This is a genomic window from Microbacterium sp. CCNWLW134, from assembly GCF_037083565.1.
Lineage (GTDB): Bacteria > Actinomycetota > Actinomycetes > Actinomycetales > Microbacteriaceae > Microbacterium.
Genome location: NZ_JBAOJU010000002.1, coordinates 787,938 through 1,015,219, shown reverse-complemented (window position 1 = coordinate 1,015,219; position 227,282 = coordinate 787,938). Strand labels below are relative to the sequence as shown.

Here is a 227,282-nt window from a genome sequence, read left to right as displayed (position 1 = left end):
CCCGCATCACCCGCCCATGCACGGGTTTCTCGGAGTTCCGGTGCGTACGAGGGAAGAGGTCTTCGGCAACCTGTACCTGACCAACCCCGCGGCGGGGGAATTCACTTCCGAAGACGCGGAACTGATCGAAGCGCTGGCAGCCACGGCGGGAATCGCGATAGACAACGCCCGCCTGTTCGAGCGAGCCGTGCGACAGCGACGACTGGCCAGTGCGCTGTCGAGCATCAGCGGCGCGCTCCTCGCCCCTGCGGGCGAGGACCCGATGGACATCGTGGTCCGCGGACTCAGCGACGTCGTCGCAGCCGACCTCGTCACGATCGTGGTGCCCGAGCAGGAGGGGAGGATGCATCGGGTGGTCGCCGTCTGGGGGGAGCACGCCGAGCAGTTGGAGGGAACCCTCCACCCGGCGGAATCCTCGGTCGCCGAGCAGGCGATGAGGACCGGGAAGATCGCCACCGTGAGCCACAGGCGCTCCTACCTCGACGGCCGCCTGGTGCTCGGGTCCACCGCCGCGGTACCCTTCGTGGCGACGCAGGCCCCCACGGGAGCCATCCTCGTCGCACGACACCCGGAACGGCCCCATCTCACTCCCGCTGACCTCGAAGCGGTGTCCGAGTTCGCCTCGCAGGCAGGCATCGCCGTGACCCTCGCGTGGGCACGCCGCGATCGACAGCGACTGGAAGTGATGGAGGATCGAGCCCGAATCGCCCGGGATCTCCATGACCATGTCATCCAGCGCCTGTTCGCATCCGGCATCCGGCTGCAGGCCCTGGCATCGATCGACGGTCCGCACACCGCCGCGCTCGAGGGCGAGGTCACCGAGATCGATGCCGCGATCAATGACATCCGCGCGGCGATCTTCACCCTCCGCACCCGCCCCGAGTCGGGTGTTCCGGTGGCGAGGCACCGGGTGATCGACGTCATCACCGAACTCTCACCCACCCTGACCTCCCCTCCCCGTCTGACCTTCCGCGGTCCTGTCGACCTCGTTCTGAGCGGCGACCTCGCCGACGACGTCGTCGCCGTCATCCGCGAATCCCTCGCGAACATCTCGCGGCACGCCGGAGCGACGGCGTCCTCCGTGTCGGTCGAGGCGACCGACAGCGCTGTGACCGTGATCGTCGAGGACGACGGACACGGGCCGCCGCCGCACGTGACCCGCCGTGGGGGAACGAAGAACCTGGAAGACCGGGCGTCCCGGCGCGGGGGCACCTACGCGCTCACGACCGGCTCCGAGCGGGGCGCGCGGTCGGAGTGGCGCGTGCCTCTTCTTCCCGCCACGGGATGATGCGCAACGGCCACGAGACGCCACAGCACGGGGAGACGCCCGTCGTCGCGGTCGCGCCTCCCCTGGCTGCGGCAGCCTGGTGTCATGACGCAGCCCGTCACGACACGTCCGAAACGGCTGCGCGGGTGCGACCCGCGCTGTCACGATAGGCGCACGCAGCCGCCCTCCTCGGGACGAAAGTCTCTCCGGCGCCCGGCCCGGTGAGACGCGAAGGGTGGGCCACGGTTCAGATCGTCACCTTCTCCCCCTGCTCGGGGACGCGCGCAGCCCAGTGGAGTTCGCGCTCGATGCGCAGTCGCAGCGCATCGGCGGCCGCGGGCTCACCGTGGGTGACGTAGACCATGCTCGGCCGCGATCCGGTCCTCATCCAGTCGATCGTCTGACGGGCGTCGGCATGAGCCGACATGGTGTGCAGATGGTGCACCTCTGCGCTGACGGCGACGTCTTTTCCGAAGATCCTGAGGGTGTCGGCACCCGCGAGCAGTGCAGCGCCTCGTGTTCCTCCCGCTTGGAATCCGGTGAGGACGATGGCGTTCTTCGGGTCGGGCCCGTAGGCGACGAGGTGGTGCAGCACCCGGCCGCCGGTCAGCATCCCGCTGGCGGAGATGATGATCATCGGACCGCCGCGGAGATTCAGGAGCTTGGAGTCGTCGACGCTCCTGATCATCGTCGCGAGGTCGTACATGCGATCGAGTTCGGCCTGGTCGATCCGGTGTTCCGCGGCGTGTCGTCGATACACGTCCACGACGCTGACGGCCATCGGACTGTTGACGAAGATCGGGATGTCGGGGATGTCGCCGGCCGCCCGCAGGCGAGAGAGGTGAAGGAGGATCGTCTCCGTGCGCCCCACGGCGAAAGCCGGTATCAGAACGACGCCACCGGCTGCCGCGACCCTTCGCACGATCTCTCCGAGAACGACCTGCGGATCGGCCAATCCGTGGGAGTGATCGCCGTAGGTCGATTCCGTCACCAGGATGTCGCACGTCCCGAGCTCTTCCGGTGGCGGCATCAGCGGGTCATCCGGTCGTCCGAGATCGCCGGTGAATCGGACGACTCTGTCGCCGAGGCGCAGCGCGACCCCCGCCGCGCCGAGGATGTGTCCGGCGCGGATGAGAGAGAACTCGAACTCGTCGCCGATCCTCTGCGGCTCGTGGAAGGCCACCGGGTCCATCAGATGCATCGCCCGCTCGACGTCGTGCGTGTCGTAGAGCGGGCGCGGATGCTCGTGCCGAGACCATCCGCCCCGGGCGGCCGCCCGCGCTTCCTCCTCCAGGAGGTGGGCGCTGTCGGGAAGGAGGATCCCGCAGAGCTCCGCCGTGCCCTCGCTCGCGAAGATCGGGCCGTCGAAGCCGTCACGGACGAGAGCCGGCAGGTAGCCGGAGTGATCGAGGTGGGCGTGCGTCAGGATCACCGCATCGATCGAACTCGGATCGATGGGGAAGGGCGCGCGATTGCGCGCCCGCAGCACCTTGAAGCCCTGGAAGAGCCCGCAGTCGACCAAGACCCGGCGACCCGAACGCTCGACGAGGAACCGCGATCCCGTCACGGTGTCGGCCGCGCCGAGGAACCGGAGCGATCCTCCTGTCCCGGTCATGATGCGGTCCATGACCCCTGCATCCGCCATGACGCCTTCTCCTGTGCTCTCGTCGTCCATACAAGCGAGGGCGCGGGCGTGAGGAGGGGACCAAAGACCCGGGAGCGGGGCGACCGCCGATAGACGCTGATGTCGCCGTCACGGCCGGGCAGGAGGACGCCATGCATCCCGCAGCAATCGTGACGCTCACCATGAACCCCGCCCTCGACGTGTCCACCTGCATCGACCGGCTGGAGCCGGAGCGGAAGCTGCGGTGCGATCCGCCCCAGTACGATCCGGGCGGAGGCGGGGTGAACGTCAGCAGAACCATCCGACAGCTGAACGGACGGTCGCTGGCGATCTGCGCGCTGGGAGGGCCGTCGGCTGACACCTACCTCGGTCTGCTCGAGCGAGAAGGCGTGGATACCGTCATCGTTCCCATCGGAGGGACGACCCGCCAGAGCTTCACGGTCACGGAGACCACCACGGCTCGCCAGTACCGGTTCATCCTGCCCGGCCCGGCTCTGACGGAAGCGGAGTGGCGGCGCTGCCTGCAGATCGCGGTGGAGCGGAGCCCACGCGAGGGATACCTCGTCGCCAGCGGCAGCCTCCCGCCCGGCGTGCCGACCGACTTCTACTCACAGCTGTCGAAGGCCGCAGGCCGTCACGGGAGCCGGGTGGTCCTCGACACGGCGGGCCCGGCCCTGGCGGCAGCCCTCGACGCGGGGGTCTTCCTCATCAAGCCGAGCCGCGACGAGCTGGCGCACCTCGCCGGGATCGATCCCGGGTCGTCCCTTCCCGAGCTCGTCGGCGTCGCCCGGTCGCTCATCCGTGCCGAACGCACGGAGCTGGTCGCGCTCAGCCTGGGCCGGGAGGGGGCCGTCCTGATCTCGCGCGACACCGAGATCTTCATCCCCGTTCCCGAAGTCAGGGTGATCAGCACCGTCGGGGCCGGCGACGCCTTCCTCGGCGGCTTCATCTCGGCCCTCGCCACGGGCCGGGAGCGGGGGGACGCGCTCCGGGTCGCCGTCGCAGCGGGAACGGCGACCGCGATGCGTCCGAGCACCGAGGTGTGTCGCAACGAGGACGTCGAACAGCTGCTGACACGACTGGCGCCCTCAGGGACTTTGTACCCTTCGCCGGAGCGCGGTCCGGCCTAGCCTCGACGCCACCCAGCTCTCGATACCGAAGGTCGCACATGGAATCGATCGTGCTCGGCTACGACGGCTCGCCGGCGTCGGTGGCCGCGCTGTCATGGGTAGCGGCGCGGGCTGCCCGCACGGTCGTCGGCGTCGATGTCGTGACGGTGATCTCGCGCTTCGCGCAGGAACGGAGCTCCGCCCTGCGACACCTCGGTAACGCAGAGGGCTTTCTTCGGGATCGCGTTCCCGGCATCGGGGTGCAGCTGCACCGGCTCGAAGGCGGCGTCGAGCCTGCCCTGACCCTCATGAGCAGCAACGCCGATGTGGTGGTCCTCGGTGTCACCCTCGGCCACCCGGTCCGCGCGGCTCTGTCGGGTGCGCTGCCGCTGCAGGTCAGCGCCCGCTCCCGTGCACCGGTCGTGCTCGTGCCTGCCGACTGGTCCGACCTCGGCGACCCCGTCACGGTGGGTGTGAGCGCGGACGACAGTTCGGATGCCGCCGTCGCCTTCGCCGCACGCGAGGCCGACCTCACGAGCGTCTCCCTGCGGTTGGTCCATGCCTGGCAGATGCCTCCTCCGTCCTTCGCGAGCGACGCGGTCCCCACGGTCGATGCCGTCATTGCTGAACACCGAGGCGTTCTGGACACGCGGATGCGCTGGGTCATCGCCCGTTATCCGAGCATGGGCCTCCGCAGCGACCTGGTGCGCGACCTCGCCGGACCGACGCTTCTCCGACACGCCGCGCACTCGTCTCTCCTGGTCATCGGAACTCATCACCGCGGCGTGGTGCAGGGCCGCCTGAGCGGATCCGTGGCCCAGGACCTGGTGTGGCGGGTGCCGTGTCCCCTCGCAGTCGTGCCCGCGGAGACGACGGATGATGAAGGAGAGGAAGACTGATGCGCGCCATCCGAATCGCACTCATGACGGTCCAGACATTCATCGCACTGACCGCAGCGCTCGGGGGTGTCGCCCTCATCGTCGGCACGCTGTTGCCGTCCCTCGCGACTGTCTTCATGCCTCCCCTGGACTATCTGGCGGGCTCCCCGTTCTCCTCCTACCTCGTTCCGGGCCTGGCGCTCCTGCTGGTGGTGGGCGGGACACAGGCGGCCGCGCTGCTGCTCACGCTGATCCGCTCGCCGTGGTCTGCGGTCACCAGTGCGCTGGCGGGATTCGCCTGCCTCGCCTGGATCTTCGTGCAGATGATCTACATCCCCTTCAGCGTGCTCCAGCTGGTGTACGCGGCGCTGGGGGGCATCGAGCTCGCGCTGACCATGTTGACACTGGGGATCTGGGACCAGCGGCGCGTGACCCACCGGTCGACCTTCGTCGCCGCCTCACGTTCCGAACCCGGACGCACGCACCGCGTCTGACGTCACCCGTCGGCGCGCTCCTGCGTGTGGTGCAGCTCCACGATGGCCGCCTGGGTGCGGCTGTCGACACCGAGCTTGCGAAGCAGCGACGAGACGTAGTTCTTGACCGTCTTCTCGGCGATGCCGAGGCGCTCACCGATCTGGCGGTTGGTCATGCCGTCCGCGATCAAGCGGAGGATCTGGCGCTCGCGCAGGCCGAGCGACCCCCATCGCGGGTCGTCGCTGTCGGCCTGGCTCCGAAGCGCCTGGGCCGAGCGCTGTCCGAGCGGACTGTCCACCAGGCGCCGTCCGGCGGCGATGGCGCGGATCGCCGCCACGAGCCCGGTTCCCCGGATATCCTTCAGGACGTAACCGGCCGCACCGGCGAGCGTCGCAGCGTGCAGCGCCGCATCGTCGTCGAATGCGGTGAGGATCAGGCAGCGCACGTCGGGGAGACGCGACCCGATCTCCCGGCACAGATCGATCCCGTTCCCGTCAGGCAGATGGACATCGAGAACCGCGATGTCGGGGCTCGTCGCCTCGATGCGGCTGAGCCCATCACGGATTGTCCCCGCCTCGCCGATGACCTCGATGTCGGAATGAGCCTCGAGGATGTCGGCCAGCCCACGGCGGAGGATCTCGTGATCGTCGACGAGGAAGACGCGGATCATGACGGACTCCTTCCGGCTGAGCCCCGGATCCACGGCGATACGGGTCGGGCTTCGCGATCAAGGCTACGGTCGCGCAACCACTCAGAGAAGACCCGCACGGGACCTTCGTTCCTCCTTCGCTTCGCGACAGGGTTTCGGATGGGAACCGGAACGGAAGGAGTCCCCCATGGCCGAGACCTCACGCGCACGAGATCTGACCACCGCGGAATGCTGGTCACTGCTCGAGAACGGGGACATCGGACGGCTCGCCGTCACCCGCACCGACGGAACGCCGGATATCTTCCCCGTCAACTTCGTCGCGCATGAGGGAGCGGTGTACATCCGCAGCGCGCCCGACGCGAAGGTCGTCAGTCTGGACGCGCGACCCGCCGCCGCCTTCGAGATCGACGGTCACGATGACGACGGAACGTGGAGCGTGGTCGTACGAGGCACGGCTGCGCGCACCGTCGACGACGTGGAGATCGACGGCAGCGGTATCCGGCGGATCGTGACGGTGAGTCCTCGCCACAAGCCCCACGTTCTGAAGCTCGCGGCCCGGACCGTGACGGGTCGGCGATTCACCGACCCGGTCCCCGTGCCGTCTCCGGGCGACGAGCACGACATCTCCTTCCCCAGCAGCAGGCCGAGGTTTCTCCGCCCCGAACCCATTCCCTCGCACCGTCCATGGTCGGAGGGCGTGTCGCTCGAGCCATCGGAAGAGAGCCGAGAGGCGTCGGATCCGCCGTCAGCGTGACAGCATCGCGGTCGTCCAGCGCCCCATCCGCTCGTAAGCCTCGGCGCGCGCCTCGCGCCGGGACAGGAAGACATCGTGCAGCGCGCCGTCGATCCGCTCGATCGTCACCGACGAACCGAGCTTGAGCGCCGCGCGCGCGATGTCGTCGACCACCAGCACCGAATCGGCGCGGGTGAGCTCGTCATCCCACCGCGTCGGCGCGACGCTCCGCGCCGACAGCAGCACGCAGACCGGCACCGGGATACCGAGGCCTTTCGAGACCGCCGCGTGACCTGCGACGATCGCCCGCATCCACCCCACGTGCACGGGCAGGCTGCGTTCCGGTCGCCACGCGAGATCCACCTGCACGGGGTCGTCGGCATCTGCCACCTCGGCCTGCGCCCGCGCGTAGAAACCTCCGTCCACCTGTGGCCACAGATCCAGCGGCCGACGGCGGGAGTGGATGTCGAGCACCGGCGTGATCGCCTGCCGCACCGACGCGCTCAGCTGGAATTCGAGCCATGGGCTGTTCAGGACGATCGCAGCGGCAGCGCCCGGATGACGCGCGGCCCACAGACTCAGGGTCAGCCCCCCGGTCGAGTGCCCGAAGAGCACGAGGCGTCGCTCCCCCGTGCCATCCGCTGTCCTCCCCATCGCGGTCAGCGCTTCGGAGATGTCGGCGTCGTAGTCCGCGAGGTCGCCGATGTAGCCCGGTGTCTGACCGGGCCGCAGGCTCCGGCCGTACTTCCGCAGGTCCAGCGCGTAGAACCGCGCGCCGCGCTCGACCCAGAAGCGGGCGAGACGCGTCTGGAAGAAGTAGTCCGACCAGCCGTGGACGTAGAGCACGTCGACGTCGGCGAAGGGCCGCGGTCCTCCTGAGAAGAACTCCCTGAGGGAGCGCCGAGGCATCAGCCGCACGAGCGTCGCGACGACCGCGCCCTCGTCGTCATCGGGGAGCGGCAGCGTCTGCTGCTCGAACGGCGCCCCGAGGACATCCGGCACCCAGCCCTCGGTCATCCGATCGGCCGAGCCTGGGGTCACCGACCCACCGGCTACCAGTTGCCGGGGTTCGAGTCGCGATTCTCGTGACGGCTGAGCGTCACCGGCAGCGCCACCGCGGCGCAGATGATGAGCACCCCAGCGGCGAACAGCACGGCGCCGAAGTCAGGGAAGTTGAAGCTCGCCCCCAGGATCCACATCCCGCCTACGAGCAGGACCATGTACAGCGCGATCAGCATGGGGTGACCTCCTGGTGAAGGGAAACTCCCCCCAGCCTATCCGGGTCGCAGCACCTGCCGCAGGCGACTACTCCCCGCGCGAGACCGCGATCATCTCGTCACGCGGCACGACCTTGATCCGCGCGCGGCCGTGCGGCGCGCCGAGAGCCACCTCATGCTCGTCGAGGCGGTGCCAGCCGTCGAGGTCGGTCCACGCGACGCCGCGCGATTCCAGCAGCGCGGGGATGGCCTCCTCCGACGGATCGGTCGGCTGCCACCACGAACCCTGGTCGTTGATGATGTGACGCACGGTCTCCATCGCGTCGGACTTGGTGTGGCCGATCAGGCCCACCGGTCCGCGCTTGATCCATCCGGTCGCGTAGACGCCGGGGACCCGCTCATTCGAGTCCTTACGCAGCACCTGACCCTCGTGGTTGGGGATGACCCCGTGGCGCTTGTCGAACGGCACTCCCGGCAGCGGCGACCCGAAGTAGCCGACCGCGCGATAGATCGCCTGCACGGCCACCTCGCGCATCTCGCCGGTGCCCACGACACCGCCCTCGCCGTCGGGACGGGTGCGCTCGTACACGAACGCCGACACCCGGCCGTTCTCGTCGGTCTTCACCTCGACGGGCTTCGCCCAGAAGTGCAGATGCAGGCGACGCGAGGCCTCACCCCCGGCGTTGTTGACGCTCGGACGCTTGCGCCACGCCTGCAGCACGCGGTCGATGACCATCACCTGCTTGTTGCTCGCGATGGCGTCCTTCGACGCCTCGTCGTAGTCGAAATCCTCGTCGTAGACGACCATGTCGACATCGCGCAGCTCACCGAGCTCGCGAAGCTCGAGCGGGGTGAACTTCACCTGCGCGGGGCCCCGGCGACCGAACACGTGCACGTCGGTCACCGGCGAGGCCTTCAGGCCCTCGTAGACGTTGTCGGGAATCTCGGTGGGGAGCAGATCCTCGGCATGCTTGGCGAGCATGCGCGACACGTCGAGCGCGACGTTGCCGTTGCCGATGACGGCCACCGACTCCGCCTCCAGCGGCCAGGTGCGCGGCACGTCGGGGTGGCCATCGAACCAGCTGACGAAGTCGGCCGCACCGTAGGAGCCCTCGGCGTCGATCCCGGGGATGCGCAGGTCGGTGTCGCGCACCGCCCCGGTGGCGAAGATCACCGCGTGGTAGTGCTGCTTGAGGTCGTCGAGCGTGATGTCCTCGCCGAAGCGGACGTTGCCGAAAATGCGGATGTCACCGCGGTCGAGCACTTCGCGCAGCGCCGTGATGATGCCCTTGATGCGCGGATGGTCGGGCGCCACCCCGTAGCGCACCAGTCCGTAGGGGGCGGGCAGCTGCTCGAACAGGTCGATGGAGACATCGAAGCGACGCTCTGCCTTCAGCAGGATGTCGGCGGCGTAGATGCCGGCGGGTCCTGCACCGACGATGGCAAGCCTGAGCTTGGTCATGAAGTCCTTTCTGACGGATGCCGCGCCGCGGCGGTCCCGGAGACGCCGCCGATCAGCTCGCGCGATCGGCGACCGCCCGCGCGAAGCGCGTCAGCGCGTCGCGCACCGGCCCCTCGGGCAGTGGCTCCAGCGCATCGATCGCTTCAAGAGAGTACCGGTGCGCGAGCTCGCGCGTGGCCTCGGTGGTCTCGTGCTCTCTCAGTTCGGCGAGAGGACCGTCGAGGATCGCGGGGTCGGCGCCCTCGGCGATCCGCTCCACGCCCTCGTCGATCGTCTCGCGCAGTCGCACCGCGTCGGCGTCTCGTCGCTGACCGAGCAGCAGGAACGGCATCGTGGGGACGCCTGCGCGCAGGTCGGTACCGGGGACCTTGCCGGTCTCACCGGGGTCGGGCGAGAGGTCGATCACGTCGTCGAGCAGCTGGAAGGCGACACCGGCCTTCTCCCCGAACACCACCATGGGCGCCTCGAAGGCGGGGTCGGCGTCGGAGAAAATCACCCCGGCCTGCGCGGCCGCGGCGATCAGCGAACCGGTCTTGTCCGAGAGCACCTGCAGGTAGAACTCCACCGGGTCATCGTCCTCGGTGGCCCCGACCGTTTCGTGCATCTGTCCGAGCACGAGACGCTCGAAGGTGTCGGCCTGGATCCGGATCGCACGCTCCCCCAGCCGCGCCATGATCTGGCTGGCGCGGGAGAAGAGCAGGTCGCCGGTGAGGATCGCGACGTTGTTGCCCCACACGGCGTGGGCGGACGGCACCCCTCGACGTTTGTCGGCGACATCCATCACGTCGTCGTGGTACAGCGAGCCGAGGTGGGTCATCTCCAGGGCCGAGGCCGCCTCGACGACCTCATCGGTGACCCCGTCGCCGAGCTGCGAGGTGAGGAGCGCCAGGGTGGGACGCACGCGCTTGCCGCCGGCGTTGTACAGGTAACGGCTCGTGGCGTTGGCGAGCGCGTCGGTCACGCGCAGTTCGCTGCGCAGGTGTTCGTCGACGCGCGCGAGCCCGTCCTCGATCGCCGCGAGAAGGCGACGGGCGCCGGGCCCGGCGAAGACCCGCTCGGTCAGGCTCAGCTGACCGGTGATCGGCGAGCCGGGAGCGGAAGGAGTCACGGATCCAGCCTAGCGGCGCGCGGATCGCAGGCGGTCGCCTCAGGGCTTGCGGCCCCGGTGCAGGGCGACGATGCCCATCGACAGGTTGCGGAACGCGACATCCGTCCATCCCGCCTCGCGGATCCACGCCGACAGCGTGCGCTGATCCGGCCAGTCGCGGATCGACTCGTTCAGATAGTCGTACGCCTCGGCGTTCGAGCTCACGGCCTTGGCCACGGTCGGCAGCACGCGGTCGTTGTAGAAGCGGTACAGCCGGTTGAAGGCGCCCGACGGCGGCTGCGAGAACTCGCAGATCACCACGCGTCCGCCGGGCTTGGTCACCCGCCACAGCTCCCGCAGGGCCTTCTTCGGATCGTTGACGTTGCGAAGACCGAACGACATGGTGACGGCGTGAAACTCCGCGTCACCGAAGGGCAGGTCGGTCGCGTCCGCCTGCACGAACGTCAGGTTTCGGATGCCGCCACCCGGCGACGTCGCTCCGTAACGGCGCTCGCCTTCGGCGATCATCCCGGGTGAGAAATCGGCGGCCACGACCTGAGCTCCGCTCTTGGCCAGTGCGACGCTGGAGGCGCCGGTGCCGGCGGCGAGGTCGAGGATGCGCTCGCCCGGTCGCGGTGAGACCGCGCGGGTCGTCGCCGCACGCCACATCCGGTCGTTGCCGAGGCTCAGCACGGTGTTCGTCCGGTCGTAGCCGCGGGCGACCTGATCGAACATGCCGCTGACGCGTCGCGGGTCCTTGCCGAGGTCGGCGCGGTTGGGTTCGCGATCGGTCGTCACGGGTCGAGTCTAAGCGCGTCGCCGTCGTCCCAGACCGGACGAGCACCGGTCTGCATCCTCAGAGGTTCAGCGCCTCGAGCCGTGAGAGCCAGTGGGCGGGTGTCGCCTCGTCGAAGGGCGCGACGCCCGCGCGAACCTTCTGCTCGAGGTCGACCGCGAGCGACTCGAGGCGCGCGACGATGTCGAGCGGGTAGCCGTAGGCCACCCGGTGCTCGTCCCACTCGTCGCGGTCGTCGATGTAGATGCCCCGCTCGGTGTGCTTGACGACATCGAGATCCATGTCGACACCGACCGGCGCACCGTCTCGCCAGCCCACATCCCAGCCCAGGTCGATGTAGATCTGCGTCCGGTTCGGATCCGCGTTCCGGGTATAGGCGTACTCCCCGCTCGGAGGGAGCAGCATCACACACGCCTGACGCGTCACCATCTGCCGTCCGGGCCGCTCGCTGATCCAGCCGGCGGGCTGGCCGACCCAGTCGCCCCACCGGTCGCTGCCGAGATACACGCAGTCGTGCTCCCAGTGCACCCCGCCGTTCCATTTGCGCCAGCGGAAGCGCACGCGCTGCCCGATCTCGGGGCGGGGGGCGGATGACGAGGCGTCGGTCACCTCGTCAATATACGGCGTCGCCGTCCGGCCCCGGGCGCCCGGATCTAGAGTGGAGCCGTGATCTCCCCCCTCCCCCGGCTGGTGGTCGAGACCTCTCCGATCGATCCCGTCGAGGAGCTGCTCCCCTTCGCCGATGCCGCGTCACCGCTGTGCTGGATTCGCCGCGCGGAGGGCATCGCCGGATTCGGCGAGGCCCTCCGACTCGAGGAGCCCGGAGGTCAGGACCCGAACGCCGAACCGCGAAATGCGCGCATCGCCCGCCTCGCCGACGTGTGGCGAGAGGTGGCGTCGCACGCGCGGGTCGACGATGCGGTCGGCGTTCCCGGATCGGGACTGGTCGCTTTCGGCGCGTTCAGTTTCACCGCCGCATCGGCCGCATCGAGCGTGCTCATCGTGCCGCGCGTCATCGTCGGCCGGCGAGGCGGACGCGGGTGGATCACCTCCATCCGCACCGCCGACGAGGCGGCCGTCGAGCCCTCCCCCCGCCGTCTCGGCCCGTACTGGCCGGGTGCGGTGGGCCCGGGCCGGATGACGCATGAGGGGTATCAGTCGGCGGTCCGCGCGGCGGTCACCGCGATCGGCGCCGGAGAAGTCGGCAAAGTGGTGCTCGCCCGCGACCTCGTCGGCGCTGTGCCGCACGACGCCGACCTCCGCCGCCTGGTGCGAGCTCTTGCGACCGACTACCCCGACTGCTGGACCTTCGCCGTCGACGGCCTCATCGGAGCGAGTCCTGAGACCCTCGTCACGGTGCACGACGGCACCGTGACCGCCCGCGTCCTCGCCGGCACGCGCGCCCGGGGGGCCGACGCCGACGCCGACAACGCCGCATCGCTCGCGCTCGCCACGAGCGCGAAGGATCTCGACGAGCACCGGTACGCCGCCCACAGCGTGCTGTCCTCCCTCCGCCCCCACACCAGCGCCCTCGCCTCGAGCGAGCAGCCCTTCACCCTGAAGCTCCCCAACGTCTGGCACCTGGCCACCGACATCGAGGGCACTCTGGACGACGGGGCGTCGTCGCTCGACCTCGTCGCGGCCCTCCACCCCACCGCCGCGGTGGCCGGTTCTCCCACGGAAGCCGCCCTCGCCGTCATCCGCCGCCTGGAACCCTTCGACCGGGGACGATATGCCGGGCCCGTGGGCTGGGTCGACCAGTCCGGCAACGGCGAGTGGGCGATCGCGCTGCGCTGCGCGCAGTTCGGCCTCGACGGGGTCGACATCCACGGCGACGGGATCCCCGTCGTCGCCCACGCCGGGGCGGGCATCGTCGCCGGCAGCGACCCGGAGGCAGAGCTGTTGGAGACACGCGTGAAGTTCCGTCCGATCGTGGACGCCCTCGCATGAGCGGCGCCGTCCCTTCGCTTCCGACCCGCGGCGACGCGGTCCTGGTGGGCCTGAACCTCATCGACGGCGTCGAGCCCGAACCCCGCGACGGCGTGGCCCTCGTCATCGCGGACGGCAGGATCGCGCGGGTCACGACCCCGGGCGATGCGGTGACCGGGGCCGAACGGGTGATCGACCTCGACGGCGCCTTCGTCATGCCGGGCCTGATCAACATGCACACGCACTTCTCGCTGTCCCTCCCGGGATCCGGCGGCGACGCGGTCAGCAGCCTCAGCCCGCACGAGCTCTCGCTGTACATGGCAGACGGCGCGCGCCGCACTCTGCTGTCGGGGGTGACGACGGTGCGCTGCGTCGCCGAGAAGGGCGGCGCCGACTTCGCGCTGCGCCGCGCGATCGCCGCCGGTCACGTGCCGGGCCCCCGCATCTACACCGCGGGGCGCGCGCTGTGCTGCACCGGCGGACACGGGTTCGACAGCGACGACACCCTCGAGTGCGACGGCGCCGACGCGTTCGCGCGAGGGGTCCGTTCGCAGGTCAAGGCCGGCGCCGACCTCATCAAGCTCATGATCTCGGGCGGCATCGCCGGCGAGCACGAGGAGATCACCACGCCCCAGCTCACCCGCGAGGAGATGGCCGCGGCGATCTCGACCGCCCATGCGTGGGGCCGCAAGGTCACGGCCCACGCCGGGCCGGCGGCCATCATCGCCGAAGCGGTGGCGCTGGGCCTGGACTGCGTCGAGCACGGGTACGAGCTCACCCCCGAGGTCGCCCGCCTCATGGCCGAGCACGGCACAGCGCTCGTGCCGACGCTCGTCGTCACCCGGGCGAGCGCGTTCTTCGACGACCTCGGCGTGCCGGCGTGGATGCAGCAGCGCTCCCTCGGCGCGGGACCGCGCCATATGGCCTCGTACCGCCACGCACTCGACGCCGGCGTCGAGGTGCTCCTGGGCAGTGACATGCCGCCGTTCTGGAACTTCGAGGGGACGAGCGCCGTGGTGCGCGAACTCGAGCACATGCAGGCGGGCGGCCTAGCCGCCCCTGACGCGGTGCGCGCAGCGACAGCCGCTCCCGCCCGCTGGCTGGGCGCCGAGGGTCACCTCGGCACCCTCACGCCGGGCGCATGGGCCGACCTCGTCGTGACCCCGGGCGACCCGATGGCCGACGTCAGCGCACTCCGCGACCTCGACCTGGTCATGAAGGGCGGTGTCGTCGTCCGCGACGACCGGGGCCGTGTCCGCGGCGCCTTCGCGTGAAGACGCGCGAGCGACTGACAGGATGAGCAAGATGAGCACCGTGAACCCGACCGAGCCTGCCTCCGAGAGTGGCGACGGCGCCACCTCCGATCTCTACGACCTCCGGGTCGTCGTCGAACGGATCGAGGGCCGGTCGGTCTGCGGCATGGCCGTGGGCGACCACATCGATCTCGTCGAGAGCAGCCGGCTGTGCCTTCCCGACGGCGGTCACTTCTGCCTCTACGCCCTCCAGGCCGTGCTCCCCCTCCTCCCGGCCAAGCAGCGGCAGCTTCCGGCCGGCGATTGGCTGGAGAGGGATGACCTCGTCGCCTGCCCCGACCCCGAGGAGCGACTGATCATGCGGATCGAGCGCACCGGCATCCGCTCCATCCCGACCGACGAGCTCACGTGAGCCGCCCCTCGCACCGGGTGCAGGTGAGCCTGGGCCTGCAGACCGACAAGCGCCTCGGCGAGTACGGCGCCCTCGCGCGCCTGGCCGAGGACCTCGGCTTCGACGGGGTGAGCGTCTTCTCCGATCTGCTCTATCAGCCGCCGATCGCCGCGCTGCTGGAGATGGCGGGCGCCACCTCCCGCATCCGGCTCGGATGCGCGTGCTGGAACCCCTTCACCCTCCATCCGTATGAGATCGCCGGTCAGTTCGCGCTCGTCGACGACGCGTCCGAGGGCCGTGCGTACCTGGGCCTCGCCCGCGGTTCGTGGCTCGAGGCCATCGGGCTCGAGCCCGAGCGGCCGATCACTGCGCTGCGCGATGCCGCCGGAGTGATCCAAGCCCTGCTCAGCGGCGCGGGTGAAGGGTACGACGGCCGGGTGTTCCGTCTCGAACCGGACGTGCGGCTGCGGTATCCGGTGGTGCGTCCGCAGGCCCCGGTGCTGATCGGCTCGTGGGGCCCGCGAGGCATGGCCCTGGCGGGCGAGATCGCCGACGAGATCAAGATCGGCGGCTCGGCGAATCCGGCGATGGTGCAGGTCGTGCGTGAGCGCCTCCGCCCCGGTGCGCAGAAGGCGGGTCGCGCCGAGGGCGAAGTCGGCGTCGTGCTCGGCGCCGTGACGGTCGTCGATCGCGACGGCGATGCGGCCCGGGCGCTGGCCCGGCGTGAGGTGGCGATGTACCTCGACGTGATCGCCGCCCTCGACCCGACCGTGGATCTTCCCGAGGGGCTGCTCCCCGGCATCCGCTCCCGGCTCGCCGAGGGCGACGAGGAGGGCGCGGGACGCCTGGTCCCCCGCGACGTGCTGGAGCTGTTCGCGTTCGCCGGCACTCCCGACGACATCGCACGCCAGGCGCATCTCCTGATCGATGCCGGTGTCGACCGGATCGAGTTCGGAACCCCTCACGGCCGGGTGCCTGCCGAGGGGATCGCGCTTCTCGGGCGTGAGGTGCTGCCGCAGCTGGCGGACTGACCGACGGCGCGTCGGCGGCGGTCGCTCAGCCCAGCAGGCGCTCGCGGAGCGGGTCGAGACCCATCGGACCGAGCGCCAGCGCGTCGCGATGGAATCGGCGGAGCGAGAACGCCTCGCGGTCGACGACCTCCCGCGCGTCGCGGGCCTGCGCCCACAGACGCGCACCGACGCGGAACGCCAGCGCCTGACCCGGCCAGCCGAGATAGCGGTCGACTTCGAATCCGGCGAGCGCCGGCTCGACGAGGGCGAAACGCTCGAGCAGATCGCGGGCAAGCTCGGGTGTCCAGGGCTGCGCGGGGACGATCACGTCGCCGGGTACCGGCCACCCGGTGTGCAGCCCGATGTCGGCGACGATGCGCACGGTGCGCCAGATCTGTCCGAGGAGGAGCCCCAGCCGCTCGGCGGGATCGCGGATGAGACCGAGTTCGTCCGAGAGCTGCTCGGCGTAGTGGGCCCACCCTTCGGCGTAGCCGTGGATGTGGCAGAGGTGCCGCTGCCACGGGTGCAGACCCGGATCGGAGGCGGTGACGACGAACTGCAGGTGATGACCAGGGAGGCCCTCGTGGTGGACGCTCGTCACCTCCTGCCAGCTGGCCGCGACCGGGATGCCGCTCGGAATCGTCCACACGATGCGGCTGGGTGCCGATCCATCCGGCGGCGCCGGGGTGTAGTAGACGACACCGCTGGATGCCTCGGAGACGACGCACTCCACGCGATCGACGGTCGGGGGCAGCTCGAAGGCGTCCGCGAGCGCGGAGATCGTCTCGGACACGCGGCTGCGAAGCCACGCGCGAATGGCGGGGATGCCGTCGAGCCGGTAGCGCGGGTCGACGTCGAGAAGGGCGGCGGCCGTGCGCACCGGGTCGTCACCCCCGCCCGGCACGGCTGAGCCCCCGAGGGTCGTGGCGAGCTCGCGCGACGCCGCGACGAGCCGGGTGAGCTCGGACCATCCCCACGCGTACGTCTCGGCGAGGTCGATCGAGGCGCCGAGCATCGCCGCGGCCATGCTCGGGTAGACCTCCGCCCCCACCCCGTCGACCGTTGGGGCCACGGGTCGCAGTTCGTCGCGGAGCACCCCGACCAGCTCGCGCAGGGCGTCGGCGCACAGGTCACCGGCGGTGCGCAGCCGGGCGCGGGTGGCGGAGTCGACGGCGTCATCGACCGGGATCGTGCCGAACCAATCGGTGTCGATCCACCGCTCGACCTGCGCGGCGAGCGTGTCGAGCTGCCGCACGGGCGCCACGCCTCCCCCGGTGAACCGCGCGGTGTTCTCGCGGGCCCAGCGCAGGCTGTCGATGTACTGGCGGGTGGCGGCGGGTACCGCTTCGATCCGGCGCAGCAGCGCCTCGCCCGCGGCATCCGCAGTCACGGTCAGGCCCTCGACGGCGTAGCGCACGAGGTGGATCGGAGTGGCGAGCCCCGCGACGAGCCGCGGGGTGAAGCCGGTGTCGAAAAGCAGCCGCTCGCGCTCCATGCGCTCCCGGAGGGCTGCGCGAAGCGCGGGGTCGCCGACCTCGGGGGCGAGGGCGTCGAGCCGGGCGATCACCTCGCCCTGCAGCGCGTAGCGCTCCTGCAGCCACGCCGGAGACAGATCCGGGAGGGCGGGTGCATCACTGAGGCCGATCGCCTGCGCCGCATCGGGCTCGCGTTCGGCGAGGCGGGCCACGTAGTGGTCGGCGATCAGGTGGACCGGGTCGGTGCTGGCGCTCACCGACCCAGCCTACGGACGCGCGGTCGAACCGGTGGTCCTGAGCCCCGGCGGCGCACTCTAGGCGGGCATCGTGGCGGCCAGCCGCTCCTTCTCGCGTTCGACGTCGAACGTCGCCGCAGGCCACCGCGGGTCGAGCGTCTCGAGCGCTTCCACGAGAAGTCGCTGCACGGCGATGCGCGCGTACCACTTTCGGTTGGCCGGAACCACATACCAGGGCGCGGCGGCCGTCGAGGTCCGGTCGAACATCGTCTGGTAGGCCGCCATATAGTCGGGCCAGAGCGCGCGTTCGTCCACGTCGCCGGGGTTGTACTTCCAGTGTTTATCGGGCCGGTCGAGCCGCTCCATGAGGCGGACGCCCTGCTCGGCGTACGAGATGTGCAGCATGACCTTGACGATGCGGGTGCCGCTCGCCACGACGCGGGCCTCGAAATCGTTGATGGCGTCGTAGCGCCGCTCGATCTCGTCGGCCGGCGCGAGGGCGCGGACGCGCCCGACGAGCACATCCTCGTAGTGCGACCGATCGAACACCCCGATGAATCCCGGCTCGGGGAGGCGCCGCTCGATACGCCAGAGGAAGTCGTGCGCGAGCTCCTCGGGGGTCGGCTTCTTGAACGCGGTGAGCATGACGCCCTGGGGGTCGACCGATCCGACGACATGCCGGACGATCCCTCCCTTGCCGGCGGAATCCATCGCCTGCAGCACGAGGAGCACGGCCTGGTCGGCCGCCCCGTTCCTGCTCGCGGCGTAGAGGCGCTCCTGCAGCTCATCGAGCCGGGAATCGTCGGCCAGGTCGGCGACGCCGTCGGCTTTGGATCCGTCGTAGGCCGGGGTGGCGTCGGGGTCGACGGCCGCGAGCTCGAAACCCTCCTCGACGCGAAGGGCGATCGCGGGGTCGCCGACCCAACCGGTGTCTTCTGCCGTCGTCATCCCGCCATGATGTCCCACCGCGGGTTGACGAGGGAAGAGCGGGGCGGTCAGCGGGTCAGCGGCACTTCGATGAGCAGACGCGACGCGCTCCCGGAGGTGAGCGCCTGATCGAGCTCCGACCGCGTTGCGGCCCGCCGGTACTCCCACCCGTAGGCGCTCGCGATCGCCTCGAGCCGCACCTCGTGAGGGGTGTAGAGCACGCGGTCCATGGCCTCGGGTGCGGCGACACCCGCGACCTCGAGCCCGTCGAAGATCGTTCCCCCGCCGTCGTTGCCGACGATCACCTGTATCCGCGGTGAGGGTTCGGCCGGCGGCACGAGCAGCGCGCCGACGTCGTGGAGCATCGCCAGGTCTCCGAGCAGCACCCGCGTCACACCGGCGGCCGCACCGCCGACGGCGTCCTGGCTCGCCAGGGCGATCCCCGTCGCGGTGGCGATCGTGCCGTCGATGCCGGCGAGCCCCCGGTTGGCGTGTACCCGCACCTTCTTGCCGCCGAGCAGGCTGTCAGCCACCCGCACCAACCGCGACGAGCCGAACATCAGGCGGTCGTGGGGCCAGGTCGCGCGCCACACCGCGTCGACGAGCGCAGCGCGGTCGACCGGTGCACGGAGCACCGCCAGCTCAGCAGCGATCGCCGGGAGCCGCTCATCGGGCACGGCCGACGACAGCGCATCGGGATCGGGCGCGGGGGGGCTGAGATCGACGGATGCCGCCTGCGATGCGCGCATCCAGGCACCGAGCCATTCGCGGTCGGCCGCTCCCGGGGCGACGGAGACGGCGTCGACCTGCAGGGTCGAGCCGTTGAGGTTGAGCGCCTCGCCCGGGCCGCGGACCGCGAGCACCGTCAGGTCATCGCGCGAGAGGAGGGAGGCGACCTCGCGACTGAGCGTGGGGTGGCCGAACACGACGACGCGTTCGACGCGGCCGCCGAGCGCAGGGTCGGCGAGCAGCGCGCGATACCCGTGCACCAGGTGCCGACCGAAGCGCGCGCCGCTGACGATCTCGGCGATGAGCGGCCACCCGCCCTCGTGGGCGAGCGCCTCCGCCCCGGCACCGGCGTCGGCCCCGGCGACGACCACGGTGCGGGGACCGCGTTCGAGCACGGTGCCGAGGTCGGTGTCGGTGGCGCTCGCCTCGTGCGCTCCCTCCGACCCGCCGATTCCCCCGCCGCCCTGGTAGAGAGCGCCGGAGGGTTCGGGCGGAGCGGCGTCGGAGGCGTCCGCGCCGGCCCGCGCAGCGAGCCACGTCGGCAGGGCGCCGGCGAGCGGGTCGCGGTACGGCAGGTTGAGGTGCACGGGCCCCGCGGGTCGCCCGGTCTCGCCGCGCGCGGCGGCGAGCGCTTCGCCGGCGGTCTGGCGCAGCATCGTCGTCTGATCGCTCCCACCCGACCGGTCGACCTCGGTCGGGACGGGAAGATCGGCATCCCACCGCGTGAACCCGGCGTACAGACCGGGCTGGCGCGTGGCTTGATTGGCGCCGATGCCGCGCAGCTCCGGCGGGCGGTCGGCTGTGAGGAGGATCAGCGGCACCCCCGCGTGATGGGCCTCGAGCACGGCCGGGAGGTAGTTCGCCGTCGCGGTTCCCGACGTGCAGACGAGCGCGGCCGGCATCCCCGTCTCGCGTCCGATCCCGAGGGCCACGAACCCCGCCACGCGTTCGTCGATGCGCACGTGGAGTCGCACGGCGCCCCGCCGTTCGAACTCGGCGGCGACCAACGCGAGCGCCTGCGAGCGCGAGCCGGGGCTCAGCACGAGGTGTCGGACACCGCCGGCCACGAGCGCCCCGATGAGGGCTGCGGCGGCATCGGTCGAGGGAGCCTGCGCCCCGGAGGTGTCGCCGGTCACCTCAGCTCAGCGGTCCGCGGGTGCCGAGCGGGTCATCGTCATCGGCCGGTCGCTCCCCCGTCCGGGCGGAGCGGTCGCGACCGCTCGAGGGCGGTTCGATCGTGTTGTCGGGCGCCGCACCGTGCTCGGGCGGCAGGTAGCGGGGGTCATCGGCCTCGGCATCCAGCTGCGCGAGTTCTTCTTCGAGGCGGCGGATGCGCTCGTCCTGATCGCTGATCGAGCCGATGCGCCCCAGGAACTCGGGGTCGTCGTCGGGAGCGCGACGCGCGGCGATCGTCTTCTTGCGCAGTCGTCCCACCACGAACCACAGCGCGCCGCCGAGCACGGGGAGGAGGATGACGATGAGGATCCAGATCGGCTTGCTCACACCCCGATGGCGGTTCGGCGGCTGCAGGGCGCAGTCGACGATGCTGTAGACCCAGAACACCGTGGCCAGCAATGCCGCGATGAGGAGCACCCTCGTCATGGGTCCATCCTAGGCGCGCTGGGCTGGGCGGGGCCTGGGGGTCGCGGGCGGAGGGGAGGAGGGAGCCCGACGTAAACTGGAGCCGTGAAAGCCCGATCCGCCCTGGTCTACTCCGTGCTGCGGCTTCTGGCGTTCCTGGTGCCCTTCGCCATCATGATGCTCTTCCCGATCTTCCAGCAGCTCTACTGGCTCGCGGCGATCTTCGCCGCCCTCATCGGGCTGAGCCTGTCGCTGCTGTTCCTGCGCCGCCCGCTCAACGAGGTCACCTCATCGCTCGGCGACGGCCGCCGCGAGCGCGCGGTCCGCGCCGAGAGTGCGGCCACCGACGCCGATGCGGATGCGGAGGATGCCGCCGCCGACGCGATCGGTACTGACGCGCGGGGTTCTGACGCGAGGGGTGAGCGTGCGGGCGATCAGCCGACGAACGCCCAGAACAAGAACACCCCGTAGGTCAGCGACGCGAGCGAGCTCAGCGCCAGCGCGACGACGAGTTCCCTGGGGAGTCGGTACGTCCAGACGATGAGCACCGCCGGGAGCGCCGCGAGCAGACCGAACAGGGTCAGCCACGCGATCGGGTAGAACAGCGCCAGCCATCCGGAGATGACGAACGGCACGAGGATCAGCACGGTGAAAAGCACCTGCGACCCGCGGCGCCCGATCAGCACCGACAGCGTGCGCTTGCCCGCCGTGCGGTCCTGATCGATGTCGCGGAGGTTGTTCGCCAACAGCACGGCGCATGCGAACAGGCCTGCGCCCACCGCCCCGAACCAGGCCTCCTGCGGCAGTGCGAGCGCCTGAACCCAGGTCGTCCCGAGGGTCGCGACGAGGCCGAAGAAGAGGAAGACGACGACCTCGCCCAGCCCGTAGTACCCGTAGGGACGCTTCCCGCCGGTGTAGAACCAGGCCGCGACGAGGCAGACGGCGCCCACGAGCAGCAGCCACCACTGCTGGGTGCGGATGACGATGGCAAGGCCCGCCACCGCGGCGAGCCCGAAGAACACCAGCGCCACGATGAGCACGGTGCGCGGCTTCGCCTTGCGGGCGCCGGTCAGCCGCGCGGGGCCGACGCGGAAGTCGTCGGTGCCCCGGATGCCGTCGCTGTAGTCGTTGGCGTAGTTGACCCCGATCTGGAGGCACACCGCCACCGCGAGGCAGCACAGCGCCACGACCCACCGGAGCGAGTCGAGCACGAGCATCGAGGCGCCCGTGCCGATGAGCACCGGGGTGACCGCGAGCGGCAGGGTGCGCAGGCGTGCGGCGCCGATCCAGTCGCGCGCGGTCGCCTTCTGCGGCGCGCGGGTCGGGGCGACCGGAACGCGCTGCGGGTTGCCGCCGGGGCGGGGGCGGGATGCCGGACGCTTGCGCTTCTTGCTGGAGGTTCGTGCCACGAGGTCACATCCTAGGGCTGGCCACTATCGGTGCCCCGCCACGAGCCGCCGGATCGCCTCACGGTCGGGCTTTCCCGAGGGCAGGGCGGCCACCTCGTCGACGAGGATCAGGCGGGAGGGGCGGGCGTGGGCGCCGATCTCGGCGGCCACGGCCGCCCGGGCCTCGGCGAGCTGGGTGGCTTCGCTGCGGCGGAGCGCCTCCCCGCGGGCGGCGACGATCACCGAGGCCTCGCCCCAGCGGTCATCCGCCACCCCCACCACGACGGCGGAGTGCAGTCCCGGCACCGATCGCACCACGCGCTCGACCCGGTCGAGCGAGACGTTGATGCCGCCCGAGACGATCACGTTGTCCAGGCGCCCGCGCACCCGCAGCACACCGTCGTCGATGAGGCCCGCATCGCCGGTGCGGTACCAGCGCGTACCGTCGCGTGCGGTGACGAAGGCCGCATCGGTGCGCACCGGGTCGTCGAGGTATCCCTCGGCAAGGGTCGGACCCGACAGCTGCACCTCCCCGTTCTCGATCCGCAGCCCCACCCCGTCGAGCGGCACACCGTCGTAGACGCAGCCGCCGCTCGTCTCGGTCGCGCCATAGGTGCGGACGATCCGCGCCCCGGCCTCCTCGGCGCGCTCGAGCACCGCTGCGGGGAGGGCCTGGCCGCCGATGAGGATCGCCTCGAAGGAGCGGAGGGCCGTGCGCACCGCGGTGTCGTGCTCGGCGGCGTCGAGGAGGCGGATCAGCTGGGCGGGGACCAGGGAGGTGAAGGTCGGCACGCGATGCCCGTTCTCGCTCGAGACGAGCATGAGCGCCGCCGATGCGAACGCCTGCGGCTGGAACGGACCCGAGAGCAGGCCCGGCTGCCGGTCGGCGACGAGCGACCGGACGAGTACTTGGAGACCGGCCACATAGCTCGCGGGGAGCGCGAGGAGCCACGCCCCGTCGCCGATGCGTGCCGCGGTGGCGAGTGCACTGGCGGTGAGCGCCGATCGGCTGAGGACGACGCGTTTGGGGATCCCGGTCGACCCCGACGTCGTGACCACCACCGCGGTGCCGGCAGGGACCTCCTCCTCCGGCCTCGCCGCATCGGTCATGCCGAGGCCGAGCGCAGGACCGGCCCCGAGCACGGCCGCGCGCAGCGCCGGCAGGATGTCGCGGGGGTCGTCGCCGTCGACCGGGTGGAGCTTCACGCCGGACCCGTCAGTAGTGCCAGGGGTAGGGCGACCAGTCGGGGTCACGCTTCTGCAGGAACGCGTCGCGGCCTTCGACCGCCTCGTCGGTGCCGTAGGCGAGGCGCGTCGCCTCGCCCGCGAACAGCTGCTGGCCGGCGATGCCGTCGTCGACGGCATTGAAGGCGAACTTCAGCATGCGGATCGCGGTCGGAGACTTCGTGAGGATGACCCGGGCCATCGACAGCGCCTCGCGCTCGAGATCGTCGTGGTCGACCACACGGTTGACCGCCCCCATCTCGTAGGCCCGCTCGGCGGAGTACTCCTCGGCGAGGAAGAACACCTCCCGGGCGAACTTCTGCCCGATCTGACGGGCGAAGAACGCCGAACCGTAGCCGGCGTCGAACGACCCCACGTCGGCGTCGGTCTGCTTGAAGCGGCCGTGCTCGCGGCTGGCGATCGTGAGATCGCACACCACGTGCAGCGAGTGCCCTCCACCCGCCGCCCATCCCGGCACCACCGCGATGACCACCTTCGGCATGAACCGGATGAGACGCTGCACCTCGAGGATGTGCAGTCGCCCGAGCGCCGCGCGCGCTTCGCCGGACTCATCGCCGGCGTCATCCGTCCCGTCGTACTGGTAGCCGGTACGCCCGCGGATGCGCTGGTCGCCGCCCGAGCAGAACGCCCAGCCGCCGTCCTTGGGGCTCGGGCCGTTGCCGGTGAGGAGCACCACGCCGATGCGCGGATCCTGCCGGGCGATGTCGAGGGCGTCGTAGAGCTCGTCGACCGTCCGCGGACGGAAGGCATTGCGCACCTCGGGACGGTCGAACGCGATGCGCGCGATCCGCCCGTCGGTGGAGACGTGGGCGGTGATGTCGGTGTACCGCTCCGCGCCGGGGGCTGCGACCCACTCGGCCGGATCGAAGAGGTCGGAGACCGCTTCGGGACTCACACCGCGCTCCCGCTGCCGTTCTTGGCGTCGCGCCAGCGCAGCCACCCGGCGATCACGTCGTAGTCGGCCTCGGAGGGCGCCCACCCGAGGGTGAACAGCCGGACGCCGGCGTCGAAGAGAGCGTCGGCGTCGGACTGGTCGCGGCGCTGCAACTCGTTCGAGACGACGAGGTCAGTGACATCGGTCCCCTCCTTCTCAGCCCAGGTGTCGATGACACCGAGCTTGTGGCCGAGCTCGTCGGGGGTGACGAAGCTGTGCCAGATGTCGGCGTGGCGGGCGACCAGGCGCAGGGTTTTCTGCTCACCCTTGCCGCCGATCATGATCGGGATGTCGCGGGTGGGTGCCGGGTTGAGCTTGCCCCACCGCGCAACCACGCGCTCGAGGCCCTCGGCGAGATCGTTCAGGCGCGAGCCGGCGGTGCCGAACTCGTAGCCGTACTCGGTGTAGTCGCGCTCGAACCAGCCCGAGCCCGTGCCGAAGATGAAGCGGCCGCCGCTGATGTGGTCGAGGGTGCGGGCCATGTCGGCCTGCAGGTCGGCGTTGCGGTAGCTGTTGCAGTTCACCAGCGAGCCGAACTCGACCCGCTCGGTCTGCTCGGCCCAGGCGCCGAGCATGGTCCACGACTCGAAGTGCAGGCCGTCGGGGTCGCCGAACAGGGGGAAGAAGTGGTCCCAGTTGAACAGGATGTCCACGCCCATCTCCTCCAGGCGGAGGACCGCGTCGCGGATCTGCGGGTAGGTGGCGTGCTGGGGCTGGATCTGCACCCCGAGGCGCACGGGAGTATCGAGAAGCATGTCGCCAGCCTAGAACGCGGGGCGTGGGGCCGGATCGCGGTTCGACGTCGGGTCACCGCCCGAGCATCGCTCCGCCCCGCCCTCGGCGCGCCTTGAGGAAGGCGTCCACCGTGTCCCACGCCGCGATGGCGACGATCCCGAAGCCGAAGATCACCGAGAGGATGCCGGCGACATCGTCGCCGCCCTCGCCGATCACCGTAGGGAAGAACTCGGCGTTCAGCAGCCGTCCCTGCGTGAGGAGCCACACCGCCGCGGTGACGAACACGGCGTTCAGCACGAGGTTCGTCACGGCGAGCGCCGGCGTCCACCGCCCGACGAGGTAGACGACGATCGTGAGAACAGCCTCAGCAACGGCGAGGATCACGAGGCCCGCGAACCACGTCGGCCAGAGACCGGGGTCGAGGAACGACAGCCCGCGCTCGGACGGGACGAATCCGATGGCGAGATCCCACAGCACCAGCCCCACCCCCAGCACGAGGAACACCAGCTGCCCCACCATGTCGCCGAATCCGGCGCCGCGCGGGCGCGGCTCGGGGAGCCGGTCGAGCGACCATTCCCCGAGACCCATGTCGGCGCGACGCTGGACGGTGCGCTCCACGATGGCGAAGACGAGCACGGTCCAGAACCCGAGGTTGACCGTCACTTGGATCAGCGTCACGACGACCGAGCCGACCAGCTCGCCGAAGCTCGCTCCGCTCAGGGTCTGGGCGAGTGCCACGCCGAAGGCGGCGCACGGCAGCACGATCGCGAGCAGCAGCTTCAGCAGCCGCCACCAGTCGAGGAAGTAGCGGGGGCCGATCAGCTGCAGCGGCCGATCGGTGTACTGGGCGGCGAGCACCTCGGGGTCGCCGAGGGAGGTCAGCACGGCCCGCTCGGCGGCAGCGGGGTCTTCACCGCCGGCGATGCGGGCGTCGATCTGGTCGTCGATGGATCCGCGGAGTTCCGCAGCGAGATCGGGGCGCTGCGCCTCGGGCACCGTGCGCATCGCGGCGTCGATGTAGCGGTCGGTCAGGGTGGTCGTGGTCATGGCGTGTCCTCAGGAGGCGGATGAAGCGGGAAGGTCGGCGATCGCGCGGGCGAGCGCCTCGAAGTCGGCGCTGAGGGCAGCGGCGAGCCGCACCCCTTCGGCGCTCGTGCGATAGAACTTGCGCGGACGTGCCTCGTCGGTATTCCACTCGCTGGTCAGATGCCCCTGCTTCTCGAGGCGGCGCAGCAGGGGGTAGAGCGTGTTGGCGTCGACGTCGAAGCCGCGCGACTGCAGCTCCTCCAGCAGGCCGTAGCCGTACCCGGGGTCCTGCAGGAGCCGCAGGCACGCCAGCACGACGGTCCCGCGACGGAGCTCCTGCAGGTGGGTGTCGAGGGCTTCGGTCTCGCTCATGGCTGACACTGTACTGTGTGTCACACACTATCGTCAATGACACGATGATGGATGCTGCGGCACCGGCCACAATGGGCGGATGACACTCCCCCGGCTCGACGATGTCCTGGAACGACTGCATGTCGTGTCCCTGCCGCTCGTCACGCGCTTCCGCGGTCTCGACAGCCGCGAACTGGCTCTGATCGAGGGACCCGAGGGGTGGACGGAGTTCTCGCCCTTCGTGGAGTACGACGATCGCGAGTCGAGCGCGTGGCTCGCCGCCGCGCTGGAGTACGGCTGGTCCCCCACTCCCCCGGCACGGCGCGACCTCATCCCGGTGAATGCGACCGTGCCGGCCGTGCCCGCGGCATCCGTCCCCGAGGTGCTCGCGCGGTTCGCCGGCTGCCGCACCGCGAAGGTGAAGGTCGCCGACCCGGGCCAGCGTCTGGCCGACGATGTGGCCCGCGTGGCGGCCGTGCGCGAGGCGATGGGACCGGAGGGACGCATCAGGATCGACGCCAACGGCGCCTGGAACATCGACGAGGCCGAGCACGCCGTGCGGGCCATGGAGCATTACGACCTCGAATACGTCGAGCAGCCCTGCGCGAGCATCGACGAGCTCGCCGAGCTCCGGCGCCGCATCTCGCGTCTGGACATCCCCGTGGCCGCCGACGAGAGCGTGCGCAAGGCCGACGACCCGCTGGCCGTCGCCCGCGCCGAGGCCGCGGACCTCCTGGTCATCAAGGCCCAGCCGCTCGGCGGGGTGTCACGCGCGCTGCGCATCGTCGCCGAGGCGGGGCTTCCCGTCGTCGTCTCCAGCGCGCTGGACTCCGCGGTCGGCCTGTCGATGGGGGCCGCCCTGGCCGCAGCGCTCCCCGAGCTCCCCTATGACTGCGGCCTGGGCACGGGCGCCCTCTTCACCGAAGACGTCTCGGACTATGTCGCCCAGGACGGAGCCCTGCGCGTGGTCCGGCCGGTTCCCGACCTCGGAGTGTTGGAGCGGCGCGCCGTCGACGCCGAGCGCCGGCAGTGGTGGGTGGAGCGCATCGCGCGCTGCCACGCCCTTCTCGCGATGGAGTGACGCGCCCCCGGCCGGGCTCAGTCGTCGACGAGCACCAGGTGCGCGATCTGCGCGACCTCGGCACGGCAGCGCTTCTCGCGTTCGTCGTCGTCGAGACCGGCCATCACCGCGCGGACGAGCGTGGACTCCCACGACGAGATGAACAGGCGGGCAGCGTCGGCAGCCGGCACCCGGAAGCGCACCCTCGTCGAGCGTCCGATGTCGTCGATGATGCGCGCGACGCTCGCGTGCATCTCGTCCTGCTGCCGCAGGTACCCCTCGGCGAAGCGAGGGTTGCGGAGCGCGTGCATGCGGATCTCGCTCATGAGGAGCACGCCCAGCCGGTCTTCGGCGGGTCCGTCCAGCACCCGCTGCACCACCGCCTGGATGGCATCGGTGGTCACCTCGAGGTGGCCGCCGTCTTCGAGCTCGGCCACCCGCACCGCAACCGCCTCGACGCGCGCCTCCCAGACTCGGGCCGCGAGCTCCAGGAAGAGCTCCTCTTTGCTGTCGAAGTTGGAGTAGAACGCGCCGCGGGTGAACCCGGCGCGCTCGCACACCGCCTCGACCGAGGCGGCGTCGAGGCCTGACTCGGCGAAGACCTCACCGGCGGCATCGAGCAGGCGCTGGCGCGTGGCATCACGACGGCGTGCGGGGGTGGTGCTCGTCATCGGTCCTCCTTCGACTTTCACGGGAACTCCCCAGACTGGCGGTCCGGGCGCGCTTTACGATACACCTGTGTATTGGATACAGCGCTGTATCGATATCTGATCCCCGTTTCCAGGAGGCGCCGTGTCCACACTGCTGTACGCACTCGGACGTTGGTCGTTCCGTCGGCCGTGGAAGGTGCTCGTCGCCTGGCTGCTCCTGCTCGCCCTGGCCGGCGGCGGCGCCGCCCTGTTCTCCCAGGGAACCGACAACTCCTTCTCGATTCCCGGCACCGAGGCGCAGGAAGGCCTCGAGGAGCTTAATCGCACGTTCCCGCAGGTGAGCGGCACGAGCGCGCAGCTGGTGGTGGTCGCCGCGGACGGCGACCAGATCGACGACGAGGCGTATCGCAGCGCCATCGACGACGCGGTGGCGGATTTCGCAGACCTCGACGATGTCATCGCCGTCACCGACCCCTACGACGACACCATCAGCGGCCTTGTCTCCGATGACGGCACAGCCGCCATCATCCGGATGCAGTTCGAGGGTCAGGCGACCGAGATCTCGGACCAGACCGTCTCGTCGGCCGAGGCCATCGCCGACGAGCTCGCCGAGACTCTGCCCGCGGGGTCGCAGGCGGCTCTCGGCGGCGATCTGTTCTCCACCGCGGTGCCGACGCTGACCATCATCGAGGCGATCGGCGTGCTCATCGCCCTGTTCGTGCTGATGATCACCTTCCGCTCGATCGCCGTGGCGTGGTTCCCGCTCATCAGCGCCATCATCGGCGTCGGTCTCGCGGTCGCCCTGATCTTCGTCGCCACGGTGTTCTCGACCATCTCGTCGACGACGCCGCTCTTGGCGGTGATGCTCGGACTCGCGGTCGGCATCGACTACTCCCTCTTCATCGTCGCGCGACATCAAGATCAGGTGCGCGCCGGGATGGAACCCGAGGAATCGGCCGCGCGCGCCACCGGCACCGCCGGCTCGGCCGTCGTCTTCGCCGGGGTGACGGTGCTGATCGCCCTCATCGGCTTGTCGTTCGCCGGCATCCCGTTCCTCACCACCATGGGGATCGCCGCGGCCGTCGCCGTCGCGATCGCCGTGGTGGTGGCACTGACCCTCACTCCGGCTCTTCTCGGCTTCGCCAAGGGGCGGGTCGTCGGCTGGAAGCGGCGACGGGCACCCAAGGCGCTGAAGGCGGACGGCCCGAAACGCCCCAACCGCTGGGTGATGTTCGTCACGCGCCGCCCCCTCCTCACCACCATCGCCGTCGTCGCGGCGCTCGGCGCGGCCGCGATTCCGGCCGCGAGCCTCACCCTCGCCCTCCCCAACGCCGGGATGCAGAGCGAGGAGAGCGAGGCCCGCCAGGCCTACGACCTCGTCGCGGAGAAGTTCGGCCCCGGGGCCAACGGCCCGCTCATCATGACCGGGACGATCGTCACCTCGACCGACCCGCTCGGCCTGATGGACGACCTCGCGGCCGAGATCGAGCAGGTGCCCGGCGTGAAGGAGGTGGCCCTGGCCACCCCCAACGAGACCGCCGACACCGGCATCATCCAGATCGTCCCCGAGACCGCTCCCGACGACCCGGCCACCGCCGATCTCGTCCGCGAGCTGCGTGCGGAGCACGACCGGCTCCTCGATGAGTACGGCGTGGATCTGAAGGTCACCGGCTTCACGGCGGTCGCCATCGACATCTCCGACCGGCTGGGTGAGGCGCTGCTCCCCTTCGGGATCTTCGTGGTCGGGCTCTCGCTCGTCCTCCTGATGATCGTCTTCCGCTCGATCTGGGTGCCGCTGAAGGCCGCCGCCGGCTACCTCCTCTCGGTCGCCGCCGGATTCGGCGCCGTCGCGGCGGTGTTCGAGTGGGGCTGGTTCGCCGACCTGCTCCACGTCTCGCGCACCGGACCGGTGATCAGCTTCATGCCGATCATCCTCATGGGCGTGCTGTTCGGCCTGGCCATGGACTACGAGGTCTTCCTCGTCTCGCGCATGCGCGAAGACTTCGTCCATGCACGACGGCGCCTGGGCCGCAATCCTTCGCGCGACGAGCTCCGGGCGATCGCGGTCGGCGCGGTGCGCTCGGGCTTCACCGCGTCCGCCCGCGTGGTGACCGCGGCGGCGGTGATCATGTTCGCCGTGTTCGCGGCCTTCGTCCCCGAGGGGGATACGTCGATCAAGCCCATCGCGCTCGGGCTCGCCGTCGGGATCGCCGTCGACGCCTTCATCGTGCGCATGACGCTCGTGCCCGCGGTCATGACCCTGCTGGGTGAGAAGGCCTGGTGGTTCCCGAAGACACTCGACCGGATGCTGCCGCACTTCGACATCGAGGGTGAGGCCGTCGAGCGCGAGATCGCGCTCGAGGACTGGCCCGAGCGCGACACGACCGCCGCGGTCGTGGCCGAGGGGGTCGGCGTCGGCGACGGCGGCGAGGGCGACGGTGGCGGTGACGTCGTGTACGCCGGCGCCTCGTTCCGGGTGGAGCCGGGGTCGACGCTCATCGTCACCTCCGATGATGCGCGCGCTGCACGCGGACTGCTCCTGACCATCGCGGGGCGCCTGGCCCCCACCGAGGGTCGCATCAAGGTCGAGGGGCACCTCCTCCCCGAGCGCGCCGCATGGGTGCGCCCACGGGTCGGTGTGGCGCTGCTGCACAACAACGACGATCCCGCGGGCGAGCTCCGCGAGGCCTTCGACGGCGGCAGCCGGGTGGTGGTGGTCGACGCGCTGGACTCGATCGAGACCCAGTCGCTCGCCGCTCGCGATCAGGCCCTCGCCGTGCTGCGGCAGAGCGGCGAAACGACCCTCATCGTGTCGGCCAGCGACGCGGCCTTCGCCGAGCGCGCCCTCACCGAAGCAGGTCGCGCCGGGGTCACGGTGCTGTCGGTGAGCGGCCCGCCCGCGGCATCCGCACTCGCCCGCTCGTCCCGTTCCTCGCGCTCCGATGACGCAGCGTCTTCGACCTCCCCCTTCGATGAGGTGTTCTCATGACTCTTCCCCTCGAACGCGCGCGCAGCCCGAAGCCGGTGACGTGGCTGACGATCCTCGGGGTGCTGCTGCTGCCGGTGATCGTCGGCGGCATCCTCGTCGCCGCGCTCTACAACCCCACCGAGCGGCTCGATCAGCTGAACGCCGCGATCGTGAACGACGACGAACCGGTCGAGATCAACGGACAGACGGTGCCTCTCGGCCGTCAGCTGAGCGCCGGGCTCGTCGAAGGGTCGGATGACCTCGAGAGCAACCTCACCTGGACGATCTCGAACGAGGATGACGCAGCCGAAGGCCTCGTCGACGGCACGTATGCGGCGGTCGTGACGATCCCCGCGAACTTCTCGGCCGCGGCGACCTCGACGCAGCCGGGCGAGACGCCCGAGCAGGCGACGATCGAGGTGACGACACCACCCGACAGCCGCGTGGTCGACGACGCGATCACCGCGCAGGTGACGACCACCGCCGCCTCGCTGGTGGGGCAGCAGCTGTCGGAGACCTACCTCGAGAACGTGTTCCTCGGATTCACGACGCTCGGCGAGCAGCTCGGCGAGGCGGCCTCCGGGGCGGACCAGCTCGCCGACGGCGCGGGCCAGCTCGCCGACGGTGCGTCGCAGGCCGCCGACGGGGCGGCCGCGCTGCCGGGCGGCATCTCCGAGCTCGGGTCGGGGGCGTCGCAGCTCGCCACCGGTGCCACGGGCCTGTCGCAGGGCGCTTCGGCGCTGCAGAGCGGGCTCGTGCAGATCGGCGGCGGCATCGGCGGGGCGGCCGACGGTGCGCGGCAGATCTCGAGTGGATTGCGAGGCGGCGCCGACCAGCTGGAGCGGGACGGGCTCGTGCCGGCACAGGTATCGGGTTTCGCCGACGTCGCGGCCGCATCGACCGTGACCGTGGCGACCGAGATCGGCGTCGCCGCACAGACGCTCGTCGGCGTGGCGCAGAGCGCCGGAGCACTCTCGGGCACGCTCGCGGGTCTCAGCGCCGACTGCGTGGCGTCGGGGGCGAGCGAGGAGTACTGCGGGCGCGTCGCCGCGGCCTCGACGGCGGGAGGCGCGGTTGCGACCGGCGTCGGCGCGTCGGCGGCCCAGATCGGCGGGATCGCGCAGGGATCGGCGACGCAGGCGGCCACCGATGCGGGCACGGTTCCGGTGGTGCTCGATCGGTTCAACACCGAGGCGACCGCGCAGCTCGTCGGGCAGTTCCGACAGACCGCCGACGGCGTCGACTCGCTCGCCTCCGGGCTCGATCAGCTTCAGGCCGGAACGAACCAGTCGGCGTCGGGCGCCGGAGAGCTGGCCTCGGGGGCGACCCAGATCGGCTCCGGCGCCGGGGCGCTGGCCAGCGGCGCCGGCCAGGCCGCGGCGGGCGCGCAGTCGCTGGCCGATGGCGTGCAGGGGCTCAGCGACGGCGCGACCGAGGTCGCCGACGGCACGACGAGCCTCGCCGACGGACTCGCGACGGCGACGGAGGAGATCCCGACCTACACCGATAGCGAGGCGACCGACCTCGCCACGGTGGTGGCCGACCCGGTCGCCGCGCAGGGGGTGGGCGACAACCTGTTCGGCGCCTCGGCGATCCCGCTGCTGTCCACCCTCGCGCTGTGGTTCGGCGGACTCGGCACGTTCGTAGCGCTCCAGGCGGTGTCGCGGCGCGCGCTCACCTCGCGGGCGCCCTCGGCCGTGCTGGCGCTCCGCGGATTCCTGCCCGCGGCCGTCATCGGCGCCGTGCAGGGCGTGCTGATCGCCGGCATCGTGCAGCTCGCGGCGGCGTACACGTGGGGCGAATGGACGGTCTACGCCGCGGTCTGCGTCGTCGCCGGTGTCGCCTTCGCCGCTGTGAACCAGGCGTTGGTCGCCGTCTTCGGCGGTGTGGGCCGGTGGATCTCGGCGCTCGTGGGTGTGCTCGTCGTCGCGACCGGGGTCGTCTCGACCGTGCCGGGCGCACTGACCTCGGTCGCGTCGCTGCTGCCGACCGCCCCCGCGTACCAGGGGATGCTCGCCGCCCTCACCTCGGCCGACGGTCTCGGTGCGGGTCTGGCCGGCCTCGCCGTCTGGACGATCCTGGCGCTCATCGCCTCGGTGCTGGCGGTTACCCGTCGGCGGACGGTGTCGGCCCGATCGCTGAAGGCCGCGCCCGCGCCGGCGTGACCGTCGCGGGCCCCCGCCCCAGCCCCCTGCCCCTGCCCCTGCCCCAGCCCCAGCCCCACGTCCCCTTCGCCGACCCGTCAGAAAACGCGGCCCCGAGGCATCCGGAGCCGCGTTTTCTGACGGATCGTGCGTGGGGTGGCGCGCCCGCGGACCCACCGCCCGCGGACCCACGGACCCGCCGCCCGCCCGACCGCCCTGCGCCGCGAGCGGTCGAGGAGCGCCGCCCCGCGTCGGCCTGACTCGGCCCCCGTGTCGCACGCGATCCGTCAGAAGATGCCGCCCCGGTTCATGCTCGGCCGCGCTTTCTGACGGGTCGCGCGTGGCGGGCACGCCCGCGCGCACGCGATCCGTCAGAAGATGCGGCCCCGGTTCGTCGCGGGCCGCGTTTTCTGACGGGTCGCGCGTGGCGGGCACGCTCGCGCGCACGCGGACCCACCGCCGCGCGCCTGCCGCCGCCCGGCCTCCCCGCACCGCGAGCGGTCAAGAAGCGCCGCCCTACGCCATCCGGAGCCGCGTTTTCTGACGGGTCGCGCGTGGGGTGGCGCGCCCGCGCGCCGCGCGCCCGCCCGACCTCCCCGCACCGCGAGCGGTCAAGAAACGCCGCCCTGCGCCATCCGGAGCCGCGTTTTCTGACGGGTCGTGAATGCGGGCTGGGCGATCGCGCGGAGCGCGCCTCAGCTCAAGCCGCTGTAGGCGTGCAGGCCCTTGAAGAACATGTTCACGATCGTGAAGTTGAACAGCACCGCGGCGAACCCGATGATCGACAGCCATGCCGACCGCGAGCCGCGCCAGCCGCGCGTCGCGCGCGCGTGGATGTACCCGGCGTAGAGCACCCAGATGACGAAGGTCCAGACTTCCTTGGTGTCGAAGCCCCAGTAGCGGCCCCAGGCGTCGTTCGCCCAGATCGCTCCGGCGATGAGCGTGAATGTCCAGAACATGAAGCCGATGATGGTGAAGCGGTAGGCGAGCGACTCCAGCGCCTCCGAGCGCGGCAGGGTGCGCAGGAACCCCGGTCCCTTCGCCTTCGTCTCGCGCCGCGACTGCATGAGCTGGAGCACCGACAGCCCGAAGGCCAGGGCGAACAGCGCCGTCGCGAGCGACGCGACGAAGACGTGGATGACGAGCCACACGCTCTTGAGCGGGTCCATCAGCGGCACGATCTCGACGTAGAACGCCAGCGTCGCCCCGCCGAGGAGCAGCACGGTGAGCCCGGTGATGAGCGAGCCGAGGAAGCGCAGATCCGACCGCACGAGCGCGGCGAGGTACACCGCGATGATGAGGAGCGTGCCGGTCAGGGCGAACTCGTACATGTTCGACCACGGCACACGCTCGGCGGCGATGCCGCGCGTGACGGTCGCCCCCAGGTGGAAGAGGAACCCCAGCACCGTCAGGACCGTGCCGACCCGCGCCCACACCAAGCGGGGCTTCTTCACACCCTCGGCCTGCGTCCACGACACCGAATCCGAACCGGATGCCACGGGCCCCGCGCCCCGCGCCGACGTCGTCGATCCGCCTGCGGCAGCCCCGACGAGTTCGCGTGCCTCGGTGCGGACGGCGCCGCTCGCGGCATCCTTCTCCTCGATCGCCGACGCCGAACGGCGGGCGAGATCGATCGCATAGGCGACGAAGGCGAGGGCGTAGATCGCGATGGCGGTCCAGACCAGGAGAACCGAGACCGAATCGAGCGTCAGGGCGGCGTCGGGCATGGATCCCAGTCTACGCGCGGGTCTCAGCGCCGAGCCGGGGTTGGTTCGCCGTCGTGACATCCCGCCCGCCTCGCCGACCTCGGGCTGCTCCGCGGAGAAATCCGCGCTCGCGACGAGTCACCCTCCGGTGCGCGGCGGCTTCGCGCGAAGGCGGGTTGGTCGGCGGGACTGAGCCCCTTCGCCGAGCGAGTGCACCCTCGCGAGCAGATGGTGCACCCTCGCGAGCATGGAGTGCACCCTCGCGGGCGGGGCGGGGCGGGGCGGGGCGGGGACCCGGCCGCGGACTAGACGCGCTCGCGGAGCACGCCGTCCACGGCGGAACCGTGCCGCTCGGCGAGCTGATCCACCGCGGCCGCCAGGCCCGGATCCTCGCCGCGGGCGAGCCCCGCGTACTCGAGCTTCACGGAGTCGCCGGACGGCGTGGCGCGCGCCCACATGCGGCGCCGCGGCACGAACAGGCCCGCGAGCAGCCCCGCCATGGCGAGAACCGAGAACGCCAGCACCCACGGCGCACCCACGTCGCGGTGCACCGAGAGCGACACGTACCGCTTGACCGACTCGTCGTACCCCTGCGCGCCCTCGGTCGCCTCGTCTTCGAAGGTGATGGTCCCGCGCCCGCCGGGAAGGTCGGCGGTGTCGCCGGGGGCGAGCTGGATCGAGTCGACACCGGTGTCGCCACCGGTCAACCGGTCCATGTCGCCGGTGTCGAGCGCGTAGACCGAACGAGGAATACCGTCGTCGATCCCCAAGTCGCCCTCGTAGACGTCGAGCGAGACGACGGGGTTGATGAGCGCCGGATAGGCCGACGTGAACGCCCCGGTGTCCAGCGGCGCCTCGGTCGGGTAGAAGAACCCCACGAGGCCGAGCTGCTCCGACAGCCCGTCGGGGATCTTCACCACGCCGAGCGAGGTCATGTTCGTGTCCTGCGGCAGGAAGGGCACCGACTCGGAGAACACCACCTCGCCCGCCGGATCGCGGACGGTGAGCGTCGGGGCGTACCCGTTGCCCATGAGGTAGATGCGGTCGCCGGCGAGCTCGAGCGGGGCGTTCACGCGCACCACGCCCTCCTGCGGCGCCTCGCCCGCGAGCTGCGTGGTGAGGTTCGCGGCGAAATCGCCCGCCTGCCCCGCCCCGTTGGAGCCGACAGGCTGGTAGGTCACCTCGAAGTCCTCGAGCGTCATCGCGTAGGGCACGAGCTGCTCTTCGTCGACGAAGCGGCCGGGGTTGAACGAGGAGTAGTCCAGCAGCGAATTGACCCAGGTGCGCCCCTCGATGATCACGCTCTGACCGGTGTAGGTGAAGCCGCCGCCGATCCCGACCGCGAGGAGCACGCCGACGAGTGCGCCGTGGAACAGCAGGTTCCCGGTCTCACGCAGGTACCCGCGTTCGGCCGACACCGACAGCCCATCGTCGTACCGTTCGACGCGGTAGCCGGCCCGCCGCAGCTGGTCGTGGGCGAGGTCGATCGCGAGGCGCGCGTCATCCGCGGCATCCTCCGACGGCACCGGCACGACCCGCTCGCGATGGTCTTCCAGCCGCGTCAACCGCGCGGGCGTGCGCGGCGGACGAGCGCGCAACGCCTTCCAGTGATGCTTGGTGCGCGGGATGACGCAGCCGATCAGCGAGATGAACAGCAGGATGTAGATCGCCGAGAACCACGGCGAGATGTAGACGTCGAACAGGCTCAGGTTGTCGAGCACCGGCGCCAGGTCGGGGTTGTCGGTGAACCACTGCGTCACACCGTTCGGGTCGGCGCTGCGCTGCGGGAAGATCGAGCCCGGCACCGCGGCGATCGCGAGGAGCAGCAGCAGCACGAGCGCGGTGCGCATCGACGTCAGCTGACGCCACGCCCAGCGCAGCCAGCCGACGAGTCCGAGCGCGGGCTGGTCGGGTGCGGATGACCCGGAGTCGGCGTGATCCGATGGCCGCAGCGGATCCGCGGCGACACCGGCACCGGCGTCAGAGCGGGAGCGGGACACTGAGGAACACCCCCTGCAGTTGCGCCATGAGGGCGGTCCAGACGCCGGTGACCATGAGCAGACCGAGGATCACCAGCAGGGTCCCGCCGACGAGGTTGACGGTGCGGATGTGACGGCGGAGGAACGCCACCGATCGCGTCGCCCAGCCGAAGCCGAGGGCGAGCAGGAGGAACGGGATGCCGAGGCCGAGCGAATATGCCAATCCGAGCATGCCCGCTCGAACCGGGTCGCCGAAGTTCCACGACATGGCGAGGATCGCGCTGAGCGTCGGGCCGATGCAGGGCGCCCAGCCGATCCCGAGCGCGAGACCGAGGAGGGGCGCGCCGACGAGCCCCAGGCTGCTGCGGATCTGCGGCCGTGCGATCTTCTGAGCGAACCCGAAAACCCCGATGAAGACGAGCCCGAGGAGGATGACCACGACACCGAGCACGCGCGTGATGAGGTCGGTGTATTCGATGAAGAAGCGCCCGAGCGTGCCGCCGAAGATGTTGATCGCCATGAACACGACGGTGAAGCCGGCGATGAAGAGCAGGGTGCCGAGCACGAGGCGACCGCGACCGGCCTGCGTGGCCCTGGCCTCGTCTGCGCCGGCCGCTCCGCCCGCATCGGCGCGCGGAGAATCGGCTGAGACGCGGAGGCCCGAGGCCGAATCGTCCGCGCCTCGGCCGATCGTCCGCGCGCCGGAAGGCGCAGGGGTGCGCACCGGCTCAGGGCGCGGCGCCACCGCGCCCCCGATGAAGCCGAGATACCCCGGCACGAGCGGGAGTACGCAGGGCGAGAGGAACGACACCAGCCCCGCGGCGACCGCGATCGGCAGCGCGAGCCAGAGAGCGCCGTCGGCGATCAGCGCGGAGATGTTCACGACGGGTCCGCCAACTCGCCCACGATGGTGTCGAGCACCGAGGCGTCTTCGAGCTGGCCGATGATCCGCGCGGCGACGCGCCCCTCGCGGTCGAGCACGAGCGTGGTCGGCGTGGCGTTCAGCGGTGTCCGCTCGGCGAAGGCCAGCTTGATCGAGCCGTCTTCCACGGCGAGCGCGCTGGGGTAGGTGACCCCGTACGTGTCGGCGAACGCCAGCGACGCCTGCGCGGAGTCGTAGGTGTTCACCCCGAGGAACGACACCCCGTCGTCGGCGTACTCCTGGTTGACCTCTTCGAGGAACGGCGCCTCCACCCGGCAGGGCGCGCACGCGGCGTACCAGAAGTTCACCACCAGCACCTCGCCGGCGTAGTCGGCCTCGGTGACCGTCGACCCGTCGTCGAGCACGCCCGAGAAGGCGACCGGCTCGCCACGGTCGGCTTCGGGGATCTCCACGACCCGGAAATCGCCGGCGATGAACCCGGTGTTCGCCCCCTCGCGATACTGCTCGGCGAGCGGGTCGTTCGAGCACGCGGCGAGACCGCCGACCAGCACGAGGGCGACGAGAGCGGATGCCACGGCCCGGCCGCGACGCATGAGCGAGGTCATACGGCCCCCTCGTCACGCGCGCCGGCGAGACTCGCCGGTTCGACGTAGCCGACCTCGGTCCAGGTGTTCTTCACCATCTCGAAACTCGTCACACTCGACAGGGCGCAGCGGCGCTCACGGGGATCGTGCCGCGAGGGCAGACCCGCCGCAGCGAGGTGGGTGACCCAGATCGGCAGCTGATGCGAGACGATCACCACATCGCCGCCGTCCACCGCCTCCCACGCCTCGGTCATCGCCGCGTTCATCCGCGCGATCACCTCGTTGTAGGGCTCACCCCAGCTCGGCAGGGCAGGTCGGCGCAGGTGCCGCCAGTTCCACGGGTTCAGCAGGGCCCGGAACATCCGCTTCCCCTCGAACACGTTCGTCGGCTCGATCACGCGCTCGTCGACGACGGGCTCGAGTCCGAATGTCTCGGTGAACGGCTCGGCCGACTCGCGGGTGCGCTGCAGCGGCGAGCACACCAGGCGGCTGACGCCCCGCCCGGTCTCGCGGACGTATTCGGCCGCCTCCTGCGTCATCCGTCGCCCTTCGGCGCTCAATCCGTAGCCGGGAAGACGGCCGTAGAGCACGCGGCGGGGGTTGTCGACCTCCCCGTGACGCACGAGATGGAGGCGGTCTGCGGGCACCTGCCCAGTCTAAAGGCGCGGCTTCTGGGGAGTTTCTGAACCATGCTCGGCGTCGAGAGATCGACGCGCCAGCGCATTCTCGACGAGCAGGAGCACGAACACCGCCGCAGCGCCCAGCAGTGCCAACACGAGAGGCCCCGCCACCGGGTCGTAGGGCGCGACCGGCGAACCCACGCCGTGCGTCTCGCCGGGAGACAGTTCCTGCCAGGGCCAGAGCGCCCGGAGCGACCCGAGCATCAGCCCCGACATCGCCAGCAGTGTCAGCCGGCGGTGGCGCTCGAGCAGGCGTCGCATGGCCTGCACGATGGTGACGAGACCGAGCAGCGCACCCGCGGCGAACACCCCGAGGTAGGCGAGGTTCCTCTCATCCACGGCGAGCAGCGTCGGCGAGTACAGCCCGATCGCGAGGAGGAAGAACGAGCCCGAGACGCCCGGGACGACGAGGGCGCAGACGGCGATCGCCGCGGCGAAGAAGACGATGATCAGGGAAGGGTCGACGGCCACCGCGCCGCCTGCCAGGCCCACGAGCGCGAAGGCGAGGATGGCGGAGGCGAAGAAGACCGCGACTCCCCCGATGCGTGCGGTCGTGGAACGGCGAAGGCGCGGGATCTGCTGCAGGGGAACGACGATGCTCGCAGCGACGAGACCGAAGAACAGTCCGCGGGACAGTTCCGGGTTGGCCGACACCATCGACTCCACGATCCCCGCCAGGGTGAGCACCATCGCCACCATGCCGAGGAGGACGGGAAGGATCAGCGCGACGTCGACCTGCCGAAGCTCCCGGGCGGCGTTTCGTCGCCGGTCGGGGCCCGAGACCACGATGCGCGCAGCCGTGACGACGTGCGACGCCGACGTGATGAGCCTTTCGTAAACGCCGGTGATGAGCGCCACGGTGCCGCCGGAGATCCCGGGGATGAGCTCTGCGAGGCCGATCAGGGCGCCGCGGACCACATTCAGCAGGAAGGACGGGATCGCCAGGAGCACCTTCGCGGGCGTGGCGGCTGGCGGCGTCGTGGCAGGCGTCGTCATGTCAGCGAGGATACGCGGGGTTCACCCTTCCGCCCGTTGCCCCTCCCGCAGCGACCGGACCCGGACGACGATGAACCAGGCCACCGCGGCCACCGCGGCGGCGATCACGATGTACTGAAGGATTTCGGCGTACTGCTCCACGACGGGCCAGGCCTCACCGAGGAAGAAGCCCGACAGCACGAAGATCGTGTTCCAGATGAGACTCCCGGCGGCGGTGAGGAGACCGAACTTCCACAGCGGCATTCGCGTGATGCCGGCGGGGATGGAGATGAAGCTTCGGAAGATCGGCACCATCCGCCCGAAGAACACCGCCTTGCCGCCGTGACGGTGGAACCACGCCACCGTCTTGTCGATGTCTTCGCCCTTCGTCAGCGGGAGGCGTTCGGCGATGCGTCGCAGGCGATCGGCGCCCAGCCACGCCCCGAGCCCGTAGAGCACGAACGCGCCGACGATCGAGCCGAGCGTGGTCCAGATGAGGGCCTCGGCGAGCGTGAACGACCCTCGGCTTGCCGTCAGGCCCGCCAGCGGCAGGATGACCTCACTGGGGAGGGGCGGGAACAGGTTCTCCAGCGCGATGCCGATGCCGGCCCCGACCGGGCCGATCACCTCCATCAGCGAGACGGTCCAGTCGATGAGCGCACCCAGCCATGAACCGTCGCTTCCCGAAGCCATCCCCCCAGGGTAGGCGGCGCAGGTTACCGGCACCTGTGCGCTGGCCGCCGGGATTGTTTCGGGGTATACCCATCTCCCCGGCCCAGGAGGCTGCGGCGCCGCGGACTAGACTCGACCCTCGTGAGTGAACGCGTGCTGGTGGAAGAACTGCAGGGTCGCGCCGACGGGCCGGTCACCGTCTCGGGCTGGGTCGAGACCGTCCGAGACCAGAAGAAGGTGCAGTTCGTCATTCTGCGCGATGAGACCGGGGCGGTGCAGCTGGTCAATCCCGCCACGCGGCCGACGGAGGAGCCGTCGGAGCAGGATGCTGCGGCACTGGCCCTGACCGAGACGATCTCGGGCCTTGCCACCGGCACCTTCCTGACCGTCCAGGGTGAGCTCAAGCACGATGAGCGCGTGAAGCTCGGCGGGGTCGAGGTCAAGATCGGCTCCCTCGCCATCGCTTCCGCGGCGCTGCCGGAGACCCCGATCGCCGCCGACAGCGGCATGGACAAGCGCATGGACTGGCGCTTTCTCGACCTCCGCCAGCGCCGCAACAACCTGATCTTCCGTGTGCAGACGACGCTCGAGCACGCGATGCGGTCGTACTGGGTGGACCGCGACTACATCGAGATCCACTCCCCCAAGCTCATGGCGAGCCCGTCGGAGTCGCGCGCCGAGCTGTTCCAGCTGGAGTACTTCGGCGACCAGACCGCCTACCTCGCTCAGAGCCCGCAGCACTTCAAGCAGATGGCCCAGGCCGCCGGATTCGGCAAGGTCTTCGAGATCGCCGACGCATTCCGCGCCGACCCCTCGTTCACCAGCCGCCATGCCACCGAGTTCACCTCGATCGACGCCGAGATCAGCTGGATCGACTCCCACGAAGACGTCGCTGCGATGCAGGAGGAGCTTCTGGCCACCGCGATCGCCGCGGTCAAGGACAAGCACGGCGACGAGATCCGCGACCTGTTCGGCATCGAGGTCGAGGTGCCGGCGGTGCCCTTCCCCCGCATCCCGCTCGCCGAGGCGCGCGAGATCGTCGCCGCCCGCGGCTACGAGATCCCCCGTGCCGACGGCGACCTCGACCCCGAAGGCGAGCGTCAGCTGTCGGCCCACGTGAAGGAGACCTTCGGCCACGACTTCGTCTTCGTGACCGACTACCACGCCGAGATCCGGCCGTTCTACCACATGCGCGACGAGGAGACGGGGCTCACCAAGAGCTACGACCTGCTGTATCGCGGCACCGAGATCACCACGGGCGCGCAGCGCGAGCACCGCGTCGAGGTGCTCGAGAAGCAGGCGGTGGAGAAGGGCCTCGAACTCGAGGGCCTCGAGCACTACCTCGACTTCTTCCGCTACGGCGTTCCTCCGCACGGCGGCTTCGGCATGGGCCTCGCGCGCGTGCTGATGCTCCTGCTCGGCGAGTCCTCGATCCGCGAGGTCACGTTCCTCTTCCGCGGTCCGACCCGCCTGGCGCCGTAACGCACCCCCTGCGAACCCGTCACCGGGCGCTCACCGATCGTTCACCTCGGCCGGTGCGCCCGGTAACCGGGCGCTTCTAGGTTCCTCTCGTCCCCCGCATCGCACGCGCTTCGGCGCGACACGGCGGTGCGCTCACCCGAGAGGAACAACTCCATGTCACGCACCCCTCGCCCGGCGACGCGCACGCTCGCCGTCCTGGCCTTGGCCACCGCCGCTGCGGTCACGCTCGCCGGTTGCGGCGGCGCCGCCGCCGGTTCCGGCGACGCCTCATCCGACTCCGGGGTCGACGCCGCCACCGCGACGAGCCTCGAAGACTTCGGGACGTTCGAAGACCTCGAAGAAGCCGCCAGGGCCGAAGGCCAGCTGAACGTCATCGCGCTCCCCCGCGACTGGGCGAACTACGGCGAGATCATCGACCTGTTCGCGGAGCGCTACCCCGAGATCACCATCAACGAGCAGTCGCCCGACGCCTCCAGCGCCGAAGAGATCCAGGCCGCCGAGACCAACCAGGGCCTCGACACCGCCCCCGACGTGTTCGACCTCGGCCTCACCGTGGCGCTGCAGAGCACCGACTACTTCGCCCCGTACCAGGTGCAGACCTGGGACGACATCCCCGACGAGCTGAAGCACCCCGAGGGCCTGTTCGTCGGCGACTACGGCGGCTACATGTCGGTCGGCTACGACTCGTCGCGCTTCCCCGCCCCCGAGAGCATCGAGGATCTCCTCGGTGACGACTACCGCGGTTCGGTGGCACTGAACGGCGACCCGACCCAGGCGGGCGCCGCGTTCGCCGCCGTGGGTCTCGCGACGGTGCAGACCGGCGGCGACCTCGACGACTTCCAGCCCGGCATCGACTTCTTCTCCGAGCTCAACGCCGCCGGCAACCTGCTGAAGCTCGACGTGACCTCGGCGACGGTCGCCAGCGGAGAGACCCCGGTGGTGTTCGACTGGGATTACCTCAACGCCGCGCACGCCGCCGACAACCCCGCGTGGGAGGTCGTCGTCTTCCTCGGCACCGGGTACGCCGGTTACTACAACCAGGCGATCAACAAAGATGCCCCGAACCCCGCCGCTGCCCGCCTGTGGCAGGAGTTCCTCTACAGCGACGAGGTGCAGAACCTCTGGCTGAAGGGGGGCGCCCGCCCCGTGCGCATGGACGCCATGATCGAAGCGGGCACGATCGACGAGGAGCTGGCGGCGGCCCTGCCCGAGGCCCCCGAGGACACCGTCGTGCCGACCGAGGAGCAGAGCGCCGCGGCCGGCGAGCTCCTCGGCCAGGAGTGGGCAGCGGCGATCCAGTGACAGGAGCCCCCGCTCACGCCGGGGAGTCACCCGCAGACGTGACGAGTGCTGCCGCGCCGGAGCCCCAGGTTCCGGCGCGGCAGCGCCGCGTGCCGCGGAACGCCACGGTCCGCGAGTGGTCGTGGCTGGGTCTGACCCCGTTCGCCCTCTACGTGCTGCTCTTCCTCGCCCTCCCCACGATCCTCGCCATCACCTCCGGGCTCTTCGACGGCGACGGCGCCTTCACCCTGGCGAACATCGCGGCGCTCGGCGACCCCGTGATCATCACCACGTTCGTCAACTCGACCGGGATCTCCCTCCTCACCGCGATCGTCGGCGCGGTCGTGGGGGCGGCGGTCTGCTACGCGTTGCTCGGCCTCCCCGACACCGGCGTCATCCGCACGACGGTCGACGCGGCATCCGGCGTTCTCGCCCAGTTCGGCGGGGTCATGCTCGCCTTCGCGATGATCGCGACGATCGGCACGCAGGGGATCGTCACGCGCTTCCTGCGTGATGCCCTCGGCATCGACATCTTCGCCGACGGCGCGTGGATCTACGCCCTTCCCGGGCTCATCCCCGCCTACCTCGTCTTCCAGATCCCGCTGATGGTGATCACGTTCATGCCCGCCCTCGCCGCGCTCCGGCCGCAGTGGTTCGAGGCGCACCTCACCCTCGGCGGCACCCGCGGCGGGTTCTGGCGGCACGTCGGCTTCCCCGTGCTCGCTCCGTCGTTCCTCGCCAGCCTGCTGCTGCTGTTCGCCAACGCGTTCTCGTCCTACGCCACCGCTGCGGCGCTCGCGAGCCAGGGGTCGCAGATCGTGCCGCTGCAGATCCGGGCCGCGCTGACGAGCGAGACCGTCCTCGGCCGCGAGAACCTCGCCGGCGCCCTCGCGCTCGGCATGATCGTCGTCGTCGCCGTCGTGATGTGGCTGTACTCCCTCATCCAGCGTCGGGCGGCGAGGTGGCAGGCATGAGAGGCATCGCCCCTTCACCGGTCGTCCGGTGGCTCATCGGCCTCGTCGTCGGGCTCGTCTTCGCGGTGCCCTTCGTCGCCACCTTCCTGTTCACCCTGTCTTCCCCCGCCGGCGGCGTGTACACGTTCGAGCGCTGGCTGTCGGTCTTCGACCCGGCGAACGCCGCGAGGTACGCGCCGATCTGGACGGGGCTCGGCAACTCGCTCGTCCTCGCCGCGGTGACGGTCCTGATCGTGCTGTTCCTCTTCACCCCGACGATGGTGCTCGTGGCGCTGAAGTTCCCGAAGCTCCGGCGCGGGTTCGAGTTCCTCGCCCTCCTGCCCATCACGATCCCCGCCATCGTGCTCGTCGTCGGGCTCGCACCGATCTACCTGCAGATCGGTCGCACCCTCGGCACCGGCGCGTGGACGCTCGCCTTCGCGTACGGCATCCTCGTGCTCCCCTTCACCTACCGCTCGATCCAGGCCTCCATCGACGCCGTCGACGTGAAGACCCTGGCCGAAGCGGCACGAACGCTCGGCGCCGGCTGGTTCACCGTTCTCCTGCGTGTGATCGCGCCGAACCTGCGTCAGGGGCTGCTCGCAGCATCCCTCATCTCGGTCGCCGTCGTCCTCGGCGAGTTCACCATCGCGTCGCTGTTGAACCGGCAGGTGCTGCAGACGGGACTGGTCGTCATCAACCGACAGGATGCGTACGCCGCGGCCATCTTCACGCTGCTCGCCCTCGTCTTCGCGTTCGTGCTGCTGCTCATCATCGGGCGCGCCGGCCGGATCGGCGCCTCCGTCTCCTCCCGCACCGCTTCGCCCCGCCGCACCCTTCGAAGGAGCCGTTCGTGACCACCTCCGACACCAGCCCGCGCACTCTCCCCGCCACGGCCGACAACGCCCTCCTCGCCGAGGCGGGCACCGGCACCCGGGTCGAGCTGCGCACCGTGGTGAAGGACTACGGCCCGACCCGCGTGCTGCACGGCGTCGACCTCGACATCGCGCCGGGTGAGTTCGTCTCGCTCCTCGGCCCCTCGGGATGCGGCAAGACCACAGCTCTCCGCGTCCTCGCAGGCCTCGAGCGGGCGACCGAAGGGCACATCCTGCTCGGCGGCAGCGACGTGTCATCCGTCCCCACCAATAGGCGCGACATCGGCATGGTGTTCCAGTCGTACTCGCTCTTCCCGCACCTGCGGGCGCTCGAGAACACCGCGTTCGGGCTGCGCCGACGGGGGGTGGGGAAGAAGGATGCCGCGGCGCGCGCGGCCGACGCGCTCGACCTCGTGGGACTCGGGCATCTGGCCGACCGTTTCCCCCACCAGCTCTCGGGCGGCCAGCAGCAGCGCGTGGCCCTCGCCCGTGCCCTCGTCACCGAGCCGCGCGTGCTGCTGCTGGACGAACCGCTGTCGGCCCTCGACGCGAAGGTGCGGGTGCAGCTGCGCGACGAGATCCGCCGCATCCAGCTGCGCCTGGGCATCACCACGGTCTTCGTCACCCACGATCAGGAGGAGGCCCTGGCCGTCTCCGACCGCATCGCGGTGATGAATGCCGGTCGCATCGAGCAGATCGGCACTCCGGAAGACCTGTACCTCCGGCCGGCGACACCGTACGTCGCGGCGTTCGTGGGGGTGTCGAGCGTCGTGCCCGGCACGGTCGCCGTCACCGGCGACGCCGTCGAAGTGTGGGGTGTGCCGCTGCCGCTGCGCCTCATCGAGGGTGCCGCTCCCTCCGCGGGCGAGGTCGAGGTGTTCCTGCGGCCCGAGAACGTGCGAATCGCCGCGGCGGACGAGGCAGGGGTCGACGCGGTGGTGCAGGAGAGCACCTTCCTCGGGAATTCCCGGCGCACCCTCGTGCACACCGCCGACGGGTCACTCGTGCAGGTGCAGCACCCGGTGGCAGAGCGGGTCCAGTTCGGCGACCGGGTGCGAATCGCCTTCGCGTCGGAACCGGTGGTGGTGCGACCACGGGCGTGAGGTCAGCCGCCGGCCGGTGAGCGGATGCGGGGATCCCATCGGCCTGTCGCCTAAGGTGGTCGTTCCGCCGACCACCCGAACGGAGGGCCCTCTCATGTGGCAGGAATGGTTGCAGTTCGCCATCGCGATCGCCGTTGCGGTGATCGGAGCCATCGCCGTCGCCCTGATCGTCACCGGCGCGATGCGCCTCTTCGTCCGGAAGCGGCAGTGGCCGGCATCCCTCATCACTCGCGCGCGCCGGCCGTTCCGCGCGTTCGTCCTGGTGATCGGTCTGTGGATCGCGATCGCCGTGACCTTCCCCGATCCGGCGTGGAAACCCGCGCTCAACCACGCGATGACGATCGTGACGATCATCGTCGGGGCGTGGCTCGTGGGGGCGCTGGTGCTCTTCCTCTCCGACCTCGCTCTCGGTCGATACCGCATCGACGTGCCCGACAACCGCGTCGCGCGGCGGATCCGCACGCAGACGCTGATCCTCCGGCGCCTCGCCATCGCGATCATCGTGGTGCTCGCGGGCGGGGCGATCCTGCTGACCTTCCCCGAGGTGCGCGCGGTGGGGGCGAGCGTGCTGGCGTCGGCCGGTATCGCGTCGGTCATCGCGGGACTGGCCGCTCAGTCGGTGCTGGCGAACATGTTCGCGGGCATCCAACTCGTCTTCAGTGAGGCGCTGCGCGTCGATGACGTGGTGGTCGTCGAGGGCGAGTGGGGCCGGGTCGGTGAGATCACGCTCAGCTACGTGGTGCTCGACCTGTGGGACGAACGGCGCCTGGTGCTGCCGTGCACGTACTTCACCACGACGCCCTTCGAGAACTGGACCCGGCAGGGCAGCGCGCTTCTCGGCGCCGTCGAGCTCGACGTCGACTGGCGGGTGTCGCCCTCCAAGATGCGCGACCAGCTCACCCGCGTCGTCGCGGACAACCACCTGTGGGACGGACGCACCGCGGTGCTGCAGGTCACCGATGCCGTCGCCGGCTTCGTGCGAGTGCGCATCCTCGTCTCGGCCGTCGACGCCCCCACCCTGTTCGACCTGCGCTGTGCCGTCCGCGAGGCGATGGTCACCTGGATGCAGCGGACCATGCCCACCGCGCTTCCGACCCAGCGGGTGCTCCTCACCGAGGCCGAAGGCGAGACCGCCGAAGCCGAAGAGCCGCGCCCCGACACCGGCGGGCTCTTCACCGGGAGCGCCGAGGCCGTCGAGCGCGCGAGCGCGTTCACGCAGGCGATCCCCGTCGTCGGCGCGACGGCCGACGGTGCCGACGACGGAGACCCAAGGAGCTGAGTCAGGACTGCTTGGCTTCGCGGAGCGCCGTGCTGAGGCGATCGGCCGACACCCGCCAGTAGGTGTGGAGCCGCCCGTCGATGAGCACGACGGGGATCTTCTCCCACCATTCGGCGTGCAGCGCGGGGTCATCGACGATCGAGCGGTGCTCGACGATGACCTCATCCTCGGGGAAGTCGGCGACCACGGCCTCGACGACGCCCTGCGCGACATCGCACAGGTGGCAGTCGGGCTTTCCGATGACGGTGAGGGTGGTCACATCCGCCATTTTACGGCGGTGTGGGACGGGCGGGGCGATCGACGGAGCGGATGCCCCGGAGCGGCGTCACCCGCACCGCGGCGTCAGCGCTCGAGCGGGAAGCCCGCCTCGGCCCACGCCGTCGTGCCGCCCTCGACGTTGGTGGCGTCGTAGCCGCGTGCCTCCAGCGCCTCGACGACGCGCGCCGAGCGCCCGCCCAGGGCGCAGACGACGCGGAACGGCCCGTCGGGCAACTCGTCGATCCGCTCACCGAGTGTCGACATCGGCAGGTTGACCGCGCCGGGCACGCGCCCTTCGGCGAACTCGTGCTCCTCCCGGACGTCCACGAGGGGGAGGTCCGGGTTCTGCTGCAGTTCCTGAACGGTGATCGTCTTCATGCTTCCTCCGAACGCCGGATGACGGGGCGGACCGCGCGACGAACACGAAGCGCCCGTCCATCGGACAGGCGCTCGGTGTCGGTGCCGCTTACTTCTTGTTGCGGCGCTGGTGGCGAGTCTTGCGAAGCAGCTTGCGGTGCTTCTTCTTCGCCATGCGCTTGCGGCGCTTCTTGATGACTGAACCCACGGAAACCTCACTATGTCGGGGTCTGATCGCACGGGCATGCGCGATCGGGAACGGGCAAAAGCGGAAAATGCCTCGGGTAAGTCTAGCCGACGTCGGCGATCGGCCGCTGCAGGGCCTCGGTGACGGCCGATTCGGGCACCCGGTAGCTGCGTCCGAACCGGACAGCGGGAAGCTCTCCGGCATGCACGAGGCGGTAGACCGTCATCTTCGACACCCGCATGAGCTCGGCCACCTCGGCGACGGTGAGGAAGCGGACATCCGGCAAATCAGCCACGGTGCCCCCTTCCGGCGCTCGGCTCGCTTTTTGCAGTTCTGCTGGGCCTACTTTATGGGGTCGCCGCGACGCGTGTAAACCCGTGTGACTGATGAGATCCGCGCGGCGGCCCCGTCGCCCCGGTGGACCGGGATGCTCAGCGTCCGGGCAGCTTCTTCAGCGCGTTCGCGACGGCGTGCTGAGCGGATGCCGCCGCCCGCCCGACGAGCTCCGCCGCGTGCGCCGCGGGCTCGGGCAGGGAGATCAGCGCGGCGGCGTCGGCGGCGACGAGCTCAGGCGTGTCGAGGAAGGGCACGAGCCAGTCATCGATCTCGTCGAGGGGCGCCGCCAGCAGGCTGTAGTAGCGGTGCTGGCCGACCTCGCGCACCGAGACGAGGTGCGCCTCGCGCAACACCTTGAGGTGCTTCGAGACCGTCGGCTGGCTGACACCGAGGGCACTGACGATCTGCGACACGCTCGTGCCGTTCTCGCCGGCGGTGGAGCGATCGAGCAGGAGCCTGAGGATGTCGCGTCGCGTCCCGTCTGCGATCACGTCGAAGATGTCCGCCATGGCATTAGGTTAGTGCCGCCCAGCGGCGGAGTACCATGACTGAGGTTTTCTCGGCGAAAGGGGCGGCGCATGCCGACGGGCCAGGCACGTGCGGCGTGGCGTCGAGTCCTCGCGGTCGGCGAACGCGCCTGGGACGCGCTGCGCAACCTCACCACGTCCTCCCCCGCACGCTTCGCCGTGCTGGTGTTCGCGTCGCTGATCCTCGTCTTCACCGCGCTCCTGTCCCTGCCCGCGTCGACGTACGCGGGGCGGCTTCCCCTGGCCGATGCGCTCTTCACCGCCGTGTCGACGATCTGCGTCACGGGCCTCACGACCGTTGACATCGCGACGACCTTCTCGCCATTCGGGAAGGTCGTCATCTTCCTCGGCATGAACATCGGAGGCATGGGCGTGCTCACGCTCGCCTCGATCCTCGGCCTCATCATCTCCAAGCGTCTGGGACTTCGGGCGAAACTCATCGCCGCCAGCGACACGAACCCCCTGCGCAGCCACGGCGGACCGGTGAACGAGGGCCAAGCGGTGCGGCTCGGCGAAGTCGGTCAGCTGCTGCGGACGGTCGCGCTGTCCACGCTGCTCATCGAGGCTGTCGTCGCGGTCGCCCTCTACCCGAGCCTGCTCCTCGCGGGGATCGGTCCGCTCGAGGCGCTGTGGGAGGCTCCGTTCTACGCGGTCTCGGCGTTCACGAACACCGGGTTCACCCCCAACGTCGGGGGGCTCGAACCCTTCGCCGACGACTACATCCTGCTGACGATCCTGATGATCGCGGTGTTCCTCGGCAGCATCGGCTTCCCCGTCATCTACGCCCTGTGGAAGAACGTCTGGCATGTCAAGGCGTGGTCGCTGCACACCAAGCTGACGCTCATCACCACCTCCGTCCTCTTCGTTCTCGGCGCCGGGGCGTTCCTCACCCTCGAATACGCCAACCCGGGCACCTTCGGTTCGATGGATGCCTGGGACACCACGTTCCAAGCCTTCTTCCTCTCCGCCATGACACGGTCGGGGGGTTTCGCCGTCGTCGACATCGGCGAGCTGTACGGATCTTCGCTCGTGGTCGGGTCGATGCTCATGTTCGTCGGCGGCGGCTCCGCCTCCACCGCCGGTGGCATCAAGGTCACCACTCTCGCGGTCCTGGCCCTTGCCGTGTGGTCCGAGGCGAAGGGCCGCCAGTCGGTCGAGGTCTTCGGGCGTCGCATCCCCAGCGACGTGCAGCGCGTGGCCCTGTCGGTCGTGGCGTGGGGCGCGACGATCGTCGCTCTCTCGACGATCACCATCGCGCAGATCACCCAAGCGCCGGTCGACGAGGTGCTCTTCGACGTCATCTCGGCGTTCGGCACCGTGGGCCTGTCGACCGGCCTGACGATGGAGCTTCCCGACTCCGCCGTGTACGTCCAGGCGCTCACCATCTTCATGGGCCGCATTGGTACAGTGACACTCGCCGCGGCCGTGGCCGCGTCATCCCGTTCGCAGCTCTACTCGCTGCCCGTGGAAAGGCCGATCGTTGGGTGATCGCATCAGGGGGGACGCGCCCGTCCTCGTCATCGGGCTCGGACGCTTCGGCGCCGCCTGCGCCGGCGAGCTCGACCGACTCGAGCGAGAAGTCCTCGCGATCGACGAGAGCCTCGAGCTCGTGCAGAAGTGGTCGGACCGGGTCACCCACACCGTCCAGGCCGACGCGCGCAACATCGATGCACTGAAGCAGATCGGCGCGCAGGACTTCCAGGTCGCCGTCGTCGCGGTCGGGTCGCTCATCGAGGCATCCGTCCTCATCACCGCCAACCTCGTCGACCTGAAGGTGCCGCAGATCTGGGCGAAGGCGGTCTCGCAGTCCCACGGCAAGATCCTCGCCCGCGTCGGCGCGAACCACGTCATCTACCCCGAGCGCGAAGCCGGCGAGCGCGTCGCCCACCTCGTCAGCGGACGCATGCTCGACTTCATCCGCTTCGACGACGATTTCGTGCTGGCCAAGATGTACCCGCCGAAGTTCATCCGCGGCGTGGGCCTGAACGAATCGGGCGTGCGCACCAAGTACAACGTCACCGTCGTCGGGGTGAAGAGCCCCGGCAAGCCGTTCCGCTACGCCGAGGCCAACACGGTCGTCACCAACCACGACCTCATCATCGTCTCGGGCACCAACTCCGACATCGAGCGGTTCGCGGCGCTCGACCGCTGATGGGGATCGTCCCCAACTCCTGCAGAACTCCGCAAGAATCGGCCGGAACCCGTGTGGAACCGGTTGCAACGGCGCCGCGGCGCACGTTTTGCAGGAGTTAGGCACGCGCCGGACTCGTCAAGCCGGTGGCAGGTGTATCGCGGGGTGGGGCCAGAATGCCCGCATGACCGACAGACAGCAGACGGATGCCGCGGCGCGCCGCTTCATCGACAGCTACCTCATCGCCTGGCGCTCGAATGAGCCCGACGACATCCGGGCCCTCTTCACCGAGGACGCCGTGCTGAGGTTCGAGCCGTGGACGACGGCGTTCACCGGTCACGACGCGATCGTCGCCGAATGGCTGCGACGACGGGACGAACCCGACTCGTTCACCTTCACCTGGGACGTGGTGGGCATCGACGGCGACCGCGCGTTCATCCAGGCGGAGACGGCGTACACGGGTGGCCGGAGCTACAGCAACCTCTGGGTGATCGACCTCGCCGAGGACGGCCGGGCTCGGTCGTTCGTCGAATGGTGGATGGACCGCTCGAAGACCAGTTGATCCGCGCGGCGGTCAGCGCAGCTGCGCGAACGACTCCACGCGCTGGGTCGGTCCGACGATCAGGATCGCGTCGCCGTCCCCGACGACGGTCTGCCCATCGGCGTTCTGCCACTCCTGACCCGCGCTTTTGAACGCGGTCACGGTTATGCCGTGCGTCTTGCGGATCGAGGTCTCCCCCAGCGGCACCCCGCGGATGAAGGCGGGCGGCGCGATCTTGGCCAGGGCGTACCCCGGCTCGATCTCGAGGTAGTCCATCGCGGCGCCTCGGACGAGGTGCGCGACTCGCCGCCCCATGTCGTTCTCGGGGAAGACGACCCGGTGCACGCCGAGCTGGGAGAGGATGCGGCCGTGCTGGGCGTTCTCGGCTTTGGCCCAGATGACCGGCACCTTCAGGTGAAGCAGCAGCGACGCGGTGAGGATCGACGCTTCGATGTCGTGCCCGATCGAGACCACCACCCGGTCGAACTGGTCGACGGCGAGCTGACGGAGGACCTCCTCCTTCGTCGCATCCGCGCGCACCACCTGGGTCAGCACGCCGTTGAACGACTGCACGATCTCTTCGTCGCGATCGATGCCGAGCACCTCGGTGCCGGTGAGCATGAGCTCCTCAGCCAGAGCGCTGCCGAAGCGGCCGAGGCCGATGACGGCGACGGAGTCGGCCTCGGCGATGCGCCGGGACGTGTCGCTGAAGAGCGAGAACTTAGCCAATGGCGGGCCTCTCTTTCGGAAGTTCGTAGAGCACGCGCCGCTCGCGCAGCGCGAGGGCGGTGCCGAGCGTGAGCGGTCCGATCCGGCCGAGGAACATCAGGATCACCAGGATGACCTCGGCGGCCGGTGGCAGCGTGCCAGTGATGCCCGTCGACAGCCCCACCGTGCCGAACGCCGACACCGCCTCGAACAGCACACGGTCGAAGTCGAGATCGGTGATGAGCATCAGCGCGATGACGGCCGTCATGATCGCGGCGATGGCCATCAGCACCACCGCGATCGCCTGCCGGTGCACCGCCCGCGACAGCCGCTTGCCGAAGACGTTCACGGCCCCCTCGCCGCGGAGCTCGGTGAGCAGGATGAAGAACAGCACCGCGAAGGTGGTCACCTTGATGCCGCCGGCGGTGCCGGCCGGCCCGCCGCCGATGAACATCAGCACGTCCATGCCGACCCAGGTCTCGTCGCGCATCAGGCCGATGTCGACGGAGTTGAATCCCGCGGTGCGGGTCTGGACCGAGTGGAAGAACCCGATCAGCAGACGCGACATCGGATCGTAGGCGCCGAGGGTGTCGGGGTTCGACCACTCCAGCGCGGTGATGAAGATCCATCCCGCGACGAGGAGCACCGCGGTGGCCCAGAGCACGATCCGGGTGTTCATGCTCCAGTGCAGGGGTCGGCGCCACTCCCGCCGCAGCTGCATGATCACGGGGAACCCCAGACCACCGAGGATGACCGCGGCGCAGATGGGCAGGCAGATCCACGGGTCGGCGGCGAAGCCGATGAGGTTGTCGGTGTACAGCGCGAAGCCGGCGTTGTTGAACGACGACACGGCGTGGAACAGCCCATGCCAGGCCGCCTCGCCGGGCGAATAGGCGTACCCCCAGAGGAAGCGTGCGAAGAGGAAGACGAAGACGACAGCTTCCACGGCGAGGGAGATCAGCACGATCCCGCGGATCGCAGTCCGCACGTCGGCGAAGCCGACGGCGCGGGATTCCGCGGCGGCGTTCAACCGCGACCGCACGCTCACCCGACGAGCCAGTACCAGGCCGATGAGCGTCGCCATGATCATGATGCCGAGACCGCCGAGCTGGATCAACAGCATGATCACCACCAGTCCGAACCCGCTCCAGTGCGTCGCGGTGTCGACCACGGTGAGCCCGGTCACCGCGACCGCGGAGGTCGCAGTGAACAGTGCGTCGTAGATGTCCGTCCACTCGCCCCGTGCTGACGAGATCGGCAGTGCCAGCAGTCCGGTGCCCGCGAAGATCGCGCCGGCGAAGCCGAGCGCGACAGCCTGCGGCGGCTGGAGACGGATCCGGCGGCCACGGCGGGTGGGCGCGGTGACGCGGGTCGACACGGCTGTGTAGCCTACGCCGTTCCGCAGAGCGCGGCGATGACGCGCCGAGGCGGGACCCTCACGCGCCGGCGGCGAGCTCCTTCGCCCGCGCGAGCGCGGCGTCGGTGGCGCGGGTGAACACCTCGTCGAGGCGTGCCTCCTGCAGCACGGCCACGGCCCGCTCGGTGGTGCCCTTGGGGCTCGTGACGCGGCGCCGCAACTCGGCAGGGTCTTCCCCGGTCGCCGCGAGCAGCGCCGTCGCGCCGGCGAAGGTCTGCTCGACCATCACACGGGCGTCCCCCTCGGCGAAGCCCTTGCCGATCGCCGCGCGCGTCAGCTGCTCGATGAGGAGGAAGACGTACGCCGGTCCCGACCCCGAGATCGTCGACAGCGCGTCGATCTGCTCCTCGGGCAGTTCGATCACGGTCCCCACGGTCTCGAAGAGACGGCGGATGACGCGGGTATCGTCCTCGCTCGCCCGGCTCCCCGCCGCGAGCCCGGTGACGGCCTTGCCGACGAGCGCCGGTGTGTTCGGCATGGAGCGGAACACGGCGACATCCGTCCCCAGGATCTGCTCGAACGTGGCCAGTGTCACCCCGGCCGCGAGGCTCACCACGATCGTGCCGGGGCGCAGGTGCGGGCCGATCTCATGCAGGAGGTCGGGCACCATTGCGGGCTTCACCCCGACGAGGACGATGTCGGCCTTCGCCGCCGCCCGGGCGTTGGCGTCGGACTCGTCCTCGAGGGCGAGACTCGTCACCGATGGGACGGATGCCAGCTCCTCGGCCTTCGCACGGGAGCGGTTGGTCGCGATGATCCCTTCCGTGGCGAGCGCCGACGCCGCGACACCGCGGAGAACCGCTCCTCCCATCGACCCTGCTCCGAGAACGGCGATGGACGGCAGTGTGAAGTCGTCGGTCATCCCGCCATCCTACGAACCCACCCCGACGCGCCCGAGGCCCCGGGCTATAGTCGAGACGGCGGGGCGTGGACGCCCCGGGCGAGAAGGAGACTGCGATGATCACGCCCCCGAATTCGCTCTTCGACGGCATCAGCTCACGAATCATCGACACGCCCGACGTGGCGATCAACATCCTCGAACGCCGCGGCGACGACCCCGAGACGACACCTCAGAAGACGGTGGTCCTGGTGCACGGGAACGTCTCGTCGGCACTCTTCTGGCAGCCCACCATGCTCGATCTGCCGAGCGATCTGCGCGTGATCGCCATCGACCTGCGGGGTTTCGGCGGCAGCGAGCACACCCCCGTCGACGCCACGCGCGGTGTCCGAGACTTCAGCGACGACATCTTCGCCGTCCTGCAGGTTCTCGGCCTCCCCACGGCGCACTTCGTCGGCTGGTCGATGGGCGGCGGTGTGGTCATGCAGTACGCCCTCGATCATCCCGTGCTGAGCCTGACCCTTCAGGCCCCCGTCTCGCCGTACGGCTTCGGCGGCACCCGCCGCGACGGCTCGCGGCTCACCGACGACGACGCCGGCTGCGGCGGCGGCGGGGCGAACCCCGACTTCGTCGAACGCCTCATCTCGCATGACACCGGCGACGCGGCCCAGACCTCCCCTCGCAGCGTCTTCCGCGCCGCCTACGTCGCCCCGGGCTTCACCACGCCCCACGAAGACGTCTTCGTCGAGTCGATGCTCACCACCTCGACCGCCGAGGGCAACTACCCCGGCAACTCGGTGCCCAGCAAGAACTGGCCGGGCTTCGGCGCGGGACACCTCGGGGTGCTCAACACCATGGCCCCGAAGTACTTCGACGTCTCGGGCATCGTCGACCTCGACGACAAGCCGCCGGTCCTGTGGATCCACGGCAGCGTCGACGCGATCGTCGCCGACGGGTCGTTCTACGATTTCAACCACCTCGGCGCGCTCGGGATCGTCCCCGGCTGGCCGGGGGCCGACGTCGCTCCCGCCCAGGAGATGATCTCGCAGACCCGCGACGTGCTGAAGGCCTACAAGGCAGGCGGGGGCGATGTCACCGAGATCGAACTCGAGGGCACCGGTCACGCCCCGCACCTCGAGCGGCCCGACGAGTTCCGTCGCGCCCTGCTCCTGACGATCGGCTACACCGGCGATCGCCCCGATGCGCCGCCCACCGAGGCGATCGTCATCCGCTCGGCCGACTGACCGTCACAACGTTCGAGCCGCCACGCAATGGAGTACTGCGTCTTCACCGAGCCCCACCTCGGTGCGAGCTACGACGACCAGCTCGCCTTCGCCCAGGCCGCCGAGCGCCACGGGTTCCACGGGTTCTTCCGCTCCGACCACTACCTGAACGGGCGAGACGAGGGCCTGCCCGGGCCCACCGATGCCTGGACCACCCTCGCCGGGCTCGCCCGTGAGACGAGCCGCATCCGCCTGGGCACCCTGGTCTCCCCCGTCACCTTCCGCCACCCCGGCGTGCTCGCCATCCAGGTCGCGCAGGTCGACGCGATGTCGGGCGGCCGGGTCGAGCTCGGGCTCGGTGCAGGGTGGTTCGAGCGTGAGCACGAGGCGTACGGGATCCCCTTCCCCAGGAACCGATTCGACCTTCTCGAGGAACAGCTGCAGATCGTCACCGGGCTCTGGGAGACTCCGGCGGGCGAGAGCTACAGCTTCGCGGGTGAGAACTACGTATTGGTGGATGCCCCTGGTCTGCCCAAACCGGTGCAGCAGCCGGTGCCCGTGATCATCGGCGGCGCCGGTCGACGGCGGACCCCCGAGCTCGTCGCGCGCTTCGCCCGCGAGTACAACGTCGGCTTCCCCACGGACGCGCAGATCGCCGAGCGCCTCGGCAACCTCCACGCCGCCTGCGAGCGGGTCGGCCGCGACCCCGCGACCGTGCGCCTGTCGGTGGCGATGTCGGTGATCGCCGGCGCCGACGACGCCGAGGTCGCACGCCGCGCGGGCCGGCTCGGGAAGACGCTCGACGAGGTGCGCGACGGGGTCAACCTCGTCGGCGGGCCCGACGAGATCGGCGAGCGCATCGAGCGCTGGCGCTCGTTCGGCATCGAGCGCGTGTACTTCCAGTTCCTCGACAACCAAGACGTCGCGCACGTCGACTACGTGGGCGAGGCGGTGCTGCCGGCGCTGCCGCGGTGAGCGACAGCCGCGCGATTCAGCGCCGCGCGGCGAAGAACTCCTGCAGGAGCGCCGCGGCCTCCTCGGCACGGACGCCCCCGACGACCTCGGCGCGCACCGGCAGTCGCCGGTCGCGCAGCACATCGTGCACCGACCCGGCCGCGCCGGCCTTCTCGTCCCACGCACCGAACACCACGCGGCTCACATGCGACTGCAGCGCCGCGCCGGCACACATCACGCACGGTTCGAGCGTGACCACGAGCGTGCAGCCCGCGAGATTCCACGAGCCTCGGGATGACGCGGCCGCGCGCAGCGCGACCACCTCGGCGTGAGCGGTGGGGTCCCCGGTGGTCTCGCGCAGATTCCTTCCCTCGCCGATGACGTGCCCCGTGGCATCCGTCACCACCGCCCCGACGGGTACCTCGCTCTCGGCCGCAGCCTCGGCAGCGAGCGCAAGCGCGCGCATCATCGCGACGTCGTCGGCGGGGTCGGGCTGCACACCTCCAGCGTACGGACCGACAGCCGCGCAGCGGATACCCTGGGATCCATGCGCCTCCACGTCGCCGACCACCCGCTCATCACCCACAAGCTCACGGTGCTGCGTGACCAGGCGACCTCGTCGCCGGTGTTCCGGCAGCTGACGGAGGAGCTCGTCACCCTTCTCGCCTACGAGGCGACCCGGTCGGTGAGGGTCGACCCCATCGAGATCCAGACCCCGGTCTCTCTGACGATGGGCGTGAAGATCAGCGAGCCGCGCCCGATCGTCGTGCCGATCCTCCGCGCCGGCCTCGGAATGCTCGAGGGCATGGTCAAGCTCCTTCCGACCGCCGAGGTGGGCTTCCTCGGCATGGTGCGGAACGAAGAGACCCTCGAGCCCACGACATACGCCGAGCGTCTGCCCGACGACCTCTCCGACCGGCAGTGCTTCGTGCTCGACCCGATGCTCGCGACCGGCGGGTCGCTGGGTGCGGCCGTCGAGTTCCTCTTCACACGGGGGGCGCAGGACGTCACCGCCATCTGCCTGCTCGGCGCACCCGAAGGGGTTGCCGCGATCGAACGTCAGGTCGGCGACAAGGATGTCACCCTCGTGCTCGGCGCGCTGGATGAGCGGCTGAACGAGAAGGGCTACATCGTGCCCGGCCTCGGTGACGCGGGCGACCGCCTGTACGGCACCGTCTGACGGGATTGCCCGACCCGTCTCGCGTGCGGGCATCGCCGCGATTTCCCGCGCCCTGAGACGAATGTGGCGCGGTATCCGCCCCTCGCCGAACGGACACCGCGCCTGCGCCTTGCGGCGCGAATCCAAGCGTATGACGGGGGCGATTCGGGTTTTCAGGGGGTTGACATCGGCCCTCCGAATGGCTAGTCGGACGGACCCTGTCAGTCGGGGATGACAGGCTCGGTCGGAGGCTTCCGACCGGTCTCCTGCTCCCAGAACTCGAGCTGCTGCGTGAGGGCTTTGGCGAGCTCGAACACCTGCTCCGGAGGGATGCGGATGCGGCTGACGACGCGCGCCGGCACCACCGTGCGACGCTCCCCCGTCTCGGGGTCGGTCTCGTCGTGCGGCGGCTGGGCGAGGGTGAGGAAATCCATCACGAACACCGTCGAGCTGTGCCAGACGTTGGCGAAATCGGCGTAGTTGCCACCGATCAGGTCGGGCGGCAGATCGATCTCGAATTGACGGGGCACCTGGTCGGACATGCGGCAGTTCCTCCTCGCCGGGGGGATGGTGTGGCGTCTGGCGAGTCTATTGGGCGGCCATCGCGGGCTGAACGGGGTTGCGCGCGGCCGCGCCGTCGCCCGATGCGTCGGATGCGGACGGCTGGGCACCGACGAGGCGCGCGAAACCGCTCAGGCGCGCGACGCCCTCGGGGGTGCGCGGGAGGTCGTCGAGGAGTCCGGGTGAGTAGACGAGGTACGCGGTGTGCATCGCCCGTGAGATGGCGACGTTCAGCCGGTTGCGCAGGAGGAGGAACTCCAGGCCCCGGGGCGCGTCACGCCCGGAGGATGCCGCGAGCGACACGATCGCCACCGCCGCCTCCTGTCCCTGGAACTTGTCGACGGTGCCGACCGGCACGTCGTCGAACCCGGCGGCCGCGAGCGCCTCTTCGACCAGCACCTGCTGGGCGTTGTACGGGGTGACGACGATGATGTCTTTCGCCACGAGGGGGCGCGCGGGCGTCAGCGCAGCGCCGCCGGTGTCGTCGATGTCGATGCCGGTCCACTCCCGCCCGACGAGGTCCCGGACGAGGTCGACGACGATCGCCGCCTCCTCCGGCGACCGGGTGGCGTTGCCCCGGTGACGAAGCGGCAGCGGGTGGAGGCCCGGCGCGATCCCCTGGAGGGCCCGCATCGCCGTCGCGGGCTGCGCGGCGAGTTCACCGCGATACGACAGATCGGAGACGGCACGCGCGACGGCGGGGTGCATCCGCCACGACCGGGCGAGGAAGAAGCCGAAGGCGGGCGGGATCACGTCGGCTCCGTCCATGACCCACCCGAGCGCGGAGGTGTCGACCGGCTCGGGGTGGGTGCCCTGACTCACCTGCGGCAGCTGTTGCGGATCACCGAGGAGGAGCAGGCGGGATGAGGCGAGCGAGACCGCGATCGTCGACGCGAGCGAGAACTGCCCGGCCTCGTCGATGACGAGGAGATCGAGGCTGCCGCGCGGGATGCGCCCCTCATGGGCGAAGTCCCACGCGGTGCCGCCGACGACGAATCCGGATGCCGCATGCTCGGCCGTGAAGGCTGCGACTCCGTTCTTGGGAATGGGCGTGAACCGCACCCGCTCCGCGTCATCGGGCTTCTTCAACGCCTTGCCCACGCGCTGCGGGGCCACGCCCGCGGCCACGATCCGGTCGAGCATGTGCTCGACGACCGCGTGCGACTGGGCGACGACACCGACCTTGTAGCCGTGCTCGGCGACGAGGCGGGCGATGACGTGCGAGCCGACGAAGGTCTTGCCGGTGCCGGGCGGTCCCTGCACCGCGAGGTAGCTGCGGTCGAGATCGAGAAGGGCGGCGGTGATGTCGCCGATGTCGTCGCCGCTCTGCGGCGACAGCGCTCCGGCACGCGTGCGGGGCGGGCGACGCAGCAGGATGTCGGTGGCGGGGTCATACGGAAGCTTGGGCGACGCGGCGACGACGGCGTCGGCCCATGCATCGATCGCGGTCTGCTGGTTCATCGCCCGCGGCGGCGCGGCGGGCGTCAGGGCGATCGGCAGCTCGGTCCAGGTCTCGCCGTCGATGGCGAATTCCTCCACGATCGCGCCGTCGTCGAGGGTCTCGATGACGGTGACGCGGTGATCGGCGTGGATCCAGCGTGGCTTGTCGGCGAAGGGGAACGACACCGGCAGCTCGTAGAGCGCGAACGGGTCGCTGCCCTCGCTGATGCGTGTGCCGGGCGCGAGTTCGCCGCGCAGCTCGAGGCGGCGACGCAGGGTCCGCTTTCCCTCCTCCTGATACCAGTCGGTGACGACGTGGCAGCGCGAGGAGTCGAGCATGACGACATCCCGCGTCTCCTCCCACACCGACGCGGGCTCGCGCAGACGGAGGAAGTGGGTGGCCCAGAACGACTTGGCCTCGCGTGGGTAATAGTCGATCGCGGCCGCGCCGAGGCGGAGCGCGCGCGACTCCGGCGAGTCGGCGTCGCGCTGGGCGGCGAGGGCGTTCAGCCGGTCGGCGCGATCGGACGGGGTGTAGGCGTGCTCGTCGGGATCGGGATTCGGGGTGGGGCGCAGCTGCGCCTCACGGGCGCGGTCGACGAGCCAGTCACGCAGGCGCAGCGTCGAGACGCAGTCGTAGCGGTTGTAGTCGGCCAGGTCGCTCAGGATGCGGGCGGCCTCTGCCGCAGCATCCGGGCCGTCCTGCTGAAGCGCTCGGGCCTGCACGTACTTGACGATCGAGTCGTCGCCCTTCTGCACGTCGCTCGTGCGCACCTCGTCACCCATGTAGAGCGGTTCGAGCTTCTTGATGGAGTACGAGCGCGAGCCGACGCGGAGAGCCCGCCGCACGATCGGATAGAGGTCGACGAAGACGCCGTCGCGAAGCAGCTGATCGACGTCGGACTCACGCACGCCGTAGCGCGCCGCCATGGCGAGCAGGTGCGTGGGCTCGTAGGGCGCGTAGTGATAGATGTGCAGGTCGGGGTGGGTCTTGCGCCGGAGGGCCACCATGTCGAGGAAGCGCTCGAGCGCCTCCTTCTCCTCGGCGAACGAATGCGCCCACAGCGCCGAGTACTGCTCCCGCAGATCCACCCAGCCGAAGAGGTAGTCGATCCCCCAGGTGGTTCCCTCCCCCTCCGTGTAGAGCGGGTCTCCTTCGAAGTCGAAGAAGATGTCGCCCTGGCTCGGCCGCGGGAGCGCGCCGAGCGCCTGCGGTTGCACGACCTCGTAGTTCGGGATGTCGGAAGGCGAGCTGAGCTGCAGCCGCGCCTGGGTGCGCAGCAGCGCGATGGTGTCGGGATTCATCCCCGCCGGCGCGGTGCCGAGCCGCGCGAGGTCGTCGATCGTCTGGACGCCGGCCGCGCGGAGGCGTTCGCGCTGCACCGGCCGCATCCCTGCGACGAGAAGAAGATCGCCGGATGCCACGACTTCCAGGTCGCAGGTCGCGCAGCGGCCGCAGGCGACCACACCGAGGTCACCGCGCGGGTCGCCCCACGCGATCGGGTCGCCGGCCACCCCGAGGTCGAGGCGACGGTCGGCGATGAGCGTCTGCAGGCGGTCGCGTCGCAGCTGGAAGACGGGGAGGAGATCGTCGACCTCGTGGCTGCTGGTGGTGCCGTCGCCGAGCAGCAGTTCGACGCGGTCGGAGCGCGGAATGCCGAGCCGGTCGAGCTGGACGACATAGGCGGCGAGCTGCATGAGCGCGGTGACGCGGGCGTGACGGGCGAGCTTGGTGTCCTGCACGAGCCACGCGCCGAACTCGTCGCGGACGAGGAAGTCGGCGAAGCCGACGAAGTCGTGGGTGGCGAACGTCGCCTGATAGACGACGTCGGCATCGGAGTTCAGAGCCGCGTCGGTGAGCCGCACCGCCTCGGCGAGCGCCGCGGCGTCGGAGGAGCGCGTCTCGGGGATCTCGACGACACCGTCGCCGAACCGCTCCCGGTACCGGGCGAGGACGCGTCGTTCGTGCTCGCCGCCGAGCTCACCCGCGCGACGCAGCGTCGGGTCATCCGGCTCTTCGACGGGTGCGACGCGACCGAGCTTGGCGTCGATGGCGCGCAGCCACGCGAACTCGCATTCGGCGGCCGCTTTCAGGTCGCTCGCGCTCCAGACGATCCGGCCCTCGTCCTCGATGTACCGCAACGTTCCCTTCCCGACGCCCCGCCGCTCGGACCGTCCCCCCGACCCTAACCGGGGCCGCCGACGTCGTTCTGTGGGCGCTCGTGGGTCAGGCCTTCCCGCCCGACGTCACCCTCCCGCGCGACGGCCGCGCCTCACGCGCTCGATGGTCTCACCGGCCGCGACACCGACAAGAACCACCGCGGCCGTGATGGACGCCGTGAGTGCGTCGAGGAACGGGACAGCGAGAGCCGCGCCGCCGAGCACGGCGAGAGCGACCAGCCCGATGAGTTGAGCTCGCGACCAGCGTCGTTCGAGCACGCGACGGAAGAGCACCGTGCCAGCGAGAAAGAGGATCGGTGCGCCGAGGATCACGATCGTCGGCGCGAGGCCGCGCTGGTCGGGGCGTGCGAGCATCTCTTTGTCGCCCACGCTCATCAGCACGATGCCGGCGATGATCGGAAGATGCACCCAGGTGTAGGCGGTGCGAGCGAGCCTGGCCGGCTCGTCCGACGCTTCGATCGCCTCCGCGCCCACGCGTTCGCCGTGATCGAAGTAGATCCACCACGCGGCCGCGGCGGCGACGAACGCCGTCACCATCGCCGCGATGGATGAGGGGGAGGATTCCTTCTCCACGAACGTGAAGCCTGTGATCAGCAGTCCCTCACCGAGCGCGATGAGCACGAACAAGGCCGTGCGCTCGGCGATGTGCGGGCCGGAGAGATCCCAGGAGCGCAGGAGCACTTTGCCCCGTCCGGGGACGGGGAAACCGAGTACGGTGCCCAGCAGTTCGAGGGCGAGCGCGGCGGACCAGAACGGCAGCTGCCAGGCGAGAGGGAGAAGCGCGCCGGCGATCCACAACACCGCCCCGGCGACGGTCCAGAACAGCACGAAGGTGAAGTCGCGGGCGACCTGTCGGTCGTGACGGGCGGTCGCCCACACGATGAAACCCGTTCGCCCGACCTGGAGGACGACGTAAGCGATCGCGAACGCCCACGCGCGGTCGCCGAACGCCTCCGCGATCGAGACGCTCACCACGAGCGCCACGAACGCAAGCGCGATCACCGCCCCGCGGACCGGGAGCTTCACCGGGTCGAGCCAGTTCGTCACCCACGTGGTGGAGACCCATCCCCACCACAACGCGCACACCATGATGAGGCCCTCGAACGCACCCAGCAGCGTCTGGTTCTCATACAAGTAGGAAGACAACTGCGTCAACGCGAAAACGAAGACCAGATCGAAGAAGAGCTCGACGTAGGTCACTCGATCCGCGCGCGCGGAATCCGTGGGTCGCACCACGTTCCGGGTCATCCCGAATGCCATGCGCTCATCCTGGCACCATGGCCCGACCCAGCGACGATCGACGTCAGCCCCGTCGGAGAGCTCGCCGAGGGCGACGTGATCGAGAGAGGTTTCCGGCCGGTTGTCGATTTCGCGGCCGGATGTTCGCTGTCACTGTGACGGAGCCGGATCGGCCGGTCCGCTACCCCGTGCAGGAGGCACGTCCATGTCCCAGTTCGCGATCCTCATCTACGAAGACCCGACCTACTACGAGACCATGCCGCCCGAGGGATGGGCCCAGGTGGTCGACGCCCACAACACCTTCACCAGCCAGGTCGCAGAGCGGGGCGGAACGCTGACGGGCGGAGGTGCGCTCGCGCCCGTGACGACAGCGACCACCATCAAGGGCGGAACCGCGATGACCGACGGCCCGTTCGTCCGGAGCAGGGAGGCCCTCCTCGGCTACTACGTCGTCGAGGCGCGCGACCTCGACCATGCTCTCGAGATCGGAAAGCTGTGCCCCGCCACCGGCGGCGGCGTCGAGGTCCGCCCGATCGTCGACCCGACGGTGAACAACCCGTTCTGATCGCTCCTCGCCGTTCGTGTCGATTTCGGGCTTGCCCGTTCGCTGGAGGGGTGAAACGGTTCCCATAACGAAAGGACACGGTCGTGAAGTACGTCATCATGTTCACCACCACTCCCGAGCTCGACGCAGCGGCATCGCCTGAGCACCTCAACGACGCGTACGGCCGCACCTATGACTGGTTCGGCACGCACGGCGAGGTGATGACCGAGTCCGGCGCCCAGTTGCAGCCCGTCGCCACCGCGACCACCGTCAGGTACGGCAGCGAGGGGCCGGTGGTGGCCGACGGGCCCTTCTCAGAGGCCAAAGAGGTGATCGGCGGATTCCAGGTGATCGACGTGCCCGACCTCGACGCGGCGATCGCCATCGTCAAGACGTGGCCGCTCCTCGAGCTGCCCGGCGTTGCGGTCGAGATCCGACCGATCGTCACCTACTGAAGGCTGCAGAAAGTCGTGAACGATCCGGATGCCGCGGCAGCGGAGACACACCGCGCCGCGGCATCCGATCATCTGCTGGCGAGAGTCATCCGAGAGGAGTCCGCGCGCATCGTCGCGGCCCTCACGAACTGGCTCGGGAGCCTCGACCTGGCGGAGGAGTCGGTCGCCGAGGCGATCGAGGAAGCCATTCGTCAGTGGCGAGCGCGTGGGGTTCCCCCCAATCCCGGTGGATGGCTGACACAGGCGGCTCGGCACAACGCGCTCGACCGTCTGCGGCGGGAGAAGCGGTACCGCGAAAAGCTCGTCCAGCTCGCCGATCCGGCCGTGACCGCACCGGTCACGGATCCGGGAAACGGCGAACCCGACGAGCGACTACCGCTCCTGTTCGGCTGCTGTCACCCCGCGATCTCGCCGGACGCGCAGCTCGCTCTGACGCTCCGGGCGATCTGCGGCCTCACGACCGCCCAGATCGCACGGGCGACGCTGGCCGCGGAATCGACGGTGGCGCAGCGCATTGTGCGAGCCAAGCGGAAGATCGTCGCCACCGGCATCCCTCTTCGGATCCCCGAAGGCTCGGAGCGCGCCGAACGATTGGATATCGTCCTGACCGTCATCTCGGTGATGTACAGCGAAGCCCACCTGGTCGCCGGCGGCGACGCTGCCGCAGACCGCGACATCGCTGACGACGCCCTCTGGCTCGCGCGGGTCGTGGCACACGAGCTGCCGCGCGAGCCGGAGGCGCAGGGACTTCTGGCGCTGCTGCTGTTCCATCGAGCGCGCGAAGGCGCGCGGGCGGTCGATGGGGAACTCATCCTGCTCGCTGATCAGGACCGAACGCGGTGGGATCGTCAGCTGATCGCCGAAGCACAGTCCGTGCTCGAGAAGGCGGCGATGCTCCGGCGCCCGGGGCGCTGGCAACTGCACGCCGCGATCGCCGCCTGCCATTCCGATACGCGGGACGGTGAAGACACCGACTGGCCCCAGGTGCTCACGCTGTACGACATGCTGCTGGCCTACGACCACTCGCCGGTCGTTCGGCTGAACCGTGCGGTGGCGCTTGCCGAGGTCGACGGACCGCAGGCGGCACTGGACGAGGTGGATGCACTCGGAGACGCCCTCAGCGGATACCACCTCTGGCACGCCGTGCGCGCGCGCATGCTCCGGCAGCTCGGCCAGCGCGATGCGGCGATGGCCGCGGATCTGCACGCCCTCGAACTCACGGCGAACGACGCCGAGCGGCGCCTCCTCGCGGCGCGGGTGGATCGCGCGGGCGGGCTCGCTCAGCCCTGATGGAGCGCGCACTCGGCCACGCCGTTCAGCCGGGGGCTGCCGCGCGCAGGCTCTCGACGATCTGCCGCTGCGCGTCGCGTCCGGCGCGCGTCGGAAGGAGCGGATAGACGTGCACCTGCCCGGCGACCTCGCAGAGTTCCAGCGGCACGCCTGCCGTGCGGGCCTTCTCCGCCAGAACGTGCGCGTCCGGATTCAGTACGTCACGAGTCCCGGTGAAGACCGTGATCGGCCCCAGTCCCGTCAGATCCCCGAACAGAGGGCTGACCGCGGGATCGAGAAGGTCGAGGTCGCCGCGCCAGTGCTCGGCGAGGACCTTGCCTCCCGGGGTCGCGAGCCACGGGTCGGTCGGCTGCACGGCCGGGATGCGAGGGTTACTCCACGTCAGATCCAGCGCAGGAGAGATGAGGAGGGTGCGGGGCAGCACCACCCCGGCGTCTCGAAGAGCGAGCGCCGTGGACAGGGCGATCTGGCCACCCGCCGAATCTCCGGCGAGGAAGGTCGCACCCCACCGGTCGATACTCCTCCTGACGAGCGCGGCAGTCTTGTCGCGAGCCTCGAGCGCGGCGCCGAACGGGATCAACGGGTAGATCGGAACCGTCACCGCCATGGATGCCTCGGCGGCGATCGTAGCCACGAGATGCCAGTGCTGGGGCGCGATCTCGTTGACCCATCCGCCGCCGTGCACGTAGACGACGGCCCCCCGCACTTGCGGCGGCACGATCGTGTACACCGGCCACCCGTCGACATGTTCCACGTCGACGCGAATGCCGGGTCGCAAGCGAGACGGCGGCCCGTACGGCTTCGGGCGCAACTCGCGCTCTCGTATGCGTCTCCTCGCGCCCTCGGCTGTCACGAAGGTGCGATTGGCGCGCATCAACCGAAGGACGACCGGCACCAACGCGTCAGGCAAGACAGGCGGCATCCCGCCAGGATCACACACCGTGGTGACCACGGCCGACATGCGCCCGCTGCCCCCGCAGCGGTCAGGCCTGCGCCTGCCCGTCCTCCTCCGGCTCGAAACTCGACCGCTCCCCCGTGTGACCGGCGGCGACGCCGTCCGGCTCGTCCGGAATCGTGCCGTCCTGCCCCAGCCCGCCCTTCTTCACGTCGCCCTCCGAGCTGTCGGAGCGCGTCGCATCCACCGTCGACTCCGCGGAGGGAGGCTCGTCGTCACCCAGCGGCATCTCGATGTCAGGTCCCTCGTAGCCTTCGTCTTCGGCGGCGACAGGGTCGTGGCCGTGCGATTCGTGAGTCATCATGAGCGCCTTCCTGTAGGTCACGTCCAGCGTCCACCCGTCCCGTCGCGAATGAGACGGGGTTGACAACCGCAGGCGCTCACCTGATGCAGCTTTCGTGGTCGCTCGGATCGAACCGCGGCGACGGAACCGTGACAAGGTCGATTCATGACCGCCACCGCAGACCCGAGCTCGTACGACCTCGACGCGCTGCGCTCGCGCGTCCTCCCCCACGACGACGGGACCGTCGACGACAGCATCCCCCGCCTTGCAGATGCCGACCCCGGGCTCTGCGCCGTCGCCCTCGCCCTGAAGGACGGCACCGTGCGCAGCAGTGACGACTCCGACGCGCCCTTCACGATGCAGTCGTCGGTGAAGCCCTTCCTCTTCGCCCTGGCCCTCCTCGACACCGACGGTGAGGCGCTGCACCGGGTCGGCATCGAGCCGACCGGCGAAGCGTTCGATGCGATCAAGCTCGAAAGCGGTACCGGACGTCCGCCGAACCCGATGGTCAACGCGGGCGCGCTGCTCACCGCCTCCCTCGTCGACGGCGGCGATGTCGAGGCCAGAACCGACCGAATCATCCGCGGACTCTCCGCGTTCGCCGGCCGACCCCTCGAGATCGACGAGCGCACCGCCGGCGAGGAGCGCGAGCACGGCGAACGCAACCATGCCCTCGCGCACCTCATGCGTTCCGAAGACACCCTCCACGTCACCGCCGATGACGCCGTCGAGGTCTACGGGAGGGCGTGCGCCGTGCTGCTCGACGTCGAGGCCCTCGCGGTGATGGGTGCCACCCTCGCCTTCGGCGGTGTGAACCCCGTGACGGGCGAGCGCGTCGTGCCCGCGCCGGTCGCGCGCGACGTCATCTCGGTCATGGCGACGTGCGGAGTCTACGACGGCTCGGGAACATGGATGCGACGCGTCGGCGTCCCCGCGAAATCCAGCGTCTCGGGAGCCATCGTGCTCGCCGCCCCCCGGATGCTGGGGGCCGCCGTCGTGAGCCCGCCCCTGGACGAGCAGGGCACGAGCGTGCGAGGGCGGATCGCCAGCGAGATGCTCAGCGACGACCTCGGGCTACACGTCTTCGCGACGTGAGAGGTGGGTGGATCCCGGCTCAGCCATGAGCCGCCCGTCAGCGTCTGCTGGCTGAGCGGCCCCCCGAGGGCGACCCGCTACTCACGCTTCAGTCAGGACGGGGAGCGCGCCGGTCGCACCATGGCGGTCGGGTCGGGAGCGCTGAATCCGAACTGCTCGTAGAGGCCGTGGGCGTCACCCGTGAACAGCACCCAGCGGAAGTCGCGTCCCGGGCCGTCCTCGATCATCAGCTGCAAGATGCGCTTCCCCAGGCTGTCCCCTCGGTGACCGTCGATGACGAAGACGTCCGCGAGGTAGGCGAAGGTGACGCCATCCGACACCGCGCGAGCGAAGCCGACCTGAGCCCCCGTGTCCGCGCGATACACCCCGACGACCCGCCAGGCGTTGGCGATCTGGGTCATCACGTCCTCGCGCGACCGCTGGCGCCCCCAGTACGCCTCCGTCGACAGCCACTCCCACACCGCATCGGGCTGTATTCGTGAGGGATCGTCGTCGATTTCGTACTGCACCCGACCATTGTGCGCGGCGGGAGAGGAGTCCTTCGTCACGGCGGGGTCAGTCTCCCGACAACCACGTCACCGCCGGGAATCCGTCGATCGTCATCTGACGCGAGCCACCGGCATCCGTCGTCAGTGCGACGCTTCTTCCGCTCACGGCGCTCGGTCCGTTCATGATGACGAATTCGTCCGGACCGGTCGCCCGAAGTCGCACCCGTCGGATGTCGTGACGCAGTTCCAACTCCTCACCACCGCGAGAAAGCTCCAAACCGTCGGAGTACAGACCGAGAAAGGGCTCCGTGGCTTCCTCATCGACAGCGGTGGTCGACGCGACCACCTCACGCTGACTCTCGCGCAGCGTGGCAGGAACGGTGGCGAGGGTGGCGGGCAGATCGGCGTTGAGGCCGAAGATCATGTCGAGGAAAGAGGACTGCACGGAGAAGTTGAATAGGCCGCCGATGTTCGGTTCATAGTTCGTCAGTGCGACGAAACCGATCCCCTCTTCGGGAAGGAACCCCATCAGCGACCCGAAGCCGTCGATTCCGCCCGCGTGCCACAGCATGCGCTGACCGTCGTTGAAGATCTCATCGAACCATCCCAGCGCGTAGTTCGTGCTGGCGGTGTCCGCCAGCAGAAGCGACGGCAACGCGTTCTGCGCGTCAGGAGGGACGACGACGCCGGGCTGATGGGTGCGATCGACGTTCTCGGCCGACGCGACCACGGTGCCGTCCGGGGCCACTCCGGATTTCGACTGCGTGATGAGATACCGCGCCATGTCGGTAGAGCTGGCCATCACCATGCCTGCCGGCCCGTAGCCGCCGATGCTGACGAACGGCGAGCGCTCGGCATTCTGCTCCAGATCGCGCTGATAGCCCGTGGCGAATTCGCCGCCGTACGGCCGAGGGTCGGACGCGAAGACGGCGTCATCCATGCCGATGGGCGTGAAGACGAGGTCGGCGATGTCCCGCGCATAGCGCTCCTCGAGCTCCGACGGGTCGGTTCCGTCGGCAAGCATGATGAGGTAGGGCGCGGCGGCGACCAGCGTGTTGTTGTATGCGTAGGTGTCGTCGTAGGTGTTCGAGATGACTTCCAGGTACGGGATGGTGCGCAGGAGCTGCTCAGCGTCCACGCCGCCTCCCGAGGCGAAGAACTCGATCGTCTCGGGTTCGGCCAGCCCCGACCCCATGCCCAGAAGCCGGTGGAGAGTGAGCGACTCCGTCAACTCCGGCGTCGGAGCGACGAAGTCCGGCCAGAGATCGACGATTCTGGTGTCCCAGGTCACGAGCCCGTCATCGACATACTTCGCGATGAGCAGCGACGTCATGGACTTCGTGTTCGAGCCGATGCGGAATCGCGTGTTCGGGGTCACGCTCTCGCCCGTCGACAGGTCGCGCCGACCGAAACCCTTGTTGTAGACGATCTCGTCGCCCTGGAACAGCGCCACTGCTGCGCCGACCAGACCGAAGTCCTCGAAGGCCTTAATGACCGCGGCGTCGAACGTGCCGATCAGCTCGTGTGTGAGGGTCGCGGGCGCCGGAGCGGGTGTGGCGCCTGCACCGGCCGATTCCGACGGGCTCGGGGTGGCCGAGGCCGAGGGTTCCGACGGACCGCTGGGGAAGCACGAGGCCAGCACTGCGGTGAGGGCGAGTACTCCCCCGCCGGCGAGGAGAGCGCGGCGCGTCAGCGAGCCGGAGTCGGAGGGCGTGTTCACCCGCTCATCATGGACCCACGCTCCGCACGTGACAACGGCGAATCGGCGACCGGCCCCGGTTCGGCCATCGAAGGATCCGGGGGCGGCACCGCGTCACCGCATGAGGAGTGTCGCGAGATAGCGACGCGTCATGTACGCCTGGAAGCGACGCGCCACCGGACCGCCCAGCCAGGTGAACCACCGGCCCGGGCGCGAGAATGCGGTGATCGTGAAGACGACGTCGCCCGAGGAATCGAGCCGGAGCTCGAAGCGCTCCTCGCCGCGCTCGGGATGCCCGGGGAGCGTCCCGTATGCGAAGCCGCACGCATCGATCTCCCGCTCGGCCCACACCACCAGGCACGGGATCGGGAAGACGAACGGGCCGAGTCGCAGCCGCATCTCGACGCGTGTCCCCGCACGCAGCGGCGTCTCCGACATCCGCACCTCCGCACCGGCTCGGCGCTGCACCGCGCCGGCGAACAGCAGGTCGGCCGCGCGGTCGAAATCCACACGACCGTGCCCGATCACCCGCCGCAGGCGGGTGTGGTGGTAGCCGGCGGGGAGCGCGCCACCCGTCGCGCCGACCTCGGCATAGGTCAGGTCGTCCACGCCTCCACGCTAGGCGCCCGCGGGGCGCCGCGGCCCGGCATCCGCCCTTCCTCAGGTGCCCGTGCCCGGCTCGATCGGGAACCTCCGTCGCAGCACGAGTCGCTGCACAAGGGTCCACGCGACGGTGACGAGGAGGTAGAGCGCTGCGGCGAGGGGGACGAAGATCGCGACCACGGCGGTTCCGAACTGCAGGAACCCCGCCATTCGCGCGAGCGCCTCACCGCCGGGAACTTCCTCTGACGCCGCGACCTCGGGCCGGAAGAGCCGGCGTGTGACCTCGGCGATGAGAAGGATCAGCACGAGGACGACTCCGAAGACGAGAGCGGCCGACGCCGTGGCCGTGCCGCTCACGATCGATCCCGCAAGGCTCGCACCGAGCGGCACGCCGAACAGCTGCTCGCTGAGGAGCGCGTTCGGGTGCCCCGCGATCACCGGATAGAGGAACAGTGCGTAGACGACACCGACGATCGGTGCCTGCACGAGCACGGGGGCACAGCCGGCCAAGGGCGAGGCCTTCTCGTCGGCGTAGAGCTTCATCGTCTCGCGCGACATCCGCTCTCGGTCGTTCTTGTAACGCCGCCGGAGCGCTTGCAGCTTCGGCGCCAGCCGGGCGCGCGTCTGCTCGGCTCGCGCCTGCGCGATGCCGGTGGGAATCAGGATCGTGCGCACCGACAGAGTCAGCACGACGACGGCGAGAGCAGCGGATGCCGCACCGGCGACGGGCTGCAGGATGTCGGCGAGTGCCATGAGCAGCCCGTACGCCGCGTCAAGGATGGCCGCGATGGGGGGAAAGGAAAGAAGGTCCACGGTGAGTCCGTTCGTCGATGGGGAGGGGTCGCGGAACGGCCGCGATGAACATCGACGAAGACGGAACGACCCGCGAGCGCGGGGCGGAGGACGTCGAGTGCTACGCGGCCGAAGCCGCGGCACCCGGAGCGCGCGAACGGATGTGCCCGGCGGCATCCGGATCGCTTTGGGCCACCGACACGGAGATGTCGATGGCGCGCTCGGTGCCGGAGCGCGATGCGCCGCGTTCGAGCAGCGACGCGGTCGTCAGCAGCAGTGCGACGAGGAGAGCGGAGGCGGCGACCAGTACCCAGACGGCCGCGGAGTCGGACGGACTCAACACGACGACGCCCGAAAGCGTCAGCAGCACCTGGAAGAAGGAGGTCACCGCGTCGACCATCGCGTTGCTCCTCCCCTGGACCCGCTCACGCTAACACGGAGGGAGAGGAGGCAGGCGAAGCGTCAGGAGTGCGACCCCATACCGGAATCCGCGCGTCGTCTGGCTGTAACGCGCACGTCTTACGATTCGACCAGGCCGAGGCCCTGTTCTGTCGACCCGATTGCGAGACGAGGTGAGAAGCGTGACCGCACCCCAGTACGAGATGAGCGTGTGGGAGCGCTACGCCACCGAGTTCGCCCTCGTGTTCGCCGACACCCCCACCCGCATCCGAGCCGTGCGCGAGGCCTACTTCGTGCACGGCTTCGACGTCGACCTGATCGAGCAGATCAGCGGCTTCCCGATCTGGCGGATCCGGCAGGCGATCCGCACGGGACTGTCCCGTCGCGACTGAATGGATGCCGCGCCATCACCCCGCGACGACCGACTCGAGGTGATCGACGACGCCGGCCGCGCCGGGCTCGCGACGGAGGGTGTCGCCAAGGGCGGCGGCGCGCTCGCGCATGACGCCGTCACGCAGCATCCGGTCAAGGGCCCGGCTCAGGACATCCACCGTCAACCGCGACTGCGGCACAGGGGCCGGTGACACGCCCAGGCGGTGGGTGCGGCTTCCCCAGAACGGTTGATCTGCGCCGAACGGCGCGATGAAGGTCGGCACCCCTGCGCGAAGCGATGCGCCGGTCGTTCCTGCGCCGCCGTGGTGCACCGTTGCCGCGACCCGGGGGAACAGCCAGCCGTGCGGCACAGCAGTGACGGCACGGATGTCGGGGGTCGGCGATGTCCCAGCCAGACCACCCCACCCGGTGAGCATCACCGCGCGGACGCCGACAGCCGTGACGGCCCGTGCAACGGTGTCGAACAGTCGCTCGGGCGCCGGGCCGAGCATGCTGCCGAAGCCGATGCTCACGACCTGGGAGGACTCGTCGAGGAACGACGCCAGCTCGGGCGGGATGTCGACGGCGGCATCGCCCGGAAGCGCCCACCAACCCGTGGCGATCCGTCGCGTCGCGCGGTCGGAGGTCACCGGCACGACGGAGGCGCTGAAGCCGTAGACGATCGAGGGAAGCACCACCGGGGGCGTCGTCGCGACACCGAGCGCCCGACGCGCGACACGCTCGGGGCCGGCGAGCAGAGCGGTGGTCCCGACCCGCGTCACGACGTGCGACAGTCGGCGGCCACGCGGTCCGAGCCGATCGAATCGCGGAGCCAGTGGTCCGGGGTAGTCGCGGCTCGGGGCGTCGAGCGGCTGCAGGTGCGCGCGCAGGAGCGGCACTTGCAGTGCTGCAGCGACCGGGCGGGCAAGGCCCATGCCGCCGATGCCGGCCATGATCAGATCGGTCCCCTCGGCGGCATCGCGCACGTCACGCGCCCAGACGGGCACGAGCCCCTCGACGTGACGGCCCATCTCGCGCAGCGACGAACGGTCGGCGTGCGCCGAGATGGCCTCGCGATCGACACCGGAAAGGGGGATGAAGCGGATGCCGGCCTGAGTGAAGGCGGTCGCGTAGTCATCGGGTGCTGCCGCCCGCACCTCGTGTCCGCGTTTCGCGGCCTCGATCCCGAGCGCCAGATAGGGTTCCACCCCGCCACGGGTGTCGTTGGCGATGATCGTCACATCCACGATGCCATTATGTGCAGTGACTGTAAGTTATGTCGACCCGTGGTCCCGCGGCGACCACCGCCGATGTCGCGCCCCCTCGCTATCGTTCCGGCATGAATGAACTCCGACTGGCCGAACTCGACGCGGACAATCTCGCAGGGGCGATACGGATTCCTCCCGGCGTAGGCGAGAAGGCGTACGTCGCGCCCGTCGTCTTCTCCATCGCCGAGGCGTACGTCACTCCGACGGCCTGGCCACGCGTCATCCTCGATGGTGACACCGTCGTCGGCTTCGTGATGGCCAATTGGGATCCCGACAATGAGATCCCTGCCTTCCGCGGCGGCATCTGGCGTCTCAACGTGGCCGACGAGGCGAAGGGCCGCGGCGTCGGCCGCTTCGCCGTGGAGGCAGTCGCGGCCGAAGCGCGCCGTCGCGGCTATGACGAGATCACCGTTCTCTGGGACCCGGCTCCCGACGGCCCGGAGCAGTTCTACCTGCGCGTGGGCTTCGAGAAGACCGGCGAGCTGTCCGGCGAGGCCGTCGGAACCCGGAAGGTGTGACCGTGACCGAGACAAGAGCTGCGGTCAGGATGTGGCGGGGCGCCGTTGGCACAGAGCACGGCGACCAGTACGTCGCCTACGTCGAGCGCGACAAGGCGGTGCGTCACTGGGTTCAGACGTTGTGACCTTCCCGCGCAGACGACCGCCGCACGGGGGCTTGCCGGACGAGACCCGCCTGCCAGACTGAGGGCATGAGCCTGCCGTTCGAGAGCGCCTACCGTCACGGCTTCGCACGCGCCGCGGCCTGCACCATCCCGGTCGCCATCGCCGACCCGGCGACCAATGCCGCCGCGGTTCTCGAGACCGTTCGCGCGCTCGACGCTGACGCGGTCGCCGTCGCGCTCTTCCCCGAGCTGTGTCTCACGGGATACGCCATCGACGACCTCTTCCTCCAAGACGCCGTGCTCGACGGCGTGGTCACCGCCGTCGAAGCGCTCGTCGCGGCATCCGAAGATCTCATGCCCGTGCTCGTCGTCGGCGCGCCTCTTCGGCACCGCAACCGCCTCTACAACTGCGCGGTCGTGATCCACCGCGGCGAACTGCTCGGTGTCGCGCCGAAGTCGTACCTTCCGACGTACCGCGAGTTCTACGAGCGGCGCTGGTTCGCACCGGGAGACGACCAGCGCGGCGAAGACATCCAGGTCGGCTCTCTCCAGGCGCCCTTCGGGCCCGACCTGCTCTTCGAAGCGCTCGACGTGCCCGATCTCGTGATCCATGCCGAGGTCTGCGAAGACCTCTGGGTGCCCATTCCGCCGTCGTCCTCGGCGGCGCTCGCGGGTGCCACGGTGCTGCTGAACCTCTCGGGCAGCCCGATCACGATCGCACGCGCCGACGACCGGAAAGACCTCTGCCGATCGCAGTCGCTGCGCTGCCTCGCCGGCTACGTGTATGCCGCGGCAGGCATGGGCGAGTCGACCAACGACCTGTCGTGGGACGGGCAGACGATGATCTACGAGGGCGGCAACCTGCTCGCCGAAACCGAGCGCTTCCCCGACGGACCCCGCCACGCGGTGGCGGACATCGATCTCGATCGGCTCCGCCAGGACCGGATGCGACAGGGCACCTTCGACGACAATCGCCGCACCCTGCACGCTGACGTGATGTTCCGCACCGTGCACTTCCGCCTCGACCCGCCGGCGCGCGACATCGGCCTCCGACGCGTGCTCGACCGCTTCCCGTTCGTACCTGACGATCCCGCACGCCTCGCCCAGGACTGCTACGAAGCGTTCAACATCCAGGTCTCGGGCCTCGAGCAGCGGATGCGCGCGATCGGCGGGCCGAAGCCGGTCATCGGCGTGAGCGGCGGACTCGACTCCACGCACGCCCTCCTCGTCGTGGCGCGGGCGATGGATCGGATGGGACGCCCGCGCAGCGACATCCTCGCCTACACGATGCCGGGGTTCGCGACCTCGGATCACACGAAATCCAACGCCATCGCCCTCGCCGAGGCCATCGGCGCCTCGATCGAAACGATCGACATCCGGCCCGCCGCGACCGAGATCCTGAAGGGCATCGACCACCCGTTCTCGGGTGGCGAGCCGGTCTACGACGTCACGTTCGAGAACGTGCAGGCCGGCATCCGCACCGACTTCCTGTTCCGCCTGGCAAACCAGAACGGCGGCATCGTCATCGGCACCTCCGACCTGTCCGAACTGGCGCTCGGGTGGGCGACCTACGGCGTCGGCGATCAGATGAGCCACTATGCCGTCAACGCCGGGGTGCCGAAGACGCTCATCCAGCACCTCATCCGCTGGGTGATCTCGCGACCGGCGACCGAGGGCGGGTCGACGGCGCTGTCCGATCGAGCGGTCGAGGTGCTGCAGTCGGTGCTCGACACCGAGATCAGCCCCGAACTCGTGCCGGCGGGCGAGGATGGTGAGATCCAGTCGACCGAGAGCAAGATCGGCCCCTACTCGCTCAACGACTTCACACTGTTCCACGTGCTGCGCTACGGCCTGCGGCCGTCGAAGATCGCCTTCCTCGCCGAACGCGCGTGGAGAGATCCCGATGCTGGGGCGTGGCCGCCCGGCTTCCCCACCGACGACCGGTACGCCTACGAGCTTCCCGAGATCGTGCGGTGGCTGCGGAACTTCCTGCAGCGCTACTTCGCCTTCGCCCAGTTCAAGCGGTCGGCGATCCCGAACGGACCGAAGGTCTCGCCCGCAGGCTCGCTGTCACCGCGGGGTGACTGGCGCGCGCCGTCGGATGGCAACGCCGCAGCGTGGCTGGCCGAGCTCGACGCGGCGCTGCCGCAGTTCGCCGGCGACTGATCGAGACTAGGGCGCCGCGCCGCTCTCAGGAGAGAGAACGAGCTGCAGAAGGCTTTCAAGCTGGTCCCGCTGGGCGGTGCTCAGCACCCCGAGCCTCGTCTCGAACTCCATCGCGAGTGCCTCGGACGCTTGATCCCGCGTCGCTTCACCTGCGGGCGTGAGCAGGAGGCGGTGCCTGCGGAGATCGCCTGCGTCGATCTCGCGGGTGATCAGCCCCTTGGCGACGAGGTTGCGAACGTATACGGTGACGCTCGCTTTCGGCGTGGCCAGCGCGGACGCCAGCTCCGCCGGGTAGGGCGAGGTAGCAACCTCGGCGAGGACGAAAAACTCTTTCGGCTCGATCCCGAGTTCGGCGAAGCGCCCGCTGCAGGCGTTCAGCACGAGGGTGAGGAGGCGGTGGTTCAGCTTCCACAGCTGCGCAGCGTCGGTGACCACGGCGCCTCCAAGATGATACAGTTTCGTACTACTTCAAAGCTGTACCTTCTTGTCGGGGTGCAGCACCTCGAATACTAGAAGAACGGTGGCGCGTCGATGCTGAGGCACCTCACGATCCCGCGCGGTCCGATCGAGCTCGCGGCCGACCTCCATCTCCCCGACGACATCGCCGGCGCCGCAGCGCCCCTTCCGACCGTCGTCTTGTCCACACCCGGCAGCAGCGTGAAGGAACAGATCGGCGCCAACTACGCCTCCCGCTTGGCATCCCGCGGGCTCGCCGCGATCACCTTCGATCCAGCCCACCAGGGTGCGAGCGGTGGCGACCGGCGCGACCTGGAAGACCCGTACCAGCGCAGCGAGGACATATCCTTCGTCATCGACGCACTCGCCGGCATCCCCGAGGCGGATGAATCGCGCGTGGGCGCGCTGGGGATCTGCGCGGGCGGCGGCTATGCCGTCTACACCGCGCGCACAGACCATCGGATCAGAGCCCTCGGCACCGTGGTCGCGGGCAACATGGGCACGTCATGGCGGGCGATGCAACAGAGCGGTGCCATCGGCGACCTCGACACCCTCGCGGGCGACCGGCTCGAAGAGAACCGGACGGGCGATCTCCACCGGCTGAACTGGCTGCCGGACACGCTCGAGGATGCCGCGGCGGTCGGCGCGACCGACATCGATACGACCCAGGCGATCACCTTCTACCGCACCGAACGCGGGCGCCACGAGCGCTCGACCAACAGGCGCCTGACACGGAGTGACTCGTTGCTGCTGGGTTTCGACGCCTTCCACCTCGTCGACCCGTTGCTGACCCAGCCACTCCAGGTGATCGTCGGCGGGAGGCGCGGCAACACCCGGCAGTTCGAGGCGGGAATGGAGCTGCTCAAGCTCGCCCCGAACCCCGTGGATCTCATGGTCGTCGCAGGGGCGGGGCACTACGACATGTACGACGTGCCCGAGTACGTCGACGCCGCGGTGGACCGCCTGGTGCGGTTCTACGGCGAGTACCTGTGACGGGCGCAGTGCCCGTGCGCGATCACGCCAGCGTCCGCACGTGGGAACCCGCCGAGCGCCGGGCGCTCGACCGATCACCGCTGATCCGCATCGCGGCGTCGCGCACCGACGGCTCGGTCGGACGGTTCGCGACGATCGGCCACGTTCGGGTCGGCGACGCCGAGCTCGTCCGGTCGCTCCGCGGTCTCGACGGCGCCTGGTACCGGGGTGCGCTTCGGACCGGACGCGCGGAGATCGACGTGGGCGGTCTCCGCATCGGGGTCGCCGTCACGCCCGCCTCCGAGCCACCCGGCGACGTCGACGCGGCCTTTCGGGCTCGATATGGCGAAGATGCCGGCGTGCGGGCGATGACCCGGCCTCCGGCCCGCGAGTCGACCCTCCTCCTGCGGCCGCTGGGTGCTGTGGACTGACCTGCTCTGGGCTGAGGACGGCGTCCGCAGCGTCGGAGACGCATCCCGCGTGCGCAACGAGGCCGGCCGAACGTCAGAGCCCGGTGTCGCGCACCCCGACACGGTCGGGGATGTCGAAGGCGAGCCGCGGCAGCCACGTCTCGGGCTCCGGCCAGGGGCGCGACGACGGCAGAGCCGCGAGAAGGCGCCGCAGCGCAGCATCCCTCGGCGACGTCGGCGACGCTGCCGGCAGCACACGACGCGGAGCGCGGTATCCGAGCGCACCGCACCACCAGTGCCGCCACGTGTCGTCGGCGTCGGCGGGGTCGAGCACGATGTAGTAATCGGGCATGATGGCCGCGCCCTCGTCGAACTGGGCGAGGGCGTTCTCGACCTCGACCTCGAGCACACCAAGGGTCGAGCGGGCCTCGAACAGTTCGACCCAGGCGGCCGCGACGTGCTCGAGAGGGTCGGCATCGTGGACCACGAGAGGGGCGGATGCGGCGGCGATGCGCCGCGCGCCGAGAGCCGGCTCGCTCCCCTGCAGGCTGAGAGTCTCCACGCCCGGGACGCTGGAGAGAACGTGCAGCGCCTCCTCCGAGGCGGATCCCACGACGGCGACGACGGTTCCAGAAGCGGATAGTGACACCATGCTTCACATTACGTCGGGGTCGGGCGCGTGGCGCGGAACGTGCGCGAGTCGCAACGAGAACGTAACGCGCGCACGTACGCACAGAGGGGATGACCTCGCGGTCATCCCCTCTGCGTGTGGGGGGCTGGGTCAGCTGTTCGCCGACGCCACCGAGCCGACCGACGCCGCCGACGCCGGCGAATCGACCGGGGCGGGGGCAGGTGCGGGGGGCGCGGGGGCGGGAGCGGCCGGGGCCGGGGCAGGCGCGGGCGGGGGTACCGGGGTGGGGGCGCTCACGACCGAGACCGTGCTCGAGGGTGCGGCCGGGCTCGCGGGCGAGGGCACGCTCGTGGGCGAGGGCGTCGGCGAGGTGGCTGACACCACGGTGGCCGAGGTGTCGGTGACGCTCATCTGCACGCCGGTGCGGTCGAGGACCGACCCGCCCGGGCCGACGATCGATCCGCCCGGGACGGTGGTGCCATCGGTGGACTGCAGGTTCATCGAGGCGGCGGTGGCGGCGGCTGCGCCGCCGACGAGGGTCAGTCCCATCGCGCCGGCGATGCCGTAGGTGAGCCACTTCTTCTGGGCCATGTCTGTTCTCCTTCGTCTGTCCGCCGGGACTCCGGGGGGTCGGCCCCGGCGGTGATTCCAGCATGCCGAGCCCGACTAAGCCGTTTCCAAGGCGTTCATGAGACACCTCTTACGTTCTCGAGGCGACAGGGCGACGCACCTTCCCGGAGGGATCGAGCACCTCCTCCGCGAGGGTGAGGAGGTCATCCGCGGCACCGTCCTGTCGGTCTTCTCGGCGATCGCGTTCCTGGGCACCGAGCACCTGCCCGAGAAGCAGGGTCGCGACCCGTGCCCGCACCGGATCGCTCCCCCACCGCGCGAGCGCGCCACGTGCGAGTTCCCACACGCGCTCGTCACGGTCTTCGGGGGTGAGATACGCGCTCGCAACGGCGTGCGCGATGAAGGCTGCCGCGTCGTCGGCGGGGTCGCCGCGGCCGGTGGTGTCGACGTCGATGAGGCCCGAGATGGCGCCCTCATCATCGAGGAACAGCTGGCCGAAGTGCAGGTCACCGTGCACGGTCACGCGCGGATCGACGTCTCGCCAGACACGCGCGATCCTGTCGAGCAGGCGCGCCACGCGCGCGGCCCGGACCGGGTCGGCTCCGTCGCGGAAGCGCGCGGCGTACCAGTCGCGCCGGTCAGCGAGCCCGACCCGCGCCGCATGGTCGAGGGGCACCGTGGCGAGGGCCTCACGCAGCCGATCGACGGCGTCGAGCAACGCAGGCGGTTGCCACACGACATCCGGAGCTGCGGTCCCCCGCGCCTGGTCGAGCACGATGAGGCCGTCCGATGACCAGCCGACCAGGTCAGCCATCGGGATGCCCGCGTCGGCGAGGCTCCGGTGCGTTCCGACGATGCGGTCCAGACGGCTCGGCGGCACCACCTTGATCCATCGCGCGCCGTCCTCGACGTCGACCCGCAGCACCGCCCGCCGCCCGGCGCGGTAGCCGACGATGCGCGGCGGCGCGATGGCGGTGATGCCGAGCCGGGCGAGAAGGGTCTCCGCTGCCTGCGAGAACGCGGCCGGCGCGAGCGCCGGCAGATACGGGTCGGCGGGGTGGACCCAGATGCGGCACTCGGGCGCCGCGGGGCTGCCCAGCAGCATCCCGGTCTCCTCGATCACCACTCTGCGCGACGTGTCGACGAAGTAGGTCATCGACGCGGAGCCCGCAGGAGTCACCTCGAAACCGGTGATCGACCCCGCACCGAACGGCTCGCGGCTGATGAGCACCACCGGGGTGTCGGCGGCGAGCTCGAGCGCGTCGCGCAGCAGCTCGGCCTCACCCGCGGATGTGGAGAGGGTCATCCTCCGATTCCAGCACGGATGCCGCGGCTCGGTCATGAGACCTCTCTTAGGCTTCGACGGCCGAGCAGGGCTCCCCTCGATACTGGAGGGGTGACTCCCCCGCCGACCCCGCCGAGCCGCCGCCGGTTGCCGGTGCTGTCGGTGCGGGCCCGGATCATCCTCGCCATCACGCTCGTTGCGGGTCTCGGCATGGTCGTCGTGGGCGCCGCGGTGTACCTCGAAGAACGCGGACGGATCCTCCGTCAGGTCGACGACCTCCTCAGCGCGAACCTCGAAGCCGCCAGGTTCCTCGTCGAGCAGGGCGACGCCGACACCGGCACCTGGGCGTCGACCGAGAGCGCCCTCGCCGCTGTCGTGCAGCGCGCAGCACCCGATGACAACACCGGCGTGATGGGCCTGGTCGCCGGGGAACCGCGCCTCGTGCCGGGCGTGCCGCTCGATGTCGATCTGCGCGACGCGGCCGGCTTCGTCGCCCATGTGAACGGGGTGACCGCCGGCGGAGAGCCGTACATCGGAACGTATGCCGAAGACGGGGTGACGTGGCGCTTCCTTGCAACCCCGATCGAGGTGGCGGTCGAGGGCAGCGCCGTGACGGGAAGCGGAGAGGACGCGGTGTTCGTCATCGCCTACGACCTCGACGCCGAGCTCGCCGAGATCGACGCGGCCGCACGCGTGTGGATCATCGCCAGCACCATCACGCTCATCGCCATCGGTGCTGTGGCCGCGCTCGTGACCGGGCGCCTGCTGCGGCCACTCCGCCAGATGCGCGAAACCGCCGAGCGGGTGTCGGCACAGTCACTGTCGGAGCGCCTGCCGATCTCGGGACGAGACGACGTCTCAGAGCTCGCGCGCACCATGAACGACATGCTCGACCGCCTCGATCAGGCCCTCGAGTCACAGCGCCGGCTGCTCAGCGACGTCGGGCACGAGCTGAAGACGCCGATCACGATCGTGCGCGGCTATCTCGAGGTGGTCGACCCTGACAGCCCGACCGATGTGCGCGAAACCCGTGACCTCGCCGTCGATGAGCTGGAACGGATGGGTCGACTGGTCCAGGACCTCGCCGCCACCGCAGCCCTGCACGGGCCGGCCCCGGTGAAGCCCGTGCCGCTGGACGCCGCGGATCTCATGCGCCAGATCACCCGCAAGGCCGAGGGCATCGCGGGAGCGGAGGTGGGGGTCGGAGGTTTCGCCGAAGTGGTCGCCGTGCTCGACGCCGCTCGGGTGACCCAGGCGGTGCTCCAGTTGGCCCAGAACGCGGTGACCCACGGCGGTGGACGCATGGTGCTCTCGAGCCGGCGCGTAGGCGATCAGCTGGAGATCTCGGTGCGCGACTTCGGTCCGGGCGTGCCCGATGGCGAGAAGGCCGCGATCTTCGACCGCTTCCACCGCGGTGCAGCCTCGGCCGAACAGGCGGGGAGCGGACTCGGCCTCAACATCGTGCAGGTGATCGCTCGCGCTCACGGTGGTCGGGCGAGGGTGGAGGATGCCGCGGACGGCGGCGCCCTCTTCGTGATGTCGCTGCCCGTGGTCGACGGGCCGACGCCCCGGCTGGTCATCCCGCCGCGACCGCCGCTGCCCGCGTGGGCCGCCGCGGGTACGCCCGGTGGCGCCGGAGGATCGGGGCCGCGGCGGCCCGACGCCGAAGTGAGCGCGTGAGGAGGACGACGTGGCATCCATATTGATCGCCGATGACGAGGCCCGCATCTCGGGATTCATCGACAAGGGTCTGCGCGCCGCGGGGTTCGCCACGCGCGTCGCGCCCACCGGCCCCGAAGCGCTGACCCTTGCGCTCAGTGGTGAGTTCGACCTGCTGGTGCTCGACGTGAACCTGCCGGGCATGGACGGCTTCCGGGTGCTCGAAGAACTCCGCGGCAGCGGATCGTCGATGCCGGTCATCATGCTCACCGCTCGAGTGGAGCTCGAAGACACCGTCGCCGGCCTCGAGGGCGGCGCCGACGACTACCTCGGCAAGCCGTTCCGCTTCGACGAGCTGGTCGCACGGATCCGACTGCGCATGCGCCGCGATGAGACCGTCGCCCCCACGCAGGTGAACCACCGCGACCTGGTGCTCGACATCCGCACCCGGCGTGCGCACGTGGGCGGAACCGCGGTGGAGCTGTCGGCCCGGGAGTTCGCCCTCGCCGAGGAGCTCGTGCGCCATGCCGGGCAGGTGCTCAGCCGCGAGCAGCTGCTGAGCCGGGTCTGGGGGTTCGACTTCGACCCCGGCTCGAACGTCGTCGACGTCTACATCGGTTATCTGCGCCAGAAGCTCGGCCCGGGCCGCATCGAGACGATGCGCGGGGTCGGCTATCGCCTCACCTGAGAGCGGTGGAATCGCGGCCAGGCGACGACGCGGCCGGTAGGCGCTTCGGAGAATCGGGCGAACTTCGGAGTGAGCGGACGTCGCGCTCCGACGTCCGCTCGCATCTCCGAAGCCGGACACTCGGCGAGGCGGCAGGACGGCCCGGCGAGGTGAGCCGCGGCGGGCGGTCAGCTCTCGGCGGCCGCCGCCTTGCGCTTGGCGAGGTCGAGGATCGACACGATCAGGGCGAGGGTGAGGAAAGCGGCGACCGACAGCATCCCGAACAGATACGCGTCGTGATAGACGACGAGGTCATCGGCGGTGCCCTGCTCGCGGTTGATCGTGGCGTAGAAGAGCGAGAGCGCGACCGCGGTGCCCACGGCGGTGCCGATGCGCTGGCCGAGCTGGCCCACCGAGCCGGCGACACCGCCCTGCTTGACGGGGATCTCGGCGAGAGTGAGGGTCTGGTTCGGCGCGATGACGAGACCACCGCCGAAGCCGCCGACGATCATCACCGCGGCCATCAGGTACGGCGTGAGGGCGGGAGCGGAGAAGACGGCGGCGGTCACGAGCCCGACCACCGAGACCAGCACTCCCACGACGCCGAAAACCACCACGGGGCGCCCGAATCGGGTCACCAGGTTGCCGCCGACCCACGACGCGATCGCGCTCGCAAGCGCGAAACCGATCGAGACCATGCCGGCGAAGACGGGCTCGAGGCCGAGTCCGAACTGCAGGTAGAGCGTCGTCAGCAGGAAGAGCGCAGGAAGCGCCGTGAAGTAGGTCGTCTGGATGATCGTGCCGTTGCGGTACGAGCTGATGCGGAAGAGTTTCAGCGGGATGAGCGGCTGACCGCCGCGCGCCGCGTACCGGCGCTCCCAGAGGAGGAACAGCGTGAGGAAGGCTGCGAAGGCGACGAGCAGCCACCAGCGGGCGGGGTCGTCGTCGGGCGACCCGGTGGTGAAGAGGAACGGCCACATCAGCGAGAGCACGGTCAGCCCGAACAGCAGCAGGCCGACGGGGTCGAGCTGCACCTTGCGTGCCGACGGGGTGCGGGTGTCGGGCAGCAGCCACAGCACGAGCGCGATCGCGATGAGGCAGAGCGGCACGTTCATCCAGAAGATGAGGCGCCAGCCGTCGGTCTCTCCGCCGAGCGCGATGAGGAGACCGCCGATCGTGGGACCGAAGGCGGTGGCGATGCCGATCGTCGCGCCGAAGAGACCGAACGCGCGGCCGCGCTCCTTCCCCTGGAAGAGCTCCTGGGCGGTGCCGAGCACCTGGGGCATCTGGATGCCGGCCGCGACACCCTGCAGCAGGCGCGCGATGAGCAGCACCAGCGCATTGGGCGCGAGGGCGCACAGGATGCTGGTGAGGGTGTACAGCGCCAGGCCGACCACGAACAGGGTGCGGCGTGATCGCTGATCGCCGAGTCGCCCCATCGGGACGAGCGTGAGGCCGAAGGTCAGGACGAAGCCCGAGACGATGAGCTGGACCTCGGTCGACCCGGCGCCCAGGCCCGTCTCGATCGACGGCAGGGCCACGTTGACCTTGGTGAGGTCGAGGATCGTGAGCGCGGCGACGGCGACGCACACCCAGAACGCCTGCCACTTGCGGGCGTTCGAGAGCGGGATGATCGCAGTCGTCGGCGCGCTCGAGGTCACGGCCGCTCCGACCCGTCCCGGGTGAAGACGGCGCGGAGCACGAAGAAGACGATCACCGCGACGATGGCGACGACGATCAGCTTGCCGATGAACCAGAGCAGCGAGAAGAGGATATTGACGAGGAACCACGCGATGACGATCGCGACGATCACTCCGATGACGGTCCAGATCGTGCCCTTGTTCACCCGGATAGCCTACGCCCGGCCGCGCGGGGAGGACGCGCCGTGCTCCGGTGACCGGGCGGCCGCCGTCGAGAAACCACGTCTGCGCCGAGACACCGGCCCGACGCGTGGTGTCTGGGGGTGAATGTGGTTTTCGGCACTCAGGCCGAGAGAAGGGATGCCGCGACGGCGGCGTCCTGCCGGATGACGCTCGGCCCCTGTGGTGTGGCCCGCACGTGCAGCTGCGCGGGGATGCGTTCCTTCATCGTCGCGACGTGGCTGATGAGTCCCACAGTGCGCCCGCCCTGGCGGAGTTCGTCGAGCGTCGCCATGGCCAGCTCGAGGGTGTCGTCGTCGAGGGAGCCGAAGCCCTCGTCGATGAACAGGGTGTCGAGTCTCACCCCGCCGGCGCGCGCGGTGACGACCTCCGCGAGCCCGAGCGCGAGCGCGAGCGACGCGAGGAAGGTTTCGCCGCCCGACAGCGAGTGCGCGGGGCGTGCGGCGCCGGTGTGCGCGTCGAGGATCTCGAGGCCGAGACCCGACGCCGCACCACGGGCCGCGAGCGCGTCGGTGTGCCGCAGCTGGTATCGGCCCGACGACATGTCGCCCAGCCGCAGATTCGCCGCGGCGACGATCTCCTCCAGTTCGGCGGCGAGGACGAACGACTCCAGGGTCATCCGGTGGGTGTTGGGCGCGCGGCCGGCGACGGTGTCGGCCAGCCGCGCGACGATCTGGTGCTCGTCGGCGAGCTCCGCGACGTCGCCGAGGGCGGCGCGGGCGCGGTCGCGCAGGGTGCGGAGCCGCTCCGCGGTCGCCCCGGCATCGGCGGCCGCGTCGACGGCGGCGACCCACGCGTCGCGCGCGGCGACGAGGGCCGATTCCGCCGCCGAGACGTCCACGAGCTCCTCGGGCTCTCCCGCGAGGGCGAGCTCGAGGTCGCGGAGACGGTCGCGCTCGGCGCGGAGCGCCGCCTCGTGGGTGCGGATGCGTTCGTCGAGCGCGTCGCGCGCGGCAGCCGTCCGCAGGGCGTCACGTGCGGCGACCACGTCGGGGAAGCCGGATGCCGCCACCCGGCCGTCACGGTCGACCGCGGCGCGATCGGCCGCGGCCGCTGCGGTCTCGCCGACCCGTCGGGCAGCGGCGAGACGAGTGGCGCGGTCGCGTCGCAGCGTCGTGGCGTGAACGCGCGCGGCGACGGAGTCGTGGTCGCCGCGTGCCGCGGCGACCACGCGGCGCTTCTCGCGCAGTTCCGCCTCGCGGGCGGACACCTCCTCGCGCAGGGCGGCGAGGTGAGCGGCCAGTCGCTCTCGCTCCTGTGCGGCGTCGGCCTCGAGCACCGTGAGCGTCTCCAGCGTCGCCAGGAGCCGATCGCGCTCGGCGACGGCGGCTTCGCCGGCGGAGACGGCAGCCTCTGCCGCGCCCAGCGCGGCCGCCGCGTCATCGAGCTCGAGGCCACTCGCCCGCGCCGCGGCGGCGGCGTGCGCCTCGCGCGCGACGCGGAACTCCTCGGCCGCGCGGCGCGCCCGCTCGGCCGCCTGCTGCTGCGCCGCCTCGGCACGCTCGATGTCGCCGTCGGAGACGGGTTCGCTCGTCGGCTCCGCCGGATGCGGGTGTTCGGCCGATCCGCACACGGGGCAGGGTTCACCGTCGACGAGGTCGGCGGCGAGCGAGCCGGCGCGGTCGGCGGCACGGCGGCGCAACAGCGACACCACGGCCTCGTTCGCTGCCGCCGCAGCCTCGGCGGCAGCGAGCGACGCCTCCTCGGCGATGACCGTGAGCGGAGCGAGATCGGCGGCCTGGGCGGCCGCGTCGCGACGGACCTGCGCCTCGTCGCGGCGCGTGCGCGCGGCATCCACACCCGCGGCGGCGTCGCGCACCGGAGCCAGCTCCACGCCGACGGCGGCCCGCTGCACGGGAATCCGCGCCCGATCGGCGTCGAGACGGGCGATCAGCTCCTCCTCGTCGCGGATGCGGGCGACGTCGTCCGCGAGCGCCCGCTCGGCGGCATCCATCGTCTTCTCGACGATCTGCGCCTCGCGCCACACCGCCAGATCTCCGGTCAGCTCCAGCACGAGGGCGTCGAGCTCGTCGAGTGAGAACGCGGAAAGATCGTCGTCCTCTCCCGTGATTCTGAGCTCATCCACCAGCATCTGCACAGTCGCCGCAGCGGTCGTGCGCTCGGCATCGGCTGTGTCGGCCGCGTCGAGCGGTGCGCGCAGCGCCTCGGCATCGCGCGCGGTCGCAAGCTCGCGGCGCGCGAGGTCGACTGCCGGGATCTCGGCCTCCAGCTCGGCCAGCGCACGACGCGAGCGCGCCCGGTCCTCCTGCATCTGGCGGAGGCGCAGCACCCCTGCGTGGTGGTCTTCTGCGCGGCGGTGCGCGGCCTCGGCGGCGTCGCGGGCGTTGCGCAGGGTCTCGGCGCGATAGTCCGCGCGCTGCGCGCCCCGCTCGACAGCCTCGAGACGTGCACCCACGGCGAGCGAGCTCGACGGCGGCGACGCGCCGGCATCGTCCGTGGCATCGTCGCCGGAGGATTCATCCGGCTCTCCGACGGGAAGCAGCCGCTCCGCCTCACCCAACAGCAAGACGGCTGCCCCCGTCGCGTCGGCGACCTCCCGCTCGACGGCGCGCCGGCGTTCCTCGAAGGCGTGGAGGTAGTCCTCGTAGGTGCGGGTGCCGAAGAGGCGCCGCAGCAGTTTCTGCCGGTCATCGTTCTTCGCCAGGAGGAACTCGGCGAACCGGTTCTGCGCGAGGAGGATCACCTGCAGGAACTGCTGCTGACTGAGACCCAGGATCTCGTCGAGCTCCATCCCGACCTGGCGGGGCCCGCTCGCGAGTCCTCGCCATGCACCGTCGACGAGTTCGGCGAGCTCGGCGTCGGCAGCGACGACGGTGAAGCCCTCCCCCCGACGCTTACGACGCGGGTAGTCCGGTGATCGGGTGACGCGGAATCGACGACCCCCGGTGGAGAATTCCACGGCGACGCTCGTGGGGTCATCCGGCCCGCAGTGATCGCTGCGCAACCGCTTCTCGGCACCGTCGTAGCGCGGCACACCGCCGTAGAGGGCGAAGCAGATGCCGTCGAGCACGCTCGACTTGCCCGCCCCCGTGCGCCCGGAGATGAGGAAGATGCCGTCGGCCCCGAAGGCGTCGAGATCGACGACCTGACGCTCGCGGAACGGCCCGAATCCCTCGAGTTCGATGCGGTGGAGTTTCACGCGCTGACCTCTGCGGCGACGCGCTCGTCGACGACGTCGGCGATGATCTCGCGCTCACGATCGCCGGCGCCTTCGCCGTCGCGGACGTGGGCGAGGAACGCGTCGATCAGTTCACGGTCGTTCCGGGCGGCTCGGACGCGCCGGGCATACGTCGATCCGTCGTCCGCACGTGCCCCCTCGGGCGCGTGCGTCACCGTGGCGCAGTGCGGGAAGCGCGCACGCAGGCGCCGCATCGGATCGGTCTGAGGGGTCGGATCGGTGTACTGCACGCCCACCCACGCGTCTTCCCACGCGGCGTACTCGGCGGCGGTGAGGAGATCGTCGAGCCTCCCGCGCAGCGTGACCAGCCGGCGGGGCACCGGGAGATCGAGCCACGTGACGGCCGCGAGTCCGTCGGCGTCGAGGTCGATCAGCCACGAACCGCGCGGCTTGTCGGCCTCGCCGAAGCTGTAGTGCAGCGGCGCCCCGGCGTAGCGGACCGCGTCGGACAGCCGCTGCCGCCCGTGGATGTGCCCGAGAGCGACGTAGTCGAACCCGTCGAAAGACGCGAGCGGCACCACGTCGAGCCCGCCCTGCTGGATGTCGCGCTCGAGGTTCGGGGTCGGCTCCACACCCGCGGCGAAACAGTGCGCGATCGCCACCGAGCGGCCCCCGCGCGCGGCGAGGTCGGTGCGGATGAGGCCGATCGCCTGATCGAGGGCCTGCGCCTGGGACCGCACCTCCACGCCCGCCCAGAGGTGACGAACGAGCGACGGTTCGAGGAACGGGATGCCGTAGACGTGCACCGGACCGTGCTCGTCGTCGATGGTCACGGGTCTGCCGACGTCGGCGGGGTCGGTGAGGACGTGGATCCCGTCGCGCAGCAGACCGGCCTGGAACCCCAGCCGCGCCGCGGAGTCGTGGTTGCCGCTGGTGACCACCACACGGGCACCGGCGTCGCTGATGCCCACGAGGGCATCGGTGAGCAGTCGATAGCAGTCGGCGGCCGGCGCCGCCGAGTCGAAGACATCCCCCGCCACGATCACCAGATCGACATCGTTCTCACGCACCTGGGTGATCAGCGCGTCGAGCACGCCACGCAGCGCATCGAGGGTGGAATGGCCGTGGAACGACCTCCCGATGTGCCAGTCGGAGGTGTGCAGGATCCGCATGTCCCACACCGTATGCGCAGCCGCCGACATCGCCCCGCTGCACCCCCGCGGTTCGCCGGAAACACCGGGCTCACCTAGTGTCAGGAGCAATGAGCGACGCCCCCACCTTCGCGATCGAGCGGTTCACCCACGCCGGAGCGACGCTCGTCGCGCAGGAGTCCGGTGAAGGCCGTGACCTCTTCGTCCTCATCCACGGCATCGGCATGGGGCGATCGGCGTTCGCCGAGCTGGAGGGCCTTCTCGACGACATCGGCCGCGTCGTGGCCGTCGACCTCCCGGGGTACGGCGAGACACCGGAACCCGGCCGCGTGCTGTCGATGGCGGAGAACGCCGACGTCGTCGCCGCCTATCTCAGCGATCTGACCTCCGGCGGAGAGAGCCCCCGCATCGTCGTCCTCGGCCACTCGATGGGGGCGCAGGTGGCGCTGGAGGTCGCCGCGCGGCATCCGCACCTCGTCGACGCCCTCGTGCTCGTCGGCCCGACCGTCGAACCGGGCGCACGATCGACCCTGCGTCAACTGTGGCGGCTCATCCGAGACATCATCCCCGAGAGCCCGCGCGTGATCGCCGTCGGGGCGCGGGAGTACCTGCGAGCGGGGCCGCGCCTGCTCGCCAAGGTGCGTGCGGTGATGGTGCACCGGCCCGAAGACACCGCCCGGCAGGTGACGGCGCCTGCGCTGGTGATCCGCGGCGAGCGCGACATCCTGGTGCCCGTGGAATGGGCCCGTCACCTGACGAAGGCGCTTCCCCACGCATGCTTGCGCGAAGTGGCCGAGTTCGGCCACGAAACCATGATCCGAAACGCCGGCCCGACCGCGACTCTGATCCGCGAGTTCCTCGCGGCTCAGTGACCCCTCAGGCCTCTTCGTCGCCGGTCGTCACCTGCTCGGCGAGATCGTCGACCTCGTCGTCGGACGCCCGCCCGCCGACGTCTTCCACGCGCTCGCGCAGGTCGTCCTCCACCTTCTCGGGGTCGGGGTCGGAGGCCTCGGCCCGCGCCTCGGCGGCGGCGACGGCGCGCTCGGCGACGTCGTCTTCGGATCCGGATGCGGCGGTGTCGGCCGGCTCACCGGCCGGATCGGATGCGGCATCCTCGGGCGCCTGGAGCGGCTCGGCGGGTGGGATGCCGATTCCCACGGCCTCGTGGTCGGGTCCGCGCGTGTCGGCCATCAGTCCTCCTCGGTCTGGTCGTCGGTGGAGAGGTCGGGGTCGAGACCCTGTGTCGGAACGTCGCTCTCGATCTCCCCGTCAGAAGCCTTGTCAGGGCCGTCGGGAATGGTCTCAGGGTTGACCGGCAGACCCGAGCGGTCGAGCGCCTCGGAGTCGGCGCCGGCGCTGCTGCGCTCGGCGGCGGCGGTGTCGTGCTGATCGCCGTATCCCCCGGCGGGGTCGGCGTTGATCACGCCCTCGGGCAGGTCTTTGTCGTCCATGCCGCCATCCTGCTCTCCGCGGCTACGCCCGGCGCGGGGTTGACGGGCGAGCGCGACGTCGCTATCCGCCTCACTCCTCGGCTGGTGATGCGACGGATGCACGGCTCGTCACCCCGGCACCGCCTCACCCGCCGCATCCGGCAACACCCGCCCCACCGGTCGTGCAGCCGTCACGGAACGGCAGACGGGGATGCCGTCAGGCGCCATCGCCCGCCTGCGCCGCACGGTCGCGCCGGACGGCCTCACCCAGCAACTGCCCCCCGCTCGTGAGCAGGGCGCGGCGCCAGGGCAGCACGCCCTCGATCTCGATTTGGATGGAGATCGACAGCACGGTCCGGATCAGCACGATGAGGCCGAGGATCAGGGCGTCCTCGACCGACGGCTTGGAGGTGATCGTGCGGATCAGATCGGCCGCGACGAGGATCTCCAGCCCCAGCAGGATCGCCGAGCCGAGGGCGTTGCGCAGCACCGAGAATGCGGCACGCCCACCCTCACGGCGACGCAGGGAGCGCACACCGAGCACGAGGGCGATGACGAAGCCGATGATCATGGCCGCGGCGCCGGTCGCCTCGAAGGCGACGGCGACGGCGGAGAAGACCTCTTCGAGCCGCACGGGCCCAGTGTAGGACCAGCGGAACGCGGAGCGCGGAAGCGGGGCTCAGGCCGTGGAACGCTGCCGCAGGATGCCCGCGCGATCGGGGTGCAGGTCGAACCAGTCCGCGACGTACCAGCACACCGGGATCACCTGACGGCCTTTCTCGGCCTCGAGGTGCGCGACGGCCCGGTCGACCAGCTCTCCGGCGTAGCCCTTTCCGCGGAAGGTCGGGATCGTGTACGCCCGGGTCATGGCGACGGTGCGGCCGTCGTCCTTGTAGTCGAGGACGCTGACGAGGTCGTCGCCGCGGTGCAACGTGTACCGCGAGGCGTCCTTCTCGTCGGTGAAGCGCAGTTCGGTCACCCCGACAGGCTACGCCCGGTTCGCTGGGCCGGCGCTGAAGGAACGCCGGGCCTTCACCCGCTCATTCCGGGATCGCCCGGGTGCGCACGAGCTCCCGATACCACCGGCCGCTGTCCTTGACGGTCCGTTCGAGCGTGTCGAAATCGACCCGCACGATGCCGAACCGCTTGGCGTAGCCGTAGCCCCATTCGAAGTTGTCCAGAAGCGACCAGACGAAGTATCCGCGCAGGTCGACTCCCCGAGCCATCGCCCGGTGCGCCGCGGTGAAGTGCCGGCGCAGATAGTCGAGTCGCTCGGGGTCGGGAACCGACCCGTCGGGGGCGACCTCGTCATCGAATGCGGCACCGTTCTCGGTGACCATGAGCGCCTGCTCGGGGAACTGCTCCGACAGCGACACCAGAAGCTCCTCGAGGCCCTCGGGCGCGATGTTCCACCCCATGGCGGTGTACGGTCCCGGCTGCTCCACGAACTCCACAGCCTGGTCGCTCCCGGGCCACGCGGTCCCGCCGGCGACCCCCTTGTGCCCGTCGTTCATCTGCTTGGGCGACACCCCGTCCCACAGGCGCACGGTTGCCGTGGAGTAATAGTTGACGCCCAGCACATCGATCGGCTGATGGATGTCGGCGAGGTCGCCGTCCTGCACGAAGGCCCAGTCGGTCACCCCTGCGGTGTCCTGCAGCAGATCTTCGGGGTACTCGCCGCGCAGCATCGGCCCGGTGAAGGCTCGATTGGCCAGCGCATCGATCCGTCGCATCGCCTCGCCCGCCCCGTCGCCGACCCCGCGGAGCACGTGGAAGTTGAGGGTGACGGAGTACTCCGGCGTTCCGGTCGAGGTCGCCCGCAGCGCCTGCAACGCCCGGCCGTGCCCCAGGTTCAGGTGATGCACGGCGGCGAGCGCCGCGGCCGGCTCGTGCCGGCCCGGCGCGTGGCCGCCCTGGCCGTAGCCGAGGTAGGCCGAGCACCACGGCTCGTTCAGCGTCGTCCACGTGTGCACCCGGTCGCCGAACGCCTCGCCGACCACCTCGGCGTAGCGTGCGAAGGCGTCGACGGTCGCGCGCGCCGGCCAGCCGCCGGCATCCTCGAGCGGCTGGGGAAGATCCCAGTGGTAGAGGGTGGCGACCGGACGGATGCCGCGGGCGAGAAGTCCGTCGATGAGGCGCGAATAGAAGTCCAGGCCCGCCTGATTCACCGCACCGGTGCCCGTCGGCACGATGCGTGGCCAGGCGATCGAGAAGCGGTATGCCTCGAGCCCCAGATCCTTCATCAGGTCGAGATCGCTCTCCCACCGGTGGTAGTGGTCGCACGCGACGTCGCCGGTGTCACCGTTCCAGACCTTGCCGGGGGTCTTCGAGAAGGTGTCCCAGATCGACGGACCGCGCCCGTCCTCGCTGGCCGCCCCCTCGATCTGGTACGACGCCGTCGCCGACCCGAAGGTGAAGTCGGGCGGGAACACCAGCCCCGCGTCACGATAGTCCGCTCGCCCCTCGACCATGGCTGCTCCCCCTTGGACTCCGCCGACTCCCACCGTCATCCGGTCACGTCCGACAGGTCAACGCTATAGTCCCGCGACGCCCCGTCGGGAGCCGTGACGGTCACATCGCGCATCCCGCTCCCGCCGGGGAACACCCGGAGGGCGAGGCCGTCGTGGTAGTCGTAGTCGGGCCGGTCGTCGCGCGCCCCCCACGGGATGACCGCGCCCGGCCGGGCATACAGCGGCAGGCTGTCGAAGCCGTGCACCTCGCGGCGCCAGCCGCCGCCGGTCACCGTCTCGCCCGTGAGGAGGCTCGTCCACTCTCCCGGCGGCAGGTAGAACTCGACCTCACCCGTCTCGGAGAAGACCGGGGCGACCAGCAGCTCGGAGCCGAGAAGGTACTGCCGGTCGAGGTAGGCCACCGCCGGGTCATCCGGGAACTCCAGCTGCATCGGGCGCATGATCGGGGCACCCGTGCGGGCGGCGTCGATACCCACCTGGAAGAGGTAGGGCATGAGCCGCATCTTCAGCTGCGCGAAGCGGCGCGTGATATCGACGGCCTCATCGTCGAACGCCCACGGAACCCGGTACGAGTCCGACCCGTGGAAGCGGCTGTGGCTCGAGAGCAGGCCGAAGGCCACCCACCGCTTGAACACCGCCGGATCGGGCGTTCCCTCGAACCCGCCGATGTCGTGACTCCAGTGCGCGAAGCCGCTCATCGCCAGCGACAGGCCGCCCCGCAGGCTCTCGGCCATCGAGGGGAACGTCGAGGTGTTGTCACCGCCCCAGTGCACCGGCATCGTCTGACCGCCGGCGGTGGCCGAGCGGGCGAACAGCACCGCGTCGCCCTCGCCGCGCTCGGCCACGAGCACGTCGTGGACGGCCCGGTTGTACAGCTGTGCGTAGAGGTTGTGCATGCGGGCGGGGTCGGAGCCGTCGTGCCAGACGACGTCGGTGGGGATCCGCTCGCCGAAGTCGGTCTTGAAGCAGTCGACGCCCTGCGCGAGGAGCACTCGCAGCTTGTCCTGGTACCAGCGCACCGCGGCGGGATTGGTGAAGTCGACCAGGCCCATCCCGGCCTGCCAGAGGTCCCACTGCCACACCGACCCGTCGCCGCGCTGCACGAGGTAGTCGGCGGCGGCCGCCTCGGCGAACAACGGCGAGCGCTGGGCGATGTAGGGGTTGATCCACACCGAGACCTTCAACCCGCGGTCGTGAAGGCGACGGAGCATGCCGTCGGGGTCGGGGAAGACCCGGGGGTCCCATTCGAAGTCGCACCAGTTGAACTCGCGCATCCAGAAGCAGTCGAAGTGGAACACCGACAGCGGGATGTCGCGCTCGGCCATCCCCTCGATGAACGAGGTGACGGTCTGCTCGTCATAGTCGGTCGTGAACGACGTCGACAGCCACGGGCCGTACGACCAGGCGGGCACGACGGGGGCGCGTCCGGTGAGGGAGGTGTACCGGGTCAGCACGTCCTTGGGCGTCGGGCCGGCGAAGACGAAGTACTCCAGCACCTCGCCGGGCACGCTGAACTGCACGCGTTCGACGGCCTCGGACCCGACTTCGAACGAGACGTGCCCGGGATCGTTGACGAGCACACCGTACCCGCGCGAGGAGAGGTAGAACGGCACGTTCTTGTATGCCTGCTCGCTGGAGGTGCCGCCGTCGGCATTCCAGACGTCGATGGTCTGGCCGTTCTTGACCAGCGGACCGAAACGCTCGCCGAGGCCATAGACCGTCTCGCCCACCCCCAGGTCGAGCTGCTCGTGGACGAAGACCCGCTCGGGCGGCACGCCGGTCTCGGCGCGGGCGTTCCCCACGATGCCGTGCTCGACGGCGGCCTCGGCGCCCAGGCGCACGAAGGCCTGCGCCTTGTGTCCGCTGCCGGTCACCCGCACGCCGTCGACCTCGAACGACAGCGCCCACGGCGCTCCCGGAGCGATCCGCGCGGTGAGCGCGCCGCTGGTCAGTGTGCCGGCGCCGGCATCGGCGACCCCCGCACCGGTTCCTCGCTCGCCCGCGCCCGGCAGGGCGAACCCTCCATGCCACCGGCCGCCGATGTGGTGGGCGATCCGCACCCGGATGACACCCTCGATCGGCGAGGAGATGGTCGTGGTGAGGGTGGTGCGGTTCAGCACGTCGCCGCGGCGGGCGATCACCTGGGTGGGCGCGGTGATCTCGAGCGCAACGCCGTCGACACCGTCATCCGTCTGCCGGATGTCGTACGCCTCCGCGGCGTAGAGCGCGGTGACGCCGGGGCGCAGCTGCCAGAACCCGTCGGTGAACTTCATTACTTGACTGCTCCTGCCGTGATGCCCCTGGTGAGGGTGCGCTGGAAGATGAGGAAGAAGAGGAGGGTGGGGATGAGGCCGAGGAGAGCCGACGCGCTGGTGGTCGTGACATCCATCAGCCGCTCCCCCTGAAGGAGGCTGATCGCGACCGGCACCGTCTGGTTCTCGTTGGAGACGAGGAAGGTGAGGGGGATCAGGAACTCGTTCCAGGTCCAGATGAAGAAGAAGATCAGCAGCACCGAGAGCGTCGGACGACTGATCGGGAAGATCACCCGCCACAGGATCTGCCACCGGCTCGCCCCGTCGATCGCGGCGGCCTCGAGCACCTCCTTGGGGAAGGTGCCGTAGACGGCCGAGAGCAGGTAGGTGCCGAAGGCCGCCTGGATGACGGTGAAGACGATGATCACCGACCACACGTTGTTGTACAGCCCGACCTCTCGGAACATGTAGTACAGCGGGTAGAGCAGCGCCTCCTGCGGGAGCAGGTTGGCCAGCAGGAACAGCAGCACGATCCAGGAGCGGCCGCGGATGCGTCCGATCCCGATCGCGAACGCGTTCAGCACCGAGATCAGCACCGCGAGGATCGCGACGGTGCCCGAGATGAACACCGAGTTCCAGACCTTCTGGGGGAAGTTGACCCGCTCCCAGAACGCGGCGATCCCGTCGAGGTAGATCGCCGAGGGAAGCGCGAGCGGACCACCCGTGGAGTAGTCGGCGGGCGATTTGAACGAGTTGATGAGGATCAGGTAGAACGGTGCGGCGATGAGGATCGCAGCGACGATCGCGAAGGCGAGCATCAGCCAGTCGACACCGTTCTTACGGGTCATTCCACCGCGCGCCTTCGGCGGACGATTCGAACGGCGCCCTGTCTTCGGGGCCGTCGTCACGGCGAGGGTCGTGGCCATCACAGTCCCGCCCTTTCTTTGCGCTCCGCGGCGTTCTGCGCACGGATGAAGAGGATCGACACGACCGCGATCACGACCGTCAGCGCGGTCGCGATGGTCGCGCCGTAGCCGACCTGCTGCGACTGGAAGAACTCGCTGTAGGCGTAGTACGCCGGCACGATGGTCGAATCGCCGGGGCCGCCGCGGGTGAGCACGTAGACGGGGCCGAAGACTTTCAACGCCGCGATCGTGCAGGTGAGGGTGACGACGTAGATCTCGGGGCGGATGATGCTGACGGTGATCGCCCGGAACCGCTGGAACCAGTTGGCACCATCGAGCTCGGCGGCCTCGTAGAGCTCGGGGTCGACCCGCTGGAGCGCGGCCATGAAGACCACGACGGGGTAGCCGATCTGGATCCAGACGAGCACCACCATGATGCTGCCGAGCGCGGTGTCGGGAGACCCGAGCCAGTTCTGGGCGAGGAAGCCGAGGCCGATGCTCTCGAGGATGGTGTTCAACGCACCGTCCTGCGGGCGGAGGATCCAGCCGATCACGATGCCGGCGATCGCCGCGGGGAGGATCTGAGGGAGGTAATAGGTGGCGCGCAGGAAGCTCGCGAGGCGCCCGCCGTACTTGCGGCCGATCACATCGAAGAGCAGGGCTGCGAGCACGAGGCCGATGAGGGTCGGGAAGATGACCATCGCCACGATCATCCAGATGCTGTTGACGAACGAGGTCCAGAAGGTCGCGTCGCCGAAGAGCTCGATCCAGTTTTCGAGGCCGATGAACTCGGGCGGACGGATGCCGCGCCAGTCGGTGAAGCTGAGGTAGATGTTCCATACCAGCGGCACCACGACGATGACGGTGACCAGCACCAGACCCGGGATGAGGTACAGCCAGTAGCCGGCGGTGCCACCGCCCCGCCGTTGCGGGATCAGCGGCTCCTCGGGAGGGAGCTTGGTCCGCGGAGCGCGGACGAAGGGGACAGCGGACATCGCGGGGACTCCTGGGGTAGGCCGGGGTGGGAGCCGGGGCGCCGCCGCGTGGCTGACGGCGCCCCGGCCGGTTCGATCAGCGGAAGTCCGCCACGTAGGAGTCGTACTCCTCGCCGAGCGACTGCTGGACCTCGGCGGGCGTCTTCGTGCCGTTGACGAGCTCCTGGAGCTCGGCCACGAGGGCGTCGTAGAAGGTGGGGGTCGGCCAGTCGGGATAGAACGACAGCCCGTCGGCCTCGTTGACGGCGTTGAAGGCCTGGATCAGCTCGAGGCTCTTCTCGTCGGTGATGTCGGCCTCATCGGCGGCGACGGGGAGCCCGCCGTTGTTGCCGATGAGCGCCTGCACCTCGGGGCGCATCGTGATGTCGATGAACTCGTAGGCGAGATCCTTGTTGGCGGCGCGCTCGGGGACGACCCAGATGTTGCCCGACGAGCCGAGGCTGAGGTCGCTCCCCGGGAACGGGAAGACGCCGAACTCGAAGTCGGTGATCTCATCGACGAAGCGGCCGTACCACCAGCTGCCCGAGACGAAGATCGGCGAGGTGCCGTTGATGAACGACAGGCCCGCGTCCTCGGCGGCGATGCCGGTCACGTCGGGCGAGAAATAGCCCGCGTCGAGGTACTCCTTCAGCGTCTCGGTGGCGTAGGTGATCTCCTCGCCGCTCCAATCGACCGGGTTCTCGTACAGCTGGTAGTCGTTGACCCACTGGCGGTCGGCCTGGCTGAGCGCCAGCTGATACCAGAGCTGCCCGAGCGGGTATTCCAGTCCGCCCTCGGCGAGGGGCGTGACGCCCTGCGCGACGAAGGCGTCGAGCACCGCGATGAACTCGTCGTAGGTCGTCGGTACTTCGAGGCCGGCTTCGGCGAAGGCATCCTTGTTGTAGTAGACCGTGACGAACTCGCCGTAGTTGGGCACCCCGTACCAGGCGCCCGAGCCCATCACGCCCTCGTCGGTGTAGCGCGCGGTGGTCTGCAGCGCCGGGGCGAGCTGGTCGTCCCAGCCGTACTCCTCGACCGCCTCGGTGATGTCGGTGATGAGTCCCTGGCTCGCCAGGAACCCGGCCGTGGCGTTGCCCTTGTTGAACTCCATGAGGTCGGGCGCCTCGTCGGAGTTCAGCACCTGGCTGGCGGTGGAGCGGATCTGCTCGAAGCTGCGCTCCTCGAATTCGACCGTCGCCCCGGTCTCCTCTTCGAAGATGCGGATCGCCTCGTCCCAGGCGATGCCCATGGCGCTGTTCTCGCCCTCGTAGTGCCAGAGGGTCAGGGTGTCGTCGGATTCGCCACCCGATCCGCCGGCGCAGGCGGAGAGCACGAGTGCGGTGGCGACGAGCGCCCCTCCGGCCGTGGCCGCCCGCGCGGTCGTCTTACGTGTGATGCGTGCCATCGGTGGCACTCCTTTCTCGGTGACCTTCGTCGGTCGGGTTTTCACGTGTGCAGGTGGTGCGGTGGGTCTTGTCGAAGCGCTTCGATGATGCGCGAGCGGATAGGGCGGGAGGCTCCGGGGTCAGGCGACGGCGGTACCGGCCACGGCCGCTGACGGGGCGTCGGGAACCCGCGCGAGCGAGCCGTGGTCGAGATAGGCGGGTGGAATCAAGCGGATGCCGGGGGCCGGGCGGTCCCCGTCGAAGAACGTCAGGGCGAGGTCGACGGCGAGGTCGCACGAGGCCTGCGGGACGAGCGGGAGCGCGTCGAGGGGACGCGGGAGCGCGGAAGTGTCGAAGGTCGGCGCGACCGAGATGACCGAGATGTCGTCGGGAACACGCAGCCCGCGGCCGGCGAGTTCGGCGAGCACCGCCCGGTGCGACTCCTCGGGGCAGTGCAGCACGAGGGCGGTGACCCCGGCGTCGAGGAGCTCCCCGGTCGCCGCGCGCACGGTCGCGTCGGTGGCGTACTCGTGCCCCGTGGCGCGGAACTCGGCGGCGACGCCGAACATCCCGGCCGCAGCGAGGAACTCGTCGCGCACCCGCGGGGGGAAGTTCGATCGCGAGTACGTCACCTCGGGCTGTCCGACGAGCCCGATGCGCGCGTGGCCGGTCCGCGCGATCCTCGCCACCGCTTCTCTCGTGGCGGCCTCGAAATCGAGGTCGACGCAGACGAGACCTTCGTTGTCGTTCGGCACGCCGATGAAGACGGTGGGCGTATCGATCTCCCGCGCGAGTGCGACACGCGGGTCGTCAGGGGCGACGTCGAGCACCAGGATCGCGTCGACCAGGCGGTTGGAGGCGACCCGGCGCATGCCGGCCTGAGCGTCCTCGTCGGTCAGGAGAAGGACGTCGTAGTCGTTGCGGCGCGCGGCCACCGCGGTCGCGAGGACGAAAGCCATGTGGGTCGGCGCGTGCGTGTCTTTCCGCAGCGGCTCGGTCAGCGCGAAGATGCGCGTGCGGCGCCCGGCCAGCATGCGGGCACCGGCGTTCGGGCTGTACCCCAGACGCTGCACGGCCTCCTCGATCCGGCGTCGCGTGTCGGCCGAGACCGGTCGCTTGCCGCTGAGGGCATAGGAGACGGTGCTGATCGAGACACCGGCGGCCTTGGCCACCTCATCGATCTTCGCCATGAGGACTCCGTCGTCAGGTGTGGGGTGAGGACTATCGAAGCGCTTCGCGGAAGCGTTTCGACGATGCTGGCACATCCTCCGCGGGAAGCACAAGAGGTTTGAGGCAGATCACAACAAATGGATGCTGACGTCGCCCGCGGCATCCGCTCTCGTCGATTTCGGAGTTTGCGAAGAACGGGGAGCATCGGTCATAATCAGCGCATGACTGACGACGCACGCTCTCTGTCCGCCTGGGAGGCGAACGGGACTGCCGGCATGATGGTGGCCGGCCGCGTTGTCATGTGTTGTCGAATGTGCCGCTGACTCGGTAATCCCGCCGGACATCAGCGTCGCCGCTCCGCTTACCCGCGCAGGCGACGCGCGACACGTCCCCCGAGACTTCGTCCTTCTCGCGCATCACTGAGCGCAGCGGATGTCTCGAGCCCGGCCCCACCGGCCGATTTCGCAGCACTTCTCCGAACCCCGACTCCGCGGGTTCCGCTCCCTCGAGGAACATCATCATGTCGACCACCGCTCTTCTCGACCGTCCCGCCCCCGCCCGTCACCTGCGAGCCGTTCCGCGCGTCAGTGACGACACCCCCGCAGCCGCGACGACGCCCGCCGCCGCGCAGGCCGCGGCGCCCCGACCCGCCACGGGCGCCACGCAGCGCCACCTTCCGCCCGGCACCGCTCCGCGCGGCTTCGCCCTCTACGTCGGGTTCGACGAGGCGAAGGCACAGGCCTCGGGCGTGAGCCTTCCCGTCCTCGTCGACGCGCTGCGCCGCACCCTCGCCGAGCTCGCCCCCGATGCCGAAACCTACGCCACGGTGGCCCTCGCCCCTGCCGGCGCCGGCGGCCGCGACGTCGACGTCGTGCGCCTCGCCCTCCAGGAGCCCGCCGCGGTCGCCCGCACCAAGCCCGACGAGCCCGAAGAGCACGACGAGACGGTCCGCGGTGTGGTCGTGGACATCTCGCGCAAGCGCGTCGCCATCGACGGCGAGTCGGCGGCGCTGACCTTCAAGGAGTTCGAGCTGCTGCAGTACCTGGTCCTGCGTGAGGGGCGCACGATCGAGCGCGCCGAGCTGGTGGCCTCCCTCTGGCAGGGCGCCGAGGAGCACGACGCCCCGGGCGAGCGCACCATCGACGTGCACGTCCGGCGTCTGCGGGCCAAGCTCGGCCGCTACGAGGACATCGTCCGCACCGTCCGCGGTGTCGGCTACCGCTTCGACCGTCACGCCGACGTCGTCATCCGGTTCGGCCACGGAACGCCCTCGCCCGACCGCTTCTGATCAGCCCGGCGCGGCCGTCCTCACCGCAGCGACTCGGCGACCGTGTCCCACCACCGCACCGCGGCGGCGCGGTGCGGCTCGAACCGCCCCGCCGCCGCATCGGCGATCTCCACGCGTCGTGCGTCGAGCTCGCGCAGGCGTTCCGGCGCGCCGCCCAGGTCATCGAGATCGACGACGCCCGTCTGACCCCAGTGCCCGAGCGCGCCACTGAGCTTGATCCGCGTGTAGTCGTCGGCGGCGAGACCGAGGACCGGCACGCCCGCGGGGGCGGCGAAGACCGCCGGGTGGTATCTGCTCGTGACGAGCAGCCGCGCGCGACGCGCCAGCGCCGCCGCACCCCGGGAATCACCGCTCGGCAGAACGCGGCTCTCGCGCGTCATCCGCTCCCGCACCCGCTCGTGCAGCGCCGCATCGCCCATCGGCTCCGCGCCGGCGGACACCGGACCGAAGTGAGCGTGGAAGATGACGGGCCCGACGGCGTCGGACGCGGCATCCAGCAACCGGGCGATCCCGCTCTCGACGACGTCGGCGGGCCGTCCTGCGAACCACCCCGACAGGCTCACGAGAACGTACGGCTCGGACGGCGGGTCCTCGCTGCCGACGAGGAAGGAGGCGTCGTCCACGCCGGCGTGGACCTGGGCCCCCCACGACCGGGCGAGTGCGGCCGAGTCGTGCTCGCGCACCCCCGTCCACGCGGCGTCACGGGTCATGACGGCGACGCGTTCGGCGTCTTCGGCATCGAGGTCGGGCCCGAAGGTCTGACCGCTCACGACCACCGGAAGCCCCCGCGCGCGGGCCATCGCCGCGAGCGTGGTCCGCTCGTACACGTGAACCGGCCAGCGCGAAGCGAGGTTGCCGCCGCCGGCGATGAGCACGCCCGAGGCTTCGCTCAGCGCGTCGAGGGCTCCGCGAGCGGGGTCACCCGACGCCAGCTCGGCCTCACCGGCCGCCGCGGCGCGAAGGAGCGATGCGCGCTCGCGCGCCACCGCACGTTCGAGTCCGACGAAACCCAGGCGATCGACGGTGGCCAGCCCATAGCGTGCCGCCGACTCCTCCGGCGCGGAGGACACCCCGATGACACGTCCACCGCGGGCGGCGAGCTCGACGGCCGCAACCTCGAACATCGCCTCGTCACCGATGTGGATGATGCCGCCGAGCACCCCGATGTCGCCGATGGTCAGTACGTTCACGCATGGTCCTTTCCCGTCAAGCCGGTCCTCCGGCACCCGGACAACCGTAGACTTCCGAGCGGGTCACCGCACCTCGTCCGATCGCCGATCGGGCGGTGACCGCTTCGGAGGCAGCGATGGGCATCCAGACGGCGATGGACCGCATCATCGAAGCGCCCACGATCGTGCAGGCTCTGCAGGCCGCCGACGACGTCGCGTTCGAGGCAGGGCGCGACCCGGGGGTCCGCACCCTGCGCGTATTGTCGGCCGCCCTCGTCGGCGCCGACGACATCGCGGCGATCGCCGCCGTCCATGCCCTCGCCGAGATGAACGACGAAGCGGCCGGCGCCCTGCTGGTGACCCTCCTCGGCGATGAGCGCCGCTTCGTCGTCGAGCACGCCGCCTGGGCTCTCGGGCGTCGCCCCGCCCGCGCCGCCGCGATCGCGCCCCTCATCTCCCTGGTCATCGCCGGCGGTTTCACCGGAATGCTCGCCCAGCACACGCTGGAGAAGTGGGCGGCCGGCAGCGGCGAACTCCTCGCCGTCGCCCTGCTCAGCGCCACCACCGGCGAGGTCGGCGTCGAGGCTCGTGTGCGCCTCACCGAGACGCTCGGTCTGGTGCGTCATCCGCTCACGACGGCGCCGCTGTGCAGCCTCGCCGCCGACACGTCAGCCCCCGCGATCGTTCGCGAGGCGGCGATCGCCGCTCTCGGGCAGCGCGCCGATGCGGACGTCATCGCTCACCTCGAAGACCTCGTCGCCGAGGGAGGCCTCACCGGCGACCTCGCACGCCTCGCGCTCATCGATGCTGATCCGCCGCACACCCGCACCTCGGCCGACGACGCCGGTGGCGAGGGGGGCCTCACCGTCGCCCAGCTCTTCCTCCACGCCGACATCGATCCCGCCCTCTCGTCATCCGGCGCCGGCGACAACGGCGGCATCGCGACGCTGCTCGTGCGACTCGGCGACGCCCTCATCTCCGACAGCTCGGTGGTCGATCGCGTGCTCACCCTCTCGCGCGGGACGGTCGCGCAGGCGGGTCCCGACCTGCTGCAGATGGCCGGCGGCGAGCGCGGCCACCTCTACGGACATGTGCCGTTGACGAGCATCCCGGCCTCGTCGGCGACCGCCTGGCATCTGCGGGTGACGGTGCGTCGCGGCATCCGTCGTCTTCTGCGCGCCGCGGGGCGGGTCGACGTGCTGCACCTGAGGATGGCGGATGTCGGGAGCCTCGCCGCCGCTGATGTCGCGCGAGAGCTCGGCATCCCGACGGTGTTCACCGTCGCACCGGATCCGCACAGTGTGATCGCCTCACTCGAGCGGTCGGGACGGCTGTCGCGTGAGGACTTCGGCGAGATCGACCGCACCGAGCATTTCTGGTTCCGCAGCCACCTGGTTCAGAGTCTTGCCGCTTCGGCCGCCCACTCGGTCTTCTTCCCCCGGCCCGAGCTCGAGCGCGACATGCGGGCGCTCATCGGCATCGACCTCACCTCCCATCCCGAGCGCCACACCGTCGTCGCCGAGGGCGTGGACCTCGCGGTCGTCGACGACGCCCTCTCCCGCGCCGTCGGGGTCGCCGCCGGCGCCGAGCCCGACGGCTCCATCGCCGAGCTCGCGGCTCTGATCGACGACCTCGCCCCCGACCGCCGCGGACTCCCGCTGCTCGTCACCGTCGGTCGGATGCACCGCATCAAGGGGATGGCCGCGCTCGTCGAGGCATGGTCCGCAAGCGACCTGTCCGCCCGCGCGAACCTGCTCGTCGTCGGCGGTGACCTCGCACACCCGTCAGGTGATGAGCAGCAGCAGCTCGACCTGATCGACGGCTCGGTCCCCCCGCCCGAGCGGGCCGAGCGCGGCCTCGTCGTGGCGGGTCACCGCTCGAACGACGTCGCGGCCGCCTGGCTCGCCGCAGCTCGGTTCGGCATCCCCGGCAGCGTCGCCCCGGGCGGCGCGTACGTCTGCGCGAGCGTCAAAGAGGAGTTCGGCCTGGCGATCCTCGAGGCGATGGCCACAGGGCTCGTCGTCGTCGCCCCCGACAGCGGGGGACCTGCCACCTACGTCGACGATGGCGACACCGGCTTCCTCACCGACACCGCCGACCGGGAGGCCCTCGTCACGGCGATCGGGCGGGCGCTCGACGCTGCGGCCGACGGAGATCCGCGCCGCGCCGCACGCTCGCGCACGCTTGTGGCCGAACGCTTCACGATCCAGGGCATGGCGGCCACCCTCACCCCGATGTATCAGAACGTCGCCCGGCACGAGGCGGAGCTGCGCCGCACCGCGGGACTGCTGACGTGACGCTCCTCGTCATCAGCCCCGACTACGCCTCGCACCTCCTCCCCCTCGCGGCGCTCGCGACGGCCTGGCAGAGCGCCGGCGACGACGTCGTGGTCGCCACAGGCCCCGCAACCGCGCCGATCGTGGCGGAGTTCGGGTACCGGCGCACCGACCTCCCCCTCGGGCGCGGAGCCAATGCCCGTGTCATCCGATCGTCGGAGCAGGATGCCGCGGAGGCGGCGTCTCTCGAGGGGTTCTTCGCCGCCACCCGGCGGGGCATGGTGCCCACGCTCGCCTACCAGGCGCGGGAGCGCCTGACCGACCTGATGTGGCAGCCGGTCGAGCGGGCCCGCGCGACACTGGCGGTCATCGATGAGGTCGCGCCCGATGCCATCCTCGTCGATCACCTCGCCTTCAGCGCGCGGCTCGCGCTCCACACCGCGGGGATCGCCTACGGCGACGTGGTGCTGGGGCATCCCAGCGCGCTGCCGGTACCGGGCGAGGTGTACGGCTACCCGCCGGCGTGGCCGTCGACCCTCCGGCCCGACCCGGCGGAGCTCGCCGACCTGCGGGCGCTGTGCGACGAGGTCGCTCGCCGCTTCACCGACCAGTGGAACACCACCGCCGTGGCGTTGGACCCCGGCGCGAGGGCGGTCGACGACGCCTTCATGGTGCACGGCGAGACCACGCTGTTCAACTATCCCGCCGAGCTCGCCGAGGGCGATGGACGGATGCTGCCGCCCCACCGCTTCCTCGGGTCCACACCGCGCGAGGAGCCTGCCGCCGACGACGTCGACGCGTGGATCGCGCGCGGAGAGCCGTTCGTGTACGTCAGCCTCGGAAGTTTCCTGTCGGTTCGCGACGACGTGCTCACGCGGATCGCCGACGCGCTCCGCCGCGCCGGCCTCCGCGCGGCGATCGCGACGGGCACGACCCCGGCCTCGGCCCTCGGCGACGTGCCCGCCGGATGGCTCGTCGCCGACTACCTGCCTCAGGTGCGCCTGCTCGGCGCGGCCGCGGCAGCGGTCACCCACGGCGGCAACAATTCCGTCACCGAGGCGGTCGGCCAGGGCGTACCCCTCGTCGTCCTCCCCTTCTCGACCGACCAGTTCGCCGGGGCCGCCGCGATCGAGCGCACCGGCACCGGCCGCGCGCTCGACCCGAATCTCGACGACGTCGACGCCCTCGCCGAGGCGCTCGGGGAGGTCGCCGATCCGGGCTTCACGGGTCGAGCGGTGCTCGAACGCATGGCGGCGGCGCAGCACGCGCACCCGGGGCCGCTCATCGCCTACGAGTCGCTCGCGCGGGCGGCACGCGGAGTCAGCTGACGGCGATGCTCAGCTGACCGCGTCCGGCACGGCGTCGGGTTCCCCGCCGAGTTCCGCCAGCACTGCGGCATCCAGGTCGTCGTAGCCGAAGACCAGCGCGGCCATCCGGTCGGGATCGTGCGCGGCGTCGCGATAGCGCTCCATCCGCGCCGCATTGGCGTCGTAGGCGGTACCGGCACGCACCTCTCCGACGTGGTGCAGGGCGTACACCCGACCCCGATGGCGGCGCGGAGGTGCGCCCAGGAGCGTCGTGTGCGCCAGGTACCAGGCGGCGTCTTCGAAGCCCCAACCGCGGAAGCCCTCGTCCTGTCCCCCGTGCGCCGCCCAGGTGCGGGGCGTCGCCACATAGATCCCCGAGCAGGCGCCGTCGACGAACTGCTCGACCGTGCAGCGTTCGAGGGGCACGCCGGCGGCGTAGTCGGCCGACCCGGTGCGGCCGAGCCAGCGGTACTCGTCGTAGGGCAGGTGCACCAGATCGCTCGTCGCGGCCGCACGGATGGCGGCGAGCAGCGGCTCGCGCTCGGGAATGGTGTCGGCGTCACCGATGACCACCACCTCGTCGATCGCCGCATCGCGCATCGCGGCGTTGCGACAGGCGGCCAGCACGAACGGATCATCTCCGGTGTCGATCGTCAGGATCGGAACCCCCGGGAGGTTCTGCTGATACCAGGCGACGACGCGATCGAAGGCGTCCAGACGTGACGGCGCGGGGCGCCAGGGGATCACGATTCTCACTGCGGGCACGACGGGAGTGATCAATGCACCTTCCTTTCCTCGGCGAGCATAAGCGACGGCGGACCCCTCTCGGACACGGGACCGGATGTCGGTGGACGGGCGTAGCGTGAGGGGGTGACCTCGCCCGTTCCGCCCCGGCTTCCGCGGCGGTCGGGCGCGCGGTTACGCCCCGATCTCGCAGCCGTGCCGGGCACCCCCGCGAGCGGCCCGCCGATCGAGACCGAGTACCGTCCGCGGCATCCGCTCGACCTGCGTCGCGTGCTCCTCTTCCAGCGCCGGGGCTACGGCGATCCCACTCATCTCGATGACGGCGCGGTGATCTGGCGCGCGTGCCGAACGCCGGAGGGCGTGGCGACCATCGCGATCCGCGCGGCCGCCGGCGGCGCGGTGCGCGGGGCGGCGTGGGGCCCGGGGGCGGCCTGGGCGATCGCTCAGCTGCCGGCGCTCTGCGGCAGGGACGACGACCTCGACGGGTTCGATGCGTCGCGTCACCCCCTCATCGCCGAGACCCATCGACGCAATCCGGGTCTCCGGCTCGGTCGCACCGACCTCGTCTTCGACGCGCTGGCGGGCGCGATCATCGAGCAGAAGGTCACCGGCAAGCAGGCTTTCGCCGCGTGGCGGCGGATCGTGCGCGGGTTCGGCGAGCGCGCGCCCGGCCCGACGCCGGTGCCGATGTACGCACCGCCGTCGGTCGACGGCTGGCGGCACGTGCCGTCGTGGGCCTGGCATCGCGCCGGGCTGGAGCCACCGCAGGCGCGCACCCTCGTCGCCGCCGCGCAGCGGGGCACGCGCATCGAGCAGGCCACCCACGCCGCCGCGACGGGCGACGAGCGCGACCGCGTTCTGACCAGCCTCCCCGGGGTGGGAGTCTGGTCCGCCGCCGAGACGCGGATCCGCGCCTTCGGCGACCCCGATGCCGTGAGCGTCGGCGACTACCACGTGGCCCACGAGGTCGGATTCGCCCTGACCGGTGCGCGCACGGACGACGACGGGATGCTGGAACTCCTCGCCCCCTGGAAGGGCCACCGTCAGCGCGTCATCCGCCTCATCGGTCTCAGCGGAGTGCGCGAGCAGCGGCGCGGTCCCCGGGTGCACCCGGAAGACCACCGCGACCGCTGAGCAGCGCCGTAGGCTGAGCGCATGGCTTCTCGCACGGGCTGGCCTCGCGGCCGCACCAACTGGGTGATCGGCAGCATCCTCATCTTCGCCGGCGGCGCGTTGTTCGGACTGATCTGGGGATCGGTCGGGCTCGGGCTCGCGGTCGCGGCCGCCGTGTCGATCGGGTGGCTCATCGCCTACGAGTCGTGGCGGGGCCAGAAGGTCGGGCTGAACGACCCCGACGACGACGGCGCCCGCCTGTAGCGCGGGTCAGCCGAGGACGGCCGGGGGCGCGGACTCCTCACCGAGAACGTGCTCGGCGAGGAAGGCGAACACCGTTTCGTACCAGACGACAGCGTGCTGGGGCTTCAGGATCCAGTGATTCTCGTCGGGGAAGTAGAGGAAGCGGTGGGGCATGCGCCCGTCGGCGTCGGCGTGGTGCTCGGCGAGATCCGACCAGAGGCGCAGCCCCTCGCCGATGGGCACCCGGTAATCCCTGTCGCCGTGGACGACGAGGACGGGGGTGCGGATGTCGGCGACGAAGCGGTGCGGTGAGTGCTCGATCATCGCCTCGGGCGTGAAGATGCGCTGCCAGTAGTCCGAGCTGTCGGTCGTGCCCGCGAACTGGTCGAGTGCCCACAGGCTCGCGTGCGTGACGATCGCCCGGAACCGATCGGTGTGTCCGGCGACCCAGTTGGCCATGTACCCGCCGAACGATCCGCCCATCGCAGCGGTGCGGGACTCGTCGATGTCGTCGCGCGCGACGACGGCGTCGGTGATCGCCATGAGGTCGGTGTAGGGCTTGCCGCCCCAGCTGTTCCACCCGCGGGCGATGAACTCCAATCCGTAGCCGGTGGACAGCGCCGGGTCGGGAAGCAGCACGGCGTAGCCGCGTGCCGCGGCCAGGAGCGGCGCCCACCGCCAGCTCCACGCGTTCCAGCTGTTGAGCGGGCCTCCGTGGATCCACAGCAGCAGCGGGGCCGGCGCCTCGGCCGACGCACCCTCGGGGAGCACGAGCCACGCCCGCACCCGGGCGCCGTCTTCAGCCGTGGTCTCGACCTCGGTGATGCGACCGGGAACGGCCGGCGCGGGAGTGGGAGTGGCCAGGGGCGTCACCTCACCCGACGGCTCGATCCGCACGGGGTGCGGGGGAACGAGCCACGAGGAGCGGAGCGCGACCAGCCCCCCGCCCGAGCGATCGATGCGGACATGCGAGTACGTGAAGTCGTCCGAGACGATCGCCGTGACCTCGCTGTCCTCTTCGCCAGGGCTGCCCGTCAACGCGATCCGGAAGACCGGACCGCGCCCGTTGTCGTCGGCGGTGACGATCAGTGCGTCATCCGCCGCGGCGAAGGCGATCGACGACGGCCAACGGTCCCAGTCGGCGGCGACGCGTCGCGCGTCCGACCCATCGAGCCGCGAGACCCAGAGCTCCTGCTCGGTCGGCCCCGAGGGGGTGGTCACCGCGGTGCGCAGGAAGGCCAGGCGCGTGCCGTCGTGGCTGATCGCGGGCATCTCGATGTCGAAGCCGTCTTCGTCGCGCAGCACGGTGTGCGTTCCGGTGGCGACATCGACGCTCACCAGGATCCGTCGCCCGCCGCGCGCCTCGGGGCGATCGATGCTGGCGACGAGGGTGGTGCCGTCGGGGCTCAGCGCGGCCTCGGCGTGCCGGAGGGCTCGGCCCGGAGCGGTCATCAGATCGGCGGGGCGCGGGAGGGTCGTCGGGTAGGGGGTCGGTTCGGCCGCCTCGGCCGTGAGGTGTGCGACGACCTCCGCTTCCTCGGTGGCGGTGTCTTCCACGGCCGCGGCGAGCGTGTCGGCGAGGCCCTCGAGGTCGACCGCGAGCAGGTGGGGCTCGGCGGGGCCCAGGTCGTGGTCCCAGAACCTGACCGGGTAGGAGTCGTGGAGGATCGCCGAGACCTTCTTCTTCGTGCGCTCGGCACGTCGCGCCGCGTCATCCTCGATCGACGAGGCCGAACGCAGCAGCGGGGCCGAGACGACGACGCGTCCCGTCTGCTCCGCCGTCGCGGCGATGCTGCTCACGCCGCCGGCGAGCCGCGTCACCGGTCGGGCCTCACCGCCCTGCGCCGGGAGGAGCCAGAGCTGGCCCGGCTCGTCGTCGACATCCGATTCGATGTCATCGCGCGCCGAGACGAACAGGATGTCACCGCCCGGCGTGAACGCCGCACCGCTCTCGCCCTTCGCCGACCGGGTGAGGCGCCGGGGCGCACCGTCTCCCCGCACGGGCACCGCCCACAGGGAACGCTCGTACCCTGTGGCATCCTTCTTCAGAGCGGCCACCGTCAGCACCGCGGTGCTGCCGTCGGGCGAAAGGGCCAGACCTTCCACGCGAGGAAGGGCGATGTAGTCGTCGAGCGCGTCGAAGGGGGTGGGCATTCCCCCACGCTAACCGAGCGCCTCGCGGACGCGGTCGACCGGGTGCGCCATGCTGTGGACGAGGAGAGGGGTGCCGATGCTGGTCGCCGTCGTCGGAGGAACGGGAACCGTGGGCGCGCACGCCGTGCGTGCGCTGCGCGACAAGGGGCACGAGGCCGTGGCGCTCAGCCGGGCGAGCGGCGTGGATGTCGCCGGGGGCGTGGGGCTGGATGACGCGCTCGTCGGCGTGGAGGCGGTCATCGACACCACCAATGTCTCCACGCTCTCCGCCAAGGCCTCGGTGGCGTTCTTCGAGGCCGGCACCCGGCACCTTCTCGCCGCGGCCGAGCGGGCGGGGGTGTCGCACCTGGTGACCCTCTCCATCGTCGGCGTCGACCGCATGCCGTACGACTACTACGCCGGCAAGGTGGCGCAGGAGCGCCTCGTCGCCGGGGGCGCGGTGCCGTGGAGCATCGTCCGCGCGACGCAGTTCCACGAGTTCGCGGCTCAGATCTACCGGCAGGCGGCCTTCGGACCGCTCCACCTCGCACCGCGGGCACGCCTCCAGCCCGTCGCCGCCGCGGAGGTGGGGGCCTACCTCGCCGAGGTCGCCGTCGGCGCCCCGCAGGGGCGCGCGCAGGAGGTCGCCGGCCCGCTCGAGGAGGCTCTCGACCGGATGGTGCAGGACTACGCCGGCACCCTCGACGAGAAAGTGTGGACGCCGTCGGTGAGCCTCCCGGGAAAGCAGATGAAGGCCCTCCGGGACGGCCTCGGCCTCCCCGTCGGCGAGCCCCGCCGCGGCTACCAGACGTACGCGGAGTGGCTCACATCTCGCCGTGCGTGAGCGGCTCACCGGTCCCGCCTCGTGAGGCCCGACCCTTCTGGTGCCGGCGCGGAAGCAGTCGTATCGTTGGCGCCAGGAGGTGATGGTCATGGCTGAGATCGGCGATCGCGTCATCATCCACGGCAGAACAGTGGGCGCTGCGGAGCGGACCGGCGTGGTGACCGGCGTCCGCGGGCACGCCGACGAACCGCTCCTGGTCGTCCGCTTCGATGACGGTCACGAATCGATGCTCTCGCCGGGAAGCGACTGCGTCATCGTGCCGCACTGAGTGCGGCGCGGGACGGGCGGTGTGGAGGTGTGCGAGAGGGCTACATCTCTTCGTGCGTGAGCGGGTCGCCGTCCCACAGACGACCGCGCTCGAGGCGGGAGATCTCGGCGACCTCGTCGGCGCTGAGAGAGAAGTCGAAGATGTCGGCGTTCTCACGCTGACGCTCGGGGTCGGCCGACTTCGGGATCGCGGTGCTGCCGAGCTCGACGTGCCACCGCAGCACGATCTGCGTCGGCGTCTTACCGTGCGCCTCGGCGAGCTGGACGATCACCCGCTCGGTGAGAAGCTCGCTGCGCCGCGCGAGCGGGCTCCAGCTCTCGGTGCGGACGCCGAGCTCGTCGTGGAAGGCGCGAAGCTTCGCCTGCGGGAAATAGGGGTGGAGCTCCACCTGGTTCACGGCCGGAACGACACCGGTCGCGTCGACGAGTTCGGTGAGCATCTCCTCGGTGAAGTTCGACACCCCGATCGATCCGACCAGACCGGCCTCGCGCGCATCGATCATGCCGCGCCAGGTGTCGACGTACTTCCCCACGCTCGGGTTGGGCCAGTGGATGAGGTGAAGGTCGATGCGCTCGAGGCCGAGCCGGTCGAGCGAGTCGCGGATGCTCCGCACCGCCTCGGTGCGGCCGTGCTCACGTCCGGGGATCTTCGACGTCACGAGGATCTCGTCGCGAGGGACGGATGACCGCCGCACGGCCTCGCCGACCTCGCGCTCGTTCTCGTAGTTGACCGCCGAATCGAGCAGCCGATAGCCGGTGTCGAGCGCCGCGACGATCGCGTCCGAGCCCTCCGCTCCGCGCAGGTTGTACGTGCCGAGCCCCACCTGGGGGAAGGACACACCGTCATTGAGGGTCACCGTCGGAATGGAGATCATGTCTCCATTGTGGCCGCGGCCCGGCATCCGATCTCCGCTCTTGACGCGACGATCACCGCCCACCCGGTGCCCGTAGCGCGATAGCGTCGGAAGGGGAGCACTCGAGGAGGAGACCATGCCCGACGATCCGCTGCGGCCGCAGACCCAGGCTCTGCTCGACGCCGTCAACGCGCTCGATCTCGACGCGCTCCGCGCGATGGTCGACGACGATTACGGCATCGTCGACGTCGATCCTCAGGGACGGTCGGTCGTGATCGAGAACAAGGACGCGTGGGATGCCTACATGACCACGAACTTCGCGGCGATGCGGGCCGCGGGCGCGGCGCTGTCGTCACGGGTGACGGGGTATCACGGCGAAGAGGCCGGGGAGATGGGGTACTCGGTGGTGAGGTTCGTCCAGCGGGTGCAGATCGGTGAGACAGTGATCGAGAACCCGTGCGTCGCCACGATCGTGTGGAAGCGGACCCCGGAGGGCTGGAAAGAGGCCCGCTGGCACTGCTCCCCCGCCCCGGCCTGACACCCGGCCGGCGGGCGGCGCTCGGATCTACAGGTCTTCGGGCGCGAGATCCCCCTGTCCCTCCTCGCCGAGCTCGGCGGCCACCGGGTCCTCCCCCTGCGTCTCGGGCTGGAGGGCCTCATCGAGGTAGGGCTCCTCCGGGCCGTCGGCGGCGACGGTGTCGGCGTCGGGAAGGCGCCCCTCGAACTCGAGCTGGGCGAGGTCGTCCTCGCCCCCGACCGTGGTGTCCGCCACGCCGGGGCTCGTTTCGCCGACGACCTCGAGGCCCGCCTGCTCGTCGCGCTCGGGGGTGGTTTCGCTGAAGCCGCTCATGTGATCCTCTTCTCCTCGGTGGTGGACACCCGAGTACACCGCGGATCGACGCCTCTCTGCACCGGGGTGACGACGAGCGCGCGCTCGCCTATGCTTCTCCGGGCGGCGCGGTCGTGCCGCGCACGCCGACGATCGCCGAGTCGACGACGCTCGCCGCGAGGGCGTCGACGAGTTCGCGCGGCTGCCAGCGCACCGGGCCGTGCACGGCGATGTCGGCGAAGCCGTGCACCGCCGACCAGCACGGCCATTCGGCCAGGGGGCGGCGCTCGGGGGCGAGCGCACCGGCATCCACCATCTCGTCGAGCACGTCCATCAGCAGCCGGAAAGGCGCGACGATCTCGTCGTCGAGCGTGACGATCCCCTCGCTGGCCCGGGTGTCCTGCGTGAAGAAGGCGGTCTCGAACCAGCCGCGCTCGTCGACGGCGAAGGCGATGTAGGCCAGGCCCACGCGACGGAGCCGCTCGATGGATGCCGCAGCGCGGCCGAGTCCGGACGGGGTTGCCGCGACGCGCTCGGCGATCGCCTCGGCCAGCAGTCGCTGCGCCTGCCCGGCGACCGCGCGGACCAGGTGGTCGCGGTCGGAGAAGTGCCGGTACGCGGCGTTCGGCGAGACGCCGACGGCGCGGGTGATCTCCCGGAGCGAGACGGCGCTCGGTCCTCCCTCCCGCGCTCGCGCGAGCCCCTCGTGGACCAGCGCATGTCGGAGGTCGCCGTGATGATACGTGCGAGCGGAATCGGCCATTGCCTCCTCCGCTCCGGGTGTGTAGATTGGCGCCACCGCCGATGTTCACGGTGTGAACATGAGTCTACCGCAGCAGGCGGGCCGGCCGGCATCACCACGACGGGAACGAGAACGATGAGCACGCAGACCACGGATGCGGCGGCGTACACCCCCGGCCCGCGGACGGTTCGGGCCTTCTACCAGGTGCTCGTGAACACCGCCGTCGCGAACGTGACGTCGAGCTACCTGTGGTGGGCGCTGACCTTCTGGGCCTACCTCGAGACGGGGTCGGTGCTCGCGACCTCCATCATCGGCGGGTCGTACATGCTCCTCGTCGCTCTTCTCGGCGTGGTCTTCGGGGTCCTCGTCGATCATATGAAGAAGAAGGCCGTCATGCTGCTCTCGAGCACCGTGACACTCGTGACCTACCTTCTGGCCGGGGCGCTGTACCTGTCGTTCCCCGAGAGCGTGCTGGTCGACTGGGGCGGACCCTGGTTCTGGTTGTTCGCCGGGGTCATCCTGATCGGCGGCGTGGTCGAGAACCTTCGCAACATCGCACTGTCGACCACCGTCACGCTGCTGATCCCCTCCGACCGGCGCGACCGCGCCAACGGACTGGTCGGAGCCGTCCACGGCATCGCCTTCATGGTCACGAGCGTCTTCTCCGGTCTGTCCGTCGGTCTCCTCGGTATGGGATGGACCGTGGTCATCGCGATCGCCGCGACCGCCGTGGCGCTGACCCACCTGCTCTTCGTGCCGATCCCCGAACGCGGCGTGGTGCACGTCGAAGGCGTCGTACCGCAGACGGGGTTCCGCGGCGTCATCCCCGCGGTCATCGTCGTTCCGGGACTCCTCGCCCTCATCCTTTTCACCACCTTCAACAACCTCGTCGGCGGCGTGTTCATGGCGCTCATGGACCCGTACGGCCTGGAACTCTTCTCGGTCGAGGTGTGGGGCATCATCCTCGGCATCACGAGCTTCGGCTTCATCATCGGCGGGGGCCTCGTGGCCAAGTTCGGTCTGGGCAGGAACCCGGTGCGAACTCTCCTCCTCGTCAACGTCGCCATCGCGATCCTCGGGATGACCTTCGCGATCCGCGAGTGGTGGTGGCTGTACGCGCTGGGACTGCTGATCTTCATGTGCCTCATGCCGATCGCCGAGGCGTCGGAGCAGACGATCATCCAGCGGGTCGTGCCCTTCGAGTCGCAAGGGCGCGTCTTCGGCTTCGCCGCCAGTGTCGAGTCGGCCGCAGCTCCCGTGTCTGCGTTCATCGTCGGGCCACTCGCGCAGTTCTGGCTGATCCCCTACATGAACTCCGAGGCGGGTCAGTCCTCCCTCGGCTGGCTGCTCGGACCGGGCGAGGCTCGCGGCATCGCCCTGGTCTTCGTCGCAGCGAGCGCGATCCTGCTGATCGTCGTGCTGCTGGCCTTCGCCTCGGCACCGTACCGACGGTTGTCGCGGGCGTACGCCACAGCGCCGCCCCCCGCCTCTGCCGAGCCGGGCGGAGCGGAGACGGAATCATCCGCAACGGTCGGTGAGGCCGGCCAAGACCTTCGGTCGGCGGTGCGCTGACCCGCGGAATCCGTTCGTCGACGAAAGGAAACCCATGAGCACCACGACATCCGCCCTCCCCCCGGTCGTCACCGAGGACGAGTGGCGCGACGAGCTCGCGGCGCTGCGCGCTCGCGAGAAGGCCGCCACCCGTGAGCTCGACGCGATTGCCGCGCAGCGGCGACGCCTGCCGATGGTGAAGCTTCCCGACTATGTGCTGGAAGGGCCGGCGGGCCCCGTGCGGCTCGTGGACATCTTCGGAGGCAGATCGCAGTTGATCACCTACCACCACATGTGGGAGCCCGGAGCCGAGTGGCAGTGCGGCGGCTGCACGTCCTTCACCTCGCAGTTCACGCGGCTCGGGTTCCTCGACCACTACGACGCGCAGTTCGTCGCCGTGACCCAGGGCGCGATCGAGGAGGCCCTCGCCTACCGCGAGAAGGTGGGCAACCGGATGGATTGGTACTCGACCGCGAACAGTCCCTTCGGGGCCGATATGGATGCTCCGGCCGGGGGCGGGTTCGCCGTGAACGTGTTCCTCCGCGACGGCGACACCGTCTACCGCACGTGGCACACCAACGGACGCGGAACCGAGCAGCTCAGCCACACCTTCGCCCTCGTCGACCTGCTGCCGTGGGGGCGCCAGGAGGACTGGCAGGACTCTCCCGAAGGGTGGCCGCAGGAGCCGACTTACTCACGCTGGGTCGATCCCGGCGAGATCGCCGCGCGGTACGGAGCCTCCTCCGGCCACCAGGACTGAGGGCGGGGTGTCCGCCGCGTCCGACGGTCTTCCATCAGGAATCGGGAGGCCCGCCCTGCGCGCGCTCGAGAGCGCGGGCCTTCGGACCCTGGCGGATGTTGCGGGGCGATCCCGCGACGAGATCGCTGCCCTGCACGGTGTCGGCCCGACGGCGGTTCGCGCGCTCGATGCCGCTCTCGCCGAGGCAGGCCTGCGCTTCACGAGCTGATGCTCGTTTTATCACGAGGAAGCGAGATCCAGCGGCCCCCACATCGGCGGAATCTGGTTCGAGCTGGGGTTGAAGGTTTCGGGTCTCTATGTCGGAGGGTGGTGCCATGATTCATACATGCGTTCGAACCCGCGGCTCACTCTCCTCAGCGACGAGGACCGGTCTGAGCTGACGGGTGTGCTGAGCCGGGTGGAGGCCGCGCAGGCGGCGTTGGCGGCGGCGGAGGCGGAGCAGACCCGGGTGTTGGCCGAGGCGGGGGCGTTCGCGGCGCGGCTGGCGGAGGGGTCGACCGCGGTGGTGCGGGACCGGGATATGGCGTTGCGGGGTGTGGCAGCGGAGATCGCGGCCGCGGTGCGACTGTCCGACCGGTCGGTCCAGCGCCAGATTGATAGTGCTTTCGCGCTGGTGAACGACTACCCCGCGACGGTGCACTGCCTGGAGAAGGGGCTGATCACGCGGGCGCACGTGGCGGTGGTGGAGGATGTCGGGCGACGCCTGCCGGCGGAGGTGAAGGGGGAGTTCGATCAGCTCGCGGCGGAGATCTGCCTGGACGAGACCCCGGGGCGTGCCCGCGCGGATCTGGAGATCCTCGCCGAACGGATGCACCCGCGGACACTGACCGAGCGGCATCGGGAGGCGTCCCGGGAGCGGAAGATCGTCCGCTATACGATCGGGGACGGGATGTCGGAACTGCGCGCGGTGCAGTCCACGGTGCTGATCGAGGGGATCTTCCAACGCATCACCGACGAAGCCACCGCGGTCATCACCGCCCGCGAACCGCAGCCGGGCGATGATGTGGCGCCGGACACCCGGTCCCTCGACGAGGTCCGCGCCGACGTGTTCGCCGACATGCTCCTCACCTCCGTACCGAGCCTCAACCCGACCGGCTCTGGTGACCTACCGGGAGGGTTGGGCGCGATCACCGCGAAGGTGCAGGTCGTCATCCCCGTCATGGCCCTCATGGGGCAGAGTGACGTCCCGTGCGATCTCGCCGGGGTCGGCCCCATCGACGCGAAGACCGCCCGACTGCTCGCGGGGAACAGTGACGGCACCTGGGAGCGGCTGCTGACCCATCCGGTCACCGGGTTGACGATGGCGGTGGACCAGTACCGCCCGACCGGGGCGATGGTCCGGTTCCTCAAAGGTCGGGATAAGCACTGCCGGTGGCCGGGATGCCGGATGCCCGCCCGCACATGCGAGATCGACCACAACCACGACGCCGCCCTCGGTGGGAGAACCGAGATCTGCAACCTGTCCTGCCTGTGCCAACGACACCACAGCATGAAACAGTTCACCGCCTGGAAAGTGAAACAACTCCCCGGCGGCGTCATCGAATGGACCTCCCCCACCGGGAGGATCTACACCGACAACCCACCGGGCCACGGGGTGCACTTCTCACCGGAGGAGGACGTCCCCGACGACCTGTGGGTGAAGTGGACCACCTTCACCGGCGAATTCCGGATCACCGACGAACCCGCCGACGACCCCCACGAACCTGCCCCGTTCTAGCCCCAGGCGTGACGGGGGAATGCCGACGAGATCGTCACGAGCGTCGCGTCGCCCGCACGACGACGTCACGCAGCATCCGAGTCCCCCCACCGGGAATGCCGACGGCGCGCTCACGGACGTCGGCGGTCGAGACCGTCCACTCCCCCTCGTCGAGGACGGAGAGGATGCGACGGGGAGCGGTCACGGCCGTGGACGGATGCGAGTGCACCGCCTCCCGCGGAGCGTCAAGCCGGCCGGCCTCTTCATGCCCGACGATCAGCAGAGCGCCGCCGGGAGCGACCCAGCGGGAGAGGCGGGCGTAGAAGGCGTCCTGCGCCATCGCGGGATGGGCGTAGAACGTGGTGACCAGATCGAACGGGTGGATCGGTTCCCACGTGGTGAGATCTGCGTGCAGCCACTCGATGGGCACCGCGAAGCTTCGATCGGAGAACCGCGCCCCCGCCCGCCGCAGCGCCCGTGCCGACAGGTCGACGGCGGTGACCTTCCACCCACGCTCGGCGAGCCAGACCGCTTCAGCGCCCTCACCGCTGCCGGCCTCGAGCGCTGCACCCGGAGCAAGGTCGGCGATCTCGGTCTCGAGTGCAGGATGCGGCCGCAGTGCGCGATCGTTCCCCCGCTCCTCCCAGTGACTCTCCCAGAACGCGGCGCTGAACTCGGATGTCACGACGCCGCGCCTCCGCGAGCACGCGCGAGCGCGGAGCGGACATCTTGATAGATGTCGCTGAGCGGGGGCGTCGACGGCGTGGGGGCATCGTCGACCCGGCGCACCCACTCGTCGAAGGTGAGACGCATCCCGACGGCGAAGCTCTCGGCCACCGCTGCAGCATCGAGTGAGGACAGACCCGCCCCCGCCTCCAGGGCATCCGCGACATGCGCCGCCAACCGCGCATCGCGCTCGAGCCCCGCCGCCAGCAGGGCGGGTTGGTCGCGCATCAACCGCCGGACACGCAGAAAGCGATCTCGCCCCTCGGCATCAGCGTCGAAGACCGCCGCCATATCGGCCCAGGCCTGCTCGAGGTGCGCGAGCGGGTCTCGTTCCGGCGCCTCCTTCGCCACGGCGATCAGCTCCGCTTCGAGCCCTGCGTCGTCGACGAGAACCGCCGCTTCCTTCGTGGCGCAGTAGCGGAAGAACGTAGTTCGCGAGATCCCCGCTTCGGCGGCGATGTCGTCGATCGTCGTCGAGCCGAATCCCTGCCGCTCGAAGAGCTCCACGGCGGCAGCCGCGATACCCCGCACCAGTTCGCGCCGTCGGCGCTCGCGAAGATCGGGCTGGGGTCGGCCGGTCGTACGAGGTGAGGACATGGTGCTACGTTAGCACGTCGTACGCATACGGTACTGAGTACCGTTTTCAAACGCAGTACCAGGAGAGTCATGACCGTCACCCCTTCCCTTCCCGTCCGCACCGCAGCATCCCGCCGCACCGGGCCCGTGATCGCGCTGCTGCTGATCTCGGCTTTCGTCGTCGTCCTCAACGAGACGGCGATGGGGGTCTCGATTCCGCGCATCATGAGCGAATTCAGCGTCTCCGCCGCCTCGGCGCAGTGGCTGACGACCGCCTTCATGCTGACGATGGCAGTCGTCATCCCGACGACCGGTGTGCTTCTGCGGCGGCTCCCGCTCCGTCGCAACTTCCTGACGGCGATGGGGGTGTTCACCCTCGGCACTCTCGTCGCTGCGACCGCACCCACCTTCGACGTGCTGCTGGTCGCTCGCGTCGTGCAGGCGCTGGGAACAGCAATCATGCTGCCGCTGCTGTTCACCACGGTGATGCTGCTGGTGGCACCCGAGCGCCGCGGCCGCACGATGGGCCTCGTCACGATCGTCACCGCCGCTGCCCCCGCACTCGGCCCGACGTTCTCGGGCATTCTCGTGTCGACATCCGGATCGCGGTCGGTGTTCGTCGCGGTGCTTCCGATCGCGGCGATCGCACTCATCGCGGGCGCGATCTGGCTTCGGACGGTGACGCCCACTGCACCCGCGCGCTTCGATCTCGGCTCACTTGTACTGTCGGCGGTCGGCTTCTCGGGGCTCATCTACGGTCTCGCGAGCATCGGCGAGCGCGCGGGAGGCGAGGGTGGGATGCCGGTGTGGATCCCCCTCCTGGTGGGCACGCTCGCCCTGGCGGGACTGGTCTGGCGGCAGTTCGCGCTTCGAGACACCGATCGCGTGCTGCTGGATCCCCGCGTGTTCAGCAGCCTGCCGTTCACCCTCTCGACAGCGGCCATCGTGGTCGTCTCCATCGCCCTGTTCGGTTCGCTGATCCTGCTGCCGCTCTTCATCCAGGGGGTGCTCGGTGAACCCGCGTACGTCGCGGGTCTCATGCTTCTGCCCGGCGGGATCCTGTCCGGCGTTCTCGCGCCGTTCGTCGGCATGGCCTACGACCGGGTCGGAACTCGGACCCTCGTCGTGCCCGGGGCAGTGATCGTGACCGCGGCCATGGCCGCCTTCTCGACCCTCACCGCCGATACCCCCGTGTGGGCGGTCATCGCCATGCACGTCCTCCTCAGCATCGGAACCGCGCTCATGGTGACGCCGCTGATGACCACCGCCCTCGGGTCTGTCGCGCCCGACCTGTACTCGCACGCCAGCGCGATCGTCAACACCCTGCAGCAGGTGTCGGGGGCGGCCGGGACGGCGCTGTTCATCACGCTGTTCAGCGTCGCGGTGTCTTCGGCCACGAGCGACGATCGACTGGCCGCCCTCGCGGGCGGGGTCGCCACCGCTTTCGGATTCGGCGCCGCGATCAGTGTCGTGGGCGTGGTCCTGACGGTGTTCCTCCGCACACCCGCGCGACCCGCGCGGTGACAGTGTGGAAACGATCCTGATAACGTCGAAGGGTGGGAACGATAACGATGGCGCCCGTGATGGCGCTCACCGCTCTGGTCCGCGACCGCCGCGCCTGACGGCGCGACCGCTTCGTCGCATCGCGCCGTCTCCTCCGAGTCCTTCTGCACTCGGACGGGCGCCTCGGCGTATCCCGCCTCTCCACGTCCCGCACCGGGTGCTCCCCTTTTCATCGGAGCACGCCCATGCCTCGTTCTCAGCACGGCGGCCGACACGAACTCGGCCAGAACTTCCTCATCCATACACCGTCGATCGACCGGATCGACAGTCTCGTCCGCGGCACGCGGGGTTCGATCCTCGAGATCGGTGCCGGTGACGGCGCCCTGACGCGGCGGCTCGCGGCGACGGGGCGTCGACTGACGGCCATCGACATCGACGAGCACCGGGCACACCGTCTGGCACGGTCCCTGCCCGGTGTCACGGTTCGACAGGCTGACGCCCTGCGTCATCCGTTTCGGGAGCCGGTGATCGTCGGCAACATCCCGTTCCACCTCACCACCCCGATCCTTCGCCGCCTGCTCCGCGAAACGCGATGGACAGACGCGGTGCTCGTGACGCAGTGGGAGGTGGCACGAAAACGAGCGGGTATCGGCGGCCAGACGATGATGACCGCGCAGAGCGGGCCGTGGTTCACGTTCGGCCTCCACGGCAGAATCCCGCGGTCGGGATTCACCCCCGCACCGACCGTCGACGGCGGCATCCTCACCATCACCCGCCGCGACGACCCCTTGCTCCCCGGCACGGCACGTCGAAGCTACGAGCGGTTCGTGACGGCGGTGTTCTCCGGGAGAGGACGCGGTCTCGACCAGATCGTCGCCGGCGCCGCGCGGATCGAGCGCAGAGTCGCGCGGTGCGCGCTCGCGCGTGCGGACGTGGAGCGGTCGGCGCTCCCGAGAGATCTGACGGCGCGGCAGTGGGTCGCGCTGTGGACGGCGCTGGCGGGGGAGCGAGAAAAGGGCGGACTGACAGGTCCTGGCTACGATGCGGACTCTCGCGTAGAAAGGGGCGGTCGGAAGGAGTGATCGGTGATCGATCGGGACGGGCTGGCGGAGTTCCTCCGCCGACGACGCGAAGCGCTGCAACCCGAGGACGTCGGGCTCACGCGCGGACCCCGCCGGCGCACAGAGGGCCTGCGGCGCGAGGAGGTCGCCGCGCTCTGCCACATGTCGACCGACTACTACGCGCGGCTCGAACGCGCCACCGGCCCCCACCCGTCCGAGCAGATGATCGCCGCGATCGCCCAGGGCCTGCACCTCACGCTCGACGAGCGGGATCACCTCTTCCGACTCGCGGGTCATCAACCGCCGCTGCGCGACACAACGAGCGAGCACATCAGCCCTGGCATGCTGCGAATCCTCGACCGTCTGACCGACACCCCGGCGGAGATCGTCACCGAGCTGGGCGAGACTCTCCGGCAGACACCCCTCGGAGTCGCCGTCCTCGGCGATGCCTCGCAACGCTCGGGCCCCGCGCGCAGCCTCGGCTATCGGTGGTTCACCGAACCGGCCGCGCGGGCGGCCTACTCCCTCGACGAGCAGCGCCAACTGTCCCGGGTCTACGCCTCAGGCCTGCGCGAACTGGTCGCCCTCCGGGGACCGCGGTCGCGTGCGGCGGCGATGGTCGCCCTTCTCGAGGACAACCGCCTCTTCCGCGAAATGTGGGACACGCACGAGGTCGGCGCCCGTCCGACCGAGGTCAAGCGCTTCCACCACCCGTCGGTCGGGGCGCTCGAGCTGCACTGCCAAACGCTCCTGGATCCGGATCAGTCTCACCGCCTGCTCGTCTACACCGCCGAGCCCGGCACCGACACCCACGAGAAGCTGCAGCTCCTCGCCGTCCTCGGCGCCGAGGCGTTCACGACCTGACCCCCGGGCATCGGGAAGGGCCGGACCGCTCAGCCACGGATCGTCGGGTCCTGGATGCCGCGGCGACGGCCATCGAGCATGGGGATGACGACCCCGATCGGGGGTCCGCGAACGAAGGACACCGCTCATGACACGCACCGCAGGCTCGATCCCCGACCTCTCCGGAAAGCTCGCCGTCGTCACCGGCGCGAGCGACGGCATCGGCGTCATCATCGCCCGCCGCCTCGCCGCCGCCGGCGCCGAGGTCGTCCTTCCCGTCCGCGCCGCGACGAAGGGCGACGCCGCACTCAGCCGCATCCGATCGGCCGTCCCCGGCGCAATGGTCAGCACCCGCACCCTCGACCTGTCGTCGCTGACCTCGGTCGCCGCCCTCGCCGCAGAGCTGAACGACGAGGGTCGCCCGATCGACATCCTCATCAACAACGCCGGGGTCATGAGACCGCCGACCCGCCAGGTCACCGCCGACGGCTTCGAGCTGCAATGGGGCACGAACCACCTCGGTCACTTCGCGCTGACCCTCGGACTGCTGCCGTTGCTGCGAGCGGGGCGCGCCCGGGTGACGCACCAGACGAGCATCGCCGCCCGGAGCGGCCGAATCGTCTGGAGCGATGTGAACTCCGAGCAGGACTACGACGCGATGCGCGCCTACGTCGCCTCGAAGATCGCCGTCGGCCTCTTCGCGCGCGAGCTGGACGCGCGAAGCCGCGCCGGCGACTGGGGCATCAGCAGCAACCTGTCTCACCCCGGCGTCTCGCCGACGAACCTGCTCGCAGCGCAGCCCGGCATGGGGCGCGCACGCATCACACCGGAACGACGCGTGATCGGGATGCTCGCTCGCATCGGTGTGACGGGGACACCCGAGACGGCAGCGCAGCCGGCCCTCGTGGCGGCAACGGCGACGGAGGCTCGAGGCGACCAATTCTTCGGCCCGAAGCGACTGGTCGGCGGGGGCCCGACAAAGATCGAGCTGTGGCAGCCACTCCAGAGCCTCGACGACGCGCGACAGCTCTGGGACGTGTCGGAGCGCCTCGTCGGCATCCACGTCCCGCGCTGAGCCGCCGGCCGAGCGCAGGCGTCACCGGGCGAGGAGCTCCTCACGCACGACGCGGCGCAGCACCTTCCCGATCTGCGAACGGGGCAGGTCGTCGACTTCGACGATGCGCTTGGGCACCTTGTACGCGGTGACGTGCGACCGGCAGAAGTCCCGGAGCGATCCGGCGTCGAAGACCGCGCCGTCTTTCAACACGACCGCTGCGACGACGTCTTCGCCTCCGGAGGCGCGCGGCATGCCCACGACGGCCGCGCCGGCGACATCCGGATGCATCATCAGCACCCCCTCGATCTCGCTCGGGCTCACGTTGAATCCGCCCGTGATGATGAGTTCCTTGACCCGGTCGATGACGGTGACGAATCCGTCGGGCGAGACGGTGACGATGTCGCCGGTGCGCAGCCACCCATCCTCCAGCAGCACCGCCGCGGTCTCGTCGGGCCGGTGCCAGTACCCCTGGAAGACCTGCGGCCCGCGCACCAGCAGCTCGCCGGGTTCGCCGATCGGGCGGTCGACGGCGGGATCATCCGGGTCGACGACGCGGATCTCGGTACTGGGGAAGGGCACCCCGACCGTGCCGGGGCGACGCGAGGGGCCGATCGGGTTGCCGAGCGCGACAGGCGAGGTCTCGGTCATGCCGTAGCCCTCGACGAGAAGACCGCCCGTCGCCTCCTCCCACCGCGTCACGGTCGGCACCGGAAGGCTCATCGCCCCGGAGATGGCGAAGCGGATGCTGGTGAGATCGACGTTCTTGCGTTGGGTCGCCCGGGCGAGGGCGTCGTAGATCGGCGGAACTCCGGGAAGGAAGGTCGGCGGCGAGGTCTTGGCGGCGGCGACCACGAGGTCGACGTCGAACTTCGGGAACAGCACGATCCGCGCGCCGATCGAGATCGCGAAGGTGAGGCACAGGGTGAGGCCGTACGCATGGAACATGGGCAGCACGGCGTAGAAGGTCTCGGCTCCCTCGGCGAGTCCCGGCACCCACGCACGCCCCTGCGCAGCGTTGGACCGGAGGTTCCGGTGCGAGAGGATCGCCGCCTTCGGGGTGCCGGTCGTCCCGCTGGTCAGTTGCAGCAGTGCGACGTCGTCGAGGGCAGGACGCGGGTGCGACTTCGGCAGTCGACGGGCCTTCACCAGCTGCGACCACGACAGGATGCCCTTCGCCGTCGGCGTCGATGTCATCGCTTCCCGCGATGCACGCGCCGCCGGGACCGGCAGACGGAGCGCCACCCGCTTTCCGAACGGCAGGGCATCGGGCATGCGCACGGCGACGATCGCCGCGGGGGCGATGTCACGCGGGAAGTCGGCGACGACATCGGCGACCTTGTCCCACACGATCGCGACGACCGCCTCGTGCACCTCGAACTGATGGCGCAGCTCACGGGCGGTGTAGAGCGGATTGTGCTCGACCACGATCGCCCCCAGTCGCAGTGCGGCGTAGAACGCCACGACGTGCTGCGGACAGTTGGGAAGCACCAGGGCGACCCGATCGCCTGCCCGCACTCCGAGCTTCCGCAGGGCGTTCGCCGCCCGCGAGACCTGCTCGCCCAGCTCGTCGTACCGGGTTTCGGCGCCGAAGAACTCCAGTGCGACCTTTCTGCCGTACCGCGACACCGCGCCGTCGAGAAGGTCGACGAGTGTCTCGGTCACCGGATCGATCTCGTGAGGCACCCCCGGCGCGTAGGAGCTCAGCCAGGGTCGGTCGCGCAGGGGCGAAGACGGGGTCGCGCTCATTGCGCCTCCTTCGGATCTGTCGCCAGCGTAGGCGCTCGGCGTCGCGCGCGCTCCGCACCCCTGCCGGCACGTTCGAGAGTAGGCTCGACGTGCACCCGGCGGCTCCGTCGGGGCGCTCGCGGTCGCGTCGGTCGCCCTCATCTGCGATGTCCGGACGGGAAGCGATGGCCACCTCACCACGGCAGGGGCCGGAATCGGATGCTTTCGATGCCGCCGTTGCGCGCCTGACCGCCGCCACGCATCCCGGCGACGACCTCTGCGCCCCCTTCGTCGGCGTCACCGGCGTCGCGGGGGCGGCGCTGTCGACGCTCGGTCGACCGCTCGGCAGCCAGACGGTGTGCGCGAGCAATGCCGTCGCGGCCCGGATCGATGAGATCCAGATCGACCTCGGCGAGGGCCCCTGCTGGGAAGCGCTGAGCACGCGGCATCCGGTACTCGAATCCGATATCCAGCGCGGCGGAGGATCGAACTGGCCCGCCGCCCGAGAGGCGTTCCGATCGCTGCGGATCGGCGCGCTCTTCGCATTTCCCATGCATGTGGGCGATCTCAGCGTCGGTTCGGTCGACCTCTTCTCGCATACGGCTCGGCCGCTGGCCCCCGCCCTGGTCGAAGACGTTTCGGTCTTGGCGTCCATCGCGGCCCATCAGGTCCTCCGACGCGTGCTGCAGGACCTGGACAGCGCTGACGAGGGGATGTCGGAGGGCCCTTACTCACGTCGCGAGATGCATCAGGCGTCCGGCATGATCGCCGCGCAACTGCGGATCGGTGTCGACGACGCGCTGGTGGTGCTCCGCGCCCACGCGTTCTCCTCGGGGCGCACGGTCCGCGCCGTCGCCGTCGACGTGATCGCCCGCCGCATCACCTTCGACAACCCACCCCGAGACCTACAATCCTGATATGAGCACCCGGGAAGATCAGCTGCTGCACACCGTCGCAGCGCTGGCTGACTCGCTCGTGGACGACTTCGACGTCGTCGAGCTTCTGCAGGTGCTCGTCGACGAGTGCACCACGATCTTCGACATCGTCGCAGCCGGCATCCTGCTCCGCGGGCCCGGGGGCGAGCTGGAGGTGATCGTCTCGACCAGTGAGCGCAGCGAGTTCGTGGGTCTGATGCAGCTTCGTGTCGGAGAGGGACCGTGCGTCGAAGCGGTCACCACAGGTCAGGTCGTCTCGGTCCCGGATCTCTCGCACATCTCCGACCGATGGCCGGCCTTCGCCAGCGCGGCGACGGAGTCGGGGTTCGCCTCGATGCACGCCATCCCGATGCGGCTGCGAAGCATCACCATCGGATCGCTGAACCTGTTCGGCGAGCGGATCGGTGCCCTGAACGAGCCCGATGCCACGGCAGCGAAGACCCTCGCCGATATCGCGACGATCAGCATCCTCCAGCAGCGCACCGTCGAAGAATCCGTTCTCGCCCAGGCGCAGCTGCAGCGGGCTCTGGACAGCCGGGTGGTCATCGAACAGGCGAAGGGCTACGTCGCCCAGCTCGAAGGCATCGACATGGAAGCGGCGTTCCACCGGATCCGCGCCCACGCCCGCAGCACACAGACTCGTCTGAGCGACGTCGCCGACGCGATCATCACCGGCCGTCTCACCGTCTGAGTCCGGCGATCGCCACCTCCCTCGTACCCGATTCCCTTGCCGTATCGGCAGCGTGGACGTAGCCTGAACACAAGTTGCCCCAGACCTCGGTCGCTTCTCCCCGATCGAGCACGTAGACGCGTGGACTGGAGCACCTCATGACTGAAGCCGACGTCATGTCGACGGGCTCGTCCGCCCGGGTGCGCGGCACCGGGATCAGCGACTTCACCGCACTTTCCGCGCGCATCCGCGGCGCCGGACTGCTGCGACGACGGTACGGCTACTACTGGTCAAAGCTCGTGCTCCTGCCGCTGACGTTGGCCGCCGCAGTGGCTGCGTTCATCGTCGTCGGCGACAGCTGGTGGCAACTGTTCACCGCCGTCGTGTTCGCTGTCATCTTCACCCAGATCGCCTTCCTCGGTCATGACGCCGCTCATCGACAGATCTTCGTCTCAGGCAGGTGGAACGACTGGACGAGCCTGGTGATCGGCGACCTGCTGGTGGGGATGAGCTACGGGTGGTGGCGACACAAACACACCCGACACCACGCCAACCCCAACAAGATCGGCTCGGATCCCGACATCGAACTGCCGGTGATCTCCTTCACGCCCGAACAGGTGCAACGGCGCCGCGGACCGGTTTCGAGATGGTTGGTGAGCCACCAGGGAGCATTCTTCTTCCCCGTGCTGCTGCTCGAGGGGATCTCTCTTCATGCGTCGGGGCTCGCGCGAGTGCTGAGGCGCGAGCCCGTCGAGCGCCGCTGGGTCGAGATCCTCTTCCTCGCGATCCGGATCGGTGGATTCCTCGCGCTGGTGCTCTTGGTCCTCTCACCCGGCATCGCCGTGGTGTTCCTGGTCGTGCAGCTCGGCGTGTTCGGGGTGTACATGGGCGCGTCGTTCGCACCCAACCACAAAGGGATGCCGCTCGTGCCCGTCGGGCTCAAGCTCGACTTCCTCCATCGCCAGGTGCTCATGAGCCGCAACATCCGTGGCGGTCGCTTCGTCGACACGTTCATGGGGGGCCTGAACTATCAGATCGAGCATCATCTCTTCCCCTCGATGCCGCGCCCGCACCTTCGCCACGCGGCACCGATCGTCCGCGCTTACTGTCTCCGGCTCGGCATCCCCTACACCGAGACGGGTCTGCTCGCGTCGTACGCGATCGTGGTGCGCTACATCAACCGCGTCGGCCTCGGCGAACGAGACCCCTTCGACTGCCCGCTCGTCGCACAGCGCCGAAGCCTCTGACCTCGTACCCCGCAGGACCCCGCCGCACAACGCGGCGGTACGAAACGACATCACGGGAGACATCCATGGCAACACGCAGCCCGAGACCACCGATGAGGACGACCGCCCCGTGGACAACCCCTCGGGCTGACGACGATCAGGAGACAGCATGACCGACAAGAACGACACCGACGACCGATCGGGCGACGACCGGTCGGGCGACGACCGGTCGGGCAGCTCCGAGCCCCTCGCGGACGGAGGGAAGAACTCCGCGGCCGACGCCGGCTCGGAATCCCCGGAGGAGGGCGCGGCGGCGATGGCCACGGCGGAAGACGCCATCATCGACAAGGAGTGACGAAGCGGCGGTCCACACGACCCGGTCGCCTCGTGCGATCATCGGGGCGTGGGCAAGCGACCCGACCTCGAGACACTCGTGCTGATGCGCCGGGTGCGAGACAGGATGGACCGCGAGTACGCCCAGCCCCTCGATATCAGCGCCCTCGCCCGCGGCGTGCACATGTCGGCAGGACACCTCAGCCGCCAGTTCCACCTCGCGTACGGCGAGTCGCCGTATGCGTATCTGATGACGCGTCGCATCGAACGGGCGATGGCCCTCCTGCGTCGCGGCGATCTCACAGTGACCGAGGTCTGCTTCGAGGTCGGATGCCAATCGCTCGGCACCTTCAGCACGCGCTTCACCGAGCTGGTCGGTGTGCCTCCCAGCGTCTATCGTGAGCGCGGCGCGCCGTTCCGGCCCGGGATGCTGCCCTGCATCGCCCGGCAGGTGACCAGACCGATCAGGAATCGAGAAGCGCCGCGATGACGCGGGCTCTAGCGTGAAGCCATGGACATCACGATTCACTCGAGTTTCCTGCCGCACACCGACCCCGAGGCATCCCTGATCTTCTACCGCGATGTGCTCGGCTTCGAGGTCAGGCTCGACGTCGGCTATGAGGACATGCGCTGGATCACCGTCGGCCCCGCAGGCCAGCCCGACACCGCGATCGTGCTCCACCCGCCGGCCGTCGGGAACGACATCTCCGACGACGAGCGCGACATGCTGCTCGGCGTCATCGCGAAGGGGAGCTACTTCGGGGTGAATCTCGCCACGGATGACCTCGACGCCGCCTTCGAGCGCGTCGAGGCGGCGGGCGCCGACATCGTCCAAGAGCCGATCGAGCAGGACTACGGCGTTCGAGACGCGGCGTTCCGAGACCCGGCGGGCAATCTGATCCGCCTCCAGCAGAAAGGGGATGCCTGAGATGGCACCGGAGAGCTCCACGACGAAGTCCGGGTTCAGCGACACCGAGCGCGCGGCGATGCAGCAGCGCGCCGAGGAGCTGCGGTCGATGAAGGGCGTGAAGGGCACCGCGAAGAAGGCGAAGGAGCTCGAAGCGTGCCTCACCGCCATCGCCGAATTGCCCGAGACCGATCGGGTCATCGCCGAACGCCTGCACGTCATGGTCAGTGAAGAGGCACCCGGCCTCGACCCGAAGACCTGGTACGGGTTCCCGACCTATGCCCGGGACGGCAAGAACATCCTCTTCTACCAGCCGGCGTCGAAGTTCGACACGCGGTACGGGACGGTCAACTTCGCCGAGGACGCCGCGATCGACGACGGCGAGATGTGGGCCGTCTCGTTCGCCCTGCTCGAGATGACCGAAGCGGCGGAGAAGAAGATCCGCGGGCTCATCCGCAGGGCGGTGGCGGCGGAGGGCTGAAGCCGAGCGCGTCGGCTGATCGAGCAGGCGCAGCTCTTCTGCGATCCGATGGTCTCGGAGGCGGTCAGCACCACGTGGCACGCCGACCCGTGAGCTCCGGACGCATCGCCCGACGCCAGTGGGGGTGGTCGCGGGTATCGTCCACGGCATGACCTTCGTGAACGTGGGAACGCTGGGCGCCGTGCCCGGAAAGCGCGACGAGCTGATCGCTCTTCTGACCCGGCCGGGTGCTCCGCTCGCCGACATCGGGTGCCTGGCCTACGAGGTGGGCGTCGACGACAGCGAACCCGACACGGTCTTCGTGATGGAGATGTGGCGGAGCGCCGACGCGCACCGCGCCTCGCTGGCCCTGCCTGAGGTGCAAGCGCAAATCGCCGAGGCGCGGCCGCTTCTCTCCGGTGCCTTCGGCGGCTTCCGCTTCGACGTGGTGGGCTCGCCGCTGCGCTCCTGACCTGCGGACCAGTAGCGTGTGCCCATGATGCCCTGGGAGAACGTCGCGGCGTTCGTCGTCGCATCGGTCGTCATCATCCTCATCCCGGGTCCGAGCGTGCTGTTCGTCGTCGGCCGCTCGATCGCTCTGGGCCGCAGGGCGGGAGTGCTCAGCGTGGTGGGCAACGCGATCGGCACGGTTCCCGCCGTCGTCGCGGTCGCCTTCGGGGTAGGGGCGATCGTCGCCTCCTCGATCGTCGCCTTCACCGCTCTGAAGATCGCCGGCGCGCTCTACCTCATCTATCTGGGGGTGCAGGCGATCCGACACCGCCACGAGCGCGTCGGTGCCGCGTCGACGCCTGCCGTCGGCACGCGGCGACTGCTTCGCCAGGGGTTCATCGTGGGACTGACGAACCCGAAGACCATTGCCTTCTTCGTGGCGGTCCTGCCCCAGTTCGTCGAGCCCGCAGCGGGCGCCGTCTGGGCGCAGCTGCTGGTGCTCGGGCTGATCTTCCAAGCGCTGGCCCTGGTCTGTGACAGCGCCTGGGCGCTCGCCGCCGGAACCGCGCGAGCGTGGTTCGCGACCTCACCCCGCCGCATGGCGACGATGTCCGGTACGGGTGGCGTGATGATGATCGGCCTCGGCGGGACGCTCGCCCTCACCGGCGCGAAAAGCTGACGCCCCAGACGCTCGGCTCACCCGACAGCGACGTCGTGCGCCGCATCCCACCACGCCAGCACCCGGGTGCCGATCAGCGTCAGCCATGGGGACGGCTCACCCTCCGGAACATCCATGTGGAACCAGACCCGTCCGGGCAGGCGGCGTGACTGGATCCAGGTGCCGTCGGGCCGGCGCTGGTCGCGGACGACCTCGATGGCCTCGGCGAGTCGTTCATCGGGTGGGAGGCCGTCGTACTCCGCGGCGTCGCGGAAGTAGTCGAGCGCCGCGAGCGCGCTGTAGACGTGGCGGTTCGGATACAGGAAGTGGGTGGCGAAGGGCGCGACCGGCTCACCGGTCGACGCCCGGTACAGGAGCTTCCGAGACAGCAGGTACTCCTCTCCCGTGCGGCGCACCTCGGTGAGCGTGCCGTCGCCGGTGATCCGTTGATAGGCGAGGAGGCCGCGCAGCGCATTCAACGTGGAGTGGAACGACGACCGTACCGAATCGCCCTCCTCGGCCTCGCAGTTCCATCCGCCGTCGGCCAGGCGGTGCTCGCGGAACCACTCCGCCAGTCCGGACATGTCGACGCCCAGCCAGGCCCCGTTGGCCAGGGTGAAGGAGTTGATGCAGACGTCCACTTCACCAGCCCAGTAGGGCAGGTCGTCGTACTCCCAGCGGCTGTTCTGCGCGAGCTTTTCGGCGGTGTCGCCGAGAGCATCGGCGGGCACGCCGAACTCGCGCAGGTCCTTCAGGGTCCACGTCGTGGCATTCCAGGGCTGACCCGGCTGCTGCGCCTCCTCGCTGTCGAAGTATCCCGCCGGGAAGTACGCTCCTCCCGCCCACTGTCCGTCGGCGTCCTGCGTCGACAGCAGCAGCGCACCCCACCCCTCGCGAGACACGCGCGCCCGGGTGGCCTGCCAGATCTCGGGCGGCGCGTGAGCGATGTCTTTCTCCACCTGCCACCGCAGAGCGGGGTCGGTGTCGAGCATCCAGGTCAGCGTGCGCTCATCGATCGCCATGGGTGGGACGGTAGTCCCCGGATCGGACATCCGAAACCGGTCGTTCAGTCGCTGACTTCGATGACGATCGTCTTCCCGTCCGCGATGACACCGGGACCACGATCGGGCGTCGGGGCGGGAACGGGGATCTGCTGCTCGGACTCCCACGCCAGCCGTGCGTCGTGAGCAGCCGGGTGGAACAGTTCGTCGAAGCCGAGAAGACCCCCGGATGACGACGGCGAGCCGTCGGCGTCGGCGCGGTGCCGCAGCGAGGCGACCCCCACCCCGACGAAGACGACGGGGATGCAGAGCACGAGCAGGACGGTTCCCCAGACCAGGACGTCAGTCATGCCGATCAGGCTAGAAGAGGGCGCAGACGCTTCGCGTCCCCCGAAAGGATGACATTCGGAGCACCGCCTAGTCTGTGGGGATGCGCGACGGAGCCGGTCGGGACGGCGAGATCCTGCGGTTGCGACCCTTCGCCTACTTCTGGGGCGCGTCCACTCTCCGAGCGGTCGGCGGCTCCATGGCGACCGTCGCCATCCAGGTCATCATCGTCACCGTTCTCGCCGCGACGCCCGCCCAGATCAGCGTCTTGAGCGCCCTGAGCGTCGTGCCCTACCTGTTCCTCGGCCTCATCGTCGGCGCCCTCATGGATCGCTGGCGACGGCAGCGCACACTCGTCCTCACCAGCATCGGACGGGTTCTTGCTTTCGTCGTCCTCGCGATCCTCCTCGTCACGGGCATTCTCGACTTCTGGACTCTCGCGGTCGTGACCCTGGCCCTCGGCGTGCTCACCCTGTTCGCCGACTCCGCCGCGCAACCCCTTCTCCCCCGCATCGTGCCGCGACGCTCTCTCGTCCAGGCCAATGCGCGCCTCGGCCAGAGCGAAACCGTCGCGGGAACCGCAGGACCCGCCCTCGGCGGTCTCCTCCTCAACCTCGTCGGGCCCTCGATCCTGTTCGTGATCGAGGCGGTCATCAACGCGATCGCCGCGATCCTGCAATCCCGCATCGCGATCACCGAGCCACTAAGCACCCCGCGCCCTCCGGGACGACACGTCGGCCACGACATCGTCGAGGGGATGCGCTACACCTACCGGCACCGCACGCTGCGCCCTCTCGCGATCTCGATTCACGTGTGGTTCCTGGCCAACAGCATCGTCACCACCGTGCTCGCGGTCTACGTCCTGCGTGAGCTCGGTCTGCCCTCGTGGGCGTTCGGCCTCGCCCTCGCCGCCGGGGGGATCGGCGGCTTCGCCGGCGCCCTGATCGCACCGCGCGTCGGTGCGCGCCTCGGCGCAGGACGCGCCATCTTCCTCGGACGCACTCTTGTCGCCATCCCCTGGCTCGTCCTCGCGCTGGCGCCGTTGACCGCCGCCAGCGGCACCGCACCGGTGCTCGTCGTGGTCGGTCTGGTCCAGCTTCTCTCCGGTCTGGGCATGGGACTCGAAGACGCGAACGACATCTCCTACCGCCAGGCCGTCGCCCCGGACAGCCTTCAGGGACGGATGAACTCCACGATCCGCACGATGAACCGCGTCGTCTTCTTCTTCGGAGCGCTCTTCGCCGGCGTCCTCATGACCTGGCTGGGATTTCAGCCCACGATCGGCGTCGCCGCCGGCATCTTCGCCGTCGCCGCTCTGATCGTCGTGATCTCGCCGCTGCGCGACGCGCGGCATCCTGAGGGTTCGCCGTGACCCGGGTCGGAATCCCCCGACCGGCGTAGCCTGGTCGCATGAGCCCCGGCCCTCGCGCACGCGTTCGTCGTTCAGTGATCTGGACCTCCGTCGTCGCCGTGCCCCTGCTCGCGGGTGCGGCGATCGCCGTGCCGATGGCCGCCAGCGGCGCCGTCGATCTTCCCGATAAGACCCCGCAAGAGCTCATCGCATTCGCGGGCGCGAGCGATGTCGAGGCGCTCAGCGGCACGATCGAGCAGAAGTCGGAGCTGGGTCTCCCCGATATCGGTGCCCTCACCGGACCGATGGAAGGCGCCGGCGACGGCCCATCATCGGCGCAGATCGAGGATCTGGTCTCACTCGTCACCGGCTCGCACACCGCGAAGGTCTATCTCGACGGCGACAGCGCACGTCTCCAGGTGCTCGATCGACTCGGTGAGCGCAACGTCTACGTCGACGGCGCGGCCGGCGAGATCTGGTACGTCGACAGCGAAAGCCAGTCGGCGACCAAGCTGGTGCTGCCGGACGAAGAAGAGCTGCGGGATACCTACGGAGAGGGCGCCGAGAAGCCCGAGGCCGGCGACGCGCTGCCGACCCCCGACGAGATGCTCGACGAGGCGCTCGCACGCCTGGACGAGAGCACCGAGGTGACCGTGGGCACCGACGCGCGGGTCGCCGGACGCGAGGTCTACGAGCTGGTCCTGACACCCCGCACCGACGACACCCTGGTCGGCGACGTGCGGTTCGCCATCGATGGCGAGACCGGTGTCGCCCTCTCGGCTTCCGTCACCGCTCGGGGTGCCACCGAGCCCGCCTTCCAGGTCGCGTTCACGCAGGTCGACTTCTCGGCCCCCGACGCGAGCGTCTTCGCGTTCGAACCCGCCGCCGGCCTCGAGGTGACCGAGAAGGACGTGCCCCTTCCGATCGACCGGGAACAGGGCGAGCTCTCGACGCCGCAGGAGGAGACGGCACCCCGCGTCGTCGGTGAGGGCTGGTCCGCCGTGGTCGAACTGGCGAACCCGGGGATGGACGCCGAACAGCAGGCGATGCTCGACAGCGTCACCACCGCCGTGGACGGCGGCCGGGTCGTCCAGACCTCTCTGGTGAGCGTGATGATCACCGACGACGGGCGGATCCTCGTCGGCGCCGTGCCCACTCAGCGCCTGGTCGACGTCGCGGGACGCTGACGCCCGCCGGTGACGACCCGTCCTGACGAGACCCGCTCCGGAGAGCTGGCCGTCCAGACGCGCGGCCTCACGAAGCGGTTCGGCAGCCAGACCGCGGTCGACGGCATCGACATCGCCGTTCCCCGCGGCTCGGTCTTCGGCTTCCTCGGGCCGAACGGGTCGGGGAAGACCACGACGATCCGGATGCTCCTGGGACTCATCCGCCCGAGCAGCGGCGACGCCGAGGTGCTCGGAGAGGCGATGCCGCGCTCGCTCGACACCGTCCTGCCGAGGGTGGGCGCCCTCGTCGAAGGTCCGGCCTTCTCGCCATTCCTCACCGGTGAGCAGAACCTCCGCCGCTTCGACGCCGCCGATCGGCACTCGTCCGGTCGTACGCGCCGACAGCGGGTCGCGACCGCGCTCGACCGCGTCGGCCTGTCCCACGCGGCGAAGAAGAAGGCTCACGCCTACTCGCTCGGCATGAAGCAGCGCCTCGGGCTCGCGAGCGCACTCCTCATGCCGCGCGACCTGCTCGTGCTGGACGAGCCGACCAACGGTCTCGACCCGCAGGGCACCCGCGAAGTGCGGGCGCTGATCCGCTCGTTCGCAGCGGACGGCACGACCGTCTTCGTCTCCAGCCACCTGCTCGCCGAGGTCGAGCAGCTGTGCACCCACGTCGGCGTGATGAGCGGCGGCCGCCTCGTCGCCCAGGGCACCCTCGACGACTTCCGTCGCTCGGGTGCGCGGGCGCGGGTGCGGGTACAGACCCCCGACCTCGCATCGGCGCGCGGGGTGCTCGCCGCGCTCGGTGTCGAGACGGATGCCTCGGATGCCTCGTCCGACCGCGAAACGCTCACCGGATCCCTGCCGGAGACGGCCTCTCCCGAGGCGATCGTGGCGGCTCTCGTCGGGGCCGGTGTCCGCGTGCGGGGCTTCGCCGTCGTGACCGAGAGCCTCGAGCAGCGCTTCGTCGAGCTGACCGGGGAGGGTTTCGATGTCGTCGCCTGAGTCCACCGTGGCGCGGTCGTCGGCCCCTCGGGGATGGGGGACGCTGGCGCTGCTGGGCAGTGAGCTGTCGGTCCAGTTCCGACGGTGGCGCACGTGGGCGATGCTCGGCGCGCTGGCGCTCATCCCCCTCCTGCTGGGCGTGGCGATCCGATTCGTCGGCGGCTCGGACCCCGGCCGCGGCCCCGCGTTCCTGGATCAGATCACCGACAACGGGCTGTTCGTCGGGCTGGCCGCTCTCACGGTGGCGATCCCGCTCTTCCTCCCGCTGACCGTCAGCGTGACGGCCGGCGACGCGATCGCGGGCGAGGCGAGCCACGGGACGCTCCGCTATCTGCTGATCGCGCCCGCCGGTCGCATCCGTCTTCTGCTGGTCAAGTACCTCAGCGCCGTGGTGTTCTGCGTGGCCGCCACCCTCACCGTGGTGATCGTCGGATCGATCGTGGGCGCGATCCTGTTCCCGATCGGGCCGGTCACACTCGTGTCGGGCGCCCAGGTGTCGATGGGCGAAGGACTGCTGCGACTGCTCGCGGTCGGCGCCTACGCATCGATCTCGCTTGTCGGCCTCTCGGCGATCGGCCTCTTCCTCTCGACCCTGACCACGGTGCCGATCGGTGCGATGGCGGCGACGGCCATCCTCGCCGTCGCCGCGCAGATCGTCGGGGCGATCCCCCAGCTGGACGCCCTGCACCCGTGGCTCTTCACCGACCGGTGGCTCGACTTCGGCGACCTGCTGCGCTCTCCCGTCATCTGGGACTCGTTCGCGGCCAATGCCCTCCTGCAGGGCGGCTACATCGCCGTGTTCGGAGCGGCGGCGATGCTCCGATTCGCGACGAAGGACGTGCTCTCCTAGACCGGCGGAGATCGATCACGAAAAGGTAACGGCCAGCCCTTCCCTTTCGTTATCTCCCCGTTATAGAGTGCTCGCACGGTAGTTGTTTTGCTGTGGCAGCTACCGACATGTGATTGCAGGACACTCTTGGTGCAAGGGACAAGGGCCGGTCGGGAGCCTCTCCGACCGGCCCTTACTTGTGCGGCCTTCACCCCGAGCAGATCGCCCAGTCGCCGATCACCCCGCGGTGGTCGCTCCCCGGCACGGAGAAGCTGTCCCACCCTGTCGGCACCGCACCGCGCGCGAGGATGTGATCGATCGCCGTGAATGCCGGCACCGGCCTCTCCTGCGGCCACGTCGGCCACGGGATCGGTCCGGCCGCCTCGGCCGCGCTCCGCAGCGATGACGCGAGCTCACGGAACCCCGGATGCGCATACGACGCGTTCAGGTCACCCGCGACGATGAGGCGCTCATCCGGTGCTTCGCCGATCCAGCGATCGAGCGCGCCGATCGCCGTCCGCCAATCGACCGGCTGCCCCACCGGAGGCGGGGGGTGCACCGCCGCCACCCGAACCTCGTCACCCCCGGGCAACGTCGCGACCGCGGTGACCTGATCGAACACGCTCCCCGAGATTTCCTGTTCACCGCGGAGCGGGAACGCCGAAAGGATCACGCTGCCCCTCACCCCGCCCTCCGTCGTCTCCCGGGTGCGGTGCGGCAGCGCTGCAGCGAGCCCCCGTTCCCTCAGCACGGCCTCGATGTGCACCTCATCGGTCTCGACCAGGGCGACGATGTCGGCGTCGGCGTCGGCGATGCGCGCGGCCAGCAGGGCGGGGTCGGCTCCGGCGAACTTCGCGTTGAAGGCCACGACCGTGATCGACGCGTCCGCCGCGCACTCCGTCCCGGCGCGCAGCGGAGTGAGGGCGGGAAGCCCCGCCAGCACCGCCCCGACGACGAGGATGACGGCCGCCGCCCAGGCTCGGAAGAACAGCGGGACCACGGCGAGCACCAGCAACCCGATGGCGCCCACGGGAATCAGCGCCTGGGCGATGGGAACGAGCCCTCCGACGAGGACATCGAGGTGGGGCAGCACCGCCGCGAACGCGGCGACCAGGAGGGCGACGACCGTCCAGATCAGGCGCGCTCGGCTCCGGCGTGCGGTTCTCACCCGGCCACGCTAACCGCGCGTCGCGCCGATCTCGATCGCGCAGCCGCGTTCCCGGGATCTCCTCAGGAGACCCGTCCGTCCCCCGGGCGCGAGACGCGCAACCAGCGGAACCCGTACGGGGCGATCTCCATCTCGATGCGCCCCTTCCCGTCGAGTGGCATCCGGTCGGCTGCCAGCAGATCGACCAGCCGGGTCCCCTCCGGCTCATCCGGCAGGGCGAAGGAGATCGTGGCCGGCACGTCTGCGAAGTTGTGCACGGCGACCATCGCGCCGACGTCGGCCGCGAGCTTGTGCACCATCACCGCGGGCACATCGTGTTCGATCACCTCGAGCGAGCCCCAGCCGAGTTCCGGCGAGATGCGGTATCGCGCGATGAGACCGCGGACGAAGTGCAGCAGCGAGTCGCGGTCTTCGATCTGGTCGGCCACGTTGACGTGCTCCGGGGCGTACCCGTCACCCGGCACCGCCGCGGGAAGACGCGACGGCGCGGCATCCGAGAATCCCCCGTTCCGCTCCCCCGACCACTGCATGGGCGTCCGCACCGCCTCTCGGCTCTTGTCTTCGGGGTTCTCGCCCATGCCGATCTCCTCCCCGTAGAAGAGCACCGGGGTGCCCGGAAGGGTGAACAGCAGGCTGTAGGCCATGCGGATGCGGCGGGGATCACCACCGAGCATCGTCGGCAGCCGCCGCACGATGCCTCGCCCGTAGATCCGCTGGCTCTCGTCGGGCGCGAGCGCCTCGAACACCTCCTGGCGCTCGTCCTCGCTCAGCTGATCGAGGGTCAGCTCGTCGTGGTTGCGCACGAAGTTGGCGAACTGCGCCTCGACCGGCAGGTCGGGCCGTGACGAGAGAGCCTCGATGAGGGGCGCAGGATCGTGACGCACCAACGACAGGTAGAGCCGCTGCATGGCGACGAAGTCGAACTGCATGGTCAGCTCGTCGCCGTCCTCACCGCCGAAGTACGCGACCTGCTCGTCATACGGCAGGTTGACCTCGCCGAGGAGCACCGCCTCACTCGACCGCCGCTGCAGGAACTGTCGCACGTTCCGGAGGTACTGATGAGGATCGGCCATCTCGGGGATCTCGAGCAGCGACGGCACGGCATCGACCCGGAACCCCGACACCCCCAGCTGCAGCCAGAACCCGACGGTCTTCGCGATCTCGTCGCGCACCTTCGGGTTGGCGATGTTCAGATCGGGCTGGTGCGGGTAGAAGCTGTGGAGGTACCACTCCTCGGTCTTCTCCTCGTAGTTCCAGATGCCGTCGGCCTCGCCCGGGAAGACGGGGTTCTTCTGACCCTTCGGCGGCGGGTCGCTGCGCCAGATGTAGAAATCGCGGAACGGCGAGTTCTTGCTCCGCTTGGCTGCGAGGAACCAGGGATGGCGATCGGAGGTGTGGTTGACGACCAGATCGACGATGACCCGCATGCCCCGGTCGCGAGCGGTGCGGATGACCTCGACGAAGTCTCCGAAAGACCCCAGCCGCGGATCGATCCCGTAGAAGTCGGCGACGTCGTAGCCGTCATCCAGATCGGGAGTCGGATAGATGGGCATCAGCCACAGACAGGTCACGCCGAGCTGAGCGAGGTAGTCGATCCGCGCCGCGAGCCCCTGCAGGTCACCGATGCCGTCACCGTTCGAGTCGAAGTAGGTCTCCACATCGAGGCAGTAGATGACCGCGCTCTTCCACCACAGGTCGCTGGTGTCGGTGATCCTCATACGAGCTCCCGGAGGCGGGGAAGGATGCTGCGCTCGGACGCCGCGAGGAAGTCGGCCTGATCGCGCCCGACGTGGTGGAGGTAGACCCGGTCGAACCCGATGTCGACGAGCTCGGCGATCCGCTCGGCGAGCGCGGTGGGGTCGTGATCGACCAGCACCGCCTTGCGGAGCTCGGCCTCATCGGGTTCGCCGACGGCCCGATCGAAGTCTTCGGGCTGCTCGAAGTCCCACGCCTCAGGCGGCGACACCAGCCCGTTCGGCCACTGGTCCTTCGCGAGCGCGATGGCCTCGGCGTCGGTCTCGGCGAAACTCACGTGCACCTGCAGCACGAGGGGGCCTGCTCCGCCGCCCTCGCGGTAGGCGTCGAGGACGTCGCGAAGCACCTCGGGGGCCTGGGCGACCGTCGCGAAGCCGTCAGCCCACGACCCCGCCCAGCGGGCGGTCTGCGTGCTCACCGCTGCGGCGAGGAAGGGGGGCGGCACCTCGGGCCTCGACCACACTCGCGCACGATCGACGCGGATGAGGCCGTCGTGGCTGACCTCCTCGCCTGCCAGAAGACGCCGCATCACGGTCGCGCTCTCGAGCAGACGGGCGTTGCGAACGTCCTTCTCGGGCCATTCGTCGCCGGTGACGTGCTCATTCATCGCCTCACCGCTGCCGAGCGCCGCCCAGAATCGGCCCGGGAACATCTCTCCCAGCGTCGCGATCGCTTGTGCATGGACCACCGGGTGGTAACGCTGCCCGGGGGCGGTCACGACGCCGAACGACAGTCGCGTGGTCGCGAGGGCCGCAGCCAGCCACGACCACGCGTACCCCGACTCGCCCTGGCGGACACCCCACGGCGACAGGTGGTCCGAGCACATCGCGGCGTCGAAGCCGGCGGCTTCGGCTCCTTGGACATCGCGCAGGAGCGCGCTCGGCGGAATCTGTTCGTGCGAGGCGTGGAATCCGATGACGACCATGACTCCACCGTGCCCCCCTCAGATGAGAAGCGGGAGGGGTTCCGCTTTGCCGCGGGATCGGGTAGGCCCCGGGCTGCGATGCGTCAGACGCCCCCGCCCCCACCGCCGCCGCCCCCGCCGCCCGCGGAGCCTCCCCCGCTCGAGCCGCCTGAGCTCGACGACGCCGCCGCCGTAGCGGAGAGGCTGCTGATGCCCGCCGAGAAGGCCGCGGCGTTGAACCCCGCCGTACCGACGTACCAGCCGGGGGTGTCGTCGCCGTAGTAGATGGCGAGCTGCTTCGCCCACTCCTTCTCCTGGCCGAAGACCACCGCGTACGGGAGCAGCCGCTCGTAGAGGTGGAGCATCTCGCGAGGGTCGCCGGTGTCGACCGGGCGCCGTTCGGCACCGGTCGGAGTCTGCAGCATCCGGATCCGATCGGCCTCCGCCCACTCGATGAAGATCTTCAGACCCTCCAGGTGGTCGCGCACCTCGGCGCCGGTCGCGCTCAACGGCCGCGTCGAGAGCACCGCGACCGTCACGATCGTGAGCCCCGACCCGAGCACGATGATGACGATCGGCAGCAGAGGGTCGACCGACCCTGCCAGAGCGAACACGCCGAGGAGCACGATGAGCACTCCGATCAGGAGTGCGCCGGCGATCGGCCATGCCCGCACCCGCGCCGGGATGGTGCGGTAGAGCCCCCGGCTCTTCAGCTCCTTGCGCCCCGCCGCGAGGATCTTCTGGGCCGTGCGGGAGAAATGGGTGTCGTTGCCGCCGAACTCGTAGATCTCGCCGGGTCGGAGCTCCTCGTCGAAGAGGCCTTCCAGCAGCATCCGTCCATCGCGGTCGGCGCGGCCGGCGTCGATCAGCTCCGCCTGCAGCTTGGCGCTGCCGAACCACCGCTTCTCCCCTTCGAGGATCCGGATGCTTCCGACCACCGCCTGCTCGAGCACCTCGGCCGGGATCGCCTTCGCCGTCTTGCCCAGCAGCAGCGCGCTCTCCAGGGCGTCGATGCCGGGGGGCGGGGTGAACTCCGCGATGATCGTCGGTCGCCCGGGTTCGTTCCTCAGCGACCGGCGATTGACCACGATCGCCGCGCCGAGCATACCGAGGCCGGCGATGCCGGCCACCCCCTGGGCCCACCCCCAGCCCGACGCGAGGTAGGAGTCATCGAATCGGGCGAAGGTGCCCGACTCGAATCCCACCGCGATCGTCAGCGTCTCCGTCGGTGCGAGATCACGGGCGCCGGCGGTGACGACGGCGCCCTCCCCGCTGTCGGAGACCTCGATCGGACACGTGGTTTCCGCGCCGAACCTCCCGACGTAGCACGCGTGCGCTCCGGTGAGCGCGCCGGCCAGGTCGGCAGGCACCACGAGTGTGGCCGTGACCTCACCGAAGGGTTGGCGCCACCCGTTGCCATTGACGTCCCAGTAGAACTCGTCGCTGGTGTCGGCGAAGAAGTCGGTGACATTGCGCAGGGTGTAGGTGAACACGAATGTCTGCCGGCCGGAGAGGAAGTCGTCGGCGCGAGATGTGACGATCATCCAGTTCCCGTCGGTCTCGACCTCGCTCGGCCTCGGGTTGCCCTCTTCGTCGGTGACCGAGACCAGGTCGGGAAAGGTGGGCTGACCGTTGTAATCGGCGGGGATCTCCCGGCGCAGGCCGCGATTCTGATCCTCGGGGAAGACCGCGACGAACGTCTCGACGACGCGAAGGGTGCTGGTGTCGTCATCCTCACGGCCGAGGGTGTACTCGGCGTGCATGCTCTCGAACACGAAGTCGTCGAGGTCGCCGGAGGCGGAGGCGGGCTGTGCGGAGACCGCCAGGCCGACGAGGCCGACGACCCCCAGGAGGACCGTCAGCACCGTGGCGGTGATCCGACGCGTTCGCGGCATGCGCTCAGCCTAGATGGCGGCGTCGCCGCCACCGGATACCCTGGGGCCGTGAACGATCGTCGCCTCGCCGTCGAGGCATGGGAAAGCCTCTTTCGTGCGCAGCACGAGCTGTTCGCCGATCTGGGCCGCGACTTCAGCGATGCGCCGCTGCAGCAGGGCGAGTATGACGTGCTCCTGACGGTGACCCGGGCGCCCGATATGACCGCGCGACTGCGTGACATCACGCGCCTGATGCTCGTCAGCCAGCCCTCGGTGTCGCGTCTGGTCGACCGGATGGTCGCCCGGGGATACGTCACGAAGCGCCCCGACCCCGATGATGGGCGCGGGTCGCTCGTCCGGGCGACGGAGGCGGGCGCCCGCGCGTTCCGCGACGTGGCACGGGTTCATGCCGCCCACATCGCGGAGCGGATGTCGGTGCTGAACGAGTCCGAGCTCGCCCAACTGCGCGAACTCACCACCAAGCTCCGGACGCGCGACGCCCCCGCCGAGTGAGGACCCGACGGGGGCGTCGCGAGATGCTCCGTCGACGGACGCGGTTTACTGCTCGACCGGCTGCGGGTGATCTGCCGCACTCGACGCCGAAGCGCTCTCGTGCGCCTGCAGCACCTGCGCGCCGTTCTCGGTGGCGACCTCGATCTTGCGTGGCTTGGCCTTCTCGCTCACCGGGATGGTGACGCTGAGCACGCCGTTGCTGTAGCTGGCCGCGATGCGGTCGGTGTCGATGCCCTGGCCGAGGTTCAGCTGTCGCACGAAGCTCGCGGCCTCACGCTCGCGCGTGATCCACTTCACGCCGTCACCGGCACTGAGCGTGCGCTCGGCGCGGATGGTCAGCAGCTGGCCGTCCACGTCGATGTCGACCGAGCCGGGGTCGATGCCGGGCAGGTCGGCGGTGAGCACGTAGTGGTCTCCGTCGCGGTAGAGGTCCATCGGCATGCGGCGCGGGCCGCGACGGGCGTCGAAGAAGCTCGTCGCGAGACGGTCGAGGTCACGGAACGGGTCGTACGTTGCCATGTTCGGTCTCCTTCACTGGACGAAATCCGGAACTTGAGTCAGCTTGACTCAAGTACGTCCAGGTTAGCACTCGAGGGTGGAGAGTGCTAAGTACCGCGGCGTTCGCCGTGAGCGAACGGACGGGCGGAGATTCACTCGGCGGTCAGGACCGTCCACGAGCAGGGGGGCAGGGTCAGGGCGACGGCGCCGTCGGCGATCTCCACCGAGTCGTTGGCCTTCGGCGTCACCCGGTCGGGCTGCTCGAGTGTGTTCGCAGCGTGGATGTCGTCGTCGAAGATCGATGTCGCCGTCGCGGATGAGACGCCACCTGCGAGCGCCGTGGAGTCGATCTCGAGAGTGACCTCGTTCGTGAGGCTGCGGTTTACGGCGAAGACCGTGATGGCGCCACTGTCAGGATCGATCGTCGCGACGGCGTCGACGATCGGCACCTCGCCGAACTTCGCCGCCTCGTAGGTCGGGCTGTCGAGCTTCAGCTCGAGGGCGACACCCCGCGCGAGCTGGGAGGTCAGCGAGAAGGGGTAGAACGTCGTCTGACGCCACGCCGGACCGCCGGGCTCGGTCATGATCGGCGCGATGACGTTCACCAGCTGCGCGAGGCTCGCCGACGTCACCCGGTCGGCGTGCCGGATGAGCGAGATCATGAGGCTTCCGAAGACGACGGCGTCGAGCACGGTGTACCGATCTTCGAGCAGCCTGGGTGCGACCGGCCAGTCCGCGACATCCGTGATCTTGTCGACCTCGTTGTAGCGCGACTGGTACCAGACGTTCCACTCGTCGAAGGAGATGTTGATCGTCTTCTCGCTCCGCTTCATCGCCTTGACGTGGTCGGCGGTGGCCACGACCGCCTCGATGAAGCGATCCATATCGACGCCCGATGCCAGGAAGCTCGCCAGGTCGTCGCCCTCGGGCTCGTAGTACGCGTGGCAGGAGATGTAGTCGACGTTGTCGTACGTGTGCTCCAGGACGACGCGCTCCCACTCGCCGAACGTCGACATTCCCGCACCCGAGCTGCCGCAGACGACGAGCTCGAGATCGGGGTCGACCTGACGCATCGCTCGCGCGGTCGTGGCCGCGAGCTGCGCGTAGTTCTCCGCCGTGCTGTAGCCCAGCTGCCAGGGCCCGTCCATCTCGTTGCCGAGACACCACATGCGGATATCGTGGGGTTCGGCGTGCCCGTTGGCGACGCGCTCGTCCGAGAGCCGTGTGCCGGAGCGGATGTTGGCGTACTCCAGCACGTCGAGGGCCTCGAGCACCCCGCGGGTGCCGAGGTTCACGGCGTACATCAGCTCGCCGTCGACCTTCTTCATCCACGAGGCGAACTCATCGAGGCCGATCTCGTTCGTCTCGGTCGAATGCCACGCCAGGTCGAGCCGGCGGGGCCGCTCCTCGCGGGGTCCGACACCGTCCTCCCACCGGTACCCCGAGACGAAGTTTCCGCCGGGGTAGCGGATCGTTGACACGCCGAGCTCGCGCACGAGATCGATGACGTCGGCGCGGAAGCCTTCCTCATCAGCCGAGGGGTGACCCGGCTCGTAGATGCCGTCGTAGACGCACCGCCCGAGATGCTCGACGAAGGAGCCGAACAGACGTCGGTTGATGGGGCCGACGGCGAAGTGAGGGTCGATGGTGAGGTGTGCGCGGATCATGCTTCTCTTTCGGGAAGGGCAGGTTCAGCAGGACGTGCGGCGCGGGCCGAGCATCACGATCAGCGGAATGACGGACGCGAGCGCGCTGGGGATGGTCAACATTGATTACAACGTTGTATTTACAACGTTATAGACACCATGGCATTCGCGATGCGACGTGTCAAGATGTGGGAGGAGTTCGAAAGAACGGAAGGCGGGCACCGATGGAACCGACGTTGCACGACGTCGCACGGGTGGCCGGCGTGTCCATCAAGACGGTCTCGAACGTCATCAACGACTATCCGCACGTGCGCTCGGACACCCGGGAGCGTGTGAACCTCGCCATCAAGCAGCTCGACTACCGACCGAACCTCTCTGCGCGCGGCCTCCGGTCGGGACGCACCGGCGTGATCGGCTTGGCCGTTCCCTCGCTCCGCGAGAACTACTTCGCGGAACTCGCCGACGCGGTGATCCGCGCCGCGGAGAAGCGAGGCCTCGGCGTCATGGTCCAGCAGACCGGTGGCCAGCGCGATGCCGAGATGCGCGTGGTCTCCCGCAGTCGTCCGCGCTTCCTCGACGGTCTGCTGTTCAGCCCCGTCAGCCTCGGCCAGGAGGACGCCGAGCTTCTCGCCGTCAACGGTCCCCTCGTGCTCCTCGGAGAGCGGATCTTCGGGGGACCGACCGACCACGTCACCATGCACAACATGTCATCCGCCCAGGCCGCCACGGAGCACCTGATCGAGATCGGCAGGCGCCGCATCGCCCTGATCGGGGCCGACCCGCGGCACCGCGACGACGAAGCCAACTCGGCGAATCTCCGGCTTCGCGGCTATCGCCGGGCACTCGAGCGCGCCGGCCTCCCTTTCGACTCGACCCTCGTGCGACCGACGGTGATGTCGGACTGGAACCGCGCGGGGGGCGCCGCGGCCACCCACTTGCTCGTCCAAGACGGCATCGAGTTCGACGCGGTCTTCGCTCTCACCGACACGCTGGGGCTCGGCGTGCTGCGGGCGCTCGGCGAGGAGGGACTGCGCGTACCCGACGACGTCGCCGTCATCGGCTTCGACAACATCGACGAGAGCACGTACTCCCTCCCTTCGATGTCGACCATCGACATCGGGCGGGACGAGATCGCCGCGATCGCGGTGGATCGCCTGATCGAGCGGATCTCGGAGAAGGGCGAGCGCCGGCCGCCCGAGACCTACAAGCCCGACTTCCGGGTCGTGCGGCGCGAGTCCACGGGCTTCACCATCGCCGACTCCGACTGACGTCGCGCGGCGTCAGGCGCCGTATCGCTCGCTCGAGACGATCTGTTGCGCAGCGCGACGAAGGGCCAGCAACAGTGGTTCGGTCAAGACGGTGCCGAGCACCACATACCGCACCGCGCTCTCGATCGAATCGTCCGGGATACCGGCGATCTCCGCGTCGGCGATCCGCCGCGCCGAACGGACGTAGGCGTCGAGAACATCGGTCGGCACGCGGAAACCCGCCCGCTCGAGGGTCGCGAGCGCCGCGGCGAGCCCGCCGAGCAGGCGAGGCTCGCAGGTGCCGGGCTTTCCACCCAGTCGCTCGTACAGATCCTCAGCACCGGCGGTGTCGATGTCGTCGGGCACGCTGGGGGTCACGGCCGCATGTGCGATGCCGAGCAGATCGTAGGGTCCCGCCGGCGGGTCATCGAGCGCCGCGACGACGTGGCGGATCTCGGCCACACTCACCCCTGCGGCCACGAGCGCCCTCACGACGCGGAGCCGTTCGACGTGCCGAGTGCCGTAGTCGGCCTGGGTTGCCGCCGTGCGGACCCCTTCGGGCAGCAGGCCTTCCCGCAGGTAGTACTTGATGGTCGGCACGGCGACATCCGTTGTGGCCGCGAGCTCCGAGATGCGCATATCCCTCCTTGCATTAGATAGTATAACTATCCCTACTGGATAGCGTCACTATCGAAAGGACTCCATGATGAGCAAGATCGTCGCAGGCCGCATGACGCACCGCCACGAGGGAGAACTCGTGGTCTTCCACATCGGGATGCAGATCAACCGATGGTGGCGATTCGACCAGTGGGTGCCGGTGTTCACGGCCATGCCGAGAATGCTGCGGGAGCAGATGACCGACGCGGACTCCGGGCTCCTGGGAGCGCAGCTGCTCCTCGGGGCGGGTGGGCCCTATGTCGTCCAGTACTGGTCGTCGGTCGAGAAGCTCTACGCCTACGCGTCGTCGATGGATCTTCAGCATCGGCCGGCCTGGACGGCCTTCAACCAGCGCGCCCGGAAGGCGCCGGGGGCCGTCGGCATCTGGCACGAGACGTTCCTCGTCGAACGCGCCGAGAGCATGTACGTCTCGACGAAGCCGATGGGCCTTGCCGCCGCCACCGAACATGTGCCGGTCGTGGGCCGCCATGACGGGGCGCGCGCTCGCTTCGCAGACGGGAAGACGACGTCGACCGCGGCTCAGCACTGACCGCCCGGTCGGAGCGCGAAGAGGGCCGGGGACAGCAGAAGAGGCCCCCGATGGGGACCTCTTCTTCACTGTCTCAACACAGTGCGCGCCCGAAGGGACTCGAACCCCTAACCTTCTGATCCGTAGTCAGATGCTCTATCCATTGAGCTACGGGCGCCCGCGCTCACAACCGTTTCCGGCGCGCGAGCACCACATGAGAATACCCCACCGGGCGCGGCGCCGCGAATCGAGCCGCGGCCGGGTCACGACGGGTCGCCCTCCCGCTGCCGAGCCCGCCGATGCGCCGACAGGCGCGGGAGGTCGACGAGGCGCAGGGCCTGCATCCGCGCTCCCCGCATGGTCTCGTAATCGGGGTCGAGGTCGGGACGCATCGCCTCGACCCGCAGCCGACGCTGCAGGTTCGATTCGACGTCGCCCCACGCGGCATCCCGGGCGTTCTCGACGAGATCGCGCACCGCCTCGGGGTCGTCGGCCATCTCACGAAGCCGCTTCGCGACCCCTTCGTACTGCCGGCGTCGACGGCGGAGGTTGCGGGTGTCGCGGTCGCGGTAGTCGTGCGTGCCGTCGGGGTCGGAGAACTTCCCCCACGCCTTCTTGCGCTGACGTCGGGCGAGATCGGCGGCGGCGTCCTGCTCGTCGGCGAGGGCGAGCAGCGTCGTCCTGGCGAACCGCTCGAACGGCTCGTACTGGAACGTCTCGTCGTTGGCGATCGTCTCGACGAGGATGCGATTGCGCACGGTGAGGCGGGCGGCAGCGGCGGCGATCGAGACCCCCTCGCCGATGGCTTCGGCGGTCTTACCCATCGTCACCCCCTCGCTCCCAGGCTACCGGTCGGGGCCGATCGGCCGGGAGGAGGGGCCCGTCGACGCCCGGTCAGGCGATGGCGGAGATCCGCCAGGAGGCTGCGGATGACGCGCCCGGCCCCAGTTCGATGAGACCGGCGTCGAAGTCGTAGCGGCCGGCGTTGAACGCATCGGGCGCGCAGGTCATCGGCTCGACGGCGAGGCCCAGGCGCGAGACGGCCTTGTCGGGCTTGTCGGCGGTGTGGATCTGGGCCCACGGGCAGGCCGTGTCCCAGGTCATCGCGACCCCGGTGCCGTCGGGCGCGGTCACCCGCACGGAGGCGAAGCCGTCGTCATCCCGGGCGAACCCGGTGTAGGCGTGGTCGATCTCGACCTGACCGATCCGCCGAGCACGGCGGAAGTCGAAGCGCTCGGCGCCGGCAGTCTCGACCGGCTCGAGCGAGACGGGGATCAGCCGGTCATCGGTGACGGTGAGAACGTCGTCGGCAGGGAGCTCGAGCGACCACTCGTCGACAAGTCCGGGGCCGGCGACGAGATAGGGGTGGGGCCCCGTCCCCCACGGTGCGGGCTCGTCGCTGCGGTTGTGCACCCGCACCGTCTGGGTGAGGCCGTCGGCCGCGAGCTGGAAGGTCGTCTCGAGCCCGAGCTCCCAGGGGTAACCGGTCTGCGCGACGATGGTCGCCGCGAGCGTGACGTGGCTCGGGCCCTTGTCGATCGCTTCGAAGTCGAGCCACGACGCCAGGCCGTGCAGCGCATGCCCGCGCGTCGGCTCGGTCAGCGCGACGCGACGTTCGACGCCACGGAAGGTGTAGATGCCGTCGACGACCCGGTTCGGCCACGGCGCGAGCGTCGCCCCACGGTACGAGGGACGCACCTCGTCGGCGCCGAACGGCACGACGAGGTCGCGGCCCTGGAAGGTCAGACACCGCAGCGTCGCGCCGACGCTGGCGATGCAGGCCTCGTAATCGCCCGCGCGAAGGGAATGCTGGATGCCGGAAACGGGGTGCGAGGCCATGTCAGTGCTCCTGGGGGTGTGGTGACGTTCGAGTATGACCCACGACGCGGGGGCCCGCGCAACAGCTGCGCGGGCCCCCTCGTCAGCGGATCAGCGGCAGGTCGCGGCGGCGACCGTCGCGGTGGTGGTGAAGGTGCGGTCATCGGCCCCCGTCGCGGTGACGGTCACCGGTGTCGCCGGCGCCGAGGCGAGACGGGTCGTGAACGAGCTCGCCACCGTCTTGCCCGGCTGCACGGTGATCGTCTTCGCGCCGTAGGCACCCGACAGCGTCACCGTGGCGGCGACATCGTCGGCGTTCGTGACGCTCACGACCTGAACGACCTTGCCGACGACGCACCGCGTCGCGGTGGCGACCGTCAGGTCGAGTCCGAGCGACACGGCCTCCGAGGTCGAGGCACTCACGAGCCCGTCGCGGTACCCGTCGTAGCTCGCCGTGACGCTGCCGACGCCGGTGGGCACCTCCACCGAGGCGACACCCCCGTCGGCGGCGACGAGCGCGACGGTCTCGGACCAGTCGTCGCCTGCGAAGGTCACCGTCCCCGCGACCTGACCCTCGTCCGCGGCGGTGACCGTCGCCGTGGCGACGCCGTCCTCGACGGCGAGCGCGGTCTCCGAGGCCACGGCGGCCACCGAGGTCCACTGCTGCATCGCGGTGAGCACCTGCTGCGAGACGCTCACGAACGACCCGTGCCGGGGGCTGGCCGGAAGCCCGCCGGGTGCGCGCACGTTCCAGCTCGACCGCTGGGAGAGCCGGTCGGACTGCGTGCTCGAGGCGATGTCGTCACCGGTGGTGACGAACGCACGGTACCCGCCGGCCCCGTAGTTGTCGACGAGGAAGACGTAGCCGTCGTCATCCGGGCTGTTGTTGGGGTCGCCCTCGTTCAGCTTGATGATCTGCGGACCCTCCCCCGCCTGTCCCGTCTCGAGCGTCGTCATGCGGGTGTCGGTCAGCTGCCAGGATGACGCGGGGTCGGCGTTCCAGTCCGACCGCGTCGTGGGCGCGGTCAGCACGGTCGACCGCTCGAGGAAGATGTCCTTGCCCGCCTCGAGGCCATCGGCCCCGCCGCCCTCTTCGTTCTTGGTGAACCGGTAGTAGTAGTCGCCGATCTTCTGCACGGTCGAGTCGATCCGCGCGAACCCGGTGTCCTGCCAGCTGACCGGCGGGTAGGTGAACGTGGTGAAGTCGCGCGTGAGGACGTAGAACATCCGCGCGTAGAGGTTGTCGGAGTTGGACTTGGTCTCATCGGAGTACAGCCGCGAGGCGAAGAAGACCACGTACGACTGCAGGTCGTCGTCCCAGTACGCCTCCGGCGCCCACGTCATGCCCGCCGCCGGCTGGTTGATGGTGATGCCGGTGTTCTCGCCGTTCGTCCGCGTCCATTCGACGAGGTCCTCCGACTCCCACACTTCCACCTTGAGGCTGCCGGCGGACTGAGCGGGGCCCCATCCGGTGCCGCATCCGATGCAGAGGTCCGTGGCGATCATGTAGTACTTGTCGCCGTTCGCCGAGCGCAGGATGTACGGGTCTCGAAGGCCCGTGGTGTCGGTGGTGGAGGTGATGGTGGGCCGTCCGCCGTTGACCGGCGAGAAGGTGAAGAAGTCATTCCCCGACGTCGCCGCCTGGTAGATCTTCTCGTCGGAGTCGGACTTGAAGTACGCCGCCGCGTAGCCGGCGTCGGGCGCGGAGCGCCCGAGCTCGGCCACCGTGATGACGAACTCGCGGGTCTGCGTCTGTCCGTTCAGCTCCGCCGACGCCGTGAGCGTCACCTCACGGTCGCCCTCGCCGTAGCCGGGGCGGGTGACGAGCCCACCGCCTTGGAACGGATCGGCCGCGCCCGCGGGAGGAGCGACGTACTCCGGGTCGGTGGGGGTCACCAGCGCCGGGTCGGACGAGGTCCAGGTGATCTCGGCGCCGTTGACCGTGCCGGTGGTCACCAGCGGCAGGTTCTCGGTGGTCCGGGGCTTCAGGACGATCGCGTCGAGGTCGGCGCCGACGACCGGCGCGAGCACCGTGACCTCGAACGTCAGTGTCGATCCGAGCCCGGTGGTCGCGGTGAGGGTCACCGGGGTGTCCTCGGTGATCGCGCGGGAGACCTCGCCGTCGGTGGAGACCACGTCGGGGTCGGACGACTCCCAGGCCAGGCTCACACCGTAGAGCGACGACGGCAGAGTCAGCTTGCTCGTGACCTCGTCGAGCGACGGATTGGCCGCACGCACCGTGGGCTCGATGTCGAGGCGGATGAGCTCGGCAGTGGAGGCCGCCTTCTGCGCGGCGGTCGGCATGCTCGAGGACACCTGGTCACCGGTGAGGGCGACGTCCCAGAACTTCACGTCCGAGACGTCCGCACGCAGGAGCGGGTCGCCCTGGTAGAGCGAACGCCCGAGGTAGCCCAGCACATTGCCGCTGGGGATGATCGAGGACATCGACCTCGAGTGGGTGAGCGTCGAGATGACAGCGCCGTCCCGGTAGAGGGTCAATGTGTTGCCGCTGCCGACCATGGTGAGTGTGGTGAAGCCGGGGTTCAGGCCGCCGCCGGCAGGCATCCGGGACTCGCCGTTGCCGGAGTCCTTCACGCGGATGGCCGCGAGCACCTGGTTGGTGTAGCCGCCCTGCGCGTTGCGGGGGCTCAGGAAGACGTGGTTGCCCAGCTGCGTGGTGTTCCACGGCCCCACGCCGTCGCCGATGACCCAGCCGAAATGATTGGCCCCGGTCTGGGTGGTGACGGTGTACTCGACCGTGAAGCTGTTGTCGGTCGCAGTCACGAGTCCCTTCGGCAGGGCGGCGTATCCGTCGGCCTTGAACCGCAGCGTGTCATCGCCGGCGAGGTCGACGAAGGATGCGTCGGTGAGGCCGGTGAGCGTGGCGTTGCGGCCGTTGCCCGACACGTCCAGGAGCGTCGACCCGCTGTGCGACATGTCGTAGTGGGCTGTCGGAGCCGGCACATCGGCGGCGAGCGCCGCCGTGGGTGCCGTCAGCCCCAGCATCGACACGGCGAGCGCGCCGGCGACACCGCCGGCGACCGCGCGCCTGAAGGACCGCCACCGTGCAGGCGCGGCGAAGGGACGTGGACTCATCGGTGAGTTCCTCCTCGGGTGGGGGATGCCGCTCGCTCAGAAGCCCTGAGCGAGCCGGTAGTACGCCTGGTTCCAGCGCAGTTCGCGCTGGAACCCGCGGACGGTGGTGTCCTCGTCGATGACGAGGAGTTCGGTGGCGGCGATGTCGGCGAAATCGCGGAACACCTCGATCCCCACCTGCGTGGTCATGACCGTGTGATGGGCCGCGCCGGCGGCCAGCCAGCAGGTGGCGCTGGTGGCGAAGTCGGGCTGCGGCTTCCATACCGCGCGGCCCACGGGGAGCCTGGGGAGGTTGGGGGCGTCGATGTTCTGAACGACGTTGGCGACCAGACGGAACCGGTCGCGCATGTCGCTCATCGCGACGACGAGGGCGGGACCCGGGTCGGCGGTGAAGACCAGCCGCACCGGATCATCCTTGCCGCCGATGCCCAGGGGATGCACCTCCAGGCGCGGGCGCGCGGTCGTGAGCGACGGCGAGACCTCGAGCATGTGCGCGCCCAGGATCTTCTCATCCCCGGGCACGAGGTCGTAGGTGTAGTCCTCCATCAGGCTCGCCCCACCGGGGAGCCCTGCACCCATGACATTGGCCACCCGAACGAGGATCGCGGTCTTCCAGTCGCCCTCGGCACCGAACCCGTAGCCCTCGGCCATGAGCCGCTGCACGGCCAGACCGGGGAGCTGCTTCAGCCCCCCGAGGTCCTCGAAGCTTGTGGTGAACGCCCCGAATCCGCCCTCCTCGAGAAAAGCGCGCAGCCCCAGCTCGATCGCTGCGCCGTCGCGGAGGGACTGATGACGCTCCCCTCCCGGGCGCAGGTGCGGGGCGACGTCGTAGAGGTCGATGTACTCCTCGACGAGCAGATCGACGTCTTCCGCCGCGGCGGCGTCGACGGCCTCCACGAGTTCGTTCACGCCCCAGGTGTTCACCTGAACGCCGAAGCGCAGCTCCGCCTCGGTCTTGTCGCCCTCGGTGACCGCGACATAGCGCATGTTGTCGCCGAACCGCGCGAGCTTCAGCGAGCGCGCCGCCGCCCATCCGGCCGCCGCGCGCTGCCAGTCCTCGACCTGCTGACGCACCGCGGGGTTGGAGACGTGTCCGACCACCGTCTTGCGCGCCACACCGAGCCGGGTCTGAATGTAGCCGAACTCCCGGTCACCGTGCGCGGCCTGGTTCAGGTTCATGAAGTCGAAGTCGATGTCGGCCCACGGCAGCACCACGTTCGCCTGGGTGTGCAGGTGCAGCAGGGGCTTGTGGAGCGCGTCGAGCCCCGCGATCCACATCTTGGCCGGGCTGAAGGTGTGCATCCACGCGATCACGCCGATGACGTTGTCGCGCGCATTCACATCGAGGGCGAGACGCCGGATCGAGTCGGGGTCCTTCCGAACGGGCTTCCAGACGACCTTCACCGGCAGATGCCCGAGACCGGCGGCGACCTGCTGGGACTGCTCGGCCACCTGCCGGAGCGTCTCCTCGCCGTAGAGGCTCTGGCTTCCGGTGACGAACCAGACCTCCAGGTCGTCGAAGCGCGTCGAAAGAGTGGTGCGGGTCATGGGGTCCTTCTCTTGTGGGGAAAACGGATCGTCAGCGCACGTCGGCGGCAGCACGCTCTGCCGCGAGACCGTCGTGGTAGCGCGTCAGGTAGCGGGCGAAGCCGGCGACGTCTGCGGCATCCGGGGTGACGGTGGTCACCTCGGCGCCGGCGAAGACGTGGTCGATCAGGTAGGTGGACAGCGGAGTCTCGGCGTGGCCGAGGTACGAAGCGAGCACCGCGATACCCCAGGGCCCGCCCTCGGCGGCGGTGTCGCCCACGGCGACGGGCGCATTCATGGCGCCAGCGAGGAATCGCTGGGCGACTCCGGCCGTGCGGAAGACGCCGCCGTGGCCGAACATGCGGTCGATCTGCACGCCTTCGGCATCGAGCACGCGCATACCGAGCGCGAGTGTGGCGAAGATGCCGTACACCTGCGCGCGCATGGCGTTGGCCAGGGTGAACCGGCTGTCGGGGGTGCGGACGAACATCGGGCGCCCCTCGTCGAGGCCGGCGATCGGCTCCCCCGAGAGGTGGTTGTAGGCAACCAGACCACCGGCGTCGGGCTCACCGGCGAGCGACTCCTCCAGCAGCACCCCGAACACCTCGTCGGTGGCGAGCGGGGTGCCGGCAGCGTCGGCGAAGCGCGAGAACATCCCCGCCCACGCGCTGAACTCGCTCGCACCGTTGTTGCAGTGCACCATCGCCACCGGGTCACCGGCCGGCGTGGTGACGAGGTCGATCTCGCGGTGGACCCCGGGGATCGGCCGCTCGAGCACCACCATGGCGAAGATGCTCGTTCCCGCGCTGACATTGCCCGTGCGGGGGGCGACCGCACCCGTGGCCACCATGCCCGTGCCCGCGTCCCCCTCAGGAGGGCACAGCGGGATGCCGGGCCGAAGTGCACCGGACGGGTCGAGCAGACGTGCGCCGGTCTCGGTCAGCGTCCCCGCAGGCTCCCCTGCTCGCAGAACGCGCGGCAGCACCTCACGCACCGACAGCTTCGGCGACCGATCGGCGACGAGAGCGTCGAAGCGGTCGAGCAACGCCGTGTCATAGGCGTCGCCGGCCGCCGCGATGGGGAACATGCCCGAGGCGTCGCCGACGCCCAGCACTCGTTCGCCGGTCAGCTGCTCATGGACGTACCCCGCCAGCGTAGTGAGGTGATGCAGATCATCGACGTGTGCTTCTTCGTCGAGAACCGCCTGGTAGAGGTGCGCGATCGACCACCGCAGCGGGATGTTCACGCCGAACACGTCGGTGAGCGCCTCAGCGGCCGGCCCGGTCGTGGTGTTGCGCCAGGTGCGGAAAGGGACGAGCAGCTCCCCGTCGGCGTCGAACGCGAGGTAGCCGTGCATCATCGCGGAGATCCCGAGGGCCCGATAGGTCTCGGGAACGACGCCGTGGCGCCGCTCGGCGTCGGCGACGAGGGCGGCGTAGGCGGATCTGAGGCCCGCCCACACGTCGTCGAGCGCATAGGTCCACATGCGGTTCTCGAACCGGTTCTCCCAAGCGTGAGAACCCGTCGCGAGGACACGGCCGGGGTCATCCGCATCGACGAGGCAGGCCTTGATCCTCGTCGAGCCGAGCTCGATCCCGAGCGCCGTCCGCCCAGCCCTGATCACCTCTCCGCTCACTGATCCGGCTCTTCTTCTCGGCGCTCGTCGCCGGCCTGGCCGTAGACGTTCTGGTAGCGGTCATACAGGCGGTCGATCGCCTCCTGCGCGATCGGCAGCAGCTCGCCGCCCTGCCGTGCCACGTGCACGGTGCGCGCCACGTCTTCGACCATCACGGCTGCTTTGACGGCGTCCTTCGCCGATACCCCGATCGTGAACGGACCGTGGTTCTGCATCAGCACCGCACGCGAGCGGTGCCCGCGGAGGGTCTCGACGATCCCGCGACCGATGGAGTCGTCGCCGATGACGGCGAACGGGCCGACCGGGATCGGCCCGCCGAACTCGTCGGCCATGGCCGTGATGACGCACGGGATCTCCTCCCCGCGCGCCGCCCACGCCACGGCATAGGTCGAGTGGGTGTGCACCACACCGCCGACCTCGGGCATGTTCCGGTACACGTACGCATGGGCCGCGGTGTCGCTCGAGGGCGACCGCTCACTGCCGGGCGTTCCGGGCACGACCGTGCCGTCGAGGTCGCACAGGATCATGTTCTCCGGTGTCAGGTCGTCGTACGACACCCCCGACGGCTTGATCACGAACAGATCGGTGCCGGGCACCCGGCCCGAGACGTTGCCGCCGGTCCACACCACCAGCCCGTACCGCACAAGTTCGGCGTGGAGCGCAGCGACATCCGTCCGGACCGCATCGATCGCCGCTTGGATCTCGGCGGTCGGCATCAGCTCGCCCGCCGGCGCGTGAGAGCCCGCTGCAGGAGCACGAACACGAGCAGCACGCCACCGGTGATGATCGTCAGATATTCGGGGTTGATCGTGCCGTCCTTCGTGATGATGAGGCGCATGGCTGCGATCACGAACACGCCGACGACGGAGCCCAGGATGTATCCGTAGCCGCCGGTGAGCAGCGTTCCACCGATGACGACGGCGGCGATGGCGTCGAGCTCCCATCCGATGCCCGTGACGTTCTGCGCCTTACCACCCACTTCCGCGGTGTAGACGATCGCCGCGAGCCCCGCGAGCGCTCCCGAGATGATGTAGATGCCCACGCGCGTACGGGCGACCGGAAGACCCATCAGGGCGGCCGACGACTCGTTGCCGCCGATGGCGTACACCGTGCGCCCGCTTCGGCTGCGGTGCAGGTAGAAGATTCCACCGAGCACGACCAGCACGGCGATGATCAGCCCGGGCGTGACCGTGAAGTCGTTCACCCGCGGCCCATCGACGAGCTTCCAATCCGTGGCGAGAAGGTGGATCGGCGAGCCCTCGGGCGCCTGCACCGGCGTGGTCGACAGGATCGATGCCAGGCCCCGCGCCAGGAACATCATCGCCAGCGTCGCGATGAACGGCTGCACGTTGAAGTACTGGACCATCACGCCCGCGAGTGCCCCGAACGTGGCACCGGACAGGATCATGAGCGCCATCGAGGCCCAGCCGTCCACGCCGATGTTCATGACCATGACACCGGCGACCGAGCTGAACGCCACGACGGCGCCGACCGAAAGGTCGATGCCGCCCGAGACGATCACGATCGTCATGCCGACGGCGAGGATGATGGTCGGTGCGAAGCTGATGAGCAGGCTCGACATCGTGCCCGCGTGGAAGACCCTGCCGTAGGCGACCTCGGCGTAGATGAGCATGCCGAACAGCAGGACGAGTGCGGCAAGCGTGGGAACCAGCGTCTGGTTGCGTTCCCACAGCCCCGCCAGACGCCCCGCGCCCTTGCTCTCGGGAAGGTCGGGGACGGGGGGAACGGTATCGGCGAGCGTGCGCGAAGAGCTCATGCGACGGCCTCCTTCGAGACGGGAGTACCCTGCTGCGCTGCGGGTCGAGTCGGCCCGCCGGGATCCCCGGTGGGTGTTCGCGGCGTTCTCTTCCGGCCGAGGACCCACGAGCGGACGCGCTCGGACTGCAGGAGCACGAGAACGATGATGACGACCGCCTTGAAGGCGGGAGTGGCCGCGGCGGGGATGCCCAGGAACAGCACGGTCTTGTTCAGGGTGGCGATCAGGAGCGCCCCCACCGTGGATCCCACGATGGAGAACTTCCCGCCGGCGAGAGAGGTGCCCCCGATGACCACGGCGAGGATGGCGTCGAGCTCCATCAGATTGCCCGTCCCGCCCACGCTCACCGTCATGACTTCCGAGACGCTGAACAGCCCGCCGACGGCGGCGAGAGCAGCGGCGAGGACGTACACGCCGAAGAGAATCGGGCGAGGACGGATGCCGGCGAGCCGACTGGCGTGTGGGTTGATCCCGATCGATTCGATCATGAGTCCCAGTGCGGTGCGGCGCATCACGAGGGCGACGAGGACGACGATCGCGATCGCCAGGACGAAACTCGTGGGAAGGCCGAAGATCTGACCGTTGGCGAGCAGCCGGAACGGCTCGTTCGTCGCGTTGGTGTTCTGGCCCCCGGTGATCACGCGGGCGATTCCGCGCGCCGCGAGCATCATGATCAGTGTCGTGATGAAGGGCTGGAGCCCGATGACCGAGACGAGGAAGCCGTTGATCGCGCCGAGGACGATCGCCAGGGCGAGCGCCAGGCCGATCGCCGTCAGCATCGCACCCACAGGCGCTGCCCCATCCAGGCTCGAGAGGGTCTCCATGGCCACCGCCCCGCCGACCGCCATCATCGAGCCGACGGACAGGTCGATGCCTCCCGTGGCGATGACGAAGGTCATGCCGAGCGCGATCATGATGATCGGCGCCGAGATGCGCAGGATATCGAGCAGGTTGCCCGTGAGCAGCCCCGTCGTGGGGTTGACGCTGAGCGCCAGGTAGGTCGGATCCTTGAGGGTGTTGATCGTCAGCAGCAGCGCGATCCCCACGATGGCCCAGAACCAGGGCGTGCGCAGCGCGATCTTGAGACGGTTCATGACGCTCCCCCTTCGTGGTGCGCGGCGGCTTCGGTCGCGGTCGCCGCCTGCCCCTCCGTCTCGGTGGCGATGATCGAGACGATGCTCTCGGCGGTGACTCCCGGTCCGTTCACGACCTCGCCCACCTTCTCGTGGTCCTTGAGGATCACGATGCGCTCCGAGAGCCGGACGACCTCTTCCAACTCGGACGAGATGAACACCACACCCATACCGCCCTCCGCGAGCTCGGCCACGGTCTCCTGGATGTCGGCCTTCGCGCCGACGTCGATCCCGCGTGTCGGCTCGTCGAGCAGGAGGAGATCGGGGTTGGTGGCCAGCCAGCGACCGAGCAGCACTTTCTGCTGATTTCCGCCCGAGAGCAGACGGATCGGACGGTCCGGATCGTTCGGCCGGACGCTGAAACGCTCCATGTAGGTCTTCACGAGCTGGTCGACCTCGCGGGCCGGTACGCGGCGGAGCCATCCTCGGCGAGCCTGCACCGCGAGCATGATGTTCTCGCGGACGCTCAGGTCGCCGACGATGCCGTCGTCTCGACGGCTCTCGGTCGAGTACGCGATGCCCTGCGACAGGCCCGCGACGGGCGAGGTGAGCGAAACCTTCTCGCCCCGGAGCCGCACGGTTCCCGAGTCGGCCTTATCCGCCCCGGCGATGAGCCTCGCAAGCTCGGTGCGGCCGGCGCCGAGCAGACCCGCGAAACCGACCACCTCGCCGGCGTGGATGTCGAGATCGGTGGGCGCGATCGCGCCCTTGCGTCCGAGGTTCTCAGCGGCGAAGAGCGGCGTCGCCGTGCGGTCGCGCTCCTGGGTCTGACGATTGGATCCGAGGGCCCGCAGCGCTTCGAAATCCTTGCCGATCATCTTCGAGATGAGCTGGGTGCGATCGAGGTCGCGCTTGAGGTATTCGCCGACGAAGGTGCCGTTGCGCAGGACGGTGATGCGGTCGCTGATCGCGTAGACCTGGTCGAGGAAGTGCGAGACGAAGAGGATGGCGACGCCCTGATCGCGGAGGCGGCGGATGACGCCGAACAGCACCTCGACCTCATTGGCGTCCAGGCTCGATGTGGGCTCGTCGAGGATGAGCACTTTGGAGTTGGTGACCATCGCGCGACTGATGGCGACGAGCTGCTGGAGGGCGATGGAGATCGACGAGAGCGGTGCTCGCGGGTCGAGGTCGCCCAAGCCCAGGCGGGCCAGGCCCTCTCGTGCTCGGGCGTGCGTCTTGCGCCAGTTGATTCCGCGCCAGTCGCGCACCTCGTGCCCGAGCATGACGTTCTCACCGATGGTGAGGTTCGTGCACAGGTTGACTTCCTGGTAGACGGTGGAGATTCCCGCGGCCTGTGCGGACGCGGTGCCGGTGAAGTGCCGCACCTGCCCGGCCACGACGATCTCGCCCGAGTCGATCTGATAGACGCCCGTGAGCGCCTTGATCAGAGTCGACTTCCCGGCGCCGTTCTCGCCCATGAGGGTGTGCACCTCGCCGGGGAGCAGCCGGAAGCTGACATCGTCGAGTGCCTTCACTCCCGGGAAGCTGATGGACGCGTTGCGGACCTCGACGATCGCGATCGGTTCACTCATGGCTGCGCATTTCCTTCGTGGTGCGGGGAGGTGCTTCGGATGCAAGACATGTGCACGCGAGGGCCACCGGGACGGCGACCCCCGCGCGCGTGACTCATGTTCTTGCGTCGAAGGGGAGGCGGCTCAGAAGCCCTTGCCTTCGTCGATCGCCGCCTGACCGGCCTCGGGCGAGTTGAAGGTCTCGCCCTCGACGATGATGTTCTTCTCGACCTCTTCGCCCGCGAGAGCGTCGTTGACCGCCTCGACGGCGAGGTCGCCAAAGAAGGGGTTGTACTGCGCGACGAAGCTGAGCTCGCCGGCGGCGAGGGCCTCGAGAGCCGGTGTGGTGCCGTCGATCGTGGCGATCTTGACGTCCTCACCGGGGACGAGACCAGCGGCGGTCACCGCCGCGGCCGCACCGATGCCCATCTCGTCGTTCTGCGCGAAGATGAACTGCAGGTCGGGGTTGGCGCTGAGCACGGTCTCGATGACCGACTTGCCCTCGTCAGCGGTCCAGTTGGCGGTCTGCGCGCCGACCTTGTTCCATCCCGCCGCGCCCTCGATCGCCATGTCGAAGCCCTCGTTGCGCTCGTTGACGACGGAGAGTCCGGGGACGCCCTCGAGCGTGTAGTAGTTCGCACCCTCGGGGAAGGTCTCCAGCGCCCACTCGCCGACCGACGCCGCGACGTTCACGTTGTCGGGTGCGATACGGGTGACGTAGAGGTCTTCGCTGGCCTCGACGCCACGGTCGAGGAGGATGACGGGGATCTCGGCCTCCTGTGCCAGCTCGAGCGAGTCCTCCCAGCCGGACGCTTCGGTGGCGGTGAGGAGGATGGCGTCGACCTCATCGTTGACGAACGTCGCGAACGCGTCGATCTGCGACTTCTGGTCGGTGGGGCTCGCCGCCGGCGCGTACTTCAGGTCGAAGCCCGCCTCCTGGCTGAACGCGTCCCTGATGGCCTGCTCGTTGGCGTTTCGCCAACCGCCCTCGGGGCCGACCGCGACGAAGCCGACGGTGACGAGGTCGCCGCTGTCGCCGCCGTCGCCGGAGCCGGCGTCATCGCCGCCGCCGCTTGCGCAGCCGGCGAGCCCGAGCGCCAGCGCGCCCGCGCCGACGAAGCCGAGCAGACCGAGCATCCGCTTCTTCTGTGCCATTTCTCCTCCTTGAGACTCTCCGACGCGTCATCGTCGGAAAGAAATCCCTGTGCCCCGGCGGGACACTCTTATCGGGTGTGCGCTCTCATTGTGCGCGCTAACAACACCCGAGCGCAAGCACCACTTTTTGCTTCGTTACGCAGCTGTTACCGCGCTCACCGCCGCGGAGCGGCCGTGGAGCGGCGAACGATGAGGACGGGTTCGATCATCTCGTGCTCGTCGGTGGATTCACCCTCGATCGCGGCGATGATCAGCTGCAGCGCGAGCGCCCCCAGAGCGGCGAAATCCTGCCGGACCGTGGTGAGGGGCGGGAGGAAATGCCGTGCGTCGGGGAGGTCGTCGAACCCGACGACGCTGACGTCCTCGGGCACTCGGATTCCGCGATCGCTGAGACCATGGATGAGCCCGAGCGCCATCTGATCGTTCGCGGCGAAGATCGCGGTGGCATCACCGAGTTCGAGGGAGCTGCCGTACTCGTAGCCGAAATCCGACGTCCAGTCCCCCACCGCAGCGTCGGTGACCGGCAGTTCCGCCGCCGTCAGCGCGTCACGCCAGCCCTGCTCGCGAACACGGGCGTCGTACCAGTCCCTGGGTCCGGCGAGGTGCAGGATATGCCGATGACCGAGCGAGATGAGGTGGGAGACGGCCAGCTTGGCCCCCTGGCACTGGTCGACGCCGGCGGTGTGCATGTCGGCGTGCGGCTCGGATTTGATCACGACGGTGGGAAGCCCCGTGGCCTGCTGGCCGAGAAGGTCGAGCGACGACTCGCGCGGGGCGATCACGCACAGGGCGTCGACACCCTGCGTGACGAGGTCGACGACACCGCTGTCGATCTGCATGCCGTCGTCGTCCGACACCGAGAACGCGCTGATCGCGTAGCCGGCGTCGCGCGCGGCTCCCTCGAGGGCGCGGAGCGTGCTGTTGGGCCCGTACTGAACAGGGCTGTCGACGAGGACCCCGATCCGCATCGCGCGGCGGGTCGCAAGTGCCCTCGCGATGGAACTGCGGGTGTAGTTCATCTCGTCGATCGCCTGCAGCACTCGCTCGCGCGTCGTCTCACGGATGTTCGGGTGGCCGTTCAGCACGCGCGAGACGGTCATATGCGACACGCCGGCCTGCTTCGCCACGTCGTAGATGCTGGGTCTTTGCCAGCCGCTTCGAGCAACACTTCCTGACATCTTCAGTCCCCCCGTTCGATGTCACGACCGTCGCACCGTCGATCCGAAGGGTCGTACCCCTTCCCGTCGCTCGAGGCGACGGAAGTGGACCGGCCGGCGAGGCGCCCGATCTGCACATCGTACGGCTCCGATGCGTCGGTCGTGTGTCGCGAACGCGTCTCGGAGGTGCGGCGGAGCACGGATCGGGTCATTCCGGCGCGGCGGCGACCGATCGCCGCCCCTCCTCCCGAGCCTGGGCGAGGAGGGAGTCCAGCCGGCGACGCGAGCGCAGCCGACCGCCGATGATCGCGAACACCACGAGCACGACGCCCAGGAGGAGGGCGAGTTGCGGCCACGGCACCGCCCAGACCGGAATCTCGGTCTCGACGGGAGCGACCTCGGAGCTGAGCCCGTCCATCGTCACGCTCTCGGCTCCGACGGACACCGTGGTCGGCACGAAGAACAGCGGCCAGACGTCGTCGATGACGACGGTGAAGGGCCGCTCGTCGCCCGGAAGAAGCTCCTGCGGAGTGCCATCCCCCGGGAAGGCCGACGTTCCGGCTCCGGCAGTAGCCTCGCCGTCGACGAGCAGTCGGGTGTTGCCCTCGTTGACCACCTCGAACGAGACGGTGACCGAACCCGGACGGAAGGGGTTCCACGACAGCGTGTACGACGCGCTACCCCTGGCGAGCGCCGCGATCGGGGTGATCTCCCCGGTGACCCGCGTCAGGACGCGGAACCCGACCCGGCTCTCCACGCCGACGCTGGTGCCGTCGTCGGTGGCGCCGATCGAGAGCACCGAGGCGGTGATGCCCGCGGCGTGGTCGCCGGGCTCGGCTTGGTCGGGCACGTCGATCCGGTACGGCACCACGGCGACCTGTCCGGCGGGGACCGTCACCTCCTCGGGAAGGGAGATCCACGTTCCCGAATCGACCGATTCCTCCCCGGAGGCGAGGATGTCGAACCGGCCGTTACGGGTGTAGAAGCCGTCGGCGGCGGTCAGGGCGAAGGTCACGTCGGCGTCGCTGACGTTGCGGACCGCGAAGTAGTCGTCGACCCCCTCTCCGGGATCGAGGGTGTGCTCGGCGGCGGTCCGCCCGTCGGGCCCGGTCTCGCCGGCGGGGGTGACCGACCACCGGATGCCGGCGTCGTCTCCGCCGGTGTCATCAGCGGCTCCCCACGCCACACCGGGGGCCCCCACGAGCGCGGCGATCGCGGCGATCGCGGCGAGGACGCGGGCGGGGCGGAGGAGGGAGTCGGAGAGGAACACGAGAATCCAGGGTATGTGTCGGGGCCGGGCGACGTGATGCCGCGCCCGGCCCCGACCCGATCAGTCGGAGGGGGGATGCACCCCGCTCAGAACGACTCCTCCCAGAGGGTGAGGGTGATCTTCGAGGTGTAGTTGCCGCCCTCGATGCCGGAAGGCGTCTTGAGGAACAGCGCGGCGTTGGCGTCCCACGTCCCCGTCGGACGCGCGTCGGCGGCGGAGAGGTTCAGCGCGAGGAGCTCCTCACCCACCAGCCCGACGTTGTTGGGGCCCTCGTCGAGAACGGTGTCGACCTGGTCGCCGGGGGTCACCTCGCCCTCACCTTCGGTAAGGATGGCGGGCGCCCACCCGAGGTGCTCGGCCGGGATGATCCCCCCCTCCTCGTTGACGAAGTCCGAGGCCTGACCGACGACGTACCAGTACGTGTCGGTGGGGACTTCCTCGCGGTCGTCGGTGACGGTCACGGTGGGGAGCGTGCCGTCGAACCGGCGCACGTCCTCCTCGCCCGACTCGACTTCGGTGAGGGTCGTGGCGTCGGCGGCGACGCTCATCGTCAACGCACCGACCGGCTCCTGTTCCTCGATGGCGACGCTGACGTCGACATCGTCGGTACCGACCTCGGCGGCCAGCGCCGCCCCCGCCACGCCGAGGAGCAGCACTCCCCCGGCCATGCCGGTTGCCGCTCGGGCAAGCAGACCTGACGTCTTCATCCGTTCTCTCCCATCCTCAGTGCGGCTGCTGTGCCGGACTGACGTCCTCCGGGGCCGGCCCTTCCGGCCTCCGGTCGTCGATCTCGCGGGCATCAACACCCGCGACCGCTGTAGCCGGCCACGACCGGCGCGAGGCTCTCGCCGTCCACGCTCGGTGTCACCGACACCGAGCCCGCCGGCATCGTCGCCAGTCGCGAGCTGAAGGCGTAGCTCGCGGTCTTGCCCGCGCCGATGGTGGCGGTGCGCGAGCCGTACGCCGTGACGATGTCCACCGACACCGGGACGTCAGGGTCGCCGACGATCTTCACCGTGAGCGCAACCTTGCCGACGACGCAGCGGCTGTCGGTCGTCACCTCGATCGACACGGGGTCCTCGACCGTCACGGTCGCTTCGACCGGCATCCGAGAGTCGTCCTGGGCGACACCGGCGACGGTGAACGACCCGGCGACGGCGTAGGAGGCGGGATCGACCGCGTCCCACACCACGTCCACGGTCTGAGTCGACCCGTCGGCCTTGGTCAGCGTCGCCTGCGGCAGCGCCGGCGCGGTGCCGGCGGTCGTGGTGACGTCGATCGCGGCGACCGAGGTGACGGCGAGATCCGGGGCGTACGCCTCGAGCACCCGCTGGTACTCGGCGCGGGTCACCGGAATGACCGTGCCGTGACGCGGCTTTCCGCCGTCGGAGTTCTCCGGCAGGTTCGCGCGGAGCTTCGCCCCCAGCGGCTGCCAGGAGTTGCCGTCGGCGATGTCGTCCGACCCGAACGGGATGTAGTGGTTCGGACCACCGTGGTACGAGGGCTGGTCGATGAAGAGGAACCAGTCGAACCCGTTGACGTCGCCGGCGTTCGCCGGGAAGACACTCGGGCCCTCGCCGCTGGAGTAGGTCCTGCCCGGCTCGCCGTTCGGCAGCCCCGATGCAATCCGCTCCTTGACGAGCGTCCATTCGTCGGCGGGGCCGCTCGTCCCCGGCAGTGTGCCGGTGATCGTGGCGAGGAGATCGGTGGACTTCTCCTGCCGGATCGTCATCGACGCCTCGTCCTTCGTGAAGCGGTAGTAGGTGTCGCCGACCTTGGCCACCGTGGAGTCGATGGTGCCGAGGCCGTTCCCACGACGGACGTCGATCCAGGGCTGCGGCTCGGAGAAGGTGCGGAAGTCGTCGGTGGTGACGTACATCATGCGGTTGTAGGTCACCGCGGTGCGGTCCGCGGCGTTCGGGGTGTCGTAGAGGTTCGAGGCCCAGAACACCACGAAGGTGTCGAGCTCCTCGTCCCAGTACGCCTCCGGCGCCCAGGTGTTGCCGGCGAAGTCGGACGAGACCTTCACGTGCCGCTGCTCCGACCAGTTCACCAGGTCGTCGGACTCCCACACCTCGATGTAACGCGAGCCGGAGATCTGCGCGGTGCCGAAGCCGCCGGGCAGGCCGTCGATCTTCAGGTCGGTTGCGAGCATGTAGAACCGGTCGCCCTGGGGGGAGCGGATGATGAACGGATCCCGCAGCCCCGTCGTGCCCTGGGTGGAGGTGAAGATCGGCTCACCGTCGTTGAGGGTGTTCCAGTCCAGCGCGTCGTTGCCCTTCGACGCGGCGAGGCTGACGCGCTCGGCGCCGGCGCCCTCCCCGGTGAAGAAGGCCCAGACGTAGGCCTCGGTGTCATCGGTCGCCGTGGGCATGGGCTGCACCGCGAGGCGGAACGTGCGCGACTGCTCCGCCGAGCCGTTGCGGGCGGTCGCGGTGAGTTCGACCTCTGCGGCATCGGCTCCGGAGGCGGGGCGCTCGATGTCGACCGTCTGATATCCCTCGCGGACCCCGGCGCGGAGCGCGGCGAACCCGGCGCCCTCCGTGACCGTCCAGGTGATCTCCGAGCCCTGGGTTCCGGTCACCGGCACCGAGACGTTGGTGCGGATGTCGTCGGCCCCCGCGATCTCGAGCGCTGAGAGATCGGCGGCGACCTTGTCGGCGTCGGCGAGGTCTTCGGGCACGACGACGGTGTACGTCTGTGTGCGCACCTCGTCGGGCGCGGTGAAGGTCGCGGTGAGCGTGACCGTCCGGTCGCCGCTCCCGGAGGCGGGGCGGGTCACATCGGCCGCGCCGCCGGCGACGGCGATGGCGGCGTCATCCGACTCCCAGGCGATCGCGACCCCGTAGCTGCTCGTGGGCAGGGCGAAGTCGGCGATGGCGGTGTCGGCGATCTCGACCGCGCCGATCGCGCGGTCGATGGCCTGGCCCGAGAACAGCGCCGCCACCTCCGTCGTCTCCAGCGCGGCGGGATACACGGCGTAGTCGTCGATCTGCCCGTTCCAGTTGGCGTCGTTGTAGGTCGAGCGGCCGAGGTACGACACCAGCGACGAGCCGAACGACGCCACGTTGCGGCCGATCGAGGTCTGCGAGATGAGCGCACCGTTGATGTAGACGCGCAGCTGCCCGTCGGTGCCGTCGATGACCGTGGTGTAGAGCGACATGCCGGCCGGGGTGCGCGCCCCGATCGTGGGGGTGTTGGTCGCACCCGCGCCGACCTCGGTCGTCCAGGGGGATCCGGCGTTGACGGTGTTCGTGACCACCGACTTCACATAGCCGCTGAGGTTGGTGGGGTTCATCAGCCAGTAGGCGCTGGAGAACGAGGCACCGGATGCCACGGGCGCGCCGATGAACGCGGCAGCGACGTTGGCGGGGCCGGTACGGGTACTCAGCCAGGTCGAGATGGTGAGGTCCTTCTTCCCGACCAGGCCTGCCGTCGGGATCTCGACGTAGGCGGCACTCCCCCGCGGGCCGCCGGGGAGGGACAGCACGCCGCCGTCGATCGTGCCGCCGGACTGGCGGAGGACGCCGTCGTTGCCGTTGCCGCTCGCGTCGGCGATCGTCGTGCCGGTGGCCTCGTCGAAGGTGTAGTGGATCAGCGGATCCACACCGATGTCAGCCTGGGCGGCGGTCGCGGGGACGATCGTGCCGGCCACGGCGACGGCGGCCGCCGCGACGAGGGCGCTCCAGCGCGTCCGTCGTCGGGCGGGCGTGCGTACGAGGGATCGCTGGGGCATGAGCTGAGGTCTCCTGTCTGCGACGATGCAGGTCGGTGTCGCTCACTGCGACGGTGCAGGTCGTCCACCCGGGGGAGGGTGTTACCGGGAACATCCCCGGCGATTCCCTACCGTAAGAGCCCGTGCCGCACAGTGTCAAGCGAATTCGGGGGTTGAGTTTCGAAAACTGTGAGCGATAACATCCAACGGGTTCGGGCATGGTGGCCCGATCCGTTCACGAGGGAGTGCGATGAGACGTTCACGAGGTGTGCTGGCGGCGTTCACGGCCCTGGCTCTGGGGCTGACCGGCGCGGTGGTGGTGACGCCCCCGGCGCTCGGCGACACGGGACTGGTCGCCCACTACCCGCTCGACGAGACCTCCGGCGCGGTGGCGGTCGACGTCTCGGGTTCGGGGAGGAATGCGACGTACGTGGGCGGTCCGACCCTCGCAGGCGACGAGGGGGTGCGCCTGGACGGCGCCGACGACCACGTGAAGCTGCCCGACAACATCCTGGCGGGGCTGAACTCCGTCACCGTCAGCGCCGAGGTGCTCATCCGCCAGGAACAGGCGACCCCGTACTTCATCTGGGGTCTCGGCACCCCGGCGACGTCCAACTCCGGCAACGGCTACCTGTTCACCACGGGCAACGCCTACCGCGGCACCATCTCCCCCAACAACTGGCAGGGCGAGCAGAACACCGCCAGCGGTCAGAACCTGCCCCGCGGTGTCTGGAAGACCTTGACCTACACCCTCGATGACGCCACGAACACCGCGCGCCTCTACCTCGACGGCGTGCAGGTGGCCCAGAACACCAACGTCACGATCACCCCCGCATCCCTCGGCGGCGGCGTGACGACGGCGAACTACATCGGCCGCTCGAACTACGACGCCGACCGGCGCCTCGCCGGCAGCGTCCGCGACTTCCGCATCTACGACAGTGCGCTCAGCGCCACCGAGGTCGCCGCACTCCACCCCGACGACGCCACCAAGCTGGCTCGGGATGCCGCGGCGATCTCCCTCGGCGATGTCTCCGGCCTCACGGCGAACCTGACCCTTCCCGCGGCCGGCGTGAACGGCGCGAGCATCGCCTGGTCGACGAGCGACCCCGGCGTCATCACCGCAGCCGGGGCGATCACCCGGCCGGAAAGCGGTCAGCCGAACGCGACGGCGACCCTCACGGCGACCCTCACCCGCGGCGGCGCCACCCAGACGCGCGCCTTCGAGGTCACGGTCCGTGCCATGCCCGGGGACGACACCCTCGCGCAGGAAGACCTCGATGCGATCGAGATCCCCAACGCCGACGACGTCCGCGGGAACATCACGCTGCCCTCGACCGGGTCGGTCAACGGCACCTCGATCTCGTGGTCGGCATCGCCGGCGGGCGTTGTGACCACCACGGCGCAGGACGGCAAGGCCGCCGGCGTCGTGACCCGCGGGGCCGAGGACACCACGGTGACCCTGACCGCGACGGTGGCGAACACCGACGCGAGCCGTCAGATCCCCATCACGGTCGTCGCCGCCCCCGAGGGCCTCGACACCGACTACACCGCCGGATACCTGTGGACGCACTTCGCGGCCGAGGGCGGATACGAGAAGATCTTCTTCGGCCACAGCGAGAACGGTCTGCAGTGGTCGAAGCTCAATGACAATGAGCCGATTCTGGCGAACCTGGGTGGCGATCTCGGCGTGCGTGACCCGCACCTCGTCCGCTCCGCCGAGGGCGACAAGTACTGGATCATCGGCACCGACCTCCACGCCGAGGGCGGCGGTCCCGGCGGATCCGGATGGGACCAGCTGAACGCCAGTCAGAACCACGTCGTGTGGGAATCCACCGACCTGGTGAATTGGAGCGACCAGCGCATCGTGTTCGCAGGCTTCGAGCACGCCGGAAACGTGTGGGCCCCCGAGGCGATCTACAACGACGAGACCGGCGAGTACTACGTGTACTGGTCGGCCCGCGATCGCCGCGAGAACAACACGGCCGACTGGGCGCTGCGGGTGTACCTCACCAAGACCCGCGACTTCGTCACCTTCACCGAGCCCGAGGTCTGGGCATCCCTCAACGCCCAGGGCGACGGGCAGACCGGTCCGAACATCATCGACTCCTCCATCGCGAAGGAGGGCGACACCTACTACCGCTTCTCCACCTCGGACTGGTGGACCGTCATCGACACCGCCCCGAGCCTCGACGGACCGTGGACCACGGTCGTCGCGCGCGACGAGGCGGAAGACTTCGGCCTCCGCACCCGCATGGAGGGCCACACGGTCTACCAGCTGCCCGACGGCCGCTGGGCGATCATGGGCGACGACGGCGGCTACTACGGCCACATCGCCGACACCCTGGAGAGCCTCGAGTTCGAGGAGCTCAGCGTGGGTGCCGGCCCCGACCAGTACTCGTTCGACCAGCGCTTCCGCCACGGCTCGGTCCTGCGCCTCTCGGCTGCCGAAGAAGAACGCCTCCTCGCCGCCTACGGCGACTCCCCCGTCGACCCGGAGGAGCCCGAAGAGCCCCAGCAGGGCCCGATCGCGGAGTACACCTTCGACGACGGGACCCTGACGGACTCCGTCGGGGATGCCGACCTCACCGCGCACGGTGCGGCAGCGGTCGGCACGGACGCCACGAAGGGCAGCGCACTGCGTCTGACCGGGGCATCCGGCGGCTATGCGTCGTTCCCGACCGGGTTCTTCGACGGCAGGAGCACCATGACGGTGTCGATGGACATCCGTTCCGAGCGGACGAGCGGGAACTTCTTCACGTTCGCCTTCGGGAAGAGCAACATCGACTACTACTTCCTCCGCGTCCGCGGCGGCGATGTGCGCAGCGCCATCACCACCGAGTCGTGGCAGAACGAATCGGCCGTCACCGGCACCACCGCCTCGGGCCAGTGGCACCGCTACGACGTCGTGTTCGAGGGCAACACGATGACCCTGTACATCGACGGCGTGAAGGTGGGCGAGAACGCCTCGCTCAGCACCACGGTCGGCGGACTCGGCGACGACCTGCTCGGCTACCTCGGACGATCCTTCTACGAGGGCGACGCGTTCTTCCAGGGGTGGTACGACAACATCCGGGTGTACAACCGGGCACTCTCGGCCACCGAGATCCTCGGCAACGCCGGGGTCGACGACCAGCTCATCGACGTGTCGCTGAGCGACCCGTCGGCGCTGAAGATCGCCCCCATCACCGACAGCACCGCGCGTTCGGTCGTCCTCCCCGTCAACCGGGGCACCGACCTCACCGCGCTCGCGCCGACCTTCACCACGGTGGAGGGCGTGACGGTGTCGCCCGCCAGCGGAACGACGGTCGATCTCTCCTCTCCGGTCACCTACACCCTCACCACCGGCGGCGGCGAGACGGTGACGTGGACGATCGAGGCGCGCGAGATGAAGAGCCCGATCCTTCCGGGCCTGTACGCCGACCCGAACATCGCGGTGTTCGGCGACACGTACTACATCTACGCGACCTCCGACGGCTTCCCCGGCTGGGGCGGCAAGGAGTTCTACGTCTGGAAGTCCAAGAACCTCGTGGACTGGGAGCGCTCGGAGGAGCCGTTCCTGACCCTCGACGGGGAGAACGGCAACGTGCCGTGGGCGACCGGCAACGCGTGGGCGCCCACGATCATCGAGCGCGACGGGAAGTACTACTTCTACTTCTCCGGCCACAACCCGACCTACAACCGCAAGACGCTCGGTGTCGCCGTCGCGGACAGCCCGGAGGGTCCGTTCGTCGCACAGCCGTTGCCGATGATCGTCAACAACGAGGCGGTCACCTCGGGCCAGGCGATCGACCCGGCCGCGTTCCACGACCCGGTGACGGGCAAGTGGTACCTCGGCTGGGGTAACGGCAGCCCCGTGCTCGCCGAGCTGAACGACGACATGGTGTCGATCAAGCCCGGGACCTATCAGCGGATCAACGGTCTGACCGACTTCCGCGAAGGGGTGTTCTTCAACTACCGCAACGGTCTGTACCACCTGACCTACGCGATCGACGACACCGGGTCGGAGAACTACCGCGTCGGCTACGCCACCGCCACGAGCATGAACGGTCCGTGGACCTACCGCGGCGTGATCCTCGAGAAGGACCTGTCCCTCGGCATCAAGGGACCGGGCCACAGCTCGATCGTCAACGTCCCCGGCACCGACGACTGGTACATCGCCTACCACCGGTTCGCGATGCCCGGCGGCAACGGCAACAACCGCGAGACGACGATCGACAGGCTCGAGTTCGGCGAGGACGGGCTGATGAAGAAGGTCACCCCGACCCTCGAGAGCGTCGACCCGCAGACCATCGACCTCCCCGCCGCCGGTCCGACCGTGGAGGTCTCCACCGCGGCCCGGTGCGTGGTCGGAAAGGTACAGTTGGTCGTCCGTGTGGAGAACACCGACGAGGTGCCCGTGACGGTGGAGGTCTCCACCGCCTACGGCAGCAAGACGGTCGCCTCCCTCGCCCCCGGCAAGGTCGTCTCGCAGGCCTTCGCCTCCCGCACGACGACGATCGAGCCCGGAGAGGTCGAGGTCACCGCATCCGCCACCATCGACGGAGAGGCGGTGACGACCGAGATCGGGCACGGATACGGAGCACACACATGTCAGTGACGCGCATCGCCCTCACCGGATCCTCCGGCAAGCTCGGCACGGTCGTGGCCCGTGAGCTGCGCGCCGGCGGCATCGAGGTCATCGGCCTCGACGTCGCCGGCGAGCGCGGCCCGGGTTTCGTCCAGGTCGATCTCACCGACTACGGCCAGGTCGTCGACGCGCTGGGCGCGGTGAACGATCAGCACGACGGTGTCGACGCCGTGGTGCACCTGGGGGCGATCCCGGCACCGGGACTGCGCAGCGACGTGGCGACCTTCCACAACAACATGGCGGCGACCTTCAACGTCTTCCACGCCGCCATCCGCGTGGGGGTGCGCCGGATCGTCGCCGCATCGAGTGAGACGGTGCTGGGTCTCCCCTTCGACGTGCCGCCGCCGTACGCCCCGGTCGACGAGGAGTACGAGCCGCGTCCCGAGAGCGTCTATTCGCTCGTGAAGACCCTCGAAGAGCGCATGGCGCGCGAGCTCGTGCGCTGGCACCCCGACCTGTCGATCACCGCACTGCGCTTCTCGAACGTCATGGTGCCCGAGGACTACGCCGAGTTCCCGTCGTTCGACGCCGACCCCCGGCGCCGTAAGTGGAACCTGTGGGGCTACATCGACGCCCGCGACGGCGCCCAGGCGATCGAGCGGGCACTGCGCGTGGCCGAGCCCGGATTCGAACCCTTCATCATCGCGGCGGCCGACACCGTGATGACCCGCCCGAACGCCGAACTGCTGGCCGAGGTGTTCCCCGACGTCGAGGTGCGCGGCGAGATCGGAGAGAACGACACCCTGCTGTCGATCGACAAGGCGCGCCGGATGCTCGGCTACGAGCCCCGCCATTCGTGGCGGACCGAGCTCTCCTGAGGGCGTTCGCCGACGCAGAACGCCGAAGCGGCGCCGGGATCGCCGGCGCCGCTTCGTCTTGACGTCCAGGAGGGGCGTCCGTTCAGGGGGTCAGTCGAGCAGGCCGCTGACCAGGCCGTCGACCTCGCCGGAGACATCGCCGACGACGTCGCCGACCGAGGCGCCGATGTCGCCGATCGAGGTGTCGGTGTCGTTGCCCGAGGCGACCTCGTTGCCGGAACCGATCGGGGCATCGACCGAGGTGTCGTTACCCGAGGCGATCGGCGCCTGAACCTCGTTGCCCGAGGCGATCGGGGTGTCGTTGCCCGAGAGGATCGGGCCGTTGGCGACGTCGTCCACCACGGGCCCGCTCACGATCGGGCCGTTGACCAGCCCGCCGTCGACACCGTCGACGCTCACGTCACCGGTCTGCGCGGAGTTGCCGCTGGCCTGCAGCGCGTCGTTGAGGATGTCCTGGAAGGCCTCGAGGGTCGTCAGAGCCGACACCGTGGTCTGCGTCTCGTCGGCGCTCGAGACGGTGTCGGCGTTGGCCGGAAGTGCCAGGCCGGTCACGGTCAGGGCGGCGATTCCGAGGCCTGCGGTGAAGACTCCGGCGCGAGTGATGTTCTTACGCATTCTCATTTCCTTCCATCTGTCGTGTGCGACTTCCGCCGCACGTGGGGTGATCCGGAGAACCCCCGCGATCGGATGGCGTCGTGACCCGCCAGCACCACCCGTCCACGCGGCAGACGCCCGCGATTCCGCGGCGGTGCCGGCATCCTGGGAGTTCACTGAACGCCACGGATGCTGCCGCGGAAGGGGGTTTGGTAGACTCATCGGGCTCTGTGCATCACCTCGCGCTTCGCGCAAAGGCGGCACGAAACGCCGCCGGACGATCCGCGCGGCCGACCGAATCGACCTGATGCATATGACTTCTTCTGTTGCGCCCCGCCCGACCTCCCTGATCCGGGCCGCTGGTCTGTCGTACTTCCCCATCGCGCTCGTCGCGCGTCTGCCGTTCGCCATGGTGGTCGTCGGACTCCTGACCCTCGTGGTCTCGGCCCGCGACTCGCTGGCCCTCGGCGGGGTGACCGCCGCGGTGACCGGCCTCGGAACCGCGATGTTCGGCCCCCTTCTGGGGGCGGCGGCAGACCGGTTCGGTCAACGACGGGTGCTGCTGTGCGCGGGTCTGGTCAACAGCCTGCTGCTCGTCGCGATCGCGTGGCTGGCATTCGCACCGGTGCCCGATGCGGCGGTGCTGGCCGCCGGGTTCCTCATCGGCGCGTCCACACCCCAGGTCGCCCCGTTCTCGCGGAGCCGCCTCGTGGGGATCATCACCCGCGCCATCGATCCCGCCCGCCGGCACGCCGTTGTCAGCGGCACCATGGCCTACGAGTCGGCCGCCGACGAGATCGTCTTCGTCTTCGGACCGGTGATCGTCGGCGTCCTCGCCGCCACGCTCGATCCCGTCGCGCCCGTCCTCGGCGCCGCAGCCCTCGCGGTGATCTTCGTGTCGGCCTTCGCGCTGCATCCGTCCGCCCGCGTCGAGGCCGGCCTCCGTGATGGCGCCCCCGCACCGGCCCCGGCGCGCGAGCTCATCCGGGTCGCGGCACCCGTGGTGGGAGCTCTGGGAATGGGCCTCTTCTTCGGCACGATGCTCACCTCGCTGACCTCGTTCATGGCCGACCGCGGCATCGCCGAGCAGGCGGGCGTCGTCTACGGCGCGATGGGACTCGGCTCGGCGGCGCTGGCGCTGGGCGTCGCGGCGTTCCCCGCCCGGTTCACGCTCGGCGCACGCTGGATCGTCTTCGCCGCCGTTCTCGTCACCGGCACCCTCGCGCTCCCGTTCGTAACGAGCGTGGTGGCCATGACCCTCACCCTTCTCCTCATCGGTGTGGGCATCGGCCCGACCCTCGTCACCCAGTACAGCCTCGCCGCCCACCGGAGCCCTCTCGGGCGCTCGTCGACGGTGATGACGATGCTCGGCTCGGGCATCGTCGTCGGACAGTCGGCCTCGACCGCGGTGGCCGGCGTCGTCGCGGAGTACCTGGGAACGGATGCCGCGCTGACGCTGCCGTTCCTCGCCGCGACGATCGTGCTGCTGGCGGGTGTCGTCGACGCGGCGTGGGCGCCGCGCCGTCGGCTGCGCTTCGGCGGCTGAATGCGGCGTGCGGCCCGCTCGGCACCTCGGGCGCGTACCGTGGACGAGCATGGAGGATCCCAGGCTCCGCGCCGCGCGCTACCGCGTCGAACGGCTGCAGCAGGACGAGACCCCGGACGCGACGGGCGAGAACCTCGAAAAGGCGCCGACGTCCACTCCGGCGGAACGCGCCGCCTACGTCGAGGTCGCCATCCAGCAGGCGATCCGACGAGGGGATTTCGACGACCTTCCCGGGGCCGGCAAGCCCCTCCCCGATCTCGGACGCGCCCACGACCCGGACTGGTGGATCCGTCGCAAGATCGAGCGCGAGCAGCTGACGGGGCTCGGTCCCCCGGCGCTGACCCTGCGGGTCGAGGACGCCGAACTGTCGGGGAGACTGGACGCCCTCTCGCGGGAGGAGGACGTGCGCGAGGCCGTGGAGGACTTCAACCGACGGGTGAAGCTCGCACGGATGCAGCTGCTCGGCGGCCCGCCCGTGGTCACCGCCCTCCGCGACGTCGACGCCGAGGTCGCGGAGTGGGCAGCACGCCGCCGGGCGCGGATGCCGGCTCCCGACGAGGCCCCACCCGCACGACCGTGGTGGCGCAGATCGAAGCGGTGAGCGACCTGTCAACCGGGTGCGCGTCGCGACCGGTTGGACCTACGGTCGAGACATCCGGAACGAGATCGCCCGGGTGGAGGCCGAGATGTCACGCAACACACGAGAGATGACGTGCGCGCCCGAGAGCGTCTTCGAGGTGCTCGCCGAGGGATGGCTCTTCCCGACGTGGGTGGTCGGCGCGTCACGCATGCGGGATGTCGACGCCGACTGGCCCGCGGCGGGTTCGCGTCTTCACCACTCCTTCGGCGCCTGGCCCGTTCTGATCAACGACGAGACGATGTCGACCGAATGGAGCCCGCCGCGGCGCGCGGTGATGGTCGCCACCGGTTGGCCGATCGGCGAAGCCCGCATCTCCATCGACGTGAAGCCGCGCGGCGAAGGCTGTGTCGTGCGGCTGCAGGAGGAGGCCATCGCAGGTCCTCCCCGCTACATTCCCGATCTGCTTCTCGATCTGCTGCTTCATCGGCGCAACGCCGAGACGCTCCACCGCCTCGCGTATCTGGCCGAGGGCCGCCACGCCCGCACGCGCGAGACCACCGCCGAAGAGGAGAACGAAGAGGCGGGGCGCCCCTCCTCCCCCGATGTCGCGGACGATCACGAAGCCGAAGAGGCCGCCCAGGCGGCTGAAGCGGCCGAAGCGGCGCGCGAATGAGGCGGGCGGGCGAACTCGACGCCGTCGTCGTCGGCGCGGGGCCCAACGGCCTGGCCGCTGCCGTCACGCTGGCCCGGGCAGGGCTCGGCGTCCGGGTCTACGAGCGACTCGGCGCCGTCGGCGGCGGCACCGCGACATCCGAGCTCACCCTCCCGGGGTTTCGCCACGACGTCTGCTCGGCGGTGCACCCGCTTGCTCTGGCGTCGCCGTTCTTCCGCGAGTTCGGGCTCGGCGACCGCATCCGGTTCGAGGTGCCGGCGATCTCCTTCGCCCATCCTCTCGACGGCGGACGCGCGGGCGTCGCCTACCGCGACCTCGACCGCACCGCCGACGACCTCGGCCGCGACGGCGCGGCCTATCGCGCTCTCCTCGGACCCCTCGTCGCCGCATCCGATCAGATCGCCGATTTCACCACCCACCCGCTCGTGCGCGTCCCCCCGCACGTGATCGCACCCGTCGCGTTCGGTCTGGCCGCGCTGTCGCAAGCCGGTCGCTGGTGGAACACCCCGTTCACCGAGGACATCGCGCCGTCGATGATCACCGGGGTCTCGGCCCACACCATCCTTCCTCTGCCGAGCGCGGCGTCGGCGGCGGCGGGACTGGCGCTCACGACCTACGCGCACGCGCGCGGCTGGCCGATCCCGATCGGCGGCAGCCAGGCGATCGCCGACGCCCTCGCCGACGATCTGCTCGCCCACGGCGGCGAGATCGTCACCGACACCGAGGTCACGAGCCTCGACGAGCTCCCGCCGGCGCGCACCGTGCTGCTCGACGTCACCCCGGCCGCGCTCATCCGGCTCGCCGGTGGGAGGATGCCGGCGGCGTACCGCCGCGCGCTGGAGCGGTTCCGGTACGGCAACGGCGTCCTCAAGGTGGATTTCGCCCTCTCCGGCCCGGTGCCGTGGGCGAATGACGCCGTCCGTCGTGCAGGGACGGTGCACGTCGGCGGCACCCGGGCGGAGGTGGCGGCGGCCGAGAACGTCGTCGCACGCGGCGGGGTGCCCGAGCGGCCCTACGTGCTCGTGGCCCAACCCAGCACCTTCGACGACAGCCGCGCGCCGGCGGGCATGCACACACTCTGGACCTACACGCACGTGCCGGCGGGATCGGCCGTCGACGTCACCGAGGCCGTCATCGCACAGATCGAACGGTTCGCCCCGGGCTTCCGCGATGTGATCGTCGCCAGCTCCACGCTCACCGCCGTCGAGATGGAGCGACACAATCCGAATTACCCCGGCGGCGACATCGCCGCCGGCCTCCCCGATGTGCGCCAGCTCCTGGGGCGCCCGACCCTTTCCCCCGAGCCCTGGCGCACCGCGATACCGGGGGTGTACCTCTGCGGCGCGTCGACGAGTCCGGGGCCCGGGGTGCACGGGATGGCCGGATGGCTGGCGGCGCGCAGCGCCCTGCGACACGAGTTCGGCACCCGCATCCTGCCCAACCTGGCCCCCTGAGGTCGCCCTGCGCGTCAGCCCTGGAAGTCTTCCGGGTCGACCTCGTCGAGGAAGCGCTTGAACTCCTCGAGCTTCTCCTCCTCGAGCCTGTCGTCGTCTTCGAACTCCATCGCCGACACCGGGATGCCGGCGTCGGCCAGCACCTCGTCGGCCACCCAGATCGGTGCGCCGACGCGGGAGGCGAGCGCGATCGCGTCGGAGGGACGGGCGTCGAGCACGCGCCGGCCACCCGGAAGCAGGAGAGTGATCTCGGCGTAGAAGGTGCCGTCGTCGATGCGGGTGATCTCGACCCGTTCGACCTGCGCCGACACCGTCTCGAGCAGGGTCTTCATCAGATCGTGGGCGAGCGGGCGCGGCGGTTCGGCGCCCTCGACGGCGATGGCGATCGACGTGGCCTCCTGCGCGCCGATCCAGATGGGGAGCATCCGCGGACCGTCCACCTCTTCGGTGATCGGCCGCAGCAGGATCACGTACTGGCGCGCGGCGTCGAGCGCGACGCCGATCACACGAACCTGGACCATGCCGACCTCCTCGATGTCGACGGCGAGGATGTGCCCATCGTAGGCACAGCGGCCGCCGGGCGGCGATGGTCAGACAGACTCGATCCATGCCGACGCGCCTGCTGCTGATCTCCGACACCCATATCCCCGGGCGGGCGCGCAGCCTGCCCGATGCCGTGCGTCGTGAGGCCGACGCCGCCGATCTCATCATCCACGCCGGCGACTGGGTGACTGTCGGCGTGCTCGATGACCTGCAGGGCCACGGCGAGGTGCTGGGGGTGTACGGCAACAACGACGGCGATGACCTGCGGGCCCGTCTCCCCGAGTTCGCCGCGCGGACGATCGAGGGAGTGCGATGGGGCGTCGTGCACGAGACCGGCGATGCGAAGGGCCGGGAGAGGCGGATGACGCTGCGCTACCCCGACCTCGATGTGCTCGTCTTCGGACACAGCCACATCCCCTGGGACACGACAACCGCGTCGGGATTGCGCCTTCTCAACCCCGGCTCGCCCACCGATCGTCGGCGTCAGCCGCATCACACGCTCATGACAGCGGTCGTCGACGATCGGGCTCTCCGCGAGGTGACGCGCGTCGAACTCTGACTCGGCGCGCGGGTAGCGTTGACGGGTGAAGATCACCGTCATCGCAGGGGGCGTCGGCGGCGCACGATTCGTGCGCGGCGTCCGGGAGTTCGTTCGCCGCAGCGACGAGGACCACACCATCGACGTGGTCGTCAACACCGGGGATGACTGGTGGCTGGCGGGTCTTCGCATCTGGCCCGACCATGACAGCATCCTCTACACCCTCGCCGGGCAGAACGACGAAGAGCGCGGCTGGGGCCGGCGCGGCGAGAGCGAACGCGTGTCGGCGGAGCTTCGCACCTGGGGCGTCACCCCCGAGTGGTTCACCCTCGGCGACCTCGATCTCGGCACTCACATCGCCCGGACGGCGTGGCTCCGCGCCGGCGAGACCCCCACGGAGGTCGCGCGGCGTCTCGGCGCCCGGTGGGACCTCGGCGTGACCCTGCACCCGGCGACCGATGACGAGGTCGACACCCACATCGTCACGCCGGACGGCGAGCGGCTGCACTTCCAGGAGTGGTGGACCCGGCACCGCGCGCGCCTTCCGGTCGCGCGGTTCGAGCAGAACGGGATCGACGCGGCGCGCCCCGCCCCGGCCGCGCTGGACGCGATCACCGCCGCGGATGTCATCCTCGTCGCCCCGTCGAACCCCGTGGTCTCGATCGGCCCGGTGCTCGAGATCCCGGGTATCCGCGCCGCGCTCGCCACCGCATCCGCGCCGATCGTCGGCGTCTCGCCGATCATCGGCGGGGCCGCGGTGCGGGGCATGGCCGAGGCGTGCCTTGCCGTCATCGGCGTCGACGCCGACGCGGGCGCCGTCGCCCGGCACTACGGCGCGCGCGCCGCCGGCGGCGTGCTGGATGGCTGGCTGGTCGACGACGAGGACTCACCGGTGGTGCCGGGTATCGAGGCCGCGGGGATCGTCGCCCGCGCTGTTCCGCTGTGGATGAAGGATGCCGATACCTCGGCCGCCCTCGCCGCCGATGCGGTCGCGCTGGCCCGGACGGTCGCCGATCTCGGGTAGACCTGTGGGGTGACCACCAACTGGGCAGGGAACCTCACGTACCGCGCTGCGCGCATCGTCGAACCGATCGATGAGGCCGAACTGAGCGCCATCCTCGATCGTGCGCGTGGCGATGGCACCACCGTCCGCGTGCTGGGGAGCCGGCACTCCTTCAACGACGTCGCCGACACCGACGGGGTGATCATCTCCCTCGCCGGCCTCGCCACCGCCGACCGCGTGAGCGTCGCGCCCGACCGCCAGACCGTGCGGATCCCCGCGGGCATCCGCTATGGCGACCTGGTGCCTGTGCTCGAACGCGAAGGTCTCGCGCTGGCGAACCTCGCCTCCCTCCCTCACATCTCCGTCGCCGGCGCCGTGCAGACCGGCACGCACGGGTCGGGCGACCGCGTCGGAGCCCTCGGCACCCAGGTCGCCGGCGTCGAACTCCTCACCGCCGCCGGAGAGCGCATGACGCTCACGCGGGGCGAGGACGGATTCGACGGCGTCGTCGTCGGGCTCGGCGCGCTCGGCATCGTCACGCACCTGACCCTCGACGCCCTGCCGCACTTCACCGTCGCGCAGACCGTCTTCGAGGGTGTGCGATGGGATGACGCGCTGAGCCGCTTCGACGAGCTCACCGGTGCGGGCGACAGCGTGAGCCTGTTCACACGGTGGACGGACGCCGACGTCATCGACCAGGTGTGGGTCAAGTCCCGGACGACTTCGGACCCCGATGACCTGTCGACGTTCGGCGCCCGGGCCGCCGACGGACCCCGTCATCCGATCCCCGGCATCGACCCGACCCCGTGCACGGCGCAGGAGGGCGTCCCGGGGCCCTGGTACGACCGGCTTCCGCACTTCCGGCTGGCGTTCACCCCCTCGGCGGGTGAAGAGCTGCAGTCGGAGTACCTCGTCGCCCGCGCCGACGCCGTAGCGGCGATCCAGGCCGTGCGGGGGCTCGCCGACCGGATCGCGCCGCTCCTTCTCACGTGCGAGGTGCGCACGATGGCGGCCGATGATCTGTGGCTCTCCCCTGCGTACGGGCGCCCGACCGTCGGCATCCACTTCACGTGGCAGCGCGACGAAGCAGCCGTGCGCGCCCTCCTCCCCACGCTCGAAGCGGCTCTCCCGGCCTCGGCCCGTCCGCACTGGGGAAAGGTCTTCACGATGCCCGGCGACGAGATCCGTCGCCGCTACCCGCGGTTCGACGACTTCGCGGCGCTGCGGGCGCGTCTGGACCCCGACCGCCGGTTCGTCGGCGACTACCTCGCGCGACTCGGTCTCTAACCTGCGGAGGCGTGGCACGCTGGAAGCATGGGCACCGGATCGCTCGCTCCCCCGCGTTCGTCGACGCTGCGCTCTCGCCTGCTCACCGCGCTGTCGGGCGACCCCAACGGCACCCCGCCCTGGGTGCGGGCCCTCGCCGACGGCGACGACGCCGGCTACTTCGCCGACAGCGGGGCCGTGTGGACCGTGCACGCCGGCACGAGCACGCTGATCGCGGGGATCCGGGCGCTGCTCATCCAGGCGCTCCACCCGGGCGCATTGGCCGGCGTCCACGACCACTCGCGGTACCGCGACGATCCCATGGGGCGCCTGTCGGGCACCGTGCGGTGGATCCTGTGCGTCACCTACGGCTCGACCGAGCAGGCCCGGCGCGAGACCGCGCGAGTCGGGCGTCTGCACCAGCGGGTGCGGGGCACGTACGACGCCGCCGACGGCGAGCGCGCCTACTCCGCCGACGACGCCGACCTCGTCGAGTGGGTGCATCTGGCGTTCACCGAGGCCTTCCTCGGCGCGCACAAGATCTGGGGTGGACCCATTCCGGGCGGAAGCGACGCCTACGTCCGGGAGTGGGCGCAGGCGGGCCGACTGATGCGGGTCGCTCATCCCCCCGAGACCGAGGCCGCACTGCGGGAACGCCTCGCGGCGTTCACCGGCGAGCTGCGCCGCGACGAGCGCGTGGACGACGTCGTGCGGTACCTCCGCCGCGTGCCGCTTCCCGGCTCGATGGGCGTGAGCTACCGACTGCTGTTCGCTGCAGCCGTGGCGAGCCTGCCCCGCGAATACCGGAAGCTGCTCGGGCTGCGCCGACTGCCGCTGCCGGTGATCACGCTCGCGCGGGTCGCGCTCGCGGCATCCACCCGCGCCCTCGGCGCCGGGCCCCGCGCGCAGGATTTCGCCCGCGAACGCCACGCACGGCTCGGATTCCCGCCGCCCGTGGGCCAGGACTGACCGGTCGGAGCACGCCGATGGCCCAGAGCGAGGCAGAGACGCGTCGCTGGGTGCTGCACGTCGACCTCGACCAGTTCATCGCGGCCGTCGAGGTGCTCCGCCACCCTGAGCTCGCCGGGAGGCCCGTGATCGTCGGCGGTCGGGGTGACCCCACGGAGCGCGCCGTCGTCTCGACCGCGTCGTACGAAGCACGGGAGTTCGGCGTCGGGTCGGGGATGCCCCTGCGGATCGCCGCGAGGAAGGTGCCCGACGCGGTGATTCTGCCGGTGGATCACGACGCGTACACCGCCGCCTCGGAGGAGGTGATGGCGACGCTTCGCGTCCAGCCCGGCGCCGTGGTGCAGGTGCTCGGGTGGGATGAGGCATTCGTGGGCATCACCACCGCCGACCCCGAGGGGTACGCCGAGAACCTGCAGCGCGCGGTGCTCGAGCGCACCCGGCTGCACTGCAGCGTGGGCATCGGCGACACCCTCGTGCGGGCGAAGAACGCCACCGGATTCGGCAAGCCGCGCGGTCGCTTCCGCCTCACCGCGGACACCTGGCTGGCAGTGATGGGCGACCGGCCCACGATCGAGCTCTGGGGCGTCGGCACGAAGATCTCGCGGCGCCTCGAGGCGCTCGGCATCCGAACGGTGCGCGACCTGGCGGTCGCCGAGACCGCGCCCCTCGCGGCGGAGTTCGGGCCGAAGATGGGGCCGTGGTATCGCCAGCTCGGCCGCGGTGACGGATCGAACGTCGTCGATGACACCCCCTGGGTCGCACGGGGGCACAGCCGCGAGACGACATACCAGCAGAACCTCGTCGCGCGGGAGGAGATCGAGGCGGCGGCGCTCGTCCTGCTCGCGCAGGTGCTCGACGACGTCGCCGCCGAGGGGCGCCCCGTCGTCGGCCTCGGGCTCAAGGTGCGCTACGCGCCCTTTCTCACCAAGACCTTCACCCGCCGGATCGCCGAGACGCACGACCGCGAGAGGGTGATCGCCGACGCATCCGCTCTCCTCGCCAAGATCGAGCCCGACCGGCCGGTCCGGCTGCTCGGGATGCGGGCGGAGATGGCCATGCCGGATGATGCACGCGGAGGGCACACGCCCACCCGCAGCGGCTGGTGACACTCAGACGATCGGAGCCTTCGCGAGATCGATCCGGTCGACCGCCGCCTGGATGGCCACCGCGGCCGCGCCTCGCGCCCACGCGGGAAAGCCGCTCTCGTCGACATGCAGCTCGACGGCGTCGGCGCGCCGGTCCCGGGCAGCGGCGATCGCTGCCCGGACACGCTCCTCCGCGGCGACGAAAAGGCCGACCCCGTCGCCCGCGAGCACGACCGCACGCTGCTGCGTGAGGCCGGCCACGAGCGCGATGAGGCTCCCGAGCGCGTCGGCGAGCGCGTCGATGATCGGGGCGATCCTCTCATCACCCCTCAGCACCAGGGCACGGAGGTCGTCGTAGGCGACGGGTCGGCCGAGCGCACCGGCGCATTCGGAGAGGATCGCCGCCGTCGTCAGCATCTGGGCGCAGCCCCGGTGACCGAGCAGGCAGACCGGGCCCGACGACGCGACCGGCACGTGCCCCACGAGGTCGGCGCCCGCGGCCGCACGGACCACGCGGTCGTCGACGACCAGCCCGTGCCCCACCCCCGCCCCGATCGTGATGAGCGAGAATCCCGGGATGCCGCGGCCGTGCCCGAACCAGTGCTCGGCCTCGGTGAGCGCGATGACGTCGTTCTCGACCGTCACCGGCACCCCGAGGCGGGGAGCGAGGAGCGGAGCGAGGTCGACGTCGGCCCAGTCGAGGAACGGTGCGAAAACCGCGCGTCCCGCCCGGACGATGCCGCCGAGACTCACCCCGGCCGCGCGGAGCTGCACGGGGTCTGGGGGGAGGCCACCGGCGAGGAGGCCGTCCACCAGGTCGGCGATGAGCGCACACACCGCCTCGGGTTCGGTCGAGACGAGCGGCCGGTCGCCGCGCGCGAGCACCTCGGCCCGCGCATCGGTGATGACCGCATAGGCGCGGTCGCCCGTGAGCTTCACCCCCGCGAACCGACCCCACCCCGGGGAGACGTCGAGGGGGGTGACGGGGCGGCCCACCAGGCCGTCGACCGTGTGCGGCCGTTCGACGAACACGCCCTGATCGAGGAACGGCTTGACCAGGCGCGTCAGCGTCGCCGGCGACAGGGCGAGGCGGTGCGCCAGTGCGCTCCGGGCGATCGGGCCGTGCACCAGGACGGCGCGCGCGAGGGCGGACTCGCTTGCAGTCAGCACGGCGCCTCCTACGACCGGGCCTCACCGCGGTCGGGGAATATTTTCCTGATAGAAATATTGTCATGAACCCCCGTGACGACGTTCTTCATCTCCGACGCGGCGGCACGAGTGTCATCCTCGATCTGTCGACCGCCCCTCTCCCGACGATCGTGCACTGGGGCGCCGACCTCGGCGAGCTGCCCGTCGCGGCACTCTCCTCGCTCGCGGTCGCCGCCCGCCCGCAGCGGGTCTCGGGTGGTCTCGACGCCACACCGCGTCTCACGGTGGTTCCCACCGAGGCGGCCGGATGGATGTTCACCCCCGCCATCGAGGGCCACCGAAGCGGCGCAGGCAGCAGCATCCTCTTCGCCCTCTCACAGGTCACCGCCGACGATCACTCGGCGACGCTCGAGCTCGTCGACGCCGCGGCGGGTCTCTCCGCACGGGTCGAGCTGACGCTCGGCGTCGCGGGGGTGTTCACCCAGCGGGTGACCCTGCGCAACACCGGTGACTCGGCCTTCACGGTCGACCGGCTGCAGGCGACGTTCCCCCTGCCCTGGGAGGCGACGGAGATCCTCGACACCACCGGCCATCATCTGCGCGAGCGCGCGCCGCAGCGCCGGCCCCTCGCCCTCGGCACCCACCTGCGCGAGAGTCGGCGGGGGCGGCCGGGCGCCGATGCCACCGTGCTGCTCGCCGCCGGGCGCCCGGGCTTCGGGTTCGAAGCCGGACTGGTGCACGGCCTCCACGTCGCGTGGAGCGGCAACCACCGCGTCCTCGCCGAGCGCACGAGCAACGGCGATGCGTTCCTCGCCGGCGGCGAGCTGTTCCTCCCGGGGGAGGTCGTGCTCGCTCCAGGCGAGGAGATCGCGACACCCCCCGTGATGGGGTCCTGGGGTGAGGGTCTGAGCGCGCTGTCGCACCGGTTCCACGACGAGTGGCGGGCGCGCCCGCAGCATCCGTCCCGTCCGCGTCCGATCACCCTCAACACCTGGGAGGCGGTGTACTTCGACCACGACCTGGCCCGGCTCACGGCCCTCGCCGACGCCGCCGCCGACGTGGGTGTCGAGCGATTCGTGCTCGACGACGGGTGGTTCCTCGGCCGCCGCGACGACACCGCCGGTCTCGGCGATTGGCTGGTCGACCCCGTCGTCTGGCCCGACGGGCTGCATCCGCTCGTCGACCACGTGCGGGCCCTCGGCATGGAGTTCGGGCTGTGGGTCGAGCCCGAGATGGTGAACCCCGACAGCGAGCTGGCCCGGCGGCACCCGGACTGGATCCTGCGCGGACGCGCCGACCTGCCCCCGTCGGCACGGCAGCAGCAGGTGCTGGATCTGGCGCACCCCGACGCGTATCGCTACATCTCCGAGCGACTGCACGCACTGCTCGAGGAGTACCCGATCGCGTACCTCAAGTGGGACCACAATCGCGACCTCGTCGATGCGGCGGCGGGCCCTGGCGGAGTCGCGCGGGTCCATGCCACCACGCAGGCGCTGTACCGCCTTCTCGACGAGCTGAAGGCCGCGCACCCCGCACTCGAGATCGAGAGCTGTGCGTCCGGCGGGGCGCGGGTCGATCTGGGAATCCTCGACCGCACCGACCGGATCTGGACGAGCGACAGCCTCGACCCGCTCGAGCGCCTTCCCAACCAGAGGTACACCGGGCTCGTCGTGCCGCCGGAGATGATGGGCGCGCACCTGACGACTCCGCACCTCCACACGTCGGGCCGGACGGTCGATCTCGAGCTGAGCGCCGCGGTGGCCCTCATCGGGCACGTCGGCATCGAGTGGGATCTCACGGCCACCGACGCGGCCACCCGCGCGCGCATCGCGGAGTGGGTGGTCTACGCGAAGTCGCTTCGCGAGATGATCGCCACCGGTCGCACGGTGCATGTCGACGGCACCGACCCGGGGGTGGACGTGCGCGGTGTCGTCGCCGCGGATCGCTCGCAGGCGATGTTCACGATCGTGCAGACGGCGACGGATGCCGCGTGGCCGCCGGGGCGCGTGCGCATGCCGGGTCTGGACGATGACCGGCTGTACCGTCTCGCGCTCTCGCCGCTCACGCGCGACCATGATGCCGGGCAGTCGGCTCTGGAGTGGGCGACGGTCGACACGGTCCTGACCGGCCGGCAGCTGTCGGTGGTGGGACTGCGGCCCATGGTGCAGCAGCCGCAGCGCGCGATCGTCGTCGACGTGGTGGCGGTGGACTGACGCCGCATCCACCACCGGTGTCACATGCGGGCGTAGCGGGCGCGGGCGAAGCAGAACAGGCCGTAGAGGATGAGTCCGGCACCGACGATCCAGAGGATGATCTGCCCGAACGGCAGCTGCGCGAGGCTCTGCAGTGCCCCATCGAGACCGCCGGCGGCTTCGGGGTCGTGGGTGAAAGCGGCGACGACGAAGAGGATGCCGGCGACTCCGACGGCGACGCCCTTGGCGATGTACCCGGTGACGCCGAACGCGACGATCGCCTTCCGGACCTGCGAGGTGGGGAGGTCGAGCTTCTCCTCGAACTTCTTCGTGGCGCCCTTGTAGATGAACGCGCCGCCGATGGCGAACACCACGAGGCCGATGAGGACGAGCACGAAGACTCCACCCGGCGCGGCGAGCAGCTGGGCGCTGAGTGACTGCGTCGACCCTGACGATGAGGAGCTTCCGCCCAGCGCGTAGATGAGGGCGGTCACGGCGATCGCGATGTAGGCGGCGGCGGTGCCGAGGTGCTTCACGCGCCTGCCCCATTTCTTCTTGCTGTCGCCGTCCGAGTCGGAGGCGAAGAACGCCTGGGCGATCTCGAAGAGAGCAAGGGCGGCGAGTCCGATGACGATGACCCAGAGCACGACGAGGCCGAAGGGCGTCTCTCGGATCTGCGCCATCGCGCCGCTCTGGTCTGCGGAGCCGCCACCGGCGCCGGTGGCGATCGTGAGGGCGATGCTGCCGATGATGATGTGGAGGAGTCCGAGGACGGCGTACCCGACGCGCGCGACGGCACGGAAAGTGGATGATGAGTGCGCCGACCGCGCCGCTTGCTTCGCCGTGCTCATGCCGAAACGGTATCCGTCTCCCGCGCGCCCCGACCACCTGTTGACGCGCCCCCTGCGACGTGCTGTGCGACCGCCGGAGCGCGTTTCGTCTCGCCGCGCTCCTCTCACCACCGGTGCGCACATCCACGGCGCCGGGTCAGGCGGCGACATCCACATCGCCGGGTCAGGCGGCGGTGAAGCGCAGCGGACTGCGGGACCTCAGTCGAGTGGGCGGAGCTGCTTCCCCGCTGACCGGATCAGGTGGGGAGTGCAGCCAGTACGCGTCGGCGCCGTCGGGGTCGCGTTCGCGGGTGATCCACTGGCGCCGGTTGTGGAGCGCGAGGTGGCAGTTGCGACACAGGGGAACACCGTCATCGACGTCGGTGCGTCCACCGTGGGACCAGTGGGTCAGGTGGTGGATCTCGGTCCAGCTCGACGGAGCGGTGCAGTGCTCTCCGATGCACCCGCCGTCGCGGGCGGCGATCGCGAGACGCTGTTTTCGAGTGAACAGGCGCTGCTCCCTCCCGACATCGAGGGGCCTGCCGGTGCTGTCGCGGATCACCGGGACACCGCCCGCGTCACACAGATAACTGTCGACCACGCCACCGGGGATCGCCGCGCCACCGTCCTCGAGGTGCCCCACCCCGACCACCCGCACCCGGATCACCCCGTCGGCGTCGGTCTCGGGGGTGAGGGTGTCGGCGGTGACGAGGATCCGTACCCCAGGTTGGCGGTCCCCGAACGATTGGGCCGGGTCCGCGGCGGCGCCGGTGCGCAGAATCGCGAGCACCGTGTCGTACTGCACCTGCTCATTCGACCGCTCATCCCGCCCACCGTCGGCCGCCGTCGCGGCCGGTGACTCGACGAATCGCGGCCCACGCCGTGGGCGCAGCGCCGCGGAGAGGATCGCCTGCACCCACGCCGCCCCGTCGTCGTCGAACACGATCTTCGCGTGTTGCTGCCCGTGCTCATCGGTCCATGTCCGTAGCGACCGCGCCGCGAAGCGTTCCTCGAACCGCACAGTCACCCCGACCGGGTCCAACCGGTCCCTGGCGATCCGGGCCGCGTTTCGGAGCTCTTCGACGGGGAACACCCCCGCCTCCTCCAGCAGCATCCCGACCGCCGTCACCCACGCCGCGGGAAGAAACCCCGGATCCAGATCCGGGTACCGCTCGACCGGCGGATCCCCCAGGCCATCGCGGATCGCCCGGAACTGCGCCTGCGTGATCACCCCGCCCGTCAACGCCTCCCGCAGCAACCGCAACCACTCCGGAGTCGCCGGAACCGCTGGCGCTGATTCCGCGCCCGAGACCGCCGGCGGCGGGGAACTCGGTGCGAGGTCTTCCCCGGTCTTCACCGCCCGGGTCACATCCGCGCGGGTCTGCCCGGTGATCGTCTGCACCAGCGACGTGCCGTTGCGGTGCCCCGTGCGCTGCGCCAACCCGTCGTACCCCAGCTCCCGTGCCGAGCGCCGGGTTGCTTCCGCGGCCGCGGCAGCGGTGATGACGTCCGCTGCCGCCCGCACCTGCGCTGCATCCGACAACAGCGCCAACAGCTCGTCATCGCAGATCCCGGCGACAACCTCCGACACCGAACACGACAACGCCGCACCGCAGGCGGCCTCCAGGTCGGCAGCGACACGATCAGCGGCATCCCTCAACCGCCGCGTGGTCGCCATCGCACCGGAACTGTTCATAGAACAAATCTACGCTTTGCCTCCGACATCGCCGGGAGAGCACGATGATCTGCGTGACAAGACGAGCCAGAAGATCCGGTTAGCAGGACAAAGATTCGAATAAGCGCCGGAGTTGCACCCTAAGGCTGCCACCTATCCACGATGCGGTGGAAGACCTCGTAGTCCTCCCCCAGCTGCCGGCGATATTCATCCTCGATCGCTTCGACCCGCGCGTACGCGACGGCCAGCAGGCGCCGCCCCTCATCCGTCAATTCCGCGGGAGCGACGCGGCCCTTGCCCCGACGCTCCGGTCGCACGACCGCCCTGATCTTCTGCAGCCTATCCAGCAGCGGCCCCATGCTCTGCGCCGAGATCAGAACCGCCTCGGCCAGTTCCGCCGCGGTCGCTCCGGGTCGAGCGGCGAGCACGGCGAGCGTGCTGAACTCCGTCACGCGCAACCCGACCGCGGCGAGCTCATCGGCGAAGCGTCGCGACATCTGCGCACTCTTGAGAACAAGTCGGTAGCCGAGGAAGTCTTCGGGGCGCAGCGCTGTCACGAGCTTGATTCTGTCACGGGTGGACAGGATGAATAAGGTGCCTTATTCTGACGGTCATGACGACATTGCCCATCCGCCCCCCGTTCACCTCCCCCTCCCCGCTTTCGACATCCCCGCTGCGCCGTACGCGCGTGCTCACCGTCGTGGCCACGCTCTTTCTCGCCCAGAACGCGTTCGGAAACCTTTACGAGCAGAACACGGCGTTGCGGAGCCTCGTCGCCCCCTCCCCCGGCGCCTTCATCGGCGCCCTGGAGATCGGGAGCCCGATGTACTACTACATGCCGTGGTCGCTGATCGGTCTAGCCGCTGCTGTCTGGCTCGTGGTGCGCATGCACCGGATGGCCCTTCCTGCCGCGCGACGAGGCCGGGTCGCGCTCGGCCTCCTCGCCGTGGCCGCAACGTCGAAGACGCTTCTCATCACCACCGTCAACCCTGTCTTCCGAGACCCCGGCGAGACAGCCGATCGGGTGCGCGACCTGACGGTGCTGTGGCTGGCGGGCAACGGACTGACGATCCTCACCACGGCGGCTGCCGTCATCCTGCTCTTGAGCTGGCGCGCGGGCGCCGCGGATTCCGCCTCCCGAGCGAAGTGACCCGCAGGAGCGGCGGGGACAGCCTCCGCCGCGCTACTGCGGATCGATACCGACCGAGTACGACAGGCGCTCGACCTCGTCCTCGGACAGCTCGAGATCGGCGGCGGCCGCCGAATCGACGATGGACGCGGCGCGCCGTGCGCCAGGGATCGGAATCACGGTGTCGGCGAGTGCCAGCTCCCACGCAAGGACCACGCGCTGCGGGCTCACCTCGTGCGCCGATGCCACCTCGGCGAAGGCCGAGAAGCGATCGCCCACCGTGCGCGCTCCGCCCCCGGTTCCCCCCAGGGGGCTCCAGGGCAAGAAGGCGATACCGTGCCTCGCGCAGTGGCGGAGCTCGTCGATCGATCCCGGATGCTTGGGCGAGAACTCGTTCTGAACGCTCGCCAGGTTGCCCTCGCCCAACACTTCCACGGCGATGTCGATCTCCTCGACGCTCGCGTTCGAGATGCCGATGTGGCGGATCAGCCCCTCGTCCTGCAGCGCCTTCAGGTTCTGCATGATCTCGCCGTAGACCATCCAGCGGTCGGGCCGGTGGTACTGGTAGAGCTCGATCGCGTCCACCCCCAGGATCCGCGTCGACCGCTCGACGGCGGCGCGGAGGTAGGCGAGCGATCCGTCGCGTCCCCATGTCTCGCCCTCCGCCCGTGTGATCCCGCCCTTGGTGGTGACGAACACCGACGATGCATCGCCTCCCCAGGTGCGGAGCGCCTCTGCCACGATCTCTTCGTTGTGCCCCATCTGGTCCCACTGCGGCGCATAGATGTCGGCGGTGTCGATGAGGGTGACTCCGGCGTCGAGGGCGGCATGGACGGTGGCGACCGCCTCTTCGCGACTCGGGAACACCCGGTCGTTGTTCATCGACAGGGGCATCGCGCCCAGCCCGATCGCCGAGACACGACGACCGGCGAGTGAACGGTGTTTCATGGGGCTTCTCCTTCAGTGGGGGATTGATGCGCGACGGGACGGGGCCCTCAGCGCGGCAGCGCGCCGAAACGCGTCAGGGGCACCGGCGTCGGCCGCTCGACCGTCGTCACCAGCTCGATCCAGCGTCGCTCGGCGGCGGCCTCGAGGAGCGAGGACATGATCTCGAGCACGTGCAGGGCCATCGCGCCGCTCGCGCGCCCGCCACCCGGGCGCACGAAGTCCACCAGACCGACACCGCGACCCGCCGCGACATAACCGGCTCCGACCGGGACCTCGGCCCACTCCTGTGCGCCGTGGCGTCGCATCCTCACCTGGCCGTCGAAGTGATTCGGGTCGGGCGCCTGCAGACTGCCCGCCTCGCCGTGCACCTCGATCGGCGGCGCTCCGGTTTCACCCCCGTCGAAGCTGAAGGTCACCGTCGAGATCGCCCCGCCCGCGTGCACGAGGGTGCCCGTGACGTGGGTGTCGACCTCGACAGGAATCTCCTCCCCCGCGCGGGGACCCGTGGCGATGCGGCGGACATCTCGCGAGCGCGAGGACGCTCCACTCACCCGCACGACCGGGCCGAGCAGCTGGACGAGTGACGTGAGGTAGTACGGCCCCATGTCCAGCAGCGGCCCACCCCCCTCGCGATAGTAGAAGTCGGGGTGCGGGTGCCACGACTCGTGGCCACCGGAGGTCCAGGTCGCGATCGCCGCCACCGGCCGGCCGATGAGGCCGGCATCCACAGCGGCGCGCGCGGTCTGGATGCCGGTGCCCAGCACCGTGTCGGGAGCCCCGCCGAGCCACGCACCCGCCGGGACGGCGTCGACGACACTTCGCGCATCGGCCAGGGTGGCCGCAAGAGGCTTCTCGCCGTAGACGTTCTTCCCTGCGGCGAGCGACTGCAGGGCGATCTCGGCGTGCGCCGCCGGGATGGTGAGGTTGAGCACCGTATCGACGCGCGGATCGGACATCAGGTCGGGAACGGACAGGGCCCGGCATCCGGGGATGCCGCGGGCCACCGCCTCGGCCCGGGCGATGTCGAGATCGGCGACGGCCACGACGGCGACGTCATCGCGACCCCGGAAGGTGGTGAGGTACTGACCCGAGATCACCCCGAGCCCCACGATGCCCACCCCGTGGGGCCGAGCGGTGGAACCTGGGTCACTGCCGGTCGACGTCGTCATCGATGCTTCCCTTCGCCTGCGAATCGGGCTCGTCCTGCCCTGTCAGGTTATCGGTCACACGCGTCGCGGCCGCGGGCCGACTACCGGACGGAGACCCGCGTGTGTCACCCTGAGGGTCACGCGTGGATCCACCGGCGCGCAACAGGATGAGTAGGCCAGCTCGTGAACCATCGAGGCAGCAGTCCTGGCGCAGGCGTGGTCTGGTCGCGTGTGGAAGACGGATTCCACGTCGGAAGCCGCAACGGCGCGTTGCTCGGATACATCATCCGAGAGCGCGACCGTCGGTTCACCGCCTACGACATGCGCTCTCGACCGGTCGGGAAGTACGCCGACCTGACCGAGGCGATGCACGGGCTGGTGGCCCTGACGCTCGGGATCGGCTACGAACGCAGATGAAGGAGACCGCGTGAGGGAAAGCGCAGCCACGCGTCCGCAAGGAACATCCGACGACCTCTTGTCGGTGCTCTACACCAGCACCTCCCATGAACCGCTGGACGACGGCCAGCTCACCGAACTGCTCAGGGCGAGCCGTGAGCGAAACGCCGCCGCCGGCATCACCGGCCTGCTCGTGTATCGCGCGGGACGCTTCTTCCAGGTGATCGAGGGCCCGGCCGCCGAGGTCCGCACGCTCTACGACAGCATCGCCGTCGACCCCCGTCATCACTCGGTGCGCACCCTGGTCGAAGACCGCGTCGACGAACGCCACTTCGCAGAGTGGACGATGGGCTTCGAGCGCGTCCCCGATCACGAGGAGACCGTCCCCCCGGGCTTCCGGAGCACCTTCGACGATCTGGATGACGTCGAAGGTGCCGCCCCGACGATCCGCGCGGCGCGGGAGCTCAGCCTGTGGTTCCGGGTGCGCTCGAGGGCGGCGACGTCGTTCTGATCAGGCCCGCTCGCACGCGGCCCACAGCATGCCGCGCTCGATGATCGAGCGCACCCGGTCGTCCTGCAGCACGTCGACACTGTGACCGGGGGTCGCCACGAACACCCGACCGCTCCCCCACGCTCGCGTCCAGACCGCGGGCGACGTGACCGGCCGGTGCCACGGCTGGTAGGGCTGCACCGGGTGGATGGTGGTCGCGAGCACGTCGTTGAGGTCGTCGTGGAGCACCCAGTACTGCTCGGTGACGAGGTCGAAGTCGCCGATGCCACGAGTGATCTCATGTTCGCGCCCGAGCGGGGTGATCTCGATCGTGTAGGGCAGGAAGTTGTCGGTCTCGTCGTTGACACGCTCGTCGGGGGCCTTCGCCGGATGTGTCGCGAACTGTCCGCCGATCAGCTGCAGGTAGTCGGAGCTGTTGCGGTACGAGTCGGCGATCCCGCCGTGCCAACCGGCGAGGCCGGTCCCCGACGCAACGGCGTCCATGAGGCCGCGGAGCGCATCGGCCGAGATCTCCGACATCGTCACGCTCTGCACGATGAGGTCGGTTTCGGCCATCGCCTGAGCATCGGCGTAGACGGCGTTGGAGTCCTCGATCCGCACCGCGAATCCCTGATCGCGCAGGAACGGCACGAAGAGGTCGGTCGCCGCGACCGGCTGGTGCCCTTCCCATCCGCCGCGCACGATGAGCGCACGGCGCTCGGGGTTGTCTCCTGCTCGATCGTTCACCGGTCACCCTTCCGCAACCCGGCACACACTACCCGCGAAGAACTTTTTTCGCGGGTTTGTCGAAACGTCGATGATTCGCGCGTCTTCCCGGTAGCGCCACCGTGGCGCGAAGAGAGGACATCATGTCGACCCAGAAGATCCAGCTCGCCATCAAGGCTCCGGCCGGGGAGGTCTGGCGCGCGCTCACGGACCCCGCGATCTCGCCCGCCTACTACTACGGCTTCGAAGCCCGCTTCCCGACGACCGCGGGAGAGCCATACTCGTACGTGATGGGCGGTCGCGAGGTCATCGCCGGCACCGTCACCGACTACGTCGAAGGGGAGCGTCTGGGCATGACCTTCCGTGGATCGTGGGCGCCGGATGTCGCCGAGCTCCCCGAGAGCCGCGTGACGTACGTGCTGTCGGACACCGCGATGGCGGTCCCGGGTCTGACTCAGCTCACGCTGACTCACGACGGCCTTCCCGAGAGCACCACCGCCGAGGACATCGAGCACGGCTGGGTGCTGATCCTCTCGGGCCTGAAGACGCTGCTCGAGACCTCGGCGCCGCTCGTGCCGGCGCCGACCGCCTAGGAAGGACACCCCATGCAGTTCGCGATCCTGGCGATGGAGGCCGAGGCCGACTACGCCGACCGCATCGATCCTGACCACGCCGAGGCCTACTGGGCGTCGTGGGCGGCCTACGTCGCGGCGCTTCAGGACAGCGGCATCATGTCGGCGGCCGCGGGACTGCAACCACCGGGTACGGCGACGACGCTTCGAAACCGAGGCGGTGACGTCGAGATCCAGGACGGCCCCTTCGCCGACGTCAAGGAGCACCTGGGCGGGATCTTCCTCATCGACGTCCCCGATCTCGACGCCGCGATGGCGTGGGCGGCGCGCTGCCCGGCGGCCGCGCGGGGGTCGGTGGAGGTCCGCCCGGTGCTGCCGCCGATGTCCTGATCCCGTGGCGTCCCCACACCGCGGATGATCCACCGCCACGACCCGGTCGGCGAGGCGCTCGCCGAGGCTCATCGAGAGCTCTTCGGGCGTCTCGTCGGCTGGCTGTTCCGCCGAGACGGCGATCTGCAGGCCGCAGAGGATGCCGTGGCGACGGCCTTCGCTCACGCCGTCACCGCCTGGCGGGCCGGCGGTGTGCCGCGGTCGGCTGAGGCCTGGCTGCGGGTTGCAGCGCGGAACGCCGCGGTCAGTGCCGCGCGGCGGCGCACCCGGGAGGTCTCCGTCGCCCCCGAGGAGATGACGGGCATGACCGCGAGCGACGACGCGGTCGCAGAAGGCGCGCCCACCCCCGACGACGTCCTCTCTCTGCTCTTCGTGTGCGCCCATCCGGCGATCGACGAACGACTGCACGCCCCTCTCATGCTGCAGGCGGTGCTCGCGGTCGACGCCGCACGAATCGCGGCGGTCTTCCTCGTTCCGCCGGCCACGATGGGTCAGCGCCTCAGCCGGGTGAAGATCAAGATCCGTGACGCCGGGATCCGCTACCGGATGCCTCCCGCCGAAGAGCTGCCGGGGCGGGTGGGGGCGGTGCTGCGCGCGATCTACGCCGCCTACGGATCATCCGATGCTCTCATCGACGATCTCGGCGGCGATCGTCCGGCACTTCGGGACGAGGCACTGCGGCTGGCCGAGATGATGGTGGCCCTGGTCCCCGAAGACCCCGAGGCCCGCGGGCTGCTGGCGCTGTTGCTCCACACCGAGAGCCGACGCCCTGCTCGCTTCGGCGAGGGCGGGTTCGTGCCGCTCGCCTCCCAGGACGCCCGGATCTGGTCGGCAGCGCTCCGCCGGCGCGGTGACGCCGAGCTCCGGCGCGCGGCGGCGCTCGGTCGACTCGGGCGATTCCAGCTCGAGGCGGCGATCAGCGCCGTGCACTCGGCGCGCGCCGAGACCGGCGTCACCGATTGGCAGGCGGTGGTCACGCTCTATCGCGGCCTCCTGCAGATCGCGCCGTCGGTCGGGGCGACGATCGGCGCCGCCGCGGCTCTGGTCGAGGTGGGCGATGTCGATGAGGCAGCGCGCATGCTCGCCGACCTGCCGCCGTCTGCCGTCGCCGCCCATCAGCCGTACTGGGTCTGTCTCGCTCGGGTCGAGGCGGCGCGTGGGCGACACGTCGAGGCGGATGCCGCGATGCGACGTGCGATCGGCCTGACCACCGACCCGAGAGTGAGGGCGTACCTCGTGGAGCGGTCCGCTCAGGGATTGCACTGATCGCACGATCCGGGATCGGCCCGGCCGTGCCCACGGCCCACCTCGACTCGCTCGTCGCAGAGTCCGCAGCCGTGCACGTCGGCGATGATCCGGCGGGTCGGTTCCCCGCACCACGCGCACGGCAGGCCCCGGATGACCGCGACCCGGCCGAATCCCGGAGTCCGACACGCCGGGCACGGGGTGGTCAACCGCGCGGCGAGCACCCACGCCAGGCGGCGGAGAACCCGCTGTCGTGAGGGGTTGTGGTGCGCGCGCAGGTCGCGCTCGAGGGTCATCGGGCCCGCCGAGCGAGCGACGGCGAACAGATCCTCGACGGCCGCGCGGTCGGTGATCCCCTTGTGCAGCGTGCCGTCCGGCATCCGGATGATCAGGGCGTTCTCGGGGAAGCCGAGTCGCCTCAGCCCCGCCTCGATGCCGACCCCCTCCCGCAGCGTCACCGGCGCCGGCACCGCCGCGAAGGCCCGGATCGTCTCCACGACGCGGGTCCCCCGCTCCTGATCGACGAAGACCGCGATCTCCTCGTGCATGACCGGGCCGAACCCGCCCGCGCTGGAGACGTACGACGCCTCACTCGCGAGTCCGAGGGCAGACCCCGACTCCTCGGTCGCCGCGACCGCCTTGGCCGTCGCGGCCGCCACCGGCGCAAGGGTTCTTGCGACCTCCCCGCTGAAGGTGCCGAGCAGGTCGGTGTCGAGCGCGCGCGTCGCCCGCGCCGTCATGCCGTGCCACCGCGCGAACGCGGGCGCGAACTGCCGCTCCTTGCCGTGCAGCGTGCCGACGGTGACGGTCCGTCCCTCGTAGGGCCGGGTCCTGGCGGGTGAGGTCACGCGAAGTAGTCGGGTCGGCTCACGGCCGTCGCCGAGACGAACATCACCCCCGACGTGCGATCGAGGATCGGCCGGATGCCCGCGACGATCGCATCCGCCCGATCGTCGGGCACCACCGTGATGAGGAGCGTCAGCGCATCGTGGTCGTTGAACAGCATCCGGCCGCCGCGCGCGCCGTGGTGGCCGAAGCCCGAGACGCCGGAGACCGAGGTGTACCCGCGGGCGCCGACGGAGCGGATGAGCTCGGCGACGTCTGCCGCATCGTCGCCGGGAACGACGATCTCGATCTTGGTCATGGGGGTCAGGGCGGTCGTGCTCATCGTGAAGCCTCCAGGTTCTCGAGGGTGGGAGCGGGGGTATCGGCCGGAACGGGTGCCAGGTCGGGTTCCTCCACCCAGCCGTAGGGTCCGAACCGCAGCCAGCGGTCGGTGTCGTGCTCACGGGCGCGCAGCGTGATCCACTCTTTGACGACGAGGTCGCGGACGACCTCCGCCGATTCCAGAAGGTGATTCAGGCGGGCGAAGGGCGCCTGCACGAACACCTGCAGGCGCACCGGCTCGTGAACGAGCTCGCCGCCGACCCCGACCGACTGCCATGGCAGGCCGATGCGCAGGTCGCCGCCATACCCCGAGAGCACGCCGACGGTTCCGACGACGTTGTGCAGGGGCTTGGGCCCGGCGCCGAATCGGTCGGGTGAGAGAGCGGATGCCGCGTACTGAGCGTTGATCCACTGCGCGACGATCATCGGGGCGGTGAGGATGGTCTCCAACCCCGAGCCGTCGGGGTCGGCGTCGGCGTCGTAGCTGTGGAGGAACGCCCGCCGGCCGAGGTCGTGTCCGGCGGTGATGCTTCGCGGTCCCACGATGAAGGCGGCGTTGCCCGCGAGGCCCCACTCGGGGTACACCTCGGCCCAGTCCGCCCCGCGACGGGCGGTCTCCCGCAGTGGATCCGCGCCGGGAGCGACCCCGGGCAGCAGGGCCAGCCGTTCCGCCGCATGGCCTGCGCGCGCGCGGCCCACCACCGCGTCGAGGCGCTCGACGTCGTCGGCGTGCGTCGCCGGGATCGCCCACGGCTCGAGCAGCCGCACACTGTCGGTGACGGTGTCGTGCTGAGCCGCGACGAAGAGCGTGTCGTCGGGGATGCGGATGCCGCGCTCGGCGAGCCGGGCACGGGTGGGCGGGTCGTTGAAGACCAGGGCGGCCGCCCGGGCGTTGGGCGCGCCCTCGTGTCCGCCGCAGGCACCGCACTGCAGGGCCGACGCGTAGGGGTTGTTCGTCACCTCCGCGCCATGACCGGCGAGCACGACGAGGCGGGCGAAGCCGTCGACGAGACCCATCATGCGCAGGGCCGCCTCGGCGTAGAGCACCCGTTCGTCGAGATCCATCGCGACATCCGCGTCGAGTCGGGTCGCCGGTTTGGCCGGCAGCAGACGACCGACCCGCTCTGCGAGCGCCCGCCATCCGGTCGGGCTGACGGTGCGGGCAGCCATCGCCGGGCCCATGAGCCACCCGGCGGTCTCGGCCAGGGCGAAGGGCGTGATCGTCGATTCCTTGACCCGCCCGAACGTGCCGCGCAGGGCGTGACCGCCGGCGAGCCGCTCCTGCCAGCGGGCGAGGGGCTCGCGGTCGGAGGAGGATTCGGTCACCGCGCGGCGCGGCGTGAGGAGGACGGGGCACGAGGCGACGGCCGGCCCACCCGCAGCGCTGCGGAACGAGATCGGCACGGCGAAGAAGCCGGCGAAGCCGAGAGTTTCGACGTGCCCCGCCGCTTCGAGGTGGCGGCGGATGCCCTCGGACCGCGGGTCGATGCAGAACACCGCCTGAGCGAGCGGTCGTCCGGTTGCCGGACCGACGGGCCGCAGCACGGGAGCGACGACGGGGGCGAGACGCCGGGCGACACCCCGCTCGTAGGCCTCCTGCCAGATCGCCCGCCGACTCGCCGGGTCGACGAGGCTGAGCACGCGCGCCAACGCCTGCCGCACCGCGGGATCGGTGACATCGACGCCCGCCGCCCGGCCGACGGCGTCGATCCTGTCGTCGCCGGGCGCCGCCGGGGCCTGCGCAGCGCCGACGTACCCGAGCTCCTCGGGCGAGAGGTCGCGGTCGGCGAGGAGGAGGGACTCGAGGGTGACCCTCATCGCGACGAGCGCGGTCACCGACATCCGCTCGTCCCCCGTCATCGCGGCATGGCGCACTGCGGCCGTCCAGCCGGGCTGCGCCAGCACATGCGCGCGCAGGTACTGCGTCGCGGTCGCGTCGTCCCATTCCCACCGGGAGAGCACGTCGGCGATGGCGTCTTCGGGGTGCGTCGCCGACCATCGGATGCCGGAGCGCACGCGCCGCGGCAGACGCAGGTCGAGCGGCGCGAGCCGGCGCCAGGCCTCCCAGAGCCCGCCGTCTTCGGGCCCCCGAGCCCAGGAGGCCTCGGCGAAGGCGGCGCTCAGCCAGCGGCCGATGTGCTCGTCGATGCGCGCGTGCGCCTTCGGCGCCCGGAGCGCGGCCGGCGTCTGAAGCGCGGGGCGCGGCGAGGCGTCCGCGGGCGCGTGGCACAGGTCGATCAGGAGCAGCTCTCCGACCGTCACCTCCGTCTCACCGCAGCAGAGGATGCGGGGGCTCCGCGCCTCGGCGACGTGGAAGGCGATCGCACGGCGGAGGTCGTCTGGGGTGATCCGTCCCGCAGCCAGGAGCTGCCGGAACACGGGCTCGGGGTGCGTGAGGCCCGCGCCGTGGTCGGCCGCGACCGCGCGGATGGCGTCTTCGAAGCTCAGGCGTTCATAGTCGGCGACGGGGTTTCGCGCGATGAAGGTCTCGAGCGGGTAGTGCGGCGAGATGGCGCGCGCCGCGGCGGCGACCATGCCGCGGATCGCGGCGCGCTGCTCGAGGACGCTGTCGTGCAGGGAGGGGAGGGTCATGACGCGCTCCGGTATTCACGAGGGCCGGATGATCCGGCGGGAACGGACGAGGAGACCGGCAGGGGCGGACGCCCCCAGCCGAGGGCGAAGACGTACGCGCGATCGGCGAGTGCACCCCGCGCCCGCGCGAGGAGGGCGACCGCGACGCCGGCGACGAAGGTCGCGACGGCCAGCGTGGCCGGCATCGCCGCAGCGGCGGGCGGAAGACCCAGGATGCCGCCGAGATCGGCGACCGCGAAGACGTAGGTCGCGACAGCTCCGCCGACGAGTGCCACGCCGGCCAGCCGGGCCCCGGCGGGAAGCGCGCCCCCCGCGAGCTGCGCGGCGGCGACGGCGGCGGTGGTGACGACGAACAGCAGAAGCACCGCCGACGGGCTCGTCCACGCCGCCGTACCGACCACCGCGGTGGCGGCGACGGCGATCACCGCGAGGGCGGCGAGGAGCGGCATCCGGCGGTCGTGGTCTCTGCGAGGAGCGGCACGACCGGCCACCGCCCGCTCCACGGCCGACCCGGCGCCCAGGAAGAGGCTCGCCTTGAACAGCGCGTGCCCGATCACGTGCACCAGGGCGACGGCGAAGGCGCCCAGGCTGCACGCGAGGAGCATGAATCCCATCTGCGCCGCCGTGGACTGGACGAGCCTGCCTTTCACGTCGCTTCGGGTGAGCATCGCCGCTCCGGCGATGACGACCGTGAGGGCTCCGGCGATACCGACGACGAGGGGGCCGGCGAGGGACGGAACGGCGTCGGTGCGCAGCAGCAGCAGAGCCCCGGCGTTGACGAATCCGGCGTGGAGGAGGGCCGAGACCGGTGTCGTGCTCGCGACCGTCGCGGGCAGCCACCCATGGAAGGGCACCGACGCGGCGCGGGCGACGGCGGCGACCGCGATCAGCGCGCCCACGGCGCTGGCCGTCGCGGGCTCGATGTCGGCGAGCGCGGCGAACTGCGTCGTCCCCAGCGCCGCGAGCGACAGGACGACCGCGCCCCACACCGCGAGATCTCCGATCAGGAAGGCGACGGCGGCGCGGCGGACCGCCACCACGGTCTGCGGGGCACCGCCCGTGGCGAGGAGGAGCGCCATGACGACGCTCGCAACCGTCCAGCCCGCGGCGAGGACGACGAGGGTCGACGCGGTGACGGTGACGACGCTCGCCAGCGCGAAGACCGACGACAGGGCGAGGAAGCGGCCGGCGCGCGGATCACCGCGCAGGTGCCGCCTGCTGAAGGACTGCACCACCGCCGTCAGACCCACCACGAGCACGGCGAGGGCGGCTCCGACGACGTCGCCGCGCACGAAGGCGACGGCGAGACCACCGAGAAGGGTGACGACAAGCACCATGGTCGGCGCGAGAGAGCGGAGGGTGGGCCAAGTCATGCGTCGCACATTACCTGTATTGCATTGCCGGTGTCAAAGCACACGTTTCAGATATCCGCCGTGCCGACACTCCCGCGTAGAATCGAGGCATGAGCGGATGGACCTTCATGACCAATCACGCTCACGTGCTCATCTACGTCGCCCGCGATCCGGGCGCGCGGGTGCGCGACATCGCCGATGCCGTCGGCATCACCGAGCGAACGGCGCAGGGGATCCTCAGCGACCTCGTCGACGCCGGCTATCTGCGTCGCGAGAAGTCGGGGCGGCGCAATCGCTACGAGTGCGTCGAAGACCTGCCGCTGCGGCATCCGATCGAAAGCGACCATCTGATCGGCGAGCTGTTGGCGACCCTCACCAAGCCCGGCCCCCGGGCCTCGGCCGACTGACGGACGCAGGGCGCAGCCGCTCGGCACGTCGAGACCCACCCGCGCGGCCGAGACCTGTCGTGACGCGGTCGGTCGCGGCGGAAGGAGTCGGCCCCGACGACCGAAGATGCAGGGTCAGACCAGCGAGTCGAGGATCTCGCCGAGCAGCTCGTCGGTGGTGAGCGGTGAGATGAGGGCGATCCGCAGCACGGGCTCGCCCCGGTGGGAACTCGGCACGACAAACGCGCGCTGCTCGTCGAGCAGCCTGTCCGACCACGCCTCGTAGTCGGCGAGCGACCACCCCTCACGGCGGAACACCACCACCGACAGGTCGGGCTCGCGGACGAGGGTGAGGCCGGGGCGACGGCGGATGTCGTCGGCGAGACGCTTCGCCCGCGAGACCGCATCGGCGATCGTCGTGCGGTACTGCTCGGTGCCGTGCACGGCGAGCGAGAACCACAGCGGCAGGCCGCGGGCGCGTCGGGTGAGCTGAATGGCGAGGTCGGAGGGGTTCCAGTCGAGCGAGTCGGTGAGGGTGTCGAGGTACTCGGCCTTCTGGGTGTGCGCCTGGATCGCCGGCACCGGGTCGCGGTAGATCAGGGCGCAGGCGTCGAAGGGGGCGAACAGCCACTTGTGCGGGTCGACGATGACCGAATCGGCCTGCTCCACGCCGGCGAACAGCGGTCGCGAGGCGGGCGAGAGCATCGCCGCGAGTCCGTAGGCGCCGTCGACGTGGAACCACACCCCGGCGTCCTTGGCCGCGTCGGCGATCGAGGCGATGTCGTCGACGATGCCGAAGTTCGTCGTTCCGGCTGTCGCGACCACGGCGAACACCCGATCGCCGTGGTCGTCCAGCACCGCGCGCACGGCCGCGCCGTGCAGCTTGCCGTCGTCACCCACGGCCGCGGTCAGCACGTCGACATCCATCACGGCGGCGGCCGACGCGATCGACGAGTGCGCCTCGGCGCTGCAGACCACGGCCCAGCGGGCGGGAGCCGGCCGCTCGGTGTCGGCGGCGCGCCGGCGCGCGTGGTCACGCGCCGTGACGAGGGCGGAGAGGTTTCCGATGGTCCCGCCCTGCACGAACACCCCGCCCGCCGAGGCGGGGAGGCCGAACTCGCCGGCGAGCCACCGGAGCACCTCGTTCTCGGCGAAGACCGCCCCCGAGCCCTCCATCCACGAGCCGCCGTAGATCGCGGATGCCGATACGACGACATCGAACGCCAACGCGGCCTTCGACGGCGCCGACGGGATGAAGGAGAGGTAACCGGGGTGATCGGTCGACAGGCAGGCGGGAGCGAGCACGTGCTCGAACAGCGCAAGGGCGCGCTCGGACCCCATGCCGTCGGGTCGGATGGAGTCGCCGGCGAGCCGGCGGAGGTCTGCCAGGCGCATCGCGCGATCGAGGGGCACGTCGGAGTAGAGCGCGCGCCGACGCGCATATTCGAGGACCTGGTCGACGACGGCCGTCGTCTGCGGGGTGATCGCGTGCATCCGCGCGGCGGTGTCGAGGCCCGAGGAGGGCAATTCGGGCGCTCGCGTCATCGGGAGACCTCTTCCGTCGTTATGTAATGTGCGTTAGCTTCAGTCATGAAGATACCGAATCCGTATCGTACATTTCACCGTCGTCGTTTCGAAGGAGAAACCGTGACCTCATCCGCTCGCACGTGGGGCGTTCTCGCTCTATCCTGCGCCATGATCGTCGGCGTCGCCGCCCCCGCGACCGCCGCCCCGCTGAACCGGTCGAAGCCCCTCGACCCGCATGCCGTTCTCATCGGCGGCAATCTCAAGGAGAACGCAGAGATCCTCCAGACGATCGTCGACCTCGCAGACCCCGACGGAACCGGACCCGCGCGCCCGCGGATCGCGATCGTGACGGCGGCGTCGTCGACGGCGCGGACCCCCGCCGAGGCCGCCGACGCGACGCTCAACAACGCCGCAGCGAACGGGCTCTACTACGCCGAGCTCTTCGGACGCTTCGGCGCGGACACCTACGCCGTGCCGATCGACACCCGTGCCGACTACGACGGAGACGCCTACTCCCCCGCGCGCGCCTCCGATCCCGAGGTGGCGGCGCAGATCGCGGCCTCGACGGGCGTGTTCTTCGGCGGTGGCGATCAGATGCGATACGTCCGGACGCTGTTCACCTGCGACGACGCCGAGCTCGAAGCCTTCACCTCGTGCACCGATACTCCGGCGATGACGGCGATCCGTCAGGTTGCAGGTCGCGGGGTCGTGGCCGGCGTGAGCGCGGGTCTGACGATCCAGCAGGGCGCCGACATGATCACGGGCGGTGAGTCCTACCAGGCGCTGCGAGACGGCGCGACCCCCGGCTATCTCGACGACGCCACCGCCCTGGGGTACCTCCCCTTCGGCGGTTTCGGCTTCGTGGACGGCGTGCTCCTCGACAGCCACTTCACGACGTGGGGCCGGCAGGGGCGCGCGGCGAAGCTGGCGCTCGAGACGGGGAACCCGTACGTCCTCGGCGTCGACGAGACCACGGCGGTGGTGCTCGACCGCGATGACCACGAGGGGCGCGTGATCGGCGAACACGGCGCCTCGATCCTCGACGTGACCCGCGCGACGGTCACCGATACCGGGATCGAGAATGTGCGGTGGAGCTACGCCAGCGCCGGAGACGAGATCGACCTGCGCGGTCGGGCCGAGGTCGAAGACGCGCGCGGCGCGAAGAAGCTGAAGCCCCGGGGCGCCGATGCGGCCGTACGCACGGATGTCTGGGACTCGATCGACGGCGACGGCGGCGTCTACTCCCTACGCGATCTGGCCCGGGAGGTCGCCGCGTCACGGACCGGCGTCGGCACGGGTGTGAGCTTCGAGGGTGAGCCGCGGTTCGAGACCGTGCTCACGCGCGATCGGAAGACCGACGTCTGGACGACTCCCGCGGGCGCCGTGTCGTTCTCCGACCTCCGGATGGACATCCGCGTCGCCGACTGACCGCGCGCGGCCTTGTTCGGGGCGTCCCGCCTTCGCGGGGCGCCCCGAACTCAGTAGAGACCGAGATCGGCGGCGGCCCGATCGGCCCGCGCCATCCGGTCCACCGCCGCGTCGCCGAGGCGCTCGAAGCAGCCGGCGACCACCGTCTCGATGAGTGCGAGCGCGGGCGTCAGGGCGTCGAACGGCGACGGGGCGGCCGTTTCGCTCGCGAGCACCACGTCGGCTTCCGACGCGATCGGCGAGAGGAACGTATCGGTGAACAGCACCAGGACGGCGTGGCGCTCGCGCGCGAGCCTCGCGAGCCGAAGCGTGGCCTCCTCGTAGCGTCGGTAGTCGAACAGCACCACGACGTCCCGCCGCCCGAGGTCGTCGACCATCGCCGCCCGCGCGGACGGTTGGTCGGAGAGCATCCGCACCCGCGGGCGGAGTTGCTCCAGATGCAGTGCCAGAATGCGACCGAGCAGGTTGCTGTAGCGTCCGCCGGCGATGACCACCGAGCCGGAGGCGTGAGAGACGAGCTCCACGCAGCGCTCGAGGTCATGGGTGTTCACCTCGTCGAACGTGCGCTGCACCGTTCCCGTGGTGATCGCCGCGGCCCGGTCGCGCAAGCTCTGTGGTTCGGAATCGGAGGGCGGGCGCGACGCGAGGATGCGCAGCGGCGACGCCGAACGCTCGTCGAGGTCGTGGCGGAGGGCCTCCTGGAAATCGGGGAACCCCCGATAACCGAGGCGATGCACGAACCGCAGCACGGTGGGGCCGCTCACCCCCGCACGCTCGGCGAGACGTGCCACCGTCTCGAATCCCGCGGACGGGTAGGCGGAGAGCAGCACCCGAGCGACCTTGCGCTCGGCGGGCGAACAGTCCGCCATCCCGCGCCGGATGGACTCTGCGACACCGGCATCGGTCATCTGCGGCACCTCCGCCCTCGACAGTACTGCCCTCATCCCTCCGCGATGCGGACGACGAGTCCGGCGAGCAGCGCGACACGTTCGGGAACCGAGGCGAGATCGAGCCACTCGGCCGGGGAGTGGTCGTCACCTCCGATCGGGCCCAGTCCGTCGAGGACCGGAACGCCGAGCGCCGCGACGAAGTTGGCGTCCGAGACGCCGCCGGTTGCCGCGCCGCCGAGAGAGAAGCCGAGTTCGGCGGCGACGTCACGCGCCGCCGTGAAGAGCGTCGCCGTAGCCGTCGGCTCCAGCGGCGGACATAGTGCCTCCGTGCGGAACGCGGTGACGACACCGGCGACCGTCGGCGCGTTCGCGCGCCGCTCGAGCGCGCGCAGCGTCTGCTCGAGATATCCCGCACCGAACGCCCGGACCTCTCCGCTCAGCCGGGCTGCAGCGGGAACGACGTTGGGCCGATCCCCGGCCGCGACGACGCCGATGTTGACCGTTACCTCGCCCTCGCGCGCCAGCTCGTGCGCGTCCAACAGCAGACGGGCCGCCTCGACGGCGGCGTCGGCGCCCCGCTCGGGCTCCACACCGGCGTGCGCCGCACGCCCCGACACGTCGAAACGCACATCGGCGACACCCTTGCGAGCGATGACGACATCGCCGCTCTCCCGCGCGCATTCCAGGCACAGCGCGGCGTCGACTCCTGTCCCCACGGCTCGGAGCAGACCGCCGGAGGCGGGCGCCCCGACCTCCTCGTCGGGGGTGAAGGCGAGGATGAGCTCGCCGTACCCGACGTATCCGGCGCGATCCAGCACATCGGCGGCGTGGATCCCGGCGAGCAGCCCGCCCTTGTCGTCGCTCACCCCCGGGCCGAAGGCGCGGCCTCCCGATTCCCGGTAGGGGCGCAGGTCCGCGGTGCCGTCGGCGAAGACGGTGTCCATGTGGGCGAACAGCAGGATGCGGCGCGTACCGGTGCCGCGGCGTCGACCCACCACGACGCGGCCGAAGCGTCGACCGTCGACGACCGGCGTCGGCAGGGACTCGACGGCGAACCCGGCCGCGTCGAGCCGGGCCGCACACCACGCACCTACGGCGTCGACCCCGTCCGGGGAGTACGACCCCGAGTCGATCCCGACCAGGTGCGCCAACTCCCGCCGATATCGTGCGAGGTGCTCGTCGGCGTACGCGCGCAGCACTGCGGCGGATGCCGACGCCGCGGCATCCGTCTGGAACAGCACTTACAGGACCTTCGCCAAGAACGCCCGGGTCCGCGCTTCGCGTGGGTCACCGAGCACCTGAGCCGGATCACCCTGCTCGACCACGACGCCACCATCCATGAAGACCGCCACGTCGCCGACCTCGCGGGCGAATCCGATCTCGTGCGTGACGACGATCATCGTCATGCCCGAGTCAGCGAGATCGCGCATCACATCCAGCACGTCGCCGACGAGTTCGGGGTCGAGCGCCGACGTCGGCTCGTCGAAGAGCATGACCTCGGGATCCATCGCCAGTGCCCGCGCGATGGCGATCCGCTGCTGCTGTCCACCCGAGAGGGCACTGGGGTAGGCACCGGCCTTGTCGGCGAGCCCCACCCGCTCGAGCAGGTGATGAGCCCGCTCCCTGGCCGCGGCGCGCGACTGCCCGCGCACCTGGGTCGGCGCCTCGATGATGTTCTCCAGCGCCGTCATGTGCGGGAAGAGGTTGAACCGCTGGAAGACCATGCCGACGCCACGGCGCTGGCGCGCGACGTCCTTCTCCTTCAGCTCGTACAACTTGCCGCCCCGTTCGGCGTAGCCGACCGTGCGACCGGCGACCCGGATGAGCCCGGCGTCGATCTTCTCGAGGTGGTTGATGCACCGGAGGAAGGTCGACTTGCCCGACCCCGAGGGTCCGAGCAGGCACGCGACCTGGCCGCGCTCGACCTGAAGCGTGATGCCCTTGAGCACCTCCAGCGACCCGAACCGCTTGTGCACATCGCGGGCATCGATGATGGCGGTCTCGGATGCCGCGGGGACGGATGCCGCCGCCGCGGCGTGCTCACGCACCGGTGAGGTCACGGGGGTGGTCATTTCGTGCCGCCTTTCCAGGTGCGAAGGAGTCGGAGAGTGCTGCTCTCGCGCGCGCCCGCGACGCCGCGCCCGTAGCGGCGCTCGAGCCAGGCCTGCGGCACGGCGAGGATGCTCGTGAGAGCGAGGTACCAGATCGCGGCGACGATGAGGAGCGGGATGATCTTGAAGTTCTGGGCGTAGGCGGCCTGCAGGTTCGACATGAGGTCGCGCCCCGCGATCACCGACACCAACGCGGTGGTCTTCAGCATGGTGATGACCTCGTTCCCCATCGGCGGCACGATCACGCGCATCGCCTGCGGGAGCACGATCCGCCGCATGGTGCGCGCCGGGGTCATCCCGAGCGAGTGCGCAGCCTCGGTCTGGCCGTGATCGACCGACTGGATGCCGGCACGCACGATCTCAGAGGCGTAGGCCATCTCGTTCAGGCCCAGGGCGAGGAGCGCGGCGACCGTCGCGGGGATGAGGTCGCTGGTCGAGACCGACCAGAATTCCACGCTCGTGAACGGGATGCCGATGACGATCTTCGGCAGGAACGCGCCGATGAAGCCCCAGAAGATCAGCTGGAGGAGCACCGGGGTTCCGCGGAACACCCAGACGAACAGGCCCGCGACCACGCGGAGTACCGGGTTGGGCGAGAGGCGCATGATCGCCACGACGACTCCACCACCGAGCCCGATCGCCATGGCCGCGACGGTGAGGAAGATGGTCGTCGCGAGGCCCTGGAGCGTGAGCGGCGCGAAGAGGTACTCCCCCACCGTCGGCCAGTCGAGGTTGGGGTTCTGGGCGAATCCCAGGAGGAGCGCTGCGGCGAGGATCCCCACGATTGCGCCGGAGATCCATCGCCCCGGGTGCCGGAGGGGCACCGCGGTGATGGGTGCGGGCGCCGGGCGCGCGGGCTCCCCGGCGCGGGCGGGAGGAAGAGGCGTGGGTGTGTCGACCGGGATCGAGGACGTGACCATCGGTGCTCCCCCGCTCAGGAGGCGGACTCGGCGGCGGCGTTGATGGTCGCCGCGTCGACGCCGATGCCCTCGACGCCGAACTCGGCGAGGATCGTGGTGTACGTGCCGTCGTCCATCAGGCTCTGCAGCGCCGCCTGGATGGCCTCGGCGAACTGCTCGTTCTCCTTGAGCACGCCGATCCCGTTCAGCGTCGCGTCGTAGCCGTTGGGGGCCGTGGGGTCCTCCACCACCATGAACGTCTCACCGTCGTTCGTCGTCTTGGCGACGAAACCGGCACTGGGCTTGGTCAGCAGCGACGCGACGGCCTTGCCGGCCGTGATCGCCAGCTGGGCATCGGAGTCCGATGGGAACTCGGCGAGCGAGATCGGGTCGAGACCCTCGGCCTCGCATTCGGCCTGCCAGACATCGGTGACCAGTTCGACCTGCCTGGTGGCGGTCTGCACGGCGACATCCTTGCCGCAGAGGTCGAGGTAGGTCTCGATGTCGTCGGGATTCCCGGCGCGGGTGAGGATGCCGGTGCCCGATGCCGAGTAGTCCACGAACGTCAGCACGTCCATACGCTCGACGCTCGAGGTCATCGCCGAGATGGTGAGGTCGTAGTTGCCGGCCTGGAGGGCGGGGATGATGCCGTCGAAGCCCTGCTGGGCGAACTCGACGTCGATGCCGAGCTTGGCGCCGATCGCCTTCCCGAGGAGGATGTCGACGCCGGTGAGCTCTTCGGAGCCCTCCTCGACGAACATCTCGAACGGGGCGTAGGGCGCGTCGGTGGCGGCGGTGACACGGCCGGCCTCGGCGATGTCATCGGGCAGGAGCGCGCGGGCGCCGTCGTCGACGGCGACCTCGATGCCGAGGATGTCCACGGGACCGGCGGCCCCGTCGGAAGAGGCGCTCTCAGAACCGGCCGCGGCTGCGCAGCCGGCCAGGAGGGCGCCGCTCGCGGCAAGCGCGGTGGCGGCGAGGATCGCGCGGTGGGGGCGGGGGAAGTGTGCCATCGGTGTGGACCTTTCTGCGGAGCGCTCATCGTCGGGCGTCGCGGTCCATCATGTAACACGCATTACAGATTGTCCAGGTTTGCGTCAGAAGTATTCCTTGATTCAGTGAGCGTGCGAAGCTGTGAGTCCTGGACGCGGAAGGAACCGAATGAGCGACGATGCGGTGGACACCCTCGCTCTCGCCCTCGGGGGGAACGACCCCCAGGAGGTCTTGGGCGCGCAGGTCGAGAAGGTGCTCTTCTCGACGGGCAACCTGAGCCGGGTCGTCGGAGTGCGCACCGTCGAGGGTGACGAGGTCGTCGTGAAGTCACGCCCCGATTCGTCACGGCTCGAGGGTGTGCTCGGCGTACAGCGGGCGCTGCACGGTGCCGGGCAGCCGGTGCCGGAGCCGCTCGGCACCGTGCACCGGCAGAACGGTCGGGCCGTCAGCGTCGAGCGCCTCGTCCTCGGCGGCGAACACCGGGGCCCCACCGCCGGCGCCGCGTCGGACTTCGCGGCGGTGTTCCACGACCTCGTGCGGGCGGCGCCGGGCGCGGCGCAGCATCCCTCTCTCCGCCACGACCTCCCCGCCTGGGTGGACTGGGGTGACGATGCCTCGCGGCTGTGGCCGCAGCGCGACAGCCCGGGGGGCGAGATTCGCAGTCCCGGTCCGGCCGACGTCGATGACGCGGGACGCGATGCCGCAGAGGTCCTCCGCACCCTCGATCGTGAACCGGTCCTCGTCCACGCCGATTTCGAGGATCAGAACATCCGGTGGCACGGCACGCGCATCCACGTCGTCCACGACTGGGACAGTCTCGCCCCGCTTCCCGAGTGCGCAGGCGTCGGCGCCGTGGCGGCGATCTGGCCGGCCGGCGTCGTGGCGTGGTGCGCCACGATCGGGCAGGCCGCCGATTTCATCGCCGCCTATGAGCACCACCGCGGCGCGCCGTTCGATGCGGTTGAGACGAGAGCGGCGTGGGCGGCCGCGCTCTGGCATCGCGCGTTCAATGCCCGGAAGGATGCCGCGGACGGCGGCGGCACGCAGCTCGACCTCTTCCGCCGGGACGTTGCGGCGCTTCGCGCCCGCGCCGGCCTCGGCTAGGCCGAGAACCGCAGCGGCTCCCTGCTCGACCGCACCCCGGCGGCTCCGCGATACGCGGCGGCCGGATGCGGTTCGGCCAGGCGCGGCCCCTTTCCGAACAGTCGCTCGCGGAGTGTCTGAGGTTCCGCGGGCCGCTCACGGATGCGCCCGCGCCGACGAAGCTCGGGGACCACGAGCTCGACGAAATCACGCGCGGTGCCGAACGAGTGGTACTGGCGCAGGTTGATGCCGTCCACGCCGTCCTCGTCGAGCCAGCGCTCGATCTCGTCGGCCACGACGGTGGGGGTGCCGGCGACGAAGAATCGGCCCTCGCGCTGCGCAGCGAATCGGTCGAGCACGGCGCCGACTGTGGTCGCGCCGTCGATCGGCCCCATCGCCTCCGGCGGCAGTCCTGCGTCGGCGAGCGCCGCCGCGATTGTCTGCTCCCGAGGGAGGCGCGGGAGGTCGAGCGGCAGACTGGCGTGCGCCAGGATGCCGTCGAGACTCTGCCGCTCGCGGTAGCGGCGCCACTTGTCCGAGGCCTCCTCCTCCGTGCGCCCGACCACGACTCCCGCCTGCACGATGAACTTCACGTCATCACCCGACCGCCCGCTCGCCTCTGCCGCGACCCGCATGTCGGCGGCGTGGCGGCGGAAGTCCTCTGCGGTCCGCCCCCCGGTGAAGACGAGCTCGGCGTGCCGCCCCGCGAACGCGATCCCCGCGGGCGACTGCGTCGCCTGGTACAGCACGGGCGTGCGCTGCGGCGACGGTTCGACCAGGTGCGGCCCCGCCACACGGAAGTGCTCACCGACATGGTCGACGTAGCGCACCATCTCGGGCCGGGTGAAGACGCCGTTCTCGCGATCGGCGACGACGGCGTCGTCATCCCACGATCCCTCCCACAGCTTGTACACGACCTCGAGGAATTCGTCGGCGATCTCGTAGCGCTCGTCGTGCGGGATCTCGTCGGCGAGGCCGAAGTTGCGGGCGGCGTTCGGAAGGTAGGAGGTGACGATGTTCCACCCGACGCGCCCACCGGTGAGGTGGTCGAGCGTCGACATGCGCCTCGCGAACGAGAACGGCGGCTCGTAGCTGGTGGAGAACGTGACCCCGAAGCCGAGGTGGCGGGTGACGGCGGCCATGAGCGGGATCACCAGCAGCGGGTCGTGCGAGGGGATCTGCAGACCCTCCTTCACGGCGGTGTCGGGGCTGCCACGAAAGGTGTCGTAGGCCCCGACGACGTCGGCGAGGAACACGCCGTCGAATCCGCCCTCCTCGAGGATCTGGGCGAGTTCCGTCCAGTACCCGATCTCGCCGTGACGGTGGCGGTTGTTGTCCGGCAGCGTCCACAGCCCGTGGGTGATGTGGCTGACGGTGTTCATCTCGAACAGGTTCAGGATGAGCGGCTTCTTCTCGGCAGACGGGGAGGTCATAGGGCGATTCTTCCGGTTCAGGCTTCGCCGCTGGTCCACCAGGCGACGATCGGGGTGGTGTTGACGAGGTGGTCGCCGACGATGCGCGCCTTGTACCGCGCGGGGTTGTGGGAGGCCAGCGCGCGGGCGTTCCGCCAGTGCCGATCGAGCGCGAGCGACCCACCGAGGGCGCTGGCACCCCCCACCTCGAACAGGTCGGTCGCCGCCTTCAGCACGTTCGGGACGATGACGAGCTGCGCCTGGGCGGCGGCGAGGTCGGCGGCCGCGATCGCGGCTGCCCGGTCATCACCGTGCCGCGACGATGAGGAGGGATGCGGCGCCTCCGCCGCGCGCTGCAGAGCGGTGACCGCACGACTCAGCGCCGCGTCGGCGGCGAAGGAGGCGGCGGAGAGATCGCCGACGACCTCCTGCACGATCGGGTCGTGACGCGGTCGGTCTGCGCTGGCGTGCGAGTACGAGCGGGTGCGTTCCCGGACGAATCGCGTGGCGTCGTCGACGACGGCGCGGCCGATGCCGGTGAGGGCGGCGAGCAGCACGAGCTGCACGAAGGCGCCGGCGTGGCCGGGTGCGGCGGAACGTGCGACGACGTCGCCCTCCGCGACCCGGACGTCGTCGAAGACCGTGGACCCGCTGCCGGTCATCCGCTGCCCGAACCCGTCCCAGTCATCGACGCGCGTGAGCCCGGGGGCGTCGGTCGCGACGAGGACGCTGACCGGTTCGGGCCCGAGCCCGGTCGAGGGATCGGGCGTGGCGAGGACCCCCACCACGTCCGCGAAGAGTGTGCCCGTGCTGTAGAACTTCCGCCCGTCCAGTCGCAGCCCCCGCTCATCGCGAGACAGCGTCGTCGCATACGCGCCGACCCCCGCAGGGCCCCGCTCGAAGGTCGCATTGCCGTGGATCGCGCCCTCGGCGATCCGGGCGAGACGCACGGGCGCGGTGGTGGACGGTTCCGCGTGCAGGGTGCGGTCGACGAAGGCGAAATGGGAGCGAAGGAGCTGAGCGAGGTTCGGGTCGCGTCGGGCGAGCTCGGTGAGCAGCTCGAAGAGGGCGTGGTGGTCGGCCCCGTCTCCCCCGAGGTCGCGCGGCAGCGTGACCCGCGTGAAGCCGGACGCCCGCAGGAGCTCCACCTCGGCGAACGGCAGGCGCCGCTCGTGCTCACGCGCGACGGCTCCCGCGCCGATCTCGTCGAACACCGCTCGGTAACGCTCGACCAGCTCCGGGGTGCTCGCGCGCGGCCCGACGTCGTCGGCCGTCAGCGGGAACGTGATCGTCATGCTCCCGGCGCCTTCCACTCGGGGAGCGTCCCCCGCAGCTCCCACTGCCCGATCGCCCGTGTGCGCTGAAGGACGGGATTGTGCGAGGCGATGGTGCGGACGTTCCGCCAGTGACGGTCGAGGGCGATGCTCACACTCACGGCAGACGCCCCGCCGACCTCGAACAGCCGCGTCGCGGCGTCGAGGATCAGCCGGGGGACGACCTCCTGCAGCCGGTACACCTCGAGCTGGAGCGCGCGGAGCCGCTCGGCACCACCCGCTCCCCGATCCTCGAGGGCGTCGCCGAGCTCGGCGGCGACCGAGAGCACGAGGCGTCGGGAGGCGGCGGCCGCCGCACCCACCTCTCCCACGACCAGCTGCACGAGCGGGTCGTCGGCGGGGAGCGTCTCGCCGGCGAAGCCGAACGTCCGCCGCCTCGGCCGGACGAACGACACGGTGTCGTCGAGCGCACGCTGCGCGATGCCGGCGATCACGGCCAGCAGGGTGAGTTGGAAGACGCTCCCGAGCGCCGCCCACCGGCGCTCGTCCTCGATCGAGGGCACCACGTCGCGCGGGTCGACGGGGACGCGTTCGAAGGTGGTCGTCCCGCTGCCGGTCAGCAGCTGGCCGAAGCCGTCCCAGTCGTCGATGGGCCGGACGCCCGGGTGCGCCGCCGCCACGGTGACCGCGACGCGCTCGCCACCGTCGAGCGCGGCGAGGTGGATCCAGTCGGCGTAGATGCTCCCGGTCGTGTAGTACTTCGTGCCCGTGAGCAGCAGCTCGTCGCCGACCCGGTCGAGGCGGGTCTCCAGACGCGCCGTGCTCTGCCGCTCGGACTGGGCGTTGCCGATCAGGTCGCCGTCGAGGATGCGTCGCCACCACCGGTCATCCGCTCCCCCGCCCTGCGCACGGAGATCCTCGACGAACGCGATGTGTCCGCGCCACAGGTGCCCGAGGCTCGCATCGGCGGCAGACAGACGGATGACGCGTTCGATGACCTCCGCGAAGGCGAGGTCTTCTCCCCCGTAGGCGGCGGGCACACGCAGCGCACCGAACCCGAGGCCGCGCAGCTCGGCGACCTCGTCGAAGAGCAGCCGGCGGTCGCGCTCGCGGTCGACCGCACCGGCGGCCACCCGGTCGAGGAAGGCCGCGAAGCCGTCATCCCTCGGCTCCTCTTCCTGCGCTCGGGCGCTCGGGATCGCACCCGCGTCCACGGCGCTCAATGCAGCACCCGCTTCGCGACGGCATTGCCGATCAGCTGTGCGAGCTGGACCAGGACGATGAGGGTGACGACGACGATCAGCACGGTGATCCAGTCGAAACGCGCATACCCGAACTTCAGCGCCAGGTCGCCGAGTCCCCCGCCTCCGACGACGCCGGCGACGGCCGTCGCATCCACGAGCGCGACGAGGATGTAGGTGAGCCCGAGCGTGAGCGGCCCGAGCGCCTCGGGGACCACGATCGTGAAGAGCACCCGGGCGGGGCTCGCACCCATCGCCGCTCCCGCCTCGATCGATCCCGGGTCGACGGCGACGAGATTCGACTCGGCGACGCGGGCGATCGCGACGCTCGCGACGAGGACGAGCGGCAGCGTCGCGGGAAGCGGGCCGATGCCGGTGCCGAACACGAATCGCGTCAGCGGGATGAGCGCGATCGCGACGATGAGGAAGGGGATCGGCCGGATGACGTTGATCACGAAATTCAGCACCCCGAAGATCACCCGGTTCTCCAGCAGGTTTCCGGGTCGTGAGGCGTAGAGCAGCAGGCCGAGGAGTATCCCGATGATCGCGGCGCCGAGAAAGGCGACGGAGACCATCAGCCCTGTCTCAGCCAGCGCCTGGAAGAAGCGCGGGAGGAATGCTTCGAGGTCGAAATCACGCATAGGTGACCTCCGGGAGTCGCGCCTCGATGAGCTCCGTCACGGTGGTCACGGCACGGAGGCCGTCGAGGGCGCGGTCGATGTCGGACGGGTGACCCACGAGCTCGACGGTGAGGGTGCCGAACGTGCGGCCCTGCAGTTCGTCGACTCCGCCGTAGACGACGTTCACGTCGACCCCGTGATCACGCGCGACGCGGGAGAGAACCGTTCCCGCCCCGTCACCGTCGGCGATCCGCACCTGCACCAGCCGGCCGGGGTGACGCGCGCGCAGTCGATCGAGCGTCTCCGGCGAGGGCACGTGGCGGAGCACCGACGACACGAATCGCCGCGAGGTCGCGTTCCGGGGGGCCGAGAAGACGTCGTAGACGCTCCCGGTCTCCACCACCCGCCCGCTGTCCATGACGGCGACGCGATGGGCGATCTCTCGCACCACGTCGACCTCGTGCGTCACGAGCACGATGGTCACCCCCTGCTCTCGGTTGATCCGCGTGAGAAGCTCGAGCACCTCGCCCGTCGTCTGGGGGTCGAGGGCACTGGTCGACTCGTCGGAGATGAGGATGTCGGGACGCGTCGCCAGCGCCCGGGCGATGCCCACCCGCTGCTTCTGCCCTCCGGACAGCTGCGACGGGTAGGCGAGCGCCTTGTCGGAGAGGCCGACGAACTCGAGAAGCTCCTCGACCCTGTCGACGATCTGCTCTGCCGTGTAGCCGGCGAGCTTCAGCGGGTACGCGATGTTCTTGTACACCGTCCGCGATCGCAGCAGGTTGAACTGCTGGAAGATCATCCCGATGCCCTGCCGCGCGGCGTAGAGTTCTCGCCCGGCGAGGGCGGAGATCTCCACGCCGTCGACGAGGACGCGTCCCGACGTCGGACGCTCCAGAGCGTTGACGGTGCGCAGGAGGGTCGACTTCCCGGCGCCGGAGTAGCCGACGATTCCGAAGATCTCGCCCCGCTCGACGGTCAGGTCGACATCGCGGAGGGCGTCGATGCGGCGTCCCCTGACGGTGAACGTCTTCGAGACACCCTCGAAGGAGATGGCGGTCGTCATGGCCGTGTCCTCTCTGCGCACCGCCGGGGATCAACCCTGCGCGGCCGCGGCTTCCAGGTCGGCGAGCTTGGCGCGGAGGTCTTCGATGTCGACGTCGACCAGCACGGTGTTCCCGAAGTACTCCTCCTCCAGGGCTTCGGCCACCCGGGGGTCGGCGTACGCCTCCTCGACGATCTTCCACGCCGGGTTGTCGACGTCGTCGGCACGCGTGGCGACGACGTTGACGTACGGCAGGTTCTTCTCGTCGAGCGAGTCGTCGAGGAAGAGCGCGTCGTCGGCGCCGATCCCCTGCGACGGGTCGAAGTACGAGGTGCCGACGATGACGGCCGAGAGGCTCGGGTCTTCGAACTGGAGAGGGATGTCGCGCGCGGGAAGCGGCACGAACTGCAGATTCCGCTCGTTGGTCTCGATGTCGTCGACGGTCGGGAAGTCACCCGCGTCGGCGGTGAGCTCGATGAGCCCCGCGGACTCGAGGATGTTCAGGGCGCGACCGCCGTTCGACGGGTCGTCCGGAATCCCGATCCGCGCGCCGTCGGCGAGCGCGTCGATGTCGTCGAGGGTGGCGGAGAAGATGCCCCACTGCGTGATCACGGTCGAGAAGACGGGGGTGATGTCAGCGTCGTTCTCGGTGTTGAAGGCGCTGAGATAGAGGATGTGCTGGAACGCGTTGGCGTCCACGGTGCCGGCCACGAGCTCGGTGTTGGGGAGCACCCAGTCATCGACGTTCAGCCAGTCGACCTCGAGCCCTTTCTCGGCGGCGACCTCGGCGATGGTGTCCTGGAACACACTGTCCTCGGCGGTGGCGATGGTGACGCTCAGGTCGTCGGGGACCGAGGACGCCTCCGCTGCGCTGGCGGTCGGCTCGGTGCTCCCGAGATTCGCAACGATCGCGACGGTGCCGGCGACGAGGCCGACGACGGCGACGGCACCGACCGCGATGGCGGCGGTGCGGCGCTTCTTCTTCTGCGCGGTGAGGGCGGTGCGAAGGTCGCTCTCGCCCGACGGGGTGGGGTTCTCTGCGGACATGATGATCGGTCTCCTGGATGCTGCGGGCGTGGCCTGTGGACAGTCAGTAAACGGGCCGTCCCGGAGGCGTCGCAAAGTGTGACGTCACTGTTCGCAAGGGGGCGTCACACGGCGTCGCACAGCGTCATGTTTCCTCCCTCACGGGATGTCACACGCGAGGAGTAGCATCCGCCCATGGCATTCATCGAGGCCAGAGACCTCGTCAAGACGTATCAGCCGAAGGGCGCGCCCGAGGTGCGAGCGCTCGACGGCCTGACCCTGCAGGTGCCGGAGGGAACCGTCACCGCTCTCCTCGGTCCCAACGGCGCGGGCAAGACCACCACCGTCAAGGTGCTGACCACGCTGATCCGACCCGACTCCGGTCACGCGACGATAGGCGGCGTCGACGTTCTCGCAGACCCTCAGGCGATCCGCCGGATGAGCGGCGCGAGCGGCCAGTATGCGGCGGTGGATGAGAATCTGACCGGGTTCGAGAACCTTCTGATGGTGGGCCTGCTGTATCACCTGGGTCGGCGCCGGGCGACGCAGCGCGCCCGCGAGCTGATCGAGGTGTTCGATCTCGTGGAGGCGCAGAACCGGCCGGTGAAGGGATTCTCCGGGGGCATGCGGCGACGGATCGACCTGGCGGGCGCGCTGGTCATCAACCCACCGGTGCTGTTCCTCGACGAGCCCACGACCGGGCTCGATCCGCGCAGCAGGCTGGCGCTCTGGGATGTCATCGAGTCTCTCGTCGCCGGCGGCACGACCCTCCTGCTGACGACCCAGTATCTCGAGGAGGCCGACCGCCTGGCCGATTCGATCTCGATCATCGACACCGGGAAAGTCATCGCCGAGGGCACGGCCGATGAGCTCAAGGCATCGGTCGGCGGTCAGCGGGTGGCGGTCACCCTGGTCGATGGAGGCGACACCGATGCGGTGACCGAGATCCTCCGGCGTCGCGGCACCGGAGCCGTCGTGGCCGACGGCGAGCGCACGCTCGTCGCGCCGGTGGCCGACGGATCGGCCGCCCTCAGCGGGGTCATGGCCGACGTCGCGGCGGCGGGCATCGAGCTCCACGACGCCGGCATGCGCCGACCGACCCTCGACGACGTCTTCCTTCAGCTCACCGGCCATGCCGCCGAGGGCGCCACGGATGAGGAGGCTGCGGCATGAGCACGACAGCACAGACGAGCGGACCATCCGACGCCGCCCTCGGCACCACCCTCGAGGCCGAGCCGGGGACCGCCCTCAGCCGTTTCGTGTCGGACGGCTACGTCGCGACCTGGCGGAACATCAAGAAGATCGTTCGCGTCCCCGACATCCTGGTCTTCACCCTCATCCAGCCGATCATGTTCGTGCTGTTGTTCACCTTCGTCTTCGGCTCGTCGATCGCCGTGCCGGGCGAGAACTACACGTCGTTCCTCATGGCGGGGATCTTCGCCCAGACGATCGTGTTCGGGTCGACCTACTCCGGCTCGGCGATGGCGCAGGACCTCAAGGACGGGATCATCGACCGGTTCCGCACGCTCCCCATGAACGGGTCGGCGGTGCTGGTCGGCCGCACGGTCGGCGACCTGGTCATCAATGTGCTGTCTCTGGTGGTCATGATGGGCACCGGGTTCGTCGTGGGATGGCGTGTGGAGTCGTCGGTGCCGAGCTTCCTCGCGGGCGTCGGGCTTCTGATGCTGTTCTCGTACGCCTTCTCGTGGGTGATGGCCTTCCTCGGGCTCGTCGTTCGCAGTCCCGAGGTGATCAACAACGCCTCGTTCCTCATCCTCTTCCCGCTCACCTTCATCTCCAACGCCTTCGTGCCGAGCGAGAACCTGCCTGGGCCGCTGCGTGTGTTCGCCGAGTGGAATCCGGTGTCGGCGCTGGTGCAGGCCGCGCGGGTTCTCTTCGGCAATGTGCCGGCGGGGCAGCCCGCGGCGGATGCGTGGCCGCTGCAGCATCCCGTGATCTACGTCCTCGTGTTCGCGGTCGTGATGCTCGTCGTGTTCGTGCCGCTGTCAATCAGACGCTTCGCGACCCTCAGTCGCTGAGGCGGTGGCCTGCACCGGCGCGACGTCAGCGGCGGGCCGCACCATGGCGCCGACGATGACCGCGGGGAGGAGGGGAGCAAGGATCGCGTAGCCGATGCTCGCCGATCCGAAGACCAGCGCCTGATAGGCGGCGATCGCGATGACGCCCGTCGCGAATGCGGCGGCCCCGGCGACCATCCCGACCCGCAGCGGCTTTCCGCGGAACCCGGCCGCTGAGAACGCGATGACCCCGTTGGCGAGCACCGGCGCGACGAAGAGTCCCTGCACCGACCAGGTGAGACTGCCCTCCGCCGAGATCGGGGCGGAGACCGCCACGGCGAACAGAACCGAAGCCACGGCATAGCCGACGAAGGACAGACAGGCCACGACGAGCGCGCGCAGAAGTCGCTCGGCGCGCGCTGGAAGCTCTTCGACGACGGGACCGGGATGGCGCGTGAACCACGCGACCACGACGCTGAAGAGCAGGAGCTGCACGAGCACCTCGGGAAGACCGAGCACGTGGTACCAGAGCGGCAGGGCGCTGTAGACGACGCCCTCGATCGAGGAGGGCGCAGCCGCCGGCGTCGAGAGGATTCCGACTCCGACGAGCAGGAGCCAGAGGTGCAGCCACCCCCAGCGCGCGCTGATCACCGCACGGAAGGGCAGCAGGACCAGCGCGAAGACGACACCTCTGACCACCTGCACGAGCGGTCCGACGAACGAGGCGACCGACCCGAACTCCCGCATGTAGTCCCGGACCACCGGCTGAGCGAAGACGCTCGCGTAGTCGATCGCGAGCGCCGCGATGAGACCCACCGCGAGATAGGTCACGACGTGGGTCGCGGTGACGCGCACGATCCACAGTCCGACCCCCGATGCTCCCCGACCGACGGTCGCGGCGTGCGGATCCGGTGTTCCCGACTGCTCGATCCCTGCCATCGCCGACCCCCGATCCGACACCATCGTCGTGCGATAGGGGGGCGGCCGGGAGCCGAAGGTCCCGCGCGAGGGGATCCGGTCGGCTCAGCGAAGAGAAGGATGCGTCCGCACCGGCCCGGTCGACTCCCGCACGAGCAGGTGCGTGGGGATGAGGGTGGTCCCATTGCGTGGTGCTTCGCCGTTGAGCGTGGCGATCAGCCGACTGGCTGCGAGGCGTCCCGCCTGCTCGGTGTCACCGGCGATGGTCGTGAGAGGTGGCGCGCTGAAATCGGCTCCGAAGATGTCGTCGCAGCCGACGACGCTCATGTCCTCGGGCACGCGGATGCCGCGCTGTCGTAGTCGCTGCAGAATGCCGATGGCCAGGAGGTCGTTGAAGGCCACGCATGCTGTCGCCTCGGTCACGAGCAGCGCGTCAGCGGCCGCCGCCCCTCCGGTGCGGGTGGGCGCGTAGGGTCCGACGAGCGCGGGGCGAAGCTCCTGCGCCAGCACCTGCTCCTCGAACTCCTTCCACCGCCACCTGTTCTGCCATGACCCTGGAGGACCGGCGATGAAGGCGATGGTGCGGTGCCCCAGTGCCTTCAGATGGTCGACCGCCTGCGTGAGGCCGGTGCGGATGTCGATGAGGACGCCGGGAATCTCCTCCTGCTGCCGATTGATCACCGCGAGCGGGAGGGCGTCGGCCGCCGTCGCCAGCGCCGCGGCATCCAAACGGGTCGCAGAGAGGATGACCCCGTCGACGACCTGCGACAGCTGCGCGAGGATCTCGGCCTCGGTTCGACCGGACTCGCCCGTGTCGATGAGCAGCTGCATGAAGCCGGCGATCCGAAGCTGCTCCTGGGTCGACCGGATGATGTCGAAGTAGAAGGGGTTGGTGATATCGGGGACGAGCAGCCCGACCAGGCCCTTGCGTTCGATCATGCGCGGCGCCACCGAATAACCGAGCTCGCGGGCTGCGTCCAAAATGCGTTTCCGCGTCTGCTCGTTGATGCGTCCAGGTGAGTTCAGCGCCCGCGACACCGTCGAGGCGGCGACACCTGCGCGTTCGGCGACGTCTTTCGCAGTGATGCGCACGGTTCCTCACTTCTCGAGTCGATCGTTCTACCCATATTCCACATGTGGCAACGTTTGGCAATTTATTGACGCTTCGTGCCATCCGCGTTTGCATGGCGGCAGTGCAATCTGCGCCTCTGCTGCGCCCACTCTCATCCTGAGAACTGGAAGGACGCCCCCGTGCTGATCGAAAAGGCTGAGGTCATCGTGACCAGCCCCGACCGAAACTTCGTCACGCTGAAACTGACCACCGACGATGGCCTCACGGGTCTCGGCGACGCCACCCTCAATGGGCGCGAGCTCGCCGTCGTCGCCTACCTGCGCGAGCACATCGTGCCCCTGCTGATCGGAGCCGACGCCGCGCGCATCGAGGACACCTGGCAGTTCCTCTATCGCTCCGCTTACTGGCGGCGCGGACCTGTCACGATGGCCGCCATCGCATCAGTGGACATGGCGCTGTGGGACATCAAGGCAAGGCGGCGGGGATGCCCGTGTATCAGCTGCTGGGGGGCGCGAGCCGCAACGGCCTCATGGCGTACGGGCATGCGTCGGGCAAGGAGCTGCCCGAGCTGTTCGACTCGATCCGGGCGCACCAGGAGCAGGGGTACAGGGCGATCCGTGTGCAGACGGGCGTCCCGACGCTCAAGGCGATCTACGGGATTGCCGCCCAGGGCGCCGATGTCGGCGACGCCTCCGTGCGCTACGACCATGAGCCGGCTCGCCGCGGCGCGAAGCCGGTGGAGGAGGACTGGGACACCCGTGCGTACCTCACCCACCTCCCCAGCGTGTTCGAGGCGGTGCGCAACGAGTTCGGTCCCGACATCCCGCTGCTCCACGACGGACACCACCGGATGACCCCGATCCAGGCCGCGCGCCTGGGTAAGGACCTCGAGCCCTACGACCTCTTCTGGCTCGAGGACTGCACACCGGCGGAGAACCAGGAGGCGCTGCGTCTGGTGCGACAGCACACGACCACGCCGCTGGCGATCGGTGAGATCTTCAACACGATCTGGGACTTCAAGGACATCATCCGCGACCAGCTCATCGACTACGTCCGCGGAGCGGTGACCCACATGGGTGGCATCACGGCGTTGAAGAAGACGTTGGAGTACGCCGCGATGTATCAGATCAAGTCGGGCATGCACGGCCCCACCGACATCTCCCCCGTCGGCATGGCCGCGGCCATGCATCTGGGTCTCGCGATCCACAACTTCGGCATCCAGGAGTACATGCGGCACGGCGCCAAGACCGATCAGGTGTTCGAGCAGTCGTTCACCTGGACGGACGGATACCTGCACCCCGGCGATCAGCCCGGACTCGGCGTGGAACTCAACGTCGACGAAGCGGGCAAGTACCCTTGCGAGCAGGCATACCTGCCCTACAACCGATTGCTCGACGGGACGGTGCACGACTGGTGACCGACGCCCTTCACTCCCCCGTCGTCGTCATGGGCGTCTCGGGCGCCGGGAAGACGACCGTCGGGATCGCCCTCGCCGCAGCGCTCGACGTCCCCTTCGTCGACGCCGACGACCTGCACTCCGACGAGGCGCGGGAGAAGATGGCGCGGGGCGAGCCGCTCACCGACGACGACCGGTGGCCGTGGCTCGCGCGCGTCGCCGCGCGGCTGGCCGACGCCGACCAGCCGGCCACGGTCATCGCCTGCTCGGCGCTCAAGCGTGTCTACCGCGATGCCCTGCGCGCCCAGCGACCCGACGTCGCCTTCATCCACCTCATCGGCACCCGTGGCCGGGTCGCGGAGCGGCTGAGCCACCGGGCGGGGCATTTCATGCCGCCGGCGCTCCTGGAGTCGCAGCTGCAGACCCTCGAGCCGCTTCAGGCCGATGAGCTCGGCGCCGCCGTGTCGGTCGAGGGCGATCCCGGCGAGGTCACCCGCGACGCGATCGCCGCGCTGCGGCGTCTGTCGGTGGCGCAGACGCCGACCCTGTGACTCGCCGCGCTCATCAGCGCCGGTCGGGCGCCGATGCCGCGTCGACGAGTCCGAGCGCTCGCGCACAGAGCGTGTGCAGCGGGCCGACGAGGATCATGAGGAAGAGCGCCGAATAGCCGATCTCGGGAAGCGCGATACCGATCACGAGTGCGACGACGAACATCACAGTCGTCAACAGGTCGGCGAGCAGCCCCCGCCGCATGCCGATCTCAGGGATGCGATGGAGCTCGGGGTGGGCCCGCAGGTAGAGGCGGGCGCATGCGAGGGTGAGGCACGTCAGCGCCATCGTGCCGATGTAGACGACGAGCTGCAGGGCGTCTCGACGGGTCTGCCCCGTGAGGGCGGTGGCGACGGGGAGCCACGCGATCGTCAGCATCCACGCCACCGTGATCCACAGCAGCGGGTCGGTCACATGCTCGACGAGGGCGAACAGGCGGTGGTGACTCATCCAGAAGGTGGCGATCAGCACGAAGCTCAGCGCGAAGAGCGTGATCGAGTCCAGGTTCGCGCCGATCCAGTCAGCCGTGGACTGCCCGGCTTCTGACGCATCGCCGATCGTGTTGATCAGGGGCAGGATCAGCAGCGTCATCGCGATGGCGACGACGGCGTCGGTGAAGGCCTTCAGCCGCTCCGCGGAGACGGGAACGCGCGGGCGTCTCGCGGCGGACTCCGTCGGGCCCGCACTCTCGTGCGTCTCTTTCCCGGCCATCGCCGCCTCCCCTGGTCGCTCCGCCGCCAGTCTGCCGTGGCGAGGGGCGGTGCCCGCTACCCCACGCGACCGATCAGCTCTTCGGCCGATTCGCGGCCGCCGCCGCGGCCGCGATCGTCCGGAGCACCGGTGGCACGTCCTGCGGCGGCACGACCGCCTGGATCAGCGTCAGCGACGAGGACTCGCGCGCCTCGGAGAGCGCGGCCCGCAACCCCGCCGCCGTGGCGACACGGATGCCGCTCGCCGACCCTGTGGCATCCATCGCCCTCATCAGCATCACCCAGTCCCACCTGCCGATGTCGTTGTAGGCGGCGTTCGGACCGTGGATGACACGCTCGACCGTGTACCCGGCGTTGTCGACGACGACCACCACGGCGGGGATGCCGCGACGCAGGAGGGTGCCGAGCTCCGCGACGGTCATCTGGGCGGCGCCGTCGCCGATGAGGAGCACGGGGCGTCGATCGGGGGCGGCGAGCGCCGCGCCCAGGACGGCGGGCAGGGTGTATCCGATCGAGGCCCAGAGAGGCTGCCCGATGAAGGTGACCCCGCCCGGCAGCCGATGATCGGCCATGCCGTAGAACGAGGTGCCCTGATCGGCGAAGACGATATCGCCGGGTCGGAGGAAGTCGGCGACCTCGCGCCACAGGGCGTCCTGACCGAGAGGGCTGTCTGCTTCGTCCGCGGCCGCTGCGCCGGGTGCCGTCGGAGCCGTCGCCCCTGCGCGCCCGCCCGCGCCCGTCTCGATGAGGACCTCGGCCACGATGTCCAGCGCGTCGGTCATCGCCAGCGGCGAGAAGAGGCGGCCGTCCCACGAGACCGCCTCGCCGCCGATCTCGACTGCGCGTGCGGGGTCGATGCGCTGCGAGAAGAAGCCGCTGGTCAGGTCGGTGAACTGCACACCGGCCATGACGAGCAGATCGGCGTCCTCGACGGCGGTGCGCACGTGCTCGTCACTGGAGGCCCCCAGGTAGGAGCCGAGGTAGGCGGGCGCCGATTCGTCGACGACGCGACGCCCCCACAGGAGCGTCGCGTGCGGCACACCGAGGGCGGTCACCCGGTGCAGGTGATGCTCGGCTCCGAGTCGGGAGACGAGGATGTCGGCGAGGAGCGTCACGGTCGACGCCTGCGTCATCCGCTCGATCAGGCGGGCACGGAAGTCCGCCGCCACGCCGGCGTCGGTGACCCCGGGATGCTCCGGGAGCGACCCCGCCGGAGGAGAGGCGGGTGCCGCCGCGACGTCGGCCGGCAGCACGAGGTAGCCGGGGAGGCGACGATCTCGGGCCTCGATGATCACACGATCGATCTCGTCGGCGTATCCACGCGCGGTGACCGTGGCGTGGGCTGCCGCGACCTCCGCCGTCATGCGTGCGAAGTGGCCGAAGTCGCCGTCGCCGAGCGTGTGATGCGTCGCGCGCCCCGCCGCCTGGGTGGCCGTCGTCGGCGCCCCCACCACGTGAACGACGGGGACGTGCTCGGCGCGGCTGCCCGCGAGGGCCGCGATCGCGGACAGCTCGCCGACGCCGAAGGTGGTGCAGAGCGCCCCCAGCCCGTGCAGTCGTGCGTAGCCGTCGGCGGCGTACCCGGCGCCCAGCTCGTTCGCGCACCCCACCCACTCGATGTCGGGGTGGGCCTGCACGTGATCGAGGAACGACAGGGTGAAGTCGCCGGGAACGCCGAAGAGGTGCCGGATGCCGGCGCCTGCGAGCCGGTCGAGGAGGTAGTCGCCCACGGTGTAGCCGGTGACGGGAGGAAGCGTCGCCGGCTCCGGTCCCACCTGTGTCATCGTCATCTCCCCCGTTCGCCGACCTCAGCGCCCCTGCCTGGCGCCGCCGCCCTCACGCTAGCGGCGATCGCCGATGCCGCGCCTCGGCCGTCCCGATCGGCGGCGGTCCCCAACTCCTGCAGAACGGGCCGGCGGTCGGTGATGCGCCCCCAAAATCCTCGGATCTCGCCCGAGATGCAGGAGTGAGGGACGCGGCAGCCACGGCGCTCCGCTCACGGTTCCCCCTCGAGATCGCGGCCTCGGCGCATCGGCGGCCCGGCTCTGACAGTATCGAGGCATGTCGAACGCCGCCGCACGCACCCGCAACCCCACCGCCTGGGCCGCCTTCTGGGTCGGGCTCGCCGGCCTCGTCCTCATGCCGATCCCGCTGTTCATCGGACTCATCCTCGGCGGGGGTCTGTCTCTCGTCGCGGCCGTCCTGGTCGTGATCGCCCTACTGAAGGGCCTGGCACGCAGCGGCAAGGGCATCGCCCCGGTGGTCTTCGCGGCGATCTTCGTCCTGCTCACGTGGGGCGGCATCTCCATCGGCGGCGGCACCATCTGGTGACCCGCCTCTCCTGATCCCTCACACCGCCGCGCGGCGGAACCCGCCCGCGTGCTCCTCGACCGCTCCTGCCGCGACGAACGCATCGATCCAGCCCCTCATGGGCCACTCGCCCCAGGCACGCGCGAACAGCGCGCCGTTGCGCAGGATGTCGTCCAGATGACGCCAGGGCGGTGAGCCCGCCGGATGCCACTGGTGGTAGGCGTGTGCCCCGCCGACCCATCTCAGGCCGACGCCCGAGGCCCGCGCGCGGCGGGCGAAATCTGTGTCCTCGGCCCCGTAGCCTTCGTAGGCCTCGTCGAATCCGCCGAGGCGACGCCAGGTGTCGGCCGTGACGGCGAAGGAGAGCGACCAGAAGAGGTCGTATTCCGTGCTCGACCCCGGCCGGCTCTCCCCGGGGGCGGGGCTCGGCCGCGCCGGATGGGGCCGGGTCATCGCATCGAGCTGGTCGGGCCGGCCGGGGCGTTCGACGCTCGCGAGATAGGTGACCGGTCCGCAGGCGATGTCGGACGGATGACCGCGGAGCACCTCGACGTACCGCCGAAGAAGCTCGGGGCCCGGCAGGCAGTCGACGTCGAGGAAGACCAGCACCTCGGCACCGTGGTCGAGCGCGATCCGCGCACCCTCGTTCCGCGCTGCCCCCACGCGCACGCCGTGGGGTCCGGGCGCAACGTGCCCGGCGACGACGCCCGGCGGCGTCGCCGCGGGATCGGCGTCCAGCCCGACGTCGACGCGGAGGATCTCCGTCCCCGAAGCCGAGACGCTCGAAAGGAAGGCCCGCTGGCGGAGCAGATGGTCCTCGCGGTCGCGCGACCACGCGGTGATGACCGCCACGCGCCCGGTCACACGCGCACCTCGCCGATGACGGCGGCCGCACGCGCGGCCGCCCCTCGCACCTGCCAGCCGCTCCAGTCCGGCGTGCGATCGGAGGCGCGCGTCACCAGCCCGACGAGCTGCTCGGGATCGACCGATGGCGGTGCGACCTCCGCCCATCCGCCGGCGGCGAGGACGCGCGCGGTCTCGCCCTGCTCGTCGAAGGGCCGCTCCTGCGGCACGACGACCGCGCGCGCATTCGCGGCGGCGAGATCGGCGACACTGTTCTGCCCGGCAGCGCTCACGACCACCTGCGCGCCGGCGATCATCGGCCAGACGTCGTCGATGCGATCA

At 70.1% G+C, this 227,282-nt stretch carries 221 protein-coding genes, 1 tRNA gene and 1 pseudogene (2 of these 223 cut by a window edge); 95 read left to right on the top strand and 128 right to left on the bottom strand.

Going from position 1 to position 227,282, the window contains the following annotated elements; all coding sequences use genetic code 11:
- Positions 1–1,288, top strand: the 3' portion of a protein-coding gene (locus V6S02_RS15445; protein ID WP_336401552.1) for a sensor histidine kinase. It extends 401 nt beyond the left edge of the window; the window shows 1,288 of its 1,689 coding nt (coding positions 402–1,689); its start codon lies off the left edge, out of view; its stop codon occupies positions 1,286–1,288.
- 226 nt (positions 1,289–1,514) lie between these two features.
- Here V6S02_RS15445 and V6S02_RS15440 read toward each other — a convergent pair whose 3' ends face one another.
- A complete protein-coding gene (locus tag V6S02_RS15440; RefSeq protein WP_336401551.1) occupies positions 1,515–2,912 on the bottom strand; it encodes an MBL fold metallo-hydrolase in 1,398 nt (465 codons plus the stop codon).
- A 131-nt stretch (positions 2,913–3,043) separates the two neighbouring features.
- Between V6S02_RS15440 and V6S02_RS15435 the strand changes: the two genes are divergently transcribed.
- Genes V6S02_RS15435 through V6S02_RS15425 form a run of 3 tightly spaced genes read left to right on the top strand, consistent with a single transcriptional unit; the run spans position 3,044 to position 5,372 of the window.
- Positions 3,044–4,021, top strand: a complete 978-nt coding sequence (locus V6S02_RS15435) for a 1-phosphofructokinase family hexose kinase (RefSeq protein WP_336401550.1) — start codon at positions 3,044–3,046, stop codon at positions 4,019–4,021.
- Between the two features lie 38 nt (positions 4,022–4,059).
- Positions 4,060–4,899: a universal stress protein gene (locus tag V6S02_RS15430; protein ID WP_336401548.1), complete on the top strand. Its 840-nt coding sequence runs from the start codon at positions 4,060–4,062 to the stop codon at positions 4,897–4,899.
- 23 nt (positions 4,900–4,922) lie between these two features.
- Complete coding sequence (locus tag V6S02_RS15425; RefSeq protein WP_336401547.1) at positions 4,923–5,372, top strand: hypothetical protein; 450 nt, start codon at positions 4,923–4,925, stop codon at positions 5,370–5,372.
- Positions 5,373–5,374: 2 nt separating this feature from the next.
- Here the strand turns inward: V6S02_RS15425 and V6S02_RS15420 are convergent, their stop codons facing one another.
- Positions 5,375–6,022, bottom strand: a complete 648-nt coding sequence (locus V6S02_RS15420) for a response regulator transcription factor (RefSeq protein ID WP_336401546.1) — start codon at positions 6,020–6,022, stop codon at positions 5,375–5,377.
- A 166-nt stretch (positions 6,023–6,188) separates the two neighbouring features.
- Here V6S02_RS15420 and V6S02_RS15415 point away from each other — a divergent pair, with 166 nt between their 5' ends.
- Positions 6,189–6,755 carry a pyridoxamine 5'-phosphate oxidase family protein gene (locus V6S02_RS15415; RefSeq protein ID WP_336401545.1) on the top strand — a complete coding sequence of 189 codons (567 nt, stop codon included), beginning with the start codon at positions 6,189–6,191 and terminating at the stop codon, positions 6,753–6,755.
- On the opposite strand, the gene V6S02_RS15410 is transcribed toward V6S02_RS15415, so the two are convergent.
- From V6S02_RS15410 to V6S02_RS15385, 6 genes are all read right to left on the bottom strand, one after another.
- Positions 6,747–7,751: an alpha/beta hydrolase gene (locus tag V6S02_RS15410; RefSeq protein ID WP_336401675.1), complete on the bottom strand. Its 1,005-nt coding sequence runs from the start codon at positions 7,749–7,751 to the stop codon at positions 6,747–6,749. The two genes, V6S02_RS15415 and V6S02_RS15410, sit on opposite strands and share 9 nt — an antisense overlap.
- A 35-nt stretch (positions 7,752–7,786) precedes the next feature.
- Positions 7,787–7,972 (bottom strand): hypothetical protein, encoded by a 186-nt coding sequence (locus V6S02_RS15405; protein WP_124294046.1) that lies wholly within the window; start codon positions 7,970–7,972, stop codon positions 7,787–7,789.
- Between the two features lie 67 nt (positions 7,973–8,039).
- Entirely contained in the window at positions 8,040–9,413 is a 1,374-nt protein-coding gene (locus tag V6S02_RS15400; RefSeq protein ID WP_336401544.1) for an FAD-dependent oxidoreductase, read from the bottom strand.
- Between the two features lie 52 nt (positions 9,414–9,465).
- Positions 9,466–10,521: a polyprenyl synthetase family protein gene (locus V6S02_RS15395; protein WP_124294048.1), complete on the bottom strand. Its 1,056-nt coding sequence runs from the start codon at positions 10,519–10,521 to the stop codon at positions 9,466–9,468.
- 39 nt (positions 10,522–10,560) lie between these two features.
- Positions 10,561–11,298 (bottom strand): demethylmenaquinone methyltransferase, encoded by a 738-nt coding sequence (locus V6S02_RS15390; protein WP_336401543.1) that lies wholly within the window; start codon positions 11,296–11,298, stop codon positions 10,561–10,563.
- A gap of 58 nt (positions 11,299–11,356) precedes the next feature.
- Entirely contained in the window at positions 11,357–11,905 is a 549-nt protein-coding gene (locus tag V6S02_RS15385; protein WP_124294049.1) for a DUF402 domain-containing protein, read from the bottom strand.
- A gap of 57 nt (positions 11,906–11,962) precedes the next feature.
- On the opposite strand from V6S02_RS15385, the gene V6S02_RS15380 reads away from it, so the two are divergent.
- From V6S02_RS15380 to V6S02_RS15365, 4 genes are read left to right on the top strand one after another with little or no spacing between them, the layout of a single operon-like run.
- A complete protein-coding gene (locus V6S02_RS15380; RefSeq protein ID WP_336401542.1) occupies positions 11,963–13,246 on the top strand; it encodes an isochorismate synthase in 1,284 nt (427 codons plus the stop codon).
- Complete coding sequence (locus V6S02_RS15375) at positions 13,243–14,499, top strand: amidohydrolase family protein (protein WP_336401541.1); 1,257 nt, start codon at positions 13,243–13,245, stop codon at positions 14,497–14,499. Before V6S02_RS15380 ends, V6S02_RS15375 begins: the two co-directional genes overlap by 4 nt.
- Before the next feature lie 31 nt (positions 14,500–14,530).
- The gene (locus V6S02_RS15370; protein WP_124294051.1) at positions 14,531–14,890 is read left to right on the top strand and encodes a TIGR04076 family protein; all 360 of its coding nucleotides are present in this window, start codon (positions 14,531–14,533) and stop codon (positions 14,888–14,890) included.
- Complete coding sequence (locus tag V6S02_RS15365) at positions 14,887–15,900, top strand: LLM class flavin-dependent oxidoreductase (RefSeq protein ID WP_336401540.1); 1,014 nt, start codon at positions 14,887–14,889, stop codon at positions 15,898–15,900. Before V6S02_RS15370 ends, V6S02_RS15365 begins: the two co-directional genes overlap by 4 nt.
- A 25-nt stretch (positions 15,901–15,925) precedes the next feature.
- Here V6S02_RS15365 and V6S02_RS15360 read toward each other — a convergent pair whose 3' ends face one another.
- Genes V6S02_RS15360 through V6S02_RS15345 form a run of 4 tightly spaced genes read right to left on the bottom strand, consistent with a single transcriptional unit; the run spans position 15,926 to position 20,848 of the window.
- Complete coding sequence (locus V6S02_RS15360; protein ID WP_336401539.1) at positions 15,926–17,611, bottom strand: DUF885 domain-containing protein; 1,686 nt, start codon at positions 17,609–17,611, stop codon at positions 15,926–15,928.
- A 57-nt stretch (positions 17,612–17,668) separates the two neighbouring features.
- Positions 17,669–18,538: a polyphosphate kinase 2 family protein gene (locus V6S02_RS15355; protein ID WP_336401538.1), complete on the bottom strand. Its 870-nt coding sequence runs from the start codon at positions 18,536–18,538 to the stop codon at positions 17,669–17,671.
- 47 nt (positions 18,539–18,585) lie between these two features.
- Positions 18,586–20,382 (bottom strand): 2-succinyl-5-enolpyruvyl-6-hydroxy-3-cyclohexene-1-carboxylic-acid synthase, encoded by a 1,797-nt coding sequence (gene menD, locus V6S02_RS15350; RefSeq protein ID WP_336401537.1) that lies wholly within the window; start codon positions 20,380–20,382, stop codon positions 18,586–18,588.
- A 1-nt stretch (position 20,383) separates the two neighbouring features.
- On the bottom strand, positions 20,384–20,848 hold the full coding sequence (locus V6S02_RS15345) for a PLD nuclease N-terminal domain-containing protein (RefSeq protein WP_336401536.1): 465 nt from the start codon (positions 20,846–20,848) through the stop codon (positions 20,384–20,386).
- 84 nt (positions 20,849–20,932) lie between these two features.
- On the opposite strand from V6S02_RS15345, the gene V6S02_RS15340 reads away from it, so the two are divergent.
- A complete protein-coding gene (locus V6S02_RS15340) occupies positions 20,933–21,298 on the top strand; it encodes a DUF4229 domain-containing protein (RefSeq protein ID WP_336401535.1) in 366 nt (121 codons plus the stop codon).
- Here V6S02_RS15340 and V6S02_RS15335 read toward each other — a convergent pair.
- The 6 genes from V6S02_RS15335 to V6S02_RS15310 are packed head-to-tail and all read right to left on the bottom strand — an operon-like array spanning position 21,262 to position 26,527.
- Positions 21,262–22,236: a 1,4-dihydroxy-2-naphthoate polyprenyltransferase gene (locus V6S02_RS15335; protein WP_124294057.1), complete on the bottom strand. Its 975-nt coding sequence runs from the start codon at positions 22,234–22,236 to the stop codon at positions 21,262–21,264. The two genes, V6S02_RS15340 and V6S02_RS15335, sit on opposite strands and share 37 nt — an antisense overlap.
- A 24-nt stretch (positions 22,237–22,260) precedes the next feature.
- The gene (locus V6S02_RS15330; protein ID WP_336401534.1) at positions 22,261–23,421 is read right to left on the bottom strand and encodes an AMP-binding protein; all 1,161 of its coding nucleotides are present in this window, start codon (positions 23,419–23,421) and stop codon (positions 22,261–22,263) included.
- Positions 23,422–23,431: 10 nt separating this feature from the next.
- Positions 23,432–24,355, bottom strand: coding sequence for a 1,4-dihydroxy-2-naphthoyl-CoA synthase (locus V6S02_RS15325; protein ID WP_124294059.1), 924 nt, complete (start codon positions 24,353–24,355; stop codon positions 23,432–23,434).
- Positions 24,352–25,149 (bottom strand): LLM class F420-dependent oxidoreductase, encoded by a 798-nt coding sequence (locus V6S02_RS15320; RefSeq protein WP_124294060.1) that lies wholly within the window; start codon positions 25,147–25,149, stop codon positions 24,352–24,354. The genes V6S02_RS15325 and V6S02_RS15320 overlap by 4 nt, the downstream gene beginning before the upstream one ends.
- 52 nt (positions 25,150–25,201) lie before the next feature.
- On the bottom strand, positions 25,202–26,176 hold the full coding sequence (locus tag V6S02_RS15315) for a permease prefix domain 1-containing protein (protein WP_336401533.1): 975 nt from the start codon (positions 26,174–26,176) through the stop codon (positions 25,202–25,204).
- A 9-nt stretch (positions 26,177–26,185) separates the two neighbouring features.
- The gene (locus tag V6S02_RS15310) at positions 26,186–26,527 is read right to left on the bottom strand and encodes a PadR family transcriptional regulator (protein ID WP_336401532.1); all 342 of its coding nucleotides are present in this window, start codon (positions 26,525–26,527) and stop codon (positions 26,186–26,188) included.
- A gap of 79 nt (positions 26,528–26,606) precedes the next feature.
- Between V6S02_RS15310 and V6S02_RS15305 the strand changes: the two genes are divergently transcribed.
- On the top strand, positions 26,607–27,587 hold the full coding sequence (locus tag V6S02_RS15305) for an o-succinylbenzoate synthase (RefSeq protein WP_124294063.1): 981 nt from the start codon (positions 26,607–26,609) through the stop codon (positions 27,585–27,587).
- Positions 27,588–27,604: 17 nt separating this feature from the next.
- Here V6S02_RS15305 and V6S02_RS15300 read toward each other — a convergent pair whose 3' ends face one another.
- On the bottom strand, positions 27,605–28,237 hold the full coding sequence (locus V6S02_RS15300; RefSeq protein ID WP_124294064.1) for a TetR/AcrR family transcriptional regulator: 633 nt from the start codon (positions 28,235–28,237) through the stop codon (positions 27,605–27,607).
- Positions 28,238–28,358: 121 nt separating this feature from the next.
- On the opposite strand from V6S02_RS15300, the gene V6S02_RS15295 reads away from it, so the two are divergent.
- Entirely contained in the window at positions 28,359–31,205 is a 2,847-nt protein-coding gene (locus tag V6S02_RS15295) for an efflux RND transporter permease subunit (RefSeq protein WP_336401531.1), read from the top strand.
- Positions 31,202–33,349 carry a YhgE/Pip family protein gene (locus tag V6S02_RS15290; protein WP_336401530.1) on the top strand — a complete coding sequence of 716 codons (2,148 nt, stop codon included), beginning with the start codon at positions 31,202–31,204 and terminating at the stop codon, positions 33,347–33,349. Before V6S02_RS15295 ends, V6S02_RS15290 begins: the two co-directional genes overlap by 4 nt.
- 674 nt (positions 33,350–34,023) lie before the next feature.
- On the opposite strand, the gene ccsB is transcribed toward V6S02_RS15290, so the two are convergent.
- The 7 genes from ccsB to V6S02_RS15255 all read right to left on the bottom strand — a co-directional run bounded on the left by ccsB (position 34,024) and on the right by V6S02_RS15255 (position 40,828).
- Positions 34,024–35,055 (bottom strand): c-type cytochrome biogenesis protein CcsB, encoded by a 1,032-nt coding sequence (gene ccsB, locus V6S02_RS15285; protein ID WP_336401529.1) that lies wholly within the window; start codon positions 35,053–35,055, stop codon positions 34,024–34,026.
- A gap of 284 nt (positions 35,056–35,339) precedes the next feature.
- Positions 35,340–37,034: a cytochrome c biogenesis protein ResB gene (resB, locus tag V6S02_RS15280; RefSeq protein ID WP_336401528.1), complete on the bottom strand. Its 1,695-nt coding sequence runs from the start codon at positions 37,032–37,034 to the stop codon at positions 35,340–35,342.
- Positions 37,015–37,896, bottom strand: a complete 882-nt coding sequence (locus tag V6S02_RS15275; protein ID WP_336401527.1) for a cytochrome c biogenesis CcdA family protein — start codon at positions 37,894–37,896, stop codon at positions 37,015–37,017. Before V6S02_RS15275 ends, resB begins: the two co-directional genes overlap by 20 nt.
- On the bottom strand, positions 37,893–38,501 hold the full coding sequence (locus V6S02_RS15270; protein ID WP_336401526.1) for a TlpA family protein disulfide reductase: 609 nt from the start codon (positions 38,499–38,501) through the stop codon (positions 37,893–37,895). The genes V6S02_RS15275 and V6S02_RS15270 overlap by 4 nt, the downstream gene beginning before the upstream one ends.
- Positions 38,498–39,127, bottom strand: a complete 630-nt coding sequence (locus tag V6S02_RS15265; protein WP_124294070.1) for a histidine phosphatase family protein — start codon at positions 39,125–39,127, stop codon at positions 38,498–38,500. The genes V6S02_RS15270 and V6S02_RS15265 overlap by 4 nt, the downstream gene beginning before the upstream one ends.
- A gap of 9 nt (positions 39,128–39,136) precedes the next feature.
- Positions 39,137–40,156, bottom strand: coding sequence for a DUF368 domain-containing protein (locus V6S02_RS15260; RefSeq protein WP_336401525.1), 1,020 nt, complete (start codon positions 40,154–40,156; stop codon positions 39,137–39,139).
- Between the two features lie 21 nt (positions 40,157–40,177).
- On the bottom strand, positions 40,178–40,828 hold the full coding sequence (locus V6S02_RS15255) for a DedA family protein (protein ID WP_141939589.1): 651 nt from the start codon (positions 40,826–40,828) through the stop codon (positions 40,178–40,180).
- A 120-nt stretch (positions 40,829–40,948) separates the two neighbouring features.
- On the opposite strand from V6S02_RS15255, the gene aspS reads away from it, so the two are divergent.
- The 6 genes from aspS to V6S02_RS15225 all read left to right on the top strand — a co-directional run bounded on the left by aspS (position 40,949) and on the right by V6S02_RS15225 (position 47,780).
- On the top strand, positions 40,949–42,289 hold the full coding sequence (gene aspS, locus V6S02_RS15250) for an aspartate--tRNA(Asn) ligase (protein WP_336401524.1): 1,341 nt from the start codon (positions 40,949–40,951) through the stop codon (positions 42,287–42,289).
- 153 nt (positions 42,290–42,442) lie between these two features.
- Complete coding sequence (locus tag V6S02_RS15245; RefSeq protein WP_336401523.1) at positions 42,443–43,591, top strand: ABC transporter substrate-binding protein; 1,149 nt, start codon at positions 42,443–42,445, stop codon at positions 43,589–43,591.
- A gap of 89 nt (positions 43,592–43,680) precedes the next feature.
- Positions 43,681–44,544 (top strand): ABC transporter permease, encoded by an 864-nt coding sequence (locus V6S02_RS15240; protein WP_336401674.1) that lies wholly within the window; start codon positions 43,681–43,683, stop codon positions 44,542–44,544.
- Positions 44,541–45,380, top strand: coding sequence for an ABC transporter permease (locus tag V6S02_RS15235; RefSeq protein ID WP_336401522.1), 840 nt, complete (start codon positions 44,541–44,543; stop codon positions 45,378–45,380). Before V6S02_RS15240 ends, V6S02_RS15235 begins: the two co-directional genes overlap by 4 nt.
- Positions 45,377–46,501, top strand: coding sequence for an ABC transporter ATP-binding protein (locus V6S02_RS15230; protein ID WP_336401521.1), 1,125 nt, complete (start codon positions 45,377–45,379; stop codon positions 46,499–46,501). Before V6S02_RS15235 ends, V6S02_RS15230 begins: the two co-directional genes overlap by 4 nt.
- A 94-nt stretch (positions 46,502–46,595) precedes the next feature.
- Positions 46,596–47,780 carry a mechanosensitive ion channel family protein gene (locus V6S02_RS15225; protein ID WP_336401520.1) on the top strand — a complete coding sequence of 395 codons (1,185 nt, stop codon included), beginning with the start codon at positions 46,596–46,598 and terminating at the stop codon, positions 47,778–47,780.
- A 1-nt stretch (position 47,781) separates the two neighbouring features.
- Here V6S02_RS15225 and V6S02_RS15220 read toward each other — a convergent pair whose 3' ends face one another.
- The 5 genes from V6S02_RS15220 to V6S02_RS15200 all read right to left on the bottom strand — a co-directional run bounded on the left by V6S02_RS15220 (position 47,782) and on the right by V6S02_RS15200 (position 49,427).
- Positions 47,782–48,039, bottom strand: coding sequence for a glutaredoxin family protein (locus tag V6S02_RS15220; protein ID WP_205782951.1), 258 nt, complete (start codon positions 48,037–48,039; stop codon positions 47,782–47,784).
- 83 nt (positions 48,040–48,122) lie between these two features.
- A complete protein-coding gene (locus V6S02_RS15215; protein WP_336401519.1) occupies positions 48,123–48,416 on the bottom strand; it encodes a rhodanese-like domain-containing protein in 294 nt (97 codons plus the stop codon).
- Between the two features lie 88 nt (positions 48,417–48,504).
- A complete protein-coding gene (locus V6S02_RS15210; RefSeq protein ID WP_003792170.1) occupies positions 48,505–48,603 on the bottom strand; it encodes a 30S ribosomal protein bS22 in 99 nt (32 codons plus the stop codon).
- A gap of 82 nt (positions 48,604–48,685) precedes the next feature.
- Positions 48,686–48,877, bottom strand: coding sequence for a helix-turn-helix domain-containing protein (locus tag V6S02_RS15205; RefSeq protein ID WP_124294081.1), 192 nt, complete (start codon positions 48,875–48,877; stop codon positions 48,686–48,688).
- A 136-nt stretch (positions 48,878–49,013) separates the two neighbouring features.
- Entirely contained in the window at positions 49,014–49,427 is a 414-nt protein-coding gene (locus V6S02_RS15200; RefSeq protein WP_124294082.1) for an ArsR/SmtB family transcription factor, read from the bottom strand.
- Positions 49,428–49,496: 69 nt separating this feature from the next.
- Between V6S02_RS15200 and V6S02_RS15195 the strand changes: the two genes are divergently transcribed.
- The 3 genes from V6S02_RS15195 to V6S02_RS15185 all read left to right on the top strand — a co-directional run bounded on the left by V6S02_RS15195 (position 49,497) and on the right by V6S02_RS15185 (position 52,138).
- Entirely contained in the window at positions 49,497–50,933 is a 1,437-nt protein-coding gene (locus tag V6S02_RS15195) for a TrkH family potassium uptake protein (protein WP_336401518.1), read from the top strand.
- Entirely contained in the window at positions 50,926–51,597 is a 672-nt protein-coding gene (locus V6S02_RS15190) for a potassium channel family protein (RefSeq protein ID WP_124294084.1), read from the top strand. Before V6S02_RS15195 ends, V6S02_RS15190 begins: the two co-directional genes overlap by 8 nt.
- 163 nt (positions 51,598–51,760) lie before the next feature.
- Positions 51,761–52,138 (top strand): nuclear transport factor 2 family protein, encoded by a 378-nt coding sequence (locus V6S02_RS15185; RefSeq protein WP_124294085.1) that lies wholly within the window; start codon positions 51,761–51,763, stop codon positions 52,136–52,138.
- A 12-nt stretch (positions 52,139–52,150) separates the two neighbouring features.
- Here V6S02_RS15185 and V6S02_RS15180 read toward each other — a convergent pair whose 3' ends face one another.
- The 3 genes from V6S02_RS15180 to proC are packed head-to-tail and all read right to left on the bottom strand — an operon-like array spanning position 52,151 to position 55,104.
- The gene (locus V6S02_RS15180; RefSeq protein WP_336401517.1) at positions 52,151–52,846 is read right to left on the bottom strand and encodes a potassium channel family protein; all 696 of its coding nucleotides are present in this window, start codon (positions 52,844–52,846) and stop codon (positions 52,151–52,153) included.
- Positions 52,839–54,203 (bottom strand): TrkH family potassium uptake protein, encoded by a 1,365-nt coding sequence (locus V6S02_RS15175; protein ID WP_336401516.1) that lies wholly within the window; start codon positions 54,201–54,203, stop codon positions 52,839–52,841. Before V6S02_RS15175 ends, V6S02_RS15180 begins: the two co-directional genes overlap by 8 nt.
- 58 nt (positions 54,204–54,261) lie before the next feature.
- On the bottom strand, positions 54,262–55,104 hold the full coding sequence (gene proC, locus V6S02_RS15170) for a pyrroline-5-carboxylate reductase (RefSeq protein ID WP_336401515.1): 843 nt from the start codon (positions 55,102–55,104) through the stop codon (positions 54,262–54,264).
- A 95-nt stretch (positions 55,105–55,199) separates the two neighbouring features.
- Here proC and V6S02_RS15165 point away from each other — a divergent pair, with 95 nt between their 5' ends.
- Together V6S02_RS15165 and V6S02_RS15160 are read left to right on the top strand one after the other, a co-directional pair.
- Positions 55,200–56,324 (top strand): alpha/beta fold hydrolase, encoded by a 1,125-nt coding sequence (locus tag V6S02_RS15165; protein WP_336401514.1) that lies wholly within the window; start codon positions 55,200–55,202, stop codon positions 56,322–56,324.
- 27 nt (positions 56,325–56,351) lie between these two features.
- Positions 56,352–57,278, top strand: coding sequence for an LLM class F420-dependent oxidoreductase (locus V6S02_RS15160; protein WP_336401513.1), 927 nt, complete (start codon positions 56,352–56,354; stop codon positions 57,276–57,278).
- Positions 57,279–57,294: 16 nt separating this feature from the next.
- Here V6S02_RS15160 and V6S02_RS15155 read toward each other — a convergent pair whose 3' ends face one another.
- Positions 57,295–57,726, bottom strand: a complete 432-nt coding sequence (locus V6S02_RS15155) for a nucleoside deaminase (RefSeq protein WP_124294553.1) — start codon at positions 57,724–57,726, stop codon at positions 57,295–57,297.
- 78 nt (positions 57,727–57,804) lie between these two features.
- Here V6S02_RS15155 and upp point away from each other — a divergent pair, with 78 nt between their 5' ends.
- Entirely contained in the window at positions 57,805–58,437 is a 633-nt protein-coding gene (gene upp / locus V6S02_RS15150; RefSeq protein WP_336401512.1) for a uracil phosphoribosyltransferase, read from the top strand.
- A 200-nt stretch (positions 58,438–58,637) separates the two neighbouring features.
- On the opposite strand, the gene V6S02_RS15145 is transcribed toward upp, so the two are convergent.
- From V6S02_RS15145 to V6S02_RS15135, 3 genes are all read right to left on the bottom strand, one after another.
- Complete coding sequence (locus V6S02_RS15145) at positions 58,638–58,958, bottom strand: DUF3467 domain-containing protein (RefSeq protein ID WP_124294091.1); 321 nt, start codon at positions 58,956–58,958, stop codon at positions 58,638–58,640.
- Positions 58,959–59,004: 46 nt separating this feature from the next.
- Positions 59,005–62,559, bottom strand: a complete 3,555-nt coding sequence (locus V6S02_RS15140) for a TM0106 family RecB-like putative nuclease (protein ID WP_336401511.1) — start codon at positions 62,557–62,559, stop codon at positions 59,005–59,007.
- Positions 62,560–62,664: 105 nt separating this feature from the next.
- Positions 62,665–63,858 (bottom strand): low temperature requirement protein A, encoded by a 1,194-nt coding sequence (locus V6S02_RS15135; protein ID WP_336401510.1) that lies wholly within the window; start codon positions 63,856–63,858, stop codon positions 62,665–62,667.
- A gap of 184 nt (positions 63,859–64,042) precedes the next feature.
- Here V6S02_RS15135 and V6S02_RS15130 point away from each other — a divergent pair, with 184 nt between their 5' ends.
- The 3 genes from V6S02_RS15130 (at position 64,043) to V6S02_RS15120 (ending at position 66,126) form a co-directional block, all read left to right on the top strand.
- A complete protein-coding gene (locus V6S02_RS15130; RefSeq protein WP_124294094.1) occupies positions 64,043–64,402 on the top strand; it encodes a YciI family protein in 360 nt (119 codons plus the stop codon).
- An 83-nt stretch (positions 64,403–64,485) separates the two neighbouring features.
- Complete coding sequence (locus V6S02_RS15125) at positions 64,486–64,836, top strand: YciI family protein (protein ID WP_124294095.1); 351 nt, start codon at positions 64,486–64,488, stop codon at positions 64,834–64,836.
- A gap of 15 nt (positions 64,837–64,851) precedes the next feature.
- Entirely contained in the window at positions 64,852–66,126 is a 1,275-nt protein-coding gene (locus tag V6S02_RS15120) for an RNA polymerase sigma factor (protein WP_336401509.1), read from the top strand.
- Positions 66,127–66,151: 25 nt separating this feature from the next.
- On the opposite strand, the gene V6S02_RS15115 is transcribed toward V6S02_RS15120, so the two are convergent.
- Together V6S02_RS15115 and V6S02_RS15110 are read right to left on the bottom strand one after the other, a co-directional pair.
- Positions 66,152–66,880 carry an alpha/beta hydrolase gene (locus V6S02_RS15115; RefSeq protein WP_336401508.1) on the bottom strand — a complete coding sequence of 243 codons (729 nt, stop codon included), beginning with the start codon at positions 66,878–66,880 and terminating at the stop codon, positions 66,152–66,154.
- Positions 66,881–67,109: 229 nt separating this feature from the next.
- The gene (locus V6S02_RS15110; protein ID WP_336401507.1) at positions 67,110–67,385 is read right to left on the bottom strand and encodes a hypothetical protein; all 276 of its coding nucleotides are present in this window, start codon (positions 67,383–67,385) and stop codon (positions 67,110–67,112) included.
- A gap of 144 nt (positions 67,386–67,529) precedes the next feature.
- Between V6S02_RS15110 and glsA the strand changes: the two genes are divergently transcribed.
- Entirely contained in the window at positions 67,530–68,459 is a 930-nt protein-coding gene (glsA, locus tag V6S02_RS15105) for a glutaminase A (RefSeq protein WP_124294099.1), read from the top strand.
- 92 nt (positions 68,460–68,551) lie between these two features.
- On the opposite strand, the gene V6S02_RS15100 is transcribed toward glsA, so the two are convergent.
- The 5 genes from V6S02_RS15100 to V6S02_RS15080 form a co-directional block, all read right to left on the bottom strand.
- Positions 68,552–69,007: a GNAT family N-acetyltransferase gene (locus tag V6S02_RS15100; protein WP_336401506.1), complete on the bottom strand. Its 456-nt coding sequence runs from the start codon at positions 69,005–69,007 to the stop codon at positions 68,552–68,554.
- A 7-nt stretch (positions 69,008–69,014) separates the two neighbouring features.
- Positions 69,015–70,667, bottom strand: coding sequence for a serine hydrolase domain-containing protein (locus tag V6S02_RS15095; RefSeq protein WP_336401505.1), 1,653 nt, complete (start codon positions 70,665–70,667; stop codon positions 69,015–69,017).
- A gap of 93 nt (positions 70,668–70,760) precedes the next feature.
- The gene (locus V6S02_RS15090; RefSeq protein WP_336401503.1) at positions 70,761–71,255 is read right to left on the bottom strand and encodes a DUF1990 family protein; all 495 of its coding nucleotides are present in this window, start codon (positions 71,253–71,255) and stop codon (positions 70,761–70,763) included.
- Positions 71,256–71,306: 51 nt separating this feature from the next.
- Positions 71,307–72,062, bottom strand: coding sequence for a YidC/Oxa1 family membrane protein insertase (locus V6S02_RS15085; RefSeq protein WP_336401502.1), 756 nt, complete (start codon positions 72,060–72,062; stop codon positions 71,307–71,309).
- A gap of 100 nt (positions 72,063–72,162) precedes the next feature.
- Positions 72,163–72,441: a DUF6412 domain-containing protein gene (locus V6S02_RS15080; protein WP_124294103.1), complete on the bottom strand. Its 279-nt coding sequence runs from the start codon at positions 72,439–72,441 to the stop codon at positions 72,163–72,165.
- Between the two features lie 181 nt (positions 72,442–72,622).
- Here V6S02_RS15080 and V6S02_RS15075 point away from each other — a divergent pair, with 181 nt between their 5' ends.
- Positions 72,623–72,832 (top strand): hypothetical protein, encoded by a 210-nt coding sequence (locus tag V6S02_RS15075; protein WP_336401501.1) that lies wholly within the window; start codon positions 72,623–72,625, stop codon positions 72,830–72,832.
- Between the two features lie 15 nt (positions 72,833–72,847).
- Here V6S02_RS15075 and V6S02_RS15070 read toward each other — a convergent pair whose 3' ends face one another.
- Positions 72,848–74,059, bottom strand: a complete 1,212-nt coding sequence (locus tag V6S02_RS15070) for a glycosyltransferase (RefSeq protein WP_336401500.1) — start codon at positions 74,057–74,059, stop codon at positions 72,848–72,850.
- Positions 74,060–74,151: 92 nt separating this feature from the next.
- Between V6S02_RS15070 and V6S02_RS15065 the strand changes: the two genes are divergently transcribed.
- The 3 genes from V6S02_RS15065 (at position 74,152) to V6S02_RS15055 (ending at position 76,868) form a co-directional block, all read left to right on the top strand.
- Complete coding sequence (locus tag V6S02_RS15065; protein WP_336401499.1) at positions 74,152–74,598, top strand: GNAT family N-acetyltransferase; 447 nt, start codon at positions 74,152–74,154, stop codon at positions 74,596–74,598.
- 2 nt (positions 74,599–74,600) lie between these two features.
- Positions 74,601–74,723: a hypothetical protein gene (locus V6S02_RS15060; RefSeq protein WP_276310437.1), complete on the top strand. Its 123-nt coding sequence runs from the start codon at positions 74,601–74,603 to the stop codon at positions 74,721–74,723.
- Positions 74,724–74,789: 66 nt separating this feature from the next.
- Positions 74,790–76,868 carry an NAD(+) synthase gene (locus V6S02_RS15055; protein ID WP_336401498.1) on the top strand — a complete coding sequence of 693 codons (2,079 nt, stop codon included), beginning with the start codon at positions 74,790–74,792 and terminating at the stop codon, positions 76,866–76,868.
- A gap of 6 nt (positions 76,869–76,874) precedes the next feature.
- Here V6S02_RS15055 and V6S02_RS15050 read toward each other — a convergent pair whose 3' ends face one another.
- Positions 76,875–77,303 carry a MarR family winged helix-turn-helix transcriptional regulator gene (locus V6S02_RS15050; RefSeq protein WP_336401497.1) on the bottom strand — a complete coding sequence of 143 codons (429 nt, stop codon included), beginning with the start codon at positions 77,301–77,303 and terminating at the stop codon, positions 76,875–76,877.
- A gap of 96 nt (positions 77,304–77,399) precedes the next feature.
- Here V6S02_RS15050 and V6S02_RS15045 point away from each other — a divergent pair, with 96 nt between their 5' ends.
- Positions 77,400–78,317 (top strand): alpha/beta hydrolase, encoded by a 918-nt coding sequence (locus tag V6S02_RS15045; protein WP_336401496.1) that lies wholly within the window; start codon positions 77,400–77,402, stop codon positions 78,315–78,317.
- Positions 78,314–78,727 (top strand): DUF2255 family protein, encoded by a 414-nt coding sequence (locus V6S02_RS15040; protein ID WP_336401495.1) that lies wholly within the window; start codon positions 78,314–78,316, stop codon positions 78,725–78,727. The genes V6S02_RS15045 and V6S02_RS15040 overlap by 4 nt, the downstream gene beginning before the upstream one ends.
- Before the next feature lie 73 nt (positions 78,728–78,800).
- On the opposite strand, the gene V6S02_RS15035 is transcribed toward V6S02_RS15040, so the two are convergent.
- From V6S02_RS15035 to V6S02_RS15025, 3 genes are all read right to left on the bottom strand, one after another.
- Positions 78,801–79,358, bottom strand: a complete 558-nt coding sequence (locus V6S02_RS15035; RefSeq protein WP_336401494.1) for a hypothetical protein — start codon at positions 79,356–79,358, stop codon at positions 78,801–78,803.
- A 129-nt stretch (positions 79,359–79,487) separates the two neighbouring features.
- Positions 79,488–79,928 (bottom strand): hypothetical protein, encoded by a 441-nt coding sequence (locus tag V6S02_RS15030; RefSeq protein WP_336401493.1) that lies wholly within the window; start codon positions 79,926–79,928, stop codon positions 79,488–79,490.
- Between the two features lie 109 nt (positions 79,929–80,037).
- Positions 80,038–81,213, bottom strand: coding sequence for a phosphotransferase (locus V6S02_RS15025; RefSeq protein WP_336401492.1), 1,176 nt, complete (start codon positions 81,211–81,213; stop codon positions 80,038–80,040).
- A gap of 90 nt (positions 81,214–81,303) precedes the next feature.
- Here V6S02_RS15025 and V6S02_RS15020 point away from each other — a divergent pair, with 90 nt between their 5' ends.
- Entirely contained in the window at positions 81,304–82,872 is a 1,569-nt protein-coding gene (locus V6S02_RS15020) for a sensor histidine kinase (RefSeq protein WP_336401491.1), read from the top strand.
- Positions 82,873–82,882: 10 nt separating this feature from the next.
- Positions 82,883–83,539, top strand: a complete 657-nt coding sequence (locus V6S02_RS15015; protein ID WP_124294110.1) for a response regulator transcription factor — start codon at positions 82,883–82,885, stop codon at positions 83,537–83,539.
- 167 nt (positions 83,540–83,706) lie between these two features.
- Here V6S02_RS15015 and V6S02_RS15010 read toward each other — a convergent pair whose 3' ends face one another.
- From V6S02_RS15010 to V6S02_RS14995, 4 genes are all read right to left on the bottom strand, one after another.
- Positions 83,707–85,179 carry an MFS transporter gene (locus V6S02_RS15010; protein WP_124294111.1) on the bottom strand — a complete coding sequence of 491 codons (1,473 nt, stop codon included), beginning with the start codon at positions 85,177–85,179 and terminating at the stop codon, positions 83,707–83,709.
- Positions 85,176–85,364: a hypothetical protein gene (locus V6S02_RS15005; protein ID WP_124294112.1), complete on the bottom strand. Its 189-nt coding sequence runs from the start codon at positions 85,362–85,364 to the stop codon at positions 85,176–85,178. The genes V6S02_RS15010 and V6S02_RS15005 overlap by 4 nt, the downstream gene beginning before the upstream one ends.
- Before the next feature lie 137 nt (positions 85,365–85,501).
- Positions 85,502–88,558 carry an SMC family ATPase gene (locus V6S02_RS15000; RefSeq protein ID WP_336401490.1) on the bottom strand — a complete coding sequence of 1,019 codons (3,057 nt, stop codon included), beginning with the start codon at positions 88,556–88,558 and terminating at the stop codon, positions 85,502–85,504.
- Positions 88,555–89,709: an exonuclease SbcCD subunit D gene (locus V6S02_RS14995; RefSeq protein WP_336401489.1), complete on the bottom strand. Its 1,155-nt coding sequence runs from the start codon at positions 89,707–89,709 to the stop codon at positions 88,555–88,557. The genes V6S02_RS15000 and V6S02_RS14995 overlap by 4 nt, the downstream gene beginning before the upstream one ends.
- 89 nt (positions 89,710–89,798) lie before the next feature.
- Between V6S02_RS14995 and V6S02_RS14990 the strand changes: the two genes are divergently transcribed.
- Positions 89,799–90,560 (top strand): alpha/beta fold hydrolase, encoded by a 762-nt coding sequence (locus V6S02_RS14990; protein ID WP_336401488.1) that lies wholly within the window; start codon positions 89,799–89,801, stop codon positions 90,558–90,560.
- Between the two features lie 4 nt (positions 90,561–90,564).
- Here V6S02_RS14990 and V6S02_RS14985 read toward each other — a convergent pair whose 3' ends face one another.
- The 10 genes from V6S02_RS14985 to V6S02_RS14940 form a co-directional block, all read right to left on the bottom strand.
- Positions 90,565–90,879, bottom strand: coding sequence for a hypothetical protein (locus V6S02_RS14985; RefSeq protein WP_164478215.1), 315 nt, complete (start codon positions 90,877–90,879; stop codon positions 90,565–90,567).
- Positions 90,879–91,139, bottom strand: coding sequence for a hypothetical protein (locus V6S02_RS14980; protein WP_124294115.1), 261 nt, complete (start codon positions 91,137–91,139; stop codon positions 90,879–90,881). The genes V6S02_RS14985 and V6S02_RS14980 overlap by 1 nt, the downstream gene beginning before the upstream one ends.
- Positions 91,140–91,335: 196 nt before the next feature.
- Positions 91,336–91,752: a DUF1622 domain-containing protein gene (locus tag V6S02_RS14975; protein WP_336401487.1), complete on the bottom strand. Its 417-nt coding sequence runs from the start codon at positions 91,750–91,752 to the stop codon at positions 91,336–91,338.
- Between the two features lie 45 nt (positions 91,753–91,797).
- Positions 91,798–92,097, bottom strand: a complete 300-nt coding sequence (locus V6S02_RS14970; RefSeq protein WP_124294117.1) for a GNAT family N-acetyltransferase — start codon at positions 92,095–92,097, stop codon at positions 91,798–91,800.
- Positions 92,098–92,158: 61 nt separating this feature from the next.
- Positions 92,159–93,589 carry a GH1 family beta-glucosidase gene (locus V6S02_RS14965; protein WP_336401486.1) on the bottom strand — a complete coding sequence of 477 codons (1,431 nt, stop codon included), beginning with the start codon at positions 93,587–93,589 and terminating at the stop codon, positions 92,159–92,161.
- Positions 93,590–93,624: 35 nt separating this feature from the next.
- On the bottom strand, positions 93,625–95,862 hold the full coding sequence (yicI, locus tag V6S02_RS14960; protein ID WP_336401485.1) for an alpha-xylosidase: 2,238 nt from the start codon (positions 95,860–95,862) through the stop codon (positions 93,625–93,627).
- Positions 95,862–96,689 (bottom strand): carbohydrate ABC transporter permease, encoded by an 828-nt coding sequence (locus V6S02_RS14955; RefSeq protein ID WP_442927936.1) that lies wholly within the window; start codon positions 96,687–96,689, stop codon positions 95,862–95,864. The genes yicI and V6S02_RS14955 overlap by 1 nt, the downstream gene beginning before the upstream one ends.
- A gap of 77 nt (positions 96,690–96,766) precedes the next feature.
- Complete coding sequence (locus V6S02_RS14950; protein WP_336401483.1) at positions 96,767–97,741, bottom strand: carbohydrate ABC transporter permease; 975 nt, start codon at positions 97,739–97,741, stop codon at positions 96,767–96,769.
- A 76-nt stretch (positions 97,742–97,817) separates the two neighbouring features.
- Positions 97,818–99,125: an ABC transporter substrate-binding protein gene (locus tag V6S02_RS14945; protein ID WP_336401482.1), complete on the bottom strand. Its 1,308-nt coding sequence runs from the start codon at positions 99,123–99,125 to the stop codon at positions 97,818–97,820.
- Between the two features lie 120 nt (positions 99,126–99,245).
- Positions 99,246–100,295 (bottom strand): LacI family DNA-binding transcriptional regulator, encoded by a 1,050-nt coding sequence (locus V6S02_RS14940; protein ID WP_336401481.1) that lies wholly within the window; start codon positions 100,293–100,295, stop codon positions 99,246–99,248.
- A gap of 500 nt (positions 100,296–100,795) precedes the next feature.
- On the opposite strand from V6S02_RS14940, the gene V6S02_RS14935 reads away from it, so the two are divergent.
- Positions 100,796–101,563 carry a winged helix-turn-helix domain-containing protein gene (locus V6S02_RS14935; protein WP_336401480.1) on the top strand — a complete coding sequence of 256 codons (768 nt, stop codon included), beginning with the start codon at positions 100,796–100,798 and terminating at the stop codon, positions 101,561–101,563.
- A gap of 20 nt (positions 101,564–101,583) precedes the next feature.
- On the opposite strand, the gene V6S02_RS14930 is transcribed toward V6S02_RS14935, so the two are convergent.
- On the bottom strand, positions 101,584–102,753 hold the full coding sequence (locus V6S02_RS14930; protein WP_336401479.1) for a polysaccharide pyruvyl transferase family protein: 1,170 nt from the start codon (positions 102,751–102,753) through the stop codon (positions 101,584–101,586).
- A gap of 95 nt (positions 102,754–102,848) precedes the next feature.
- Here V6S02_RS14930 and V6S02_RS14925 point away from each other — a divergent pair, with 95 nt between their 5' ends.
- Positions 102,849–105,029 carry a glycosyltransferase gene (locus V6S02_RS14925; protein WP_336401478.1) on the top strand — a complete coding sequence of 727 codons (2,181 nt, stop codon included), beginning with the start codon at positions 102,849–102,851 and terminating at the stop codon, positions 105,027–105,029.
- The gene (locus V6S02_RS14920) at positions 105,026–106,336 is read left to right on the top strand and encodes a nucleotide disphospho-sugar-binding domain-containing protein (RefSeq protein ID WP_336401477.1); all 1,311 of its coding nucleotides are present in this window, start codon (positions 105,026–105,028) and stop codon (positions 106,334–106,336) included. Before V6S02_RS14925 ends, V6S02_RS14920 begins: the two co-directional genes overlap by 4 nt.
- A 9-nt stretch (positions 106,337–106,345) precedes the next feature.
- Here V6S02_RS14920 and V6S02_RS14915 read toward each other — a convergent pair whose 3' ends face one another.
- On the bottom strand, positions 106,346–107,095 hold the full coding sequence (locus tag V6S02_RS14915; protein ID WP_124294126.1) for a hypothetical protein: 750 nt from the start codon (positions 107,093–107,095) through the stop codon (positions 106,346–106,348).
- 159 nt (positions 107,096–107,254) lie between these two features.
- On the opposite strand from V6S02_RS14915, the gene V6S02_RS14910 reads away from it, so the two are divergent.
- Positions 107,255–108,193 carry a DNA-3-methyladenine glycosylase family protein gene (locus tag V6S02_RS14910; RefSeq protein ID WP_336401672.1) on the top strand — a complete coding sequence of 313 codons (939 nt, stop codon included), beginning with the start codon at positions 107,255–107,257 and terminating at the stop codon, positions 108,191–108,193.
- Between the two features lie 21 nt (positions 108,194–108,214).
- A complete protein-coding gene (locus V6S02_RS14905) occupies positions 108,215–108,436 on the top strand; it encodes a hypothetical protein (RefSeq protein WP_124294127.1) in 222 nt (73 codons plus the stop codon).
- Between the two features lie 6 nt (positions 108,437–108,442).
- On the opposite strand, the gene V6S02_RS14900 is transcribed toward V6S02_RS14905, so the two are convergent.
- The gene (locus V6S02_RS14900) at positions 108,443–110,569 is read right to left on the bottom strand and encodes a S9 family peptidase (RefSeq protein ID WP_336401476.1); all 2,127 of its coding nucleotides are present in this window, start codon (positions 110,567–110,569) and stop codon (positions 108,443–108,445) included.
- A 76-nt stretch (positions 110,570–110,645) separates the two neighbouring features.
- On the opposite strand from V6S02_RS14900, the gene V6S02_RS14895 reads away from it, so the two are divergent.
- The gene (locus V6S02_RS14895) at positions 110,646–111,392 is read left to right on the top strand and encodes an SDR family oxidoreductase (RefSeq protein ID WP_336401671.1); all 747 of its coding nucleotides are present in this window, start codon (positions 110,646–110,648) and stop codon (positions 111,390–111,392) included.
- An 88-nt stretch (positions 111,393–111,480) separates the two neighbouring features.
- A complete protein-coding gene (locus V6S02_RS14890) occupies positions 111,481–111,660 on the top strand; it encodes a DUF1918 domain-containing protein (RefSeq protein ID WP_205782953.1) in 180 nt (59 codons plus the stop codon).
- A 40-nt stretch (positions 111,661–111,700) separates the two neighbouring features.
- Here the strand turns inward: V6S02_RS14890 and V6S02_RS14885 are convergent, their stop codons facing one another.
- Complete coding sequence (locus V6S02_RS14885) at positions 111,701–112,534, bottom strand: aldo/keto reductase (protein WP_336401475.1); 834 nt, start codon at positions 112,532–112,534, stop codon at positions 111,701–111,703.
- A 115-nt stretch (positions 112,535–112,649) separates the two neighbouring features.
- Here V6S02_RS14885 and V6S02_RS14880 point away from each other — a divergent pair, with 115 nt between their 5' ends.
- Positions 112,650–113,051 carry a nuclear transport factor 2 family protein gene (locus tag V6S02_RS14880; RefSeq protein WP_336401473.1) on the top strand — a complete coding sequence of 134 codons (402 nt, stop codon included), beginning with the start codon at positions 112,650–112,652 and terminating at the stop codon, positions 113,049–113,051.
- Positions 113,052–113,078: 27 nt separating this feature from the next.
- On the opposite strand, the gene V6S02_RS14875 is transcribed toward V6S02_RS14880, so the two are convergent.
- Together V6S02_RS14875 and V6S02_RS14870 are read right to left on the bottom strand one after the other, a co-directional pair.
- Positions 113,079–113,363, bottom strand: a complete 285-nt coding sequence (locus V6S02_RS14875; RefSeq protein ID WP_235014950.1) for a hypothetical protein — start codon at positions 113,361–113,363, stop codon at positions 113,079–113,081.
- A gap of 88 nt (positions 113,364–113,451) precedes the next feature.
- Positions 113,452–114,105 (bottom strand): TetR/AcrR family transcriptional regulator, encoded by a 654-nt coding sequence (locus tag V6S02_RS14870; RefSeq protein ID WP_124294133.1) that lies wholly within the window; start codon positions 114,103–114,105, stop codon positions 113,452–113,454.
- A 114-nt stretch (positions 114,106–114,219) separates the two neighbouring features.
- Between V6S02_RS14870 and V6S02_RS14865 the strand changes: the two genes are divergently transcribed.
- The 3 genes from V6S02_RS14865 to V6S02_RS14855 all read left to right on the top strand — a co-directional run bounded on the left by V6S02_RS14865 (position 114,220) and on the right by V6S02_RS14855 (position 118,112).
- Entirely contained in the window at positions 114,220–115,656 is a 1,437-nt protein-coding gene (locus V6S02_RS14865) for an MFS transporter (protein ID WP_124294134.1), read from the top strand.
- Positions 115,657–115,690: 34 nt separating this feature from the next.
- Entirely contained in the window at positions 115,691–116,395 is a 705-nt protein-coding gene (locus V6S02_RS14860) for a DUF899 domain-containing protein (protein ID WP_336401472.1), read from the top strand.
- Between the two features lie 325 nt (positions 116,396–116,720).
- Positions 116,721–118,112 carry an HNH endonuclease signature motif containing protein gene (locus V6S02_RS14855; protein WP_336401471.1) on the top strand — a complete coding sequence of 464 codons (1,392 nt, stop codon included), beginning with the start codon at positions 116,721–116,723 and terminating at the stop codon, positions 118,110–118,112.
- Between the two features lie 34 nt (positions 118,113–118,146).
- Here the strand turns inward: V6S02_RS14855 and V6S02_RS14850 are convergent, their stop codons facing one another.
- Complete coding sequence (locus tag V6S02_RS14850; protein ID WP_336401470.1) at positions 118,147–118,776, bottom strand: SAM-dependent methyltransferase; 630 nt, start codon at positions 118,774–118,776, stop codon at positions 118,147–118,149.
- Entirely contained in the window at positions 118,773–119,414 is a 642-nt protein-coding gene (locus V6S02_RS14845) for a TetR/AcrR family transcriptional regulator (RefSeq protein ID WP_336401469.1), read from the bottom strand. Before V6S02_RS14845 ends, V6S02_RS14850 begins: the two co-directional genes overlap by 4 nt.
- Before the next feature lie 69 nt (positions 119,415–119,483).
- Here V6S02_RS14845 and V6S02_RS14840 point away from each other — a divergent pair, with 69 nt between their 5' ends.
- The 4 genes from V6S02_RS14840 (at position 119,484) to V6S02_RS14825 (ending at position 123,875) form a co-directional block, all read left to right on the top strand.
- The gene (locus tag V6S02_RS14840) at positions 119,484–120,917 is read left to right on the top strand and encodes a DHA2 family efflux MFS transporter permease subunit (protein WP_336401468.1); all 1,434 of its coding nucleotides are present in this window, start codon (positions 119,484–119,486) and stop codon (positions 120,915–120,917) included.
- A 224-nt stretch (positions 120,918–121,141) separates the two neighbouring features.
- Entirely contained in the window at positions 121,142–121,978 is an 837-nt protein-coding gene (gene erm, locus V6S02_RS14835) for a 23S ribosomal RNA methyltransferase Erm (protein WP_336401467.1), read from the top strand.
- A gap of 3 nt (positions 121,979–121,981) precedes the next feature.
- The gene (locus V6S02_RS14830; protein WP_336401466.1) at positions 121,982–122,821 is read left to right on the top strand and encodes a helix-turn-helix transcriptional regulator; all 840 of its coding nucleotides are present in this window, start codon (positions 121,982–121,984) and stop codon (positions 122,819–122,821) included.
- Between the two features lie 127 nt (positions 122,822–122,948).
- Entirely contained in the window at positions 122,949–123,875 is a 927-nt protein-coding gene (locus V6S02_RS14825) for an SDR family oxidoreductase (protein WP_336401465.1), read from the top strand.
- Between the two features lie 21 nt (positions 123,876–123,896).
- Here the strand turns inward: V6S02_RS14825 and V6S02_RS14820 are convergent, their stop codons facing one another.
- Entirely contained in the window at positions 123,897–125,603 is a 1,707-nt protein-coding gene (locus V6S02_RS14820; RefSeq protein WP_124292554.1) for a long-chain-fatty-acid--CoA ligase, read from the bottom strand.
- Between the two features lie 164 nt (positions 125,604–125,767).
- On the opposite strand from V6S02_RS14820, the gene V6S02_RS14815 reads away from it, so the two are divergent.
- The 9 genes from V6S02_RS14815 to V6S02_RS14775 all read left to right on the top strand — a co-directional run bounded on the left by V6S02_RS14815 (position 125,768) and on the right by V6S02_RS14775 (position 131,242).
- Complete coding sequence (locus V6S02_RS14815) at positions 125,768–126,499, top strand: GAF and ANTAR domain-containing protein (RefSeq protein WP_336401464.1); 732 nt, start codon at positions 125,768–125,770, stop codon at positions 126,497–126,499.
- A 1-nt stretch (position 126,500) separates the two neighbouring features.
- Positions 126,501–127,208, top strand: coding sequence for a GAF and ANTAR domain-containing protein (locus tag V6S02_RS14810; RefSeq protein ID WP_336401463.1), 708 nt, complete (start codon positions 126,501–126,503; stop codon positions 127,206–127,208).
- Between the two features lie 137 nt (positions 127,209–127,345).
- Complete coding sequence (locus V6S02_RS14805) at positions 127,346–128,434, top strand: fatty acid desaturase family protein (protein WP_336401462.1); 1,089 nt, start codon at positions 127,346–127,348, stop codon at positions 128,432–128,434.
- Positions 128,435–128,582: 148 nt separating this feature from the next.
- Entirely contained in the window at positions 128,583–128,768 is a 186-nt protein-coding gene (locus V6S02_RS14800; protein ID WP_336401461.1) for a hypothetical protein, read from the top strand.
- An 84-nt stretch (positions 128,769–128,852) separates the two neighbouring features.
- Positions 128,853–129,236: a helix-turn-helix transcriptional regulator gene (locus V6S02_RS14795; RefSeq protein ID WP_124294374.1), complete on the top strand. Its 384-nt coding sequence runs from the start codon at positions 128,853–128,855 to the stop codon at positions 129,234–129,236.
- Between the two features lie 21 nt (positions 129,237–129,257).
- Positions 129,258–129,674 (top strand): VOC family protein, encoded by a 417-nt coding sequence (locus V6S02_RS14790; protein WP_336401460.1) that lies wholly within the window; start codon positions 129,258–129,260, stop codon positions 129,672–129,674.
- Position 129,675: 1 nt separating this feature from the next.
- A complete protein-coding gene (locus V6S02_RS14785) occupies positions 129,676–130,134 on the top strand; it encodes an iron chaperone (protein WP_336401459.1) in 459 nt (152 codons plus the stop codon).
- 148 nt (positions 130,135–130,282) lie between these two features.
- Positions 130,283–130,585, top strand: coding sequence for a putative quinol monooxygenase (locus V6S02_RS14780; protein ID WP_141939664.1), 303 nt, complete (start codon positions 130,283–130,285; stop codon positions 130,583–130,585).
- Positions 130,586–130,609: 24 nt separating this feature from the next.
- On the top strand, positions 130,610–131,242 hold the full coding sequence (locus V6S02_RS14775) for a LysE family translocator (protein WP_336401458.1): 633 nt from the start codon (positions 130,610–130,612) through the stop codon (positions 131,240–131,242).
- A gap of 17 nt (positions 131,243–131,259) precedes the next feature.
- On the opposite strand, the gene V6S02_RS14770 is transcribed toward V6S02_RS14775, so the two are convergent.
- Together V6S02_RS14770 and V6S02_RS14765 are read right to left on the bottom strand one after the other, a co-directional pair.
- The gene (locus V6S02_RS14770) at positions 131,260–132,243 is read right to left on the bottom strand and encodes a squalene cyclase (protein WP_336401457.1); all 984 of its coding nucleotides are present in this window, start codon (positions 132,241–132,243) and stop codon (positions 131,260–131,262) included.
- A 44-nt stretch (positions 132,244–132,287) separates the two neighbouring features.
- The gene (locus V6S02_RS14765) at positions 132,288–132,572 is read right to left on the bottom strand and encodes a hypothetical protein (protein ID WP_336401456.1); all 285 of its coding nucleotides are present in this window, start codon (positions 132,570–132,572) and stop codon (positions 132,288–132,290) included.
- Between the two features lie 80 nt (positions 132,573–132,652).
- On the opposite strand from V6S02_RS14765, the gene V6S02_RS14760 reads away from it, so the two are divergent.
- The 4 genes from V6S02_RS14760 to V6S02_RS14745 are packed head-to-tail and all read left to right on the top strand — an operon-like array spanning position 132,653 to position 136,924.
- On the top strand, positions 132,653–133,921 hold the full coding sequence (locus tag V6S02_RS14760; RefSeq protein WP_336401455.1) for an MFS transporter: 1,269 nt from the start codon (positions 132,653–132,655) through the stop codon (positions 133,919–133,921).
- A 38-nt stretch (positions 133,922–133,959) separates the two neighbouring features.
- Positions 133,960–135,087, top strand: coding sequence for a LolA family protein (locus tag V6S02_RS14755; RefSeq protein WP_336401453.1), 1,128 nt, complete (start codon positions 133,960–133,962; stop codon positions 135,085–135,087).
- Positions 135,088–135,096: 9 nt separating this feature from the next.
- Positions 135,097–136,074 (top strand): ABC transporter ATP-binding protein, encoded by a 978-nt coding sequence (locus V6S02_RS14750; RefSeq protein WP_124292544.1) that lies wholly within the window; start codon positions 135,097–135,099, stop codon positions 136,072–136,074.
- The gene (locus V6S02_RS14745) at positions 136,061–136,924 is read left to right on the top strand and encodes an ABC transporter permease (RefSeq protein ID WP_124292543.1); all 864 of its coding nucleotides are present in this window, start codon (positions 136,061–136,063) and stop codon (positions 136,922–136,924) included. Before V6S02_RS14750 ends, V6S02_RS14745 begins: the two co-directional genes overlap by 14 nt.
- Before the next feature lie 187 nt (positions 136,925–137,111).
- On the opposite strand, the gene V6S02_RS14740 is transcribed toward V6S02_RS14745, so the two are convergent.
- The 4 genes from V6S02_RS14740 to V6S02_RS14725 form a co-directional block, all read right to left on the bottom strand.
- The gene (locus V6S02_RS14740; protein WP_336401452.1) at positions 137,112–138,071 is read right to left on the bottom strand and encodes an endonuclease/exonuclease/phosphatase family protein; all 960 of its coding nucleotides are present in this window, start codon (positions 138,069–138,071) and stop codon (positions 137,112–137,114) included.
- A gap of 62 nt (positions 138,072–138,133) precedes the next feature.
- Positions 138,134–139,789: an alpha-amylase family protein gene (locus V6S02_RS14735; protein WP_336401451.1), complete on the bottom strand. Its 1,656-nt coding sequence runs from the start codon at positions 139,787–139,789 to the stop codon at positions 138,134–138,136.
- Positions 139,786–140,751: a TIGR03885 family FMN-dependent LLM class oxidoreductase gene (locus V6S02_RS14730; RefSeq protein WP_141939673.1), complete on the bottom strand. Its 966-nt coding sequence runs from the start codon at positions 140,749–140,751 to the stop codon at positions 139,786–139,788. Before V6S02_RS14730 ends, V6S02_RS14735 begins: the two co-directional genes overlap by 4 nt.
- Before the next feature lie 83 nt (positions 140,752–140,834).
- A complete protein-coding gene (locus V6S02_RS14725) occupies positions 140,835–142,625 on the bottom strand; it encodes a DUF2207 domain-containing protein (RefSeq protein WP_336401450.1) in 1,791 nt (596 codons plus the stop codon).
- 48 nt (positions 142,626–142,673) lie between these two features.
- On the opposite strand from V6S02_RS14725, the gene V6S02_RS14720 reads away from it, so the two are divergent.
- Positions 142,674–143,117, top strand: a complete 444-nt coding sequence (locus V6S02_RS14720; RefSeq protein ID WP_124292538.1) for a MarR family winged helix-turn-helix transcriptional regulator — start codon at positions 142,674–142,676, stop codon at positions 143,115–143,117.
- A gap of 45 nt (positions 143,118–143,162) precedes the next feature.
- Here V6S02_RS14720 and V6S02_RS14715 read toward each other — a convergent pair whose 3' ends face one another.
- A complete protein-coding gene (locus tag V6S02_RS14715; RefSeq protein WP_336401449.1) occupies positions 143,163–143,636 on the bottom strand; it encodes an Hsp20/alpha crystallin family protein in 474 nt (157 codons plus the stop codon).
- Between the two features lie 131 nt (positions 143,637–143,767).
- Positions 143,768–145,282, bottom strand: coding sequence for an arabinosylfuranosidase ArfA (arfA, locus tag V6S02_RS14710; RefSeq protein WP_336401448.1), 1,515 nt, complete (start codon positions 145,280–145,282; stop codon positions 143,768–143,770).
- A gap of 203 nt (positions 145,283–145,485) precedes the next feature.
- Between arfA and V6S02_RS14705 the strand changes: the two genes are divergently transcribed.
- Entirely contained in the window at positions 145,486–146,529 is a 1,044-nt protein-coding gene (locus tag V6S02_RS14705; RefSeq protein ID WP_336401447.1) for a LacI family DNA-binding transcriptional regulator, read from the top strand.
- Positions 146,530–146,541: 12 nt separating this feature from the next.
- On the opposite strand, the gene V6S02_RS14700 is transcribed toward V6S02_RS14705, so the two are convergent.
- Positions 146,542–147,147: a MerR family transcriptional regulator gene (locus V6S02_RS14700; protein WP_336401446.1), complete on the bottom strand. Its 606-nt coding sequence runs from the start codon at positions 147,145–147,147 to the stop codon at positions 146,542–146,544.
- Between the two features lie 67 nt (positions 147,148–147,214).
- Between V6S02_RS14700 and V6S02_RS14695 the strand changes: the two genes are divergently transcribed.
- Positions 147,215–147,715, top strand: coding sequence for a DUF4188 domain-containing protein (locus V6S02_RS14695; RefSeq protein WP_336401445.1), 501 nt, complete (start codon positions 147,215–147,217; stop codon positions 147,713–147,715).
- 84 nt (positions 147,716–147,799) lie between these two features.
- Here V6S02_RS14695 and V6S02_RS14690 read toward each other — a convergent pair.
- From V6S02_RS14690 to V6S02_RS14620, 15 genes are all read right to left on the bottom strand, one after another.
- A tRNA-Arg gene (locus V6S02_RS14690) sits at positions 147,800–147,872 on the bottom strand.
- Between the two features lie 85 nt (positions 147,873–147,957).
- Positions 147,958–148,518: an asparagine synthase gene (locus V6S02_RS14685; protein WP_336401444.1), complete on the bottom strand. Its 561-nt coding sequence runs from the start codon at positions 148,516–148,518 to the stop codon at positions 147,958–147,960.
- 70 nt (positions 148,519–148,588) lie between these two features.
- A complete protein-coding gene (locus V6S02_RS14680) occupies positions 148,589–149,533 on the bottom strand; it encodes an aldose 1-epimerase family protein (RefSeq protein WP_336401443.1) in 945 nt (314 codons plus the stop codon).
- Positions 149,534–149,623: 90 nt separating this feature from the next.
- Positions 149,624–152,608, bottom strand: coding sequence for an immunoglobulin-like domain-containing protein (locus tag V6S02_RS14675; RefSeq protein WP_336401442.1), 2,985 nt, complete (start codon positions 152,606–152,608; stop codon positions 149,624–149,626).
- A gap of 36 nt (positions 152,609–152,644) precedes the next feature.
- A complete protein-coding gene (araA, locus tag V6S02_RS14670) occupies positions 152,645–154,156 on the bottom strand; it encodes an L-arabinose isomerase (protein WP_336401441.1) in 1,512 nt (503 codons plus the stop codon).
- Between the two features lie 31 nt (positions 154,157–154,187).
- Positions 154,188–155,771, bottom strand: coding sequence for a xylulokinase (locus V6S02_RS14665; RefSeq protein WP_336401440.1), 1,584 nt, complete (start codon positions 155,769–155,771; stop codon positions 154,188–154,190).
- Positions 155,768–156,487, bottom strand: coding sequence for an L-ribulose-5-phosphate 4-epimerase (locus V6S02_RS14660; protein ID WP_336401439.1), 720 nt, complete (start codon positions 156,485–156,487; stop codon positions 155,768–155,770). Before V6S02_RS14660 ends, V6S02_RS14665 begins: the two co-directional genes overlap by 4 nt.
- Entirely contained in the window at positions 156,487–157,548 is a 1,062-nt protein-coding gene (locus V6S02_RS14655; protein ID WP_336401438.1) for an ABC transporter permease, read from the bottom strand. Before V6S02_RS14655 ends, V6S02_RS14660 begins: the two co-directional genes overlap by 1 nt.
- On the bottom strand, positions 157,545–158,642 hold the full coding sequence (locus V6S02_RS14650) for an ABC transporter permease (protein ID WP_336401437.1): 1,098 nt from the start codon (positions 158,640–158,642) through the stop codon (positions 157,545–157,547). Before V6S02_RS14650 ends, V6S02_RS14655 begins: the two co-directional genes overlap by 4 nt.
- Positions 158,639–160,216, bottom strand: coding sequence for a sugar ABC transporter ATP-binding protein (locus V6S02_RS14645; protein WP_336401436.1), 1,578 nt, complete (start codon positions 160,214–160,216; stop codon positions 158,639–158,641). The genes V6S02_RS14650 and V6S02_RS14645 overlap by 4 nt, the downstream gene beginning before the upstream one ends.
- Before the next feature lie 123 nt (positions 160,217–160,339).
- Positions 160,340–161,350: a substrate-binding domain-containing protein gene (locus tag V6S02_RS14640; RefSeq protein ID WP_336401435.1), complete on the bottom strand. Its 1,011-nt coding sequence runs from the start codon at positions 161,348–161,350 to the stop codon at positions 160,340–160,342.
- A gap of 155 nt (positions 161,351–161,505) precedes the next feature.
- On the bottom strand, positions 161,506–162,477 hold the full coding sequence (locus V6S02_RS14635; protein WP_336401434.1) for a LacI family DNA-binding transcriptional regulator: 972 nt from the start codon (positions 162,475–162,477) through the stop codon (positions 161,506–161,508).
- Positions 162,478–162,715: 238 nt separating this feature from the next.
- A complete protein-coding gene (locus V6S02_RS14630; protein ID WP_336401433.1) occupies positions 162,716–163,777 on the bottom strand; it encodes a hypothetical protein in 1,062 nt (353 codons plus the stop codon).
- A gap of 86 nt (positions 163,778–163,863) precedes the next feature.
- Positions 163,864–164,484 carry a hypothetical protein gene (locus tag V6S02_RS14625; RefSeq protein ID WP_336401432.1) on the bottom strand — a complete coding sequence of 207 codons (621 nt, stop codon included), beginning with the start codon at positions 164,482–164,484 and terminating at the stop codon, positions 163,864–163,866.
- 92 nt (positions 164,485–164,576) lie between these two features.
- Positions 164,577–167,513 carry an immunoglobulin-like domain-containing protein gene (locus tag V6S02_RS14620; RefSeq protein ID WP_336401431.1) on the bottom strand — a complete coding sequence of 979 codons (2,937 nt, stop codon included), beginning with the start codon at positions 167,511–167,513 and terminating at the stop codon, positions 164,577–164,579.
- Positions 167,514–167,742: 229 nt separating this feature from the next.
- On the opposite strand from V6S02_RS14620, the gene V6S02_RS14615 reads away from it, so the two are divergent.
- Both V6S02_RS14615 and V6S02_RS14610 read left to right on the top strand, forming a co-directional pair.
- Positions 167,743–172,089 carry a family 43 glycosylhydrolase gene (locus V6S02_RS14615; protein ID WP_336401430.1) on the top strand — a complete coding sequence of 1,449 codons (4,347 nt, stop codon included), beginning with the start codon at positions 167,743–167,745 and terminating at the stop codon, positions 172,087–172,089.
- On the top strand, positions 172,080–172,937 hold the full coding sequence (locus tag V6S02_RS14610; protein WP_336401429.1) for an NAD-dependent epimerase/dehydratase family protein: 858 nt from the start codon (positions 172,080–172,082) through the stop codon (positions 172,935–172,937). Before V6S02_RS14615 ends, V6S02_RS14610 begins: the two co-directional genes overlap by 10 nt.
- A 90-nt stretch (positions 172,938–173,027) precedes the next feature.
- Here V6S02_RS14610 and V6S02_RS14605 read toward each other — a convergent pair whose 3' ends face one another.
- Positions 173,028–173,552 (bottom strand): hypothetical protein, encoded by a 525-nt coding sequence (locus V6S02_RS14605; RefSeq protein WP_124292522.1) that lies wholly within the window; start codon positions 173,550–173,552, stop codon positions 173,028–173,030.
- Between the two features lie 292 nt (positions 173,553–173,844).
- On the opposite strand from V6S02_RS14605, the gene V6S02_RS14600 reads away from it, so the two are divergent.
- From V6S02_RS14600 to V6S02_RS14585, 4 genes are all read left to right on the top strand, one after another.
- Positions 173,845–175,077: an MFS transporter gene (locus V6S02_RS14600; RefSeq protein WP_336401428.1), complete on the top strand. Its 1,233-nt coding sequence runs from the start codon at positions 173,845–173,847 to the stop codon at positions 175,075–175,077.
- Positions 175,078–175,126: 49 nt separating this feature from the next.
- Positions 175,127–175,678: a J-domain-containing protein gene (locus tag V6S02_RS14595; RefSeq protein ID WP_124292520.1), complete on the top strand. Its 552-nt coding sequence runs from the start codon at positions 175,127–175,129 to the stop codon at positions 175,676–175,678.
- An 85-nt stretch (positions 175,679–175,763) separates the two neighbouring features.
- A complete protein-coding gene (locus tag V6S02_RS14590) occupies positions 175,764–176,330 on the top strand; it encodes an SRPBCC family protein (protein WP_336401427.1) in 567 nt (188 codons plus the stop codon).
- Entirely contained in the window at positions 176,327–177,784 is a 1,458-nt protein-coding gene (locus V6S02_RS14585; RefSeq protein WP_336401426.1) for a phytoene desaturase family protein, read from the top strand. Before V6S02_RS14590 ends, V6S02_RS14585 begins: the two co-directional genes overlap by 4 nt.
- A 14-nt stretch (positions 177,785–177,798) precedes the next feature.
- Here V6S02_RS14585 and V6S02_RS14580 read toward each other — a convergent pair whose 3' ends face one another.
- Entirely contained in the window at positions 177,799–178,305 is a 507-nt protein-coding gene (locus V6S02_RS14580) for a bifunctional nuclease family protein (protein WP_336401425.1), read from the bottom strand.
- 86 nt (positions 178,306–178,391) lie between these two features.
- Between V6S02_RS14580 and V6S02_RS14575 the strand changes: the two genes are divergently transcribed.
- The 5 genes from V6S02_RS14575 to V6S02_RS14555 are packed head-to-tail and all read left to right on the top strand — an operon-like array spanning position 178,392 to position 183,209.
- Positions 178,392–178,886, top strand: coding sequence for a metallophosphoesterase family protein (locus tag V6S02_RS14575; RefSeq protein WP_336401424.1), 495 nt, complete (start codon positions 178,392–178,394; stop codon positions 178,884–178,886).
- Positions 178,887–178,911: 25 nt separating this feature from the next.
- Positions 178,912–179,889 (top strand): 2-phospho-L-lactate transferase, encoded by a 978-nt coding sequence (gene cofD, locus V6S02_RS14570; protein WP_336401423.1) that lies wholly within the window; start codon positions 178,912–178,914, stop codon positions 179,887–179,889.
- 9 nt (positions 179,890–179,898) lie between these two features.
- Positions 179,899–181,155, top strand: a complete 1,257-nt coding sequence (locus V6S02_RS14565; protein ID WP_336401422.1) for an FAD-binding protein — start codon at positions 179,899–179,901, stop codon at positions 181,153–181,155.
- A gap of 27 nt (positions 181,156–181,182) precedes the next feature.
- A complete protein-coding gene (locus V6S02_RS14560) occupies positions 181,183–182,103 on the top strand; it encodes an oxygenase MpaB family protein (protein ID WP_336401421.1) in 921 nt (306 codons plus the stop codon).
- A 17-nt stretch (positions 182,104–182,120) separates the two neighbouring features.
- Entirely contained in the window at positions 182,121–183,209 is a 1,089-nt protein-coding gene (locus tag V6S02_RS14555) for a DNA polymerase IV (RefSeq protein ID WP_336401420.1), read from the top strand.
- Between the two features lie 3 nt (positions 183,210–183,212).
- Here the strand turns inward: V6S02_RS14555 and V6S02_RS14550 are convergent, their stop codons facing one another.
- Positions 183,213–184,358, bottom strand: a complete 1,146-nt coding sequence (locus tag V6S02_RS14550; RefSeq protein ID WP_336401419.1) for an ROK family transcriptional regulator — start codon at positions 184,356–184,358, stop codon at positions 183,213–183,215.
- Between the two features lie 62 nt (positions 184,359–184,420).
- Here V6S02_RS14550 and V6S02_RS14545 point away from each other — a divergent pair, with 62 nt between their 5' ends.
- Positions 184,421–186,550: an alpha-galactosidase gene (locus V6S02_RS14545; protein WP_336401418.1), complete on the top strand. Its 2,130-nt coding sequence runs from the start codon at positions 184,421–184,423 to the stop codon at positions 186,548–186,550.
- A 20-nt stretch (positions 186,551–186,570) separates the two neighbouring features.
- Here the strand turns inward: V6S02_RS14545 and V6S02_RS14540 are convergent, their stop codons facing one another.
- From V6S02_RS14540 to V6S02_RS14530, 3 genes are all read right to left on the bottom strand, one after another.
- The gene (locus V6S02_RS14540) at positions 186,571–187,380 is read right to left on the bottom strand and encodes a DUF1206 domain-containing protein (protein WP_336401417.1); all 810 of its coding nucleotides are present in this window, start codon (positions 187,378–187,380) and stop codon (positions 186,571–186,573) included.
- A gap of 163 nt (positions 187,381–187,543) precedes the next feature.
- A complete protein-coding gene (locus V6S02_RS14535; RefSeq protein WP_336401416.1) occupies positions 187,544–189,055 on the bottom strand; it encodes an HNH endonuclease signature motif containing protein in 1,512 nt (503 codons plus the stop codon).
- A gap of 119 nt (positions 189,056–189,174) precedes the next feature.
- Positions 189,175–189,591: a MarR family winged helix-turn-helix transcriptional regulator gene (locus tag V6S02_RS14530; protein WP_336401415.1), complete on the bottom strand. Its 417-nt coding sequence runs from the start codon at positions 189,589–189,591 to the stop codon at positions 189,175–189,177.
- Between the two features lie 56 nt (positions 189,592–189,647).
- On the opposite strand from V6S02_RS14530, the gene V6S02_RS14525 reads away from it, so the two are divergent.
- Positions 189,648–190,184, top strand: coding sequence for a hypothetical protein (locus V6S02_RS14525; protein WP_336401414.1), 537 nt, complete (start codon positions 189,648–189,650; stop codon positions 190,182–190,184).
- Positions 190,185–190,217: 33 nt separating this feature from the next.
- Here the strand turns inward: V6S02_RS14525 and V6S02_RS14520 are convergent, their stop codons facing one another.
- Positions 190,218–191,111: an aldo/keto reductase gene (locus V6S02_RS14520; RefSeq protein ID WP_336401413.1), complete on the bottom strand. Its 894-nt coding sequence runs from the start codon at positions 191,109–191,111 to the stop codon at positions 190,218–190,220.
- Between the two features lie 47 nt (positions 191,112–191,158).
- On the bottom strand, positions 191,159–192,280 hold the full coding sequence (locus tag V6S02_RS14515; protein WP_336401412.1) for a Gfo/Idh/MocA family protein: 1,122 nt from the start codon (positions 192,278–192,280) through the stop codon (positions 191,159–191,161).
- A 162-nt stretch (positions 192,281–192,442) separates the two neighbouring features.
- Here V6S02_RS14515 and V6S02_RS14510 point away from each other — a divergent pair, with 162 nt between their 5' ends.
- Both V6S02_RS14510 and V6S02_RS14505 read left to right on the top strand, forming a co-directional pair.
- On the top strand, positions 192,443–192,676 hold the full coding sequence (locus V6S02_RS14510) for a hypothetical protein (protein ID WP_336401411.1): 234 nt from the start codon (positions 192,443–192,445) through the stop codon (positions 192,674–192,676).
- 10 nt (positions 192,677–192,686) lie between these two features.
- Positions 192,687–193,166 carry a BLUF domain-containing protein gene (locus tag V6S02_RS14505; protein ID WP_336401410.1) on the top strand — a complete coding sequence of 160 codons (480 nt, stop codon included), beginning with the start codon at positions 192,687–192,689 and terminating at the stop codon, positions 193,164–193,166.
- Here the strand turns inward: V6S02_RS14505 and V6S02_RS14500 are convergent, their stop codons facing one another.
- Entirely contained in the window at positions 193,167–193,892 is a 726-nt protein-coding gene (locus V6S02_RS14500) for a ThuA domain-containing protein (RefSeq protein WP_336401409.1), read from the bottom strand.
- 122 nt (positions 193,893–194,014) lie between these two features.
- On the opposite strand from V6S02_RS14500, the gene V6S02_RS14495 reads away from it, so the two are divergent.
- The 3 genes from V6S02_RS14495 to V6S02_RS14485 are packed head-to-tail and all read left to right on the top strand — an operon-like array spanning position 194,015 to position 196,099.
- Positions 194,015–194,464, top strand: a complete 450-nt coding sequence (locus V6S02_RS14495) for an SRPBCC domain-containing protein (protein WP_336401408.1) — start codon at positions 194,015–194,017, stop codon at positions 194,462–194,464.
- A 12-nt stretch (positions 194,465–194,476) separates the two neighbouring features.
- Complete coding sequence (locus tag V6S02_RS14490; RefSeq protein ID WP_124292503.1) at positions 194,477–194,833, top strand: YciI family protein; 357 nt, start codon at positions 194,477–194,479, stop codon at positions 194,831–194,833.
- A 24-nt stretch (positions 194,834–194,857) separates the two neighbouring features.
- Positions 194,858–196,099 carry an RNA polymerase sigma factor gene (locus tag V6S02_RS14485; protein WP_336401407.1) on the top strand — a complete coding sequence of 414 codons (1,242 nt, stop codon included), beginning with the start codon at positions 194,858–194,860 and terminating at the stop codon, positions 196,097–196,099.
- On the opposite strand, the gene V6S02_RS14480 is transcribed toward V6S02_RS14485, so the two are convergent.
- Genes V6S02_RS14480 through V6S02_RS14465 form a run of 4 tightly spaced genes read right to left on the bottom strand, consistent with a single transcriptional unit; the run spans position 196,084 to position 201,210 of the window.
- A complete protein-coding gene (locus V6S02_RS14480; RefSeq protein ID WP_336401406.1) occupies positions 196,084–196,926 on the bottom strand; it encodes a DUF6671 family protein in 843 nt (280 codons plus the stop codon). The genes V6S02_RS14485 and V6S02_RS14480 overlap by 16 nt on opposite strands.
- Positions 196,923–197,246: a P-II family nitrogen regulator gene (locus tag V6S02_RS14475; protein WP_124292500.1), complete on the bottom strand. Its 324-nt coding sequence runs from the start codon at positions 197,244–197,246 to the stop codon at positions 196,923–196,925. The genes V6S02_RS14480 and V6S02_RS14475 overlap by 4 nt, the downstream gene beginning before the upstream one ends.
- Positions 197,243–199,837 (bottom strand): DUF2309 domain-containing protein, encoded by a 2,595-nt coding sequence (locus V6S02_RS14470; RefSeq protein WP_336401405.1) that lies wholly within the window; start codon positions 199,835–199,837, stop codon positions 197,243–197,245. The genes V6S02_RS14475 and V6S02_RS14470 overlap by 4 nt, the downstream gene beginning before the upstream one ends.
- On the bottom strand, positions 199,834–201,210 hold the full coding sequence (locus tag V6S02_RS14465) for a proton-conducting transporter transmembrane domain-containing protein (protein WP_336401404.1): 1,377 nt from the start codon (positions 201,208–201,210) through the stop codon (positions 199,834–199,836). Before V6S02_RS14465 ends, V6S02_RS14470 begins: the two co-directional genes overlap by 4 nt.
- Before the next feature lie 89 nt (positions 201,211–201,299).
- On the opposite strand from V6S02_RS14465, the gene V6S02_RS14460 reads away from it, so the two are divergent.
- Positions 201,300–201,596 carry a helix-turn-helix transcriptional regulator gene (locus V6S02_RS14460; RefSeq protein ID WP_124292497.1) on the top strand — a complete coding sequence of 99 codons (297 nt, stop codon included), beginning with the start codon at positions 201,300–201,302 and terminating at the stop codon, positions 201,594–201,596.
- A gap of 114 nt (positions 201,597–201,710) precedes the next feature.
- On the opposite strand, the gene V6S02_RS14455 is transcribed toward V6S02_RS14460, so the two are convergent.
- Positions 201,711–203,120: a pyridoxal phosphate-dependent decarboxylase family protein gene (locus tag V6S02_RS14455; protein ID WP_336401403.1), complete on the bottom strand. Its 1,410-nt coding sequence runs from the start codon at positions 203,118–203,120 to the stop codon at positions 201,711–201,713.
- A 102-nt stretch (positions 203,121–203,222) separates the two neighbouring features.
- Between V6S02_RS14455 and V6S02_RS14450 the strand changes: the two genes are divergently transcribed.
- Positions 203,223–204,530, top strand: a complete 1,308-nt coding sequence (locus V6S02_RS14450; protein ID WP_336401402.1) for a cyanophycinase — start codon at positions 203,223–203,225, stop codon at positions 204,528–204,530.
- 50 nt (positions 204,531–204,580) lie between these two features.
- Here V6S02_RS14450 and V6S02_RS14445 read toward each other — a convergent pair whose 3' ends face one another.
- From V6S02_RS14445 to V6S02_RS14425, 5 genes are read right to left on the bottom strand one after another with little or no spacing between them, the layout of a single operon-like run.
- Positions 204,581–205,438, bottom strand: a complete 858-nt coding sequence (locus tag V6S02_RS14445; protein WP_124292494.1) for a MurR/RpiR family transcriptional regulator — start codon at positions 205,436–205,438, stop codon at positions 204,581–204,583.
- A 32-nt stretch (positions 205,439–205,470) separates the two neighbouring features.
- The gene (locus V6S02_RS14440; RefSeq protein WP_336401401.1) at positions 205,471–206,661 is read right to left on the bottom strand and encodes a M20/M25/M40 family metallo-hydrolase; all 1,191 of its coding nucleotides are present in this window, start codon (positions 206,659–206,661) and stop codon (positions 205,471–205,473) included.
- Positions 206,662–207,492: an amino acid ABC transporter ATP-binding protein gene (locus tag V6S02_RS14435; RefSeq protein WP_336401400.1), complete on the bottom strand. Its 831-nt coding sequence runs from the start codon at positions 207,490–207,492 to the stop codon at positions 206,662–206,664.
- On the bottom strand, positions 207,489–208,451 hold the full coding sequence (locus tag V6S02_RS14430; protein ID WP_336401399.1) for an amino acid ABC transporter permease: 963 nt from the start codon (positions 208,449–208,451) through the stop codon (positions 207,489–207,491). The genes V6S02_RS14435 and V6S02_RS14430 overlap by 4 nt, the downstream gene beginning before the upstream one ends.
- 14 nt (positions 208,452–208,465) lie before the next feature.
- Positions 208,466–209,443 (bottom strand): ABC transporter substrate-binding protein, encoded by a 978-nt coding sequence (locus V6S02_RS14425; protein WP_336401398.1) that lies wholly within the window; start codon positions 209,441–209,443, stop codon positions 208,466–208,468.
- A gap of 148 nt (positions 209,444–209,591) precedes the next feature.
- Between V6S02_RS14425 and V6S02_RS14420 the strand changes: the two genes are divergently transcribed.
- Positions 209,592–210,527 (top strand): hypothetical protein, encoded by a 936-nt coding sequence (locus V6S02_RS14420; RefSeq protein ID WP_336401397.1) that lies wholly within the window; start codon positions 209,592–209,594, stop codon positions 210,525–210,527.
- Here V6S02_RS14420 and V6S02_RS14415 read toward each other — a convergent pair.
- From V6S02_RS14415 to V6S02_RS14390, 6 genes are read right to left on the bottom strand one after another with little or no spacing between them, the layout of a single operon-like run.
- Positions 210,524–211,939 (bottom strand): NtaA/DmoA family FMN-dependent monooxygenase, encoded by a 1,416-nt coding sequence (locus V6S02_RS14415; RefSeq protein ID WP_124292489.1) that lies wholly within the window; start codon positions 211,937–211,939, stop codon positions 210,524–210,526. The two genes, V6S02_RS14420 and V6S02_RS14415, sit on opposite strands and share 4 nt — an antisense overlap.
- 17 nt (positions 211,940–211,956) lie before the next feature.
- On the bottom strand, positions 211,957–213,213 hold the full coding sequence (locus V6S02_RS14410) for a hypothetical protein (RefSeq protein WP_336401396.1): 1,257 nt from the start codon (positions 213,211–213,213) through the stop codon (positions 211,957–211,959).
- The gene (locus V6S02_RS14405; RefSeq protein WP_240638822.1) at positions 213,210–214,406 is read right to left on the bottom strand and encodes an acyl-CoA dehydrogenase family protein; all 1,197 of its coding nucleotides are present in this window, start codon (positions 214,404–214,406) and stop codon (positions 213,210–213,212) included. The genes V6S02_RS14410 and V6S02_RS14405 overlap by 4 nt, the downstream gene beginning before the upstream one ends.
- 5 nt (positions 214,407–214,411) lie before the next feature.
- Positions 214,412–215,074, bottom strand: a complete 663-nt coding sequence (locus V6S02_RS14400; protein WP_141939725.1) for a methionine ABC transporter permease — start codon at positions 215,072–215,074, stop codon at positions 214,412–214,414.
- Entirely contained in the window at positions 215,067–216,119 is a 1,053-nt protein-coding gene (locus V6S02_RS14395; protein WP_336401395.1) for a methionine ABC transporter ATP-binding protein, read from the bottom strand. The genes V6S02_RS14400 and V6S02_RS14395 overlap by 8 nt, the downstream gene beginning before the upstream one ends.
- A 30-nt stretch (positions 216,120–216,149) precedes the next feature.
- Entirely contained in the window at positions 216,150–217,145 is a 996-nt protein-coding gene (locus V6S02_RS14390; protein WP_336401394.1) for a MetQ/NlpA family ABC transporter substrate-binding protein, read from the bottom strand.
- A gap of 174 nt (positions 217,146–217,319) precedes the next feature.
- Between V6S02_RS14390 and V6S02_RS14385 the strand changes: the two genes are divergently transcribed.
- Positions 217,320–218,297, top strand: a complete 978-nt coding sequence (locus tag V6S02_RS14385; protein WP_124292484.1) for an ATP-binding cassette domain-containing protein — start codon at positions 217,320–217,322, stop codon at positions 218,295–218,297.
- Entirely contained in the window at positions 218,294–219,163 is an 870-nt protein-coding gene (locus tag V6S02_RS14380; RefSeq protein ID WP_124292483.1) for an ABC transporter permease, read from the top strand. The genes V6S02_RS14385 and V6S02_RS14380 overlap by 4 nt, the downstream gene beginning before the upstream one ends.
- Here the strand turns inward: V6S02_RS14380 and V6S02_RS14375 are convergent.
- Both V6S02_RS14375 and V6S02_RS14370 read right to left on the bottom strand, forming a co-directional pair.
- A complete protein-coding gene (locus V6S02_RS14375) occupies positions 219,131–220,105 on the bottom strand; it encodes a hypothetical protein (protein WP_336401393.1) in 975 nt (324 codons plus the stop codon). The two genes, V6S02_RS14380 and V6S02_RS14375, sit on opposite strands and share 33 nt — an antisense overlap.
- Before the next feature lie 60 nt (positions 220,106–220,165).
- Positions 220,166–221,152: a LacI family DNA-binding transcriptional regulator gene (locus tag V6S02_RS14370; RefSeq protein ID WP_336401392.1), complete on the bottom strand. Its 987-nt coding sequence runs from the start codon at positions 221,150–221,152 to the stop codon at positions 220,166–220,168.
- Between the two features lie 159 nt (positions 221,153–221,311).
- Between V6S02_RS14370 and manD the strand changes: the two are divergent.
- Both manD and V6S02_RS14360 read left to right on the top strand, forming a co-directional pair.
- Positions 221,312–222,549, top strand: a pseudogene (manD, locus tag V6S02_RS14365) (D-mannonate dehydratase ManD).
- Positions 222,546–223,079, top strand: a complete 534-nt coding sequence (locus V6S02_RS14360) for a gluconokinase (protein ID WP_336401391.1) — start codon at positions 222,546–222,548, stop codon at positions 223,077–223,079. The pseudogene manD and the gene V6S02_RS14360 overlap by 4 nt, the downstream one beginning before the upstream one ends.
- Before the next feature lie 13 nt (positions 223,080–223,092).
- Here V6S02_RS14360 and V6S02_RS14355 read toward each other — a convergent pair whose 3' ends face one another.
- Positions 223,093–223,788, bottom strand: a complete 696-nt coding sequence (locus V6S02_RS14355; protein WP_336401390.1) for a TMEM175 family protein — start codon at positions 223,786–223,788, stop codon at positions 223,093–223,095.
- Positions 223,789–223,861: 73 nt separating this feature from the next.
- Positions 223,862–225,571: an alpha-keto acid decarboxylase family protein gene (locus V6S02_RS14350; RefSeq protein ID WP_336401389.1), complete on the bottom strand. Its 1,710-nt coding sequence runs from the start codon at positions 225,569–225,571 to the stop codon at positions 223,862–223,864.
- 277 nt (positions 225,572–225,848) lie between these two features.
- Between V6S02_RS14350 and V6S02_RS14345 the strand changes: the two genes are divergently transcribed.
- A complete protein-coding gene (locus V6S02_RS14345; protein ID WP_124292477.1) occupies positions 225,849–226,118 on the top strand; it encodes a hypothetical protein in 270 nt (89 codons plus the stop codon).
- An 18-nt stretch (positions 226,119–226,136) separates the two neighbouring features.
- Here the strand turns inward: V6S02_RS14345 and V6S02_RS14340 are convergent, their stop codons facing one another.
- Positions 226,137–226,961: a glycosyltransferase family 2 protein gene (locus V6S02_RS14340; RefSeq protein WP_336401388.1), complete on the bottom strand. Its 825-nt coding sequence runs from the start codon at positions 226,959–226,961 to the stop codon at positions 226,137–226,139.
- Positions 226,958–227,282, bottom strand: partial view of a glycosyltransferase gene (locus V6S02_RS14335; RefSeq protein ID WP_336401387.1) — the end only. The gene runs 680 nt beyond the window's last position; 325 of the gene's 1,005 nt are visible here — the last part of the coding sequence; its start codon lies beyond the right edge, outside the window; the stop codon is at positions 226,958–226,960. The genes V6S02_RS14340 and V6S02_RS14335 overlap by 4 nt, the downstream gene beginning before the upstream one ends.

Coding starts and splice junctions, on each gene's coding strand:
- V6S02_RS15440 (WP_336401551.1), bottom strand. CDS start 2,912: ATGGCGGATGCAGGGGTCATGGACCGCATCATGACCGGGACAGGAGGA.
- V6S02_RS15435 (WP_336401550.1), top strand. CDS start 3,044: ATGCATCCCGCAGCAATCGTGACGCTCACCATGAACCCCGCCCTCGAC.
- V6S02_RS15430 (WP_336401548.1), top strand. CDS start 4,060: ATGGAATCGATCGTGCTCGGCTACGACGGCTCGCCGGCGTCGGTGGCC.
- V6S02_RS15425 (WP_336401547.1), top strand. CDS start 4,923: ATGACGGTCCAGACATTCATCGCACTGACCGCAGCGCTCGGGGGTGTC.
- V6S02_RS15420 (WP_336401546.1), bottom strand. CDS start 6,022: ATGATCCGCGTCTTCCTCGTCGACGATCACGAGATCCTCCGCCGTGGG.
- V6S02_RS15415 (WP_336401545.1), top strand. CDS start 6,189: ATGGCCGAGACCTCACGCGCACGAGATCTGACCACCGCGGAATGCTGG.
- V6S02_RS15410 (WP_336401675.1), bottom strand. CDS start 7,751: ATGACCGAGGGCTGGGTGCCGGATGTCCTCGGGGCGCCGTTCGAGCAG.
- V6S02_RS15405 (WP_124294046.1), bottom strand. CDS start 7,972: ATGCTGATCGCGCTGTACATGGTCCTGCTCGTAGGCGGGATGTGGATC.
- V6S02_RS15400 (WP_336401544.1), bottom strand. CDS start 9,413: ATGACCAAGCTCAGGCTTGCCATCGTCGGTGCAGGACCCGCCGGCATC.
- V6S02_RS15375 (WP_336401541.1), top strand. CDS start 13,243: ATGAGCGGCGCCGTCCCTTCGCTTCCGACCCGCGGCGACGCGGTCCTG.
- V6S02_RS15370 (WP_124294051.1), top strand. CDS start 14,531: ATGAGCACCGTGAACCCGACCGAGCCTGCCTCCGAGAGTGGCGACGGC.
- V6S02_RS15355 (WP_336401538.1), bottom strand. CDS start 18,538: ATGACGACGGCAGAAGACACCGGTTGGGTCGGCGACCCCGCGATCGCC.
- V6S02_RS15345 (WP_336401536.1), bottom strand. CDS start 20,848: ATGACGAGGGTGCTCCTCATCGCGGCATTGCTGGCCACGGTGTTCTGG.
- V6S02_RS15320 (WP_124294060.1), bottom strand. CDS start 25,149: ATGCTTCTCGATACTCCCGTGCGCCTCGGGGTGCAGATCCAGCCCCAG.
- V6S02_RS15315 (WP_336401533.1), bottom strand. CDS start 26,176: ATGACCACGACCACCCTGACCGACCGCTACATCGACGCCGCGATGCGC.
- V6S02_RS15310 (WP_336401532.1), bottom strand. CDS start 26,527: ATGAGCGAGACCGAAGCCCTCGACACCCACCTGCAGGAGCTCCGTCGC.
- V6S02_RS15305 (WP_124294063.1), top strand. CDS start 26,607: ATGACACTCCCCCGGCTCGACGATGTCCTGGAACGACTGCATGTCGTG.
- V6S02_RS15300 (WP_124294064.1), bottom strand. CDS start 28,237: ATGACGAGCACCACCCCCGCACGCCGTCGTGATGCCACGCGCCAGCGC.
- V6S02_RS15290 (WP_336401530.1), top strand. CDS start 31,202: ATGACTCTTCCCCTCGAACGCGCGCGCAGCCCGAAGCCGGTGACGTGG.
- ccsB (WP_336401529.1), bottom strand. CDS start 35,055: ATGCCCGACGCCGCCCTGACGCTCGATTCGGTCTCGGTTCTCCTGGTC.
- V6S02_RS15270 (WP_336401526.1), bottom strand. CDS start 38,501: ATGACCTCGCTCATGCGTCGCGGCCGGGCCGTGGCATCCGCTCTCGTC.
- V6S02_RS15260 (WP_336401525.1), bottom strand. CDS start 40,156: ATGACGACGCCTGCCACGACGCCGCCAGCCGCCACGCCCGCGAAGGTG.
- V6S02_RS15255 (WP_141939589.1), bottom strand. CDS start 40,828: ATGGCTTCGGGAAGCGACGGTTCATGGCTGGGTGCGCTCATCGACTGG.
- V6S02_RS15245 (WP_336401523.1), top strand. CDS start 42,443: ATGTCACGCACCCCTCGCCCGGCGACGCGCACGCTCGCCGTCCTGGCC.
- V6S02_RS15235 (WP_336401522.1), top strand. CDS start 44,541: ATGAGAGGCATCGCCCCTTCACCGGTCGTCCGGTGGCTCATCGGCCTC.
- V6S02_RS15225 (WP_336401520.1), top strand. CDS start 46,596: ATGTGGCAGGAATGGTTGCAGTTCGCCATCGCGATCGCCGTTGCGGTG.
- V6S02_RS15215 (WP_336401519.1), bottom strand. CDS start 48,416: ATGAAGACGATCACCGTTCAGGAACTGCAGCAGAACCCGGACCTCCCC.
- V6S02_RS15200 (WP_124294082.1), bottom strand. CDS start 49,427: ATGGCGGACATCTTCGACGTGATCGCAGACGGGACGCGACGCGACATC.
- V6S02_RS15195 (WP_336401518.1), top strand. CDS start 49,497: ATGCCGACGGGCCAGGCACGTGCGGCGTGGCGTCGAGTCCTCGCGGTC.
- V6S02_RS15185 (WP_124294085.1), top strand. CDS start 51,761: ATGACCGACAGACAGCAGACGGATGCCGCGGCGCGCCGCTTCATCGAC.
- proC (WP_336401515.1), bottom strand. CDS start 55,104: ATGACCGACGACTTCACACTGCCGTCCATCGCCGTTCTCGGAGCAGGG.
- V6S02_RS15165 (WP_336401514.1), top strand. CDS start 55,200: ATGATCACGCCCCCGAATTCGCTCTTCGACGGCATCAGCTCACGAATC.
- V6S02_RS15160 (WP_336401513.1), top strand. CDS start 56,352: ATGGAGTACTGCGTCTTCACCGAGCCCCACCTCGGTGCGAGCTACGAC.
- V6S02_RS15155 (WP_124294553.1), bottom strand. CDS start 57,726: ATGATGCGCGCGCTTGCGCTCGCTGCCGAGGCTGCGGCCGAGAGCGAG.
- upp (WP_336401512.1), top strand. CDS start 57,805: ATGCGCCTCCACGTCGCCGACCACCCGCTCATCACCCACAAGCTCACG.
- V6S02_RS15145 (WP_124294091.1), bottom strand. CDS start 58,958: ATGTCCGACCAGGTGCCCCGTCAATTCGAGATCGATCTGCCGCCCGAC.
- V6S02_RS15135 (WP_336401510.1), bottom strand. CDS start 63,858: ATGGCATTCGGGATGACCCGGAACGTGGTGCGACCCACGGATTCCGCG.
- V6S02_RS15130 (WP_124294094.1), top strand. CDS start 64,043: ATGTCCCAGTTCGCGATCCTCATCTACGAAGACCCGACCTACTACGAG.
- V6S02_RS15110 (WP_336401507.1), bottom strand. CDS start 67,385: ATGATGACTCACGAATCGCACGGCCACGACCCTGTCGCCGCCGAAGAC.
- glsA (WP_124294099.1), top strand. CDS start 67,530: ATGACCGCCACCGCAGACCCGAGCTCGTACGACCTCGACGCGCTGCGC.
- V6S02_RS15080 (WP_124294103.1), bottom strand. CDS start 72,441: ATGGTCGACGCGGTGACCTCCTTCTTCCAGGTGCTGCTGACGCTTTCG.
- V6S02_RS15065 (WP_336401499.1), top strand. CDS start 74,152: ATGAATGAACTCCGACTGGCCGAACTCGACGCGGACAATCTCGCAGGG.
- V6S02_RS15055 (WP_336401498.1), top strand. CDS start 74,790: ATGAGCCTGCCGTTCGAGAGCGCCTACCGTCACGGCTTCGCACGCGCC.
- V6S02_RS15045 (WP_336401496.1), top strand. CDS start 77,400: ATGCTGAGGCACCTCACGATCCCGCGCGGTCCGATCGAGCTCGCGGCC.
- V6S02_RS15035 (WP_336401494.1), bottom strand. CDS start 79,358: ATGGTGTCACTATCCGCTTCTGGAACCGTCGTCGCCGTCGTGGGATCC.
- V6S02_RS15030 (WP_336401493.1), bottom strand. CDS start 79,928: ATGGCCCAGAAGAAGTGGCTCACCTACGGCATCGCCGGCGCGATGGGA.
- V6S02_RS15025 (WP_336401492.1), bottom strand. CDS start 81,213: ATGACCCTCTCCACATCCGCGGGTGAGGCCGAGCTGCTGCGCGACGCG.
- V6S02_RS14995 (WP_336401489.1), bottom strand. CDS start 89,709: ATGCGGATCCTGCACACCTCCGACTGGCACATCGGGAGGTCGTTCCAC.
- V6S02_RS14990 (WP_336401488.1), top strand. CDS start 89,799: ATGAGCGACGCCCCCACCTTCGCGATCGAGCGGTTCACCCACGCCGGA.
- V6S02_RS14985 (WP_164478215.1), bottom strand. CDS start 90,879: ATGGCCGACACGCGCGGACCCGACCACGAGGCCGTGGGAATCGGCATC.
- V6S02_RS14980 (WP_124294115.1), bottom strand. CDS start 91,139: ATGGACGACAAAGACCTGCCCGAGGGCGTGATCAACGCCGACCCCGCC.
- V6S02_RS14965 (WP_336401486.1), bottom strand. CDS start 93,589: ATGGTCGAGGGGCGAGCGGACTATCGTGACGCGGGGCTGGTGTTCCCG.
- yicI (WP_336401485.1), bottom strand. CDS start 95,862: ATGAAGTTCACCGACGGGTTCTGGCAGCTGCGCCCCGGCGTCACCGCG.
- V6S02_RS14955 (WP_442927936.1), bottom strand. CDS start 96,689: ATGACCCGTAAGAACGGTGTCGACTGGCTGATGCTCGCCTTCGCGATC.
- V6S02_RS14950 (WP_336401483.1), bottom strand. CDS start 97,741: ATGTCCGCTGTCCCCTTCGTCCGCGCTCCGCGGACCAAGCTCCCTCCC.
- V6S02_RS14945 (WP_336401482.1), bottom strand. CDS start 99,125: ATGGCACGCATCACACGTAAGACGACCGCGCGGGCGGCCACGGCCGGA.
- V6S02_RS14940 (WP_336401481.1), bottom strand. CDS start 100,295: ATGGCGAAGATCGATGAGGTGGCCAAGGCCGCCGGTGTCTCGATCAGC.
- V6S02_RS14935 (WP_336401480.1), top strand. CDS start 100,796: ATGTCGACCACCGCTCTTCTCGACCGTCCCGCCCCCGCCCGTCACCTG.
- V6S02_RS14905 (WP_124294127.1), top strand. CDS start 108,215: ATGGCTTCTCGCACGGGCTGGCCTCGCGGCCGCACCAACTGGGTGATC.
- V6S02_RS14900 (WP_336401476.1), bottom strand. CDS start 110,569: ATGCCCACCCCCTTCGACGCGCTCGACGACTACATCGCCCTTCCTCGC.
- V6S02_RS14895 (WP_336401671.1), top strand. CDS start 110,646: ATGCTGGTCGCCGTCGTCGGAGGAACGGGAACCGTGGGCGCGCACGCC.
- V6S02_RS14890 (WP_205782953.1), top strand. CDS start 111,481: ATGGCTGAGATCGGCGATCGCGTCATCATCCACGGCAGAACAGTGGGC.
- V6S02_RS14885 (WP_336401475.1), bottom strand. CDS start 112,534: ATGATCTCCATTCCGACGGTGACCCTCAATGACGGTGTGTCCTTCCCC.
- V6S02_RS14880 (WP_336401473.1), top strand. CDS start 112,650: ATGCCCGACGATCCGCTGCGGCCGCAGACCCAGGCTCTGCTCGACGCC.
- V6S02_RS14875 (WP_235014950.1), bottom strand. CDS start 113,363: ATGAGCGGCTTCAGCGAAACCACCCCCGAGCGCGACGAGCAGGCGGGC.
- V6S02_RS14870 (WP_124294133.1), bottom strand. CDS start 114,105: ATGGCCGATTCCGCTCGCACGTATCATCACGGCGACCTCCGACATGCG.
- V6S02_RS14865 (WP_124294134.1), top strand. CDS start 114,220: ATGAGCACGCAGACCACGGATGCGGCGGCGTACACCCCCGGCCCGCGG.
- V6S02_RS14860 (WP_336401472.1), top strand. CDS start 115,691: ATGAGCACCACGACATCCGCCCTCCCCCCGGTCGTCACCGAGGACGAG.
- V6S02_RS14855 (WP_336401471.1), top strand. CDS start 116,721: ATGCGTTCGAACCCGCGGCTCACTCTCCTCAGCGACGAGGACCGGTCT.
- V6S02_RS14845 (WP_336401469.1), bottom strand. CDS start 119,414: ATGTCCTCACCTCGTACGACCGGCCGACCCCAGCCCGATCTTCGCGAG.
- V6S02_RS14840 (WP_336401468.1), top strand. CDS start 119,484: ATGACCGTCACCCCTTCCCTTCCCGTCCGCACCGCAGCATCCCGCCGC.
- erm (WP_336401467.1), top strand. CDS start 121,142: ATGCCTCGTTCTCAGCACGGCGGCCGACACGAACTCGGCCAGAACTTC.
- V6S02_RS14825 (WP_336401465.1), top strand. CDS start 122,949: ATGACACGCACCGCAGGCTCGATCCCCGACCTCTCCGGAAAGCTCGCC.
- V6S02_RS14820 (WP_124292554.1), bottom strand. CDS start 125,603: ATGAGCGCGACCCCGTCTTCGCCCCTGCGCGACCGACCCTGGCTGAGC.
- V6S02_RS14815 (WP_336401464.1), top strand. CDS start 125,768: ATGGCCACCTCACCACGGCAGGGGCCGGAATCGGATGCTTTCGATGCC.
- V6S02_RS14810 (WP_336401463.1), top strand. CDS start 126,501: ATGAGCACCCGGGAAGATCAGCTGCTGCACACCGTCGCAGCGCTGGCT.
- V6S02_RS14805 (WP_336401462.1), top strand. CDS start 127,346: ATGACTGAAGCCGACGTCATGTCGACGGGCTCGTCCGCCCGGGTGCGC.
- V6S02_RS14800 (WP_336401461.1), top strand. CDS start 128,583: ATGACCGACAAGAACGACACCGACGACCGATCGGGCGACGACCGGTCG.
- V6S02_RS14795 (WP_124294374.1), top strand. CDS start 128,853: ATGCGCCGGGTGCGAGACAGGATGGACCGCGAGTACGCCCAGCCCCTC.
- V6S02_RS14790 (WP_336401460.1), top strand. CDS start 129,258: ATGGACATCACGATTCACTCGAGTTTCCTGCCGCACACCGACCCCGAG.
- V6S02_RS14785 (WP_336401459.1), top strand. CDS start 129,676: ATGGCACCGGAGAGCTCCACGACGAAGTCCGGGTTCAGCGACACCGAG.
- V6S02_RS14780 (WP_141939664.1), top strand. CDS start 130,283: ATGACCTTCGTGAACGTGGGAACGCTGGGCGCCGTGCCCGGAAAGCGC.
- V6S02_RS14775 (WP_336401458.1), top strand. CDS start 130,610: ATGATGCCCTGGGAGAACGTCGCGGCGTTCGTCGTCGCATCGGTCGTC.
- V6S02_RS14770 (WP_336401457.1), bottom strand. CDS start 132,243: ATGGCGATCGATGAGCGCACGCTGACCTGGATGCTCGACACCGACCCC.
- V6S02_RS14765 (WP_336401456.1), bottom strand. CDS start 132,572: ATGACTGACGTCCTGGTCTGGGGAACCGTCCTGCTCGTGCTCTGCATC.
- V6S02_RS14760 (WP_336401455.1), top strand. CDS start 132,653: ATGCGCGACGGAGCCGGTCGGGACGGCGAGATCCTGCGGTTGCGACCC.
- V6S02_RS14755 (WP_336401453.1), top strand. CDS start 133,960: ATGAGCCCCGGCCCTCGCGCACGCGTTCGTCGTTCAGTGATCTGGACC.
- V6S02_RS14745 (WP_124292543.1), top strand. CDS start 136,061: ATGTCGTCGCCTGAGTCCACCGTGGCGCGGTCGTCGGCCCCTCGGGGA.
- V6S02_RS14735 (WP_336401451.1), bottom strand. CDS start 139,789: ATGAGGATCACCGACACCAGCGACCTGTGGTGGAAGAGCGCGGTCATC.
- V6S02_RS14730 (WP_141939673.1), bottom strand. CDS start 140,751: ATGGTCGTCATCGGATTCCACGCCTCGCACGAACAGATTCCGCCGAGC.
- V6S02_RS14725 (WP_336401450.1), bottom strand. CDS start 142,625: ATGCCGCGAACGCGTCGGATCACCGCCACGGTGCTGACGGTCCTCCTG.
- V6S02_RS14715 (WP_336401449.1), bottom strand. CDS start 143,636: ATGGCAACGTACGACCCGTTCCGTGACCTCGACCGTCTCGCGACGAGC.
- arfA (WP_336401448.1), bottom strand. CDS start 145,282: ATGATCCGCGCACACCTCACCATCGACCCTCACTTCGCCGTCGGCCCC.
- V6S02_RS14705 (WP_336401447.1), top strand. CDS start 145,486: ATGGAACCGACGTTGCACGACGTCGCACGGGTGGCCGGCGTGTCCATC.
- V6S02_RS14700 (WP_336401446.1), bottom strand. CDS start 147,147: ATGCGCATCTCGGAGCTCGCGGCCACAACGGATGTCGCCGTGCCGACC.
- V6S02_RS14695 (WP_336401445.1), top strand. CDS start 147,215: ATGAGCAAGATCGTCGCAGGCCGCATGACGCACCGCCACGAGGGAGAA.
- V6S02_RS14685 (WP_336401444.1), bottom strand. CDS start 148,518: ATGGGTAAGACCGCCGAAGCCATCGGCGAGGGGGTCTCGATCGCCGCC.
- V6S02_RS14680 (WP_336401443.1), bottom strand. CDS start 149,533: ATGGCCTCGCACCCCGTTTCCGGCATCCAGCATTCCCTTCGCGCGGGC.
- V6S02_RS14675 (WP_336401442.1), bottom strand. CDS start 152,608: ATGAGTCCACGTCCCTTCGCCGCGCCTGCACGGTGGCGGTCCTTCAGG.
- araA (WP_336401441.1), bottom strand. CDS start 154,156: ATGACCCGCACCACTCTTTCGACGCGCTTCGACGACCTGGAGGTCTGG.
- V6S02_RS14660 (WP_336401439.1), bottom strand. CDS start 156,487: ATGCCGACCGCCGAGATCCAAGCGGCGATCGATGCGGTCCGGACGGAT.
- V6S02_RS14655 (WP_336401438.1), bottom strand. CDS start 157,548: ATGAGCTCTTCGCGCACGCTCGCCGATACCGTTCCCCCCGTCCCCGAC.
- V6S02_RS14650 (WP_336401437.1), bottom strand. CDS start 158,642: ATGAACCGTCTCAAGATCGCGCTGCGCACGCCCTGGTTCTGGGCCATC.
- V6S02_RS14645 (WP_336401436.1), bottom strand. CDS start 160,216: ATGAGTGAACCGATCGCGATCGTCGAGGTCCGCAACGCGTCCATCAGC.
- V6S02_RS14640 (WP_336401435.1), bottom strand. CDS start 161,350: ATGGCACAGAAGAAGCGGATGCTCGGTCTGCTCGGCTTCGTCGGCGCG.
- V6S02_RS14625 (WP_336401432.1), bottom strand. CDS start 164,484: ATGAAGACGTCAGGTCTGCTTGCCCGAGCGGCAACCGGCATGGCCGGG.
- V6S02_RS14620 (WP_336401431.1), bottom strand. CDS start 167,513: ATGCCCCAGCGATCCCTCGTACGCACGCCCGCCCGACGACGGACGCGC.
- V6S02_RS14615 (WP_336401430.1), top strand. CDS start 167,743: ATGAGACGTTCACGAGGTGTGCTGGCGGCGTTCACGGCCCTGGCTCTG.
- V6S02_RS14610 (WP_336401429.1), top strand. CDS start 172,080: ATGTCAGTGACGCGCATCGCCCTCACCGGATCCTCCGGCAAGCTCGGC.
- V6S02_RS14605 (WP_124292522.1), bottom strand. CDS start 173,552: ATGCGTAAGAACATCACTCGCGCCGGAGTCTTCACCGCAGGCCTCGGA.
- V6S02_RS14600 (WP_336401428.1), top strand. CDS start 173,845: ATGACTTCTTCTGTTGCGCCCCGCCCGACCTCCCTGATCCGGGCCGCT.
- V6S02_RS14595 (WP_124292520.1), top strand. CDS start 175,127: ATGGAGGATCCCAGGCTCCGCGCCGCGCGCTACCGCGTCGAACGGCTG.
- V6S02_RS14590 (WP_336401427.1), top strand. CDS start 175,764: ATGTCACGCAACACACGAGAGATGACGTGCGCGCCCGAGAGCGTCTTC.
- V6S02_RS14585 (WP_336401426.1), top strand. CDS start 176,327: ATGAGGCGGGCGGGCGAACTCGACGCCGTCGTCGTCGGCGCGGGGCCC.
- V6S02_RS14580 (WP_336401425.1), bottom strand. CDS start 178,305: ATGGTCCAGGTTCGTGTGATCGGCGTCGCGCTCGACGCCGCGCGCCAG.
- V6S02_RS14575 (WP_336401424.1), top strand. CDS start 178,392: ATGCCGACGCGCCTGCTGCTGATCTCCGACACCCATATCCCCGGGCGG.
- V6S02_RS14560 (WP_336401421.1), top strand. CDS start 181,183: ATGGGCACCGGATCGCTCGCTCCCCCGCGTTCGTCGACGCTGCGCTCT.
- V6S02_RS14555 (WP_336401420.1), top strand. CDS start 182,121: ATGGCCCAGAGCGAGGCAGAGACGCGTCGCTGGGTGCTGCACGTCGAC.
- V6S02_RS14545 (WP_336401418.1), top strand. CDS start 184,421: ATGAACCCCCGTGACGACGTTCTTCATCTCCGACGCGGCGGCACGAGT.
- V6S02_RS14540 (WP_336401417.1), bottom strand. CDS start 187,380: ATGAGCACGGCGAAGCAAGCGGCGCGGTCGGCGCACTCATCATCCACT.
- V6S02_RS14535 (WP_336401416.1), bottom strand. CDS start 189,055: ATGAACAGTTCCGGTGCGATGGCGACCACGCGGCGGTTGAGGGATGCC.
- V6S02_RS14525 (WP_336401414.1), top strand. CDS start 189,648: ATGACGACATTGCCCATCCGCCCCCCGTTCACCTCCCCCTCCCCGCTT.
- V6S02_RS14520 (WP_336401413.1), bottom strand. CDS start 191,111: ATGAAACACCGTTCACTCGCCGGTCGTCGTGTCTCGGCGATCGGGCTG.
- V6S02_RS14515 (WP_336401412.1), bottom strand. CDS start 192,280: ATGACGACGTCGACCGGCAGTGACCCAGGTTCCACCGCTCGGCCCCAC.
- V6S02_RS14495 (WP_336401408.1), top strand. CDS start 194,015: ATGTCGACCCAGAAGATCCAGCTCGCCATCAAGGCTCCGGCCGGGGAG.
- V6S02_RS14490 (WP_124292503.1), top strand. CDS start 194,477: ATGCAGTTCGCGATCCTGGCGATGGAGGCCGAGGCCGACTACGCCGAC.
- V6S02_RS14485 (WP_336401407.1), top strand. CDS start 194,858: ATGATCCACCGCCACGACCCGGTCGGCGAGGCGCTCGCCGAGGCTCAT.
- V6S02_RS14475 (WP_124292500.1), bottom strand. CDS start 197,246: ATGAGCACGACCGCCCTGACCCCCATGACCAAGATCGAGATCGTCGTT.
- V6S02_RS14470 (WP_336401405.1), bottom strand. CDS start 199,837: ATGACCCTCCCCTCCCTGCACGACAGCGTCCTCGAGCAGCGCGCCGCG.
- V6S02_RS14465 (WP_336401404.1), bottom strand. CDS start 201,210: ATGACTTGGCCCACCCTCCGCTCTCTCGCGCCGACCATGGTGCTTGTC.
- V6S02_RS14460 (WP_124292497.1), top strand. CDS start 201,300: ATGAGCGGATGGACCTTCATGACCAATCACGCTCACGTGCTCATCTAC.
- V6S02_RS14455 (WP_336401403.1), bottom strand. CDS start 203,120: ATGACGCGAGCGCCCGAATTGCCCTCCTCGGGCCTCGACACCGCCGCG.
- V6S02_RS14445 (WP_124292494.1), bottom strand. CDS start 205,438: ATGACCGATGCCGGTGTCGCAGAGTCCATCCGGCGCGGGATGGCGGAC.
- V6S02_RS14435 (WP_336401400.1), bottom strand. CDS start 207,492: ATGACCACCCCCGTGACCTCACCGGTGCGTGAGCACGCCGCGGCGGCG.
- V6S02_RS14430 (WP_336401399.1), bottom strand. CDS start 208,451: ATGGTCACGTCCTCGATCCCGGTCGACACACCCACGCCTCTTCCTCCC.
- V6S02_RS14425 (WP_336401398.1), bottom strand. CDS start 209,443: ATGGCACACTTCCCCCGCCCCCACCGCGCGATCCTCGCCGCCACCGCG.
- V6S02_RS14420 (WP_336401397.1), top strand. CDS start 209,592: ATGAGCGACGATGCGGTGGACACCCTCGCTCTCGCCCTCGGGGGGAAC.
- V6S02_RS14415 (WP_124292489.1), bottom strand. CDS start 211,939: ATGACCTCCCCGTCTGCCGAGAAGAAGCCGCTCATCCTGAACCTGTTC.
- V6S02_RS14410 (WP_336401396.1), bottom strand. CDS start 213,213: ATGACGATCACGTTCCCGCTGACGGCCGACGACGTCGGGCCGCGCGCG.
- V6S02_RS14400 (WP_141939725.1), bottom strand. CDS start 215,074: ATGCGTGATTTCGACCTCGAAGCATTCCTCCCGCGCTTCTTCCAGGCG.
- V6S02_RS14395 (WP_336401395.1), bottom strand. CDS start 216,119: ATGACGACCGCCATCTCCTTCGAGGGTGTCTCGAAGACGTTCACCGTC.
- V6S02_RS14390 (WP_336401394.1), bottom strand. CDS start 217,145: ATGTCCGCAGAGAACCCCACCCCGTCGGGCGAGAGCGACCTTCGCACC.
- V6S02_RS14385 (WP_124292484.1), top strand. CDS start 217,320: ATGGCATTCATCGAGGCCAGAGACCTCGTCAAGACGTATCAGCCGAAG.
- V6S02_RS14380 (WP_124292483.1), top strand. CDS start 218,294: ATGAGCACGACAGCACAGACGAGCGGACCATCCGACGCCGCCCTCGGC.
- V6S02_RS14375 (WP_336401393.1), bottom strand. CDS start 220,105: ATGGTGTCGGATCGGGGGTCGGCGATGGCAGGGATCGAGCAGTCGGGA.
- V6S02_RS14355 (WP_336401390.1), bottom strand. CDS start 223,788: ATGGCCGGGAAAGAGACGCACGAGAGTGCGGGCCCGACGGAGTCCGCC.
- V6S02_RS14350 (WP_336401389.1), bottom strand. CDS start 225,571: ATGACACAGGTGGGACCGGAGCCGGCGACGCTTCCTCCCGTCACCGGC.
- V6S02_RS14345 (WP_124292477.1), top strand. CDS start 225,849: ATGTCGAACGCCGCCGCACGCACCCGCAACCCCACCGCCTGGGCCGCC.